201 protein-coding genes and 6 tRNA genes (1 of these 207 running past the window's edge) are annotated in these 230,686 nt (G+C 45.3%); 67 read left to right on the plus strand and 140 right to left on the minus strand.

Annotated features, from left to right (window positions below):
• The 22 genes from AOC20_RS05050 to rpsO form a co-directional block, all read right to left on the minus strand.
• Positions 1-362 carry the 5' portion of a DUF1178 family protein gene (locus AOC20_RS05050; RefSeq protein ID WP_215358960.1) on the minus strand. It extends 124 nt beyond the left edge of the window, so the window shows 362 of its 486 coding nt (coding positions 1-362); its start codon is at positions 360-362; its stop codon lies beyond the left edge, outside the window.
• Positions 363-427: 65 nt separating this feature from the next.
• Positions 428-1,027 (minus strand): NUDIX domain-containing protein, encoded by a 600-nt coding sequence (locus tag AOC20_RS05055; RefSeq protein WP_215358962.1) that lies wholly within the window; start codon positions 1,025-1,027, stop codon positions 428-430.
• Positions 1,028-1,148: 121 nt separating this feature from the next.
• Positions 1,149-2,648: an NADH-quinone oxidoreductase subunit NuoN gene (gene nuoN / locus AOC20_RS05060; protein WP_215358964.1), complete on the minus strand. Its 1,500-nt coding sequence runs from the start codon at positions 2,646-2,648 to the stop codon at positions 1,149-1,151.
• A 10-nt stretch (positions 2,649-2,658) separates the two neighbouring features.
• Positions 2,659-4,125, minus strand: coding sequence for an NADH-quinone oxidoreductase subunit M (locus AOC20_RS05065; RefSeq protein ID WP_215358966.1), 1,467 nt, complete (start codon positions 4,123-4,125; stop codon positions 2,659-2,661).
• Between the two features lie 24 nt (positions 4,126-4,149).
• Positions 4,150-6,210: an NADH-quinone oxidoreductase subunit L gene (gene nuoL, locus AOC20_RS05070; RefSeq protein ID WP_215358968.1), complete on the minus strand. Its 2,061-nt coding sequence runs from the start codon at positions 6,208-6,210 to the stop codon at positions 4,150-4,152.
• Positions 6,211-6,212: 2 nt separating this feature from the next.
• Entirely contained in the window at positions 6,213-6,521 is a 309-nt protein-coding gene (nuoK, locus tag AOC20_RS05075; RefSeq protein WP_215358970.1) for an NADH-quinone oxidoreductase subunit NuoK, read from the minus strand.
• Positions 6,518-7,165, minus strand: a complete 648-nt coding sequence (locus AOC20_RS05080) for an NADH-quinone oxidoreductase subunit J (protein WP_215358972.1) — start codon at positions 7,163-7,165, stop codon at positions 6,518-6,520. The genes nuoK and AOC20_RS05080 overlap by 4 nt, the downstream gene beginning before the upstream one ends.
• A 20-nt stretch (positions 7,166-7,185) precedes the next feature.
• A complete protein-coding gene (nuoI, locus tag AOC20_RS05085; protein ID WP_215358974.1) occupies positions 7,186-7,677 on the minus strand; it encodes an NADH-quinone oxidoreductase subunit NuoI in 492 nt (163 codons plus the stop codon).
• An 11-nt stretch (positions 7,678-7,688) separates the two neighbouring features.
• Positions 7,689-8,762 (minus strand): NADH-quinone oxidoreductase subunit NuoH, encoded by a 1,074-nt coding sequence (nuoH, locus tag AOC20_RS05090; protein ID WP_215358976.1) that lies wholly within the window; start codon positions 8,760-8,762, stop codon positions 7,689-7,691.
• Between the two features lie 8 nt (positions 8,763-8,770).
• Complete coding sequence (gene nuoG / locus AOC20_RS05095; protein ID WP_215362203.1) at positions 8,771-11,086, minus strand: NADH-quinone oxidoreductase subunit NuoG; 2,316 nt, start codon at positions 11,084-11,086, stop codon at positions 8,771-8,773.
• Positions 11,087-11,118: 32 nt separating this feature from the next.
• Positions 11,119-12,417, minus strand: coding sequence for an NADH-quinone oxidoreductase subunit NuoF (gene nuoF / locus AOC20_RS05100; protein WP_215358979.1), 1,299 nt, complete (start codon positions 12,415-12,417; stop codon positions 11,119-11,121).
• Positions 12,414-12,920 (minus strand): NADH-quinone oxidoreductase subunit NuoE, encoded by a 507-nt coding sequence (gene nuoE, locus AOC20_RS05105; RefSeq protein WP_215358982.1) that lies wholly within the window; start codon positions 12,918-12,920, stop codon positions 12,414-12,416. Before nuoE ends, nuoF begins: the two co-directional genes overlap by 4 nt.
• A 23-nt stretch (positions 12,921-12,943) precedes the next feature.
• The gene (locus AOC20_RS05110; RefSeq protein WP_215358984.1) at positions 12,944-14,197 is read right to left on the minus strand and encodes an NADH-quinone oxidoreductase subunit D; all 1,254 of its coding nucleotides are present in this window, start codon (positions 14,195-14,197) and stop codon (positions 12,944-12,946) included.
• A 3-nt stretch (positions 14,198-14,200) separates the two neighbouring features.
• Complete coding sequence (locus AOC20_RS05115; RefSeq protein ID WP_215358986.1) at positions 14,201-14,800, minus strand: NADH-quinone oxidoreductase subunit C; 600 nt, start codon at positions 14,798-14,800, stop codon at positions 14,201-14,203.
• Positions 14,801-14,803: 3 nt separating this feature from the next.
• Entirely contained in the window at positions 14,804-15,286 is a 483-nt protein-coding gene (locus AOC20_RS05120) for a NuoB/complex I 20 kDa subunit family protein (protein WP_011902891.1), read from the minus strand.
• Positions 15,287-15,291: 5 nt separating this feature from the next.
• Positions 15,292-15,651, minus strand: coding sequence for an NADH-quinone oxidoreductase subunit A (locus AOC20_RS05125; protein ID WP_215358987.1), 360 nt, complete (start codon positions 15,649-15,651; stop codon positions 15,292-15,294).
• A gap of 109 nt (positions 15,652-15,760) precedes the next feature.
• Positions 15,761-15,845, minus strand: a tRNA-Leu gene (locus tag AOC20_RS05130).
• 86 nt (positions 15,846-15,931) lie between these two features.
• Complete coding sequence (gene secG / locus AOC20_RS05135) at positions 15,932-16,276, minus strand: preprotein translocase subunit SecG (RefSeq protein WP_215358988.1); 345 nt, start codon at positions 16,274-16,276, stop codon at positions 15,932-15,934.
• A gap of 22 nt (positions 16,277-16,298) precedes the next feature.
• Positions 16,299-17,057: a triose-phosphate isomerase gene (tpiA, locus tag AOC20_RS05140; protein ID WP_215358989.1), complete on the minus strand. Its 759-nt coding sequence runs from the start codon at positions 17,055-17,057 to the stop codon at positions 16,299-16,301.
• A gap of 17 nt (positions 17,058-17,074) precedes the next feature.
• Positions 17,075-18,073, minus strand: a complete 999-nt coding sequence (locus AOC20_RS05145; RefSeq protein WP_215358990.1) for an NAD(P)H-quinone oxidoreductase — start codon at positions 18,071-18,073, stop codon at positions 17,075-17,077.
• Between the two features lie 25 nt (positions 18,074-18,098).
• Positions 18,099-20,267 (minus strand): polyribonucleotide nucleotidyltransferase, encoded by a 2,169-nt coding sequence (gene pnp / locus AOC20_RS05150; protein ID WP_215358991.1) that lies wholly within the window; start codon positions 20,265-20,267, stop codon positions 18,099-18,101.
• A gap of 268 nt (positions 20,268-20,535) precedes the next feature.
• On the minus strand, positions 20,536-20,805 hold the full coding sequence (gene rpsO, locus AOC20_RS05155) for a 30S ribosomal protein S15 (RefSeq protein ID WP_011902897.1): 270 nt from the start codon (positions 20,803-20,805) through the stop codon (positions 20,536-20,538).
• Positions 20,806-21,023: 218 nt separating this feature from the next.
• On the opposite strand from rpsO, the gene AOC20_RS05160 reads away from it, so the two are divergent.
• On the plus strand, positions 21,024-21,620 hold the full coding sequence (locus tag AOC20_RS05160) for a lipid-binding SYLF domain-containing protein (protein WP_215358992.1): 597 nt from the start codon (positions 21,024-21,026) through the stop codon (positions 21,618-21,620).
• Between the two features lie 29 nt (positions 21,621-21,649).
• Here the strand turns inward: AOC20_RS05160 and AOC20_RS05165 are convergent, their stop codons facing one another.
• The 6 genes from AOC20_RS05165 to AOC20_RS05190 form a co-directional block, all read right to left on the minus strand.
• Positions 21,650-23,197 (minus strand): 2-isopropylmalate synthase, encoded by a 1,548-nt coding sequence (locus AOC20_RS05165; protein WP_215358993.1) that lies wholly within the window; start codon positions 23,195-23,197, stop codon positions 21,650-21,652.
• A 229-nt stretch (positions 23,198-23,426) separates the two neighbouring features.
• Positions 23,427-24,287, minus strand: a complete 861-nt coding sequence (gene pssA / locus AOC20_RS05170) for a CDP-diacylglycerol--serine O-phosphatidyltransferase (protein WP_215358994.1) — start codon at positions 24,285-24,287, stop codon at positions 23,427-23,429.
• 28 nt (positions 24,288-24,315) lie between these two features.
• Entirely contained in the window at positions 24,316-24,963 is a 648-nt protein-coding gene (locus tag AOC20_RS05175; protein ID WP_215358995.1) for a phosphatidylserine decarboxylase, read from the minus strand.
• A 50-nt stretch (positions 24,964-25,013) separates the two neighbouring features.
• On the minus strand, positions 25,014-26,030 hold the full coding sequence (gene ilvC, locus AOC20_RS05180; protein WP_215358996.1) for a ketol-acid reductoisomerase: 1,017 nt from the start codon (positions 26,028-26,030) through the stop codon (positions 25,014-25,016).
• 53 nt (positions 26,031-26,083) lie between these two features.
• Positions 26,084-26,575: an acetolactate synthase small subunit gene (gene ilvN, locus AOC20_RS05185; RefSeq protein ID WP_215358998.1), complete on the minus strand. Its 492-nt coding sequence runs from the start codon at positions 26,573-26,575 to the stop codon at positions 26,084-26,086.
• A complete protein-coding gene (locus AOC20_RS05190) occupies positions 26,575-28,362 on the minus strand; it encodes an acetolactate synthase 3 catalytic subunit (protein WP_215359000.1) in 1,788 nt (595 codons plus the stop codon). The genes ilvN and AOC20_RS05190 overlap by 1 nt, the downstream gene beginning before the upstream one ends.
• A 193-nt stretch (positions 28,363-28,555) precedes the next feature.
• Between AOC20_RS05190 and AOC20_RS05195 the strand changes: the two genes are divergently transcribed.
• Genes AOC20_RS05195 through AOC20_RS05210 form a run of 4 tightly spaced genes read left to right on the plus strand, consistent with a single transcriptional unit; the run spans position 28,556 to position 30,742 of the window.
• Positions 28,556-29,125, plus strand: a complete 570-nt coding sequence (locus tag AOC20_RS05195; RefSeq protein ID WP_215359002.1) for an RNA polymerase sigma factor — start codon at positions 28,556-28,558, stop codon at positions 29,123-29,125.
• Positions 29,122-29,580, plus strand: coding sequence for a DUF3619 family protein (locus AOC20_RS05200; protein ID WP_215359004.1), 459 nt, complete (start codon positions 29,122-29,124; stop codon positions 29,578-29,580). The genes AOC20_RS05195 and AOC20_RS05200 overlap by 4 nt, the downstream gene beginning before the upstream one ends.
• 14 nt (positions 29,581-29,594) lie before the next feature.
• Positions 29,595-30,197 (plus strand): DUF3106 domain-containing protein, encoded by a 603-nt coding sequence (locus tag AOC20_RS05205; protein WP_215359006.1) that lies wholly within the window; start codon positions 29,595-29,597, stop codon positions 30,195-30,197.
• An 8-nt stretch (positions 30,198-30,205) separates the two neighbouring features.
• Positions 30,206-30,742, plus strand: a complete 537-nt coding sequence (locus AOC20_RS05210) for an RDD family protein (RefSeq protein WP_215359008.1) — start codon at positions 30,206-30,208, stop codon at positions 30,740-30,742.
• Between the two features lie 10 nt (positions 30,743-30,752).
• Here AOC20_RS05210 and AOC20_RS05215 read toward each other — a convergent pair whose 3' ends face one another.
• The 7 genes from AOC20_RS05215 to AOC20_RS05245 form a co-directional block, all read right to left on the minus strand.
• Entirely contained in the window at positions 30,753-33,239 is a 2,487-nt protein-coding gene (locus AOC20_RS05215; protein WP_215359010.1) for an ABC transporter permease, read from the minus strand.
• Positions 33,236-34,021 (minus strand): SDR family oxidoreductase, encoded by a 786-nt coding sequence (locus AOC20_RS05220; protein WP_215359012.1) that lies wholly within the window; start codon positions 34,019-34,021, stop codon positions 33,236-33,238. The genes AOC20_RS05215 and AOC20_RS05220 overlap by 4 nt, the downstream gene beginning before the upstream one ends.
• A gap of 18 nt (positions 34,022-34,039) precedes the next feature.
• Complete coding sequence (locus AOC20_RS05225; protein WP_215359014.1) at positions 34,040-34,666, minus strand: PqiC family protein; 627 nt, start codon at positions 34,664-34,666, stop codon at positions 34,040-34,042.
• Positions 34,663-35,592, minus strand: a complete 930-nt coding sequence (locus AOC20_RS05230) for an MlaD family protein (RefSeq protein ID WP_215359016.1) — start codon at positions 35,590-35,592, stop codon at positions 34,663-34,665. Before AOC20_RS05230 ends, AOC20_RS05225 begins: the two co-directional genes overlap by 4 nt.
• Positions 35,589-36,383: an ABC transporter ATP-binding protein gene (locus tag AOC20_RS05235; protein WP_215359018.1), complete on the minus strand. Its 795-nt coding sequence runs from the start codon at positions 36,381-36,383 to the stop codon at positions 35,589-35,591. Before AOC20_RS05235 ends, AOC20_RS05230 begins: the two co-directional genes overlap by 4 nt.
• Positions 36,383-37,555: an ABC transporter permease gene (locus tag AOC20_RS05240; RefSeq protein ID WP_215359020.1), complete on the minus strand. Its 1,173-nt coding sequence runs from the start codon at positions 37,553-37,555 to the stop codon at positions 36,383-36,385. The genes AOC20_RS05235 and AOC20_RS05240 overlap by 1 nt, the downstream gene beginning before the upstream one ends.
• A gap of 90 nt (positions 37,556-37,645) precedes the next feature.
• Positions 37,646-37,722: transfer RNA gene (locus AOC20_RS05245), tRNA-Arg, on the minus strand.
• Between the two features lie 18 nt (positions 37,723-37,740).
• Between AOC20_RS05245 and greB the strand changes: the two genes are divergently transcribed.
• On the plus strand, positions 37,741-38,241 hold the full coding sequence (gene greB, locus AOC20_RS05250; RefSeq protein ID WP_215359022.1) for a transcription elongation factor GreB: 501 nt from the start codon (positions 37,741-37,743) through the stop codon (positions 38,239-38,241).
• Positions 38,242-38,252: 11 nt separating this feature from the next.
• Here greB and AOC20_RS05255 read toward each other — a convergent pair whose 3' ends face one another.
• Genes AOC20_RS05255 through AOC20_RS05270 form a run of 4 tightly spaced genes read right to left on the minus strand, consistent with a single transcriptional unit; the run spans position 38,253 to position 42,490 of the window.
• Positions 38,253-40,643, minus strand: coding sequence for a RelA/SpoT family protein (locus tag AOC20_RS05255; protein ID WP_215359024.1), 2,391 nt, complete (start codon positions 40,641-40,643; stop codon positions 38,253-38,255).
• Between the two features lie 15 nt (positions 40,644-40,658).
• Positions 40,659-40,862: a DNA-directed RNA polymerase subunit omega gene (gene rpoZ, locus AOC20_RS05260; RefSeq protein ID WP_011902918.1), complete on the minus strand. Its 204-nt coding sequence runs from the start codon at positions 40,860-40,862 to the stop codon at positions 40,659-40,661.
• Positions 40,863-40,906: 44 nt separating this feature from the next.
• The gene (gene gmk, locus AOC20_RS05265) at positions 40,907-41,545 is read right to left on the minus strand and encodes a guanylate kinase (protein WP_215359026.1); all 639 of its coding nucleotides are present in this window, start codon (positions 41,543-41,545) and stop codon (positions 40,907-40,909) included.
• Between the two features lie 15 nt (positions 41,546-41,560).
• Complete coding sequence (locus AOC20_RS05270; RefSeq protein WP_215359028.1) at positions 41,561-42,490, minus strand: YicC/YloC family endoribonuclease; 930 nt, start codon at positions 42,488-42,490, stop codon at positions 41,561-41,563.
• A 68-nt stretch (positions 42,491-42,558) separates the two neighbouring features.
• Here AOC20_RS05270 and rph point away from each other — a divergent pair, with 68 nt between their 5' ends.
• From rph to hemW, 3 genes are read left to right on the plus strand one after another with little or no spacing between them, the layout of a single operon-like run.
• Positions 42,559-43,299 (plus strand): ribonuclease PH, encoded by a 741-nt coding sequence (rph, locus tag AOC20_RS05275; RefSeq protein ID WP_215359031.1) that lies wholly within the window; start codon positions 42,559-42,561, stop codon positions 43,297-43,299.
• A gap of 24 nt (positions 43,300-43,323) precedes the next feature.
• Positions 43,324-43,914, plus strand: a complete 591-nt coding sequence (gene rdgB / locus AOC20_RS05280; protein ID WP_215359033.1) for an RdgB/HAM1 family non-canonical purine NTP pyrophosphatase — start codon at positions 43,324-43,326, stop codon at positions 43,912-43,914.
• Positions 43,907-45,082, plus strand: coding sequence for a radical SAM family heme chaperone HemW (gene hemW, locus AOC20_RS05285; RefSeq protein ID WP_215359035.1), 1,176 nt, complete (start codon positions 43,907-43,909; stop codon positions 45,080-45,082). The genes rdgB and hemW overlap by 8 nt, the downstream gene beginning before the upstream one ends.
• Positions 45,083-45,108: 26 nt before the next feature.
• Here the strand turns inward: hemW and AOC20_RS05290 are convergent, their stop codons facing one another.
• Positions 45,109-45,906 (minus strand): enoyl-CoA hydratase/isomerase family protein, encoded by a 798-nt coding sequence (locus tag AOC20_RS05290; RefSeq protein WP_215359037.1) that lies wholly within the window; start codon positions 45,904-45,906, stop codon positions 45,109-45,111.
• Positions 45,907-45,912: 6 nt separating this feature from the next.
• The gene (locus tag AOC20_RS05295) at positions 45,913-46,902 is read right to left on the minus strand and encodes a Bug family tripartite tricarboxylate transporter substrate binding protein (protein WP_215359040.1); all 990 of its coding nucleotides are present in this window, start codon (positions 46,900-46,902) and stop codon (positions 45,913-45,915) included.
• 75 nt (positions 46,903-46,977) lie between these two features.
• Between AOC20_RS05295 and AOC20_RS05300 the strand changes: the two genes are divergently transcribed.
• Positions 46,978-48,228, plus strand: a complete 1,251-nt coding sequence (locus tag AOC20_RS05300; protein WP_215359043.1) for a CaiB/BaiF CoA transferase family protein — start codon at positions 46,978-46,980, stop codon at positions 48,226-48,228.
• 70 nt (positions 48,229-48,298) lie between these two features.
• Here AOC20_RS05300 and AOC20_RS05305 read toward each other — a convergent pair whose 3' ends face one another.
• Together AOC20_RS05305 and AOC20_RS05310 are read right to left on the minus strand one after the other, a co-directional pair.
• Positions 48,299-50,398, minus strand: a complete 2,100-nt coding sequence (locus tag AOC20_RS05305; protein WP_215359045.1) for an alkyl/aryl-sulfatase — start codon at positions 50,396-50,398, stop codon at positions 48,299-48,301.
• A 97-nt stretch (positions 50,399-50,495) separates the two neighbouring features.
• The gene (locus AOC20_RS05310; protein ID WP_251373061.1) at positions 50,496-51,992 is read right to left on the minus strand and encodes a sensor histidine kinase; all 1,497 of its coding nucleotides are present in this window, start codon (positions 51,990-51,992) and stop codon (positions 50,496-50,498) included.
• On the opposite strand from AOC20_RS05310, the gene AOC20_RS05315 reads away from it, so the two are divergent.
• Together AOC20_RS05315 and AOC20_RS05320 are read left to right on the plus strand one after the other, a co-directional pair.
• Complete coding sequence (locus tag AOC20_RS05315) at positions 51,991-52,944, plus strand: autotransporter domain-containing protein (protein ID WP_251373062.1); 954 nt, start codon at positions 51,991-51,993, stop codon at positions 52,942-52,944. The two genes, AOC20_RS05310 and AOC20_RS05315, sit on opposite strands and share 2 nt — an antisense overlap.
• A 111-nt stretch (positions 52,945-53,055) precedes the next feature.
• A complete protein-coding gene (locus AOC20_RS05320) occupies positions 53,056-53,634 on the plus strand; it encodes a hypothetical protein (protein ID WP_215359047.1) in 579 nt (192 codons plus the stop codon).
• A gap of 105 nt (positions 53,635-53,739) precedes the next feature.
• Here AOC20_RS05320 and infA read toward each other — a convergent pair whose 3' ends face one another.
• The 3 genes from infA to AOC20_RS05335 form a co-directional block, all read right to left on the minus strand.
• Positions 53,740-54,000, minus strand: a complete 261-nt coding sequence (gene infA, locus AOC20_RS05325; RefSeq protein WP_215359049.1) for a translation initiation factor IF-1 — start codon at positions 53,998-54,000, stop codon at positions 53,740-53,742.
• A gap of 86 nt (positions 54,001-54,086) precedes the next feature.
• Complete coding sequence (locus AOC20_RS05330) at positions 54,087-54,290, minus strand: cold-shock protein (RefSeq protein ID WP_215359051.1); 204 nt, start codon at positions 54,288-54,290, stop codon at positions 54,087-54,089.
• Positions 54,291-54,738: 448 nt separating this feature from the next.
• Positions 54,739-56,133 carry an autotransporter outer membrane beta-barrel domain-containing protein gene (locus AOC20_RS05335; RefSeq protein WP_215359053.1) on the minus strand — a complete coding sequence of 465 codons (1,395 nt, stop codon included), beginning with the start codon at positions 56,131-56,133 and terminating at the stop codon, positions 54,739-54,741.
• 260 nt (positions 56,134-56,393) lie between these two features.
• Here AOC20_RS05335 and AOC20_RS05340 point away from each other — a divergent pair, with 260 nt between their 5' ends.
• The 3 genes from AOC20_RS05340 (at position 56,394) to AOC20_RS05350 (ending at position 58,976) form a co-directional block, all read left to right on the plus strand.
• Complete coding sequence (locus tag AOC20_RS05340) at positions 56,394-57,749, plus strand: sensor histidine kinase (RefSeq protein ID WP_215359055.1); 1,356 nt, start codon at positions 56,394-56,396, stop codon at positions 57,747-57,749.
• Positions 57,746-58,408, plus strand: coding sequence for a response regulator transcription factor (locus tag AOC20_RS05345; RefSeq protein WP_215359057.1), 663 nt, complete (start codon positions 57,746-57,748; stop codon positions 58,406-58,408). Before AOC20_RS05340 ends, AOC20_RS05345 begins: the two co-directional genes overlap by 4 nt.
• Positions 58,409-58,703: 295 nt before the next feature.
• Positions 58,704-58,976 carry a hypothetical protein gene (locus tag AOC20_RS05350; RefSeq protein ID WP_215359059.1) on the plus strand — a complete coding sequence of 91 codons (273 nt, stop codon included), beginning with the start codon at positions 58,704-58,706 and terminating at the stop codon, positions 58,974-58,976.
• A gap of 69 nt (positions 58,977-59,045) precedes the next feature.
• Here AOC20_RS05350 and AOC20_RS05355 read toward each other — a convergent pair.
• Both AOC20_RS05355 and AOC20_RS05360 read right to left on the minus strand, forming a co-directional pair.
• Positions 59,046-59,135 (minus strand) — tRNA-Ser (locus AOC20_RS05355).
• A gap of 44 nt (positions 59,136-59,179) precedes the next feature.
• Complete coding sequence (locus AOC20_RS05360; protein WP_215359061.1) at positions 59,180-60,316, minus strand: NAD(P)/FAD-dependent oxidoreductase; 1,137 nt, start codon at positions 60,314-60,316, stop codon at positions 59,180-59,182.
• Between the two features lie 100 nt (positions 60,317-60,416).
• Between AOC20_RS05360 and pgi the strand changes: the two genes are divergently transcribed.
• From pgi to AOC20_RS05380, 4 genes are all read left to right on the plus strand, one after another.
• Positions 60,417-61,907 (plus strand): glucose-6-phosphate isomerase, encoded by a 1,491-nt coding sequence (gene pgi / locus AOC20_RS05365; protein ID WP_215359063.1) that lies wholly within the window; start codon positions 60,417-60,419, stop codon positions 61,905-61,907.
• A 69-nt stretch (positions 61,908-61,976) separates the two neighbouring features.
• Positions 61,977-62,243 carry an AbrB/MazE/SpoVT family DNA-binding domain-containing protein gene (locus tag AOC20_RS05370; RefSeq protein WP_215359065.1) on the plus strand — a complete coding sequence of 89 codons (267 nt, stop codon included), beginning with the start codon at positions 61,977-61,979 and terminating at the stop codon, positions 62,241-62,243.
• Positions 62,236-62,604, plus strand: coding sequence for a type II toxin-antitoxin system PemK/MazF family toxin (locus AOC20_RS05375; RefSeq protein WP_215359067.1), 369 nt, complete (start codon positions 62,236-62,238; stop codon positions 62,602-62,604). Before AOC20_RS05370 ends, AOC20_RS05375 begins: the two co-directional genes overlap by 8 nt.
• A gap of 24 nt (positions 62,605-62,628) precedes the next feature.
• Positions 62,629-64,014 (plus strand): phosphomannomutase/phosphoglucomutase, encoded by a 1,386-nt coding sequence (locus AOC20_RS05380; RefSeq protein WP_215359069.1) that lies wholly within the window; start codon positions 62,629-62,631, stop codon positions 64,012-64,014.
• A gap of 5 nt (positions 64,015-64,019) precedes the next feature.
• Here AOC20_RS05380 and AOC20_RS05385 read toward each other — a convergent pair whose 3' ends face one another.
• The 3 genes from AOC20_RS05385 to AOC20_RS05395 form a co-directional block, all read right to left on the minus strand.
• Positions 64,020-81,410: a beta strand repeat-containing protein gene (locus AOC20_RS05385; protein ID WP_215359071.1), complete on the minus strand. Its 17,391-nt coding sequence runs from the start codon at positions 81,408-81,410 to the stop codon at positions 64,020-64,022.
• A 248-nt stretch (positions 81,411-81,658) separates the two neighbouring features.
• Positions 81,659-82,261, minus strand: a complete 603-nt coding sequence (locus tag AOC20_RS05390; RefSeq protein WP_215359073.1) for a hypothetical protein — start codon at positions 82,259-82,261, stop codon at positions 81,659-81,661.
• Between the two features lie 175 nt (positions 82,262-82,436).
• Positions 82,437-84,176, minus strand: a complete 1,740-nt coding sequence (locus tag AOC20_RS05395; RefSeq protein WP_215359075.1) for a ShlB/FhaC/HecB family hemolysin secretion/activation protein — start codon at positions 84,174-84,176, stop codon at positions 82,437-82,439.
• Positions 84,177-84,349: 173 nt separating this feature from the next.
• On the opposite strand from AOC20_RS05395, the gene nadA reads away from it, so the two are divergent.
• Both nadA and nadC read left to right on the plus strand, forming a co-directional pair.
• A complete protein-coding gene (gene nadA, locus AOC20_RS05400) occupies positions 84,350-85,477 on the plus strand; it encodes a quinolinate synthase NadA (RefSeq protein ID WP_215359077.1) in 1,128 nt (375 codons plus the stop codon).
• Between the two features lie 16 nt (positions 85,478-85,493).
• Positions 85,494-86,351, plus strand: a complete 858-nt coding sequence (gene nadC, locus AOC20_RS05405; protein WP_215359079.1) for a carboxylating nicotinate-nucleotide diphosphorylase — start codon at positions 85,494-85,496, stop codon at positions 86,349-86,351.
• A gap of 18 nt (positions 86,352-86,369) precedes the next feature.
• Here the strand turns inward: nadC and AOC20_RS05410 are convergent, their stop codons facing one another.
• The 9 genes from AOC20_RS05410 to AOC20_RS05450 form a co-directional block, all read right to left on the minus strand.
• Positions 86,370-87,749 (minus strand): TAXI family TRAP transporter solute-binding subunit, encoded by a 1,380-nt coding sequence (locus AOC20_RS05410; protein ID WP_215359081.1) that lies wholly within the window; start codon positions 87,747-87,749, stop codon positions 86,370-86,372.
• Positions 87,750-87,818: 69 nt separating this feature from the next.
• The gene (gene nadB / locus AOC20_RS05415) at positions 87,819-89,477 is read right to left on the minus strand and encodes an L-aspartate oxidase (protein WP_215359083.1); all 1,659 of its coding nucleotides are present in this window, start codon (positions 89,475-89,477) and stop codon (positions 87,819-87,821) included.
• 41 nt (positions 89,478-89,518) lie between these two features.
• Complete coding sequence (locus tag AOC20_RS05420) at positions 89,519-89,797, minus strand: type II toxin-antitoxin system RelE/ParE family toxin (protein ID WP_215359085.1); 279 nt, start codon at positions 89,795-89,797, stop codon at positions 89,519-89,521.
• Positions 89,797-90,018, minus strand: coding sequence for a ParD-like family protein (locus tag AOC20_RS05425; RefSeq protein WP_251373063.1), 222 nt, complete (start codon positions 90,016-90,018; stop codon positions 89,797-89,799). The genes AOC20_RS05420 and AOC20_RS05425 overlap by 1 nt, the downstream gene beginning before the upstream one ends.
• 115 nt (positions 90,019-90,133) lie before the next feature.
• On the minus strand, positions 90,134-93,028 hold the full coding sequence (fdhF, locus tag AOC20_RS05430; RefSeq protein ID WP_215359089.1) for a formate dehydrogenase subunit alpha: 2,895 nt from the start codon (positions 93,026-93,028) through the stop codon (positions 90,134-90,136).
• Positions 93,029-93,049: 21 nt separating this feature from the next.
• On the minus strand, positions 93,050-94,852 hold the full coding sequence (locus AOC20_RS05435) for an NAD(P)H-dependent oxidoreductase subunit E (protein ID WP_215359091.1): 1,803 nt from the start codon (positions 94,850-94,852) through the stop codon (positions 93,050-93,052).
• A 202-nt stretch (positions 94,853-95,054) separates the two neighbouring features.
• Positions 95,055-95,279 (minus strand): hypothetical protein, encoded by a 225-nt coding sequence (locus AOC20_RS05440; protein ID WP_215359093.1) that lies wholly within the window; start codon positions 95,277-95,279, stop codon positions 95,055-95,057.
• A 10-nt stretch (positions 95,280-95,289) separates the two neighbouring features.
• Positions 95,290-97,710, minus strand: a complete 2,421-nt coding sequence (locus tag AOC20_RS05445) for a DUF748 domain-containing protein (protein WP_215359095.1) — start codon at positions 97,708-97,710, stop codon at positions 95,290-95,292.
• Between the two features lie 44 nt (positions 97,711-97,754).
• The gene (locus AOC20_RS05450; protein WP_215359097.1) at positions 97,755-98,063 is read right to left on the minus strand and encodes a YciI family protein; all 309 of its coding nucleotides are present in this window, start codon (positions 98,061-98,063) and stop codon (positions 97,755-97,757) included.
• Between the two features lie 275 nt (positions 98,064-98,338).
• Here AOC20_RS05450 and AOC20_RS05455 point away from each other — a divergent pair, with 275 nt between their 5' ends.
• Positions 98,339-99,601, plus strand: a complete 1,263-nt coding sequence (locus AOC20_RS05455; protein ID WP_215359099.1) for a tyrosine-type recombinase/integrase — start codon at positions 98,339-98,341, stop codon at positions 99,599-99,601.
• A 16-nt stretch (positions 99,602-99,617) separates the two neighbouring features.
• On the opposite strand, the gene AOC20_RS05460 is transcribed toward AOC20_RS05455, so the two are convergent.
• The 5 genes from AOC20_RS05460 to AOC20_RS05480 form a co-directional block, all read right to left on the minus strand.
• The gene (locus AOC20_RS05460) at positions 99,618-102,134 is read right to left on the minus strand and encodes a hypothetical protein (RefSeq protein WP_215359101.1); all 2,517 of its coding nucleotides are present in this window, start codon (positions 102,132-102,134) and stop codon (positions 99,618-99,620) included.
• A gap of 116 nt (positions 102,135-102,250) precedes the next feature.
• Positions 102,251-102,601 carry a M15 family metallopeptidase gene (locus AOC20_RS05465; RefSeq protein ID WP_215359103.1) on the minus strand — a complete coding sequence of 117 codons (351 nt, stop codon included), beginning with the start codon at positions 102,599-102,601 and terminating at the stop codon, positions 102,251-102,253.
• On the minus strand, positions 102,598-103,134 hold the full coding sequence (locus tag AOC20_RS05470) for a hypothetical protein (protein WP_215359105.1): 537 nt from the start codon (positions 103,132-103,134) through the stop codon (positions 102,598-102,600). Before AOC20_RS05470 ends, AOC20_RS05465 begins: the two co-directional genes overlap by 4 nt.
• A 185-nt stretch (positions 103,135-103,319) precedes the next feature.
• On the minus strand, positions 103,320-103,706 hold the full coding sequence (locus AOC20_RS05475) for a hypothetical protein (RefSeq protein WP_215359108.1): 387 nt from the start codon (positions 103,704-103,706) through the stop codon (positions 103,320-103,322).
• An 11-nt stretch (positions 103,707-103,717) separates the two neighbouring features.
• Positions 103,718-104,764, minus strand: coding sequence for a phage major capsid protein (locus AOC20_RS05480; RefSeq protein WP_215359110.1), 1,047 nt, complete (start codon positions 104,762-104,764; stop codon positions 103,718-103,720).
• Between the two features lie 448 nt (positions 104,765-105,212).
• Here AOC20_RS05480 and AOC20_RS05485 point away from each other — a divergent pair, with 448 nt between their 5' ends.
• Positions 105,213-105,893: a DUF6088 family protein gene (locus tag AOC20_RS05485; RefSeq protein WP_215359113.1), complete on the plus strand. Its 681-nt coding sequence runs from the start codon at positions 105,213-105,215 to the stop codon at positions 105,891-105,893.
• 11 nt (positions 105,894-105,904) lie between these two features.
• Positions 105,905-106,963 carry a nucleotidyl transferase AbiEii/AbiGii toxin family protein gene (locus tag AOC20_RS05490; protein WP_215359115.1) on the plus strand — a complete coding sequence of 353 codons (1,059 nt, stop codon included), beginning with the start codon at positions 105,905-105,907 and terminating at the stop codon, positions 106,961-106,963.
• Positions 106,964-106,982: 19 nt separating this feature from the next.
• Here the strand turns inward: AOC20_RS05490 and AOC20_RS05495 are convergent, their stop codons facing one another.
• The 6 genes from AOC20_RS05495 to AOC20_RS05520 all read right to left on the minus strand — a co-directional run bounded on the left by AOC20_RS05495 (position 106,983) and on the right by AOC20_RS05520 (position 114,374).
• Complete coding sequence (locus tag AOC20_RS05495) at positions 106,983-108,185, minus strand: hypothetical protein (RefSeq protein WP_215359117.1); 1,203 nt, start codon at positions 108,183-108,185, stop codon at positions 106,983-106,985.
• Positions 108,166-110,127 (minus strand): hypothetical protein, encoded by a 1,962-nt coding sequence (locus AOC20_RS05500; RefSeq protein ID WP_215359119.1) that lies wholly within the window; start codon positions 110,125-110,127, stop codon positions 108,166-108,168. The genes AOC20_RS05495 and AOC20_RS05500 overlap by 20 nt, the downstream gene beginning before the upstream one ends.
• Before the next feature lie 62 nt (positions 110,128-110,189).
• A complete protein-coding gene (locus tag AOC20_RS05505; RefSeq protein ID WP_215359122.1) occupies positions 110,190-111,053 on the minus strand; it encodes a hypothetical protein in 864 nt (287 codons plus the stop codon).
• Entirely contained in the window at positions 111,050-112,507 is a 1,458-nt protein-coding gene (locus AOC20_RS09730; RefSeq protein WP_251373064.1) for a DUF2779 domain-containing protein, read from the minus strand. Before AOC20_RS09730 ends, AOC20_RS05505 begins: the two co-directional genes overlap by 4 nt.
• Before the next feature lie 7 nt (positions 112,508-112,514).
• Positions 112,515-113,516, minus strand: a complete 1,002-nt coding sequence (locus AOC20_RS05515; RefSeq protein WP_215359124.1) for a helix-turn-helix transcriptional regulator — start codon at positions 113,514-113,516, stop codon at positions 112,515-112,517.
• Complete coding sequence (locus AOC20_RS05520) at positions 113,517-114,374, minus strand: LEM-3-like GIY-YIG domain-containing protein (protein WP_215359126.1); 858 nt, start codon at positions 114,372-114,374, stop codon at positions 113,517-113,519.
• 199 nt (positions 114,375-114,573) lie between these two features.
• On the opposite strand from AOC20_RS05520, the gene AOC20_RS05525 reads away from it, so the two are divergent.
• A complete protein-coding gene (locus AOC20_RS05525) occupies positions 114,574-115,941 on the plus strand; it encodes a M41 family metallopeptidase (RefSeq protein ID WP_215359128.1) in 1,368 nt (455 codons plus the stop codon).
• A gap of 16 nt (positions 115,942-115,957) precedes the next feature.
• On the opposite strand, the gene AOC20_RS05530 is transcribed toward AOC20_RS05525, so the two are convergent.
• Genes AOC20_RS05530 through AOC20_RS05545 form a run of 4 tightly spaced genes read right to left on the minus strand, consistent with a single transcriptional unit; the run spans position 115,958 to position 118,854 of the window.
• Positions 115,958-117,280 (minus strand): terminase family protein, encoded by a 1,323-nt coding sequence (locus tag AOC20_RS05530; protein ID WP_215359130.1) that lies wholly within the window; start codon positions 117,278-117,280, stop codon positions 115,958-115,960.
• A 14-nt stretch (positions 117,281-117,294) separates the two neighbouring features.
• Complete coding sequence (locus AOC20_RS05535; protein ID WP_215359132.1) at positions 117,295-117,702, minus strand: hypothetical protein; 408 nt, start codon at positions 117,700-117,702, stop codon at positions 117,295-117,297.
• Positions 117,699-117,941, minus strand: coding sequence for a hypothetical protein (locus AOC20_RS05540; RefSeq protein WP_215359135.1), 243 nt, complete (start codon positions 117,939-117,941; stop codon positions 117,699-117,701). Before AOC20_RS05540 ends, AOC20_RS05535 begins: the two co-directional genes overlap by 4 nt.
• Positions 117,931-118,854, minus strand: coding sequence for a YdaU family protein (locus tag AOC20_RS05545; protein ID WP_215359137.1), 924 nt, complete (start codon positions 118,852-118,854; stop codon positions 117,931-117,933). The genes AOC20_RS05540 and AOC20_RS05545 overlap by 11 nt, the downstream gene beginning before the upstream one ends.
• Before the next feature lie 551 nt (positions 118,855-119,405).
• Between AOC20_RS05545 and AOC20_RS05550 the strand changes: the two genes are divergently transcribed.
• On the plus strand, positions 119,406-119,615 hold the full coding sequence (locus tag AOC20_RS05550) for a helix-turn-helix transcriptional regulator (protein WP_215359139.1): 210 nt from the start codon (positions 119,406-119,408) through the stop codon (positions 119,613-119,615).
• A 58-nt stretch (positions 119,616-119,673) separates the two neighbouring features.
• Positions 119,674-120,009 carry a hypothetical protein gene (locus AOC20_RS05555; RefSeq protein WP_215359140.1) on the plus strand — a complete coding sequence of 112 codons (336 nt, stop codon included), beginning with the start codon at positions 119,674-119,676 and terminating at the stop codon, positions 120,007-120,009.
• Here AOC20_RS05555 and AOC20_RS05560 read toward each other — a convergent pair.
• The 5 genes from AOC20_RS05560 to AOC20_RS05580 are packed head-to-tail and all read right to left on the minus strand — an operon-like array spanning position 119,992 to position 127,902.
• A complete protein-coding gene (locus AOC20_RS05560) occupies positions 119,992-120,438 on the minus strand; it encodes a 5' nucleotidase, NT5C type (RefSeq protein ID WP_215359142.1) in 447 nt (148 codons plus the stop codon). The two genes, AOC20_RS05555 and AOC20_RS05560, sit on opposite strands and share 18 nt — an antisense overlap.
• A gap of 15 nt (positions 120,439-120,453) precedes the next feature.
• Entirely contained in the window at positions 120,454-121,170 is a 717-nt protein-coding gene (locus tag AOC20_RS05565) for a M48 family metallopeptidase (protein WP_215359144.1), read from the minus strand.
• A complete protein-coding gene (locus tag AOC20_RS05570; protein WP_215359146.1) occupies positions 121,170-124,223 on the minus strand; it encodes a type I restriction endonuclease subunit R in 3,054 nt (1,017 codons plus the stop codon). Before AOC20_RS05570 ends, AOC20_RS05565 begins: the two co-directional genes overlap by 1 nt.
• On the minus strand, positions 124,220-125,455 hold the full coding sequence (locus AOC20_RS05575; protein WP_215359148.1) for a restriction endonuclease subunit S: 1,236 nt from the start codon (positions 125,453-125,455) through the stop codon (positions 124,220-124,222). Before AOC20_RS05575 ends, AOC20_RS05570 begins: the two co-directional genes overlap by 4 nt.
• Positions 125,446-127,902 (minus strand): type I restriction-modification system subunit M, encoded by a 2,457-nt coding sequence (locus AOC20_RS05580; RefSeq protein WP_215359150.1) that lies wholly within the window; start codon positions 127,900-127,902, stop codon positions 125,446-125,448. The genes AOC20_RS05575 and AOC20_RS05580 overlap by 10 nt, the downstream gene beginning before the upstream one ends.
• A gap of 226 nt (positions 127,903-128,128) precedes the next feature.
• Here AOC20_RS05580 and AOC20_RS05585 point away from each other — a divergent pair, with 226 nt between their 5' ends.
• Positions 128,129-128,443, plus strand: coding sequence for a hypothetical protein (locus AOC20_RS05585; protein ID WP_215359152.1), 315 nt, complete (start codon positions 128,129-128,131; stop codon positions 128,441-128,443).
• 251 nt (positions 128,444-128,694) lie between these two features.
• Here the strand turns inward: AOC20_RS05585 and AOC20_RS05590 are convergent, their stop codons facing one another.
• Positions 128,695-129,666 (minus strand): helix-turn-helix transcriptional regulator, encoded by a 972-nt coding sequence (locus AOC20_RS05590; RefSeq protein WP_215359154.1) that lies wholly within the window; start codon positions 129,664-129,666, stop codon positions 128,695-128,697.
• Positions 129,667-129,784: 118 nt separating this feature from the next.
• On the opposite strand from AOC20_RS05590, the gene AOC20_RS05595 reads away from it, so the two are divergent.
• From AOC20_RS05595 to AOC20_RS05605, 3 genes are all read left to right on the plus strand, one after another.
• A complete protein-coding gene (locus AOC20_RS05595) occupies positions 129,785-130,495 on the plus strand; it encodes an outer membrane protein (RefSeq protein WP_215359156.1) in 711 nt (236 codons plus the stop codon).
• 241 nt (positions 130,496-130,736) lie between these two features.
• Positions 130,737-130,928, plus strand: coding sequence for a hypothetical protein (locus tag AOC20_RS05600; RefSeq protein ID WP_215359158.1), 192 nt, complete (start codon positions 130,737-130,739; stop codon positions 130,926-130,928).
• A gap of 7 nt (positions 130,929-130,935) precedes the next feature.
• Entirely contained in the window at positions 130,936-131,169 is a 234-nt protein-coding gene (locus tag AOC20_RS05605; protein ID WP_215359160.1) for a hypothetical protein, read from the plus strand.
• A 179-nt stretch (positions 131,170-131,348) separates the two neighbouring features.
• Here the strand turns inward: AOC20_RS05605 and AOC20_RS05610 are convergent, their stop codons facing one another.
• Together AOC20_RS05610 and AOC20_RS05615 are read right to left on the minus strand one after the other, a co-directional pair.
• A complete protein-coding gene (locus AOC20_RS05610; RefSeq protein ID WP_215359163.1) occupies positions 131,349-131,690 on the minus strand; it encodes a hypothetical protein in 342 nt (113 codons plus the stop codon).
• 42 nt (positions 131,691-131,732) lie between these two features.
• Positions 131,733-132,881, minus strand: coding sequence for a hypothetical protein (locus AOC20_RS05615; protein WP_215359165.1), 1,149 nt, complete (start codon positions 132,879-132,881; stop codon positions 131,733-131,735).
• Positions 132,882-133,112: 231 nt separating this feature from the next.
• Between AOC20_RS05615 and AOC20_RS05620 the strand changes: the two genes are divergently transcribed.
• Positions 133,113-133,454 carry a hypothetical protein gene (locus tag AOC20_RS05620; protein ID WP_215359167.1) on the plus strand — a complete coding sequence of 114 codons (342 nt, stop codon included), beginning with the start codon at positions 133,113-133,115 and terminating at the stop codon, positions 133,452-133,454.
• 63 nt (positions 133,455-133,517) lie between these two features.
• On the opposite strand, the gene AOC20_RS05625 is transcribed toward AOC20_RS05620, so the two are convergent.
• Positions 133,518-133,608, minus strand: a tRNA-Ser gene (locus AOC20_RS05625).
• A 61-nt stretch (positions 133,609-133,669) separates the two neighbouring features.
• Positions 133,670-135,643, minus strand: a complete 1,974-nt coding sequence (gene acs, locus AOC20_RS05630; RefSeq protein ID WP_215359169.1) for an acetate--CoA ligase — start codon at positions 135,641-135,643, stop codon at positions 133,670-133,672.
• 187 nt (positions 135,644-135,830) lie between these two features.
• Here acs and AOC20_RS05635 point away from each other — a divergent pair, with 187 nt between their 5' ends.
• Genes AOC20_RS05635 through AOC20_RS05655 form a run of 5 tightly spaced genes read left to right on the plus strand, consistent with a single transcriptional unit; the run spans position 135,831 to position 140,011 of the window.
• Complete coding sequence (locus tag AOC20_RS05635; protein WP_215359172.1) at positions 135,831-137,354, plus strand: fumarate hydratase; 1,524 nt, start codon at positions 135,831-135,833, stop codon at positions 137,352-137,354.
• A gap of 38 nt (positions 137,355-137,392) precedes the next feature.
• Entirely contained in the window at positions 137,393-138,199 is an 807-nt protein-coding gene (gene murI, locus AOC20_RS05640; protein ID WP_215359174.1) for a glutamate racemase, read from the plus strand.
• Positions 138,196-138,897 carry an energy transducer TonB gene (locus AOC20_RS05645; protein WP_215359176.1) on the plus strand — a complete coding sequence of 234 codons (702 nt, stop codon included), beginning with the start codon at positions 138,196-138,198 and terminating at the stop codon, positions 138,895-138,897. Before murI ends, AOC20_RS05645 begins: the two co-directional genes overlap by 4 nt.
• A gap of 5 nt (positions 138,898-138,902) precedes the next feature.
• On the plus strand, positions 138,903-139,595 hold the full coding sequence (locus AOC20_RS05650) for a MotA/TolQ/ExbB proton channel family protein (RefSeq protein WP_215359178.1): 693 nt from the start codon (positions 138,903-138,905) through the stop codon (positions 139,593-139,595).
• Positions 139,596-139,597: 2 nt separating this feature from the next.
• Positions 139,598-140,011: an ExbD/TolR family protein gene (locus AOC20_RS05655; RefSeq protein ID WP_215359180.1), complete on the plus strand. Its 414-nt coding sequence runs from the start codon at positions 139,598-139,600 to the stop codon at positions 140,009-140,011.
• Between the two features lie 17 nt (positions 140,012-140,028).
• On the opposite strand, the gene AOC20_RS05660 is transcribed toward AOC20_RS05655, so the two are convergent.
• The 7 genes from AOC20_RS05660 to AOC20_RS05690 all read right to left on the minus strand — a co-directional run bounded on the left by AOC20_RS05660 (position 140,029) and on the right by AOC20_RS05690 (position 148,118).
• Positions 140,029-140,373, minus strand: coding sequence for a hypothetical protein (locus AOC20_RS05660; protein ID WP_215359181.1), 345 nt, complete (start codon positions 140,371-140,373; stop codon positions 140,029-140,031).
• A gap of 175 nt (positions 140,374-140,548) precedes the next feature.
• Positions 140,549-141,745 (minus strand): TAXI family TRAP transporter solute-binding subunit, encoded by a 1,197-nt coding sequence (locus AOC20_RS05665; RefSeq protein ID WP_215359183.1) that lies wholly within the window; start codon positions 141,743-141,745, stop codon positions 140,549-140,551.
• An 11-nt stretch (positions 141,746-141,756) separates the two neighbouring features.
• A complete protein-coding gene (locus tag AOC20_RS05670; protein WP_215359185.1) occupies positions 141,757-142,590 on the minus strand; it encodes a phosphate ABC transporter substrate-binding protein in 834 nt (277 codons plus the stop codon).
• Entirely contained in the window at positions 142,587-143,381 is a 795-nt protein-coding gene (locus tag AOC20_RS05675; RefSeq protein ID WP_215359187.1) for a phosphate ABC transporter substrate-binding protein, read from the minus strand. Before AOC20_RS05675 ends, AOC20_RS05670 begins: the two co-directional genes overlap by 4 nt.
• A 2-nt stretch (positions 143,382-143,383) precedes the next feature.
• On the minus strand, positions 143,384-144,157 hold the full coding sequence (locus AOC20_RS05680; RefSeq protein ID WP_215359189.1) for a bestrophin-like domain: 774 nt from the start codon (positions 144,155-144,157) through the stop codon (positions 143,384-143,386).
• Between the two features lie 23 nt (positions 144,158-144,180).
• Positions 144,181-147,807 (minus strand): two-partner secretion domain-containing protein, encoded by a 3,627-nt coding sequence (locus AOC20_RS05685; protein WP_215359191.1) that lies wholly within the window; start codon positions 147,805-147,807, stop codon positions 144,181-144,183.
• A gap of 222 nt (positions 147,808-148,029) precedes the next feature.
• Positions 148,030-148,118, minus strand: a tRNA-Leu gene (locus AOC20_RS05690).
• A 135-nt stretch (positions 148,119-148,253) separates the two neighbouring features.
• Here AOC20_RS05690 and AOC20_RS05695 point away from each other — a divergent pair.
• The 4 genes from AOC20_RS05695 (at position 148,254) to purU (ending at position 152,468) form a co-directional block, all read left to right on the plus strand.
• A complete protein-coding gene (locus AOC20_RS05695; protein WP_215359193.1) occupies positions 148,254-150,713 on the plus strand; it encodes a penicillin acylase family protein in 2,460 nt (819 codons plus the stop codon).
• Positions 150,714-150,740: 27 nt separating this feature from the next.
• Positions 150,741-151,178, plus strand: a complete 438-nt coding sequence (locus AOC20_RS05700) for a surface-adhesin E family protein (protein WP_251373065.1) — start codon at positions 150,741-150,743, stop codon at positions 151,176-151,178.
• An 88-nt stretch (positions 151,179-151,266) separates the two neighbouring features.
• A complete protein-coding gene (locus tag AOC20_RS05705; protein ID WP_215359195.1) occupies positions 151,267-151,539 on the plus strand; it encodes a hypothetical protein in 273 nt (90 codons plus the stop codon).
• A gap of 74 nt (positions 151,540-151,613) precedes the next feature.
• Positions 151,614-152,468 (plus strand): formyltetrahydrofolate deformylase, encoded by an 855-nt coding sequence (purU, locus tag AOC20_RS05710; protein ID WP_215359197.1) that lies wholly within the window; start codon positions 151,614-151,616, stop codon positions 152,466-152,468.
• A gap of 16 nt (positions 152,469-152,484) precedes the next feature.
• Here purU and soxA read toward each other — a convergent pair whose 3' ends face one another.
• Genes soxA through AOC20_RS05740 form a run of 6 tightly spaced genes read right to left on the minus strand, consistent with a single transcriptional unit; the run spans position 152,485 to position 157,219 of the window.
• Positions 152,485-153,267, minus strand: coding sequence for a sulfur oxidation c-type cytochrome SoxA (soxA, locus tag AOC20_RS05715; RefSeq protein WP_215359199.1), 783 nt, complete (start codon positions 153,265-153,267; stop codon positions 152,485-152,487).
• Complete coding sequence (locus tag AOC20_RS05720) at positions 153,264-153,593, minus strand: thiosulfate oxidation carrier complex protein SoxZ (RefSeq protein ID WP_215359202.1); 330 nt, start codon at positions 153,591-153,593, stop codon at positions 153,264-153,266. Before AOC20_RS05720 ends, soxA begins: the two co-directional genes overlap by 4 nt.
• Positions 153,590-154,066, minus strand: a complete 477-nt coding sequence (locus tag AOC20_RS05725; protein ID WP_215359204.1) for a SoxY-related AACIE arm protein — start codon at positions 154,064-154,066, stop codon at positions 153,590-153,592. The genes AOC20_RS05720 and AOC20_RS05725 overlap by 4 nt, the downstream gene beginning before the upstream one ends.
• 11 nt (positions 154,067-154,077) lie before the next feature.
• Positions 154,078-154,518, minus strand: a complete 441-nt coding sequence (soxX, locus tag AOC20_RS05730; RefSeq protein ID WP_215359206.1) for a sulfur oxidation c-type cytochrome SoxX — start codon at positions 154,516-154,518, stop codon at positions 154,078-154,080.
• Positions 154,519-154,541: 23 nt separating this feature from the next.
• Positions 154,542-156,758 carry a xanthine dehydrogenase family protein molybdopterin-binding subunit gene (locus tag AOC20_RS05735; protein WP_215359208.1) on the minus strand — a complete coding sequence of 739 codons (2,217 nt, stop codon included), beginning with the start codon at positions 156,756-156,758 and terminating at the stop codon, positions 154,542-154,544.
• Positions 156,759-156,769: 11 nt separating this feature from the next.
• Positions 156,770-157,219 carry a (2Fe-2S)-binding protein gene (locus tag AOC20_RS05740; RefSeq protein WP_215359210.1) on the minus strand — a complete coding sequence of 150 codons (450 nt, stop codon included), beginning with the start codon at positions 157,217-157,219 and terminating at the stop codon, positions 156,770-156,772.
• Positions 157,220-157,347: 128 nt separating this feature from the next.
• On the opposite strand from AOC20_RS05740, the gene AOC20_RS05745 reads away from it, so the two are divergent.
• Together AOC20_RS05745 and AOC20_RS05750 are read left to right on the plus strand one after the other, a co-directional pair.
• Positions 157,348-157,695 carry a CidA/LrgA family protein gene (locus AOC20_RS05745; RefSeq protein ID WP_215359212.1) on the plus strand — a complete coding sequence of 116 codons (348 nt, stop codon included), beginning with the start codon at positions 157,348-157,350 and terminating at the stop codon, positions 157,693-157,695.
• Positions 157,688-158,416 carry an LrgB family protein gene (locus AOC20_RS05750; RefSeq protein WP_215359214.1) on the plus strand — a complete coding sequence of 243 codons (729 nt, stop codon included), beginning with the start codon at positions 157,688-157,690 and terminating at the stop codon, positions 158,414-158,416. Before AOC20_RS05745 ends, AOC20_RS05750 begins: the two co-directional genes overlap by 8 nt.
• Positions 158,417-158,419: 3 nt before the next feature.
• Here AOC20_RS05750 and AOC20_RS05755 read toward each other — a convergent pair whose 3' ends face one another.
• The 3 genes from AOC20_RS05755 to aptA all read right to left on the minus strand — a co-directional run bounded on the left by AOC20_RS05755 (position 158,420) and on the right by aptA (position 160,432).
• Positions 158,420-158,734: a HigA family addiction module antitoxin gene (locus AOC20_RS05755; RefSeq protein WP_215362214.1), complete on the minus strand. Its 315-nt coding sequence runs from the start codon at positions 158,732-158,734 to the stop codon at positions 158,420-158,422.
• 8 nt (positions 158,735-158,742) lie between these two features.
• Positions 158,743-158,979, minus strand: a complete 237-nt coding sequence (locus AOC20_RS05760; RefSeq protein ID WP_433915447.1) for a type II toxin-antitoxin system RelE/ParE family toxin — start codon at positions 158,977-158,979, stop codon at positions 158,743-158,745.
• A 103-nt stretch (positions 158,980-159,082) separates the two neighbouring features.
• Positions 159,083-160,432, minus strand: a complete 1,350-nt coding sequence (gene aptA / locus AOC20_RS05765; protein WP_215362216.1) for an omega-aminotransferase AptA — start codon at positions 160,430-160,432, stop codon at positions 159,083-159,085.
• An 82-nt stretch (positions 160,433-160,514) separates the two neighbouring features.
• Here aptA and AOC20_RS05770 point away from each other — a divergent pair, with 82 nt between their 5' ends.
• Both AOC20_RS05770 and AOC20_RS05775 read left to right on the plus strand, forming a co-directional pair.
• Positions 160,515-161,495 (plus strand): Bug family tripartite tricarboxylate transporter substrate binding protein, encoded by a 981-nt coding sequence (locus AOC20_RS05770; protein WP_215359217.1) that lies wholly within the window; start codon positions 160,515-160,517, stop codon positions 161,493-161,495.
• A gap of 25 nt (positions 161,496-161,520) precedes the next feature.
• Positions 161,521-163,110 carry a gamma-glutamyltransferase family protein gene (locus tag AOC20_RS05775; protein ID WP_215359219.1) on the plus strand — a complete coding sequence of 530 codons (1,590 nt, stop codon included), beginning with the start codon at positions 161,521-161,523 and terminating at the stop codon, positions 163,108-163,110.
• 28 nt (positions 163,111-163,138) lie between these two features.
• Here the strand turns inward: AOC20_RS05775 and AOC20_RS05780 are convergent, their stop codons facing one another.
• Positions 163,139-163,330, minus strand: a complete 192-nt coding sequence (locus AOC20_RS05780) for a hypothetical protein (protein WP_215359222.1) — start codon at positions 163,328-163,330, stop codon at positions 163,139-163,141.
• 511 nt (positions 163,331-163,841) lie between these two features.
• Here AOC20_RS05780 and AOC20_RS05785 point away from each other — a divergent pair.
• Positions 163,842-164,192 carry a BrnA antitoxin family protein gene (locus tag AOC20_RS05785; protein WP_215359224.1) on the plus strand — a complete coding sequence of 117 codons (351 nt, stop codon included), beginning with the start codon at positions 163,842-163,844 and terminating at the stop codon, positions 164,190-164,192.
• Positions 164,193-164,196: 4 nt separating this feature from the next.
• Here the strand turns inward: AOC20_RS05785 and AOC20_RS05790 are convergent, their stop codons facing one another.
• Genes AOC20_RS05790 through AOC20_RS05805 form a run of 4 tightly spaced genes read right to left on the minus strand, consistent with a single transcriptional unit; the run spans position 164,197 to position 169,216 of the window.
• Positions 164,197-165,525 carry an ATP-dependent DNA helicase gene (locus AOC20_RS05790; protein WP_215359227.1) on the minus strand — a complete coding sequence of 443 codons (1,329 nt, stop codon included), beginning with the start codon at positions 165,523-165,525 and terminating at the stop codon, positions 164,197-164,199.
• 3 nt (positions 165,526-165,528) lie between these two features.
• Positions 165,529-166,314 carry a formylglycine-generating enzyme family protein gene (locus AOC20_RS05795; RefSeq protein WP_215359229.1) on the minus strand — a complete coding sequence of 262 codons (786 nt, stop codon included), beginning with the start codon at positions 166,312-166,314 and terminating at the stop codon, positions 165,529-165,531.
• Positions 166,315-166,355: 41 nt separating this feature from the next.
• On the minus strand, positions 166,356-167,909 hold the full coding sequence (locus AOC20_RS05800) for a bifunctional diguanylate cyclase/phosphodiesterase (RefSeq protein ID WP_215359231.1): 1,554 nt from the start codon (positions 167,907-167,909) through the stop codon (positions 166,356-166,358).
• A complete protein-coding gene (locus AOC20_RS05805) occupies positions 167,906-169,216 on the minus strand; it encodes an HD-GYP domain-containing protein (RefSeq protein WP_215359233.1) in 1,311 nt (436 codons plus the stop codon). The genes AOC20_RS05800 and AOC20_RS05805 overlap by 4 nt, the downstream gene beginning before the upstream one ends.
• Positions 169,217-169,366: 150 nt before the next feature.
• Between AOC20_RS05805 and AOC20_RS05810 the strand changes: the two genes are divergently transcribed.
• Both AOC20_RS05810 and bcsG read left to right on the plus strand, forming a co-directional pair.
• Positions 169,367-170,344: a family 8 glycosyl hydrolase gene (locus AOC20_RS05810; RefSeq protein WP_215359235.1), complete on the plus strand. Its 978-nt coding sequence runs from the start codon at positions 169,367-169,369 to the stop codon at positions 170,342-170,344.
• A gap of 1 nt (position 170,345) precedes the next feature.
• A complete protein-coding gene (gene bcsG, locus AOC20_RS05815) occupies positions 170,346-171,890 on the plus strand; it encodes a cellulose biosynthesis protein BcsG (RefSeq protein WP_215359237.1) in 1,545 nt (514 codons plus the stop codon).
• Positions 171,891-171,898: 8 nt separating this feature from the next.
• On the opposite strand, the gene AOC20_RS05820 is transcribed toward bcsG, so the two are convergent.
• The 7 genes from AOC20_RS05820 to AOC20_RS05850 are packed head-to-tail and all read right to left on the minus strand — an operon-like array spanning position 171,899 to position 181,976.
• Positions 171,899-172,300, minus strand: coding sequence for a tetratricopeptide repeat protein (locus AOC20_RS05820; protein ID WP_215359239.1), 402 nt, complete (start codon positions 172,298-172,300; stop codon positions 171,899-171,901).
• Between the two features lie 13 nt (positions 172,301-172,313).
• Complete coding sequence (locus AOC20_RS05825) at positions 172,314-176,093, minus strand: cellulose synthase subunit BcsC-related outer membrane protein (protein ID WP_215359241.1); 3,780 nt, start codon at positions 176,091-176,093, stop codon at positions 172,314-172,316.
• A 5-nt stretch (positions 176,094-176,098) separates the two neighbouring features.
• The gene (gene bcsA / locus AOC20_RS05830) at positions 176,099-178,834 is read right to left on the minus strand and encodes a UDP-forming cellulose synthase catalytic subunit (protein ID WP_215359243.1); all 2,736 of its coding nucleotides are present in this window, start codon (positions 178,832-178,834) and stop codon (positions 176,099-176,101) included.
• On the minus strand, positions 178,834-179,526 hold the full coding sequence (locus AOC20_RS05835; protein ID WP_215359246.1) for a hypothetical protein: 693 nt from the start codon (positions 179,524-179,526) through the stop codon (positions 178,834-178,836). The genes bcsA and AOC20_RS05835 overlap by 1 nt, the downstream gene beginning before the upstream one ends.
• The gene (locus AOC20_RS05840; RefSeq protein ID WP_215359248.1) at positions 179,526-179,870 is read right to left on the minus strand and encodes a diacylglycerol kinase; all 345 of its coding nucleotides are present in this window, start codon (positions 179,868-179,870) and stop codon (positions 179,526-179,528) included. Before AOC20_RS05840 ends, AOC20_RS05835 begins: the two co-directional genes overlap by 1 nt.
• A gap of 43 nt (positions 179,871-179,913) precedes the next feature.
• Positions 179,914-180,744 carry a GGDEF domain-containing protein gene (locus AOC20_RS05845; protein WP_215359251.1) on the minus strand — a complete coding sequence of 277 codons (831 nt, stop codon included), beginning with the start codon at positions 180,742-180,744 and terminating at the stop codon, positions 179,914-179,916.
• Positions 180,745-180,746: 2 nt separating this feature from the next.
• Positions 180,747-181,976, minus strand: a complete 1,230-nt coding sequence (locus AOC20_RS05850) for an HD domain-containing phosphohydrolase (protein WP_251373066.1) — start codon at positions 181,974-181,976, stop codon at positions 180,747-180,749.
• 91 nt (positions 181,977-182,067) lie between these two features.
• On the opposite strand from AOC20_RS05850, the gene AOC20_RS05855 reads away from it, so the two are divergent.
• Positions 182,068-182,559 (plus strand): hypothetical protein, encoded by a 492-nt coding sequence (locus tag AOC20_RS05855; protein ID WP_215359254.1) that lies wholly within the window; start codon positions 182,068-182,070, stop codon positions 182,557-182,559.
• A 57-nt stretch (positions 182,560-182,616) separates the two neighbouring features.
• On the opposite strand, the gene AOC20_RS05860 is transcribed toward AOC20_RS05855, so the two are convergent.
• The 4 genes from AOC20_RS05860 to AOC20_RS05875 form a co-directional block, all read right to left on the minus strand.
• A tRNA-His gene (locus AOC20_RS05860) sits at positions 182,617-182,692 on the minus strand.
• Between the two features lie 66 nt (positions 182,693-182,758).
• Positions 182,759-183,841, minus strand: a complete 1,083-nt coding sequence (gene dusA, locus AOC20_RS05865; RefSeq protein WP_215359256.1) for a tRNA dihydrouridine(20/20a) synthase DusA — start codon at positions 183,839-183,841, stop codon at positions 182,759-182,761.
• 100 nt (positions 183,842-183,941) lie between these two features.
• Positions 183,942-184,196 carry a hypothetical protein gene (locus tag AOC20_RS05870; protein ID WP_215359258.1) on the minus strand — a complete coding sequence of 85 codons (255 nt, stop codon included), beginning with the start codon at positions 184,194-184,196 and terminating at the stop codon, positions 183,942-183,944.
• 25 nt (positions 184,197-184,221) lie between these two features.
• Positions 184,222-184,605, minus strand: a complete 384-nt coding sequence (locus AOC20_RS05875; RefSeq protein ID WP_215359260.1) for a translational machinery protein — start codon at positions 184,603-184,605, stop codon at positions 184,222-184,224.
• Between the two features lie 140 nt (positions 184,606-184,745).
• Between AOC20_RS05875 and AOC20_RS05880 the strand changes: the two genes are divergently transcribed.
• Positions 184,746-186,383, plus strand: a complete 1,638-nt coding sequence (locus AOC20_RS05880; protein WP_215359263.1) for an FMN-binding glutamate synthase family protein — start codon at positions 184,746-184,748, stop codon at positions 186,381-186,383.
• Here the strand turns inward: AOC20_RS05880 and AOC20_RS05885 are convergent.
• From AOC20_RS05885 to scpB, 12 genes are all read right to left on the minus strand, one after another.
• Positions 186,380-187,231, minus strand: coding sequence for a GGDEF domain-containing protein (locus AOC20_RS05885; protein ID WP_215359265.1), 852 nt, complete (start codon positions 187,229-187,231; stop codon positions 186,380-186,382). The two genes, AOC20_RS05880 and AOC20_RS05885, sit on opposite strands and share 4 nt — an antisense overlap.
• Complete coding sequence (locus AOC20_RS05890; RefSeq protein WP_215359268.1) at positions 187,231-187,545, minus strand: hypothetical protein; 315 nt, start codon at positions 187,543-187,545, stop codon at positions 187,231-187,233. Before AOC20_RS05890 ends, AOC20_RS05885 begins: the two co-directional genes overlap by 1 nt.
• Before the next feature lie 98 nt (positions 187,546-187,643).
• Positions 187,644-188,540: a pseudouridine synthase gene (locus tag AOC20_RS05895; protein WP_215359270.1), complete on the minus strand. Its 897-nt coding sequence runs from the start codon at positions 188,538-188,540 to the stop codon at positions 187,644-187,646.
• 51 nt (positions 188,541-188,591) lie between these two features.
• Positions 188,592-190,940 carry a Tex family protein gene (locus AOC20_RS05900; protein WP_215359272.1) on the minus strand — a complete coding sequence of 783 codons (2,349 nt, stop codon included), beginning with the start codon at positions 190,938-190,940 and terminating at the stop codon, positions 188,592-188,594.
• Positions 190,941-191,043: 103 nt separating this feature from the next.
• A complete protein-coding gene (gene typA / locus AOC20_RS05905; protein WP_215359274.1) occupies positions 191,044-192,861 on the minus strand; it encodes a translational GTPase TypA in 1,818 nt (605 codons plus the stop codon).
• Between the two features lie 70 nt (positions 192,862-192,931).
• Positions 192,932-193,840 (minus strand): tRNA pseudouridine(55) synthase TruB, encoded by a 909-nt coding sequence (gene truB / locus AOC20_RS05910; protein WP_215359276.1) that lies wholly within the window; start codon positions 193,838-193,840, stop codon positions 192,932-192,934.
• Between the two features lie 3 nt (positions 193,841-193,843).
• Positions 193,844-194,224, minus strand: coding sequence for a 30S ribosome-binding factor RbfA (gene rbfA, locus AOC20_RS05915; protein ID WP_215359278.1), 381 nt, complete (start codon positions 194,222-194,224; stop codon positions 193,844-193,846).
• Between the two features lie 5 nt (positions 194,225-194,229).
• Positions 194,230-196,989 carry a translation initiation factor IF-2 gene (infB, locus tag AOC20_RS05920; protein WP_215359280.1) on the minus strand — a complete coding sequence of 920 codons (2,760 nt, stop codon included), beginning with the start codon at positions 196,987-196,989 and terminating at the stop codon, positions 194,230-194,232.
• A 13-nt stretch (positions 196,990-197,002) separates the two neighbouring features.
• The gene (nusA, locus tag AOC20_RS05925) at positions 197,003-198,484 is read right to left on the minus strand and encodes a transcription termination factor NusA (protein ID WP_215359282.1); all 1,482 of its coding nucleotides are present in this window, start codon (positions 198,482-198,484) and stop codon (positions 197,003-197,005) included.
• A complete protein-coding gene (gene rimP / locus AOC20_RS05930) occupies positions 198,481-198,972 on the minus strand; it encodes a ribosome maturation factor RimP (protein WP_215359284.1) in 492 nt (163 codons plus the stop codon). The genes nusA and rimP overlap by 4 nt, the downstream gene beginning before the upstream one ends.
• A gap of 173 nt (positions 198,973-199,145) precedes the next feature.
• Positions 199,146-200,951, minus strand: a complete 1,806-nt coding sequence (locus AOC20_RS05935; protein ID WP_215359286.1) for a pseudouridine synthase — start codon at positions 200,949-200,951, stop codon at positions 199,146-199,148.
• A 6-nt stretch (positions 200,952-200,957) separates the two neighbouring features.
• Positions 200,958-201,674: an SMC-Scp complex subunit ScpB gene (scpB, locus tag AOC20_RS05940; protein ID WP_215359288.1), complete on the minus strand. Its 717-nt coding sequence runs from the start codon at positions 201,672-201,674 to the stop codon at positions 200,958-200,960.
• 187 nt (positions 201,675-201,861) lie between these two features.
• On the opposite strand from scpB, the gene AOC20_RS05945 reads away from it, so the two are divergent.
• The 3 genes from AOC20_RS05945 (at position 201,862) to AOC20_RS05955 (ending at position 203,377) form a co-directional block, all read left to right on the plus strand.
• The gene (locus AOC20_RS05945) at positions 201,862-202,785 is read left to right on the plus strand and encodes a patatin-like phospholipase family protein (protein ID WP_433915448.1); all 924 of its coding nucleotides are present in this window, start codon (positions 201,862-201,864) and stop codon (positions 202,783-202,785) included.
• A 66-nt stretch (positions 202,786-202,851) separates the two neighbouring features.
• A complete protein-coding gene (locus tag AOC20_RS05950) occupies positions 202,852-203,127 on the plus strand; it encodes a BrnT family toxin (protein WP_215359290.1) in 276 nt (91 codons plus the stop codon).
• Positions 203,105-203,377, plus strand: coding sequence for a BrnA antitoxin family protein (locus AOC20_RS05955; protein WP_215359292.1), 273 nt, complete (start codon positions 203,105-203,107; stop codon positions 203,375-203,377). Before AOC20_RS05950 ends, AOC20_RS05955 begins: the two co-directional genes overlap by 23 nt.
• A 9-nt stretch (positions 203,378-203,386) precedes the next feature.
• Here the strand turns inward: AOC20_RS05955 and AOC20_RS05960 are convergent, their stop codons facing one another.
• The 5 genes from AOC20_RS05960 to AOC20_RS05980 form a co-directional block, all read right to left on the minus strand.
• Positions 203,387-204,034, minus strand: coding sequence for a C40 family peptidase (locus AOC20_RS05960; protein ID WP_215359294.1), 648 nt, complete (start codon positions 204,032-204,034; stop codon positions 203,387-203,389).
• 148 nt (positions 204,035-204,182) lie between these two features.
• Positions 204,183-205,820, minus strand: a complete 1,638-nt coding sequence (locus tag AOC20_RS05965; RefSeq protein ID WP_215359296.1) for an ABC transporter ATP-binding protein — start codon at positions 205,818-205,820, stop codon at positions 204,183-204,185.
• Complete coding sequence (locus AOC20_RS05970) at positions 205,817-206,842, minus strand: ABC transporter permease (RefSeq protein WP_215359298.1); 1,026 nt, start codon at positions 206,840-206,842, stop codon at positions 205,817-205,819. The genes AOC20_RS05965 and AOC20_RS05970 overlap by 4 nt, the downstream gene beginning before the upstream one ends.
• The gene (locus AOC20_RS05975; RefSeq protein ID WP_215362222.1) at positions 206,839-207,903 is read right to left on the minus strand and encodes a microcin C ABC transporter permease YejB; all 1,065 of its coding nucleotides are present in this window, start codon (positions 207,901-207,903) and stop codon (positions 206,839-206,841) included. The genes AOC20_RS05970 and AOC20_RS05975 overlap by 4 nt, the downstream gene beginning before the upstream one ends.
• Before the next feature lie 11 nt (positions 207,904-207,914).
• Positions 207,915-209,783, minus strand: coding sequence for an extracellular solute-binding protein (locus AOC20_RS05980; RefSeq protein ID WP_215359301.1), 1,869 nt, complete (start codon positions 209,781-209,783; stop codon positions 207,915-207,917).
• Positions 209,784-209,833: 50 nt separating this feature from the next.
• Between AOC20_RS05980 and fabI the strand changes: the two genes are divergently transcribed.
• The 6 genes from fabI to AOC20_RS06010 all read left to right on the plus strand — a co-directional run bounded on the left by fabI (position 209,834) and on the right by AOC20_RS06010 (position 216,180).
• Positions 209,834-210,619, plus strand: a complete 786-nt coding sequence (fabI, locus tag AOC20_RS05985; protein WP_072583474.1) for an enoyl-ACP reductase FabI — start codon at positions 209,834-209,836, stop codon at positions 210,617-210,619.
• Positions 210,616-211,944, plus strand: coding sequence for a chromate efflux transporter (gene chrA, locus AOC20_RS05990; RefSeq protein WP_215359303.1), 1,329 nt, complete (start codon positions 210,616-210,618; stop codon positions 211,942-211,944). Before fabI ends, chrA begins: the two co-directional genes overlap by 4 nt.
• Before the next feature lie 21 nt (positions 211,945-211,965).
• Positions 211,966-212,850, plus strand: coding sequence for an HTD2 family dehydratase (locus tag AOC20_RS05995; RefSeq protein ID WP_215359305.1), 885 nt, complete (start codon positions 211,966-211,968; stop codon positions 212,848-212,850).
• A gap of 17 nt (positions 212,851-212,867) precedes the next feature.
• Entirely contained in the window at positions 212,868-214,244 is a 1,377-nt protein-coding gene (locus AOC20_RS06000; protein WP_215359307.1) for an MmgE/PrpD family protein, read from the plus strand.
• A gap of 31 nt (positions 214,245-214,275) precedes the next feature.
• On the plus strand, positions 214,276-215,121 hold the full coding sequence (locus tag AOC20_RS06005; protein WP_215359309.1) for an HpcH/HpaI aldolase/citrate lyase family protein: 846 nt from the start codon (positions 214,276-214,278) through the stop codon (positions 215,119-215,121).
• 69 nt (positions 215,122-215,190) lie between these two features.
• Complete coding sequence (locus tag AOC20_RS06010; RefSeq protein ID WP_215359311.1) at positions 215,191-216,180, plus strand: Bug family tripartite tricarboxylate transporter substrate binding protein; 990 nt, start codon at positions 215,191-215,193, stop codon at positions 216,178-216,180.
• Between the two features lie 86 nt (positions 216,181-216,266).
• On the opposite strand, the gene AOC20_RS06015 is transcribed toward AOC20_RS06010, so the two are convergent.
• From AOC20_RS06015 to AOC20_RS06025, 3 genes are read right to left on the minus strand one after another with little or no spacing between them, the layout of a single operon-like run.
• Entirely contained in the window at positions 216,267-216,881 is a 615-nt protein-coding gene (locus tag AOC20_RS06015; RefSeq protein WP_215359313.1) for a hypothetical protein, read from the minus strand.
• On the minus strand, positions 216,881-218,116 hold the full coding sequence (locus AOC20_RS06020) for a sialidase family protein (RefSeq protein WP_215359315.1): 1,236 nt from the start codon (positions 218,114-218,116) through the stop codon (positions 216,881-216,883). Before AOC20_RS06020 ends, AOC20_RS06015 begins: the two co-directional genes overlap by 1 nt.
• Entirely contained in the window at positions 218,113-219,834 is a 1,722-nt protein-coding gene (locus AOC20_RS06025) for an ArnT family glycosyltransferase (protein ID WP_215359318.1), read from the minus strand. Before AOC20_RS06025 ends, AOC20_RS06020 begins: the two co-directional genes overlap by 4 nt.
• A gap of 112 nt (positions 219,835-219,946) precedes the next feature.
• Here AOC20_RS06025 and AOC20_RS06030 point away from each other — a divergent pair, with 112 nt between their 5' ends.
• From AOC20_RS06030 to AOC20_RS06040, 3 genes are all read left to right on the plus strand, one after another.
• Positions 219,947-220,351, plus strand: coding sequence for a c-type cytochrome (locus AOC20_RS06030; RefSeq protein WP_251373067.1), 405 nt, complete (start codon positions 219,947-219,949; stop codon positions 220,349-220,351).
• Positions 220,352-220,362: 11 nt separating this feature from the next.
• The gene (locus AOC20_RS06035; protein WP_215359320.1) at positions 220,363-221,637 is read left to right on the plus strand and encodes an NAD(P)/FAD-dependent oxidoreductase; all 1,275 of its coding nucleotides are present in this window, start codon (positions 220,363-220,365) and stop codon (positions 221,635-221,637) included.
• A gap of 107 nt (positions 221,638-221,744) precedes the next feature.
• On the plus strand, positions 221,745-222,203 hold the full coding sequence (locus AOC20_RS06040; protein WP_215359322.1) for a phosphate-starvation-inducible protein PsiE: 459 nt from the start codon (positions 221,745-221,747) through the stop codon (positions 222,201-222,203).
• On the opposite strand, the gene AOC20_RS06045 is transcribed toward AOC20_RS06040, so the two are convergent.
• Positions 222,158-223,615 carry a TAXI family TRAP transporter solute-binding subunit gene (locus AOC20_RS06045; protein WP_215359324.1) on the minus strand — a complete coding sequence of 486 codons (1,458 nt, stop codon included), beginning with the start codon at positions 223,613-223,615 and terminating at the stop codon, positions 222,158-222,160. The two genes, AOC20_RS06040 and AOC20_RS06045, sit on opposite strands and share 46 nt — an antisense overlap.
• A gap of 87 nt (positions 223,616-223,702) precedes the next feature.
• Between AOC20_RS06045 and AOC20_RS06050 the strand changes: the two genes are divergently transcribed.
• From AOC20_RS06050 to AOC20_RS06065, 4 genes are read left to right on the plus strand one after another with little or no spacing between them, the layout of a single operon-like run.
• Positions 223,703-224,404, plus strand: coding sequence for a pirin family protein (locus tag AOC20_RS06050; protein WP_215359326.1), 702 nt, complete (start codon positions 223,703-223,705; stop codon positions 224,402-224,404).
• A 52-nt stretch (positions 224,405-224,456) separates the two neighbouring features.
• Positions 224,457-226,004 carry a UxaA family hydrolase gene (locus tag AOC20_RS06055; protein WP_215359328.1) on the plus strand — a complete coding sequence of 516 codons (1,548 nt, stop codon included), beginning with the start codon at positions 224,457-224,459 and terminating at the stop codon, positions 226,002-226,004.
• Positions 226,005-226,064: 60 nt separating this feature from the next.
• Positions 226,065-227,045, plus strand: a complete 981-nt coding sequence (locus AOC20_RS06060; protein ID WP_215359330.1) for a DnaJ C-terminal domain-containing protein — start codon at positions 226,065-226,067, stop codon at positions 227,043-227,045.
• A gap of 5 nt (positions 227,046-227,050) precedes the next feature.
• Positions 227,051-227,353, plus strand: coding sequence for a chaperone modulator CbpM (locus AOC20_RS06065; protein WP_215359332.1), 303 nt, complete (start codon positions 227,051-227,053; stop codon positions 227,351-227,353).
• Between the two features lie 15 nt (positions 227,354-227,368).
• Here AOC20_RS06065 and AOC20_RS06070 read toward each other — a convergent pair whose 3' ends face one another.
• On the minus strand, positions 227,369-229,303 hold the full coding sequence (locus AOC20_RS06070) for an ATP-binding cassette domain-containing protein (RefSeq protein ID WP_215359334.1): 1,935 nt from the start codon (positions 229,301-229,303) through the stop codon (positions 227,369-227,371).
• 67 nt (positions 229,304-229,370) lie between these two features.
• On the opposite strand from AOC20_RS06070, the gene AOC20_RS06075 reads away from it, so the two are divergent.
• Positions 229,371-229,967, plus strand: a complete 597-nt coding sequence (locus tag AOC20_RS06075) for a P-loop nucleotide/nucleoside kinase family protein (protein ID WP_215359336.1) — start codon at positions 229,371-229,373, stop codon at positions 229,965-229,967.
• Positions 229,968-230,035: 68 nt separating this feature from the next.
• Here the strand turns inward: AOC20_RS06075 and AOC20_RS06080 are convergent, their stop codons facing one another.
• A complete protein-coding gene (locus AOC20_RS06080; protein WP_215359338.1) occupies positions 230,036-230,662 on the minus strand; it encodes an OmpW/AlkL family protein in 627 nt (208 codons plus the stop codon).
• Positions 230,663-230,686: the final 24 nt, after the last annotated feature.

A 230,686-nucleotide genomic window follows, 5' to 3' on the forward strand; every position in this document is an offset into this window, starting at 1 on the left:
TTGTAATGAATCTTTCTTGCCTCATCAGCAAAGGAATCACCCACATCCTCAGAACGCCCCATGAGTTCGCGCATACCTTTTAAAAAAGCAGCCTGAACTTGTGCCTCAAGTTGGGAATGATCTCTTCCGGTTAGAGCAACAACGCCCCCGCTGACATTTTCAGATTCAGTCTTAGGGAGAGTTAAATCAGTAGAGGATGATTTACCGATATGGGGTGCCGAAGGCATCCGAGTGATATCAGTACTTTCACATACTGGACACGCAAGCATGCCTTTATCTTGCTGCGCAAGACAATCCTCCTCAGACGCAAACCATCCTTCGAAGTGATGGTCTAGCGGGCAAGCTAAGTTATAAACTTTCATAAAACGTATATAGGGTCAAAAACGATAAATTCAATACCCCTATTTTAATCGGGTTTGATTAATGCCTATGAGATAGGCTTTGGGCTTACCAAGCCACGACGATAGCGATCCAACCAATAAGCTGAAATAGTCGTTTTTACGTCGGTTATCTCACCATCCTCAACCCATGCCAGAAGTTGATCCAAGGAGGCTGCAAACACGTCTAGAAACTCTTCCTCATCCAGATGGCTTTTGCCTGGAACTAAGTCCTCAGCTAAATAAATATCAATGAATTCGGTTGAATACGAAATCACCGGATGAATACGACGAATATAGCTCCATTTTTTAGCGGTATACCCCGTCTCTTCTTCAAGCTCTCGTTGGGCGCAGATCAAATGATCTTCGCTAGGATCCAGCTTTCCAGCAGGAATTTCCAAGCAGGCTTTAGCAATTGGATAGCGATACTGTCTTTCCATCAACACTCGACCATCATCCAAGAGGGCGACGATTGCAACAGCCCCGGGGTGTGTTAAATATTCACGCACCGCCTCTTCGCCGTCTGGAAGGGATACCTTGTCCCTCTTCATATTTAAGAAAATGCCGCCGTATATATCTTCACCAGAAATACGCTCTTCACGTAAATGGGCATCACCTATCGGAAGATCTTTAAATGATTTTTCAGTCATGGCTAGAGTTCATTAAATTATGTAAGTTGATTAAAACATCTTATAAAAATAAGATGTCATTTTGAAGGCTGGAAAACAATAAAGGCCCCTTTCGGAGCCTTTATTTAAGGAGTCAATCTGATTAGGACCCAAGCAATGTTCGGCGCATGGCATCCAGACATAGGCTCATTAAGCCTGCAGGAACAATACCGAAAGCCAATACCAAAATACTATTCAGACCCAGGATGCCCTTGGCAAAGCCAGAACCGGAAATGGAAATCTCATGCGCTGGTTCATCAAAGTACATTACCTTAACTACTCTCAAGTAATAAAAAGCACCGATCAACGAGGCAATCACAGCGATTACTGCTAGGAATGTATGTTCAGCATCAACCAAGGCTTCTAAAACACCTAACTTCGCCGCGAAACCTACTGTAGGCGGAATGCCCGCCAAGGAGAACATCATGACAAGGCCAATAAAGGCAAACCAAGGATGTTTCTTATTGAGGCCCTTTAGTCCGTCTAAGGTTTCACAATCGTAACCCTTGCGCGACAAAGCCATCAGCAAACCGAAGGTACCAAGCGTTGTTAAAACATAGGTGATAGCGTAGAACATGGCAGCACTGAACGCATGATCATCAAATACCGACAACATACCCAAGAGTACGAAGCCCATCTGTGCAATTGCAGAATAAGCCAACATGCGCTTGATGTTGGTTTGGGCAATCGCTGTTACGTTACCGACTACAAGAGATAAGACTGCTAGCAAGACCAACATTGGCTGCCAGTCACCCAATAAAGGCAACAAGGTGTTTACTAATAAACGGAATAACAAAGCAAAGGCAGCTAGCTTAGGGGCAGCTGCAATCATCAAAGTGACAGCAGTTGGAGCACCCTGGTAAACGTCCGGCACCCACATATGAAATGGCACAACACCCAACTTAAATGCCAGACCAGCAACAATAAATACCAAGCCAAATGCCATTACCAAATGATTGATACGTGGATCAGCAACCACCTTGAAGATCTCGATTAGGTCAAGAGATCCAGTAACGCCGTAGAGCATTGACATGCCGTAAAGCAAGAAGCCTGAAGCCAATGCACCTAGAATGAAATATTTGATACCGGCCTCAACACTCTTCTCGCTCGTGTGGCGCATTGCTACCAAAGCATAGGTAGGCAAAGCCATAAGCTCCAAGCCAAGATAGAGAGTCAATAAATTCGCGCCAGAGATCAATACAAATTGACCTAGCAAGGCAAGCAAAGCCAAAACAATAAAGTCTGGACGGAATAAAGCGCGATCCATTAAGTATTGCTTGGAATAAATCAAACTGACTAATACAGCGATGCATGAGCAAGCTTTAAGCAGGTTCGAGAATGGGTCAGACTGAAATAAGCCATTCATTGCGACTAGCGCAGGATCACCCATGCGGCCAATAAAAGCAAAAACAAGATATACCAAGAGAATGATGGTGAAGAAATACACAAAGCCAACTCCGCGTGGAGTATGGAAAATGTCCTGCTCTACACCAGGAGTAGATATCACTTTCTCACGAACATAAACACTAGCAACTAACAATAAACAGGTAGCTACGAGTAAAACAAGTTCCGGCAGGATGGCGTATAGATCGAATGCTTGCATTTGTACTTACTCAGAGTTTGCTAACAGCAACATGCTGTAGCAGATTAATTACGGCTGGATGAATAATTTCGGTAAATGGTTTTGGATAAACACCCATACCAATAACGCAGATAGACAGAACCGCCATTAAGAAATATTCACGAGCGTTGAGATCTTTAAGTTCTTCAACGTGGGCATTATTAATCGTGCCGAAAAATACGCGCTTTACCATCCATAGGGAATAAGCAGCGCCTAAAATTAAGGCCGTTGCAGCCAATACGCCGATCGTAAAGTCGTAGTCAACAGCAGCCAAAATCACCATGAACTCACCCACGAAACCGGAGGTGGCTGGTAAGCCGCAGTTCGCCATTGCCATTAACACAGCAAAAGCAGTAAATGCCGGCATACGATGTACAACGCCACCGTAATCGGCGATTTGACGAGTATGCATACGGTCATAGAGCACGCCAATGGATAAGAACATTGCGCCTGCTACAAAGCCGTGAGAAATCATTTGAACAATACCACCCTCAATGCCCAAAGGACTAAAGAGGAAGAAGCCTAAAGTCACAAAACCCATATGCGCTACAGATGAATAGGCCACCAGCTTTTTCATATCCTTTTGCACCAAAGCTACGGCGCCAACATAGATTACTGCAACCAATGACAAGAAGATGACAAATGGCCCCAAATACTGGCTCGCGTCAGGAGCGATAGGCAATGAGAAACGTAGGAATCCATAGGCGCCAAGCTTCAACATAATTGCCGCCAACACTACTGAGCCGCCAGTAGGCGCTTCAACGTGCACATCTGGCAACCAGGTATGCAATGGCCACATTGGCACTTTTACAGCAAACGCCATGAAGAATGCAGCGAACAACAGAATTTGCTCAACGATATCTAAGCGCGCATTTTGCCAAGCCAAGATATCAAAGGTATTAGTCACGTTGTACAAGTACAGCATGGCAATCAAAGTGAGCAAAGAGCCGAGTAATGTGTACAAGAAGAATTTGAATGCCGCATAAATACGGTTATGGCCACCCCACACACCAATAATGATGTACATCGGGATCAATGTTGCTTCAAAGAACACATAGAACAACAAGGCATCAAGAGCACAAAATACGCCAATCATTAATCCAGAAAGAATCATGAAGGAAGCCATATATTGCGATACCTTGGTATCAATCACTTCCCAAGCTGCAATCACCACAATGATGTTAATAAATGCAGTGAGAACAATGAACCATACGGAAATACCATCAATCCCCAAGTGGTAATTAATATCGTATCGCGGGATCCAGCTGAGTTTTTCAACAAACTGCATGCCGGGATTGGCGATGTCAAAATTAATTAACAATGGGAGTGTTGCGATAAAACCGAGAACCGCACCAACCAGGGATAACCAGCGTACACCTGCAGATGGCTTCTCAGACCCATAAAACAAAATAATGAGTCCAAAAACAATCGGGGTCCAGATGGCGTAAGAAAGAATCATAGTGGCTACTTAAGTAACAAAGGCCTAGCGAACAAAAGGCAGGTAAGCATACAAAACCCAGGCCAACAATACCGCCAAGCCCGCAATCATTGCGAAGGCGTAGTGATAAAGATAACCGGATTGCAAATGACGGATAACACCAGCAAAGCGCCCTACTGCATGCGCACTGCCATTAACAAAGAAACCATCGATAACCTTCTGGTCTCCACGATGCCACAAGAAGCTACCGATCCAAATAAGACCCTTAGCAAATACAGCTTGGTTTATTTCATCGAGGTAATACTTGTTATCAAACAATTTCTTGATCGGTGCAAATGCTTCGGCAACTTTTCCTGGTAGTTTAGGAGCCCACAAATAACCAATAGCAGCAGTCAGCACACCTAGCACTACCAATAGCAATACTGGAGATGTGAAAGCATGAATAGCCATCGCAATCGGACCATGGAATTCATCTTCCAACTCTTTCATTACTGGATGACGAGCTATATCAATAAAGATGGAGTCGCCAAAGAAAGTTCCAAATAACAATGGAGAAATTGTGTAGAAGCCAATGATTACAGAAGGAATCGCCAACAGAATCAAAGGCAAGGTCACAACAAATGGAGATTCATGTGGCTTCTGGCCTGGCGCTAAACCATGGTGAGCATGATCATCGCCCTGCTCTGCATGATCGTGGTGGTGATCGTGTGCATGTGCATCATCATGACCCCAACGTGCTTTACCGTGGAAGACATAGAAATACAAACGGAATGAATACAAGGCCGTTACAAAGACGCTTGCCATAACAGCAAAGTAAGCAAATCCTGAGCCAGGAATATGGCTGGCTGCTACCGCTTCAATAATGGAGTCTTTTGAGTAGAAGCCAGAGAAAAATGGTGTACCTACAAGAGCTAGGTTACCCAGCAGCATCATCAGGCAAGTTATTGGCATGTATTTCCAGAGACCGCCCATCTTACGCATGTCTTGTTCATGATGCATACCAAGAATCACGCTACCAGCAGCAAGGAACAATAAAGCCTTAAAGAATGCATGAGTCATCAGATGGAAGATGGCAACCGGATAAGCAGAAACACCCAGTGCTACTGTCATATAACCCAACTGGGACAAAGTTGAATAAGCAACTACGCGCTTGATGTCGTTTTGCACAATACCAAGGAAGCCCATAAAGAGCGCTGTGATGGAACCAATCACCAAGATGAAACTTAATGCGGCATCAGACAACTCAAACAATGGAGACATACGTGACACCATGAAGATGCCGGCAGTAACCATCGTTGCCGCATGAATCAAAGCAGAGATCGGTGTTGGACCTTCCATCGAATCAGGCAGCCAAACATGCAATGGGAACTGAGCCGATTTACCCATTGCGCCAATAAACAAGCAAATACAGGCCACAGTCATCAAGTTCCAGTTAGTTCCTGGCAGTGTTTGAGCGGCTAATGCTGAGTTCTGGGAAAAAATGACGTCATATTGCATTGATCCAGTACTGGCCAGCAAAATACCAATACCTAAGATGAAGCCAAAGTCACCTACACGATTTACCAAGAAAGCCTTCATATTGGCAAATACAGCTGACTGGCGCTCAAAGTAGAAACCAATCAATAGATAGGAAACTACGCCTACTGCCTCCCAACCAAAGAAGAGCTGCAAGAGGTTATTACTCATTACCAACATCAACATGGCAAAGGTAAATAAAGAAATATAGGAGAAGAAACGGTTGTAACCCTCTTCACCATGCATATAACCAATGGTATAGATATGCACCATGAGCGACACAAAAGTCACTACGCACATCATCGTTGCAGTTAATGGATCAATGAGAAAACCAATATCTAAATTGAGCTCACCTAACTGCATCCAGCGGTATACGGTGCCATTGAAATAGAAGCCATCCATCACTTGCACTAAAACATTGCAAGACAGAACAAAAGCAATCGTCACACCCAAGATTGTTACAAACTGACTTGCGCCATGACCAATTTTGTTGCCACCAAGTTTTGTGCCAAAGAAACCAGCAATAATGGAGCCAACTAATGGCGCCAAAGGAATTGCGCAGAGTACAGGAATATTTAAGGTCAATTGCATGACTAGCCTTTAAGGTGGTCAAGATCTTCGGCATTAATGGTGTCAACCTTACGGAAGAGCACAACCAAAATTGCCAAGCCGATAGCCGCTTCAGCGGCTGCCACTGTCAAAATGAAGAATACGAATACTTGACCTGCCATATCACCCAGGTAATGCGAGAAGGCAACAAAGTTCATGTTCACTGCAAGAAGCATCAATTCGATTGCCATCAGCAATACGATCACATTCTTACGATTTAAGAAAATTCCAATAACGCTAGTTGCAAACAAAATTGCACTAAGCACTAAGTAATGAGCGAGGGTAATAGTCATTTCTTTTCCCCTCTTGTGTCTTGTTTTGCTGCCATATCAGAACCCATTTTCACCACACGCATACGATCTGCAGCAACAACGTTTACTTGTTCGTGAATATTCTGCGACTTTGAGTCCTTGCGATTGCGCAAAGTTAACGCAACAGCAGCAATAATTGCAACCAATAAGATTACGCCTGCAACTTCAAACGCGTATACGTAATCAACGAAGATCAACATACCCAGAGCTTGCGTATTATTTGCCATCATTTCTTCTGGCATCGGCTGTACCGGAGCATTCGTGCCGATGAAGCTACGAATAATCACAATAGACAGCTCCAAAACAATCACCGCACCCATTAAGAATGCAACCGGTAGATACTTTTTGAAATCACGGCGCAGATGCTCTAAATCTAAGTCCAGCATCATAACCACGAAAAGGAATAGGACCATTACAGCGCCAACATAGACCAGAATCAAAGCTAGACTTAAGAACTCTGCTTTAAGCAACATCCATAGTCCCGATGCGCAGAAGAAAGCCAGCACTAAGAACAATGCAGCATGAACTGGGTTGCGAGCGGTGATAACGCGCAATGCGGATATCACCAAGAGGCCTGCAAAGCCGTAAAAGAAAGCAGCAAATAAAGTAGAGGGATCGAATGTCATATTAGTTCAGCTCGATTCGATTAACGGTAAGGTGCATCAGCTGCACGGTTAGCTGCGATATCTTTTTCATATTTATCGCCAACAGCTAGAAGCATGTCTTTAGTGAAATACAGATCGCCACGCTTATCACCGAAATATTCAAAGATATTGGTTTCCACGATGGCGTCCACTGGACAAGCCTCTTCGCAAAAGCCGCAGAAAATACATTTAGTGAGGTCGATGTCATAACGACTAGTACGACGAGTACCATCATCGCGTTCAGCTGTTTCGATGGTAATTGCATAAGCCGGACAAACGGCTTCACATAACTTGCAGCCGATGCAACGCTCTTCACCATTCTCGTAACGACGAAGTGCATGTAAGCCACGGAAGCGACTTGATAAAGGCGTCTTCTCTTCAGGGTATTGAACGGTAATCTTAGGCTTAAACAAATAACGACCAGTAATAGACATACCAGTCAAAATGTCTTTAAGCATCAAGCTATCGAGGAATTGGGAAATTTTCTTAAACATGATTGGTCAACTTATTTCCAAATATTCCATGGAGATACTACCCATGCGCCGATGACAACCACCCAGAATACCGAGATGGGAATAAAAATCTTCCAACCCAAACGCATAATTTGGTCATAGCGATAGCGCGGCAATGTTGCACGCAACCAAATGACACAAGATAAGAGGAAGAAGGTTTTACCAAATAACCAGAAAAAGCCTGGGATATCACGCAAGATTGGTAAGTCAACAATAGGCAGCCAACCGCCTAAGAACATGATGGATGCAACAGCAGCAATCAAAATCATGTTCGCATACTCAGCCAAGAAGAACATGGCAAAAGACATGCCTGAATACTCAACCATGTGACCAGCAACAATCTCTGACTCACCCTCAACCACGTCAAACGGGTGACGATTAGTTTCAGCTACGCCGGAGATAAAGTAAATCAGGAACATCGGGAGCAATGGCAACCAATTCCATGACAAGAAATTAAGACCCATATCGGCAAAGAAGCCCTGCTCTTGTGAAGCCACAATCGTGCTGAGATTTAATGATCCTGAAGTAAGCAATACAGTAACCAAGGCAAAACCCATGGCAATCTCGTAAGAAATCATCTGGGCTGATGCACGCATTGCACCAAGGAATGGGTATTTAGAGTTAGATGACCAACCAGCGAGGATCACACCATATACACCAATGGAAGAAATCGCCATGATGTAGAGAAGACCGGCATTAACGTCTGCCAACACCATCTTCGCCTGAAACGGGATTACTGCCCAAGCTGCAAAAGCAGGCATGATCACCATGATTGGCGCTATGAAGTAAAGGACCTTACTTGCTTGCGCAGGAGCAATAATCTCTTTCATCAAGAGCTTTAGAGCATCGGCGATTGGTTGTAGAAGCCCTAGAGGACCTACGCGATTTGGCCCAAGACGAATATGCATCCAGCCAATCAGCTTTCTTTCCCAAAGGGTTAAGTAAGCTACACAACCAAACATTGGCAACACAATAATGACGATACGCACCAAAGCCCAAACCAATGGCCACAAAGAACCAAAAATGGCTTCACCTTGCGTGGTAACGAGGTTCAAGAAATTATCCATCTCTGACCTTATGCCTTACTAACAGTTACAGGGCCAAACATGGAACCCAATTTCGCACTAGCCATAGTGCCGGCAGAAATTCTGACAGCACCTGGCGCTAGATTTACTTCGAGTGTTGCTGGCATATCAACAGATTGAGACCCTTGAGTAACGCGCACAGCATCACCCTCTTTAAGTCCTAATTCAGCAAATATATTTTTATTCAAGCCCGCTTGATTGCCACGCTTCGCATCGCGTGTTAATTGCAATGCTGGTGACCGACGAACAATTTGATCGCCGGCGTAAATGTTGACATCAGCCACTCGCTCAAGACCATTTGCTGGAGCCGTATTTCCATTAGCAATGGAAGTGGCTGAAGTTTTATTATTCAGGCGAGTGCAATAACCCTCATCCAAAGCCTCACCTAAAACTTCTTCAGGGGCATTAAATAAGAAGCCATCTAAGCCCAATAGACCACCCAGAACACGGAGCACCTTCCAGGCTGGACGTGAATCACCCAAAGGTTTCACGGATGGTTGAATTGTTTGAGCTCTTCCCTCTAGATTCACAAAGGTAGAAACTGTCTCTGTAAATACCGAAATTGGCAGAATGACATCAGCCACCTCTAGCAAATCTGCACTCTTGTAGGCGCTCAATGCAATCACGGTATGGGCCTTTGCTAAAGCAGCGCGAGCGGCAGCTGGATTAGGTAAATCTGCATCAGGCTCGATATTCATCAAGATCACTGCACGGCGATCACCGGAAAGCAATGAGTCTACGCCCACACCATTTGCATTTACCAAGGATGCGCCAACTGCATTTCCACCCACAGGTAAAAAGCCTAAGGCAGCACCCGTTTGTTCAGCAATAAATTGTGAAATGACATGCAGATCAGAGGCATGTTGATGCGCAATGGCAGCAGAACCTAGCAATATGGAAGTGGTCTCGCCTGAGAGCAAGCCATCGGCGATCTTCTGTGCCGCAGGAGTTACTGAAATGTTTGGAGTGCCAGATGGTGCGCTGACTGATTTTGCTTTAGCTACTGCTTGAGCTACTTCACTTAATGCATTTATCCAAGCGCTTGGAGCTGCAGAAATCCCGCTACTAGAGATTAACCAATCATCACCACCGGCATCAATACGCATTACATGTAAGCCACGTTTACTTGCGGTACGAATACGAGCAGCCAACACGGGCTGATCTTTACGCAAGAAACTACCAATCACCAATAAACGATCTAATTCATTTATTTTCGCAACAGGCATGCCGAGCCATGGAGCTGCAGCCGCAGAATTTACATCTGTTTGACGTAAGCGTGTTTCAACATGCTTAGAACCTAAACCGCGTACCATTTTTTGCAAGAGATGCAATTCCTCAGTGCTTGAAATTGGATGCGCTAAAGCGCCAATAGACTCTGGACCACTTTCTGCTGAAATTGTTTTCAGAGAATGGGCTACATAATCTAATGCTGATTGCCAATCTGTTTCCAGCCACTGACCGCCTTGCTTCACCATCGGTGTCGTTACACGGTCAGCACTATTTAAACCTTCATAGGAGAAGCGATCACGATCGCTAATCCAGCATTCGTTAATTGCTTCATTTTCGAGAGCAACTACCCGCATCACCTTGTTAGCTTTTGTTTGAACAGTAGTGTTCGCACCTAAGCTGTCATGCGGACTTACGGAACGCTTACGACCTAATTCCCAGGTACGGGCTGCATAGCGGAATGGCTTGCTGGTTAATGCGCCAACTGGACACAAATCAATCATGTTTCCAGATAGTTCTGAATCTACCGTTTGACCAACAAAGGTAGTGATCTCTGAATGCTCACCACGGTTAACCATACCTAATTCCATGACGCCGGCAACTTCTTGTCCGAAGCGCACGCAACGTGTGCAGTGGATACAACGTGTCATCTCTTGCATAGAGATCAACGGACCTACATTCTTATGGAATACAACACGCTTCTCTTCGTCGTAGCGTGAGTTTGACTTGCCGTAACCAACAGCCAAGTCTTGTAATTGACATTCGCCACCCTGGTCGCAAATTGGGCAATCTAACGGGTGATTAATTAAGAGAAACTCCATTACGGAGCGTTGTGCCTCAACTGCTTTAGCAGAATGGGTAAATACCTTCATGCCTTGTGTTACTGGTGTTGCACAAGCAGGCAAAGGTTTAGGCGCCTTCTCTACTTCGACTAAACACATGCGACAGTTAGCAGCAATGGATAACTTCTTGTGATAGCAGAAGTGAGGAACGTAGGTGCCGAGCTTGTTCGCGGCGTGCATCACCATCGAACCTTGCGGAACTTCTACTGCCTTACCATCTAATTCAATTTCTACCATGCTCACTTTTAGATATCCCGTGCTCTAAATCTTTATAAAGGTTTCGCAGAATCTAAGCAGCGCTTATGTTCTACGTGATACGCAAATTCATCCATGTAATGCTTCAACATACCGCGTACTGGCATCGCTGCTGCATCACCTAAAGCGCAAATCGTACGTCCCTGAATATTGGCTGCAACGTCATTGAGCAAATCCAAATCCTCTGGACGTCCTTCGCCATGTTCAATACGGTGAACAATGCGCCATAACCAACCAGTACCTTCACGACATGGGGTGCACTGACCACATGATTCTTCGTGATAGAAGTACGACAAGCGCTCCAATGCGCGAACCATACAACGTGTTTCATTCATCACAATTACAGCGCCTGAGCCCAACATAGAGCCCGCTTTTGCGATGCTGTCGTAATCCATTGTCAGATCCATCATCTGCGCCCCAGGAATTACTGGAGCAGAAGATCCACCAGGAATCACTGCCTTCAAAGCCTTGCCATCACGCATACCGCCAGCTAGCTTCAAAAGTTCTGCAAAAGGAGTGCCTAGTGGAATTTCGTAATTGCCCGGATGAACAACGTCACCAGAAACTGAATAAATCTTTGTTCCGCCGTTATTTGGTTTACCAAGATCTAAATAGGCCTGACCACCAATTGCCAAGATGAATGGCACTGCTGCAAATGTTTCAGTGTTATTGATCGTAGTTGGTTTGCCATACAAACCAAAGCTAGCTGGGAACGGTGGCTTAAAGCGTGGCTGACCTTTTTTACCTTCCAATGACTCAAGCAAGGCTGTCTCTTCACCACAAATATAAGCACCCCAACCTGGCGAAGCATGTAACTGGAAAGAGAAATCACTACCTAAAATTTTGTCACCTAAGTACCCAGCAGCGCGAGCCTCTTCCAAGGCTTCTTCAAAGCGGGAATACACTTCCCAGATTTCGCCGTGGATATAGTTGTAGCCAGTGGTAATACCCATGGTGTAAGCACCAATGATCATGCCTTCGATCAACGCATGTGGGTTGTAACGCATGATGTCACGGTCTTTAAAAGTACCCGGCTCACCTTCGTCACTATTACAAACTAAATATTTTTGCCCTGGGAATTGGCGTGGCATAAAGCTCCACTTCAAACCCGTTGGGAAGCCTGCACCACCACGACCACGTAGTGATGACGCTTTTAATTCAGCAATGATGGAGTCCGGGGCAACTTTGTCGTTAATAAGACGACGAAGCTGTTGATAGCCACCGCGACTTTCGTAATCTTTTAAACGCCAATTGTCACCATTTAATCCGGCAAGGATCAAAGGCTTAATGTGACGATCGTGCAAGCTGGTCATGCTGCTTTCCCTTCTGCACGTAATTCATTTAACAATGCATCAATCTTTTCTTTGCTCATGAAGCTGCACATACGCTTGTCATTCACCAACATAACCGGTGAATCGCCACAAGCTCCCATACACTCACCCTCTTTCAGAGTAAATGTGCCACATGGAGTCGTTTCGTTGTAGCCAATACCAAGCGTTTCTTTTAAATACGTTGCAGCTGTTTCACCATGAGTTAATTGGCAAGGCAAATTTGTACAAATCACTAATTTATACTTGCCAATTTTTTTAGTGTTGTACATGTTGTAGAAAGTAGCTACTTCATCTACAGCAATAGTCGGCATTTCTAAAATTTGCGCAATGGTTTCGATCACTTCAGGCGAAACCCAACCCACCTCAGTTTGGGCAGCAATTAAGCAAGCCATCACAGCAGATTGTTTGTGCTCTGGTGGATACTTGGCGATATTGCGATGAATATCAGCCATTGTTTTATCAGACAGTTGAAGAGTCGTAGTCATTAAATATTCCTTGGCACGCCTAATTAGCGGTCAATCTCCCCGAACACAATATCTTGGGTACCAATGATGGTTACCGCATCAGCCAACATGTGGCCACGTGACATTTCATCCATCGCTGACAGATGTACAAATCCTGGCGCACGAATTTTCATGCGATATGGTTTGTTGGCACCATCAGAAATTAAGTAAATACCGAACTCGCCTTTAGGATGCTCAACCGCTGAATAAGCCTCGCCATCAGGAACGTGGATGCCTTCAGTAAATAATTTGAAATGGTGAATCAACTCTTCCATATTGGTTTTCATATCCACACGCTTCGGCGGAGAAACCTTATGGTTATCGCTCATGACAGGGCCTGGATTTGCTTTTAACCAAGCTACGCACTGTTTGATGATGCGATTTGATTGACGCATTTCTTCCATGCGCACTAAATAACGATCATAAGAATCGCCATTGACGCCAACCGGAATATCAAAATCCAAGCGGTCATAAACTTCATATGGTTGTTTCTTACGCAAATCCCACTCAATACCTGAACCGCGTAACATTGGGCCAGTGAAACCGAGCTGCAAAGCGCGCTCTGGTGTCACGATACCGATATTGACTAAGCGCTGCTTCCAAATACGGTTATCAGTTAAGAGATTGCAGTATTCATCTACATTGGCATCAAAACCATTAGTGAACTGCTCAATGAAATCAAGCAAGGTACCGCTGCGATTTTCATTCAAACGTTTGATGGCAGACGCACTACGAATCTTATTCTTGCTGTACTGTGCCATTTGATCAGGCAGATCGCGATACACACCGCCTGGACGATAGTATGCAGCGTGCATACGAGCACCAGATACCGCTTCGTACATATCAAAAATATCTTCACGATCGCGGAAAGCGTACAAGAACACAGCCATGGCACCAACGTCTAGGCCATGACAACCAATCCAGAGCAAGTGATTCAATAAACGGGTTAACTCGTCATACATCACGCGGATGTACTGAGCGCGCAACGGAACATCGACTTGCAGCAACTTTTCAATTGCCATCACGTAAGCGTGTTCATTGGACATCATCGATACATAGTCCAAGCGATCCATATATGGAACGTTTTGAATCCAAGTACGTGTCTCTGCTAATTTTTCTGTAGCGCGATGCAATAAGCCGATATGCGGATCAGCACGCTGAATTACCTCACCATCAAGCTCGAGCACTAAACGTAATACGCCGTGCGCTGCAGGATGCTGGGGACCGAAATTGAGGGTGTAGTTCTTAATTTGTGCCATGACTTAAACCGGACCTCCGTACTGCTCTTCACGAACAATGCGTGGAGTAATTTCTCGAGCCTCAATCGTGACTGGCTGATAGACAACGCGCTTTAACTCTGGGTCATAACGCATTTCTACGTTGCCGCTGATTGGGAAATCTTTTCTGAATGGATGGCCAATAAAGCCGTAGTCCGTCAGAATACGGCGCAGATCATCGTGACCATCAAACAAGATACCGTAGAGGTCAAAAGCCTCACGCTCAAACCAATTAGCAGAACTCCAAACTGGAGTAATAGAAGCAACTAAAGGATAGCTATCATCTGGAGCGAATACGCGAACACGCAAGCGCCAGTTATGCTCTAAGGACAATAAATGACTTACAACAGCAAAACGCTGGCCAGACCATGCGCCATCGCGGAAGTCTTGATAGTCAACGCCACATAAGTCGATCAATTGCTCAAAAGCAAGAGAAGGATCATCACGCAAGAGCATGGATGACTCAAAGTAAGTATCTGCATTCACAACAACAGTTACTTCGCCTAAGGCAATCTCAACAGACTGAATGCGCTTACCGAGAACTTTCTCAAGATTAGCGGCTAGTTGAACTAAACGATCAGACATTGATTAAGCCTTTCGCGCAATAGTGCTAGTGCGAGCGATCTTGGATTGCAACTGAATGATTCCATAGATCAATGCTTCCGCAGTTGGAGGGCATCCAGGCACATAAATGTCAACTGGCACAATGCGATCGCAACCGCGAACTACTGAATAAGAGTTATGGTAGTAACCACCGCCATTGGCACAAGAACCCATTGAAATTACCCAACGTGGTTCTGGCATTTGATCGTAAACCTTGCGCAGTGCTGGAGCCATCTTGTTACACAAGGTACCTGCAACAATCATCAAGTCTGATTGGCGTGGGGATGGGCGGAAAACTACACCGAAGCGATCTAGGTCATAACGAGAAGCGCCCGCATGCATCATCTCAACCGCACAACAAGCCAGACCAAAGGTCATTGGCCATAAAGAACCATTACGCGTCCAGTTAATTAACTGATCCGCAGTGGTGGTTACAAAACCTTCTTTAAGTACGCCTTCTAATGCCATATCTATCACTCCCAGTCGAGAGCGCCCTTTTTCCAGATATATACAAATCCCACAATGAATTCCAAGAGGAATATCACCATAGAGGCGTAGCCAAGCCATCCAATATCACGCAGAGCAACACCCCATGGAAATAGGAAAGCGGTCTCAAGGTCAAACAGAATGAAAAGGATTGCGACTAAGTAGTAACGCACGTCAAACTTCATGCGCGCATCTTCGAAAGCTTCAAAACCGCACTCATAAGGAGAGAGTTTTTCAGCGTCAGGCTTCGAAGGAGCCAAAATTTTTCCGAGGAACATGGGGACTAATCCCACCCCAATACCTACGAGGATAAAAAGTAGAACAGGAAAGTAATTAGCGAGATTCAAAATAGCCCTGATTCGTTTGTCCGGTAATTCCCAAAAGCAACAAATTATTAATTATTCCACTACATAAAGCATTGATTTAGAGCAAAAACCCTTATTAATACTTCTTATTTGGTGCCGACGGCGAGACTCGAACTCGCACAGCCTAAGCCACTACCCCCTCAAGATAGCGTGTCTACCAATTTCACCACGTCGGCATCTTGCAAAACCCATCAATTCTACTGCATTGCACAACATCACCACCCCATTTTTGAGGCAGCCAAATCCGTAAAAACCTACTTTTTTACTTAGGAACTGCTGGTTTACTTGGATCCTGTACAGGCGCTGCTGGAGCAGCAGGAGCAACCACTGGGGCTACCGTACCAGAGAGAACACCAGGACTAACTTCCTTTTTATTGCCTAACCAGGTAATACCTAAGGTACTAATAAAGAAAACGGCCGCAAAAATGGCTGTTGTGTGAGACAGGAAGTTGGCTGAACCACTAGCACCAAAGAGGCTACCTGAAGAACCAGAGCCAAAGGCTGCGCCCATATCAGCGCCCTTACCCTGCTGCAAGAGAACCAAGAGGATTACAGCTAATGCTGAAATTACCTGCAATACGATCAATAAAGTCTTAAACCATTCCACAGCTTATCTCCAAATAAAAAATCTATGCCTGACAAATAGCCAGAAACTCTTGGGGATTCAATGATGCACCCCCAACCAATCCGCCATCAATATCAGGCATGGCAAACAACTCAACGGCATTGTCAGGCTTGACACTGCCACCATACAAAATTCCAACATGCGAGGCTACATCCTCGTTAAATTCTGCTAACTGTAGTCGAATTGCACGATGCATATCCTGCGCAACTTGGGCGCTAGCAACCTTACCAGTTCCAATAGCCCATACAGGCTCATAGGCAATTAAGCAGTCAGCTAGACGGTCTTGTAGAACGCCTACCTGCTTGGCAACCTGCGAGCAAACAATTTCTTCCGCCCTGCCTGAATTTCTCTCATCAGCAGTTTCGCCAACACAAATAACCGGTGTCATACCGTTATCAAGCACCTGAAGTGCTTTGGCAGCCACTAGCTCATCAACCTCTTGATGCATTTGGCGGCGCTCTGAGTGACCAACGATGACGTAAGTACAACCCACCTCTTTCAGCATCGAAGCTGCAACTTCGCCGGTATATGCACCAGAGCTATGAGCTGAAGTGTCTTGTGCACCCAGATTTAAAAACGCTAGTGAATGTTCTTTAATTAAATCTGCGCATTGCGTCAAATACGGGAAAGACGGACAAACAGCATATTTACGACCAGATGGCATCCCACTCTCCATGCCACGGGCAACGGTCTTGATCCAGTCTTGATTGCTAGCAAGACTGCCATTCATTTTCCAGTTGCCGATAACGATGAGTGGTCGCATAGGGGTAATGAATATTTCTAGACAGTTAAAACGATTTTGCCAACGTGCTCAGATGACTCCATCAAAGCATGAGCATCTGCTGCCTGATCTAGCGTAAATGTTTTGTATATGACAGGCTTTAACTTGCCAGCATTAAGTAAAGGCCAAACATTTTCAAAAAGCTGCTTAGTGATTTGCTTTTTGAATGAAACTGGACGTGGACGCAATGTTGAGCCGGTAATCGTTAGGCGACGACGAAGAATTTGATTTGTACTCACTTCCGCTTTTGATCCGCCCTGGATTGCAATAATCACAATACGGCCATCATCAGCTAAGCAATCAATTTCCTTTTGAACATAGGCGCCGGTCACCATATCAAGAATGACGTTAACGCCTTTGCCATCGGTAGCCTTCTTCACTTCTTCGACAAAATCTTGCGTTTTGTAATTAATCGCGAGATCGGCACCGAGCGCGACACATGCAGCGCATTTTTCATCTGTACCGGCGGTCACGAATACTTTATGACCTAAGGCTTTGGCAATTAATATTGCTGTAACGCCGATACCACTAGAACCACCTTGAACTAGTAATGTTTCGCCTTCAGCTAACAGGCCGCGCATGAAGACATTGCTCCATACGGTGTAAAAAGTTTCAGGCAAAGCAGCGGCTTCTTGGTCAGAAAAGCCCTTTGGATAAGGCAAGCATTGCGCTACTGGGGCAGTACATAATTCTGCGTAACCACCGCCCTGAACCAATGCGCAAACTTTATCGCCCACCTTTAGACCAAATACATTGTCTGCGTGCGCTAAATCACCACCGATAATTTCTCCAGCAACCTCTAAACCAGGAATATCAGATGCGCCCGCTGGTACTGGATAATGCCCCTTGCGTTGCAGAACGTCGGGACGATTAATGCCAGCAGCTAAAACCTTGATCAGAATTTCGCCGGTCCCAGCAGCGGGAGCCGCTGGATCAGGACGAGTTGCTGGCTCCAGCATTTCTGGGGCGCCAAATTCTTTGATCTCGATAACGCGCATAAGAGACTCCTACAGTCTTGTAGGCTTAAGCCTGTTCGTCTGTTGCCGGAACTTCTGCAGCAACAACTTCAGTAGCGCCTGCCAATGGAGCAATCGTGCCACCCTCATCAGCCATAGCAGCCTTCAGTGATAGACGTAGACGACCGCGCTCATCAGCAGCTAACAATTTCACGCGAACTACTTGGCCTTCTGCCAAATAGTCTTTCACTTCTTTCACGCGCTCATTAGAGATTTCAGAGATGTGTAAGAGACCGTCTTTACCAGGAAGAATATTGACCAAAGCACCGAACTCAAGCAACTTCACTACCGGACCTTCATAGATCTTACCTACTTCAGCTTCAGCAGTAATACCTTCAATACGTGCTTTTGCTTCAGCCATACCTTCAGCAGAAGTTGAAGCAATCGTTACAGTACCGTCATCTTTAATATCAATGCTGCAACCAGTTTCTTTAGTCAAGGCCTGAATAGTTGCGCCGCCCTTACCGATGACTTCACGAATCTTGTCTGGATGAATCTTGAAAGAAACCATACGTGGAGCATGCGCTGACAATTCTGTACGAACTGAACCCATTGCTTCTTGCATTTTGCTCAAGATATGCAGACGACCTTCTTTAGCCTGCGCCAAAGCTACTTGCATAATTTCTTTAGTAATGCCTTGAACTTTGATATCCATCTGCAAAGCAGTAATACCATTTGCTGTTCCAGCAACTTTAAAGTCCATGTCACCTAAGTGATCTTCGTCACCCAAAATGTCGGTCAATACAGCAAAACGATTGCCGTCGAGGATCAAGCCCATTGCAACACCAGCAACGTGCGCCTTAACTGGTACACCAGCATCCATCATTGCCAAACAGCCACCGCAAACCGAAGCCATTGAAGATGAACCATTGGATTCAGTAATTTCTGAAACCACACGAATGCTGTATGCAAAGTCTTCAGCACTTGGCAGTACTGGAATTAATGCGCGCTTAGCCAAACGACCATGACCAATTTCACGACGCTTTGGGCTACCTACACGACCAGTTTCGCCAGTGGCGAACGGAGGCATGTTGTAGTGGAACATGAAACGATCGCGATATTCGCCTTCGAGTGCATCGATGATTTGCTCATCACGCGCCGTACCTAAGGTAGCAACTACGAGAGCTTGAGTTTCACCACGAGTAAACAATGCAGAACCATGGGTACGTGGCAATACGCCGTTACGAATTTCAATTGGACGAACAGTACGTGTGTCACGACCATCAATACGTGGCTCACCATTCAAAATCTGGCTACGAACAATCTTCGCTTCGATTTCGAACATGATGTCGCTAACAGCAACAGCATCTACATCGCCTTCTTCAGACAACTTCGCCATGACTTCTTTAGAGATTTCTTTGAGCTTGTCTGAACGAGCACCTTTTTGACGAATCTGATAAGCCTCACGCAATGGCGCTTCAGCCAATGCAGTTACCTTAGCGATAAATGGCTCATCTTTAGGAGCAGCAGTCCAGTCCCACTCTGGCTTACCAGCTTCGCGAACTAAATCATTAATTGCGTTAATGGCAGTTTGCATTTGGTCATGACCATATACAACAGCACCTAACATCACTTCTTCAGATAATTGATTGGCTTCAGACTCAACCATCAATACAGCAGCTTGAGTACCAGCAACGATTAAATCGAGTTCGCTAGTAGCTTGCTCTGTACGAGTTGGGTTCAAGAGGTATTGACCGTTAGCGTAGCCAACACGTGCAGCGCCTACTGGGCCAGCAAATGGGATGCCTGAAATAGCCAAAGCTGCAGATGCAGCAATCAAAGCAGGAATATCAGAGGGAACATCCGGGTTAATCGACAGCACATGAACTACAACCTGAACTTCATTTAAGAAGCCTTCTGGGAACAAAGGACGTAATGGACGATCGATCAAACGGGAGATCAATGTCTCGCCTTCTGAAGGGCGACCTTCACGACGGAAGAATCCACCAGGAATCTTGCCAGCGGCATAAGTTTTTTCTAAATAATCAACAGTCAATGGGAAAAAGGATTGGCCTGGCTTTGCAGACTTAGAAGCAACAACCGTACCCATTACTACTGTGTCATCGATGTTAACGATAACGGCACCACCAGATTGGCGAGCGATCTCGCCTGTTTCCATAGTTACCTGATGATTACCCCATTGAAAACTTTTTACTGCTTTTTTAAACATAGTCATTCTGATCTTCTCCAAATTGTTCACGCAATACTCACATGAGTGTTGCGCTTGTCGTGGGATAAAGCAGTGTCACGACAACACTGGAGCGATTTAAGATCACAAGGGATGCCATTCCAGGGAGACTCTGATGTAACTTTCAGAAACTCATTGGAATGACACAATCCCCTACACAAATAATCTTGAAGCGCCCAAAAAACATGCCATCTGCTTAAGACTGATTCCGTTAAGAAACAACCCTAAGATAGATGGCATTGCATACCGATAAGAATTACTTACGGAGACCTAATTTCTCAATCAATGCGCGATAGCGATCCAAATCTTTGCCTTTGAGGTAATCCAAGAGGCGACGGCGACGTGAAACCATCTTCAACAAACCGCGACGGCTGTGATGATCTTTAGCGTTAGCCTTGAAATGGGGGGTTAATTCATTGATGCGGGCTGTAAGCAATGAAACCTGAACTTCAGGACTGCCCGTATCGTTTGCGCTGCGCGCGTTATCTTTGACGATTTCCGCCGTTTTAATATCAGCAACTGCCATTTTTAATACTCCTTACTTGCGAACACCTGAGCTTTCACCCAAATCGTGTCGTGCGTGTTTAACAAATTACAACAAAAAAGCTTTACAAATCAAAGCCATCGAATTGTAGCAGAGCTAGACCCTTTTTACTGCATCTAAGCTAGCAAGTTGATATGCTGTATTATCAGAATTTACTTGTTTAAGTCAATAAACCCTTTAAAATCAATAACTTATATAATATGTCCCCATTCTACCGCCCATTTATCGCCCTGCTATGCCTCGGATTTGGCCTTTTGCAACCCGCTCATGCCCAATTTGGCTCCTTATTTGGCACAGATAAAACGGTTGCTGAACAGCGTCAGGAAATCTTGAATAAGAATCAGGCAACCCTCAAGCAACTGTATGAAGTCCAGCCAAAGGCTAAGGAACTCATCGAAAAATCAGCTGGCTACGCAACCTTTAGCAACTTTGGCATGAAAATCCTCATTGCTGGCGGTGGAACTGGTAGCGGTGTGGTGATCGATAAAGCAACCAAAAAACCTGTTTTTATGAATATGGCTGAAGTTCAGGCTGGTCTTGGCCTTGGCATCAAATCATTTCAGAATATTTTTGTTTTTGAAACCACCTCAGCCATGAACGACTTTATCAACTCAGGCTGGACATTTGGTGGACAGGTAACGGCTGCTGCTAAGTATGAGAAAGACGGGGGTGCCTATCAAGATGCTGTAGTAGTCGCACCAGGCGTTTGGATGTACCAACTCACAGACTCCGGCATTGCCGCTGAAATTACCGGCAAAGGCACAAAGTATTACAAGAACACAGATTTGAATAAGTAAGATCAAGACTCTTTGCGCAAGACCCCTGCTTAAGGAGTCATTTGCGCATTGAGCTTAGCTTGGCTCGGGTCATGTAATTTATTGAGTGCAGATAAATAGGCTTTTGCAGAAGCGGCAATAATGTCTGGATCAGTGCCAACACCATTCACAATACGGCCCCCTTTAGCCAGGCGCACAGTAACCTCACCCTGAGATTGCGTACCAGATGTAATCGCATTAACGGAATACAACAACTGCTCCGCACCACTCTTAGCAATTTCCTCAATGGCATTTAAGCTTGCATCTACTGGGCCATTGCCTTCCGCTTCTGAGCTAATCTCTTTATCGCCCATGCGGAATGTCACGCGTGATTTAGGACGCTCACCAGTTTCTGAATGCTGACTTAAGGCAATGAATTTATAGTGCTCACCTTCTTCAGCCGCTGCGGAATCCGACATGATGGCAATAATATCTTCGTCAAAGATTTCTGATTTTTGATCAGCCAAAGTCTTGAATCGTGTAAACGCTTCATTCAAATCAGCTTCGGCCTCAACGGTGATGCCCAATTCTTGCAAGCGTTGTTTGAAGGCATTACGACCGGATAATTTACCCAACACAATTTTATTGGCAGACCAACCCACATCTTCTGCACGCATGATTTCATAGGTATCACGGTTCTTCAAAATGCCATCTTGATGAATGCCTGAGGTGTGTGCAAAGGCATTAGCACCAACCACTGCTTTATTTGGCTGCACGACAAAACCTGTGATTTGGGAAACCAATTTAGATGCAGGCACGATTTGCGTGGCATCAATGCCGCACACCATATCAAAATAATCTTTTCGTGTGCGCAATGACATCACAATCTCTTCCAATGCAGTATTACCCGCCCGCTCTCCTAAGCCGTTAATGGTGCACTCAATTTGACGCGCCCCACCAATTTTTACTCCAGCCAAGGAATTTGCAACAGCCATTCCTAAATCGTTATGGCAATGTACTGACCATACCGCCTTATCGGAGTTAGGAACGCGGGTACGTAAGGTCTTGATGAACTCGCCATACAACTCAGGGGTCGCATAGCCTACGGTATCTGGAATATTGATCGTTGTGGCACCCTCATTAATCACTGCTTCAACGACTCTACACAAGAAATCCATTTCGGAGCGATAGCCATCCTCAGCAGAAAACTCAATATCAGCTGCTAAGTTACGCGCAAATCGAATAGAGCGTTTTGCTTGTTCTAATACCTCTTCAGGAGACATCCGCAACTTCACAGCCATATGCAATGGGCTTGTTGCCAAGAAGGCATGAATCCGTTTTGCATTGGCTGCCTGCAATGCGTCTGCAGCACGAGTAATGTCTTTGTCGTTTGCTCTAGCTAAAGAACACACTATAGAATCTTTAACGGCAGCCGCTACAGCGGAGATTGCCTGAAAGTCTCCTTCGGAGCTAGCAGCAAAACCTGCTTCGATCACATCAACCTTAAGACGCTCTAATTGACGCGCAATCCGTACCTTTTCGTCTTTAGTCATGGAGGCGCCAGGTGACTGTTCGCCATCGCGTAAGGTGGTATCAAAAATGATTACTTTGTCGCTCATTACTACTCTCCGGTTTTAAATACTTTGTAACGTATTGATTAATTCAATCTTTTAAAACAAAAACCCCAGCTATTAGCTGGGGCTGGTATGTGGTGGCTAATGAAGTCTATCTATCTCATTAACTCAGGCCTTACCCGCCCCAAGCTTTAGGCTTAGTGCTAGCAGAAGGAGACCGGTTAAAGGTGAGAAATTCATCAACATGGATTAAATATACTCCAAAAATAGCGAATTAGCTAAAACGCTTACCGCTAAGTCTTTCCCAGGCCCAAATAACATAACCAGAGATTGAATACACAACGAATAAACCAAAAAGCGTTAGAGGTGGGTTAGATGAGATCAAAACAAAGGTCAGAATCATCAATACCATTACGCCAAAAGGCACGCGATAACGGACGTCTAAGGCTTTGCCGCTGTAAAAACGGGCATTAGAAACCATGGTTAAACCTGCGTAAACCGCGATAAAGAAAGTAACCCAAGGTATCGCTGTGTCACGCACCGGAATCTTATTGTCATCTGCCAACCAGATAAATCCAGCCATTAGTGCGCCAGCTGCAGGGCTCGGTAAGCCCTGAAAAAACTTCTTATCAACCACACCAGTATTGACGTTAAAGCGGGCAAGACGCAAAGCGGCACCCGCACAGTATGTGAACGCTGCTAACCAGCCCCACTTACCTAAATCTTTTAATGCCCACTCATAAGCAACTAAGGCAGGCGCAACACCAAAGGACACCATATCTGCGAGAGAATCATATTGCTCGCCAAAAGCACTTTGGGTATTCGTCATACGGGCAACGCGACCATCCATGCCATCAAGAACGAGAGAAGCAAAAATCGCAATTGCCGCCATCTCGAATTGATGATTCATCGCATTAACAATGGCAAAAAAGCCACAGAACAATGCTGCGGTAGTAAATGCATTGGGTAGCAAGTAAATGCCTTTGCCACGTGGGCGAGGCTTTTCATGCAATTCTTCTACTTCGTAATCAAGGTCATCACCCAAGTCTTCTGCCCATTGATTATCGGCAGATGAGCTATGTCTATGAGAAAGGCGGCTACGGTCTATGCGACCACGACGGCGAAATGAAGTCAAAGAGTATCCCGGTGAGTAATACTTCGAATCAATCTAAGCCTGGCAAACGTGCCAAAGCTGTATTTGTTGCAAATACTTTATCACCAACACTAACCAAAGGTTCAGCAGTCAGTGGTAAATAAACATCAACCCTAGATCCAAAGCGGATAAAACCATAACGCTCGCCTGCCTTAAGACGATCCCCAACATGGATGTAGCAAAGAATACGGCGAGCAATCAGGCCGGCAACCTGCACCAAAGTAACTATCTGACCATTGGCATCGATCACAACTGCATTGCGCTCGTTCTCAGTAGATGCCTTATCCAAATCCGCATTAACAAACTTGCCAGGGAAATACTGAATCTCTTTAACCAAGCCATTGACTGCGCTTCGATTGGAGTGCACGTTAAATACGTTCATGAACACGCTAATTTTGAGTGCCTCACGACCAGCATAGGGATCATTGGTCTTTTCAACTACAACAATACGTCCGTCAGCTGGCGATAAAACCAAATCGCGACCCATTGCCGGAATGCGCTGTGGGTCACGGAAAAACTGCAGAACAAAGATAAAAATGATCCAAAGAGGCCATGACCAAACGATGCCACCAAAATAGTGGACAACTAAAGTCACCGCCCCCACTAACGCTAAATACGGCCAGCCTTCTTTCGCAATAATGGGGTGTGGATACATCATCTTTGTTCTGAGCCTTTTTTCTGAACTTCTATTAATTTGATGCCTAATTCTTAGTTCTTGGTTTGATCCACTAACTTGTTCTTAGCAATCCAAGGCATCATGGCGCGCAACTTAGCACCAACCACTTCGATGTCATGCTCTGCATTCAAACGACGACGTGAAATCAATGTAGGAGCACCTGCCTTGTTTTCCAGAATGAAGCTCTTAGCGTACTCACCAGTTTGAATATCTTTCAAGCACTGACGCATTGCATTCTTAGTATCCTCAGTCACAACACGTGGACCAGTCACATACTCACCATACTCAGCATTATTGGAGATGGAGTAATTCATGTTGGCAATGCCGCCTTCGTAGATCAAGTCAACAATCAACTTGAGCTCATGCAAACACTCGAAGTAAGCCATTTCAGGAGCATAACCAGCCTCAACCAAAGTTTCAAAGCCTGCTTTGATCAACTCTACTGCGCCACCACAAAGAACGGCCTGCTCACCGAACAAGTCAGTTTCAGTTTCCTCACGGAAATTGGTTTCAATAATGCCAGCGCGTCCACCGCCGTTTGCAGTTGCATATGACAAAGCTACATCACGAGCAGAACCCGATTTATCTTGGTAAACAGCGATCAAATGTGGAACGCCGCCGCCTTGAGCGTAAGTACCACGTACTGTATGGCCAGGAGCCTTAGGAGCAATCATGATGACGTCTAAGTCAGCGCGTGGCTGAACTTGACCGTAATGAACGTTAAAGCCGTGCGCAAATGCCAAAGCAGCACCCTGCTTGATATTGCCATGTACTTCTTTGCTGTAAACATCAGCGATTTGCTCATCAGGCAACAACATCATCACAACGTCAGCATCTTTAACTGCTTCGCCCACTTCTTTAACTGTTAAGCCAGCATTTGCAGCTTTACTCCAGGAAGCGCCGTCTTTACGCAAACCCACGGTAACATTAACGCCAGAATCTTTGAGGTTCAATGCGTGCGCGTGACCTTGTGAACCATAACCAATGATGGTAACTTTCTTGCCCTTAATGAGGGACAAATCCGCGTCTTTATCGTAAAAAACTTTCATGCTCTTTCCTTGTATTGAAAATGTATTTAATGCAGTAATCAGTTAATAAAAAATTAAACCTTGAGGATGCGCTCACCGCGCCCAATTCCAGAGCCGCCCGAACGGACAGTTTCCAGAATCGATACACGATCGATCGAATCAATAAAGGCATCCAACTTGGCACCATCACCTGTTAACTCAATGGTGTAACTCTTGTCAGTCACATCAATAATGCGACCGCGGAAGATATCGGTAGTGCGCTTGAGTTCTTCGCGCTCCTTACCTACAGCGCGCACCTTGATCATCATCAGCTCACGTTCAATATGCGGACCTTCGCTTAAATCAAAAACCTTAACTACCTCAACCAAGCGATTCAAATGTTTAGTAATTTGTTCAATGACATCATCAGAGCCAAAGGTAACGATCGTCATACGTGATAAAGATGGATCTTCGGTTGGCGCAACACTTAACGTATCGATGTTGTAGCCACGAGCAGAAAATAAACCCACCACACGTGACAATGCACCTGGCTCGTTCTCAATGAGTACAGAAATAATATGTCGCATTAGAGATCCTCGCTACCCAAAAGCATTTCAGTAATACCCTTGCCCGCTTGAACCATAGGCCAAACGTTTTCTTCTGGGTCAGTCTGGAAATCCATGAACACAGTGCGATCTTTTAAGCGAATCGCTTCTTTAAGAGCACCCTCTACATCCGATTTCTTTTCAATGCGCATACCGACGTGGCCATAAGCTTCTGCCAACTTTACAAAGTCAGGCAATGAATCCATATAAGAACTGGAATAACGCTTGTTATAAGTGAGCTCTTGCCACTGGCGAACCATTCCCAAGTAACGGTTGTTTAGGGAAACAATCTTCACAGGTGTGTTGTATTGCTTGCAGGTTGATAACTCTTGAATACACATCTGGATTGAGCCTTCACCAGTAATGGCAAATACATCCTTATCTGGGAAGGCCTTCTTAATACCCATGGCATAAGGCAAACCCACGCCCATAGTACCTAGACCACCAGAGTTAATCCAGCGACGTGGCTGATCGAACTTGTAGAACTGCGCAGCCCACATCTGATGCTGACCTACGTCCGACGTGATGAATGCATCACCACCAGTAAGCTCCCACAGCTTTTGAACTACATACTGCGGCTTCACAATTTGAGAAGCTTCGTCGTACTTCAAGCAATCCTTTTTACGCCACTCATTAATCTGATCCCACCAAGCAGCAACTTTGTCGCCATTCTTGCGCGGTCCAGCAGCCTTGAGTTGTGCAGTCATCTCAACTAAAACTTCTTTGAGATTGCCAACAATAGGAACATCCACCTTCACGCGCTTAGAAATAACAGAAGGATCGATATCAATATGAATAATCTTGCGTGGGTGACTCGCAAAGTGCTGAGTGTTACCGATTACACGGTCATCAAAACGTGCGCCAATCGCAATCAACACATCACTGTGCTGCATCGCCATATTGGCTTCATAAGTTCCGTGCATACCAAGCATGCCTAAAAACTGTGGGCTAGTACCCGGGAAACCGCCTAAACCCATTAAGGTGTTAGTAACGGGATAACCGAGTAAATCAGCAAACTCTTTTAGCTCAGGAGCTGCGTCAGACAAAATCACACCACCACCGGTGTAGATATACGGACGCTCCGCTTCTTGCAGTAAAGCGATTGCTTTGCGGATCTGACCGCTGTGACCCTTGACAACAGGGTTGTAAGAACGCATTTCCAGAGTCTCTGGATAGACAAATGGTCCTTTAGCAGCAGATACATCTTTTGGAATATCAATCAACACAGGACCAGGGCGACCTGTCTGTGCAATATGGAAAGCCTTCTTTAATACCAAAGGAAGATCTTTAACATCCTTCACGAGGAAGTTATGCTTTACCACTGGGCGTGTAATACCAACGGTATCAGCCTCTTGGAAAGCGTCTTCACCAATCGCATAAGTTGGCACGTTACCGCTGATGATCACCATTGGAATGGAATCGGTATACGCCGTTGCGATACCGGTAACCGCATTGGTAACTCCTGGGCCAGAAGTCACTAATGCAACACCAACCTTACCGGTTGCGCGTGCATAGCCGTCAGCAGCATGAACTGCTGCTTGCTCATGGCGCACTAGGATGTGCTCAAACTTATCTTGCTTAAAAATTTCATCATAGATAAAGAGAACGGAGCCGCCTGGGTAACCCCAGACAAATTCAACACCCTCTTTGTGCAGTGCATGCACGAGCATTTCTGCGCCAATCATTTCTGGAGGCGCTGCTTCATTGTTTGTATTGGATGAGTCTTTGTTAGCTTTAGTAGCTAAAAATTCGGCGCTGCTTGTATTCATTTTCTTTCGTCCTTTGCAATTTTCGGCAAAAAATTGTTTGGTCTGTTCTGTCTCCTGCTTATGGCCTGAGTTCGAACGGCGCTGCTACCGGAAAAAACCACTTCTTGAATGAGATTCTAGGTAGTAAGCCCTATATTCTATAGCAATCCCCTAAAATGACCCAATTCCTTCCGATTCAGGTCTAATCCATTGCATGGCATCAGCCCAAGAACTATCTGACTTTCTGAGTAATGTTGAGCAGCGCGCTTTTAAACAGGCGGTCTACGCTGTGCGCGATGATGATGCTGCTTTGGATATTGTTCAAGATGCCATGATCAAATTGGCGGAAAAATACGGCGATCGACCTGCAGAAGAGTTGCCCTTGGTATTCACCCGAATTCTGCAAAACCGCATTCATGACTGGTTTAGAAGGCAAAAGGTCAGAAATACCTGGGTCACCTTATTTTCCAATATGGGCAAAAAGGGTGATGAAAACGATGATTTTGACCCTTTGGAGTCACTTTCAGCTCCAGATGACAGTGAAATTCACCAAGATGGGGCTCATAAGCTCGAAAAAAGTCAGCTTTTAGCTGCCCTGGAGTCAGAAATATCTAAATTACCTGTACGTCAACGAGAAGCCTTCCTGATGCGTTATTGGGATGAGCTAAGCATTACTGAGACGGCCAAGGCAATGAGTTGTAGCGAAGGTAGTGTCAAAACCCACTGTTCTAGAGCCACCCAGACTTTAGCTAAAGCATTGAAATTAAAAGGAATTACGCTGTGAAACACTTTGATGACCAATTTACCCAGACCCAAGTCGACCAATTCGGTCAGGCTAGCGCTGCCCTGCTCCGTCAAGGTACTCAGACCATTCCTCAAAATATTAAAGATCGCTTGTATGCAGCCCGTATGAAGGCTCTTTCCGTCAGAAAACCTGAAAAGGTCCGTATCCAAAAGCAAGTTTTGGCTGCTACAGCTCGCAACTGGACTTCTAGCTCTAATGGACGTTGGGATACTTTCGGTTGGATTGCCCCCTTAGTGGTTCTAGTATTTGGCCTCATTGGCATCGCTCAGTGGCAAGATGACTCTCGCATTAATGACATCGCAGAAGTAGATGCAGCACTTCTTTCTGATGATGTGCCACCAGATGCTTACGCTGATAGCGGATTCATGGCCTTCCTTAAAAATGGTCCTCTTTCCGAATCCGACAGTTCCTCAGATTCCATTCAAAACAAATAATTTTTAAGCGCTTGATGTCATCGACAACTAGAACGCAAAAAGTTTGCAGCCTAGCGCTGCTTGCTTTCTGTCTTTCTGTTCAAGCGCAACCCGCTCCTAGTGCTTCTACTGGAAAGCCTGCGATTGTTGCAGAGAGAAAACCAGACGGAACATGGGAAGGCCTAAAACCAGCACAACAAAAAATTCTGGCACCGCTTGAAAGCGACTGGGATTACATGCTGCCCGATAGTCGTAAGAAATGGACTCAAGTCGCTAACATCTACCCTAAGATGAGCGCGCAAGATCAAGAGCGCCTGCAGTCTCGCATGGCAGGCTGGTCTAATCTCTCCCAAAAAGAGCGTCGCCTAGCACGTGAAAATTACCTAGCGAGCTTGAAGTTTCCAGCCGAGAAAAAAGCTGAGGCATGGAGTGCTTACCAAAAACTCAGCGATGAGCAAAAGAAGAAATTGGCCGAATCTGAAGTAAAGAAAAAGCCTACTGCGGCCAACGCCCCTACACTTCAGCAGCACCCCATCTCCCCAAAGGCTACGCTTCCAAGCACGGGTTCAACTCCAAGCCAGACCGCACCAGTAGAAAGTACTGGATCTAATGCGGAAAGTGCTCCCACAAATAATTAAGCAGCTTGATGACACCTGCTGAACTAAGTGCATTACCAGCGCCACAATTTTGGCGTCGAGTGTCCTGCTGCCTTTATGAACAATTAGTTCTCCTTGGCGTAATTGCATTCGCGTTTTTATTGCCGAACCTTGGTTTGGGAATTCTGTTTGGTATTTCATTACCAAGTTGGCTGACCTTTTTATATCTTTACGCTGTTCTATGCATTTACTTTGTCTGGTATTGGACTAAATCAGGCCAAACACTGGCAATGCAAACATGGCGTGTCCGTATGATTGGAAAGGATGGCAATAACCTAACTAAGAGTCAAGCCTTTTGGCGCTACGTCTATGGATCTCTTTGGCTAATTCCTTGCGTACTATTGCAATGGGCTTTTCATTTAGAGAAATGGCAAATTATTGAAATGTTATTTGCTGTATCGCTACTGATTTGGCCGCTCAGTATCTATTTTGATCGACAGAACGTTTTGCATCGGCAGAGTCTGCCAGATCGCTTAGCCCGCACGCGTCTAGTGGAGCTGCCAAAAAACGTTGTCACCCTGACTTAACAAATTTGTTTTAGGCTTCGCGTAAACACTCCACAGCAGTAGCTTTTTGGATTCTCTTTTGGAAGCGGTATCCCGATAGAAGACATGCTGTCACTCCAAATGCAATACCCATGAAGAGTGCCTCAGCAAAAGCATTAAATTCAATCTCCATTACATAACGACCCAAAGCCCAGGCAGCCATACCAGAGGCAAGACCAGCCAATATGCCGGCCAATAGGCCAATCATGGCCAACTCCATATTGGCAATACTCGCCAAAGTATTGCGAGATGCGCCCAAAGCCTTTAGCAAGGCTGCATTTTTGTAACGCTCATCTTGCGTAGCCGCGATTGCAGACATTAAAACCAAAATAGCAGCTGTAATCGTAAAAGCCAGTAGCAAACCTAAGACTGAAGAAAGCTTATTCAGAACTTCCTGAATTTGTTGCAGTGATGCTGAGACGTCTACGATTGTTAAGTTGGGATAGGCTTGGCTAATCTGAAAATCCAAGGACTCTTGCTGAGGGGGTTGGTAGTAGGAGGTAATCCAAGACTGTGGCAGAGCTTGCAACTGTGCGGGTGGCATGATGACAAAAAAGTTCACCCGCATTGAGCCCCAGTCCAATTTACGCAAAGAAGTAATGGGTGCAGTCACTTTTTCACCGGCAATCTCAAAAGACAGCTGATCACCTAGCTTTAATTTCAGGGTTTTGGCTATGCCCGTTTCCATGGATATTTGCGGTGCATCGCCCTCAATCCATTTGCCCGACAGAATCTGATTGCCTGTAGGCAATTGATCCGTGTAAGACAAATTAAATTCACGGTCAATTAAGCGCTTTGCATTATCTTGCGAGAAATCACTGGGTGTCACATCTTTTCCATTGATCTCAACTAAACGTCCACGAATCATGGGGTAAAACTGTGGACTAGAAAGACCCGCATTCTCAAGGGACTGCGTAAGCCCCTGCTTTTGATCGCCTTGAACATTAATCATGAAGCGATTTGGCGCATCGCTTGATATATTCCCTTGCCATGCACTTAAAAAATCAGCGCGTAATAGTAAAACCAATAACAGCGCCATCAATGCAATACCCAATGCAGTAATTTGCACTACCGCTAAACCCGTTCTTCTTCCTTGGGACAAAATAACGAAACTAAAGGCAAAGCGTTTGCTGCGAATAGTGCTCAAAAGTCGTAGCGAGCCCCAAGATACAAACGCAAAAAGCACAATAGCTGCGCTAAAACTGAGGCAAGTCCATAAGGCCAATTTCCAATCACGTGCTGCCAGCATGATTAAGAATGCTGCTGCACAAAAGCCACATAAAGCAGTCCATAAAGTAGAGGCACCAACACCATCAAACTCTTTTCGAATCAGCCGTATGGGAGAAACCTTTACCAAACTTAAGATCGCTGGCCCAGCAAAACCAAACAATAAGCACCAAGCTACCAGCACACTCCAAAGCACCGGCCAGAGCGATACCGAGGGTAACTCAGAGATCACCAAATTACCTAAAAGGTATGTCAAGAGAAATTGTCCAAGGAAGCCTAATAAAGAACCCACCAATGCCGCAAAGAGTCCAAGCCCTATGAGGGTTGCGGCCTGCTTCCTGAGGATGGTGCTGGAGCTTGCTCCAAGACATTTTAGGACAGCGCAGGCATCGGCTTGTTTGCGGGTATAACGATGCGCTGACAAAGCAATCGCAACTGCAGCAACCATGGCCGTTAATAAAGCAATTAATGACAAGAACCGATCTGCGCGCTCAAGCGTTTTACGCATCATCGGCTGTGCATTCTCTAGGGTTTCAATCCGAATACCCTTGAGACCTTCTTTTTCAATATATTGAGTAGCCCAGGCTCCATAACTATCAATTTGGACATCAGAGCCTGCTAATAACAATCGATAAGTCACTCTACTGCCAAGCCCAATCAGACCGGTATCACCTAAATCTGCAAGGGACATCATGACTCTGGGTGCAAAGTTCATAAAACCAGCGCCACGATCTAGCTCGCGCTCTAGTACGCCATCAATTACAAAAGACTTTTGACCAAGCCGAATCACATCACCTTGTTGCGCATGAAGACTTGCCAGCATCGCAGGATCAACCCAAACTGATCCCTGCTCTGGCCCAGAGCTAAAAGGTTTAGCCTGTGACTTAGATTGCACTCGCAAAGCTCCGCGCAGTGGATATTGCGGACTAACCGCCTTCAGTGAGGCTAATTTACTATGAGAACCGACGGTTGCCATACTGGGAAACACAACCGTCTGAGCAAGCTGTAAATCAAGCTTCTTCGCTTCATCTAAGATTCGATCGGGCAATGGCTGATCTGAAACGATCAGCAAATCAGAAGCTAAAAGTTGACGGGCGTCAAATGCAAATGCCCTTTGCATGCGGTCTGCTAAAAAGGTTACGCTAGAGAGCGCAGTGACAGAAAGCGTTAGCGCAACCAGCAGCCAAGCTAACTCGCTTGATCGAACATCACGTCTCAAGCCACACAGGAAGCGAAAAATGAATTGAATCAAATTGCCTGAATTTGGCCGCCATCAATACGCATGACGGTACCCGTAATGAAAGATGCATTTTGGCTAGCCAAGAATGCTGCAGCATCGCCATATTCCCTTGGATCACCATATCTACCCATCGGAATTTGACTTAAGCTTACCTTGACCACTGCTTCGTAGCTAATGTTCTCGCGCTTTGCACGAGCTTCATCCAATTGACGAAGGCGATCTGTTGCTACCCGCCCGGGCATGATGATATTAACGGTAATGCCATCAGCCGCCACCTCAGCCGCCAAGGTCTTAGACCATGCAAGTAAGGCTGCGCGTAAGGTGTTGGATATCGCTAAATTTTTGATTGGGGCAATTGCACCAGAGGTAGTACTGGTGATGATTCGACCCCACTTCCGTTGACGCATGCCTGGCAGTACTCGATCTGTGATGGCAATGAGCGACAACACCATATCGTTAAAGCTCTTTTGCCAGAGCGCAGGATCTTGGCCAGCGGCTGGAGTCGGTGGAGGACCGCCAGTGTTATTAATCAGAATATCAATGGGTCCCAACTCTTTTTCAACAGTTGAAATTAATCCATCAATGACAGATGAATCCGAGAGGTCCCAGTTCAGTGCAAGAGCCTTACCACCAGCGGCTTCGATTAAGTCAACCGACTGCTGCAAGCCTTCAGCATTGCGACCGGTTACGGCAACCTTTACACCCTCGCGCGCCAATGCAACTGCCATAGCCTGCCCTAAGCCACGGCTAGAGGCCATAACTAAGGCAACTTTTCCCTGAATTCCTAAATCCATACTGTCTCCAAAAACTAGTTACTGCCCTAAAGGCTTAGGCAAATTACCGGCATATTTAAACAACTGGACTTCGTATTCTTGGAAAATCTCAGCTAAGGCTTGCTGCTGACCTTGAACTAGTGCCTGTGGAGAATTGTCCTTAAGTGCTACACGTTTCGTATAACGGTTCGCACCAATTAAAGGATTTATTTTTCCAGCGCGAGTTGCACTTAAGAAAAACTCGATGCTAACAACGGCCTCGGGTTGACCACGGTAATCGCCATAGAACTCTTCAACAGATGCCTGTAGATAATAAAAAGGGAAAAAACTATTACTCTGACCTACAGTCGCAGCAAAAATATTCGACTTGTTCATCCATTGGCGCTCAGCATTGCCAATCATTTCAGAAGGAATGGTTACATACACGTTATAAAAATCTTTTTCATAACGTTGATCAGCTGTGCGATAGACCAGGGATCTGCCATCAAAAGGCGGAGAAACTGAAACAGATCCCATTTTTAACCAAACATCAGTACGAGCTTGACGTGGCGGAGCGGTTCTTTCAGGGGATACCATCCAGCTGGTTGGACTCACAGGTGGTCGGGTCGGCAACGAGCAAGATACCAAGGACAAGACACCAATGGCTAAGAAAAAACGTTTAATCATTTTTTAGCTCCAGACTGAACGGCGCCATTATTAGATGGGGTCAATTTTGGTGGCGGATCACTCCAAATGAGGCTCGACGGTGATTGGCTGGCGATGCGACTAAATTCATTTAAATTCTCACTAGCTTGCTTGATATTTTCCATCGTCAAGGCGGTGTCACCCTGCACACTGGTGATCGTTTGACGCAAAGAAGTTGTTGCAGCTACTAATTCACGCATCAGCACACCGAGCTCATTTTTATCAGTTGCTTTAGAGACGCGTTCCAAGACGATATTGAGGTCATTTACAGAACGAATGACACCTTCATTGCCTTTGCCGTCACCCGCCATCAAAACGTTAAGGTTGCCTAATAAAGCATCCAATTTCTTTTGAGTGCCGTCAATATTCATCGCATTCAAAGATGCAATCAAGCGCTGGATACCGCCAATAATTTCATCAGCCTGGTTAGGCAATGATGGAATAACCGGGTACTCGGGCTTCCACTCGTATACCAATGATGGCGTCAAGTTTGCATTAGATACAAAATCAAACTCGATGTAATTGACACCCGTAATGCCCATAGACTTGACACGTGCACGTAAATTATTTTTTACAAACTCATGAATTTGCTCTTCATTTACCTTATCACCAAAAATCTGCATTCTGACAACGACATATTGGCGGCGTTCATGAAAAGGCAAATCCTTCTCATACATATCACCTGATAATCCAATTGACGTCACTTGACCTATTTTGACGCCCCTAAATCGCACTGCAGCACCAGCATCCAGACCAGTAACAGACTGTTTAATGTAAGTCTCAACCATGAAGGATTTTTGGAAAAATTTTCCGCCACCGAAAATCAATATGACGGCGATCAATACGCCAATTGCTGCAAGAACAAACACACCTAAGCGAAAGTAATTGGGATTTAAGTTAGTGCTCATGCTACGTCCTTGCTCATAATACGATTGAAGAATTGGTGCACTCTAGGATCTTTACTAGTGTCTCTTAATACCTTTGGATCACCCTCAGCAATAATGCCTTTAGCTCCCTTGTCCAACATAATGACTTTGTCGGCGATCGCATAAATACTGGCTAACTCATGCGACACAATGACAAAGGTAATGCCTAAATTTTTAGATAAGTCTTGAATAGTACTGTCTAAATCTGCGGAGGTAATCGGGTCGAGACCTGCTGAAGGCTCATCTAAAAATAGTATCTTAGGATCAAGCGCCATCGCCCTAGCAATCGCGGCCCTCTTTTGCATGCCTCCGCTGATCTCGCTGGGCATATAGGACTCATAAGGTAATAGGCCAACCAAATCGAGCTTACAGCGTGCAAGTAGGTTCATCTGCGTTTGCGTCAGCTGCGTATATTCCTGCATAAACAGGGTAACGTTATCCAGCAAGTTCATCGAACCAAATAAAGCGCCCTGCTGGTACATCACCCCAAAACTTCTCATAATCTTCTGCCGCTCAGCACCCCTTGCCGAAGTGATGTCCTGCCCCTCAATAAGGACAGTACCAGCCAAGGGCTCATACAAACCAAATAAGTTTTTCAATAGACTCGACTTGCCGCAACCCGAACCTCCAAGAATGACAAATATTTCACCATTATTCACTGTGAAATTAAGGTTCTGCATCAGAATATTGGAGCCATACCCAACGGTAAGATTTTTAACGTCGATAGCACACGTTGAATTGCTTGAAATATTTGGAGTAATTGGCGCGTTCATCAGAAGCCAGTCTTGTAAGAGATGAAAGCAAAAATACCGTCAACCAAGACGATCATGACAATGCTACTAACCACCGCACGAGTTGCAGAAATACCAACGGCTGCAGCGCCCGTTCCGGTTTGCATGCCGCGCAAACAACCCATTGCAGAAACAACTACACCGAATAATGTTGCTTTCAATAAGCCTGATAAGACATCCTCAACATCTACAGCGGCTAGCATGCCATTGTAGAAATTTACAAAGGGAATGCCGTAAATTAGCATCGTTAACATTGAAGAAAAAATACTAACGATATCGGCAAACAAAGTCAGAATCGGTGCAACCAAGATGCCTGCAAGTACGCGTGGTACGACCAGGAAACGAATTGGACTCAAACCACCCGAAACCAAAGCATCAACCTCGCTATTAACAGTCATCGTGCCAATTTCTGCTGCGAATGCTGCAGATGAACGACCGGCTAACAAAATGGCAGTGATGAGCGGGCCCATTTCACGGACGATGCCTAATGCGGCTAGAGGCCCAACAAACGATACTGCGCCAAATTGCTCCATACCAATCGCTGCTTGAAAGGACAAGATCACACCGATTAGGAAAGCAACAAGACCAACAATGGGAAGCGCTGCAACGCCTGCCTCTACTGCAGCATTTATAAAATCACCCCAACGTACTTGCTTTGGATTGCGGATTGACCAAACTAAATCCGCAAATAGATGACCGGTAAATGAAATTAATCCGGCTGCATCATCGAGCAAGTTCTGCACTGCCATACCGGTACTAACTAAGAAACTTCTCTTGGACTTTACAACTGGAGCAGGAAATAAATTGCCGATTGGATCAAACTCTTTTAATAAAGGTTGATAGCGAGGATCTAAGCCAATTAATGAAAACTTTCCACCAGTAATTGTTTGCGCCTCTTCCAGGGAAATGAGAAATGCAATACCTGCTCCATCTAAAGAAGAAACATTACCCGCATCTACGGTGATTGTTTTGGTTTTGTTATCGCCTTGCTTAAACCAGACGTCTTGGGATGCACGGATTTGCGTCCACACTCCACCCAAGGAGTAGACATTCACAGTGCCACTTAATGACACTTTGGCGTTGTTAGCATCTGCCTGAGTCCAAATGGCTACTGGGCTCTTGGAATCGGTCGGTAAAGTGTCAGAAACGCTCATAAACGAACTATAAGGTATCTCTGTGAAAGTAATAAGAAATGCCCAAAAAAGAGAAAGGGCCCAGTCTTTCAACTAGGCCCTTAAATTGCTTGGTGCGGCTGGCAGGAATTGAACCCACGACCCCTTGGTTCGTAGCCAAGTACTCTATCCAGCTGAGCTACAGCCGCAACAGCCATAATTATGCCATGGAAGAGAAGAACTACATCACCCCCGCTGGTCACGAACGCATCAAGACTGAGCTCCTACAGCTCCTAAACCTTGATAGGCCCGAGGTTGTCAAGGTTGTCCATTGGGCAGCCAGCAATGGCGATCGGTCTGAAAATGGGGACTATATCTACGGGAAAAAACGCCTAAGAGAGATTGATAGGCGAATTCGCTTCCTCAATAAACGCCTAGAATTTGCCGTAGTTGTCGATAATTCAGCCCGAAAATCTGGTGAAAATGACGCAGAACAGGTGTTCTTTGGCGCCACCGTGACCTACTCAACCATAGAGGGGTCAGAGGCAGGCAAGAAGACACTCGTTACCATTGTCGGGGTAGATGAGGTAGATTTAGACAAGGGGCACGTTAGCTGGGTGTCGCCTATTGCAAAAGCGCTAATTAAATCTCGAATAGGCGATTGCGTTTTTATACAAACCCCAACGGGTCCTGCTGAAATTGAAATATTAGACGTGCAATATCTATAAATTAGACAAGTTTATGTCGAGCGTGTTCGGGTGACTCGCATAACGTCTGGATTAGCACGCAAGCTTCGCATCACTTTGGATAGATGCAAGCGATCATAGACTTGGATCGTAAAGCGGATCGTGACAGAATCTTCTTTAAAGCGATCTTCCATAGACACATTCATGATGTTGGAGTCTGCGGCGGTCACACTACTGGCCACCCTTGCCAAGACGCCTTTACCCTGGCGAGTATCAATTGCCAAGTCAAGCTCAAATTCGCGATTGAGTTCTTTGCCCCACTCCACCTCGACCCACTTATCGCTATCTTTAGAGAGCATGCGCAATGCTATAGGGCAATCATTTGTATGGACCTGTAGCCCCTCACCTTTGCCAAGATAGCCAATGATGTTATCGCCAGGGATGGGATGGCAACAAGTTTGAAAATGAATGGAATTGCCTTCGCGACCATCCACCAAAATGGCTTGACGCTGATGATGATTTATTTCTTGATGTGGAGAGACCCAATCAGCAGCGCCTAAACGCATTTGTTCAGCTCCGCCTTCATCATCGATCAAAATTTTCAGACGAATAGCCAACTCTTGAGGCGAGCGTCGACCCAAAGCAATATTGACACAAGCCTCTTCGCGGGTTTTGTCACCCGTCCAATGCATCAACTTTTCCCAAATCTCCGGAGAGAGTAATGCAGCATCAACACCCTGTTGACGTAAGGCATTGGCTAATAGTCGTTCGCCCAATTGCAGTGATTCTGAATAATGCTTAGTCTTTAATGAATGGCGTATGGAAGCACGAGCTTTGCCCGTACGAACAAAAGCTAGCCAGCCCGGATTGGGCTGAGAATTTGCCGAAGTAATCACTTCAATAATGTCACTATTCTTGAGCTCGCTGCGCAAAGGTAATTGCAAGCCATTGATCTTGACTGCAACACAAGTATTGCCCAAATCACTATGGATAGAGTACGCAAAATCTAGAGCAGTTGCGCCTCTTGGTAACGCCCGAATCTGCCCGCTTGGTGTGAAAACATAGACTGCATCAGGGAACAAATCAATTTTGACGTGCTCTAAGAATTCCTGAGAATCGCCACTGCTATCTTGAATATCAATTAAGGACTGCAGCCATTGATGGGCGCGGTTTTGGACTTCGCTCATATCTGGTGAGCCATCCTTGTAGGCCCAGTGAGCCGCAACACCTGCCTCGGCAATCGCATGCATATCAGTTGTACGAATCTGAAATTCCACCGGCACGCCCGATGGCCCCAACAAAGTAGTATGCAAGGATTGATAGCCATTTAGCTTAGGAATCGCTATGTAATCCTTAAACTTGCCAGGCATTGGCTTATACAGGGAATGCAAAATACCAAGGGCCCGATAGCACTCGTCAATCGAATGCACGGTTACCCGGAATGCATAAACGTCAAGCACCTGAGAAAAACTAACATGCTTTAGGCGCATCTTGGTATAGATGCTAAAGAGCGTCTTTTCGCGACCGCGCAGATCAACCTCTAAATTGGCTTTAGCAAAAGCCATACGAGACGCTTGCAAAATCTTCTCGACCATTTCCTTGCGATTGCCGCGCGCCCGCTTTACCGCGCCTTCAATCACCCTAAATCGCATTGGCATGGAGTAGCGGAAACTGAGATCTTGGAGATCACGATAAATAACATTTAACCCAAGTCGATGGGCAATTGGTGCGTAAATCTCGATAGTTTCAGCTGCTACACGACGGCGCTTTTCCATTGGTACCGCGTCAAGGGTGCGCATATTGTGGGTGCGATCAGCCAGCTTGACTAAGATGACACGAACATCGCGCGCCATTGCCATAAACATTTTGCGAAAACTCTCGGCCTGAGCTTCTGCATGACTTTGAAACTCTAACTTATCAAGCTTGGTTAAGCCTTCAACTAGTTCTGCAACCTTGCTACCAAATTTCTCAACGAGATCGGTCTTTGTGCAGCCAGTGTCTTCGATAACATCATGTAATAAAGCTGCCATGATAGATGGGGCATCTAAGCGCCAAGTTGCGCAAAGTTCAGCTACGGCAACCGGATGGGTAATGTAGGGCTCACCACTATGACGGTATTGCCCTAAATGAGCAGCATCTGAAAACTGAAATGCTTTTTTAATTTGCGCAACTTCTTCGGGCTTCAGATAAGAAAGCTTTGCCAACAATCCCTCAATCGAAACAACTTGATGCTTTAGAGGGAGATTTGGTGCAGATGTGGGGCCAAACAAATGACGACTCGATTGAGCCAACAAACTGGCAATAATCGATTTCTTTTCATTTTGCTTTGGGGTGTCGGAGTCTACGTCCAACAATTGTGCTTGAGCTGAATCAAGCGAAGCATCTTTAGACGAGATGCTTCCTACTTTTTCCGATGTTTTAACTATTCCTAAAGGGAGCTCCACACCGGAACTCCTTAATTACAGAGGTACTTTGGTCAGCATGTCACGGTCAGTCACACCAGCAGCTACTTCGCGTAATGCAACTACGGTAGCTTTATCTCTGGACTCAACACGTGGGGAGTGACCTTGTACTAATTGGCGAGCACGATATGTCGCAGCCAAAACCAATTCGAAACGATTTGGGATAGTTTTAAGGCAATCTTCTACAGTAATACGGGCCATGCTGAACTCACTTAATTTAGCTTCAATACCTATAGGATAACTGATTAGACCCCAAGACGCTTTAAAAGCGCTGGATTTCTGGCCATACTGGGTCCAGAGCGCAGACGGCTAGAAGCCAAAATATGCTTTAAATCAACCAATGCCTGATCAAATGAATCATTCACCACGATGTAATCTGCCTCATGGGCATGCATCAGCTCAACATGGGCTGCCGCTAAGCGGCGCTGAATCGTTGCTTCATCGTCCTGACCGCGCTTGCGGAGACGCTCTTCTAAGGCCTCGATAGATGGCGGAAAAATGAAGATCCACTGCACTGCAGGGATTAACTTTCGGATTTGTTGGGCGCCCTGCCAATCGATCTCCAGCATGACATCGCTACCAGATTGCATTTGAGATTCAATCCACGGTTTAGAGGTGCCGTAAAAATGACCATGAACTTCTGCCCACTCTAAAAAATGACCTTGGTCGCGCTCATGCAGAAAATCTTCTTTTGCCAGAAAACGATAATCCTTGCCATCAACTTCACCAGGACGTGGCGCACGGGTTGTAGTTGATAAAGATAACTTCAGTCCAGCGTCATCCTTTAGCAAGGCATTTACTAAAGAAGATTTACCTGCACCTGAAGGCGCAACGATCATCAACATACTGCCTTGATAGGATGGTGTCAAAGTGGAGTTAGTCATATTTCAGATTGGGAGTTACTCAAGGTTTTGAACTTGTTCGCGCATTTGCTCGATGAATAACTTAAGCTCTAAGGCTGCTTGCGTACATTCTTCTGACACAGACTTAGAGCTCAAAGTATTGGCTTCGCGATTGAGCTCTTGCATCAGAAAATCCAATCGCTTACCAACAGGACCTTTGCCTGCAAGCGCAGAATCTACTGCCTGAAGATGGGTCTTTAAACGCGCAAACTCTTCAGCCACATCAATCCGTACCGCATACAGCACAACTTCTTGACGAATACGCTCCATGAGCTCAGCGCCTGCCTTGGCTTGTTCTTGCGCTGCAAGTGCTTCCGCCAAACGCTCAGTGAGTTTTTCTTGATACTGGGAGACGTACTCGGGAACTTTAGGCTCAATCACTTTGACAATGTCACGCATCTTGCCAGTAATGCTAGTCAGGACACCAACCAAGGCCTTGCCCTCAGCATGGCGACTTTCCATGAGCGCTGCTAAGGCTGCACGTCCCGCTTCAACAGTGGCTGTAATCCAGCTATCTTCTTCGCCACGAGGCTCAGAGACCACGCCAGGCCAACGCAGCACTTCAGCAATACTCAACTCTTGGGCTTTTGGAAAAGATTCTTGGACTTTTTCTTGTAAGGTATAGAGGGCATCTAGCCGATCGCGATTGATCGCACCCAAAGCATGGGGGTTACTTTTTGCAGCCCCAGCAGCAGCGCTATTGACGCGCCATGCCGCCCTGAACTCCACTTTGCCACGCGAGAGGCTGTGGGTAGCCATTTCTCGTAAGGCAGGCTCAGCCCCACGGCATTCGTCCGGAAGACGAAATCCTAGATCCAGAAAGCGGCTATTCACAGCCCGACATTCCACCTGCAGATCAGCAACTACACCCGCTCCTAAGGAGACTTGGCGAGAAGCGCTGCCATAACCAGTCATGCTCGATATCATATGGACATTGTAGATTCATTATTGAACTAGACCCGATTCAGACCACAACCCCAAAGGACCCCATTTCCATGAGCACAGCCAACCCAGCGAATATTGCCCGACCTAGCGGCCGCAAGCCTCAGGATTTGCGTCCAGTCACCATTTCGAGGGCCTTTACCAAGCATGCTGAGGGCTCGGTATTGATCGCTTTTGGAGATACCAAGGTTCTATGTACTGCCAGCATCCTAGAAAAGGTGCCTCCCCATAAAAAAGGGTCTGGCGAGGGTTGGGTAACCGCTGAATATGGCATGCTCCCCCGCTCTACTCATACCCGCAGCGATCGTGAGGCAGCCCGGGGCAAACAATCTGGACGCACGCAAGAGATTCAACGTCTCATTGGCAGAGCGATGCGTAGTGTCTTTGATCTAAAGGTCTTGGGTGAAAGAACGATTCACCTAGATTGCGATGTACTCCAAGCAGATGGAGGCACACGTACTGCATCAATCACAGGGGCATATGTTGCTGCGCGTGATGCAGTGAACCAGCTCCTCAAAAGTGGTGCACTTACTCAGGATCCGATGATTGATAGCGTTGCTGCGATTTCCGTTGGAATCTATCAAGGCGTTCCAGTGCTCGATTTAGATTACCCAGAAGACTCTTCTTGCGATACCGATATGAATGTCGTGATGACAGGCAAAGGTGGAATGATTGAAGTTCAAGGCACTGCTGAAGGGGCAGCTTTTTCACGTACTGAATTAAATGCCCTCCTGGACCTGGCCGAGCAAGGTATCCAAGAATTAACCCAACTTCAAATTGACTCACTGAAGTAAGCGGCCAGGTAACAACTGCTCAAAATGCAAAAGCTCGTACTCGCCTCCAACAACGCCGGCAAGGTCAAAGAATTTCAGGCGCTATTGGCCCCCTTAAATTTTCAAGTCATTCCTCAAGGTGAATTAGGCATTCCTTCGGCCGAAGAGCCGCACCATACTTTTGTTGAGAATGCTTTAGCCAAAGCACGTCATGCCAGCGCAGCATCTGGCCTGCCTGCCTTAGCTGATGATTCGGGGATCTGCGCGCATGCCTTAAATGGTCAGCCTGGCGTGATGTCAGCACGCTTTGCTGGAGATCAAGGCAATGATGTGGCAAATAATCAAAAACTGATTCAAGAATTAAAGGGGCAGACTGATCGTGGCGCACATTATGTATGCGCCTTGGTTTTGGTCAATAGCGAAAATGATCCGGAGCCCCTCATTGTGCAAACCCGTTGGTATGGCCAGATTGTTGATCAGCCAAGTGGTAAAAACGGCTTTGGCTATGACCCCTACTTCTTTTTGTCTGAGCAGCAATGTACTGCCGCTCAACTAGAACCCGCACAAAAGAATTTAATCAGTCATCGCGGCCAAGCCTTGCGTGAACTGATGGCGCAACTGAAATCCCGTGCTTAATTCTAATAAAGTATCTCTGACTGCATTGCCACCACTGGCTTTGTATATTCACTTTCCTTGGTGTGAAAAGAAATGTCCCTATTGCGATTTTAATTCGCATCAAATTAAAGAGGGTAAAACAGGCTTTGATGAGCAGCGCTACATTAATGCGCTAATTGCTGACCTAGAAACGGAATTGCCCAATATCTGGGGGCGACAAGTACACAGCATCTTTATCGGTGGAGGCACGCCGAGTCTGCTATCTGCAGCAGGCATGGATCAACTACTCTGCGCCGTTCGAGCTCGAGTGAACTTAGAACCCGATGCTGAAATCACCATGGAAGCCAATCCAGGCTCTGTTGAAGCAGAAAAGTTTGCTGGTTTTGCTAAAGCAGGCATTAATCGTGTGTCGCTGGGCATTCAGAGCTTTCAAGATGAGCAGCTCAAAGCATTGGGACGTATTCATAATGGCGCAGAAGCCAAGCGTGCAATAGAGATTGCCATGAAGCATTTCAAATCAGTGAACTTAGATCTCATGTATGGACTGCCAAAACAAAGTCTTGAGGCAGCTAAGGCAGATATCGAGGCTGCGCTTTCATTTAAAACACCACACCTATCTTTTTACAATCTCACACTAGAGCCCAATACCTACTTTGCAAACTTTCCACCGCAATTGCCTAGTGATGATGAGGTAGATGCCATCTTTGAACAAAATCTAGAGTTACTTACCCAGGCTGGCTATCAGCGCTATGAAGTCTCTGCTTATGCGCAAAAGAATCAAGAATGCAAACATAACCTGAACTACTGGCGTTTTGGAGATTACATCGGAATTGGCGCAGGAGCACACGGCAAGATTTCCTTTCCAGACAAAATTACTCGCCAAGTGAGAGAGCGTCATCCGGAAACATATATGCAGGCCATGGAATCCAAAGGCAATGCCTTATTGGAATCCAAAGAGATCGCTGCCAAAGATCTCCCATTTGAATTTATGCTCAATACCTTAAGGCTGACGGATGGGGTTGCAACCAATACCTTTAGTGAACGTACTGGCCTTCCGTTAAACACTATCAGTAAAGGCTTGGCTGAGGCTAGCAGCAAAAAATTGCTCGATGACAATCCAAGTCAACTAAAAGCCACGCCATTGGGAATGCGCTACCTCAATAATTTACAAGAGCTGTTTTTGGATTAAAGCGTTTGCAGGCTATGCACTGGCTACTAACTACCAGTCCAGTTGGGTGGCTGCCCTTTTAGAAATGCAGCGACGCCATTCTTAAAATCATTGCTGCCATAAGTCTCGCTAATCAGGTCATTGCAGTCCGGCAACTGATTTTTGATTAATCTAGCGAGTACTAGCTTGCTCGATTTTTGCGTAATCGGCGCTAATTGACTGAGACGCTCCGCAAGAGCTTGTGCTTTTGTGCCTAATTGATCTTGCTCATAGGTCGCCAATAAGTAGCCCTGTTTTTCTAACTCTTCGGCTGAAACCATCTCTGCCAAAAGCAACATGCGTTTCACAATATTGATATTGAGATGAGTTACTAACCAAGCAATATTGCCGGCAGATAAGCAATTACCCAAGGTTTTCGCTATGGGCACACCAAACTTAGCACCTGGTGTGGAGATCCGAAAATCACAGCAACTGGCAATGGCCAATCCACCACCAACGGCCATGCCATCAATTACTGCAATCGTCGGGATGGATAAGGTTGCTAGTGGAGCTAGATAACTATCGATGCCCTCTTCATAGTGCACCCCATCATCACCACTTTTAAAGCCGGAAAACTGGGCAATATCACTTCCCGATACGAAGGACTTGCCTCCGGCACCGCGGAAGATGGCCACCCGCACACTTGGATTTTTAGCAAGATCCTCGCAAATCGACTTGAGACTTTGATACATGCTGACGGTCATCGCATTGCGTGCCGCCACATGATCGAAAGTGATGTGGGCAATATTGCCGCGTATCTCTAATAGGACTTGCGCAATATTGCCAACCTTGTCTTGCTCAACCATGAAGCGTTATTCAGCCTTAATATTTAAGCTCTTCACTAAGCGCTGATACTTTGCAAGTTCGCCTGCCAAGAACAAACTGAAGGCTGCTGGAGTTGCAGGGCCTTCTGGTTGCAGACCTTGTGCATCGAGTGTCTTTTTGATTTCAGGATCATTCATGGCTGCTTTTACAGCTTGATCAATCTTGTTTACGACGGCAGGATCCATCGCTTTGGGTCCCATTACGGAATACCAATTGGTGACATCAAAGCCAACAATACCCACTTCAGCAAAAGTAGGGATATTTGGTAATAGGGATAAACGTTTTGGAGTTGAAATCGCCAATGCCTTGAGGTTGCCTTGACGAATTTGCTGCAAGTTCGGTGGCAAGGTATCAAAGTTCATCGTGATTTGACCCCCTAGCAAGTCAACAATCGCTTGACCGCTACCCTTATAAGGCACGTGATTCATCTGGATGCCAGCGATCTTAGAAAATAAAGCGCCTGCTAAGTGCTGAGTACTGCCAATACCGGAGGAACCATAAGTCATTTGACCTGGATTTGCTTTAGCCAATGAAATTAATTGCGCAACAGAGTTCACTGGTAATGAAGACTTCACAACTAATACGTTTGGCACATAGCCCAAATAAGTAATGGGTGTGAAATCAGTCGCAGGGTTATAAGGAACATTAGTCAATACAAATGGTGAAATCGCATTTGAATTGGAATGCCCCATCAATAAGGTATATCCATCGGGATTGGATTTAGCAACAAGATCAGCGCCAATGGTGCCCGCAGCGCCTGACTTGTTTTCAATAATCACGCTCTGACCCAAGATTTCACTCATCTTTGGAGCGATAGCACGGGCGACAATATCGGTACCGCCACCAGGAGCAAAGCCGACGATGAGTCTGATAGGTTTACTAGGATAGGCCTGTTGGCCAACTGCGAATAATGAAGTAGTACTTAAGGCAACTGCAAGTAATCCACGCACAGCCCATTTAGGTGTTTTAAGCAACATAAGATCTCCAAAATTATTTTTATTGTGTTTGATACTATTAGAGCGTAATTCAAACATATAAAAACAATTGAGACAATGACGAAAACACCTATAAATGGCGCATCTAATGGCCATGCAGCTCCCCCAACCAAGCCATTACCCCTATCCGGAGTACGTGTTCTTGACGTAAGTCAAGTAATGGCCGGCCCCTACTGCTGCATGCTCTTGGCGGATTTGGGTGCAGACGTCATCAAAATTGAACCTCCAGGAACAGGCGATCAAACGCGCGGTGCGATGGGATTCAAAATGAAAGGTTCAGATAGCATGGGCTTTCTGAATATGAATCGCAATAAACGCAGTCTGACCTTAAATCTCAAAACGGAGGCCGGCAAAAAAGTATTCTTTGAATTGGTAAAGACCGCCGATATTCTGGTGGAGAACTATCGTCCTGGCGTGATGAAGAAATTGGGTATTGACTACCCTTCATTGCAAGCCATTAATCCTGGTTTGGTATACGCCAGCATCTCGGGGTTTGGACAAACTGGTCCGTGGGCAGATCGCCCTGGCTTTGATTTAATGGCCCAAGCAATGTCAGGCGTCATGAGCGTGACGGGTTATCCAGATGGTCCTCCTGTGAAAGCGGGAGTTCCAGTAGCCGATATTGGCTGTGCACTTTTTGCGGTGTACGGTATTTTGTCCGCCTACATTGGCAAAACCAAAACAGGGGAAGGTCAATTTATTGATGCCTCTCTTTTTGATTCTGCTTTGGCATTCTCCATCTGGGATACAGCCCAATATTGGGGAACCGGCGTTGAGCCCTACAAGCTTGGTACCGCCAATCATATGAGCGCCCCATATCAGGCCATGAAAGCGGCTGATGGGTACTTTGTCATGGGCGCTACGAATCAAAAACTGTGGAAGTTGCTGTGCGACAAAATTGAGCGCCCAGAATTATGTGAAGATGCCCGCTTTAAAACCAACCCACTTCGCCTTGCCAATCGCTTGGAACTTGCTACAGAGCTAGAGAAATCCTTTGCCAATAAAAAGGCAGATGAATGGGTTGATGCACTTCTAGCTGCAGGAATACCAGCAGGGCCGATCAATACCTACCCAGAAGCATTTGATAGTGATCATGGCCGCCATCGCAAGATGCGCATGGATATAGATCACCCCATAGAAGGCAAGGTTCCGAATATTGGCTTTGCTGTCAAAATGAATGGCACCCCTCAGCAGGTATATCGTCACCCTCCTTTATTGGGCGAACATACTAGCGAGCTTCTTGCGGAACTTGGTATTGCTGGTGAAGAGCTTAAATCTCTTGAAGCTGGTGGCGCTTTCTCAACCTAAGAAATAGTCTTTCTTCTAGACAAAAGAAATGGGCTCCCTAGAGCCCATTTTTATACATAATCCCAGTTACTCAGGCACCATCAGAATTGGCAATCGGAGGAGCCTCAAACGGATCCTTATTGGGTTTAGCTGGTGGCAGCTTCACCTTCGTACCCGGCATCAACTCAAAGTCTGGTGCAAAGGTAGTCATGGTGCTTCGTAATTGATCAAAGGCTTTACGGTCACCTGTGAACTTGGCCTTACCTTCAGATAATAATTTATCAAAAGTAGTTTGACCGCCCATGACTTTTTCTAAGTCACTACGATTCACAGTGATGGTCAAGTTTGGGTTTTTATCTTGATAACCTTTGATATTGGTCAGCGCAGAATTACTCATCTCCACGACAAACTTTTCACCATTATCGGGTGTACTCAGATTGATAGTGAATTTCATGCCAGCTGCCTTTTTACTATCCATGCTAATTGCCAGCGCATTGAGCCAAAGTTCAGTAGTCATTGCTCTGATCATGTCAGGGCCATTGGTTTTGGGTGATGCGCCAGTAGGCATACCGTGACGTAGCTCGTATGCAGCCCCCAAGAAGCTATTACGTACGCTGGGGCTTTCCTTTTGGTAGCCAATTTGCTCAAAAATATCCGCAAGCAGATCTTTTGCAGCAGTATTGTTCGGCTGTGCGTAGACCAGTTTATTCACAATCTCCATTGCTTCGCGATATTTACCCTGCTGATAGAGTTGCTTGCCCTTAGCCATAATCTTGGTAGAACCGCCCATCATCTCAACATACAGCGGTGCAGAATCTTTTGGTGACAGGGGAATTAAGGTAGCAGGATTAGCGTCCCAGTAACCTAAGTAGCGATTAATCACCGCACGACTGTTGTGTTCCTCAGAGCCATGGTAGCTATGCGCTGCCCACTGCTTTTTTAAACTCTCTGGTTGCTGATAGACGTTATGCACTTCATTAATCGTCACACCATTGTTTGCTAAGTGCAGGACTTCATTGTTAAGGTGTGCATAACTATCGCGCTGAGTGCGCATTACTTCTTGAACACGATCGTTACCCCAACGTGGCCATGAATGTGATGCAAACATTACCTGCGCCTCATTGCCATAGCGATACAAAGCATTGTTGATGTTCTTAGACCATGCCAAAGCATCACGCACTAAGGCGCCGCGCAAGGTATAGATGTTATGAATCGTCCCGGTGATGTTTTCGGCAGCCCAGAATGCCTTGAACTGCGGGAAATAGGTATTCATCTCGGCAGGTGCTTCAGTGCCTGGCGTATTTTGAAATTCCATTTCTACACCGTCAACCGTCATCTTTTCAAATGGCTCGTTAATCAAGATAGTTGGTTCAATTAAACCCAGATTTCCGGCTGCAGTATTTTTACCAATCGATTGATCAACGTGGCCAAATGGGCTACGTGGCAATAACACGCCATACTGGAAATACAAACGACGCGTCATGGCATTGCCGGCGTAAACATTCTCTGCGACAGCATGATCCATAAAGCCAGCTGGGGCGATAATTTTCACTTTGCCACTCTTCACATCAGCTTCTTCCACTACCCCACGAACACCACCAAAGTGATCAGCATGAGAGTGGGAGTACACCACTGCAACTACTGGGCGCTTACCTAATTTCTCATTTACTAACTCTAAAGCTGCTCTAGCAGTCTCTTTTGAGGTCAATGGATCGAAGACTATCCAACCTGTATTCGTTTTAACAAAACTAATATTTGATAAGTCAAAGCCTCGTACTTGATAGATTTTTCCTGGCACTACTTCATATAAGCCATAGCCCATATTCAGAATGGCTTGGCGCTGCAAAGAAGGATGTACGCTGTCAAAGTCCTTGCCCTGCAATAAGAAATCGTAGCTACCCATATCCCAGGCCACATTGCCAGCATCGGCCATGATGGTCTTATAGATAGGCGCAGCTATAAAGCCTCTTTTGGATTCTTCAAAATCACGCTTATCTTCGAATGGCAAAGTTTTACGGAGACCGTTTTGTAATTCCACTGTGAAGCTTGAGGGAGCCTTTCCTTTGACATCAAAGTGCTTACCTTGCATCGCCCCAGGATCTGCAACGACACCGCCACCACCTGCAGCAAAAACCAGACTAGAGGTCATTAATGCAATTGAGATGGAAGTTTTTGTAAGTTGGATATTCATAAAAGCCCAAGGTTAGGAATGTTGATCATCTAATGATATGTTTGGCTAAATCTATGGCAATTAGCCTTATAGCTAATACTGATACTCCAAGAGAAAGCTAGACTGAGTACACGGCAACCAGCGGTAAATTCACAAAGAAAGTGGTTCCATCGCCCGGTTTTGATTCAAATCTGATAGCGCCACCGTGCCGCATCACAATATGCTTGCACAGCCACAGGCCAATACCCATTCCAGATCCTTTGGTGGTGGAAAGAAGCTCAAACATATGGGATTGAACTGCCATATCAATGCCAGAACCGTTATCAGCAACCGAAATCTGCACACCGGATCCAGCATGTTCAGCTCGAATAATGATTTTTTTATCAGATCTTTCTGCTGGTTTTAATGCATCGATAGCGTTGTTGACTAGGTTTAAGAGCACTTGCTGAAGCTCGCCCTGATTTGCCGTAACCAATAAATCGTCTTCTAGTTTTAATACCACTTGAATATTTTGTTTAGCAATTTCCGGGCGGGTAATTGTCAGCACCAAATCAATTAGTTCAGCAATGTAGACTTTTGTAGATGCTAATTTTTCATCCGCAAATACTGACCTGAGCGAACGAATGATATTTGCCGCACGCTGATTGTCTGACAGTAATGAATCCAATACTTCTTTTTGTAGTACAGGATTTAAATCCCCTTCAGATAACTTCTTTTGCAAGAATTGAATATTCAGACTAGAGGCGCCTAAGGGCTGATTAAGCTCATGCGCAATAGATGCTGACAGCGCCCCAGTACTCGCGGTTTTATTGGCTTTTAATAGCGAGGCTATCAAGAGCTCTCGCTCTTCTAGCAATCTTTTAGTAGATAGACTTTCCTTAGCGGCATTGATGCTTGCGGCAGCGATTAACTCAGCCCAATAGTTACTAATGGCTATATAAGATAAGGTACCCATCACGAGCTGGGCAATAGTGAACAGGATTAATATTTGTGGGATCTGGTCTACCTGTCGTATGGTTAATGCAGAGGCAACCAAAATTAAAAAGCGTCCTATAGCAAAAAATATCTCGGCAAAACTGGCGCATTGCATATAAAGCAATTGTTTTGAGGGTGTTGATTTTCTTTTGATAGCCAACTCATAGATTTGCCAGCAATAAAAAATAGATGCAATAGTAGCCATCACAGCAGTTCGGATCTCAAAAGTCCCATATAGGCGCATGTATTCGAATGAAGCAATAAAAATGAGAACTGACGCTGAGGCAAGTATCTTTATCTGCCTGGAAACTTCACGATTAAGTGACCGACAAAAGAGGGCTTGCAATAGCGCAGCAACATAAAAGAAGCTATTGGCCAAGGTGAAATTAAATTGCGGATTCGCAATATTTTGAATAGTGATTACACCGGCGCCAAAAATAAGCAATCCTACTACGCTCACTAATAATGAGGACATCCAATACAGACTGGGCTTTAGCAAATTTTGAGAGCGGTAATAGTGATAAATACCAAAAAATAGGCCCATCTGAATAATGGCCAGAATGAAGAAATAAATAGAGATGAGCAGCTTCATGTTCGCTATGGTACATCCACCCAATTGATTCGCTAAAATGGCGGTCATGCGGCTTTTCAGTGCAACCAAGATCCTTACTTTTGCCACCCTTTTTGTCGCAAGTATTGGCAATGTGCAGGCCCAGTCTGCCCTCCAAAATACCGCTAACAATTACCTTAAAAAGCGTGCAGATGCCTTCATGACCATTACCGGTTATTCGCTGACGCCTGACGTGACTACTGGATCTCTATCAATTCGCAATAATGATGGTGATAACTCTGACCTTCAAATGATCTCCTTAGGTGGAGGCGATCGTATTAGCGCAAACTTTCCCCTATATTTAGAAGGCACCTTAGCGGTTAATCGCTACAACCCAAACTTCACCGATGGCATTGGCAATACCTCAGTGACCGTACCCGTTCATTGGAATAGCATTACTGGAACCGGAGGGGTGGGCTGGGATTTTCCGATTACCGATGAATTGCGCCTGCGCCCTATTGCCAACGTGATGTTGGGGCATTTAGAAAGTGATTTATCGATTGCTTCTCGAGTCATTCAGAATCGCCAAGGCGTGGATTTGCAATTTCTCAATGGTGGACGCATGAACTCTTATGGCCTGGGTGGATCCGTCATGCTTGATTATGAAAATTACAAGCCCGATCAAGAAATCGATGTCGAGTTGCGTTACACCAATATTGGAGTCCAAACATTTGATACCTCGACTGCAGTTCAAGGGTCAGCGGATTCACAAAGCTTGGCATTTTGGGCTCGCAGCCGGATACCGACCCCAATTTCACTATTGGATAGACCCCTCAGAGCCGTATTTGAAGTAGCCCATACCGAATTCCTAGGAGACCTTCGTGGCGCCCTAGGCTTTAACTCCCTATCCTCAGTTGGCACTGGCTTTGAGTTGGATCGCAGCGCCTCTGACCCCATCTTCTCAAGGGTTAGGGTCGTATTTCGCTATCAATTTGGCCAGAATGTGCATGGCACATCGATTGGTTTGGCTGCCAGCTTTTAATATGGGCAATACAATAGCTATAGATACTAAAACTAACTTGCTAGTATTTAAATATTCTCGCGTCACCACCTAAAGGTGATGCGTTTTAAACATTCTAAGGATCAAAACAGTATGAAAAAAATTATCATTGCTATCGTCATTGCTGCTATCGCAGTCGGTGCATACCTTTTCCTCACTAAGCCAAAGGCTCCTATTGCTGGCGTAGCTGCTCAAGAATCCGCACTGATTTATGACGGAGAAGTGACTAAAGTTGATGCGGCAACACGTACGGTTACCCTCAAAAACCAAGATGGTGAAACTTCGATCGTTGCTGGTCCTGAAGTGAAAAACTTTGCAGAAATCAAAGTTGGCGACCGTTTTGATGTTGTATATGAAATGGCTGTAGCTATTGAATTAGTTAAGGTTAAAAATCCTGGCACAACTAGTGAGCAAGTTAGCACTAGCACTACTACAGCTCCACAAGGTGACAAGCCAGGCATGATCACCACCAACGCAGTGACTGCAACTGCCAATGTTGAAGCGATTGATGCAGCTAAAAAAATCGTTACATTAAAAGGTCCACAAGGAAATATCTTCAAGGTTAATGTTAAAAACGCCGACCTGTTGAAAGATATTGCTGTAAACGATCAAGTAAAAGTGGTTTACACAGAAGCTATTGCTGCAGTAGTAAGCGCACCAGCTAAGAAGTAATCCAGAAATGTAGCAATGCTTTTCTAGCAACTGAAAAGACAAAAAGCCCAGCAATTGATTGCTGGGCTTTTTACATCTGACTTGCGGTTTTAAGCTTTAAAGCTATCAATATCGTCTTTTCGGCGTACCAGCAAAAGATTGCCTCTTCTCAATATGTCTAAAGGTGATTCGGCCTTTGCTCAAGTCATAAGTGGAGAGCTCTAATGAAACCTTATCTCCAGCCAATATACGGATGTGATTTTTTTTCATTCTTCCCGCTGTATAGGCAATGAGCTTATGACCATTGTCCAAGGTAACCCGATAGCGAGAATCTGGCAGAATTTCATCAACAAGACCTTCCATTTCAAGCAATTCTTCTTTTGCCATTTAACATCCTTAATAAAAATAAAAAAGCCCAGACATGCTGGGCTTTGAACCAGGCAAATAAATGTCGCCTGGCATTTGCTGTTGATTTAAACAGGTTGAATATTGGATGCTAACTTGCCTTTAGGGCCAGTAGTAATATCAAAAGTCACTTTTTGACCTTCAGCTAATGACTTAAATCCGTTGCTATTAATTGCTGAAAAATGGGCGAATAAATCTTCACCACCGAGTTCAGGGGTAATAAAACCGAAGCCTTTAGCGTCGTTAAACCATTTCACTGTTCCGTTTGCCATATCTGACTATTCCTTAAAAAAAATATAAAAGGGGCTATGCCCCAGATGGGACGAGAGTCAAGAATGGCGGGGAGATGCTAAGAAGAACTATCGCAGAACTGCGGTATTAATTACTAGTACAACAACACTATTAGCTTGAAAATCGCTCATGGTATTTTACTCTACTTTGGTTATAAGGAGTTACTTTCGAACAAATCATCTCTATAACAGCCATAGAGTAGCCTATTGACCGATAGCAGACAATCAACAACAAAAGCAAAAGCCACCCCGTAGGATGGCTTTGGTAAAGATTTTGGTAACCATTAGGGGAATTGGGCTGTAAGCTCTGCTCCCCATAGAACCTAGGCGGAGTTCAACTCCGCAATGACCGCTAACGACACAAAGCAGCCTCTCAAGACAATAAAAAACCCGCATAAGCGGGTTTGCCTTCAAATTTAAGTCTGTCTAATTAGAAACCGACTGTATAAGTTGCCATCACAGTCGATGTTGAAACTGCTTGATAGGATTCTTGGCGGTAGATGCCAGTGATACCGAGACGTTGATTTTTCTCAACATCATATGTAGCGCCAACAGTTGCAGTCGCACGAGTCTTAACTGGGTTCGCATTAAAGTTTACTGGGGCTAAAGTGCCTGTACCAGCCCAAGTAGCAGTGTAAGAACCACTAGCAGTATTGGTATCGGACTCTACACCAGCGCTTGCAAACAAGTTCGTCTGTGGAATGCCTCTATATGAAGCTCCTACACCAGCTAATGCTGTAGTTGCATTGGTATTCAAAGCGCTGTAAGTCAACGGAGTTGTTACAGAAGCTGATGAACCCTCTGTATAACCGCCCATATTGTTCTGCGTATAACGAATACCAACATAGGGAGAAACTACAACATCTTGCATTACGCCAAAGCCATGTTTACCTAATACTTGGAAACCTTGGCTATTGAGTTGTGAAGAACCAGAACCTGCTTCAGATGCAGTAGCGCCTGAACCCACAACACCACGGTTAATCGTTGTGTTCTTTTGGCCATAAGCAGCAGATACCTTTAGCTCGCTACCTGTACCATCTTGGCGCTCATTCCAAGCAGCAAATAAACCAATCAATGGTGTGTTGTTACCTAGATTCACAGTAGAGCCACCATTGTTTACTGATAAGTTCTGGTCAGCATAAGCGCCAATACGCACAGAAGGCAATGCACGATAAGCTGCAATCAATAAAGCGCTAGTGTTATTTAGACCGTTTTCAGCTGAAACAGCAGTATTTCGAGCACCACCAGAAACGCAGACGTTATTTGCTCCAAAAACTGTACAGTCATAGGAAAAGCCATTAGCTAGAACAGAGTTTTGTAATGCGTAAGTGCCTTGTAATGCCTGCGTTGTATTTGCTACAGACGCTTGCGTGTTGGCTGATGAGACTGAGGAGGATCCGCCACCGCCACCGCCACCGCCACCGCTACCGCCACAAGATCCGTCAGCGGTATCATAAATACAGATCCCAGTGATTGATGAGCCGTTTGCAGGGTTGGAGGATAGCTGAAAGTAAGTTGTGGTTAAGCTGTTAGTTGTCTGCGATACACCGCTTGTTGATGTTGATAAATTAAGTAGTGGAGCGGTTGCTCCACTGCTAGAGCTGTATAAACGAAAAAGAATTCCCGAACCTGTTTTAGAAGCCCAGGAAATTGATATAGCACTATTCGGACTAATTGAGGAGCTTAGGTTTGTATTTGCAATACCATTATTATTAACATCAAGCGAAATAGCGCCGGAATTACTGTAGTAAGTGGCGGCTCCAGCATTGAAACAATAAATCCCCAACGTGATTGCCAGAAGCGGTCTTTTAAAACTTAACGTCATCCCAAATCCCTTTTATTAGCTTTAAATAGCAAATTTTCCTTGGAAATACGATGCAAAACCACGTACCAAAGTACGTATAAGAGGCGTTATTAGAGTGCAATTGGCGGAAAAAATCGCCCCAGCCCAATAATGAAGATATGATTTGCGGCAAAAGCCAAAACTCAGCAAAAACTATGAATTCGTACGCCACATTAATGTTCATCTACACCCTATTTACGCTCATATCGAGCAGTATTTTGTATGGGGCGTTTAGAAGAAAAATGGATGCGTCTGCAGTCTATTTCTTAATATCTGAATTGTTTATGGCCGTTACATGTGGAACTCTATTTTTAATCAATATAGGCGCCCTAAGTCCAACGACTCCATGGACTGGAGTTCCAATTTTCTCAGTGTTAGGTGCAGAGGTAGCAATTCTGTTTAGCATTCTCTCCCTGACAAATCAGACTAAAAAAAGCTGGTTCATTTTAAGCATGTTAATTATCGGCCTCATAACTACGCTTTTAGAGGCATCAAGAGGCGAGATTGAGCTGCGAGTAAACATATTATTAATTTCAATATGCTTAACTAGCATATTCACTCTCAATTATTTAGTTTGCAAATTTCGACTGCCTCCCTCCTTGCAAAACAACCAGTTTATGAAATGGTTTACGTGGTTTGAGTTAGGCATGGTTGGCTATGGTGTCATGCGAATACTCGGATACTTTGCGCCAGCCCCAATACGCCCATTGAATACGCCAAGTACTTTGGCTTTGGTTATTTTTTCCTACTTCGTAGTGATTGGAACATTTCGCTACATTTCCTACATAGGCTTGCGTATTAGCTGGGTCAACCCCATCAACCCTACTCAAAATCCCCTAAATAAAAGTTTAGTAAACGCAATTGAGGAAAAAGATCAACTATTAAGAGGCTTAATAGCTTCTAACAGAGTCATTGGGATTAGCGCGTTGGCAAGCTCACTCGCCCATCAGCTAAGTCAGCCCCTAACAACAATCGCACTTCGGGCCGACACAACCCGAAGAGACTTAGAAGGCGCTACGCAAGATCCAAAGGTGCTTTCATCGTTAGATGACATATCAACACAATCATCTAAACTCGCCGAACTCATTAAAAATCTCAGGCGTCTTTTTGGCTCAAGTGAATACAGGTTTTTACCTCTCAATTTGCAAAAGATTATCGAGGAAATTATTGAGATTGTTCAGCCCAGCCTTGATGCAAAGAAAATTACTCTCATTAAAGATTATCACTGTAACCCAATGGTTATTGGTGACAGCATTCAATTACAGCAAGTATTTATTAATATCCTAAACAATGCAATTGATTCGCTTGAGCAAAATGATACCCAGACCAAGGAAATCCAAATCAGCATCACAAAACGTGACAAATTTGCAATCGTCGAATTTAAAGACAATGGTGGCGGCTTTGATCAAAAGTCTGTACCTACTATCTTTGAGTTATACAAAACAACAAAACGAGATGGCCTTGGCGTAGGGTTGTGGCTCAGTAAAACCATCATTGAGCAGCATCATGGCAGCATTTCAGCACAGAATGATGAGCTCGGTCACGCAGTTCTTACTCTTGAAGTTCCATTGAGCGACTCACAGGACCACGAACCATGAAAAACTATCGAGTCGTTATTGTTGAAGATGATTTAGCGCTTAAAGAGAGCCTAAAAGACTGGCTGTCTCGAGATTATGAAGTTAGTGAACATGAGTCAGCGGAAGATTTTTTAGCCGCTATTAATGATTTTGACTTCGAAGATGGCTTACCTACATGCATGCTGCTTGATTTTCAAATGCCTGGGATGAATGGTGTTGAGCTCCAGCGAGTATTGAAATCCATGAATATTGAGTACCCAATCATCTTTATGAGTGGTAATGCCCAACAGGCAGATGTCATTGATGCATGGCGCGAAGGAGCAGTTGACTTCCTCTTGAAACCATTTTCGGGCCCACAAATTAGCGACTGCCTTCAGAGGCTCTTTTCCAAATCACTTCAAATCAAGCTTGATAGTGAGCCAGCAATAGAAGTAGTTGTGGGGAACGACTTACCTATTACCCCTAGAGAAGCTGAAGTATTGTTGCTGTTAGGCCAAGGACATCGACAAGCAGAGGTAGCTGCGATGCTTGGTATTGGATTACGAACGATCAAAATGCACCGAACCAGCCTAAAAAATAAACTTAATCTCAATACACTTGTAGAGCTGAGTAGGTTTTGCGATCAGCATTCATTATCAATACAAAAAATAATCGGCAAGACTGATCCTTTTAAGCAATAAGGCAGCAGGTAGTCTAATCTTAAAGGTCTAAGTGATCACCTATATTGTCAAAGACATTAATGAAGTGTCATCTATTGGCCAAAAGAAGACGTTAAAAAAATATTTAAACCCCCGCCCCTCTTTTATGGAAAAACATAAGGGGGCGTTTCCTATAAATCACTAATCGGATGTCCAAAACACTATTCATACTCTAGCCCATGAAAAGGGTCTTTTTAGGGGGGGGGGACTGGTACGGTGGAGTCTAGATTCTAGGAAATCACAATAGGGCATCCCAGCTATCTTGCTCATTAGACGAATGAGTAAAGATAAGCGCGGTCTTAAAGATGTTGAGTTTGCAGACAAGATCAAGACCCAGATCTTTAAGCAATTTCAGCAAGAACGACTCATAAAGGAGGATATGGTTATTCCTGCATCAATGCTAGCTGCAGCCAAGAATCTAGAGTTGCGACGCACTCGAGACTTTGAGAACTCGATCGAGGATGAGAAACGTCATCGAAGAACGGCGAAGCTTGCGCCAGTTGACAAGATTAATACCCCACCTCTTACTCGGGAGAGATTCGAAGAATAAGAATTGCGTGGGGAAATTTGGGGGAAATTATGTGGGATTGACAACAAACGCACATAAATTCTTGACTATTGGCGGAAGAGGTGAGATTCGAACTCACGGAGGACTTTCATCCTCGCCAGTTTTCAAGACTGGTGCATTCAACCGCTCTGCCACTCTTCCTTTAATGCAACTTACTGTGAATCACGGTTGATTCAAGTGCTAGATTATAAAGAACTTTTGATTTGACCTTCTAAATGCTTGGCAATCGCTAGGCTGGACGTCAATCCAGGGGACTCAAACCCATATAGGTTAAAGAGCCCTTCAAGGCCGTGTTCACCTGGGATATTGAAGTAAAAATCACCAGCTGGAGCGTTTTGTGGGACTATTTTTGCCCTCACCCCTGAATAATCAGGTTGCAAAGAATTGTCTTTGAGTCCTGGCCAATACTTTCTGACCGCCTCATAAAAACCATCACCCCGCTTTGGATTGACGGTGTAATCGATTTGATTTTCTTCATCAATATCGAGCCACTCCACATCGGGACCAAATTTAGCTTGCCCGCCCATATCGAGAGTCAGATGGACTCCCAAACCACCCGGTTCTGGGATTGGATAAATCAAATGTTTGAAGGGTGACTTACCAGATAGGGAAAAGTAATTTCCTTTAGCAAAATAGGCTTTAGGGATTTGCTCTTGATGGAGCCCTTCTATTTTTTTTGCAATGGCGGGTGCGCTCATGCCAGCACAATTAATCAGAAGCTTGGTCTGAATCTTCATGCCGTCGGCACCGCCGATTTCCAATTCAAATCCGTCTTTAGCATTTTCACCAATAGGCTTAGCGCTCATCAGCGGTGATTGATACGCAATCATGCCGCCAGCATCTTCAAAGCCACCAAGCAATGAAAGCATAAATGCATGGCTATCAACAATGCCAGTAGAGGCTGAGAGAACTGCTGCCACGCATTGAAGTTCAGGCTCCATTGTCGTGGCCTGCTCACCAGTAATCATTTTGATTTCTGGGACATTGTTTTGTTGCGCTTTGTATAAGATTGCCTGGAGATCATCCAACTGAGACTCATCGCTAGCGACAATGAGTTTGCCGTAAGGTGCGGTGGCTACTTGATGGCTGCGGCAGTATTCATAGAGCATACGGTTACCCTCTACGCACAGCTTTGCCTTAAGGGAAGCTTTTGGGTAGTAAATACCAGCATGAATCACTTCGCTATTGCGAGCACTACTAATCGTGCCAAAGGAGGACTCACGTTCGAGCAAAATGGTTTCTCTACCCTGAAGTGCCATTTCTCGTGCAACGGCCAATCCAACTACCCCAGCTCCAATGACGACACAGTCGACCTGATCCATTTATCTGCCCAAGCCTTGAATTTTTGTTATCAGCATCCTGAAATCGTAACATTTTCAGTGTTTTAGTGGGTTTTGGGGTACTTCTTGATAAAATCTATACATGCCTTCAAATCCAGCTGCAGATCGCCTGAAATCCCTATTTAGCGCCCAAGATATCGTTTTAGATAGCGCCTATCAAGGTATTGATGCTGCCGGCTGGAAGTCCCTCTTTAGTCAGGCTAAAGCATCCAAATTAGAACAATTTATTGCCGATCTATTTGCTGGCAAACCAGTTAACAATTCTGAGAATCGCCCTGCACTGCATTCAGCGCTTCGTAACCTAGATAAAACACCCGTCTTGGTCAATGGCAAAGATATCATGCCAGAGGTTGCCCAAGTTTGGCATCGCATGGAAGCGCTTTGCAATTCATGGGTTGGTGTTACCGATGTTATTCACATTGGTATTGGTGGCTCTGATTTTGGCCCACGCTTAGCAATTGAAGCCCTAGCCCATGTCCCCGGCATTGAAAGTCGCGGCATGCGGATGCATTTTTTAGCCAATATTGATACCGCTGATCTCAATCGCATTTTGCAGCGCGCTCTACCCAATAGTACGCGCGTCATCATTGTCTCGAAGTCGTTCACAACGCTAGAGACCACCATGAATGCCAAAGCGGTTGTTAAATGGCTCAAAGATCATGGTCGTACTGATAGTCAGATTTCTCATGCTTTGTATGCAGTTACAGCAAATGTCCCAGCGGCTGAGGCATTTGGGGTTAATAAAGACAATATTTATCCCTTCTGGGATTGGGTTGGCGGTCGTTACTCTGTCTGGTCTGCCGTAGGTCTACCAATTGCCTTGCAGTATGGGTTTGAGAATTTCAAGCAATTTTTAGCTGGCGCTCAAGCCATGGATCAGCACTTTAAGTCTGCGCCCCTAGAAGAAAATCTGCCAGTCATTATGGCGCTGAGTCTGCTTTATCAACAAGAGAAGTACAACATCAAGTCCTATGCCGTCATTCCGTATGCCGATGCACTGGACTGGTTTCCAAAATGGCTGCAACAGCTCGACATGGAAAGCAATGGCAAGAGCGTTGATCGTGATGGCAAGCCGGTGAAGTTCTCTTGCCCAGTGGTATTTGGTAGCTCCGGCAGCAATGCACAGCATTCTTACTTCCAGCTACTGCATCAAGGCACTGAAGTTATACCAATTGATTTCATTGCAATTCGTGAGCCGATGAGTCATTTGCCTGAGGCAAAAGCACATCACCGCATCCTGCTCTCTAACTGTTTGGCTCAAGCGCAGGCTTTGGCTAACGGCAAGAAAACTGATAACCCGAATAACACCTATCCAGGTAAGCGCCCTAGTAACTTACTCATTCTTCCTAAGCTTAATGCCTATTATTTGGGTGCACTTTTAGCGCTTTATGAAAATCGCACGGCTGCATTAGGCGCCCTATGGAACATCAATAGCTTTGATCAACCTGGCGTTGAACTTGGCAAGGTATTAGCCAAGCCCATTGAGGCTGCTTTAAAAAATGGTGGCACTGTGCTAGCTGATGCTGGCATTGACGAAGTTACTGCCGCTCGTATTAATCTCTTAAATTCTTAGATTATTCGAATTTGACATGCCATCTTTAATTGTTTAAACTTGTATAAACAATTTCTCAAGGAGTAAATCATGGCTCCAGCACTTAAAGTAGAACAAACGATACAAGAATGGGGCAATGGCCTAGGCGTCAGAATCACTTCGCCCGTTGCAAAAGCTGCACATCTCTCTCAAGGCGTACCAATATCAGTTGAAGTTGTCAAAAATGGCGTGCTTCTCAGGGTTGTTGGTAAACCCAAACTCAGCCTCAATCAAAAACTGAAGGCCTATGATCCAAATCAACATGGCGGAGAAGTTATGAATTCCACCCCAATTGGTAAAGAATTATTTAATGGTTGAAAAATTAAAGCTGTGGGTTCCAGAGCGTAGGGACATGATCTGGATTAATTTCAATCCGCAATCGGGAAAAGAAATGAAAGATGAACATCCGATGCTTGTTATTTCCCCAAAACCATTTAATGAAAAAACTGGCATTGTGATTGGTCTACCGATGACACATGCACGGTTTAATGAAACCAATCCCTTTGCTATCAAGTTTTCGATTGGAAAAGGTGATCCCGCATACATCTTGACCCATCAACCAAAATCTTTTGATTGGCGCCTTCGTAATGCCAGACCTCATCCTTGGAAAAGTCTCCCGCCTGCCCTTTTTCAAGAGGCATGTGAGGGGCTAAATTCAATCATTGACATTGCCCATTAATACCAAATCTATTTAGGACCTACCGTGCAACTATCCCCTTCTATTTTCAAAGCTTATGACATTCGCGGCATCATTGATGAGACGGTAGATCCTTCGATTGCCAAGCTCATTGGCCAAGCCTTCGGCACTGAAATGCGTGAACTGGGTGAAACAGAAATCGTGATTGGTCGCGATGGTCGCCTATCTGGGCCAAGCTTGATTGAGGCGCTCACTGAAGGTCTGCTTTCTACTGGTATTAATGTGATTGATTTAGGTATGGTTGCCACGCCAATGGTTTACTTTGGCGCTAATCAAGAGATCAATGGCAAGAAACCCAAGTCCGGCATCATGATTACTGGCAGTCACAACCCACCGAATTACAACGGTTTTAAGATGGTTTTAGGTGGAGCGGCTATTTACGGCGATCAAATTCAGGCATTGCGCAAACGTATTGAAGCAAAGCAGTTTGCTAGCGGTCAAGGTACACGTAGCACCTTTGATATTTTCCCAATGTACTTAGAGCGCATTGTGAGTGATGTGAAACTGGCCCGCCCTATGAAGATCGTCGTTGACTGCGGCAACGGCGTTGGTGGTGCCTTTGCAGGTAAGTTATTTAGAGCATTGGGCTGTGAAGTTCAAGAACTCTTTTGCGAAGTCGATGGAAATTTTCCAAATCACCATCCAGATCCAGCGCATATTGAGAACCTGCAAGATCTTATTAAGAACTTACAAACCACTGATAATGAATTAGGTCTAGCCTTTGATGGTGATGCCGATCGTTTGGGCGTAGTCACTAAAGATGGTCAGGTAATTTTTCCAGATCGTCAGATGATGCTCTTTGCCAAGGATGTTCTTTCCAGAAATCCTGGCGGTCAGATTATTTATGACGTCAAATGCACTCGCAACCTCGCAAGCTATGTGAAGCAACATGGTGGTGAGCCTTTAATGTGGAAAACCGGTCACTCTTTAGTCAAAGCCAAGCTGAAAGAAACTGGTGCACCACTTGCCGGTGAAATGTCGGGTCACATCTTTTTTAAAGACCGTTGGTTTGGCTTTGATGACGGTCTTTATACCGGCGCTCGTTTATTAGAGATCCTTTCCAAAGAGAAAGATCCCAATCAAACGCTCAATGACTTACCAAATGCGATCTGCACCCCAGAATTGCAACTCGCTTGTGCCGAAGGTGAGCCTTTTGCCTTGCTAGAAACCATTAAAGCGAATGCCAAGTTCCCAACTTCTGAGTCAATCAACACGATTGATGGCGTGCGCGTGGAATATGCCGATGGTTTTGGCTTAGCTAGACCGTCAAATACAACACCAGTAGTGGTGATGCGCTTTGAGGCTGATAGCGATGAAGCCATTGCTCGTATTCAGGCGGAATTTAAGGCGGTCCTACTGGCTGCTAAGCCGGATGCTAAGCTACCTTTCTAAGGTAATTAATCCTCACCACAGAACATATCGCCTTTTGCATCAACGGAGCAGATCACATGGGCATCTCCTGCCTGCAAGAGATTGCTTCCGGCAGACTTCGCTAATGCAACCGTTTCAGGTGCGCTTACCGTTACCGCCGCAACGAGATTGCGGGCATCCACCGCCATCTGCACTTGGTCCGCATGGTAATCAAGCGCTTCTCGTAATGATCCACCATTGATGTACTCATTTGAATTCATTGTTACTGAAGTTGCCGGTGTAACGGGAGTTACTGGCGCTGAAGTGTTGACTGGAGCAATATATCCCAGCGCCTGATTAGCCGTAATTTGGCTACCCCAATTATTCACACCGGTCTCATTTGCATCTAGTAAGAAATTACTTGCGCCATTCATAACAAGCCTGTCTAGGCTGCTAGGATTCTGGAGGTTGATCTGACCACAATTAGATGAGCAGCCACTATTTGCCGTAGATTGTTCAGGTAAATTAAAGTTAACACTAGCAGCCGGATCCCACACCGAGAATGTAACTGAGCTCGGAGCTGTACTTGATTGCGCGCTCATTAAGTTAGCCCGATAGGTTTGATTGGAATACGTTCTCACGCTATCTACTAAGCTCACTGTGCCGATATAAGTTGTTGAGGCATTCGCCTGAGTATTGCTCACCACAGTTTGAGCATTCAAACTATACAAAGGTGCGCTAGCGCCCACGGCAGCATTAAAGCTAATCGATGCGCCTGCATTTACAGCTGCATACCCACTGCTATAGGAAATCACTGCTGGTGCAATAGCGGCAACTAGCAAAGTATGGGTATTGGCTACTGTATCGTTTACGGTTCCGTTATAGGTAATACTAGGGTCTTCAGAAATCATCGTACGCACATAAACGGGGTTTAAATCCAAGTAGCTAATCGTACTTGCACGAACACCTGGGCCAGCAATGTATTGGAAATAGCCCCTATAGTTATCGTTAAACAAGAAGCCTGCTGTAGGAGTGCGCCCTAAATAACTGGCATCACCAATAAATACCGCACCGTTATAGGTCTGAGCGATTCCAGTCACAATATCTGCCAAGATATAGATCTGAGATCCAGTTACTGTGAAATTATTTAAACGTGCAGTCTCACCTATGGATTTTCCTAAGGTAACAATGCCTGTTCCTGCATTAATTACTAATGACTCAGTCTTATTGACTGCCCCATTAATAGTTGCATCTAGTAGGAAATTGGCATTTGAGCTTTGTAAGGTCGTAGTCCCCGTGCCAGAAGTTCCGATAATTAAATTACCACTGTAGCTTTGTGCGCCAGTGGTATTGATATCACTCAAGATTGCCGTTGTGCCACCAACGATATTCAGAGCAGGCATTGTGATGCCTGATGAAGTTGAGAAATTAGCAGGACTTGCAGCAGTTCCGGATGAGTTAATGAGGCCAGAACCCAATGCATTGTTGGATCCTGCAATCAAAGTATTGCCGGCAGCCAAGTTAATGCCACCAGTAAACGAACTGTCGCCAGTCAGCGTAATTGCACCTGCACCTGAAATCGTGACACTACCTGCTCCACTAATCGGCATTCCTATCGTAGCCGCAGAACTCAGATTGAAAGTCAGATTGCCACTATTAGAGACAGCTGAGGTAACAGGACCTTGTACTGAATCGTCATAAATCACACTGTAGCCAGATGGCAGAATTACATTGGCCACGTTAGATAGATCTGGAATTGCGCCGACGTTAGTAGTTTCAGTAGTCGTCCAGTTTGATGGATTAGCCCAGCTACCACCTGAAGTAGGACCGGTATACGTTACGGAGTTCAGCTGCGTAATCACCCCGTTGGTGCCGCTTAATGGGGTGGAATTATTCATTTGATAATTAGCAGCATCTACACCGGAGAGTGCAATTGCTACGGTGTAAGGAATATTGATGCCAACATTTTTACTTGCATAGGTGCCACTTGCAGCAATAGAGACCGTATCGCCTGGAAGAATCCCACTAGTTGCTGTAATACCTAAATTAGTCATATTGACTGAGCCGTTGTATACCTGAGTCACCCCTGCAATACCCAAATCTGCATATGTCAGCTGAAGTGGCGTGACGGTTAAACCGCCCACAACGTAGACCTCATTAAAGTTTGGCGTTCCTCCTGGTGGAGATGTAGTGATATCGGTCGCCGTAGCTCTCAAACCATAACTGCCAACGCCGATTTGAGTGCCGGCGGCATTCATGGTTGGATTTACGGCGCTGATTGTGAATGCACCAGTTGTATTGCCCGTTACCACTGAAACAGCAGACCCTGATGCAGTGATATCAGCACCTATAACCGAAATAATATTAGGTGAAGGATTACCAAGAGCGCAGTCAGTGCAGTAGGAAACTGTCATCGCCCCTGCGCTATAGCTTGCTGGTGTGCCGTATACCGTGGTATTTGAGCCAACTTGGACTAGCAATTGATTGGCCCCCACAATGGTGAACTTACCGCTGACATAACCAACGGTGTAGTTTTGTAAGCTTGTAGAGACATTAGGTACTAGTACGTCACTATATACACCGGCATTATTTTCTGAAGAATTGCTTCTGCTAACGGATACAACTGCTAAGCCCAATGCTCCGCTTATGCTTGAATCGGAGTTTTTAAAGCCGCTATACATTACTCCACCGAAACCGGATGGATCGCTGGTACCAACAAACTTAGCGCTATCTGCTGCAGTAACCGTTAGCAATGCTTTGGCTACTGTTAGATCGCCAGCAGTATAGGTGATGTTGTAATTACTTAAGCGAATACCGTTTAGCGCAGAAACCTCAATCGAGCCCGCATAAAGACCGGCGTTGGTTGTTGCTGGAATAGTCTGGTTACCACCATAAAGAACAGTGGCTGAACTTGCAGAATCATCGTTTCTGAGGCCAGCAACCGAATAGGCTCTGGTACCTGACTGAGGCAATACCAATAAAGAGCCATAAGTGCTTAATTGATTTTCTGCAGTGACATAGAGGTTTGCAGGATTTACAGTCAGAGATGCGCGTGTATAGATAATTTCGTAATTTGATCCTGCAGTAACAGTACCCTGAGTAATGTAATAAGAGCCCACGTTCGATGCAGAACCTGCAGTAGTCCATGGTGTAGCGCTAGTTGCTAACGCACCACTCATTTGATCGCCATTAACCAATCCTGAAACCGTTTGATATGAGAGTGTTGGCAAAGTAGTATCGGCATAGGTCATCGACGCATTATTAGCAATTACATTGATAGCTTTTCTAGCGATCGTCAATGTACCCGGGCTATAAGTAATTTGATAATTGCTCAAATTAGTGCCACTTGCTACGCTTGGCAGGATGCCGTTTACTGAACCAGTATATGTGCCAGCATTTTGAGTACCAGGAACAGTCGTATTACCCTGCTGTGCCAGGGTCACTGATGAGATTGCATCGCTTCCTAATAAGCCCGATACAGTAAAGCTTGCTGTACCAAGACTTAATGGTGTGCCATAGGTAGTGCTCTGGTTGTCTGCGGTCACTGTGACTGGAGCAGCAGTAATATTGGCAGTAATCGAATTGGTTACCCCAGTAATTTCGTAGTTTGAATTACTTAAACTGAGGCCAGATATGGTTGGCGTTACTGTAATTCCAGTACCCACGTTCGCTGATGCAAAACTGCCAGCTGTCACGCTGCCGGTAACTGTTACAACATCAGAACCTAGGGCACCATTGGCTACTGGAGTTCCGGATAAGGTTGCAGCTGTTCCTGTGTCATAGACCTTATTGGCAGCAATAATGCCGCTAATGGTAATTGGTGCAACAGTGATATTTGCAGTTAGTGGACTAGCAACACCAGTAATTTGATAATTAGCATTGCTCAGGCTTAAGCCAGATAAAACTGGAGTCACCACAATTCCTGTGCCCACATTGGCTGATGCAAAGCTACCGGTAGTGGCGCTTCCAGAAATAGTAATAGAATCTGCGCCGATGGCACCTACTGCTGTTGGTGTGCCCGCTACGACTGCGCTTAAACCGGTGTCGTATTGCTTATTGCTGGCAGTTAAGCCACTAATGGTGATCGGCGCTGGAGTAATCGTGCTGGTGGTGTTATCGACATAGGTAATGGTGTAGTTGGCTGCAGCATTATTGCTGCCATTCAAGATCCCCACACCACTAACACTCAGCGTTTTATTACCGCTACCGGCCCCACTGCTTGCATAACTAAATGATCCGCCGGAGAGAGTATCTACATCACCAGTCGCAGAATTGGTAAAGAGGGTTCCCGTTGACAATGTAGCAGCCGGAGCTGTGCTGGCACCTGTTACTGAAGTGGTAGCGTCATATACCTTCACCGCATTGCTAGCGGTAATGCTGATTGCGGCAGGCGTAATTGTCACAACACCAGTTGGGCTGATCAATGTGTAATTAGATGCTAAGCCAGTACCATCAGATAATGTAGCCCCGTTCAGAGAAGATAATCCTGCAGAACCAACATTTGGATCGGTCAAAGTTGCTGTGCCGGTAGCCAAAGTTAATGTCTGTCCTGTAACACCAGTAATCGTGATATTGGCATTAGCTACGGAGGTAGTTCCGTCATAAGCACGGGTAATTGTTGCTGTTACTGGAGCAGCGGTGATATTAGCTGTAAGTGCTGTTGTTACCCCAGAGATGGAATAGTTGCTATTGCTGAGGCTGAGACCTGATAGGACAGGCGTCACTACGATTCCAGTGGCAACGTTAGCTGATGCAAAAGCACCGGTAGTAGCATTACCAGTCACGGTCACAGTATCGGAACCTAAAACACCTACTGCAGTTGGCGTTCCACTTACGACTGCGGTTAGACCAGCATCATAAATTTTGTCAGCAGCCGCTAAACCACTAATTGTGATTGGTGCAGGAGTAATGGAACCATTAGTTCCAGCAATATTGCCAGCTGTGTAGCGGTAGTTTGCGGCATCTGCCCCACTTAGACTCACACTAGTAATAGTGTAATTCGTAGTACCCACATTCTTGTTGGAATACACGCCAGCGCCAGTCAAACCCAATGCGTCACCAGTTAACTTATTGGAGGCTGCAAGACTTAGGCCATTAGTCAACGCCGTCGTAGCATCGTATACCTTGGTTGGCGCAGAATTATTCGTTGCGATGACGCTAATAGGTGTTACGGTCGCAGCCCCAGGTATGTAAATCACAGGCAATGTTGTGCCGGAGATCGTCGCATTAGTTGATCCAGTTGGCGTGAATGTATAAGTTCCTGCGTTTAAATAATTACCGGTACTGAATCCCAGAGTAGCATCTGAAATGACCTTAAGGTTGTAGTTGTTTGATGCGGAATCAGTAGCAACCCAGGTTGGGGTTGTTACTGAAGAGGTGGTGATTTGAGAAACGGTTGCACTTGGTGCAGTAAGGCTCAATGTGATGATGGTTCCAGAGGTGCAATTACTGCTAACTGTGCAATATTGCGCTACTAGATTAACTGGGGTATTTGCAGATGAAGAGCTAGTAATAGAGCCATAGGCGCTACTAGAATTTGCGGCTGTGACTACCAATTGATATTGCTGGGCCTCTGTATAAGTCCCCGTCACCACTGTTGGGGTGCCATAATTACCACTGAGTGCTGCGCTCATTACTGCTGCCGGAGTTAGCGTATAAACACCACCAGTAGCGGTTGAGCTTTGAGTCACGCTGACAGTAATAGTATCGCTACCCATGGCACCGGTCACCGAACCAGTAAAGCTTGCTGGTGCCTGACCTGTAAATGCAGAGTAGGAATTAGCACTCACCGTTAGTGGCGCAGTGGTAATCCCCCCCGCTCCAGAAGCGCTGGTTGGCAATATGTAGTTGCTCAGTACGGTCCCTGAATCTGCCGTGAAATGACTAGGGACTAAAGATGCGGTAATCGTGCTTGCAGGCGAGTATCCGGTATTGGTACTGGCATTGGCCGAGTTATAGCTACCAACAGTTTGAGTTACGGTGGCACCCTCACCTGCTATGAACCCAGATAAGGAGAAATTTCCGGAAGTTAATGTAGCAGCCATAGTTGCATCGTATTGCTTAGATGGTGTGCCGGCTACGGAAGCAGTAATACTTAACGGGTTGATTACGACACTAGACGTAGATGCTGGTAATACGTAGTTTCCAGCCAAACCGCCATTCGTTCCGTTACCGAGAGTTAATCCGCTAGTGGCGAGCGCTGAAACGCTTGCTACGTTTGCGCTATTAGCATTTGCAGTCCCGCCCAGAGTCAGGGTTTGAGTACCAATACCAGTTAGTACCGTGATTTGGTTAGCCGCAAAACTTCTGGAGCCATCATAGTCCTTACTGGCTGATACAGAAACGATTGCCGGATTAATGACATATGCATTACTAGATGGATTAGCAAAAGCAATTTGGTAATTTCCATTTGTGGTGGTGCCCGCCAATGTGCCAACGGTGAGAGCGTAGGTGGCCGCATTTTTAACGACTGTTGTTGCGCTACCATTAAACGCCATGGAGCCGCTTAATGCCACCGGCACACTTACCGCTACATCAGTATTTTTATAGCCAGTAGCTGTGTAGTTTGTGACTAACTGTGAGTAAGTGCTGTTATTAAGTGTCGAGGCATCATAAGTAACTGAAGCGCCATTTGGGGTTAAGGTCAGCGTGGCCTTACCAACTACTAAATTGCCTGCAACGTAGCTAATCGCGTAGTTCGATAGACCAACACCAGTTGCAGCGCTTGGAACGATGCCCGCTGAATACGTCGCCGCATTAACAGTCGGTGAAACAGTGACGTTACCGCTATAAAGTAATGTCGTGCTGGTAACGCTATCGCTATTGACGAGGCCGCTGGTGGTAAAAGCACTGCTACCTAAAGCATAAGCAGTGCCATAAGTGCTATTTTGGGTGCTTGCGGTAATCGTCAGCGCCTTTGTTGCAACAACTAGGTTGCCAGCCACATAGCTAATAGAGTAATTACTTAAGCCCGTTCCAGAGGCTGCACTAGCGATAATGCCGCCGGTATAAGTACCTGCATTAGTAGTTCCGGCTACCGTAGTGGCGCCACTGTATTTAAGAGTTGTCGAACTCACAGCATCTGTATTGACTAAGCCACTCGTCGTAAATGCACTAGTACCTAATGCATAAGAGGTGCCATAATTGGTATTTTGAGTGCTAGCAGTAATCGTTAGTGGTCGAGCTGTAACAGTCATTGCCCCATTAGCATAGGTAATAGTGTAATTACCGATACCACTTCCGCTGGCAGCACTTGGCACGATGGAGATGCCTGTACCAACAGCGGTTGTTGCAGCTCCACCGGTACTGGTGAGGGTTACCCCCGTTAAGGTGTCAGAACCAAATAATGAACCAGAGGTAATGGAATAGCCTACTCCGCCTGTAGCGGATGAAGCGCCAGCACTATAGACAATTCCTGCTCCAGTAGTGGTGTTGCCATACACCTTCGTATCGGCCGCTGCCGTTATTGTTAATGTCGCTTTATTGACTGTAGAAGCTACGCCAACGTAAGTAATTGTGTAGTTAGAGAGCCCCACTCCAACTGCAGCGCTAGGTACTGTATTAAAGGAACCATTTTGTGCAACACCAGAAACTACCGACCCAGAACCCACTACCGAGCCAGACTTCATGGTTTGCGTGACTGATGTCACTGCATCGGTCACAGCAATACCACCTATCGATGTCACCAATCCACTGACACTGTACCCCGCAGTATTTACTAGAGATGCATAAGTGGTAGATGCATCGTAAGAACTCGTACTTGCCAGATTGGTAATCGTCAGCGCTTTGGCGGTGATGGTGTATGTACGACTAGTTCCAGATAAGGTAACGGCCTGCCCTGTTCCAGCAGAGATATTTGCAGAAACAATGGTGGTGCCGGCTTGTACTGCATTGGCATTGATACCAGCCGAACCAATAGTGCTATTCCATACCAGGCCATCTTTAATGCCTGTAGTAGAGACACCGAAAGGCGTGGCGCTTAATGTCACAGTCGCATTACTACGCAACCAAGTTAAGGCACTAGAGTCTGTATAAGCCGTTCCGTAAGCTGCTGAATAGTTAGCTCCAAGAGAAACCGTAATGGTGTAGGAAGTGGTACCGGAACGATAATCAATGTAGTTACCACTAGTGTAGGTGCTTGGAGTAGTAAATGTTCCGCCCTGGACGCTATAACGAACATTAGAAGTTGAGGCATTGGAGCTGGTTATTCCAACGGCCGCTTCTACATCATAAGAGTTGGATGTTCTGGGTGCAGCCATAGAAAGAGCAACCACTCCGCCAGTATTGGTTACGGTACCTAAAGCAATAATGGTTCCGCCAGTGGTTGTGCCAGCAGCAACGCCATTGCCACCCGTAATCCGAATACCATCAGAACCGGAGTTAGTAACTGCGCCGATGCTGGCATTGGATACCGCATTGATGATGACACCACCAGTTGTACCGGTGTTACGCACTAAGGCGGCTGTTGTAATGCTTCCAGCGTTGCCAACACCATATAGTGCAACACCGGTGTAGCCTGTGATGGTTCCTCCGCTCAGGGTGCGAATTCCATACCCTGTAGTGGAGGTACCGGTTATAGATACAGATCCAGCAGTAGATTCAATGGCGGCAACGTTATAAATTGCGTAGGAGCCTGTTGATGATCCTGCAATTGAAATATCCCCTGCCGCTTTATAACCCGTATATGTTATCCCTCCATAGGCCCAGCTTGCTGAAGATGCAATATGGACACCAGTATCAGCCATGGTATTCATGGAAGCTGTTCCTGGAGCTGCTGTTGCGATACCGCCGGTGTTGGTTGCCCCTTGGATAACAAAACTATCGCCAGCATTGATAACAGAAGTCACTAAATAGATGGCTGGGTGAACTGCACCATTACCCGTAGCGCCACCCCTAGCAGATAAAGTGATATCCCCAGTAGTAGTCCTCATCAAAATATTGTGGATATTGAGTCCAGAACTATAAGAAGTGCTATAGCCAATTAAGTCAATATTGCCAGAGGCGATGTAATTCTTCTGCACTCCAGATTGAGCGTAATATGCCCATGCATTGCTTGTAGCATATGCACTTGCAGAGATATTTCCAGCTGTAGCAATTAGACTACCCAGTTGATAAATACCATGCACCCCAACTCCGACTAAGGTTAAATCTCCGGAGTCGGCTGTTAGGGTATATGCAGAGGAATTCTGAATACCCCAGCTACTTGCAGTGACTCCTTTAATTGTTAAAGCTCCACCTCCCGTAAGCACTCCATTGACGAGTACCCCTGCTGAAGTAGTGACATTTAACGTTGTATTATTTGCGCCGTTGAAATAGCCGCTGAATTTAGCACCACTCGCAGAGCCGTAAGTATTGTCAATATTGATATAGCCAGAAACCGATACATCATTTACCTTAATTGCAGAACCCGAAGATTTAACGAGATAGTTAATCGCATAGGTAGAACCAGAGGTTGTTGACACAACGCCTGTAGTAATTGTGGAGAGGCGATTACCGCCTGTGGTGTCATACGTAATTGTCGAAGTAGCATTAGTATTGGCGGCCATGGAAATCGCGCCGCGCTGATCAATGATGTTATTGGCAATAAAGCTAATGTCAGAACCATTTGCTGCAGAAATAGCTCCTATTTGAGTAATACCAGCATCACTTCCGGCCGTTGTTCCAGTCGAGGTAATAGTAATATCACCGCCGGTTGATCCTGAGTTAATAGTCATTGGACCAAGGTAGGCAACATACGTTGCGGCTACGCTAGCCCTAGCATCAATCGTAATGAAATTACCGGTAACAAGCGATGATCCCGTATAGACACCATAACTGTTATAAGTGCTGCCGGTGAGCTCTACGCCACCCGCACTGGAATTAATGGCTGCAGTGTACTGAATTCCATGGGAGTTATAAGAGGCCCCTTTAATGCCAATTAGATTAGTGCTATGTATTGCATTATTAATAGTTACGCCAATGCTGGCTGTTGCTAAGGTGGAATTATTAGCAGTAGTAACGTACCCAGAGACTGGGGAAGTGCCACCATAAGTATTATCAATCGTTACACTACCAGGCAAGCGCACCGTGCTTGTACCAATTAGATTTGGATTAATTGCACTTCCAGCGGATTTGATTATTAAATTAATATCACTGGTCGAACCAGAAATAATCGCCAAGGCTCCAGTGGTAATGTTAGAAGCCTTTGTGCCAGAAGTAGTGTCATAGTTGACTGTTGCTGCGTTACTACTCGTATTGGCCGCCAATGTGACAGCACCCGCTTGATTAATTAAATGATTAGAGGTAAAGCTAACATTGCTCCCGGAAACATTATTTGTTATCGCTCCAGACTGGCTGATACCGTTGCTACCACCGGCAGCAGTATTGTTTGCTGTGACAGTAATGTTCCCTGATGGTGTATTTGGCGTATATCCGACTCCACTAAGCGCTATATTTGCTGCGCCATAACCCCCTGCGGCAGCGGAGGTCGCCAAAGTCGATGCTGTAGCTCCGCTCCAAATAGATGCCAAATTAGTTGTACCGCCGAATAAATTGACATCGCTTCCGGTCGATAATTGGGTGGTTTTATTTTTGGCTAAAGTCTCTGTTGCGTAGATCTTGCCTTCACTTGCAGTTAGTACCAACTGGACCATTTTGGTATATGAGCCATCAGCAAAGCCGATCAGATAAGTTGCCGTTGTAGCGGTTGAGCTTTGCAAAATTGCCGCCGTAGTAGAAATTGAACCAGGCACCGAAGTACCTGCTAGAGATGCTGATGAGATTATTGGGAGCGTAGAACCCATTAGAGTTCCCATCAGACTTCCAGAAGTTCCTGTTGCAGAAGAAATAACTCTAGATGTAGTGTTGTCTCCTGGATAGTAGCCGTAGCCAAGAGTAATTGCATTGAGACCGACAATAGTAGCCGCAGCAGTGCTGGTGCCATTGACGGTTACCCCCGTATGAGCGAGTAACAATCCATTTAAATCAACCGCAGATCCAGTGGTTGAGTTACCGGTAATTGTTACCGCACCTGCTTGAGCACTAATGATTCCATTAACGTTTGTGTAAATACCGTAATTAGTTGCTCTTCCAGACCAGGTGATGTCGCCATCAGATGAGGTAATAGCTGCAATCCCATAAATAGCGTAGTTTCCGTTGGAGACGCCCTTAACAACAATATCTCCAGTTGCGGTAAGTGCATTATTAATAGTGACACCAGCAACACCACTAGGAGCCAATGCAATATTAGAGGCTACTATATAACCGCTAGCTGGCGTGCAGCTTGCCCCAGTACATCCAAAAGTGTTATCTAAAGTAATTGATCCCGGAACGCTAATGACGCCCGGATCTAAATTAGCACCAGAACTCTTTTGAACATAATGAATATCGCTAGTTGATCCAGAACCAATGGTTAGATTGCCGCCAGTAATTGTTGAGGCATTGGTACCACGGGTTGTATCGTAACTGACTGTCGATGCGTTTCCACTCAAATTGGCCGCTAATGCAATGGCACCAGTTTGATTAATTAGATTATTTGATGTGAAAGTCATGTTGCTACCAGATGCATTATTGGTGATAGCGCCAGATTGGGTAATGCCAGTACTTCCACCACCGGAAGTATTGTTAGCGGTGACGGTGAGATCAGCGCCGCCCGCATTAATTGTTAGCGTGCCCAAGGTCACAATGGTTCCGGCTGTTGTGCCATTACCAACAATCGTGATGCTATCTCCCGTTACCAGAGCACCAAGATTTACAGCCTGACCAGTTGTGGAGTTACCTGCAATAGAGATATCACCAGCTGAAGCAGTAATTGTTCCAGAGGCGTTTGTGTAAATACCATAATTAGTTGCTCTTCCAGCCCAGATAATGTCACCAGCAGTTGAGGTAATGGCTGCTACACCATAAATAGAATAATTACCATTAGAGACGCCATTAATAGAAATATCACTAGTAGCAGTTAATGCATTGTTAATGGTGATACCAGCAACTCCGTTTGGAGCCAATGCAATATTGGAGGCTACTATGTATCCGCTAGCTGGCGTGCAGCTAGCCCCAGTACATCCATAAGTATTATCTAAAGTAATTGAGCCTGGAACACCGATAACGCCTGGATCAATATTAGCTCCAGCACTCTTCTGTACGTAATTAATTGCGCTTGTAGATCCGGATGTAATGGTCAGATTACCACCAGTAATTGTTGAGGCATTTGTACCGCGGGTTGTATCGTAACTGACTGTCGAAGCCGTACCACTCGTATTAGCAGCTAATGAGATAGCACCAGTTTGATTAATCAGATTATTTGATGTGAAAGAAATATTGCTGCCCGAAGCATTATTAATAATGTCGCCGGATTGAGTAATACCAGTATTTCCACCGCCGGCAGTGTTATTGGCGGTAATGGTGATATTGCCAGTTGGTGCGTTTGTAGAATACCCAGGACCACTCAAAATGATATTAGCTGCTCCATAGTCACGTGCAGCTGAAGAAGTAGCTAAAGATGCATTGGTGATAGCTCCCACGCCACCGGCCGAGGAACCATTCCAAATGGCTAGCAAATTTGTCATGCCGCCAAATAAATTACTTGTAACTCCGGTGCTTAATTGAGTGGAGTTATATCTAGCGGCTGTTTCAGTGGCATATAAATTACCCCCACTAGCAGTTAATACAACTTGCACCATTTTGGTAAACGAGCCATCTGAAAATCCAATAATGTAATTCGCAGTAGCAGAGGTTGAGCTTTGTAATATGGCTGCAGTAGTAGTTATCGTGCCAGGAACGGATACGCCAGTAAGAACTGCGGAAGTAATTACTGGTAATGTTGATCCACTAAATGTTCCCATCAAGCTACCAGACGTTCCGGTAGCTGTAGAAATAACAGTCGGATTGGTGTTGTCTCCAGCGTAATATCCAGAACCTAAGGTCATCGCACCTAGTGTGGCGATAGTAGACGTCGTCGTGCCTGTGGCATTTATGGTAATTCCGGTTTGAGCCGTAATAGCTCCAGCTAACTGCACCGCTTGGCCTGTTGTGGTGGTGCCTGTAATGATCACAGAACCCGCAGTAGCCATAATAGTTCCAGCGCTAGTGCTGTGTGCTGCGTTGCTAATGCCAGATCCTGTAATCGTAATTGATCCAGTCGAAGTTGCTATAGCCGCTTGTAATGTAACTGAGTAATATCCAGTAAGTGAGGCACCCTTTAGAGTGATTCCAGTACCAGCGGTAATCGCGGCGTTAACCAGAACACCAATGCTTGCACCAGCGTAGGTACTAGAATTCGCAGTAGTAATGTATCCAGATGTTGGCGTACCCCCTGCTCCTGCAGTGCCACCATAGGTGTTATCCATCAATACAGAACCCGGAACATTTAATGTACCAGTATCAATACCAGCACCAGAAGTTTTAATGATGTAGTCAATTGCGCTAGTTGATCCAGACGAAACAGTTAAGGCACCAGCAGCAATAGTGGAAGTTTTGGCACCCGCAGTAGTGTCATACAAAATATTGGATGCTGTTCCACTGGTATTTGCCGCTAAAGTAATTGCACCACTCTGACTAATGATGTTATTTGATATGAAGCTGATGTTGCCTCCATCCGCATTTACAGTAATTGCACCCGTTTGAGTGATGCCCGTATTAGCACCACCAGCAGTGTTGTTTGCCGTAACCGAAAGATCGGTACCACCAGCAACAATTGTCATTGCACCCAGAGAAACGATTGTTGCGGCAGTAGTTGACGTTCCAGTAATCGAAATGCTTTTAGCTGACATCGCACCAAGCAGTGATACTGCTGTGCTCGCATTCGATGAACTAGTGACAGTAATTGCTCCAGCATTAGCTGTCAGGGTGCCGTTTGCATTTGAACTTACGCCAGGATTAAGGGTGGCGCTTGTGTTGGAAGAAGATGCCGTTAAGGTGATATTGCCAGCAGTTGAAGTTAAAGCAGAAGTTAAATAAATGAGTCCGTAATTAGTGTTACTGATACCAATGCTGGTGATGTCGATATTCCCATAAGCAGTAATAGGAGAAGTCGACGCATAACTAGCAACCACAAAGCCATAACTTGCATTGGTGTAATTCTTCAGTGAGAAAGTGGCATTACCACCAATATTGAGAGTTGCTACATTAGGCTCAAATGAACCAATCCCGCTTGCTTGATTAGCCGATGCCGCAAGAGAGAAGTGACCGCCGGCACCACTTGCCGATGTGCCTGCAGTAGTTGTATTAATGGCTGCATTTAAATAAATAGGACCATTCTGAATAGATCCAATCGTAATCGTTGTACCGCTTACCGATCCTCCAGTTGCATCCATGACAACATAGCCACCCTTGGTGGTAATACTTCCGGAGGCTCCGTTATAGATACTGGCACATGCTCCTGCAGAACAAGTGGTTAAAGTATTTGATGCGTAGCTTGTTTTTGCAACAACGTTAATTTTTCCGGTGCTAGTCGAATTGATAGCGCCATTAATCTTAATTTGACCATTAGAAATATAGTTGAGATTAAGATCTCCAGCGCCTGTGTTGGTAGTGGTGCCAGTAAGCGTAATGGCTTGAGCTGTTCCACTGCTGTTATCTAAAGTCAAACTGGCGCTACTGCCAGAAGCTATTGAGAATGATAGGTTTGCTGTTTGAGTGATGGTGCCATCAGCAATAATTTGGACACTAATGCCGCTATTGATGGCCGTCTGAATTTGTGTAGCGCTGATATTGGTTTGATTGGTAAATAGAAGCGGGTCTGTACCTGTTGAAGTGCCTGCTGTAGTGCTGATAGTGACGTTAGTTGGGTCAATTAGCCACATTCCTCCTCTACCTGCATTGATGCTAGCCATCATGCTGAGGGTTTGACCAGAGGTCTCGATGAAACCACCGTTTTGATTGCTTGAGTTTTGATCTAGCTGGGCTACATTGATACTGGAATGCTGGTCTATGGTCGCAGATAAAGCAAAAGGCAATGTGCCGTTCTTTGCATCATTGCCTATTAATATTTTTCCACCTTGGGTATAGCCAGTTGCTTCGATTGCGCTACTGGTGATAGCGAGGTGATTATTTGTGGAGATGCCAATGCTGCCCCCACGACCATTAGAGCCATTGGTCTGAATCGTGCTGCTATTCATTGTGAGATCGCCATGGTTGGCGATGAGCGTAATGGAGCCACCATCGGTAGATCCGTTTGCTGCAATATTGCCTGCTACTGTAATTTGATCACCTGAGAAAGCAATGAAGCCGCCTGGGCCATTATTGCCGTTAGCCTGAACCACACTACCCGCTTGGGTATTAATCACTGGGGCTTGAGCATAGATCGATCCACCAGTTGTGCCATTGGCTAGCACTTGGGCTGTGGAGTTGATGTTCAGTTGATTGCTTGCAGTCAGGTAAATAACATTGCTTTGCGCTGGGGTGACCTGAAGACTAATGGCGTCATTTGCTGCTGTAGCTGAGTAGACCTGGTTGAGATTGCCACTTTGATTATTGTTCTGCGCAATCAGATAGCTTGGCAACTCATCTGGCCGTTTAGCTACCCCGCCCACCGTCACAATTTGAGCAGAATTGCTTGGAAGATTGGCATTCAGACTCAGGCCACCAGAAACATAAATGGCTTGGGCCAAGAGCTTGATGACGTTACCTAGACTACTGCTGTTATTGGTTAAGCTGTATGGGCTAGTTTGGATATTGCCTGCTGCATAGATCGTTTGGGCCTGAACAGTGACTTCACTCGCTGTAATAGAGCTGCCTACGTTGAGGTATGCAATTGAGCTATTGATAATGACGCTCAGGTTCTGGCCGCTGATGTTGGCGTTGAGATTAAAGATGCCAGAGGAATTGAGGGTCAAGGTAGTCATATTTCCACCTGCTTTAAGAATATCTGCCCCACTGGCAATCGTTAAGCTACCAGTTCCATTTTGGGTGCAGCCGCCTAAGCTTGGGCATGCAGTGGTATTGGCATTGACCTCGATGGTGACGTTATTGTTTGCCAACGCAGCAGAAATGACATTGGCTGCAGCGCTGTCAATCGTCAGATCAATTGGATCCAATAACCAGGAACCAGATTTACCAGTTTGGTTGTTAGCGCTGGTATTAATCATCGCTGTTGAGGTCAGAGCGACCGCACCCTTAGAACTGGTTTCAATAAAGCCACCGTTACCAGACAAGGCTCCGCCCATGGATTTGAGGATGCCGGCCACCGTGGTTTTGACTTCTGACCAAATGGCGATAGAACCACCGTTGCCAGACTGGGTGGCAGAGGTATCGATTAAAGCGCCCTGCTCTATGTTGACGGTTCTAGCCAGTTGTTTGTTATTAGATGCTGCATCTGCATTGGCTTTAATGCCTGCCTGGGTTGCACTATTAACTTGAGTACCGCCAGATACTGAGGTTGTAGCAAGACCCACATTGACCTGGCCACCGCCCTTTGTTCCCGTAGCTGAAGTGGTCGAATTAGCAGCAATCGTGATGTCATTACCCACAATATTGACCTGACCACCCTGGGAGTCGGCACCTTTGCCATTAGCAAGCACTTTGCCGGCTTGGGTCACGGTATTGGCGACCAATTCAATCACCCCGCCATTGTTGACCAATGAGGAGGCAGAGATTCTGCCAGTGTTTTTAATGACTCCTGCCATCAGTTGATTGGCTGAGCCAGCTGCCACCACTACCAGCCCGCCATTTACCTCAACTACCCGCTTATTTTCAATCAAGCCGTTATAGGTTGCGACATCCACTTTTACGCTCATGAGTGAATTACCCTTGAAATCCAAGGTAATTTGCTCACCCGATGCCAAAGCTACAGTTCCAGCACCTTTTTTAGCCAGAAGGTAGCCATCATTGCGTACTTCAGGGGCGAGTAAGGCGATGTAGCCGCCATCGGTTGTTGTGGAGATCTTGCCTTCATTAATCACGGCACCTTTGTGATTGCCTTTGTACGTAGATTTGCCTTCCATGAAATCTTTATTGGCAATATCCATCGTAGTTGCCACTACGCCAGCAGCATTAATTTCAGCACCCTTGCCAAAAGTCACACCATTTGGATTTACAAACACGACTTGGCCATTTGCTTTGACTGCGCCCTCAATCATCGAAGCAGTTGAACCCGTCACACGATTGAGAGTAACAGCATTTGCATTGGGTTGATTGAACGTTACAGTAGCATTTTTACCAACGTTAAAACTATCCCAATTAATCACCGCACGTTGTGAAGTTTGATTCACCGTCATCGATGCAGAATTGGCAGTTTGCGATTGCGAAATAGCTGCATTTCCAGCGACTACTTTTCCATTCGTTGGAAGTGCAACTGGTGGCAATAATGGTACTGCGGGATTTGCAAAAACAGTTGATGAAAAAATGATGGTTGCTGCAGAAAAAATACGCGCAAAATTACCTGCAAATTGCGCATTTGCAAAACAAGTTTTCAGCGATGTTTTTAAAGAAAGGAGCGACCTTTCTTTGTAGGCTTTTTTCAACAAAAATCAGGGGTTGTTTCCGGAAGCCTTATTTTCCCAAAGGCATATAGCCATTGGAATTAGCCCTAGGGGTAACGCTCTGAAACCCCCGAAATTACAAGCTTTAATTTAGCCAAAAATGCATCAAAATAACCAAGACTGTAGAACTTGAAAAAATAAGCGTTATTTCTAAAGAAAAATGGCTTTATAGAATCCCTCTTGCGAAATCGTATTTGATGGTCTCAAAGTTAGAAATTTCTACTTATTTTGAATTAGTGAATAGAAATTTTTTGACTAATTTTTTCATTCAATGAGGGGTCATTTTCTTGCTCGTATTTGCCCTCATTTTTAACAGTCAATATCGCTTCGCCCCACCCTGCCTGTAAACGCAATTGATCAATTAAAAAACACATTGCACGTATCATATCGCCTGTCAATTTAAGGTTTAATTTAGCGCCACCAGGAAGAACAAAATCTACCGATAATCCATCATCAAAAGCATGCTCATCTAACTGGTTTTTTGGATCTAATGTTTCGTCATTTTTAGTGAGTGCGCAAGTGATATCCATCACTAATAATGGATCAAATCCAATCGGAAATTGCGTACCAGATTCATAAGTTTGTTGACCTGCATTAGCTGTTTTTGCAGCTGCTAAAAAAGCTTCATTTTCAAACTCATTGAGTGCTTTTACAGCTTGCGCAGAATGTTCCTGCTCTCGCTTTTTGGAGAGCAAATGAGAGCTTGCGGCAAGTAGAAAAAGAGTCACTCTGCGTGTAAACCAAAGACGGTATTCTTCTTGATTCTGCGTATTAAAACGAAATAATATCCGGTCCTCATTCACCAAGTAAGCAGCATTAATTTGTTTAATAGTCATGATTATTTACCCTTAACCTATAGCCCTTCTTCAGCAAGAATGTCTCTTATATTTCCATGTATTGATCTTTTTTTAGCTGCCAAAGACCTTCGACTGAATAAACAATATATAGCGCTATGAGTGAGTTAATCTGGATGACATTTCTGTATGCAAGCTAATGTCTAGATGATGGTATTTAAAACTGGTAGCTTCCAGTTACCCAACCACGTGGATTGGTGGTAGTGCCATCCGTAGCCACTGCTTGCCCGGAGGAGTTATACAAAGGGTTGCTGCCGATTTGCCAGGCCACCATAGCACCAAGGTTCCATCCCTCCCAATCCCACTTCATACCAAAGCCTGCGCCCTGTAAGGAGTAAGTATTGTTCGCATTAGTAAGGCCTTGCCAGTCTGGATACACATTCTTATATTGCTGAACTACACCAATGTCATAAAACAAGCTTCCAGTGATGCGCTCCGGAAATTGGTGACGTAATTCCACGGTACCAATGCCGCCTTGTGAACCACCACCCTGAGCAACGGGATATGCACGAACTGCATATGGACCACCCATGTAAATCTGTTCAGCTGAATTTAAGTTCACTGATGAAAATTGTCCGCTGACTGCCATATATGCTGTAGTTCTACCATCCTCGGTAATTTGCTGGGTACGATTACCGGCAAAGGTGAACTTGGTAAAACTAGGCGGTGTGTATTGACCGTAATTAGCCTGACTAGTTCCCAAAATATCAAGATAACCAAAGACTGCCGTTACAGATCCAGCACTCACACCACCGCCACCAAAGCTATCGTAGTGATTGCCGGATATGCCCAAAGAAGCGTTATTGATGTTATAGCTACTAATGGTCGCCGATGTCAGTGAAAGTTTATTCATGTAACTTTTCACGTCGTAATTAGCGCTAACGTTTACGTTTGTGCCTTGTTGACGGATCAGTGGATATGCTAGTGATGCCCCTGTAGTCCATGCGTCACCAAAGCCTGCGCTTGAACTTGTTGCATAGTTACTCACGTTCTTATAGTTTAAATAAGTACCTGAAATACCTAAGCGCATTCCATCCTTAGATACTGGCAATGAATAAGCCCCTTGTAAGTATTGAGAGCCTTCAGAATAAATACCATTGACAGAAATTTGGTCGCCGATACCTAATGGGTTAATGCCATTCAATGCAATTACACCTTGGTTAGCACCTGTAGTTCTACTACCGTAGTTATTCGCCTCAACTTTACCTTGGTACCAATTGGGTTGAGTCAATTGCAAGCGCACTGCCGTTTCGCCGTCTTTGGCCCCAGGCTCCAACTGACTAGCTACCATTACGCCTGGCGTTTCATTGAGAATGATTAACGCACGTTCAATTGCCCGAGTATTTAGAGGCTGACCAATAGGATTAGCGTAGGTAATGTACTCAGCCGCGGTTTCTTTACTAAAACGGGTTGGACCATTTGGAGTGTCAACAATCACACTACTCAACTTAGCCTCGGTTACCAAAATCTTTACAACACCATTGGCAATCTTTTGCGGGGGTAAGATGGCTTGCACTGTATAGCCAGACTTACGATAGAAGTCCATCACTGCATCACATGCTTTTTGCAAATCATCAAAATTTACAGGTCGCCCAAGCCATGGCTTCAGGATTTCTTGAACCTTGGCTTCAGGCAACAAATTAACACCCTCAAGCACAAAAGACTTGATCTCAAAAGTAACATCGGACTGTGATTTGGGAGGAGTGGGACGGAGAGTGTCTTGTGCACTAGGCTCCGGCAAAGCAAGTGGCGAAGGCATTGGCAACTGCTTTTCTAAACCTTGCTGCAAAGCGCCGGCATCTACCTGAGCACTCACCTGACCCGCTAGAAAAACGCTTAGGGCCGTCAAAGCAAGTAAGGATTTGTAGAGTTGCGTGTATAGCGTGGTGTATTTCAAACTAAACCATCCAGTTAAAAGCAAAATTGGTTGAAATCAAGCTAAGTGCTTGATAAATAATGCATAAATTATATTACCAATCATTGCGGGTACTATTAGCCCATAGGCTAGTATTAAAACTGGGGGACCAGTCGGTTTCAGGTGAAAATAACCCCTCTCGTTTAAGATTTCATATGAATTCAACTGTTAGCGCCCCCATTTCCTTTGACTACCCCCAGCAAGACGCTGCTGGAGTTACCTGTACTGCTCAAGCTTGGGCCAAGACTCCACCCCAACTTCATGGCACTGAAAAGGCTGCTGTGATTGCCCGCATCAAGCAACTCTTAGTTGAGAAAGATGCCGCCTTAGTTTCTCACTACTATGTTGACGGCGATATTCAAGACTTAGCTTTATCTACTGGCGGCTATGTTGCCGACTCTTTAGAAATGGCACGCTTTGGCAAAAACCATTCTGCCAAGAATCTCATTGTTGCTGGTGTGCGCTTCATGGGCGAATCTGCAAAGATCCTCAGCCCAGAAAAACGCGTCTTCATGCCAGACTTAGAGGCAACCTGCTCACTCGATTTAGGTTGTGACGCTTCTGACTTTGCTAAATTTCGTGCATTGCATCCAGATCGTACTGTCGTTGTTTATGCCAATACTTCTGCTGCTGTAAAAGCACAAGCCGATTGGATGGTGACCAGTTCTTGCGCATTAGCCATCGTGCACCAACTCAAAGTTGAAGGTAAGAAGATTCTGTGGGCACCTGATCGTCACTTAGGTAGATACATTCAGGAACAAACGGGTGCTGATATGTTGCTATGGAATGGTGCCTGCATTGTTCATGATGAATTTAAAGCTGTTGAATTAGAGATGCTAAAGGCCGCCCATCCCAATGCAAAGGTTTTAGTTCACCCCGAATCACCGCAAGCAGTGGTCGACCTTGCAGACGTTGTGGGCTCTACCTCGGCCATGATTAAAGCGGTAGTTGAAGGCACAGCTACTGAATATATTGTGGCAACGGATAATGGTATCTTGCATCGTATGCGCCAATTGGCTCCCAATAAAGTATTGATTGAGGCACCGACTGCGGGCAATAGTGCAACGTGCAAGAGCTGTGCGCACTGTCCTTGGATGGCCATGAATGGTTTGCAAGGAATATTGGATTGCCTAGAAAATGCTTCTGGTGAAATCTTTATCGAAGAACCTATTCGCGTTGAAGCATTAGGTTGCATCGAGCGTATGCTCGACTTTACTAAAAACCACCCTGACCTTTTAGCCAAAGCGCAACATGGCTTTGTAAAAAATATTGGTGCTGCTTAATTTTTGATATTGATATATGTTTGATTACAACGAAACCTTAGAGCAAGCCCGTCAACGCAATATTCAGGATGCATTGATGGAAGATATCGGCACCGGCGATTGGACTGCTAAGCTCGTTCTTAGCAAGCCAGTTCATGCACAGCTCATTGTTCGTCAGGAAGCAGTACTTTGTGGTGTAGATTGGTTTGAGGGCACCCTCAAGAAGCTTGACCCTAATGCTAAGATCACTTGGCACTATCTAGAAGGCGACCTCATGCAGCCCGATACAAAGGTCTGCGATATCGAAGCTGACTCTCAGGCCCTGCTCTCTGCCGAGCGTACTTGTATTAATTTCCTGCAAACACTCTCTTGGACGGCTAGTATCACCCGTCAACACGTGGATGCAATCGCTGGCGCTAGTCCAAACCCCAAAGGTTGTGCAGTTTTAGATACTCGCAAGACAATTCCAGGGTTACGTCAGGCTCAGAAATATGCCGTGCTCATTGGTGGTGGGAAAAATCAACGTCTAGCACTTTGGCATGGCATCCTGATTAAAGAGAATCATATTGCTGCTGCCGGTAGCGTCACTGCTGCACTGAAAAATGCTCAAGCTTTAAATGCTGGCGTGGATATCCAGATTGAAGTTGAAAACTTTGCCGAGCTAGAAGAGGCCTTGGCTGCTGGCGCCAAGAGCATCTTGATTGATAACTTCAATACCGATCAAATGAAGCAAGCAGTTGCAATTACTGCTGGACGGGCTTTGCTAGAAGCTTCTGGCGGCATCAACCTTGATCAAATGCGCGCAATTGCCAGTACCGGCGTAAATCGCATCTCTCTTGGGAAATTAACCAAAGATGTATATGCGGTTGATTTCTCTATGAGAATCTTAGGCTAATTTACCCAGAAATAAGAATTAGCCTGCCCTACCCTTATAAATAAGCTGCTTCTCGAGCGCATTGCGAATAAATTCAATATTGCTACGTAGGCTGTAGCAATCTGCAGTAGCAAACTTAGCGGCTTTTGAGCTAAGCACTCTCCGCTCCATCGCATTGAGTACCTCTATGTACTCCCCGCGACGATTAGGGTCGAACAGTTGAATGGTATTTTGCTCAAATGCATCGAGTTCTTTATATATTGAATTAATTTGCTTCTTAGCCAAATTCGTTCTGTAGGTTGGAATCGATTTAATAATCGGATATGCAAAGGCCGCAAAAGGAAGCAAGAGGAAGAACATCCGCTCTAAGAATTCTGCTAGCCAAAATGGTAAATACTTCATCAAGGTTGGAGTGCCTTTTTCATAGTAAAACTTTGCCTCCTCACTCAATGGAGCTTCAGTATTCAAATACGCTGGAAACTCTCCCGTCTTAGAAAAATAGGATTTCGCACCATTAATTTCTCGTGCAGCCTCTAGGAACAAAACCTGAATGGCTGGATGCAAGCGATCATCAATTAATAAATTAGTCGTTGTGGAGATGAGTTGTATCAAGTGATCTGGGCTATTTCTACCAAGATCAAAGCCGCCCATGGGAACTGATACCTCCTCAAAATAAGGCAATAAACGGGTATACGCATCAGCCCGACTAAATGTCACCAATCTAATATCCGGGTTTTGAATCAACTTTTGTACATTAGGTGAGTCATAGCCATCTACCAAAAATACTGCATCGATCTCACCCTGCTCGATAGCCTTAACGGCGTCTGCATTACTCATGCTCAATAAATTTGGAGCAGTAGGATTCAATTGGTTCAACTGCAGAAGCCTTACTGCTTGTGCGCGAGTACCACTTCCTAATTGCCCAAGATTGATTCTGAGCTTAGCAATATCCCGATCAGAAATATGCCGGCTTTCATTGAAGACATTCTTGCGATAAAAAATCCACACCGGCTCATAATCAACACTACCAAGAGATTGAACACCAGAAAGATTGTCTGAAGCAATCATGCCGCCTTGTACAAACGCTGCTTGAATGGGATCTTTGCGATCAATTAAATGCTGAAGATTTTCATTGGAGCCACGTGTCTCTACCAGCTTGAGCTCAATCCCCTTTTTTTCAAAGTAGGTGCGATACTTTTCACCTAATACCTTGTAAGACCCACCAATACCGGTGGCCATGAGTACTTTATTTGGGGGCGCAGGCTTGGCAAACCAGATGAGAACACCCAGGGCAAATAGCAATAGAAAGATCAGAGGCCACACTTCTTTTAGTAAGCTTAGGCCACTCTTGATTTCATCTGCAGCGGTTTGATAAACCGCTGATATGTGTTCGTAAATATCCTCTTTAAAGCTGGCCATGAATTTCCTCTTGAGATGTGGCTAGCTTATCACCAAAAAACTGTGTTTTATAGCGTTTAGGGTGGACTTTTAAGCGACTGTATCGCTCTCAGAGCCTTCTGACTGAGGGGTCAGAATGGTTGGATAAGAAACCGCCCAAGTGCCTGGGTAATCGCGGCTGTAATGCAAGCCACGACTTTCTCTACGCATCAAGGCAGAACGCACGATCAACTCAGCACACTCTAGCAAGTTACGTAACTCAATCAGATCTCGCGTAACCTTAAAGTTAGCGTAATACTCCTGTACTTCATAACGTAGTAACTTAATGCGGTGAAGCGCTCTCTCTAAGCGTCGATTGGTTCGCACAATGCCAACGTAGTTCCACATCAATGAACGCAACTCATCCCAGTTATGGGCAATGACCACCTGCTCATCAGCATCCTCTACCTGACTCTCATCCCAAAGCGGCAAACTTGGCATGATCGGCGTTTTTAAACTGGAGATATCTTCTGCTGCTGCCTTACCGATGACTACGCATTCCAATAAGGAGTTGCTTGCCAAACGATTGGCACCATGAAGACCGGTATAGGTTGCTTCACCGACTGCGTACAGTCCTGGTAAATCGGTACGACCTTTGAGATCTGTCACAACTCCACCGCAGGTATAGTGCGCAGCAGGAACAACCGGTATCGGCTCTTTGGTGATATCTAATCCGAGACTCATGCAGCGCGCATAAATCATCGGAAAATGTTCTTTAATAAATGCTTCGCCTAAATGAGTGGCATCGAGATGCACATAATCTAGACCATGCTTCTTCATTTCGAAGTCAATCGCACGAGCAACAATGTCCCGCGGAGCAAGCTCATGACGATCATCGTGCTCTGGCATAAAGCGTGTGCCGTCGGGTAACTTTAATAAGCCGCCCTCGCCACGCATCGCTTCTGTAATAAGGAATGTGCGATCACTGGGGTGATACAAACACGTCGGATGAAATTGAATAAATTCCATATTGCCAACACGGCAGCCTGCACGCCAAGCCATCGCAATACCATCACCTGTAGCAGTATCGGGGTTGCTGGTATAGCGATAGACCTTACCAACGCCGCCTGTAGCTAGTACAACTGACTTTGCCTCAATAGTTTCTACACGATTATTTTTAATATCGAGCGCATAAATTCCATAGCAGCGATTTGGTTTGCTGCGCTGTGTTTTAACATCTAACTGTCGGTTGGTAATGAGATCGAGTGCAATCCAATGCTCCAGGATCTGAATATTTTTGTGGGCTCTTGCCTTATCTAGCAATACCTCATGAATCGCTTTACCGGTCGCATCAGCGGCATGCGCAATACGACGATGACTATGACCGCCTTCGCGCGTTAAGTGCAATCCCATCGGACCTGATTCATCGGCAGTAAAGGGGACACCCTGCTCAACTAACCAACGAATTGCTTCGGCACTTTCTTCAGCAATATAACGTGCGGTAGATTCCACAACGAGACCAGCACCAGCATCCAGGGTATCGGCCACATGAGAATCAATGCTGTCATGCTCTTTATCGACTACTCCAACAATGCCACCTTGTGCCCATGCAGTAGCCGCTTCGCCTAAGCCCCGTTTAGCCATCAAGATCACCGGCTGAGATTCAGCCATATGCAATGCAACGGTAAGGCCGGCTAATCCAGCCCCAATGATCAGGACGGGAAGTTCCGCTTTAGCGGTGGAATTTAAGGAAGGTTTGGAGCTGGCCATAGAAGGATCATTCTAAAGGGTCGTTAGAGATATTCTCTTATTTATCGCTTAATGTCTCGATAGAAATTCTCGTGCGACCCGATGGACTCCAAATATATAAGCCTTAGTCCATCATCCATTGAATACCCAAGCAAATAAAGCTGATTGCTGCTTCTGAACTTAAATACCCATAATTCAGACAAATCGCCCTTCTTTTTTTCCCCGATCGTGGGTTTGCCAGCCACTTGGACTACAGCGTTATCAACATCCTTGGCAGTTTTCTCATTTAGTTTTTTGTATTGTCTTAGGAATCGGCGTGTTTGTGAAACGTCATACGCCATCAAAGCTTCCTAGTGCGGGGCACAAAAGGAGTTGATTGATCCCTGGGCTCAGCCAATGAAGCAAGCGACTCCATAATGAATGAAACGGGTAGATCCGGGTTATCAATTGCTGCCCGTCCTACTTTTGCCCAAAACTCGATTTGCCCTGCAATAGTTCGATGCTCAACCTTAGCTTCTACCTTAGCTAATTCGTATAGATCGTCATCAATTCTTACCGGCATACCCATTTGGACCCCCTTTTTTATATTTTACTACAAAAGTAGCAAGGAAGACTGTAGGTTTTAAATTCAAAAAGGCTCCTTGTGGGAGCCTCTTTGTAATTTACTAGAGTTCTAGCTAGACGTTAGACATTACCTTGGATCCGCCTGGGGCGTTAGTACCATAACCCATGATCTGAGCTACGTCACCACCTTTGACTAACTTCACCGCACAGTACTTGAACTCTGGAATCTTGCCAAACGGATCGAGCGCTGAGTTGGTAATCAAATTAGCTGCCGCCTCATAGTAAGCAAATGGGATAAAGATCACGCCTCTCGGTGTGCCATCGTCTCTTCTAACGTGGATACCAACCTCACCTCGACGAGATTGAACGGTAATCACATCGCCAGCAGTAACGCCAAGCTGAGTCATGTCCTCACCATTCATCGAAACAGTAGCCATAGGCTCAATCGCATCAAGCACTGTGGCACGGCGCGTCATACTGCCAGTGTGCCAATGCTCTAATTGACGTCCAGTAATCAATACAAATGGGTACTCAGTATCTGGACGCTCATTCGCTGGAATGATGTCAGCAGGAACCAGTTTCACCTTGCCATCTGGAGTAGCGAAACTATCATCAAATACGATTGGACGACCTGGATCTTCAGCAGATAAGCATGGATAGGTCACGCTAGATTCTTTTTCCAGGCGATCCCACGTGATACCGTTAATAGCTGCATGCATTGCTTGACGCATCTCGTCATAAACCGCTGCAACACCAGAATCAGGTCCTTGATAGTTCCAATTCAGACCCATACGCTTAGCAATCTCTTGAATAATCCACAAATCAGGCTTTGCATCGCCAGGAGGATTGATTGCTTTCTTACCCATCTGCACCATACGGTCAGTATTGCTTGCAGTACCCACCTTCTCAGGCCAAGCGCTAGCCGGCAATACGACGTCCGCCAAGAGCGCAGTCTCCGTCATAAAGATATCTTGAACTACGAGGAGATCTAATGCAGCCAAAGCATGACGCGCGTGATTTAAGTCTGGGTCACTCATCGCAGGGTTTTCACCTTCGACATACATGCCGCGAATCTTATCTGGATCACTATCAGGAGCCGTGATCTTATGCATGATCTCGACCACTGTGTAGCCAGGTTTCTTATCTAACGGGGTATCCCAGAACTTCTCAAACCAAGCATGTGCCTCTGGATTATCAACACGCTGATAGTTCGGGAACATCATCGGAATTAATCCTGCATCACTAGCGCCCTGTACGTTGTTCTGACCGCGCAGTGGGTGCAATCCTGAACCTGGCTTACCAATTTGACCTGTGATGCTCACTAGAGCAATTAAGCAGCGTGCATTATCAGTGCCGTGAACGTGCTGGCTAACACCCATGCCCCACAGGATCATGGCTGACTTCGTTGTTGCAAACTCTCTAGCTACTTCACGCAATGTTTCTGCTGGAATACCGCAGATTGGTGCCATCGCTTCAGGGCTGTAGCCCTTAATATTTTCTTTTAAGGCTTCAAAATTGTTTGAGCGATTTTGAATAAAGTCTTTATCAACCAAGCCCTCTTCAATAATCGCGTAGATCATGGCATTGAGCATCGCCACATCAGTGTCTGGCTTAAATTGCATGGTGCGCCATGCATGCTTACTAATCTCTGTCGCGCGTGGATCGCACAACACGATCTTGGCACCACGTTTAGCGGCATTCTTAAACCAGGTAGCAGCTACAGGATGGTTTGCCGTTGGATTAGAGCCTATCAAGAAAATCATGCTGGAATGCTCAACGTCATTCACTTGATTACTTACCGCACCAGAACCAACACCCTCCAATAACGCAGCAACAGAGGAAGCATGGCAAAGACGTGTGCAGTGGTCTACGTTATTACTACCAAAACCAGTGCGTACCAGTTTTTGGAATAAATAGGCTTCTTCGTTGCTACCTTTTGCAGAGCCAAAGCCCGCCAATACCTTATTGCCGTATTGATCTTTGAGTTTCTTCAGTCCGCCGCCAGCAACTTCCAAAGCTTCTTCCCAAGTCGCTTCACGGAAGATGTCAGACCAATCTTGCTTGCCTTCAAGCATGGACTCATCTTTAGCAACACCCGCCTTACGGATTAATGGCTTAGTGAGACGTTGAGGATTATGGATGTAATCCATACCAAAACGACCCTTAACGCATAAACGATTGTGGTTAGCAGGTCCATCACGACCTTCAACACTGACAATCTTCTCATCCTTAACGTTGTATGTAATTTGGCAACCGACGCCACAGAATGGGCAAACAGAATCTACCTTACGGTCGACGGTTTGCGAACCAATTAAACCCTTAGGCATCAATGCGCCAGTTGGGCAAGCTTGAACGCACTCGCCACAAGCTACGCATGTGCTGTCACCCATCGGATCATTCAAGTCAAAAACAATTTCACTATGACCGCCACGCATGGCGTAACCGATCACATCATTAACCTGCTCTTCACGGCATGCACGTACGCAACGATTACATTGAATGCACGCATCTAAGTTCACCGCCATTGCTGGATGTGAAATATCACTACTGACCTTCTCACGACGCAGCGCTTTGAGTTCAGGACGCACAGTCACATCCATGCGTGCCGCCCAAGTACTCAGCTCGCCATGTTGATTCTTTTGCTCTTCTTCTTTGCTATCACCTACCCACTTGAAGCCTTCGTCAGGCATATCGGAGAGGAGCATCTCCAAAACCAATTTTTGACTCTTGATTGCGCGTTCGCTATTGGCTTTAACTTCCATTCCAGGAGTAGCGCTTCTGCAGCAACTAGGTGCCAAGGTACGTTCGCCATTAATCTCGACTACGCAAGCGCGGCAGTTGCCGTCTGGGCGATAGCCATCTTTAAAGCACAGGTGGGGAATATCGATTCCGTGACGTTTAGCAGCTTTAAGAATTGTTTCGCCTTCATAGGAAACAATCGTCTGGCCATCTAGCTTGAACTCAACGGTTTGAAATTCGAGTTCTTTGGGATTTGTGGGTGCGTTCATGTTTGTCTCGTTATTCCCTTTTTATGCAACTTCTTGCGGGAAATATTTATGAATACAACGAATAGGGTTTGGTGCAGCTTGGCCAAGGCCACAAATAGAGGCATCCACCATTACTGTGGCTAAGTCTTCTAACGTTTCTTGATCCCACGATTTAGCTTGCATCAATTGAGCTGCCTTGCCAGTGCCGACTCGACAGGGAGTGCATTGACCACAACTCTCATGCTCAAAGAAATGCATCACGTTCAAAGCCATGTCACGCGCTTTATCTTGATTACTGAACACCATTACTGCAGCTGAGCCAATAAAGCAGCCATAGGGTTGCAAAGTATCAAAGTCGAGTGGAATGTCATTCATAGTCGCCGGCAAGATACCGCCCGATGCACCACCAGGCAAATACCCATAAAACTGGTGGCCATCTTGCATGCCACCACAGTACTCATCGATCAACTCTTGAATCGTGATACCAGCCGGTGCCAGCTTGACGCCGGGGTTCTTCACGCGCCCGCTGACACTGAAGCTGCGCAAACCTTTGCGGTCATGACGACCGAAGGAACTAAACCACTCTGGACCACGTTGCACAATATCGCGCACCCAATACAGAGTCTCAAAGTTGTGCTCTAGTGTTGGTCGACCAAATAATCCTACTTGAGCGATATATGGAGGACGCATACGCGGCTCACCCCGTTTACCTTCGATACTTTCAATCATCGCGGATTCTTCACCGCAAATGTAAGCACCAGCACCGCGACGCAATTCAATAGTAGGCAATTTAAATGGGGGATTGGCTTTTAACTTTGCTAATTCAGCCTCGAGCAATTCGCGGCAGCCATGGTACTCATCACGCAAATAGATATAGCAAGCATCAATTCCCACAACGCTTGCTGCAATCAATAAACCCTCAAGGAAACGATGTGGGTCACGCTCTAAATAAGTACGGTCTTTAAAAGTTCCTGGCTCACCTTCATCAATGTTTACCGCCATTAATTTAGGAGCTATTTGATCCTTCACAATCCGCCACTTACGACCTGCAGGGAATCCTGCGCCGCCAAGACCACGCAAACCTGAACTCTCCATTGCCTTAATGATGCTCTCAGCATCTTTCTTGCCTTCGAAGATTTCTTTAGCTAAAGCGTACCCGCCTTGCGCACGATAAGACTCATAGCCAACGTAATCCGGTGACACTGCCTGCATCTCACCTTGAGGTGAAACGCCCTGCTCTGCTAAAGATGCTGGATCAAAGTTAGCATCATCTTTAGCCATTGGATGGGTAGTTAAATTATTCTTTACCGCAGCAGCTACTTTATCTGTAGTAGCAAATAGGACTGGATACTGATGGACCACTGCTACAGGCGCCTGCTCACAACGGCCTACGCATGGGGCTGCAGCGACTTTAATATTGGGGTTGCCTAAGATGCTCGGCAACCTAGCTAACAGATTTTGCGCGCCGGCTAGTTCACAAGCGATGCCGTCACAAACACGAATGAGGATGTCGGCTACAGGATCATTACCGCGTACTACTTCGAAGTGGTGATAAAAAGTAGCAACTTCATACACTTCTGCCATAGGCAAATTCATTTCTTTTGCCAAAGCAACTAAATGACGATCATGCAATGCACGATATTCATCATTGAGTTTATGCAGGTTCTCAATGAGTAAGTCACGACGATGCGGTGCGTTTCCAATTAATTTGCGAACATCGGCTATAGAGGCATCATCAGCTTGACGACCTTTTAAGTTACTCTTACGACGAATGGTTTCCCTCAAATCATCAGCAGTTGCAACAGCAATCGCTTTGACTTCTCCAGAAGGCTTGGGATGATTCATATTTTGTAGTCTCTAATTTTTATAGGTACGGCTATTTTTGACCCTGCTTAAAAGCAGAGCATTTTTTTAATTTGCGCATCCAAATTCAGTTTAGCCACGGGCTAAACCAGCTTGGTATATGCAAAATAACGCTTTATTTTGGGTTATTTATACCCCCAAGTCCTTGACGGCGCTCAAGGACTTGAATTTAGGGTTTACCCTACTAGATTGGGGATATGGAAGGCTTGTCGCCAGGCGGTAAAGAGTAATCCAATTTGCGCTCATACACTCTTGCTTTATAGCAATCCTGATAGCCTTTGCTACCGATTTGCCAGCCAATTGAGGTGCAATCATCTTGAGCAGCAGACTCGATGGAGCCGCAAGCCGTAAGGCCAAAGGAAGCAATCAAGGTCAGGATGGAGAAAATACGCATTTTTGTTGAATTCATGACCTCAAGTCTACTTGATTCTGATCTCGATATCGAGCGGAATACCCTCTTTTCCGGCCTCAGTGGTCTTAACCTCACCCAAAGTAATGCGATCTTTTAGGCTGGAATCTGCCTTGACCATAAAGCTGTAAGCTTGCTGCGCCCTAGCTCTCGCTAAGTCCTTTAGCTCGAGCTCAGTGACCTCTATTCCAGCAATTAACTCATCATGCAACTGCTCATTGCGTTGCTCGCCTTCTGGCAATGTCAAAAGGCGCTGCCCAAGCTTAATACGACCGATGTATTGCGCATAAGCCGACCTTAGGCCCGACTGAATTCGGGGATCAGACAAACTTGGTGACGGAATCGGCTCACCTGGCGTTAGCTTGAATCCAGCATCCTGCAAAATGGCCATATCTGCTTTTGCTCTGGCAAGTGCTTTTTTATCCTGAACGGGATCATAAGTGCCGATGATCTCCAGACTGGAATTAGGTCGCTTTGCAAGATACTCACCAAACTTTTCTAGGCGATCTTGATCAACCACTAAGAACACCGCTTCACCAGGTACAGCATTAACCCCTTCTTCACTGCCTAGGCCCACTAAAGCGGCAAGCGCTCTAAATGGTGCGGTAACGACATTAGTTAAGACATTGCTAATAGCCTGCCAAACCAATCCACTAGCACTAAATTCTGGAGAATCAACATTACCGGCAATACGAACCGTGACATCAATAGTGTCATCAGAATCTTCTAACAATGCTATGGCTAAACCTAGCGGTAATTTTTTACCTTTAAAGTCGGGTACCTCATCACCTAAGGTCACCTTCTTGATGATGATCTGGTTACTGCCATTTAACTCGCCATCCTTTGCACGGTAATTTAAGTTGAGGTTTAAGCGACCGCTGGTAATTTGATGGCCAGCAAATGTCATCACGGCTGGGTTAAAAGCATTGAGGGGTAAGTTACGGAAAGTCATCAAGATATCGTGATTGCGCCTTGGGTCTTCAAAAGATGCCTGCCCTTTAACCCGCATACTTCCTGAACCTGCAATAACACCATCCATCGCCACAGTGGCAGAGCGCCCCGGGACATTACTAACACCCAAGAGAGTGGCGTTGAACTTCTTCACATCGACCTTCAAGTTGGGGCGCATTGCCAAATCCGAGTAAAAAACTTCTCCGCCTTTGAGGTTGACTGAACGTATATCTAAATTCAAGGGGGAAGGATCATCAGGTTTAGTAGTAACTGCAGACTCAGACTTTGTTTGTGATTCTTGCTTCGCAAACAATCTTCTGAAATTAGAAAATCCTTCTTCATTAATTTCAAACTGAAGGGTTGGTGAATTCACAGTCAGCTCGTTAATGGAAAGACTGTTGATGGTCGTATGCTTTGATTTAAGACTTTTGTATTCAAGCTGAAGAATATCGGCCATCTTCCAAACAATCAAAGGCGTCTTTTGTCCTTTTTCAAGAATTGCCAAATCCGCTATATGAATATCACCAGTTACCGCATCGGTATCGCCTCCAAACTTCACAGCGAGCTCTGCATTCATGAGGCCACTTTGAGCAATCAACTCTTTATTGGCAGGCAATAACGGAATCAGGGGTGCCATTGCTAGATCTTGAATATCTAACTTACCGTCAACCGATTTAGATTCGGTATTGAAATCCCAATGGGAGCGCACAACGCCATCATCGAGCTTCACATTGAGTTGCACACCCAAATTACCAGGTCTTGGATTATCCAATCCACCTGTAATCGCTACTTGTTGATAGGTAATAGTTTTATTAATACCAGGCACCAGCACTTGAAGAGCGCCAAGACTGAAGTCATATTGACCTCGTACGCCACTTACCTCGCCTTTTTTGTCGTAGTTAGCAACTTGGAGCAGCTTCAAGGTAAAAGGCTTAAGGTCTTCCTTGAGTTGGCTTGCTTCATCAAGCAAACTTAAGGAAGCAGAGCGAACCAATAATTGCTTAATGGATATTTTGAGAGGATTCTTGGGTTCAGTAGAATCATTGGGTGGCATTGACTTCTCAATTGCTGCAATCAATTCTTGCCAGTTCCAGACTCCTGAATGCCCCCCTTTGGATAATCTCTTCTCCATTAATATCTTGGGCTCTTCTAGCAAGATCTCATCAAAACCAAGCTCACCTAAAACTAGCTTAGTCCATTGAAGAGAAACGGTGAGTCTTTTAAATTGCAGCAACTTAGATCTGCCCTCTTTGGCCAAATGCAGGCCTTCAAGCTCCAGCCTCAGTCTGAATGGAGAAATGCTGAGATCTTGATAGGTGATCTCATAACCAATCTGGCCAGCAAATTGCGATACTGACTTCTTGATAAAAGCCGGTGCAAAAAGGTGAGCGCCTACCCAAAACAAAATTGCGCAGGAGCACACCAAGATAGCAATTCTCGTGAGCCAAATCTTTAGACGAGGAGATTGAATGAGCACCATTTCCGTAAACACAAAGCCTTGAATAAAAAAGCTAATGCATTTCCTTATTGAGGCGCTGGTGGGAAGCCTACTTTTTGTTGCCACATATTATTAAACACATGAATGACTGGCTTCTCATATACGCCCGCTTTGGTGTATGGCTCATCACTTAACCATGCATCCAGATCTGCTCTGCTCGGAAAATCGATTGCAATCAAACTTCCTAAAGTAGTTTTGCCATCCTCTGATGTGAGGGGACCAGCGAAGGCCATACGATCAGCCATTTTTGCCAAATAAGCGCGGTGCTCTGGTCGAACTTGCACTCGCAAGTCTGCAGTACCGGGGCGATCCATCAATAGCATTGTAAAAATCATCGTATTTCTCCGCTTTCTAATTCGTTTTATCTTAATTACCTACCAAGATATTACGGGATGTTAAAAACAAAAAACCACCCGAAGGTGGTTTTGCTACTACTTGGCGGAAGGGGCGTCTATAAATGGGCCCTCCGAAGAACTCCATCATTGCCCTGAAACCCTTTATCTATATAGGTTTTTTGGTTAACCACACTCCCGACTAGCCCTCTCTAATCCACTAAAATCTATGCATTGGTGGTGGGTACAGTGGTGGGTAGAGAACGGGACATTGAGGCTTGGAAGAAGGTAAAAAAATCAGCTTTACGGCACGAGGTCTTGGGTCAATCATAAGTCCTGGGTACCATGCCGACCCTGAATCAAAGGGTCTATATATCCAAGTATCAAAAGGGGTAAATAGCTTTAAGCGTAGCTGGATTTTTCGCTACACCAGCCCCACTCTATTTAAAAGACGTGAAATGGGTCTGGGATCCCTGGAGGCCAGATCTTTAGCTGATGCGCGCCGAAAAACTCTTGAATTGCGTCAACTGGTCATGGATGGCATCGACCCGACCGAGGATCGCTGTAAGGCTAAAAGCAAAAGAATTGCAGCTTTTGATAGTGGCATCACCTTTAAAGAAGCTGCCGAACTCTGTATCGAGGCCAGGAAAGCGGAATGGAAGAGCTCCAAGCACGCTGACCAATGGAGAAATACGATTGCCACCTTTGCATATCCCGAGATAGGTGAATTACGCGTAGACCAGATCAACACCAGCCATATCGCCAAATTACTAGAGCAAGAAATTAAAAAGAAGAATGGCGCTGTTGAGGGTACGTTTTGGAATGTACGTACCGAGACCGCCACTAGGGTTAGACAACGCATTGAGGTGATTTTTGATTGGTGCAAGGCCCATGAGTACATCAAGGGAGATAACCCGGCACGCCTAAAAGGTGCGTTAGGACATTTACTGCCTAAGGCTAAAAAGATTCAGAAGAAGAGCCATCACCCCGCCCTACCGTTTCAGCGGATTGGGGAATTTGTAAAAGATCTTCGTGAACACAATGGTTATTCTGCCTTGGCATTGGAGCTATTGATTCTGACTGCCACTCGCACAAGCGAAGTCATTGAAGCCAAGTGGGCTGAGTTCAATTTAGAAGCTAAGGTATGGGTAATTCCTGCGGCGCGAATGAAGGCCGGCAAAGAGCATCGCGTTCCACTAAACGCTAGGGCAATGGAAATTCTTGAACATCTCAAAACAATTAGTGTGAGTGGTTATTTATTTCCAGGAGCCCTGCATAAAGAAGAATCTCATCTTTCTAATATGGCGCTACTGTCTATGATGAGAAAGATGCCAAAGTATTCTGGATATGTTCCCCACGGCTTTAGATCAACATTCAGAGATTGGGCGGCCGAGACTACTGACTATCCGAATGAAACCGTTGAGCTAGCTTTGGCACATACCATAAAAAATAAGGCTGAGGCTGCATATAGAAGGCAGGATCAGCTGGAGAAGCGGATTAGATTGATGGGTGACTGGGTAAAATATATTCAGAACACTTAATCATTTGAAGACGCAGTTAATTCAACGTGAAATCTTCATCATGTTCACTCGCAGCTATATTAGTTATTTGTTTCCGTCCATTTTTTCCATAATTTCGCCTTGCCGATGCCAGCACACGAGATAATTCATTGCGAAAATCTATACTACGCTCCTCAAGAGGATCACTACACCACTGGGCTGGAAGCCCTCGTTTATGACTTTCTACAATTATTGGCTTAAGAGACTCATGCATGTAGTTATAAAAAACTTCCGCCCTTCGAACGCGATACCTAAGTCGCGCTACCGTATCCCTCTCCGCCTCTATTTTATGACTTAAATCACGCAATTCTTGCCACGCCTTGATATCCGAGATATATGTATCGAACATCATATTTTCAATGAATGTGAAATTTGCCAAAAGTTCGCGAATAACATAGCCACCAAATCGCGAAGGAACAAAGCTAGATGCAATTGTTGGATCACCATGATTGGCTGTAAATAGAAATCTATGCTTACAAAGATCACCTAAAATTCTTTCTGTATAGCTGTCCCCGAAGCCAATTCTTCTCAAATTTTCACAAATCGTTGCACCATCTATAAAAACAAAATTTGATTCAGAGGCATAAGCAACTATTGAAGCTAAAACAAATAACCTAAGGGGCTGCGCCTGGTTAATGGAAATTTTTGAGTCGAAAGGATTTCCAATCGGCGAGGATTCCTCAGAGTAAACTGGTTTTGTACCCAAAATAATCGCACGAAAAGCTTCGTGGCGCGGCAAAATATACTTGCCAGTATGTTTATGGTATTCAATTGCTCGACCTGGATTTGTATAACCCCTTTCAAGAAACTCTCTAGTCATTCTAAGGGCGAGACGAACATCCTCGGTTGCCAATACTTCTATTCGCGTTCCAATTTCAGTGCCTAGAACCGATCCTTGCAATAAGTCAACAATTTGTGATGCATCCTCAACCTGCACTCGCGCCCCATTCTCCGCAATGAACTCTCCTTTTTTTCCAGAAGCGAGATGCTTAACCAGTGAGAAACGCTTTGATAGCACTGACGCAATTCTTGGAGGATCTATCTGCACCGCCTCAAAATCAAAAGCATCAATGACCGGGGAATTTCTATGTTTGGTAAAAGTGCTTTGTCGCAAAGATAGAACTAAATTTAAAGATAGACTTCTAGCGATGGCAAATGCTTCTGTAAGTAATCTTGATTGAATCTCTTCATCCTCTATTTGATCAACGTTATCAATAACGAGAAAGAATGGGGTTTTCCCAGTGGCATACTGAAGAATTCTTTCAACATATGGATTTACCTTTTGATAGTCATCCATAATTGTGTCGTTTATGCGTTTATTGACCTCTTCCTCACTTGCGTTACCCACTGCCAAAACCTTCCGCAACGCTTTAATATCACTGGAATAAGCGTGCTTTATACACCGCTCCGAATCCGATAAAAATGGGTCCTCATTTATGTAATCGCGAAGAGATCGAAAAATAAATTCAGTTGCTGAAATACTGGGTGAATTAACTAAAAAATCTAAGTGCAGCCAATGTGGGTATGGTTTGGATACATCTGTAATGAATAGTTCTTTTAGCCTCACCTTTCTCATATAGTGCAAGAAAGTAGTCTTACCCGCTCCAACCGTACCAAGTAGCAAAATAGCCAATGATTTTTGATTGTTACCAGCAGAGACCTGAACTTTTTTAAAAAGCACCTCCGCATCTCTGCTTCGCATGGGCCTTAAAGTTGAGCCTCCAATAGGAGATTCCCTTCTTGTTATATGCATTCTAATTTTATGATCAAATTTCATTGTTTCTGGGGTTGCAACATAGCAACGCTCAAACGAATCATCATCAAGATCAACTACAGAATCAGAAAATGCAGTGATGACTTCTTGTTCGATAATTGGGAAGATCGGATTACTCAGACCCTGCCTAGCATTCGAAGCAAAAAAGCTGCCCAATTTTCTGTTTTCCGTTTGATTGGCAACACGCCCCAGAAGAGCCGTCTCCAAGCTCCCTGAAATTACCGACTCTCGACTCAATAGGTCATAGAATTCTTGATAACTCTCATTTAGCAACTCGTCCAGAGACCAAAATACTAAAGCTGTGGAGTCATTAAACTTAACTTGGTCGTGTCGTTGAGCTGGAAATATGGCCCATGTTGCCCCATTTGTTGCCACCGCAAAATCAATAGCAAATTTTCTTGCATAATCTCGAGCTTGTATGATTGCTTCTCCAAGTTCGCTCTGCAAAAAACTATTCGATAGTTTTACCCGTCGATTACCGGGGGTTATGGAAAAACTGGCACCCACCTTTTTTGCCTCGACAACAATTGCTGCGTTTGCAGTTTTCAAAATATAGTCAGAGTAAGTGGTGCTCCCATCTTCTGTAACATGCTCTTCGGGTGAAATATCTTCATCAAGCCACCCCAAAACATCTCGAAGAATTCGGTCAATAACCTTAAGTCGAGTAGATGCTTCATTAGCATTGTTTAAGAGAATATTTTTATATGAGCCAAGTATCTCTCTTGTGACCTCTATTTTCATAAATTTGACCTAAGCTGTATATTTTAAATTTAAGATAATCAACAGGATACATAAAAATAAGGTTAAGTTACAAAAAATTCACTGGGAATAATTGCGAATAACAAATCCAAATAGAATCAATTCCTCTCAAAATGAGGCACATCCACAAATCCCTTGAAATTCCCGCCCCATCTATTTTTAGGGCTTAGGCTTTCCCAGTATTCACCTACAGTTCGTATTAGCTCTTTATCCCAAACAAGCTTTCCATTCCAGAAGAAGTTCAGATCAATAGCGCACCGCCTTAGGTGATTGCTATTCATAGTCTTTGATCTACCCGTCTTAAAGTAGATTTCTTGTTGCTCTGGTGAGCGCCAAAGCTCTCCTCCTGTAATGACCCACCCTTCCGCAGTAGCAAACTGAATAAGCCTACTCACATCGATCAAGAATGCGGCTTGCTCCGCAACCAAACCACTCACGCCTTTACTCACTGCGGCTCTTCCTTGTTTCTGGGACTATTCATGCGCATCTCAAAGATCTTCTCTACAGACCTTCCCCCAAAATAAGCCAGCATGACTAATTGACCCCATTCGCCAAGGAGTTTTACATAGGCTTCATTGATATCAATCCCCATGGCGGATAGCAAAGCGAATAAGAGGTAAGCAGTGAGGATATAAACCAAGGTTCCCGGTCTGATGTTCTTCGAGAGCTTTGAATCGCTACCCATATCCGATTGCCAACGATTAGTGGCATTGTCTTGTGAAGCTCGATGCATCTCTGCTAGAAGCTTTGATTCCTCTATTTCAAGTTCTTTTTGCTTTAGGGTGTATTGCAACAAGAGTTGCTCTTGTTCAATCTCTAACTGCTTTAGCTTAATGAGATCTTCCTGACTGGGGTTGTCAGGAATGCGCGCCCCAATCTTGCTCTCAATAAATTCCTTGCCTTTAGCCTGAACTGCACCCGCAAGCAGACCAAGGCCATTGACGGCCAAGGTTTGTACTAGAGAGGTGATGATTGGAAGCATGTCATTAGCTCTTTTCTTGATGCTCGAGGGTATGAATAAGTATGGAAGTCCACCGCCCCACTACCGCCAAGGCTTTTAATTGGTGTTGGCAGTGGGGCGCAATTAAGCGCGCCCACACACCATCGTTACTTCAACACCCACAGCCGCACCCAAACACTGGCCGCTAGCGGCGATCTTCCCCACTGCTAGCGTTTCTTGGCTCCTTTGCTTTCTTGTGTTGAATCTAGCTCGTGAGCTTTTTCTAATGTTTGCTCTTGAACCGGGAGTTTTCCTTCGGCCATTAGCCCCTCTACTATTTCCATTAGGCGATCACCGTCATCCTCACCAAAGACTTTTGCTACGACCTCATGGCCATACTTAGCGCATAGACGGTCGTACTCCTGCTCTGGAGTAATAGTGGTCTTTGATGGGCGCTCGAACACCGTGACGTTCTCGCGCCCAAAGAGATTGCGAAGGATATTGGTCTCATATGGCGGGACATACACATGGATAGTTGTGAAGGCATCCCGGCGCACTACCGCTTCCACCTCTTTAATTTGGAAGTCACTATGAATGAGTTCTTTGTGGTTCATATTGATCTTCCTTATTGAATCGCCAATACCGCATGGGCATTCGCTCGAGAGATTGATAAAGCGCAGCGTAGGTTCACCATGGCGTACATCGCCAAGGTATCGTGCGGACGGATGGGGGCAACGATGTCTAGATCGTCGTCACGCAGCTTCATAAAGCGAGTATTGAGGAAATAGCAGCGCTTACTCCATTCCACCGTGCGATTGGCCATGGCATCAAGCTCATCAAATTGAGGATCCCAGATGATCTCCACGCCTTTAAAGGCAAGGCCTGTGTTTACTCCGGCTCCTACGCCTGCATCGATGTACTTGGTCTCACCAGATCCAGCAATATGAGTCACTGTGACTTGCTTGCGATAGGTATCAATGAACTTACCCCCAGCGATGATGAAGTCCGGGCTACCGCCATGCTTAATACATTGACGCCACCCAGTCTCCATCTCACCCACTAAGTTCCCTGGCGATGTTGATGCAATGTCCTTGACTGCGTAGTTACGCCAGTAGCTTGCTTTGGCTCGATCGATACCACCAACTGTGCCGGCATCCGGTGCCAGGCTGACAAGACTATCTAAGCCAACTACCGCATCAGCGCCATGTGAGCCGTCGCGGTGAAGTTCTAAGTCCAGCTTATTGAGAAAGCCTTCTCTTAAGACTTCTAACTGCTCATCCAAGAGGTTGATGAGTTGTACGCGCTCGTTGTATTCCAGCTGGAAACCTCGCGCCCCACCCTCACGCACTTTGATGCCGTTACTGAATAATCGGTCATAGTCGATATAGAGGCCATCCACCGCTCTACGCCATGGGAATGAGGCTTGCTCAGTCGTATTACGTTTATTGAACTTGACTGTCTCTTCGCCAAAGGCCCAGCTAAAGTTACTACCGTGTTCTTTACGGATGTTCTCGACTACGTTCTGTTTTGCGCCCAATAAGCTCTTACGACCCTCCATCAGTTTTTTAAGGAAAGGTCTCTCTACAGCGATTTGATCGACCGGTAAATTGCGCAAGTACTCATCCAAGGAAACCTTGGCTAACTCTTGCAAGTCTGTATTTGAAATTGGCATATGCCACCCCTATCAATGTATTTATCTATTCGTGAATTGGTTGGCCTCATTCCAATTGATAGAGCGTGAACCTATCCATTACTACGCTGCTAGTCGCGACTCTAGCTTTTACGCGATGGTATGAAGCAGTAGATTGAGTGGTTAGCTCTCACTACATAAATTGATTATTGGGGTGCTTGGTGTGGAGTTTGGATATTTCTGGGGTTTTTATTAGCAATACACACACCCCTGCTTCTATGGTTAAGGCTCCTTTTTGTCACCTTAACCATCGAAATAGTGTCCTTTAGCCCTCGCACATCAAGGTAAGCTTCGCCACCCCTCCGGGGTGACCTTGATTTTATTGATACCTTAGGTATTTTTAATATTCTTTTAACCCATTGTTTTATATGGTTTTTTAACTCTTAATTTATGTTGCATTTGTCCGATATTTGTATATAATTTAAGGACTATGAAAGCACTAGTTAACGCCAAAATCCCTCTCAACGCGCTGATTGCTCGGCGCATTAGCCGTAGCCAAGCCGATAAGGTTTGGACGGCAAAGGATTTTCTCGACTTAGGCAACCGTAGCGCGGTAGACAAAACCCTTCAGCGCCTCACCAATAAAGGTGACTTACGTCGCATCGATCACGGCCTATACGATCGTCCACGGGTTAATCCATTAACCGGCAAAACATCTCAGCCCAACTACCAGAATGTGATCTGGGCTATTGCTAGGCGCGATAGCGCGCGCATGCTCATTGATGGCATGACTGCCGCTAATGACTTAGGGCTAACTAATGCCGTTCCAGGCAAGGTTATCGTGCATACCGACGCACGCATCAAGCCCGTTCAAATTGGAAACCTCACTATTCAATTTAAGTTGGCATCACCTAGTAAGTTAATCTGGGCTAATCGCCCTGCTATGCGTATCGTTCAGGCACTTCACTGGCTCAAAGATGGGATCAAGCAAAAAGATCCTTCCGCTCAAGCTGACATTAAAGCCGCCTTATCTAGAATATTTAATGACCCAAAGGCTGGGGCAAGTATTGCGCGAGACCTCAAGAAGGATCTATCGCACTTACCAGCATGGATGCACCCTTTACTAAAGGGTCTTTCTAGCGATTTACCCCAAATTGCACTCTCTCATTAAACTGAGGGCAAATGAATAGTAATTTCCTTAAAGTACTTCAGGCTAGCGAAAGCGATCGGCGCAATCTCTTTTTAGAGACTGCCGTTCGCTTAGGTACGCCATTACGTAATGTTGAAAAAGACTTTTGGGTCTGCTTTGTCTTGGATTTATTGTTCAACGGCAAATCTGATGGTGAGCCCAGATTACTTTTTAAGGGCGGCACTTCCCTTTCAAAAGCTTATGACTTGATCTCACGCTTTTCTGAAGATATTGATATTACGGTGTATCGGGAAGATATCGGCCATTCAACTGATATAGCAACAATACAAGGCTGGGGCAGAAATAAGCGAAACGAGTACTTGGATACTATTAAGACTGCTTGCTCTGCCTATATTCTTGGCGCTCTGAAAGATCGCCTTACCTTACAAATTCAGAACGAATTAAACGAAGCTGGCATCTCGATGCCTGCTCTTAAGGTTGTCATTGATGTCACCGATAAGGATCAACAGACCTTACTAGTTGAATATCCATCGCTAGAGGCTTCGGGTAAGGATGACTATATTGAATCCAAGGTCAAGATTGAAGCTGGCGCCAAATCAGCGTTAGATCCCAGCAGACTCATCACAATCAATCCCTACGTTGCTCAAGAATTTATCGGCGGCGACTTGAGCGTGCCGAATGTGAATTGTATAGCGCCAGAAAGAACCTTCTGGGATAAGGCGGTCATCGCTCATGGTTTGCGCGCCCGGTTTGAAGCACGGGGAAGCCTAAGGAACGATGGCAATCGCATTTCTCGCCATTACTATGATCTGCATATGCTTTTGAATAATGCAGTTGGTCAAAATGCCATCAAGGATATGAATCTTGGTAAAGAATGCGCCCTTCATGCATCTATCTTCTTTTTTGATAAAGACTCCAAACAAAGTGTTGCTGCAGAAGGTAGTTTTTTAATCTACCCTAGCGATGACATGATTCCTGCGCTCCGCAGAGATTACGAGCAAATGTCCACAATGATTTTTGGTCAAACCCCTACGTTTGATGAAATTCTAAAAACTATTCAATCGGCATCAGCACAACTTCAGGGTAACTAATACCCCGAAGTTGTTAACTTTAGATCCCCATATTACCTAGATGCTGGGCAATTCGATCCATTGGATTACCTGCGCTTGCCAATGGCGCCCCCAATGTTGAGGTTCGCGCCCGAATAGGTTGAGGGCTATGGGTTGCTATAGGCTTGATGCCTCCAAAACTAGGCTCGGGCCTTCCAATCGCCTCATAGATAGATTCAATCATGGTCTGCCACTGCTCTGGTTGATTGCTCTGCACGAAGACTTGCATGTAGAACGGGTCTGACATGTATTTGTTAAAGCAGATCGCCTTATCGGTGTGATCGATTTCATCAGAGCGGGTATTTAAAAACTTGAGCATTTGCAGTTTTGCTTCTGAGACTAATTCGGAAGGCTTTTTCTGACTAGCGGCGATAGTCATCACATTGCCTACGAGTTTGCTTTCTATTTCGTATTTGCGAACTGCATCCTGAAGTGTGGCCACCATAGATTGCAAATCAACAACCTGCTTTTCTAGGTCACGTTTTTCATTAATAACTTTCTGAATACGTTCACATCCTCGCTTTGATTTGATACCGCCAGAAGATTCTGTATTAACACTAGGCTCGGCATCGGGAATCGAATCCGTGGGCCCTGATTTCAATACCCGCTTAATTAGATCTTCACCAGTTTCGATTTGAGCCGCAGTTTGTGAATGCGCATCAACAATGATGGCTGCTGGCGCAGGCAACAATTCACCTAGGTCATGGGCTTGTGGTGCCGCCTTATCTGCTGAAGCGGGCATAAAGGCTGGCACATGCACTTCACCTTTAACAGGTGTAAATATGGGCTCGGGCTCTAGAGCTTCTGACTCCTCTTCTAATACTTCACCCTCATCAATATCCTCAGATAACTTGGCAAGAGATGCATTAGGGGTCTTACTTAAATCATCTAGTAAGTTGGTTGCTTGGCTCCGACCCTGGCTCTTACGTTCCGCCTTTTGTGTTTGTTGTATCTGAGCGCTACGCCCCTTATCTAATTGAGCTTCTGCCTGCCTAGCCTTTGCTTGCGCTATCAATTCAAGCGCGCGCTCTTCTCTTGCCTTATTACGCCTGGCGGCACTCTCGGCGGCATGCTTCTCATAGGCTTCTTTTTCAAGTCGCTCACGCTCTTTCTTGGCCTCTCTATCCTGCACTCTTTGAATTGAGCCACCCTTGCTTAGTACCTCCGACTTAAAACCTTCGACCTCATTTGCTACTTGCGTCATTGCCTGTCTCCTCTTTTAATAAGTTGCTGCTGCAATTCATTTCAGCGTTTGTCTTTTGCCTTCGTTCAGAAAACCAATTCATTCCTAAATTTGGGTCGTCATCGCGTGACCATCCCTCCGTTTGCCTTTCTACATTCGGTATAAATAGATTTGAATCGATACGATCGTCATACCGCAAGAGAGTCTCCTGTAGGAGATTACGGATATGCTCGTAATCCATTCCTCTGGCTTGTAGGTTTTGTATCTGAATTGATAGATTCGTAATCATGGGTAAAACCTTGAGCCAGCTCTCTTTGTCTTCTATTCCGTCTGGTGCGCCGGTAGTACCTGCACGTATTCGTAGATCAACCATGTCAAAGATTCGGTCTTTGGTGAGTTCTGGCCAGTCATAGGTTTTCTCCATGGTCATGACTAGCTCACCATTAATCATGGTGGTCTTAGTACTTGGTGGCCCCATGTAGCGCTCCACCTGTTCTTTAGTGAGCTCTTGCAAAAGTACTTGGGCGCTGTATTGGGCTATCTCTTGTAGCCAATCTTCTATCTGGTCTTTGAATTCAAATACGCGCCCAGATAAGGCTCTTTGCAAGATGTTGGCTTCGGTGGCTGTCTTGGGTCGCACGACGGTGGAGCGCGCAGCATCTTGAAGGCCAGTGACTTGCTCCCAGTCATAACGCACTGCGCTGGTGTCATAGACAATCGGGTCGATCTTGGGATGCCCTCTAGGGATGATGACTTGGTTTAGAGGCTTACCTTCAGTATCGACAATCGTGATCTCACCGAATCTTGAATCCGAGTGCTTTTTGATGGTCTTTTCATTGATATCGGCTGATGCTACCCACCCCGGAATGCAGAGGTCTCGATGTTGATTAAACCGATCCCTGGCTTCGTTATGTTCATCCTGCAATCGCTCAGTCAGATCAACCAGGCTTGGACCAACGAACTGACCATCGACTACTTGGTATGGCAATAAGAAGAATGGGTACCAGCGCTCTCCTGCCCTGGGTGGTGAATAAGGTGCACGAAGCCATTCAGTCGCGCCCTCCACCATGGTGTAAACACGTTGGGTGGCTCTATCCCAGATCTCTAGCACTGCTATTTGCTGATCATCAGTCACTAAGCCTGAACCAGCATTCATCTGCATTGAGGCTAAGCGTTTAGCTTTCTTATGGGATGGTTCGCCTTGGCCAGGTTGATAGATCTTGGCATTAGCTAAGTTCTTTTTATAGAGCGCTTCTGCTTGGCCGCGCTTCATTGGGATGATTTGGCAGATCCAATCGGCATCGGTGTAATCCCAGAACTCGCAGATCGAGGGATCGATGAGGAGGTTTTCTGTAAGGACTCTGTCGATTACTAAGCCTTCAGCCGATTGCACTTCTGATTGCTCATGCAAGGATTTGATAAGCTCTTCTAGCTCTGCTCTCTTGGCATCATGATGATGGGCTTGATCTGAATCTTGGAGATCCCTCTCTAACTCCTTGATGGCCAGCAGATTTTCCTCTGCATCGTTGATACGGCTTTGGATATATCCGTCTTTGCTTGGATCTCTTTGATACATCACCTTGAGAATGCCAAAGCTGCAGGTCAGCGCTGCTCTTACGGTGGACTTTGCTCGATTCTTAAGCTGCGCATGCTCTAAGGCTCTATTGGTGACCTTATCTAGCGTTTTACAGAAGAGCTTGATATCCGCACCCGAGTGGGTTGGCGTAGTAGATATTTCTGGGTTGCGTGCATAGACGTTAGGCAGTACTGCCGAGATGGTGCCGTGTATGAGATTGGCTCTTAGGCTATAGAAGTCTTTGCCAGTAGGGTCGGCATTCCAGTTAAAGCCAGCTACTGTGTTGCGGTTGTGTCTTACGCGTTTATGAAATGTTGCCCAGTGAGCGCGCGCATGCGTGATGCGGGCGGTCCATTTTTGTTGGAGGGCTTTTGAGTCTTGGGGCACATCCTCTTTATAAAATCAGGATGCGTAGTCAAAGACTTTATCTAGAATAAATCTTTGCCATGTCAATGAGCGCCCAGCACTTCACCAACGATATCGCCATCCGCAATGCTAAATAAAATCATCTCTACTTTGGTAACCCCAAATTTATCATTTTGCCCAAAGACTTGGTTCGCTATTTCGATCAAAATATTGCAGTAGTTCTGGTATGCATATCCCTGATCTATATAAACCTCTTTCCCAAGAGAATTAATCATTGATGACTTCATTGACTTTTCACTGTTCATCCTTTTGTTGAGCTCTTCCTTAAAGACTAATTTGATTCTTTCGGATCCAAGCACTCTTTTATAGAGCTCTTGCTCATATGAGAAAAAATTAATCAGAGAATTTCGCCCCTCCGAGGCCGGAAAGAATTTTCCAGAATGACCCTCCTTAAATAATAGCCAATTAAGACTGTAGATAACCCTCACATCATAAATAGCGCGTCTTTCTGGGTATTGAAATGCCAGGGCCTTTGACCAACTCGCAATCCTAGAAAATTCAAACTTTCCATCATTGTCATGATGAGTCTTAATCGCCCCGGCAATGCTAGCGGTTAAATTTTCATCCTTACCAGTCTTAATCCCACCCCAGTTTTTTACTATCCACTCATATGTAGATTTTTTATTTTCTGCATTGCACGTATTTAAGTATTCCTCAAGCAATGCTCTTAACTTAATAGTTTTTCCATAAGAACTTAATATTTCACTATTGGAGGATTTCTGCAAGATTTCGCTAAATCCATCGCGTAACTCATTAGGCAACTCTGGAAGCGACCACTTATAAATCCTTGCTAAGGCATCTGGACTCTCGTAATTTTGAAGTTTTTTAGCTATTTTTTTAACAATTTCAACGGGAAAAATATCCGAGCTTTTATTTTCTGCTATCAATTTTTAACTCCAGAAAAAGCATGTGTAATTTTGATCATAGCTAGGGTGTCTTGCTCGCAATACTTTAATAACCCCTCATGCATTTGTTTTCTTTTTTCATCGCCGGTTTTTGTATCAATAATTTCTCGATAAGCGTCTTGCGCCATTCCACCATTTCCAACCAGAAGATTAGAGTAATTGAGTTCAGGCGCAATAGTTGGCAACACTGCCTTTATGGACCATGAGCCCTTCATATCGGGATGGTAATAATGATTTCTAGCAATCGGCAATAAATCAAATAATCTATCCACTGCAGCTAAAAGTGCCGTAGATAGATCTGGAAAATAAGTAGCAAGCTCTTTCATGCGAGCACCTTCAAAAGGGGCGTTATAGACAACTATTGGCCCACCCTCACCCAGGACATTTACAAGACTCTCGGCAAAAGCTCTGCGGGGATCAGAACCAGTTGTATCCAAAAATTCTTGGTGGGTAATATTTCCTTGTGCATCCTCAACGTGACATGACCACTGGAAAGGCAATTGTGTATATGGGCTGGTATTAGCCCACACAGGAACAGCAAAGGCTATCGTTTCAAAATCAAGATAATAACGAGGGTACGCAAGCGCCTGAACCAATTGGGTAGCTTCATCATCTAACTCAGGAAGACCACTTAAACTACTTCGGTGAACTCGTATATGCTTTGGATTTTCAAATCGTTCGGCAGGCACTTCACGCAAATCCTTATACCCCTCAGATTTAAGCTTGGATGCCAAGGCTTTGCCATAAGGCAGAATGCTAACTGGGTACTCAACATCCATCTCCTGAGGTGCGCAATGCTCTTGAAATGAGCACTCAAATGGACTAGAACATTGGCTTCCTGGCTTGGTGTCGGGCTCATCCTTGAGACTCAATGTTGCTTTGGCGGACTCAACCCACTCATTCACCTCATCCGGTACCGCAACCTCCTCCGTTAAATCAACCTCCGAAAACAATCCCTGGTAATTTGCATATCCAGGGTAAACAAAGGAGGAATTGATGTGCGCAAGTGCTACACGCGTTGGGGTCATCCCCGCACGACTCATAACCCATGATTGCACCTTGACATCCTCAAGGTGATACTCTTTCATTGACGTCGATGACTTAACCTCAACCAAGCGATAACCTTTTGCATCCGGCAATAGTAAATCCACGCGCACCAAGACATCATCAGCAATAAATGCTGCCTCAAAAATCGGTACGGTTGCACCCTGTAAAGCCTCAGCCGTTTGAGATAGCGCCTTATCTTTATTCAAGGTCTCAATAAAGATTCCCCCTGGATGAATCTTACGGGCAATATCACCCACTGCATTTCCATCTCTAAAACGAGCCATTGAGGACTCATCCTCAATGGCCAACTCAGGCCTATTAACCTGAAGCCAAAGACGACGGGGGCACTGTCTATTGAGCAGAATTTTTGATTTAGTAAGTTTGGACATAGCGATCCTAGGTGTATTTATTAACTGCCCTCTTCAGGCTAGCAAGAATTTCATTAGCCAAGCCTGATGGCTTTAACACTCTGATGTCATCGCCTTTTGAGAGAATCCACCAACGCAATTGCCAGCTATCAATAACAGTGGCAGCAAGGTGAATTTCACCTTTCTTTTCTGTAATTTTTTGATCTTTGGAAATTCGTGTTTCTTCAAGGATTCTTGCAAGATTGCTTGAAATGAATGCGTTGAGTGTTATGGGTTTTCCACCCCCAAATTGCATGGCTCCATCCTCCACATACTTAAACAAGTCAAAACCTTTAAGTTTCTGAGCTCGCTCATATAAAGACTCAGCTTTTTTAATGCGATGTAGAGCATATAAACGTACATCCTTGTATTCAAAAGCTGTAGCAACTAAGTATGTAACAGTGCCCCGGACTATCAAGCCTAGAGGATTAAGAGTTAACTCAGCCTCCTTTAGATTATTTCCGGAATACAACACCTGAATTTGGTCATCCTGCAAAAGAGCCGTTTGCACAACCTCAAGCACATCAACACCCACATCAGGAGGCAACAAAGCTAAGTTTGGTTGAACGGTTTTAACCTTATCAATCCACCTAGCCGTTTTATTACCCCCCTTTAATGCAGCTAATTTTGATTGGGCCTGCGCAAACTTAGAGCCCAACGCCCTCTTCACTGAAGAAGGCAGCAATGGCTCCAAGGTTTCCTCAATCACTTTTAAAGATAGCGCCTCTGCTAGGGTAAGGCCCGGTAAATCTGCCGATCCATTATTTGGCCATAACCACCCATAAGGCATGCTTGCGTCATTGCACTGAAGGCCGAAGACCTCCTGTAAATCCAATAAATCTCTTTCAACTTGGCGCTTGCTGACGACATATCCGGACTCACCAAGAGCAATCGTTAACTCCTTAGCAGATCTACCCGATCCTCGAGTTGGGAGGAGTTTTAGAAGCTCCCATTGCCTAGCAAGGGTATTTCGGGTCTTATTTGAGGGCATTTAGACTTCCTTGGGCTTGCCAATTAGGATACGTGGATTGCCGCCAACAAATTCCACTTTTATTTTATTTCCCCACCCCCAATTGGGTAACCTTGAAACGATTTTTGAAAAATCCTTTTGATACAGCTCATTTCCAAATTTCGGCTCGTCATTAATTACCTGGACATCAAAAATCTTTCTTCCAGGAACAAGTTGCGATTCAAACCAGGCATTAATTTTTACAACAACTTTAGCAATACCATTTACTAATCCTACGCCATACTCGTCCCGTAATCCAATCTGACAAAGATGCCGCTTATCAATAACCCAATGACCACTGACCGCATCCTGATAACTTTTTCCCGACTTAGTAGCCTTATCGATATTAAAAATCCATACATGTGGAATATCAATTTTCGGAGATACCTCCACGGGGATAACCTCAAATAGATTCTCCTTGGTAACTATCCCACGCGAACTTTGACCGCGTCCAGAATCCTTATTGGCAAGCCCGCCCTTATGAGGCCCTTGAATTCCTAAATCAAATAGATCAATAAATGCGGCCTCAACATCATGAACACTTTCCTCATCTTTAAGATTTCGCCTAATAATAATTAGCTCTACATCCTTGCCCAATCCGTTAATCTCGATTATTTTTGCAAGTTTAGGATGCTTGCTCAGATCCTTATTTAACTTTTGTGCTGTCTGCGCTTCTTTTAGATGATCATTTGGCCTAGAGTTGCCTAGACCATCTTTGCCTCCGGCTTTGCCTATATAAAATATTCTGTCATCACGAGGGTCAACCAGCGCATAGACGTAGTAGCCCAACTTATCTTCGTGAAATTTTCCACCCCAAAAAGCAGTTTGAAGGTTGCTCATAGTATGACCCTTAATTCACAGTTAGTTATTTTTTGCATAGTCAATATCTGACTGATAAATAGATTTATCAAAAATATATTCAATATTACATCCTTAATGCGTCATATTAAGTCGCATTAATTTAAATCTTGAATAGACATATGCGACCTATTTTGTCGTATATGTCTCATAGACTAGCTCCATACCAAAGGAGCTAGCAATGAAATCTACTTATCAAACAAATTCAAAAGCGCATTTGTCAAAATCAACCACTTGGCAGGAGTTTGGGCATATAGAGCCCATTAGAAACTGGTCACTTGAATTAAAGAAGGCAATATCCAAAGGGATAAGCAATGAAGAATGGGCGATTACTGGACGAGCAGTCATGATTCTGCAAGCGAATGATGTCTTTAATCATTCACTATTGACTCAGATCGCCAACGAATCTGGGATGAAGCTCCATACAGCCACGTCTGAGGAATTCGTCAATATGGTGAATTTTGGCTCTTACTCAAGCGAAAGCGGTGCAAACCTAATTTACATTCCCCAGGGAGAGTGGTCTGCAGCATCTACATCTGACAATTGCCCAAGCGCTGACATTATCAAATTCAGAAAAGAGTTGCCTTCTTATCTTGCAGGTATAGATTCTAAATATCCTATTGCCTTCATTACATCAGGAAACGCTTATTCGGAATTAGATGAATCCTTGCGCCAAGTGGGATCGTTTGATAGAAGATTCTCAATTCCTAAACCAAGCTTAACTTCCAGGGGACAAAAATTCATCAGCCTGATTGGAAAAGATATATGTAACAGCTCTCTCAAACTACACCCAGGAAAGGTTGGGAAGCTTTTGGAGATTAACTTTGATGATGGGAGGCGCCAAGAATTAATTGCCTTAGGGATGAAACGCGTCCACGCAAAGGAGTCGAGAAAATTAGAGTTTAATGACTTGGTTTATTTTGCTCTTCATGGGAGCGTAGAAACAGAGAGATTGAAGCATGAGAATATTTCACTCCTAAAGCGTGTTGCAATTCATGAGGCAGGGCATGCGCTAGTGGCACTGATTGATTCCAGTGGCTCCAATATTCCCGAATATTTAACTGTCATGCCTTTTGAGGATAGCGCAGGATTAGCATGCGACTCGTACTCTTATCACCATGAAATTGATGGCCAACAAACCTTTAAAAGTCTGCGCCACAAAATTCGCATCCAGCTGGCAGGTCGCGCTGCTGAGGAGATTTTTTATGGCCCTGAAAATATTAGCGCATGGGGACCTAGGTCTGATTTAGTCAATGCAACCAGGAATGCAAAAAAACTAATCGCAATATGTGGCTTTTCATCAAACATGGAATGTCGGGAATCCAATACCGAGAATCTAGCTGTTATTGATGAGGATGCCAGTCCTGCAGAAGACGCATACGTTGTAAAAAAAGTACGTCAACTGCTTGCGCAGGAATACAAGGTAGTCAGATCGATTATTGAGGCCAATCAGTCCCTCGCCATTAAAATCCAAAAGGAGCTCTTAAAGAAAACCGTCTTAAGCCAAGCAGAACTCAAGAATTTACTTGGTCAGGTAGTTGCATCCTAAGCCGCAGAAATATGATCTATGATTTGTCAGACCACCCCTCAGCGCGCCTCGCTCGCATTACCCCATACCTAGTTGCATCCCAAGCATGGTCCTCGGCATCCGTATCCACATCTTCTGGGTTTAATGAGTCTGGTGGTAATTGGGGGATAGTTCTTAGCCAATGCTTACAGGTTGAGAAGATCTTGAGTCTGTCTTCAGCTAATAGCCGAATGATTTCTTGAGCACCATTCACTCTGCTTCTGGGAGCGTTATAGGCCTCGGTCCACTTGACCTCTTTATCCCTAAAGATCTGGCCAATGGATCTCTCTGCCCCAATCTTTGAGAAGATGGATGGGTCAGCTAGGTTCATGCGATATTCATAGCCAAGGCGTTGGTCATGAATTTCTATCTTTTTGATCTTCTCCGCCACAACCGTTGCATCCTCTCTAGTGCCGGTGTTTTCTTTATCTCCATATCCATAGAGCTCTCGCCATAGGTAATAGACTCCATCGTTAGATAAAGCAAACCAATAGACGGCATATGGCCTGGCATATCCCCAATCCATAGATCGCCAGATCTTCCAAGTCGGTGGAATTGCGAAGGGTTCTACAACGTGCTTAGAGGGCTGCCACACGCCTTCCAAGAAACTTCCCACGTGGATATCCCAATCACCCTCTAACCAGGCTCTGCGCCTGTTTGGGTCGCTTAGCGACTCAAGGCTCATCAGGTAGTTCGGGTCGTTTTTGAGAAGGTGGGTGTTCTCATAAATCGTCGAATGAATTCTGACTCTGGGGAGTGCGCCTTCTTGTCTGATGATTTGCCCCGCCGGTATTGTCCCAATCTGAAATCTTTCCTTCACGGATGCATGACCTACTCCAAATGGATTGCAAGTAGCTCGCACCATCCTTGGCATTCCAGGATGAGATGACCTACAGGTGGAATGCATGGCTTCGTAGAAAGAAAGATTGCGCCAGTTAGTGAGCTCTTCAAATCCTAGCCATGGGTATTCATGACCATGGTAATTCCAGTAGTCGTCTTCATTAGCTCCATAACGAAAGTAAAGCATCTCTCCAGTTGGCCACTTCCACACATAGTCAGATTCATTGAACTTGGCGCCTGGAAAGATTTGATAGAACCAGCGCTTGCTCTTGGCCACTACATCAGCCAATTGTGGATAGGTCAATCGAAAGAGTGTGCCGCGCCAATGATCCCCGAAGCCTCTACCTACATGTTGGGCATAGCTCATGAGCAAGGTATCTGTCTTACCCCCTCCTCTGGTGCCCTCCAGCAATACTTCATAAACAGGGCATGTCAGAAATAAAGTCTGGCTACCGGGCAATGGCGCCCAGATGGTTTTCATTGGTTTTGTTTAATTCAGTAGTGTTTTGCTTTGGCAGCTTGCTCCCACTCGTCTATGCTCATAGCGCTTGGTACGACCAGAACTCCACTTTGTAGAGGTGCGCCATCTTTACCGGTGTGCTCAATGGCAGATAAGCGTGGATGTACGTAAGGCGCAGCATGCCTCCCAACGGTGGCAGCCATGTTCAGAAGTTTTATGCGCGCTTCATTTGCTAATGCCTTATCGCCAAGCTGCTCTTCTTGAAGATTTCCAGCTTCTTCGTATAACTGGTGCATTACCTTCATCATGACCTCTAGGGGTGTGATCCCCTGTGTTGTAACAGCCTCAGCAATCTGGCGGGTACGCTTTGTTAGGCTGCCAGTCTTCCGACCTGCCCCCTGTCTTTTTCCACCCTTTGATTTCTTTTGATTGTTTTCAATCATGGGATGGGGGTTGGTTCTTTGATGAGTTTCAAAAGATGGGGTTGCAATGCAACTGAATCTCCAATGGGTTCATCAAACTCGATGATGATTCTTTGGAACAAGTCATGACGGCTTTGGGCTCCGCGATGCTTTACGACGGTACCTACGCGCCCACTTGGGGTCTTCACTTTTGATCCGATGGGAAAGTCTTCCATATCTAGACGATCAATGACGCCTGCAATAGCTTGATTAGTTTGCATTAGATGCCTCTTGACGTTTACGTAGTTCGGCAAAGATTCGGGTTTTGAAGCAGTCGTAGCTTTCAGAGCCTTGGGCTTTCATCGCCAGCTCCCTGCCCTTAGCGTCTACCCCTTCATTGGTTTTCCACCAGGCATCTTCGTCTGCGCTGGCAGCTTCTGCCTTCTTACGCGCCCCTTTGAGTATGGCCAAGACATAGCCTGCATTGATCGGGGTTGGGTTTGAGACCTTCATGCGCGTTTCCTTGGCTGTGGCGATAGCTTCTGCCACCTCGGCTTCCGTTGCCCCGAGATTGACGATGTCGCGTATGCGGTAGTCATCAACCGCTATGGGTCTACCCTCCTTACTGATCATGGCTGCAAAGCTTTTGTATTTTTCGATACGCCCCTGAAAAAGTTTTTCTTCGTCAGTTTGCATGGGTGCTCCTTGGGGAATTTTTTCCTTTTCACCCCCATTGTTTTGTTTGCCTGGTGTATGGAGATTGGCTACTGGTGACTGGTGTTTGGTGTCTGGTGAGCAATGCGTTCGCATTGCGGTCGCATTGCGAACGCATCCAATATTTGGAGTGATTTCTGGCTGAGATTCGTCCGATGGAAATGATTGCCACCTACCTTCTGCGCTCCGCCTCGCTTTGAGTTGCTTATCCTTGAAGCGGGCTATTTCATGGTCACAGCGCTCTTGTCTCCAGCCATTATCAGTGAGGGTAAAAAATTCATTGAGAACGGAGATAACTGCATTTTTTTCTTCTTTTGATCGTGCGTTGATCAATCTTTGTACCAACTTGATTTCGATAGGTAGCGGTTTTTCTGTGGCGTAGTACTTTCGAATGAGGCGGCTGTAGGTTGCATCCTCTATGAATGTAAGATGCGCAGTCGCTTCTGCGTAATCTCCAATGTGATGCTCGTAGTAATTCATCTCAATCTGTCTCCGTGTAGTTCTTTTTCTTGCGCGCAATATTTTTTGCAAGAGATGAATCTAACAATCGGAAAGCGTATCGTCAAACGCGTTTTTTCTGAATTTTTCTTTAATTTATTTATTTATCAAATCTCTGTAATCCATATTTGAGATATTCGTGAGAATGATTTTCTTTATCTGAAGTGTTTGTTGATCTACGCATGTCCACTAACCTCTTTGCGCTATCAGAAAGTTCTGACAAGTCTGTAGCCATTTATTTATATGGCTTGTGACACTTCTATGAATAAATATTTTTTTGTAGTCAAAAATTAATATGCGTCCTCAAAGTGGGTATTGACATTTGATTGACCACCAAAATTTCATTGACTACATTGCACTTTAGCAGCACACAAAATGATTCATAACAAAACACAATAGGAGATTAAATTTAATGGTGGCATTTCGTTTGTATAGCTTGTATCGATCTTATGGATACACAAAAATGAGTTCTGCAAAGATGGCATTGCAGGTTTATCGTAAAAATGTAAAACGCGCCCGCTAAGGAAATGATCATGAATGACATCACATCTAGAGATATGAACGTGACCTTAATGCGAATTCCTCAAATTTTGAAAATGATGCCGATTTCTAAATCTAAGTTTTGGCTCATGGTGCAGAAAGGTGAATTTCCAAAGCCGATCAAAATTGGCAGGTCATCCTTTTGGACGTTTGAGCAAGTTCAGACTTTTATTGGGGAAAGGGCAAGGCAATCCACCAATTGAAAAATGGCTATTTCCTGAGCTTATGCTATCTATCCTACGGAAAACTCAGGAGATAACTATGCATGCAGTGAATTTATCCAAGCGACTTAGCGTTGAGGTCTTTGACCATAACCGACCCATAGATGAGAGTGCTTGGATTGAAATTGGGAACTATGAAGATCTGGCGCATGCAGTGGATGCATGCAGGAAAGTGATTGATCGGGTCTTATACAAACCACGATATGCATCCCTTACTGGACATGCTTTAATGCAAGAGTATTTAAATTATGGTCCGGTCCCATGCATTCGTGGGGTTGATAATATGGATGCCTTTGACCCTTATGAGTATCTCGAAAGCAAAGCTAAGTTAGGCTGCCAAAAGCACCATGAAAATGCTCTAGGCTTTGGTCTTTAAATAACGGACAACAGTTTCCCAGTCGGGAAACTCAGGGGTGGCAAAGTGGATATGCTCACCCTTGAATCGATCCACCCCATTCTTAAGACGATCATCCACCAAGAAATCTCCATCATTCAGATTCTTATGGTGGCTTAGGATTAAGCGTTTATATGCTGGCTTACCCAGATAGTCTTTCACCCATAGCAGCTTATCGGACCATGCACTTGGGTTATCCCATGGTGCAGTTGAAAGAATATAGGTGTCGAACATGGTAGCCAACTCTTCGTACGCAGCAATTGCACCCGGGATTGGATCCATTAAATAGAAGATGCCGGGGACTTCATCCAATCGATCTTCGTACTGATCTTGTATATGCTCAGGGGTTCTTGCGATTCCTGATGGAAAATCCACTAATACATTATCCATATCTATGTAGAGTGTTTTCATCCTTTAACCTCCGAGTTAATATGCCCAGCTCTCATGCCTCACTGGCAAACTATTTAGTAACTGTCGATGAGACTGCCACTTAGGCATATAGTGATCCATTAACTGGATAAATCGATCGTTATGCGACGGCTCTAACAAATGAACCAGCTCGTGAACAACAACATATTCTAAGCACTCTCGGGGCTTTTTTGCCAAATCCGTATTCAATCGAATGGTTCTGGCATGGGGATTACAACTACCCCATTTAGTTTTCATGCGTCTCACAAAAAAACCATTCACCTGAACACCAATTTTCTTTTCCCACTTCTGTAAGATGCCCGGGAGAGCTTCAGCAAGTTGAACCCTATACCAAGAATCAAGCAATTCATGCTTCTTATCTTCATGCCAGGCCGGACGAACCCGAACAATTATGTGCTTATGATTTAGCGAGATTGACGCTGCAACATCGCTTTTAATCACTTTCATCAAATAGCGTTCGCCCCAAACATAATGACTTTCGCGATTGATAATTTCACGTGGCGTCTCGCGATCTTGTGACTTCATTAGCGCCTGCTGTTGACGAATCCAGCCAACCTTGGCAACAGTAAATACACGAATGGTATCCAGTTCCATGTGTATTGGGGCTGAAATAGTAACGCGCCCAACCGGTGGATGCACGCTAAGGTGCACATTCTTAATATTTTTACGGACAACTTCCACAGTCATCTCACCAATTTGAATCTGCGATTTCATCAGTATTCAGTCTGGGCAACAATGATAGAAAAAATACGCTCTACTTCAGCCTGGTCATTCCCAAGAATGGGCATAAGCGCAGCCTTTATTACCCTCTCCTTGGCCAAATTTCCCCGGAAGGAGTCGGGTCGAACATGCTTCACCATCGCATCAATTTGGAGTGCCAGCACTTCATTGCCGCCTAGGTTATTAAATAAGGCTCTTTTACCGGCGGTGTTAAGTGCAATCGGAGTATCTTTCGCCGCACCAACCTGAACTTGCTTGGCAATATCAGCAATCCGCTTTAAAAATTCCTCATAACTTATCTGTTGCTGGCGTAAATGATCCAAGACTTCTATCAATAAGACTGACATCTTGTCGTAGAACGCTGGGTCATTGAGGTGTTTTTTTATAATTTTGCTTCGAATATTATTAGCAATGGTTTCCGCAACTGACTGTGAATTTTTCTTAATGCCTTTTGGTAGATTATTAATGGCTTCAGCGATTCCACTTTTAACGATCAGATCTAGAAGGCCCGTTTCGCCAAAATCAGATATTTCTCTCGGCTCTGAAGCCTCAATATATGTGTCAATTAAATGGCGCATATCTGCCTCATATGCCTTTAGGTCAATAGTTTCGCCGCTAGCCTGGCGAATAATCTCGCGTAACTTCAAATAGACATCGATTTCACGTTTAATCTTCTCGATTTCAGTTTGGGTATAGCCTGCCTTAGACATTTCATCCGCAATATTCGCATATGCACGAACCAATGCTACCGTCGCCTGATAGAGTGCAACGCGTTGTGGTTCTGTAGCCTTGAGATCATCGACTTTTTCAGTATTCCCGCAAAAGTAGTGAATATGCTCCAACTCCCCTTGCGGTGGCTGCACTGGCTCGCACAATAATGCAATTCCCTCTAAGGCCCCATCCAGTCGTTGACGACCTTTCTTCAACCGATCTTGCAAAATGATATCGGGGCTGCCTCCCCCCACCTCATCATGATCAACTTCTGAGGTGTATACAGAAATTGCACCCTGTACTTTATTAAACAAATCTTTGTAATCGACAATATAGCCAAAGGGCTTGTCGTCTCCATCGAGACGATTAGTTCGACAAATGGCTTGGAATAAGCCATGGTCTTGCATGGATTTATCGATATACAGATAGGTGCAATGTGGAGCGTCAAACCCGGTAAGCAATTTATCTACCACAATCAATAAGCGCATATTCGCAGGCTGATCTTTGAATAAATTCTTAGCCCAGTCCTCGTAGGTCTCGGTTTTACTCTTGTTGGGGGCTGGCTCAACTTCTTTAAGTAGCGCAGTGTAAGTGTTATACAAAAACTGCTTATCCGTCTCGCTATTTGCCCCGGTCTCTTCTAGAGTCACATCCTGAGCTTGAGGGTTGTAAGAGGTGATAACTGCGCATTTTCCTTTAAATACTGTCTTTTGAAATAGTTCGTAGTACTTACAGGCATCGTAAATACTCGCCGCTACAAGAATTGCGTTACCTCTCTCGCTTGATAATCGCGGCTTAACACCAAAATCAAATACGATGTCGCTTACTATTCGCTCCATTCGTGAACGCGAGCTAACTACGTTTTGCATTGTTCCCCACTGATTACGCAACGCAGCTTTCTGCCAATTATTTAGCCCCTTAGTCTTCGCCTCAAACCATGCATCAACCTTGTCTTGAGAGCCAAGACTTTGCTCAACATCACGGGCTTCATAAATAAGATCAAGTACGACCCCGTCCTCTACCCCCTCATCAAACTTATAGGTGTGGATATAACCGCCAAAAACCTCAAGAGTTGTCGCCTTGTCTTCCTTAAGCAATGGTGTACCAGTAAAACCAATAAAGACTGCTCCGGGTAGCATCGCTTTCATAAGCTGATTTAGCTTTCCGCTTTGCGTGCGGTGGCATTCATCCACGAAAACAAATAGCTCACCCACAGCAAGGGGTGGCTGCTTCTTTAACTCTTCAATGAAAGCATCAAAATTTTCAACACCCTGCTTACCAAATTTATGTACAAGAGAACAAAGCAATCGAGGCTTAGCCTGCCCTAGCTGCTTCATTAGATCCTGACTGCTATTGGTGCGGTGAATATCTTCACCGCTGCCTTTGAATACGCCCTCAATCTGCTTGTCTAGCTCATCCCGATCTGTCAATATCAGAATACGAGCATTAGGCTTATTCTCAAGTATCCATTTCGCCAGCAATACCATCACAATGCTCTTACCGCTACCTTGCGTATGCCAAATAATGCCGCTCTTGTAGGAGTTGACATTGCTTTGCGCAGCCTTGATACCAAAATATTGGTGAACACGAGGCAGCTTTTTAATGCCACCATCAAAAAGAACAAAGTCGTGAATCAGCTCGAGCAAGCGCTGTTTAGAACACATCTTAAGCAGATATTTATCCAACTTAAAGAGCTTGTTATCAGCCTCATCCTCTTTCCAGCCTAAAAAGAACTTCTCTTCTGTGCCGATTGTTCCGTAACGAAGTCCTTCGGAATCATTTCCAGCAAAGACGATTTGCACTGTTGAGAAAAACCACTCATTGAAGTCTTTTCTCTGATTGGAGAGTAATTGTCGAATACCATCGCCAATGGATGTGCGACTATTTTTTAGCTCAATAACTCCAACTGCTATGCCATTAACGTACAAGACTAAATCTGGGCGACGCTCTAAATTGCCCCGTAAGGTGACTTCCTCAGCTATCGAGAAATCATTATTTTCTGGATGGCTCCAGTCAATGAATTTAACTGTATCTGAAACAGAGCTAGCGTCGACCTTAACGTCAACACCGTAGCGCAATAAGCTGTAGACCGCTTTATTGTTGTCATACAGACTGCGGTTTGGATTATTTGCTTCGGCTCTTAAAAAATATATTGCGCGACTAATTTGATCGGCAGTGTAACCGCGTGATATGAGATGGGCGACAAGCAAATCTTCCTCAATATTGCTATTTGTTTGATCACTTTTATCACCAAGATATCTGTAACCCAGTTCTCTTTTAAATAGCGAAACAACTCTGTTTTGCGTAGCCCTCTCTGGCAATCCAATGGTACTCATATCAAGCGTGTCTTTCCTGTGAGTAATTCTTGCATCATGCCTTGTTTTAGGAGGGCGGTTTTTTCGCGGCGAGCTTCCAAAGAGGCTAGCTCTTGATCCATATTCGATAGAACATCTGCAATTGCAATCTGTTCAAGCGGGTCACAAGGCATGAAAATTTCAAACGCCTTAACATCAAATGAATTAACTGAATCGAAGGTTGACCCCTTGGAATGCTTCACCCATGTAGGCTCAAGAAAAATAAGACTGTGATATAAAAAATTATTACCAAAACGAATAGCGCAAACGCCTCTACCAATGCAAATATCAAACATGGCAAGAGAAATTTCTCCAACTGGCGCACGAACAGACATCAAAATATCTCCAATATTCCCTCGCTTTGTAATTTGCGAGGTATAGATTCGCTTTATTGTCTTTCTATTATGAATATCCGCATTACCCTGAATTAAAGGCAGCCCAATCCCATTCGTGTTGTAATTAGAGGAGCTCGGGGACTGCCCCATTACTATCTGCGTAATATCTTCTAACCTCTTTACCTCCCACTCATCACTAAACCCAGGTAGTCGTTTTTTCCCAGTTAAGAGTTGCTGCCCAGCAGCTTTTTTTAAATTTCGTTTCTTAGTAATAAGGCGATCGAGTGAGTCTAATAAAGCATCCACATCAGAGAGGGTTGTTGCGATTGCAACTTGTTCAGCTATCTTTGGAAGTAGCACGGGCAGCTTGTGCTGGGCTTGAATTCCAATATATGAGCGGGTTCCTCCTTCAGCCAAACTCTTCAAGACGGCTTGAAAAGCAGGGCTATCAAAATAATGTCTGAGGAAAATATTATTTAACCTTGAATTATCAACTACACGATAGTAAGTAACCTGTGGTGTAAGCATTATGTAGTCAAATGGAATATCACCAACAATCGCAGTATTTCCAATGGTTGCTTTATGTGTAAGCAATACATCGCCAGTGATTGAAAAACCTTTTTGCAAGGTATCCGCCTGCTCTTTTCGGATATAAGAACAATTTTGTAAATTGACATTACCGTTGCGAACATTATTTGCCATTACGAATGGGATCCCGTACTGAACAAAATCTTCGCTTTTCGGATGTATGTTGCCATGATTACCATCAAGCGGTTTTTCAATTATTTTATTTTTAATTAAATCTCCCACAGAGAGACTTAACCAATCATATGGAATTTCATCCACTTCAGCTTGTCTGTAACCAGCCCTCACTTCCATGCTAGCCCCATCTTCTTAAGATGTTCATCTACTCGCTTTGACATTGCCTCTGCTTCATCGGCGATCTGGGGTAATGGTTTTTCATAGCGTTCCGCCAGTTCACGAACGCGCCCCGTTAGAGTTTGAGAGACCCGACCTAATTCATCTTGTACTGAAACCGCTAGGGCCGTAATCCACTTATCTTCTACTACCATAATTTTGATGTCGCCTTCACTTAGCTGACCGTATTTAGCAAGAACCTTGGTGAATAATGCCTCGTGAGCCTCTTTAATTCTGGCATTTGCATCTGACTCTTGCTCTACTAGGGCGAGGTAATCTTGCAATGCTTTGTGCTCTTCATCGACATCTTTCTCTGTTTTGATTTCTTTTAACCTTGCAGTTGCGGATGCTTTGGTTAATTTGTCCTTTTCGTTTTTTGCTTCTTCTAATAAGCCGCCTTCACCAGCATGTTCTTCAGCCATCTCTTCTAATTGATTCTCAAGGATGGCCAATTGAGATTCCAACTCATCAATAGCGAACTGTTCATTTTTAAAGTAGCGAGCAATTAGCAGTGCAGACGGAATGAGCTCCGCAGCATATTTCTTTTTGCCCGCAATAAAATCGACATCAATCTTATTCTTTTTGCCCTTTTCCTCAATGATAAGTTTAGGCTGCGCAGAATCGATCCAACCATCGGCAGATATAAGGTAGCAGTCATCCTGCATTGCCTTGTCCCAGAAATCCATTAGGTGCTGGTAGATGTCATAGCAATCAAGCAAGAGGGAATTTTCAAATACCTCCAAAAGAGATTCAGAAATAGATTCAATTAAGGCTTTTGGGTGGCCATCCTTATCAAAACTTTTTAATAATGAAACATTAGCTGCCTTCCAATCGGCAAACAACTTGGTTGCCTTTGCATTAAATGTCGTGAACTCCGGATGGCCAAAGATTGCAGGCTTGATATCGCCAGCTGCAATATTTAGCTGACTATAGCCGGGGCGATCCTCTTTAAATAATGCTGCCCGAACCGCAGGAATGACATCCCAATAGGGTTTTAGATTATCTAAGTCACGATTAGGAATGCCGCCGCGTAAGTGCCCTTCAATATCTTGCAGGTCTTCAGCCTCCGTGCCGTCGATGTAACGTGGCAAATTTAGGTTGTAATCGTTTTTTTCATCGCTAATTTCGCTTACTGGAACCATGCGTGCAAAACCCGGAGTTTCTATCTGCTTGGTGAAGATATCAACGATGCGGTGAAGATCTTGTTCGCGCAGTCGATTCTTAGGGCCATCCTTACGAAACCCCTTAGAGGCATCGATCATAAAGATGCCTTTACGTGCATTTGCACCTTCCTTATCAAGCAAAATGATGCAGGCAGGAATACCCGTTCCATAAAACAAGTTCCCAGGCAATCCAATAATTGCCTTAATCAGGCCACGTTGAATAAGGTTCTTTCTGATCACTCCTTCTGCATTACCCCTAAATAAAACGCCATGTGGCAAGATACATGCACCCTTACCGGTAGGCTTAATAGATCGAAGGATATGAAGTAGATACGCATAGTCCCCTTGTTTGCTTGGCGGAACTCCATACCCCTCAAACCGACCATAAGGATCCTTATCAGGCGTTAACCCAGTGCTCCAGCGTTTATCGCTAAAGGGTGGATTAGCAACAACATAATCAAATGTTTTCAGGGCTGTGCCATCGGTAAATAATGGATTGGCCAATGTATTACCCTGTTTAATATCTGCAGTCGCATAGTCATGCAGGATCATATTCATACGCGCAAGTCCGGCCGTTGCGTTATCTTTTTCCTGCCCGTAAAGCGTGACCTTTACATCTTTACCACGCTGTGCTTCATCACCAATCTTTAATAGCAGGGAGCCCGAGCCACATGTCGGGTCATAGACCGTAGTTTCATTGGTCGTCTTTGCATTACGAATACCCAATATCTGAGCCATGATTCGGCTAACCTCGGCTGGGGTGTAAAACTGCCCCTTACTCTTACCACTTTCAGTTGCAAAGTGGCGCATGAGGTACTCATAGGCATCACCAAGAAGATCGTCGCCGTCAGCGCGATTTTGAGAAAAATCTAAAGCTGGATTTTCAAAGATAGCAATTAAGTTAGTAAGTCGATCAACCTTTTCTTTGCCGTCTCCCAATTTCGCCGGGTCATTGAAATCAGGCATATCGGACAACTTATTAGCCAGAGCTAGTGGACCTAGAATTTTCTTGTTGATTTGATCGCCGATATCACTCTTGCCCTTAAGGGCCACCATATCGGTAAAACTTGCGCCAGGAGGAATGACAATAGGGGCGTATGGCTTTCCAGAGAATTTATCGCTGACGTACTTTAAAAAGAGCAGCACAAGAACATAGTCTTTGTATTGGCTAGCATCCATACCACCGCGCAACTCGTCACAGGACTGCCAAAGGGATGAGTAGAGCTCCGATTTCTTTATTGCCATAATTTTCTTTGTAAATTTCTATTTTGATTCAAAGGCTTACATGAGTATTCTAATTTATGTGGTAATCAGCATAATTTCGCTCGCGGGTGACCGTACTAGCATATTAAGGCATTAAAAATTACTCCCAATATTTGAAATTAGCGGGTTTTTTCCAAAGCCTAAGCAGGCTCATCCTATGAGCCTCACCGCCTCTAATCTCTAAAAATGGCCACCCAAAGACACTTATATGAAATATCTACATTTATTACTGCTAGCCACTCACTTGGGGCTATTTCCCCTCCCATCCCAAGCACAAGTCATGACTCTTGAGAACTCGCCGTACAACATGGAAAACAGCCAGTTCAATATGGAGAATTCACCGTACAACATGCGCAATAGTCCCTACAACATGGATAACAGTCAATACAACGTTAATTCTAAAAATGGGGTTTATGACAACACAGGGAATCGCATTGGTTATGAGGTAAAAGCCCCCAGCGGGGTGACCAACTACTTTGATAACAGTGGCAACCGTATTGGCTACACACCATCAAAGAGATAGACCATGTTGTCTAGTGCAATTATCCTTAGCCTTGTCCTACCCTTACAGATCTATGGTGTTGGCGCGCATTTTGAGCCCTTTATTGTTAAGGCCACGATAGACGCTGCAGTTATTGCTGGCGCACCCTCATCTAAGGCTGCTAGGAAATATGCCTTACTAAGTCAAAGGCCTGAATTCCTGACCTCAGAAACATATCAAGCCTCCGAGACCGTCAGCTGGAGACGGCTCTACTTTAGAAAGTATTTTTCCAGCTAGTCATAAATCTTCATAGTTGCCATTAATCTGGTTTTGATCGCATCTCTTAGGGGTTTGGGGCCCAGAACCTCGACATCCGCGCCCTGCCTCAAGATATCTAATAGCAATTCACGCTCATCGCTATAGGGAATGCTTAAGACGAATGAACCGTCATCTTGTATCTCGCCCTTTTGGTCTGGGTGCCATACTTCCCTGGCTACCCATCTTGCCCTAAAGGGGCTAAATTTTAGTTTGGCAATCTGGTGTTTAGTGCCGGCAAAAATCCCATAACCAGATTCAAGCTCAGCTCTTAAATCAGCCTCCTCAATGGATACCGCTGGCTTATCCAATAGAGTTACAGCCTCCAAAGCATCCATACCAAAAGTTCTTAAATCATCCTTATTATGGCAAAAGGCATCCAAGTACCAGTTATCTCGGTAATAAACCAATCGCTGCGGCGAAATTTCCCGCTCTGTTAACTGATTGTCTTGCCTGCCGTAATGCGTGATTTGCAGTCGCTTCCTAGCCAGTAAGCCATGGGCAACAACTTCAAAGAATTTAGTTGGCGTATTTCGCCTTGCAAGCGTTGTTACTCGAATTCTTCTCGATACCTCTCTGGCTGAATAATCCCCCTTCTCCAGGAGCTTTTCCAGTCTCTCGCGAATGGGGTTTACTTGTGACCCAATCAAGCCTTCCGGATCAATGCTGCGGAGTAATTCAATCACCGAAAGTAGGGAATGAATCTCAAACTCGTTAAGCCATAGACCTGGAAGAGCGCTTAGGTTCTCTCCGGGAGTATTTTGTAATACGTATCCACCCAAGTCAGAATCCCAGGCAATTGGCGCGCCCAAACGATCTCGTAGATACTCCAAATCACGTCTAAATGTTGCTCTCGAGATTTCCAGCTCTTTTAAAAATTGCTCGGTAGTCACCAATTTACGATCACTAAGCATTTTTTGAATCTTATAAAAGCGCTCGGTTCTATCCATTGCCATTCCCATAAATGCAACATTTGTAATTAATATTATTTTCTATAAGCATAGTCTCATGGGGTGACTCTGGCTCAGATCAACAATGAATTCTTAATCAACTACACAAGGATTCATTATGAAAAAGCTGCGTTTATATACAGTATTGGCTGCCAGTATCGCTGCAACCTCAATTGGGAGTGCCCAGGCCCAATCAACCACATTTGATGGATTTTTTGGTCAAGTTGGCATTGGCTATGAATCAGTCGCACCATCGCTTAGTTATGGAAACATTAACATTACGAATAATGGTTCACCAGTTGCAAGCCTACCTATTTCATCAAGCGTAAGTAATTCAAATAGCTTTGCTGGGACAGTAACAGCTGGATATAACTTTGCAATCACAAAAGATTTCTTACTCGGCCTTGGTGCTGAGTACTCACCAATTGCAGGCTCAAAGGCGAATTTTAGCGGCAGCAATGCAACGTTAGGTACCATCAATGGTCAATACAACAAAGAAAATTCATATAATATTTTCTTGTCGCCAGCGACACCAATTGGCAAAGATGGCTTGCTTTATGGAAAGGTGGGTTACACAGGGGCTTCAGTTAAATCACAGTACAGCGGGGGTAACTCAACCACTAGTAATTTGACTGGTTACTCATTAGGGGTTGGTTATAAGCAATTTATAACCGCTGGTTTATACGGCTTCGGTGAAGTTAATTATGCAAGCTATAGCAATCTCTCATTTAATGACTCAGCTACAAGCGGAACATATAGGGCAACACAGACTACAACCATCAGTGCCAACGCTGTAAATCTATTAGTTGGTGTTGGGTATAAGTTTTAATTAGATGTGACTTGCTGCTAGCTCATTACAGTGGCAGAATAAAGCGTGTTGTTGAAGCGAGCTGTGTCACCTTCAGCCTTGTGCCAGTAGTGTCAATAGTCGTACTGGCAACACCAAGTTACCTATTCTAATTTTGGCGGAAAGCGAGTCGCCTTTCCATATTCCAGCAGCGTAGATAGTCGTGCTGGATCCAGAACTTAAATGATGCAAATTGACTAAAGTAAGTTTCTATTATTTTCAAATGACTGAGCACCAAAAACCTAAAATGCGAGCAGCAGATGCTTGGCTAAAAAAGTTAGAAACGTCTAACTTGACTACGCAGGAAAAGATTGATGCAACAAAAGTGTTGCTTAGGCTATGGAAGATTCAAGATAGAAATAAAGTTCTTTTTGACACTCTTGGACTTGGTCATGATGGGCATCTGAAAAAATAAACTCAAAATGAATAATCCGAAATTAACAACTAAAATGACTAGCCCTTTGGTGCTAGCTTGGCGCAATGCGATGAATGAATCAACACTAACAAATCAGGAGAAGATTGAAGCGACCAAGGTGTTAATGAAACTTCGTCAAGCGCAGGAGAGAAACAAGGCTCTCTTTGATAGCCTCGGACTAGATCACCGTGGTAATCCATTGGATAAGGTCAAAATATTGAAACCAAGGTTATCGAAATGACTCGCGTAGGTTCATATGAGCTTTATAAATGCCCAAAGTGCAACCAAATTCATGTCAAGTCAAACTATTCATCAATTAGTATTTCAATGCCATACGATGCTTGGTTTGCGCCCACAGACTTAAAGGCATGCAAGAAGTGTGGGGAGATTTCGGCGTTTTCTGAATATCTACATTTAAAGTCAATATGGGTTCCCCCTGGAGGACTTCCTAAGGATGATGATCCAAGATCCATCTATCCATATTTCACTAGGTAGCGTTAAAACCTGCGCCAAATAATTTCGAGAGTTACTCGATAAAGGGCTCTCGAGTCCAATAATCGCGCCCTCCACCTTGCCTGTGGAGATCTTGCTTTTACGGTGCGATTCCTCTGATCTGATGACCTCCTCGAAGGCCTTCTCTTGGGCCTCTGCAGCGGCCTTGTTCTTTGCCAACTGCGAAGCGGGTACGACCTCTTTACTCTCAATTATCTGCTTGAGAGTTTTCATACCTTTTATTTTTCCAACATACTCAAGATCATTCATGCATTAATAATAATTCTTTCCTGAGGGCGTGCTGGGAATACCTTATTCAAATCCATCGTCTCTAATGGGCTCATTCTGTCCAGGCAAACTCATTCCGCTTGCCACCTTATAAATCGGATCCCTCGCGTTAACTTGCTCTTGCGCCCAACTTATCCAACCGCCTAGCTCTTCTTTGTTTTTACGTCTCACAACCCTATTGCCCTTTATGGCTTTTACAAACTCTCTAAGCACGGCCAATTCATTCCAGCGCTCTGCTGCATCCTTGAGCTGACCCCATTTCCAGGCTTCTACCTCCCGAGCCCATTTAATGTCGGCTAGGCGCTTGCGCTCTGCCTGCTCCCTTGCCTCACTAGCCTCTCGCTCCACTCTCGCTATCTTGGCATCAAATGAAAGCTCAGAAATGAGATTTATCAATTTCCCAAGCTGCTCCTCAACGCTGGTCTTTTCAGAATCTTTAACAATCTTCCAGCCGTATATATCGTTATGGCGAATTCTTAGCTCTAGCCTTCCAGATGGAATGTAGTCAATATCCATCATGTATGAGTGAGTGTGTCCACCACTACTCCAACTGCTTTTTCTCTTCATCGGCTTAGGCGGTTTAGTACTTACCTCATAAAACTCAATTGTCACTACATCGTCATCCCTCTTAAATGCAGTAACTTCCGCATTTGAATATTTACGATAGCCACCCAACCGATAACCGCGAGAGGTGAATTCGTTGATGAGGGTCTGAAGTATTCGCTTTACCCGTGGAACGCTATGTGGACCAATCTGGACATCAAAGCCAGCTTTAGATTCTGATCTTCCAAATTTGGAATGGTTTTCCATCTGGAAGTCCTTGAAGGTCTTCTCGATCTCTTCATGGAATTTATTGCCCTTGTAAACCTCTACAACTGGAATAGGCTCAGCAGGCTTATTTAGCCTAGCCTCCATGATTGCTTTATCCCGAGTGCGGACATGGATCAGGGGATCATGTTCGTTCCACCAAGGCTCTAATGGAGGCCTCTCTCCTGTTACCTTCCCATGCTCCAGCTTAGCCCAATAGCCTAATGGCGGCTTAGGTACACCGTACTGCTTGCACCACTTGCCAAGGGCAACATCGGAGAGTCCAATCCTGAGCGCAACCTTAGTGGCCGGCTCAGTCCACAGAAGTTCGTATATTTCACTGCGTGTGTATGATTCTCTTTCCATCGCCAACCCCTCCAGAATATGAAGACAATTTATCAAATTGTACGAATGAAATCTGGGGGTATTTTTGGGGGCACTCTTTGAAATTCGTACCTTTTTGATGGCACGTAACCATATGATTTTGGGCTACAAAATGGCGTTTAGTTCGATCTCCGCCGATACAATCCACCAATTGAAACATGGGCATCCCCTAAGGTTAAGCTAACAATCCAGCCGAAAACTTAGGGGATAGCCATGGAAGTAATGCACTTATCAAAACCGTTTAGCGTTGGTGTTTACAGCGACTTCAGAAAGAGTAAGCTGGGTCCTTGGGTACGCATCGGGGAGTTTGACAAACTGGATGAGGCTATCGACGCATGCAAGAAGGTTGTGGACGACTTTCTTCAATCCCCCATCAACGCATTTATAGTGCCTGAGAGGCTCGAAACTGCTTTTTTAAGCTATGGGGATGTTCCAGCTATAAACGGCGCCGAAAACCTGCCTTCCTTTGATATCTATGCGTATCTTGCCATGCGTTGCAGGGAAGTTTCCCATCCATCTAAATCCAAATCTAGGCAATGTTTTGCTGGTGGGTAGAATGGTGGGTAGAAAGCCCTCAAAAAGAAAGAGCCCCATGGATAGGGGCTCTCAGGGTGCTACTGGCGGAAGGGGCGGGATTCGAACCCGCGGTAGGCTATTAACCTACGCACGCTTTCCAGGCGTGTGACTTAAACCGCTCATCCACCCTTCCGTACAGCCATCAATTATACGATTGCCGGAAGGGTTTAGCCTCAAATGCCTGTTTTGGGCGTTTAGAGAGACTCTTTGAGCTGATCCAAGATGTGTGGATTTTCCAAAGTGGAGGTATCTTGAGTCACTTCCTCGCCTTTAGCAATCACACGCAAGAGACGACGCATGATCTTGCCAGAACGGGTCTTAGGCAAGTTATCGCCGAAACGAACGTCCTTCGGTTTAGCAATCGGACCAATCTCTTTGCCAACCCAGTTACGCAATTCGGTAGCCAACTTCTTAGCTTCTTCGCCTGTTGGGCGACCGCCTTTAAGAACTACGAATACACAAATCGCTTCACCAGTCAGTTCATCAGGACGACCAACTACTGCTGCCTCTGCAACCAATGGATTAGCAACTAAGCAAGATTCAATTTCCATGGTTCCCATGCGGTGGCCGGAAACGTTCAATACGTCATCGATACGACCAGTGATGGTGAAGTAGCCAGTATCTTTATTACGGATTGCACCGTCACCTGCCAGATACAAAGTGCCACCCAACTCTTCTGGGAAATAAGATTTCACAAAACGATCTGCATCATTCCAAATCGTACGAATCATCGAAGGCCATGGACGCTTTACAACCAAGATTCCGCCCTGACCGTTCGGCACATCAACACCCGCCTCATCCACAATCGCTGCCTGAATCCCTGGCAATGGCAATGTGCAAGAGCCTGGAATCATCGGTGTCGCACCTGGTAATGGTGAAATCATATGACCACCAGTTTCGGTTTGCCAGAAAGTATCAGCGATTGGACAGTTGGAGTTACCAACATTTTCGTAGTACCACATCCAGGCTTCTGGATTAATTGGCTCACCAACCGAACCCAAGAGGCGCAGTGAAGATAAGTCGTAGCTCTTTGGATGCACTGCTTGATCGTTGCTAGATGCTTTGATCAATGAACGAATTGCTGTTGGCGCTGTGTAAAAAATAGATGCTTTGTGTTTTTGGATCATGTCCCAGAAACGGCCTGCATTTGGATAGGTAGGAACGCCTTCAAATACGATCTCAGTAGCGCCTACTGCGAGTGGGCCATAAGTAATATAAGAGTGGCCTGTTACCCAACCAATGTCAGCAGTACACCAGAACACATCGTTTGGCTTAATGTCAAAGGTCCACTTCATGGTCAGAATTGCCCACAAGAGGTAGCCACCCGTAGAGTGTTGAACACCCTTTGGCTTACCAGTTGAACCTGATGTATAAAGAATAAATAATGGGTGCTCAGCGCTTACCCACTCTGGCTCACAAGTAGTTGCTTCATTAGCAACGATTTCTTGCATCCAAACGTCGCGACCTGCCTGCATCGTGACATCAGTACCAGTACGCTTACTTACGATTACATGCTTAACCTTAGGGCACTCACCAGTAGACAGTGCTTCGTCGCAAATGGCTTTTAATGGCAATGCTTTGCCGCCGCGGAACTGTCCATCAGCAGTAATGACTGCAACGGCGCCAACGTCCATAATGCGATCGCGCAAAGCTTGAGCAGAGAAGCCACCGAACACTACAGAGTGAATTGCGCCGATACGGGCACAGGCTTGCATGGCAACAATGCCTTCGATAGTCATTGCCATGTAAATGATGACGCTGTCGCCAGACTTGACACCCATCTTGCGCAGTGCATTTGCCATTTTGCAAACGCGCTCGAGCATCTCTTTATAAGTTACCTTAGTAACGGTGCCGTCATCTGCTTCAAAGATGATGGCCGTTTTATCACCTAGACCCGCTTCAACTTGGCGATCTAAACAGTTATATGAAGCATTGGTTGTGCCATCTTCGAACCATTTATAGAAAGGCGCTTTGGACTCATCCAATACCTTGGTAAATGGCTTTTTCCAATAGAGGTTTTCTTTAGCAAGACGACCCCAGAAACCATCGTAATCTGCATTTGCTTCAGCACAAAGCTTGTTATAGGCTTCCATGCCTGGAATGGCCGCGCTCTTTACAAAGTCTGCAGGTGGGTTAAATACGCGGTTTTCTTGCTTTAATGGTTCCATGCTTCACAGCCCTCTATCAAATAATCAATAATCTAAAATCAACTACAAATGCGAGAAAATGTCGCAAAATGACAGGTTTACACCCTCAAGACCCTAGAAGATAAGTGAAAACACTGGGGATTTGCTCTATGGCAAACCCTTAAAATAGGGCAAACCTTACTAATAATGTGGAAATAAGCCAAAAACCATGACAAATATCAAACAAAACGACCTGATTCAAAGCGTTGCCGACGCATTTCAGTTTATTTCTTATTACCACCCTAAGGACTTTATTACTGCCATGGGTAAGGCTTATGAGCTCGAACACGGCGAAGCGGCTAAGGATGCTATTGCGCAAATTTTGACCAATAGCCGGATGTGCGCAGAAGGTCACCGCCCGATGTGTCAGGACACTGGTATTGCGGTTGTATTTCTGAAGATTGGTATGAATGTCCAGTGGCCCGATGCAACGATGAGCGTTAGTGAAATGGTGAACGAAGGCGTACGTCGCGCCTACCTCAATCCAGACAATATGTTGCGCGCTTCAGTTTTAGCCGATCCAGCAGGCAAACGTAAAAATACTGGCGACAACACCCCTGCTGTAATTCATTACGAAATCGTTCCTGGCGATGATGTTGAAGTCATTTGTGCTGCCAAAGGTGGTGGCTCCGAAAACAAAGCCAAGATGGTGATGCTCAATCCATCTGACTCTATCGTAGATTGGGTGCTCAAAACTGTACCAACAATGGGTGCCGGCTGGTGCCCTCCTGGCATCTTGGGCATCGGCATTGGTGGCACTCCAGAAAAAGCCATGTTGATGGCAAAAGAATCTCTGATGGGTCCAGTGGATATACAAGATCTGATTGCTCGTGGCGCCAAGACTCGTGCAGAAGAACTGCGTTTAGAGATCTACGACAAAGTAAACAAGCTTGGTATTGGTGCGCAAGGTCTTGGTGGTTTAGCTACTGTTCTCGATATCAAGATTATGGAATATCCAACCCATGCGGCTTCATTGCCAGTTGCCATGATCCCCAACTGTGCAGCAACACGCCACGTACATTTCCACTTGCATGGTGATGGTCCCGCTAAGTTAGAAAAGCCCTCTCTCTCGGACTGGCCAGACGTTACCTGGACCCCGGATGTTCAAAAATCAAAACGTGTGAACATGGACACTCTTACAGCTGAAGAAGTGGCCAGCTGGAAACCGGGTGAGACATTATTGCTGAATGGCAAAATTTTGACTGGGCGCGATGCCGCTCATAAGCGCATTCAGGATATGCTCGCCAAAGGTGAAGAGCTGCCAGTAAGCTTTAAGAATCGCGCAATCTATTATGTTGGACCGGTTGATCCAGTGCGCGACGAAGCGGTTGGACCGGCTGGACCGACTACTGCAACCCGTATGGACAAGTTCACCGAGATGATGCTTGCAAAGACTGGCTTAATCACCATGATTGGCAAAGCAGAGCGTGGTCCAATAGCAATTGAAGCTATCAAGAAACATAAGTCAGCCTACCTGATGGCTGTTGGTGGTGCTGCTTATTTAGTTTCCAAGGCAATTCAAACCTCTAAGGTTGTTGGATTTGCCGACTTGGGCATGGAAGCAATTTACGAGTTTGATGTTAAGGATATGCCCGTGACTGTTGCTGTGAATTCTGAAGGTATCTCGATGCATGAGACCGGACCTAAAGAGTGGCAAGCAAAAATTGCCGGCATTCCAGTCAAGATTGCGTAATAACTCAATTAGTAATTACTGAGTAAGCATAGGCGACATTGGCACTTATAGGGGTTTTCGATTCTGGCGTAGGAGGCTTATCCATACTGGATGAGGCTCTGCGCCAGCTACCCCAGCATGACTACATCTATCTTGCAGATTCGGCAAACGCACCTTATGGCGAAAAATCTAGTGAATGGATTGCGGCTCGCAGCCTATCCCTTTGCAGATATCTAGCAGGTAAAGGATGTGATGCCATTGTGCTTGCTTGTAATACTGCAACTGCGGAAGCTATCAAACAAATTCGCACTGAGATAGCAATTCCGATTATTGGGGTTGAGCCAGGCATTAAGCCTGCAGCTATGCAATCCCAAAATAATATCGTGGGCGTTCTCGCTACCGAGGCAACCCTCAAGAGCGATAAATTTAATGCCTTATTAAACACTCTGCCAAATGATTGCCAGTTCATCAAACAAGCTGGCGCAGGATTGGTTCCGCTAATAGAGTCAGGGAAAGCGGATAGCGAAGCCACTCTCGAGTTATTAGCCGGACATCTAGAACCAATTCAGGATGCGGGTGCTGACACCTTAGTGCTTGGTTGCACCCACTACCCTTTCCTTAGAAAAGCCATCCGTAAACTTCTCGGTGAATCCATCACGCTGATTGATACTAGCGATGCAGTGGTAAGGCAGTTAAGAAGACAGCTGGACATCCTTAAGCCCAGCGACAGCAATTCTGAATTCGGATCAGTACTATTGCTCAGCAGTAAAAATGAAAATCTGCTTTTATCAATGGCTCAAGACTTAATGTCTGCAGACCTTGCATCGCATTTAGTAAAAGCACAGTTCTTGGGTGAAGTTCGATGAGTCCCTTTCTAAAAAAATTAGATGCTCATCTACCGTTTAATAAGACAGAACGCATCATCATTGGCATCGTATTGCTGCTGCATGCTCTACCTGCGCTAGAGTTTTTAAACTTCAGTCAGCGCCCGCCCAAAATAGATGATGCACGCGTCATGGCCAACCTTGTCAGTCCTGAGGCTAGCAAGACTCAACAGCCTCCGGCTACTACTCCTCCAAAGCCCAAAGAGGAGAAGAAAGTAGCAAAGGAAAAGCCTAAAGAAAAGCCCTCAGAGAAGCCTAGTCCAACTCAGGCTCAGCAGACCCCCCAACAACAAAACCAGGCCCAAAGTAAATCTGAGTCCCCATCTCAATCTCAGTCGCAAAATGCAGCTGTAGCCCCCTCAACTAGCGGTGGCGCAAGCGGAACCCCGATTCAGACCGACATTGGTAAACTAGTTGTGGTTTATCAGCCAGATGCGGATGCTTACTACCCATCATTTTCCAAGCGCTCTGGCGAACAAGGTCCTGTAGTAGTTCGATTAATTATTGATGAAACCGGTAACGTAGAGGATGTGGCATTACTGCAATCTAGTTCTTTTCCAAGACTGGATCGTGCCGCTACTGAGATTGGCAAACGCTACCGCTTCAAACCTTTTTTAGTAAATGGATCACCCCAAAGAATTTCCACTAATCTTTTAATTAAATTTAATCTCAAGAATTAATCAATATGAATACTCCATTTGGCATAGCAAATCTCTGGCTTGAGGGTGATGCGATAACCCGCTTTGTGGCAATCGCCCTCCTCACTTGCTCAATCGTGACTTGGGTTATTTTGCTAACCAGACTTTGGGATTTACGCAACCTTCGCAAACTCAAACCAGAGCTGGAGGTATTCTGGCGGGCTACTTCATTTGATCAAGGTATGCAGGCATTTAGTCATCCAGCGTCCAATCCTTACTTTCAAATTGCTAAATCGGCAACCAAGGCATCAGCGCATCATCAGAATCAATCCACTAACCACCGTGAACTTCTGCAAACACTCAACTACTCTGAGTGGATGGCCAGAAGCGTTAAAAATAGTGTTGACAATATTGCCGCTGGACTGCAAAAGGGACTTACATTCCTTGGATCCACTGGTGCTATCTCGCCATTTATTGGTTTGTTTGGCACTGTATGGGGCATCTACCACGCGCTAATCTCTATCAGCAGCTCTGGAAGCGCTCAAATTGATCAAGTAGCGGGTCCAATTGGCGAAGCACTCATCATGACTGCACTCGGCTTAGCCGTAGCAATCCCTGCAGTACTTGGCTTTAACGCAATTAACCGTGCCAATAAATTATTTGTTGCCGACCTCAATCGTTTTGGCAATGATCTATTAGCCTACTTCGTCACTGGTGCGCGCGTTAACTCCGGAGAATAGTCATGTCTTTTCATATTCAAGACGACCAAAACGACGACAGTATTATGTCGGAAATCAACATGACGCCTATGGTAGACGTCATGTTGGTGCTGTTGATTATTTTCATCATCACTTTGCCAGTAATTCAGCAGGCCGTAAAAGTGGAGCTTCCTAAGGCTAATAGCGTTCGCAATGAGGTCAAGCCTGAGTCAGTTCAGCTGTCGATTGACGCTAACGGTCAGATCTTCTGGAATAGCACCGCCATTGATTTAAAAACCTTTGATGGCTATGCGGAGAAAGCAGCTCAAAAGGAGCCACAACCAGAAATTAATCTGCGCGCTGATAAGTCAGTCAAGTATGAGTATGTTGCGCAAGTGCTAGCCGCTTCTCGTCGTGCCGGCCTGACAAAATTAGGTTTTGTGACCGAGCCAAACTAAGCTTGGAGAGACTTCTCTTATTTAATCTTATAAGGCGCTTTTGAGGGAAGACAAGTCTCATCGCTTGTATGGGTGCCATTCCCGATTGTTGCACCCAAGATGCCACCTTGTATTTTCTCCACCTTCTTAAACTTACCGGTAACAGGATCAAGCGTAATGTTCGTTATTACATTCCCCGCAGGATAAGAGACCCCCATCACTTCTTCCGGTTCAAACTTCGCCTCGATCAATACCAATATATTAGGACGTGCAAGAGTAATACTTTTAACAACTTGCGATCCAAAGGCATCCGACTGATCCAAGTCGCGACCATCTAAAAATACCTTTGCTTTTTGGTTGCCCGACGCAAGCATCATTTTCATTTCATACTCTTCGGTGTAACCTCTTTCCGTACGCTTGCAGTGAAATTCAAGGACATCAACGCCCCATGCGGCAAAAGAAGATAACGCTGCGCAAGCGCAAAATATAAGTTTCAGAAATTTCATAATTGATGCTACATAAAGGGGGTCAAGCATAGTGCTGATAGAGGTATAGACGCTAATCTAGTTTAGAAATGGTACTAGTGATATTGCTCACATGCTCTGAAACACTCACCCCATCATCATTCTCAGGATCAGCGTCATCATCATCTGAAATCGCGGTCTGGGTGTCGTCGGGCGCCTTAAACCATTTAAAGACTACCAAGGCTACAGATAAAAGCGACATGACTAAGCCAAAGATACCTTTAATCTGGTCAATAATCTGCGCCGTCATAAAAGGTTGCTTACTGGCAATGTACGTTTCTGTTCCATCAGAAATCGGAAAACCAGAAGGCGTCAGCATCTTGTCCTCCAGAATCGGAAAGTTAAATCGCGAGGCAACCTGAGGACTATATAAAACCGGCAACAATGCAGCGATCGCATGGGGATCAACATCTTTATTAGCCAATAGATTGAGATTCACGCCAACTACCCGAATATCGGTAGAAGGTACTGGCGGTGAAATCTGGTACATATATGCCAATATCTTCGCGTCAGCAACCCAACCCATCCGCAGCGCTAGGGATGGCGGGAAAGACATTTCTAATAATTGGTATCCCCGTTTTTGTACTAAGAAATCCACTGTAGCTGATGGTGCATAAGAAACCTGAACAATGACGTCGGGTAACCTATCCTTTTTCATACCCAACAATTGCTCATCGCTATAGTTGGTCTCTACATAATCTACCTCAGGAACCAATCCTGAAAAACGAAGTATTTGATTGGAGACAATACTGGGGCCACCATTTTTTTCACCCAAATTAATAGTCTTACCGCGGATGTCATTAATTTTCTTAACATCCCCCTTCACTAAAAACTGAATCAGCTGTGGTGCAATTGATGCTACCTGCCGCACTTCATCATAGCCAACCGGATCAATACCGCCCTGCACAAACGCAAGATCTAACCTGCCGTCGTTTAAATCATTGAGGGCCTGAAAGGAACCTGTCGTAGGGACAATTGTCAGCGAGACATTACGGCGACTGGCTTCTTCTTGCAATACTTTGGCGAGGTGATGACTCTTAGTCAACATACCGCCACCACTAATAGTTAATTCATAGCTACGGGGATACAAGTCATACGCAAATTTAGCCGCCAAGCCAAGTAGCAACCCAATCAGGAGAATCGCCAAGCCTTTCCGAATATGGTGTTTGCTACGGAGCCAATCTAGACCTTTAAATAGGATCCGCTCAGCGTCGTTAGGTAAATTTTCCATGAACTTGCGACCTATCCAGAAACTTGCGTTAAGCCGTGTTTAGTAAAAATTGCTTGGCCTGCAGCACTTAAACTAAAGCGCACAAAATCTTTAGCCGTCGGACTGGCAGAATTCTTATGTACCAAGAACATATCTCTACTTAAAGGATAAAGCTTTAATAATAGTGTTTTATCGCTTATCTCAACACCATTAATAGCAAGCGCTTTCACCTGATCATTGAGATTTTTGTTAGTCAAATATCCGATGCCATATGGATCTTCAGAGATAGAACCCGCAAGGCTAATGGCGCTATCAGAAACCTTCGCATCCCGAATAAATTTAGCGCCTCGCAAAATCATATCCTCAACAAATGCACGTGTAGTTGAGCCTTCACCCCTACTATGAACATTAATCTTGTGATTAGGTCCACCCAGTTGACTCCAATTGACAATCGACCCTTCAAAGATATGACCTAACTGCTCTACGCTAATGCTTTTGATATTCAAACTCGGGTGAACCACAATCGCTATACCCTCAATACCTATAAGATTACTATGAAGGTCAAGATTAAATTCTTCAAAACTTAAATCTCTAGACATCATTGCTAAATCAATTCCGCCATTATCCAAGGCGACTAGGCCAGCGAAAGAGCCCCCTCCTTCAGTAGCCACTTTGACATGCGGGTGCATCTGAATGAACGGTGGAACTAGCAAAGCCACAAAACGAGAAACTGCAACTGACCCAGAAATCATTAACTCTTTTCGAGCTTTAGTAATGAGGTAAGGATAGGCAATTAAGCCAGCGAGTGCGGCGCCACCAACACCAGCAGCGATACCAATATTGCGCAGTAATTGACGGCGATTCATGATGATTTACCCACCAAAGGCACTAAACCCATTTCCTTGACGATCACTTGGCCTTTTTTAGGATCCAAACAATAGGCAATAAAGTCTTTTATTTCTTTATTTACATTAGGCTGTATGAGTAATTGCAATTGATAACGAATTGGATAATCACGCTGCGAAGTATTTAAATAAGCTGGCAGAACCCCATCAATCGCCAAAGGCTTTACCTTTTCCTTGCCTAAGAAGGTAGCACCAACATATCCAATTGCAAATGGATCAGACTCCATAAGCTGCATCAGATCTTTGAGACTAGTGACTATTTTTGCGCTCAAGGTAATGTGATCCTTACCAGCAACTTGACGCTTCCAGGACTCGTAGGTGCCCAACTGGGGATCATGACTCACTACATTAATTTGTCCAGAATATTTACCTAATGCACTCCAAGAGGTAATTTTCCCAGTAAAAATATCATGTAACTGCTCAAAACTGAGATGGCTAATAGGATTAGCTGGATTCACAATGACAGCAATATCATCGGCAGCAATAGTGACTTCATCTATCTTCCGCTTATGTTTACGAGCCCATAGCTGAATATTAGGCGGCATTTGTCCAGATGCCATGCCAATATCAGCAGTTCCATCTAGCGAAGACTTGTACCCCATTGCAGTGCCACCACCCAATAGCGGCAGGTGAATATTGGGGTGCTCATCCATATATTGCATCCCAATATGTTGCATTAACTTCATCACTGTAGATGAGCCACGCAGTTGTATGAAATGCACACCCTTTAAATCAGAGGACTTATTCGACATCGTCAAGAGCCCAGAGACGGCAGAACGTGAATGATGGCCGCAGGCGTAACCTGGCTCTCGCCTACAAATAATCCTTCAAGAGCTATGACTAATGTAAATAGCACCGATACGCCAATCGTCACACCCCCGACATAAGCAACCATTTTGGGCAGTGGATTTTGAAGCCACCCAAAGATAATGAGCAATATGACTGAAACGGCTAACGCATCCCACAAATAGGAGGGGAGCTGAAGTCTTGATGCCGAGAGGCGCGCCTCTCTTACATCAGATAATTGATTTAAGGTCGTCACGATTTCAGCTCTGGCCATCTGTTGCACAGAATTTTTAGGGTCTAAAAGTCTTATCCCCTGTGTTAGATCCGTTAATAGATTGGAGGCTTCTTCGCTTCTTTGATTCTTGGCCATGAGTGGCCATTCATCATCTACTACAGCACTAGCATAATTTTTTAGATCCCCTTGAAGCTCAGCAGCATTAGCACCCCCAAAAGCTGCCAATGATCTGTTTAACTTAAACATGAGAGCTGCTTCGCGAGACACTAGATCCTCAACGTTACGGTGGTCGCCCTGAACGCGTACTAAAGAGAAGGCAATAAGCAATAGTGTGATCGAGGTAAATAGCTTAAACCCCTCTTCGGCGCCTTTAGCAAGATGCTCATCTGGATTTAATTTGTATTTCCAGCGAATGTAACAAGGGATTGCAGTCGATAACAATAATCCCACACACATAATGCTGAGTCCAATGGCGATATTAGGAAGCGTGTGTAAATAGTCAATCATTTATATGAATAATCTTAAGTCAATTAGCGGATGATAAATAAATTTAAAGTAGACATCAGATTTACTGACTCTAGGCTTTGATGGTAGTTTTCTGAGTTACGTGAACGCGCAACGTTTACCACCCCAGAATTCCGGATAGATGGCACATCATCATAAGACTGCACAAGGCTATCCCCACCTCTTAAAACCACTGGTATTGGGGCTGGCTGAAGTACAGGTCCTGGCGGGAATGGTGAGATATTTCCTGCAAATGGATTTTGTCTCATCGCTGCAAAGGCGGCCGGATTATTATTCATGGCATTAATTCGATTTGCGTATTTACCTTCTCTTGGCGGGCTTGCTTTAGTACCAGCCGCCACCTTATTAGACGCATCCTTAGGTGCAGGCTTATCGCCTTCTTTAAATCCCTTGGCATATTTGCTAACGTACTTAGAAGGTGCAATGGCTGCTTTACCAGACCTATCTTTTGAATCTGCCTTATCCACACCATCTTTAACGGATCCACTCCTCTTCGCCTCATTACTATTGTTGTTAGCGCCATCTTTGCCAGAAGTCGAACGATTTGCAGGCGGTGGTTTTGCAGCAGCTGGAGGTGGCACAGGCTTATTGGCAGCTGTATTGGAAGAAACAACTCCTGTTGCTGGAGGCGGCGGAGCGGGTGCTGCCGTTGGTGTAAGTTGAATACTGCCATCAGACAATACAACCAAAGGCTGCGGCTTCACATTCTTTGGCGCGCTACCAGCATCTCCTCCGGTAGCAGACCCCCCTGCACTCGTGGACGCAGGCGGTGGCGGAGGCGCAACCATCGGAGCAAGCAAAGATGAAGTCTCAGGTTTAGCTGAGCTTGGTAATGCCAGGGGCGAAGTAAATGCAGCCGCTGGTGGGGGTGGAGGCGGAGGTGGAGGCGGTGGAGATGGAGCTATGTTTGTAGCTGTTGTAATTGTTGTAGCTGAGGCAGCAGGCAGCGGACTCGTTACATTCAGTTGAACAGGTATAGATACCAATAAAAATTGACCGGAATCAGCGCCGCTCAGAGTTAAACCTTTGACCTTCAGATTGGAATAACTACCCACTCCAATGGTATTGGTGATAGTGCTGCCGTTACTAGAGTAGCTTGGCGTGCCTGCAATCGATAAGTTTGCGTAGCTTCCTGTACCTAGAGTTACCTCAGTACCAGATGCATTCAGAATTTGATAACCCAAACTCAAGGAACCAGAGGCGGCTGAATTTGTCCGCTCCCTGATAAATAGAACGTTACTTAAATCAAAGCTTGAACTAGGCATACCCGCTGATAATGCATTATCAGCAAAAATGGTTGATATCCCTGATACCTCGGCGTAAATTGTGCCGCCAGTACCAACAACTGAATTAGCTCCCAGAATACCGCCACGCAAGTCTATGGTGCCAGTATTGGCAATCAATGAAATTGCCCCACCATTACCCGAACCCACTCCACCAGCTGTGACATTTCCCGCTAATGTGATGTTGTCAGCCACCATATCAATCAGTCCGCCAGCACCAACAGTTCCATTTGCTTGCAAAAAACTACCCGACCGAGTGTAAATATCGGTAGCACTTAAATAAATAGAACCGCCCGTCGATCCGTTAGCCAGAACCTCTGACGTACCTTCTAAACCTACCACTGTATAGCTACCCGCAGTTAATTGGATGCCCGTTAATTTGATCACGTTGCTGGCAGCCTGTGATGCTTCAGAAACGATCAGTATCGAAGGGTCATTCGCAGCGGTACTGTAGTAAATCCTATTCACACCCAAATTACCGGCAAGCGAATTCAAATCTACTGGAGTTGGAATAGTTGCAGGAACGAGCGGTGAGCTGACGTTTAATCTCAGAGCGCCAGAGATAAAAATAGATTGCGCCAAAAGCTCGATCGCATTACCTAAAGTACCAGCGCCACCAAACAAGTAGTTGCTTGTCTGAATCCTGCCATAAGAGATGATTGTCTGCGCTTGAATTGTTACCTTTGAAGCATCAATTGAAGACCCTACACCCAGATACGCAATCGACGAGTTGATAACAACATCCAAGTTTTGACCGGTAATACTGCCATTCAGTAGAAAATTACCTGCAGCACTAAGCGTCAATGTAGTGTAGTTAGTGCCGGCCTTGAGAATATGAGCCCCACTATCGATGGTCATTGCACCACTGCCATTCAAAATACAAATACCCAAACTACATGAAGTGGTATATGCATTCACTGCAATAGTGACATTCCCATTGGATAAGGCGTTCGAAATAATATTGGCGGTAGCGGCATTAATGAATAGATCAACTGGGTCCAGCAACCAAGAACCTACCCGTCCGTTTGTCGCACTGGTATTGATGCTGGCACTAGGCGCCAGACTCACATACCCACTAGAGCTAGTCTCAATAAAGCCGCCATTACCCGCTAAGAGTCCGCCTACAGATTTGAGAATACCTGCAACGGTTGTTTTAAGCTCCGACCAAATACCAATAGGACCACCATTGCCTTGTTGCGTAGCAGAGGTATCAATCGTGGCATTTTGCTCGATGGTCACGGTCTTGGCTAACTGCTTACTTATGGCAGCTTGATCGGCAAGGTCCTTAATTATTGCTGCATTAGTATCCGTTGATAGTTGATTGTTCTGGCGATTCACTTGCGTACCGCCAGTAATTTGGGTGCTTGCTAAGCCGATATTCACTTGTCCACCACCCGTTGCTCCGGTTGCTGTAGTGGCAGAGTTAGCGGCTAAAGTGATGTCATTGCCAACCAGGTTAATTTGCCCACCGTTAGACACCTGGCTATTAGAGCTTACGGTACCGGCCTGCGTGATCTTAGCGGCAACGAGCTCAATCACACCGCCATTATTAATCGCAGATGAAGCGCTGATCACGCCAGTATTCTTGATGACAGAGGCCATCAGTTGGTTTGCAGCTCCTGCAGCCATTACCACCAAACCGCCTGGCGCCTCAATCACGTGCTTATTGGAAACCAGTCCGTTATAAACACCTTGATCAACCTTAATTGCTAGAAGACTTTGGCCCTGAATCCTTAGTGTAATTTGAGAGCCTGAGGCAAGTGCAATAGCACCATCCTTCTGCGCCAGTAGATAGCCATTGTTACGGACTTCAGGCGCTAGCAAGGCAATAAAGCCCCCCTCAGAACTGGTCGGATCTGTTTGGTTGGTTTGAATGGTTCCCTTATTGATGATCTTGCCAGCTTTGCTACCAACCCCAGAACCATCATCCTTAAAGTTCATCATGCCATTCATAAACTCTTGATTGGCTATATTTAAAGTTGAGGCCACTACAGCCGCAGCATTCACTTCAGCACCTCTGCCGAAAGTAACACCATTCGGATTAACAAAAACAACTTGTCCATTGGCTCTCACAGCGCCATCAATCATAGATTGACTTGCACCAGTGACACGATTAAGCACTACTGAATTTGCATTAGGTTGATTGAAATTCACGGTAGCATTTTTACCAACATTAAAGCTATCCCAATTGATAACCGCACGTTGCGAATGTTGATTCACATTCATTGTTGCGGAGTTGGCAGTTTGGGTTTGTGCAATTGCAGCGCTACCAGCGACAACTTGCCCGTTGGTGGGTAGTGCGTTTGGTGCTGGGGTTGGAGGGGCTGCTTGGGCAACGCCAGGCAGCACGCACAGAAAAAAAGAAAGGCTTGATACAGCCCTAACTACAGAAGAAAGGGAGTCAGAATTAACAAGAAGAAAGCGCGAGGATGAAATCCTAGAAAAATCGATCAAAAGCATCCAATTAGCAACTTAATGCCTTGATTTTACAGGGATTAACCCCAAAAAGCAGCGTCTTGGACCAAATATGAGGGTCCAAACACTAAAAAGGGTAGAAATTGGAAGAAGAAATGGTGCCCGAGGCCGGAATCGAACCGGCACGACTTTTTTGAGTCGGCAGATTTTAAATCTGCTGTGTCTACCGATTTCACCACTCGGGCTCGCACTAACAATAAAGCCGTGCTAAATAAATCAAGACAGGAAAGATTTTAGCACGCAAGCCCTTTATGAACCCTTGGACCCCTTTTTACCCCAAGCTCCATGGAAGGCCCTCTTAAAGTAACTAAAATATCCTGATGAATGATCCGAGAAAATCAACTGGCTATGGCAAGCTTTTAAAGCTTAGTCTGTGGTTTCTTGGTTTGAGTCTTGCGATCTGCGTAGCTGCTTCCCTGGCTTACCTCTATTTCGCTCAGTCGAATATCTCCGGTAAGCGCGCAATCAAGGGTCTTGGCGATTCAGTGGTGATTAGTTTTGATGAGGTTGATATTCCTCACATCAAAGCAAAAAGTCAGGCGGATGCCTTCTTTGCCTTAGGTTACATTCATGCTAGTGAGCGCTCCTGGCAACTTGAGATGAATCGCCGTATTGCAAGCGGACGACTCTCAGAAATATTAGGAAATGACACAGTCAAGATAGATCGATTTGTACGCACGCTCGGTATCAAGCGTGCAGCTGAACGTCAATTTGATCGTTACCCAGTTTCTGCCAAACGATTATTACAAGCCTATGCTGATGGTGTAAATGCTGGCAATGCTCAATTAGGATGGGCTCTTCCAGTAGAGTATTTTTTGACGGGATCAAAGCCGGGTCATTGGTCGCCAACGGACAGCGTTGCCTGGATGCTGATGATGGCTTATGACCTTGGCGGTAATTGGCAGAAGGAATTGCAAAGACTTGAACTATCTCAGTACCTCACAACGAAACAAGTCTGGGAAGTAACGCCCCCTAATGAACCAGGCGATCCAGTGAGTAATATGGATTTTGCCAAGCTTTATAAAGAGATGAAGGTATTTCATCCAACGCCAGGTCCTGCAGAACGCAAGCCGCAAAATTTACCCGCTACTGAATTAAGTCAGTGGGAGCAAATGGGTGGCAAAGATGGCATAGGCTCAAATAACTGGGCCCTAAGCGGAAAACTCAGTAGCACTGGCAAGCCGTTGCTCGCCAATGATCCTCATCTAGGGCTGTCTGCACCGGCCATCTGGTACTTTGCCCATCTCGAAGCTCCCGGCTTAAATGTGATGGGCGGTACCCTACCCGGCATACCCGGGGTGGTTTTGGGAAGAACGGATAAGTTTGCCTGGAGCTTTACCAATACAGGGCCCGATGTTCAAGACTTATATATAGAGCAAATTGATTCTAAGAATCCGGGCATGTATCGTGGTCCAGATGGCCCACTCCCCTTCAAAGTTCATCAAGAGATCATCGACATTAAAGGATCTCCTTCACTGACTTTTCTGGTGAAGGAAACTCGGCACGGTCCCGTCATCTCAGATTCTCACGCGCGAGCGAAGCGTACGATTGATGCAGATCGCTTCGTCCTTGCTCTACGCTGGACAGCGCTGGATATTGAGAATCAATCAGTCGTTGGCTTACTAGATATGAATCGAGCAACTGATCTCGATCAATTTAAGCAAGCATTACGCAAAAATTACGCCCCAATGCAAAACGTCGTCATGGCAGATGCTGAAGGCAACATCGCCTACCAGGCAGCTGGGGTTGCACCCAAAAGAATGCTACATCATGGCTTGTACGGGGTGGCGCCAGCGCCCGGCTGGGAGCGTCAATACGATTGGAATGGCTATGTTCCTTTTGAGCAACTTCCTGCAAGCAATAATCCTGAGCAAGGATGGATTGCGACTGCCAATCAAAAAATCATTGCAGTCAATGATCCCAATCCTTTAACGGGTGATTGGGAGCTGCCAACACGCTATGACCGGATTGTTGACCTCATCAAATCTAAAAATATTCATTCCATCGTTGATATGAAAACCATGCAAGCGGATACCTTATCGCTTGCAGCCACACCACTACTAGAGCTATTTAAATCCAGCCAAGGCGCACATCCATTAAGCGCCAAAGCAATGGAGATTGGCAGAGGTTTTGATGGTGATATGAAAGTAGATAGCGCTGCTGCTCTTTTATTTAATGCTTGGGCCGATCAACTCACGCGCAATCTTTTCAATAGATTGGGTTATTTGTTTTCTGAAAACTATGGGACCCGTAATTACCGTGCGCCACTTCTCAATCAAGTTAAAAACTCCAATAGCCCATGGTGCGATGATCCCAAAACTGAACAGATCGAATCATGCCAAGACTCCTCCAATCAGGCACTTGATAAAGCTTTGGACTACTTGAGCAAAGAGTATGGCGACGATCCCAAAGCATGGTCTTGGGGTAAGGCGCATACTGCTATTTCGGAGCATCGCCCCTTTAGCAAGGTGCCCCTGCTCGGAAGCCTTTTCAATATCAAGACACCCTTTCCGGGAGATGGCTTTTCTATCAACGTCGGGCGCTTAGAGCTCATGCAGTCGAAAAATCCTTACGAGACTCTTCAAGCTCCAAGCCTAAGGACAGTCTTTGATTTGTCAGATCTTGAAAAATCACTCTTTATCTATCAAACAGGTCAATCTGGATGGGTGCAAAGTAAGCTGTATCGCAATATGAACCCTCTTTGGGCAAATAATGAATATCTACCCTTGCAGATGAAGCCCGAAAAGAGTAATCGCCAGCTAGAATTGCTGAATAAGTAAACTACAGCTGTTTAAAATGCCATATCAATGTCAATCGTCATTACCAAGGAATTAATCCCCATGAAATCGATTACCTCTCTGCTTGCCATTTCAGCCGCATTATTAACTAGTGGTAATGCAGTTGCTGCTTGGCAAGAAATTGGTCAAAATGATCAATCCACAGTCTTTGTGGATACCGCCACCCTACAAACCCAAGACAATCTTGCTCAGATAATGTCAATGCTGGACTTCAAGAAACCAGGTCAAGATCCCCAAACCAAAGAAAATGTGAATTCAATTATTGGTCTGAATGAATATGACTGCAGTACTGGAAAATATCGTCCGATTGAATTTAAGGTATTCACCGGTAATCGCGGCAAAGGTAAAGTAGTAGCCGATCAAAAGACTCCTGATAGCGTTTTTGAAGCCATTCCAAATGGCTCATGGGCTGCTGGGGTATTTAACGTTGCGTGCCGCAGCAAGTAAATTTCTATCTCTGCAATTGACCCTAGTTCGCTGGGGTCTTTTCAGCTGCGCATTAGGGTTTTTGACAGCATGTGCTGCCCCTCTAGCAATGCTCAGCAGTTCAGGATCAGCAGCGGCCAGTGCAGTTGGCACCGCTGCTGTAGCGAATCCAGGAACCGCAGCAAGCCTTGCCTCTACCGCTACTACAGGCAAGTCCCCGCTGGAGCACGCAGCATCTGCAGCCACCAAAAAGGAATGCAGCTTCTTTAATGTACTTGGCTCTAAACCCATTTGTGTCGATATTGTTCTACCAACAATTACCGATAATAGTCAGCCCTTTTTTGGGCCCGCAGACTTATCAACAGAAACTGCTAAACAATAAGTTTCTCGCCTAACCCGATGCATGACATAACAGTCTAAAATCACAACTACTACGCAAGCTACTGACGACTTACTATGACTACCGAAAACTACTATCTCACCCTCACCTGCCCCAATAAACCTGGCATCGTTGCTGCGGTTTCTACCTATATTTTTGAACTAGGCGGGGACATTGAAGAAGCTCAACAATTTGACGACAAAGCTTCGAAACGCTTTTTTATGCGCGTCAGCTTTAGCTGCCCTGCAAACGCAGAAACTCTCAGAGCAGGCTTTCTGGAAATTGCAAAGCGTTTTGAACTTACTTGGGATTTGCGTGCAGTTAAAGATCTCAAACGCGTATTAATCATGGCTTCCAAGCTGGATCATTGCTTGGTAGACCTTCTGTATCGCTGGCGTATTGGCGAATTACCTATGATTATTTGCGGCATTGTTTCTAATCATCCTCGCGAAGTCTATGCCAGCATCGATTTTGCTGATATCCCCTTCTACCATTTACCAGTCACTCCCGATACCAAACCTGCTCAAGAAGCCAGACTCCTAGAAATCATTGCAGATTCAAAAGTGGATATGGTGATCTTGGCGCGTTACATGCAAATCTTGTCTGATGATTTGTCGTCCAAACTTTCCGGTCGCTGCATCAACGTACATCATTCATTCCTGCCTAGTTTTAAAGGTGCCAAACCTTATCACCAGGCACATGCTCGTGGCATTAAATTAATTGGAGCTACCGCCCATTTTGTAACCAGCGATTTAGATGAGGGTCCGATCATTGAGCAAGACGTTACTCGCGTTACTCATGGCGATACACCGGATGATTTAGTTCGCAAGGGGAGAGATTTAGAGCGCGCCGTTCTCTCCAGAGCTCTACGTTACTACTTACATGATCGAGTACTCATCAATGGCGCAACTTCAGTTGTCTTTTCTGACTAACTGAATTGAACTCGCTCTAGGGCCTTACCCCTGGCGATTCAAGGGGTAGGCCTCTTGCTCGCCACATCAGAAACAACTCTAGCTGAGCCATTTCGGGAGAGCCGTATTCAAATTGTTGAGCTCTAACACCACTCATACAATTACGTAAGCGTCGCTGTAAAGATCCCATGGTTTGCCACTCCAAGCGGTAGATGGGATAAGCATTCGGATGCCCTTGAGGTATGAGGCTACCGCCCAGCTTTAAGCCCGCTCTTTCTTCATGACATTGTGCGCACGATAAATTGAGTTGCCCCATGCGCTCATTAAATGAATGACGACCTTTTTTCATGAAGGGTGCGTTAGCAGAATTTTCTCTAACCGTAATTGGCATTCCTTTCGATTGAAAAGCAACCAGTGCTGTTAAAGCCAGAAGCTCTTTACTCTCATAGGCTAATGCTGGAGATGATTGCGCACCAACACGACATTGGTTGATTTGCCCCTCCAAGGTCTGCAGCTTACCTTTAATCACTTTTGGAAATTGAGTCGCGACACCAAGCATCGATTTTTTGGCATCACCATGACAAGTGCTACAGGACTTATTTTGTGAGCCTAACTTCTGCTGCCACAAGGCTTCACCATCTCCCACCCAAAACATGGCAGGGTTTAATGAAGGGTCATCCTGCATTGCCTTGTTTTCAGGAGACATTAATTCATAACTAGATTGCTGTTTGGGTGGCGCTGCACTTACCACTCCGATAAAAAAATAGGTAATTATCAAGAGATAAATACGGCTCAGAAAACGAAAGGATTGTTTATTCACGAAACGGTAATGCGTGCCTGGTTGACTGCTTCGTAGCCATCATCTCCAATCCACTTAAATTGAAGCGTTCCCGACTCTACAGCGACGGTGGTAAAGATAATTAAAGGGTTGGCTCCGATACCTGAATAGAAATCTGCTTTAAACACCTCTACATTGTTATAGGTGCAGGTAAAGGTGCGAATAATGTCCCGAGGAATTTGCTTGCCGTTCTCGGTATAGCGAAAGCCAGACTCCATATCGTGTTGTGCAATCGCTCGGATCTCAATAACGGAATCCTTTTTGGCCGTCGTCGGCATCGTAATGGATGTACGGGATGTCTTACTCATATCATCTCCGTGCAAGCTGAAAGCGTGACTAATGTTTCGGCAGAACCCTGCCAATAACTACCATTACTCATCTGCGCAATTGCCCAAACCTTCTGACTATCAGCTAATCGCACACGCGTAGTGACATTGGCGCTTCCAGAGCGTGGGGTGAGATAAACAGTGAAGATATTTGGCAGTGGATTGCCTTCGGCGATCACATGAATGGTTTTCACATAGTCATTAGCAGTCATGGGGCTCTCAACGCTCACTTTGAGTACAACCAAGTTGCCATTCTCTACCAGCGGGGGGATGGTTAAGGTGACCTTACCAGTGCGTATAACTGCTCCGCCAGCGATCTTTTTAATTGCTTCATTGGCATCTTCTTTTTTGGCAAAGGCAGCTAAAGGGTTTGCACATAAGCCAATCGCTAAAACTCCAAGACCTTGAACCTGCTTGAGCCAGTGTCGTCGATGATGTTGTGTAATTTTCTTCATCTCAATTTCAGTTAACTTGGATTATTCAAAGTGACTAAGAAAGCAATAACATCTTCTATCTCTTGACCATTCAAAATCGTTTGACCAACCAATTTCGGGGCCACTCGATTCAAATGACTAGTTTGATAATAGGCAGGCATGATGGTTTGCGGATTAAAGTGTGCGGCATTAACAAGACGTGCCCTTAATTGAGCTGCATTTAGACGTGCGACACTCACTTTAAGATCAGGCGCTAAATTTCCCTGAAAACGCTCCTCTGGAAATGGGCCGCTATGGCACAACAAACAGAGTCCCGTCTGACGACTTGCAACGATTGCCCTACCCCGCACTGCATTACCGGGCTCATTAGAAAGGGACTCGAAAATCGAGTCCCCTGTAATGACTTGAGCGTTTGCACTACCAAGATCGAGGATGCCTAGCAATAAAAACGCTAGTGCAATCCTCTTACTCATGGACACAATTTCACAATGGGCTCTTAGACCAACTTAATGCCGCTGTTTTTGAGAGGCACTGTACGCAGACGTTTACCAGTTGCACGATAAAACGCATTGAGAACCGCCGGAGCAGCTACTGCAATCGTTGGTTCGCCAACGCCACCCCAGTCTTTGCCACCGCCTTGAATCACGATAGTTTCAACTTTAGGCATTTGAGAGAGTCGAATCGAATTAAAAGTATCGAAGTTCTTTTGAACAACGGCACCTTTTTCGATCGTAATCTCTTCCTCAAATAATGCCGATAAGCCGTAAACAAAAGAGCCGGAAACCTGACGAGCAACTTGCGCAGGATTCACGACATAGCCCGGATCGGTAGCGGCAACAATGCGATGAATCTCCACTTCGTTACCATTTTTCACAGAGAGCTCACAAGCTGCAGCAACATAGCTACCGAAAGAACGCATTTGCGCTACGCCACGGAACACGCCTGGAGCTGCCGGCTTAGTCCAACCAATACCATCGGCAACTGCATTCAGAACAGCTATGGCACGAGGAAACTTTTCCATATGCTTACGACGGAACTCCACCGCATCAACGCCAGTAGCCTCAGCCATCTCATCCATAAAGGTTTCGAAGAAGATCGCATTTTGATTCACATTCACGCCACGCCAAAAACCTGGCGGCACATGGGTGTTGCGCATTGCGTGATCAATATTCAGACTTGGGAAGCTATAGGTGATGCCATGCTCACCTGTTGTATCAAGACCTTGGGATACAAGAGGATCCTTACCTTTATTAGCCTCCACCACTGCTGGACGAACGGCTGCCAAAATTGATTGGCCTGATAAGCGCATGTTGACAGCTGTGACATTCTTTTTATCATCAATGGCAGCAGACATTTTGCACATCATCACGGGGTGATAGCGACCTTGCGTCATATCCTCTGAGCGACTCCAAATCAACTTAATTGGAGTACCTGGCATTTGCTTGGCAATATTTACGGCTTGTGTGGTGTAGTCCTGGAAAGCGCCGCGACGACCAAAGCCGCCACCCAAATTCACCTTATACACATTGCATTTATCAGCAGGAAGCCCGGAAGCGGCAATCACTGCCGCTAAGGAGGCTTCGCCGTCTTGCGTTGGAACCCATGCTTCACAAGAGTCGGCAGTCCACTTCGCGGTGGCTGTTTGTGGCTCTAAAGTTGCATGATTTAAGAAGGGATAGAAATAGGTGGCCTCTAATGTCTTGGAAGCACCAGACATCGCCGCCTTTACATCACCATTGGAGTTGAGCACAAATGTATCGGTGGCGTTAAGACCCTCTTCCAGCATCTTCTTGATAGAGGCGCTAGAGACATCACCATTGGCACCGTTATCCCAGATAACACTCACTTGATCCAAGGCGGCTTTTGCTTGCCAGAAAGTCTCGGCGATCACTGCCACAGCAGAGTCACCGACCTGAACTACTTTTTTCACGCCCTTCATGCCCTGTGCTTTAGTGGCGTCATAACTCTTGACCTTGCCACCAAATACTGGAGATTGGTTAATGGTTGCGACCAACATGCCTGGCATCTTTAAGTCAATTGCATAGATTTGTTTGCCAGTGACCTTGTCTGCCGTGCCATCGATACGATTAACTGACTTACCAATTAGCTTCCAGTCTTTTGGATCCTTGAGCGGCACTTCTTTAGGCGCCTCTAGCTTTGATGCTGCTACAGAGACTTTACCGAAAGTAGTTTTCTTGCCTGATGGTGTGTGTGTAATAACACTGTCTTGTGCGACGCACTCTGCAACAGGAACATTCCATTGATTGGCCGCAGCTTGAACGAGCATCATGCGTGCAGCAGCACCGCCTTTACGTACATACTGTTCTGATGTACGAATACCACGGCTACCACCTGTGGAATAACTACCCCACACTTTATTGCGCTTTAAATTCTCACCAGGTGATGGATAGTCATAAGAAACTTTTTTCCAATCGCATTGCAATTCTTCTGCAACCATCTGAGCCAAACCAGTGATTGTTCCTTGGCCCATTTCGGAGCGCACGATCCTTACAACAACGTCATCATTTGGCTTGACTACTACCCACACACCAATCTCTGGAGTAGCTAATGGTGTCATTGAAGTAGTGCCTGTACCCATTGCAGCATGTGCAGTGGACATCACAGAAAGATCAAAGCCAATCGCTAAACCTGTAGCAATGGCGCTAGAGCCAATAACAAAGTGGCGGCGGGAAGTGTTTGTATTTGTAGTCATGTATTTTCCCCTTAAGCTTTGCTTACAGCATGGATAGCTGCGCGTACTTCTTGGAAGGTGCCGCAACGGCAGATATTAGTAATGGCTGCATCAATCTGAGCATCCGTAGGCTTGGGCGTATTACGCAATAAAGCAGTTGTTGCCATCACCATGCCAGACTGGCAGTAACCACATTGAGGGACTTGATTTTCAACCCATGCCTTTTGCACCTTAGAGAGCTGACCATTCTTTTCCAAACTTTCAATGGTCTCAATCTTTTTACCTTCAGCAGCAGATACTGGTAAAGAGCAACTACGAATGGCTTGGCCTTCAAACAATACTGTGCAAGCACCACATGCACCAATACCGCAACCATATTTGGTACCAGTCAACCCAACTTGTTCACGAATGACCCAAAGCAATGGGGTTTCTGGATCCACATCCAATTTGTATTTCTTACCGTTAACGGTTAACTCAGCCATGAGTGCTCTCCTGTAAATTCTTCTATTATTTTTGGGGCATTCAATTACCCCTGCTTTTGGTATGTTTATCTTACTTAAGAATTAAATTATTGCTATGCAACATAAATTGGGGGTTGTAAGATCAAGCAATGATTTTTGGACTCGTACAAATCCTCCTCTTTCAAAGCCTCGGTGAGCTTGTTTCTAAATTCCTCCTACCAACTTTGCCTGGCCCGGTCATTGGCTTAGTCCTGTTGGTGCTGTGGCTGGTGTTGCGCAAAGGAATTAATAGTGAGCTAGCCATGGTGGCCGATGGGTTTAGCCAGTACCTTGGCCTGCTTTTTGTGCCGGCAGCAGTTGGAGTGGTGCTTTTTTTACCTCAATTACAAGCCAATGCCCTGGCCATCATCAGCGCACTGATTGGTAGCGTCATTCTCACCATCTCCTCAACTGCTCTAACCGCACGTTTTCTGAGCAAGAAAGAATCTCATGAGTGAGAAGCACTCGATTGTGGAGATTTGGGTCTATTTATCTGGTAGCCCACTCTTCGCCTTGTTTATCACGCTAGCCGCCTATCAAATTGGCTTAAGTATTTACAAGGCGACACATCAGAATCCATTAGCTAACCCAGTGGCTATTGCTATTCTGATTGTGGCAACAACGATTCAATTTATTGAGATGCCTTACTCAACCTATTTTGAGGGTGCTCAATTTATTCACTTCTTATTGGGCTCAGCAACTGTGTCTTTAGCCATTCCGATTTATCGCGGTTTAAGTAGTCTCAAAGGCCGATCTATTCCAATCACTGCCTCGCTTTGCATTGGTGGCTTGGTCTCGATTTTTAGTGCTGTTGGGATTGCCAAACTACTGGGGGCTGACTCCAGTATTACGGGTGCCATGTACCCCAAATCGGTTACAGCACCAATTGCTATGGGTATTGCAGAGCGTATTGGTGTCTCACCCACTCTTACCGCCATCTTCGCAGTCAGCACCGGAATTCTGGGGGCAATTCTTGCGCCGTTTGTTTTCAATGCATTGGGCATGAAGGCATGGTGGCAAAGAGGCTTTGCCATTGGCATTGGCGCCCATGGTATCGGCACTTCACGCGCCTTTAGCATTCACCCAGAGGCAGGCACCTATGCGAGTCTAGCAATGGGTATGAACGGCGTGGTGAGTGCCGTTGCAATACCTATCATCTATCACATATTTAATAAGTAATTTTTAAGCGGCCAATAAATCCGGAATCTGGGCATGCTTTACTTTTGGCTTAATAGTCTTTCTGGCCTTCCACAAATCATATGCGGATTGTTCAGCCAACCAAATACTTGCATTGCCGCCGTTTTCAACACCTAACCATGCCTCAATTCTCAAAGCCATTTCAGGTGAGATTGCAGCCTTAGCATTTAATACCCGAGATAAAGCTGCTCTTGTAACCCCAAGCTGCTCTGCAGCTGCAGTAACAGTGATCCCTAAGGCAGGCAAAACGTCATCACGCAAAGTCAGTCCTGGATGTGCGGGGCTATGCATTTTTCTCATTTTTATCATTAGTGGTAGTCCTGATAATTCACCAATACTACATCTTCACCTTCAAATCTAAAAGTCACTCTCCAGTTGCCACTAACGTAAATGGAATAATGTCCGACCAGTTTTCCGCCTAAAGAGTGCAATCGCCAACCAGGAATATTCACATCCTCCCAATTTCGAGCTTCATTGAGCCTGGTCAACTGACGCGATAGGCGTGGCATGATTGACTTGAATGCCAGCACGGCTTCCGGTTTCAAAAAACAATTGCAATCCTTTGTGCTGGAACGAATTAATCATACCATATTGTATAGCGTTGCTATACAATTATTCAAGCCCATTTAAAACCTAATTTTTGCTTGGTTAATTGACTTTCATTGCTACATCAATTGCCTCACCTAAGACATTACAGAGAAATTGCACCTCATCTGGCGTGGAGATGAATGGAGGGCCTACAGCGATACAGTCGCCCGCTACACGCACTAGTGCCCCTCTCTCGATACATGCCTCGAGTACTTTCATGGAGCGCAAACCAGGCTTGCCCGGAACAGGGTCAAGCTCTACTGCGCCAGATAATCCAAAGTTACGAATATCCAAAATTCCGGATTTGCCTTTTAATGCATGCAGCCCATTTTCTAAAACAGGCTCTAGTGCTTTAGCTCGATTTACTAAATCATCAGACTCAAAGATATCGAGCACTGCATGACCGGCGGCAGCTGGTATTGGGTGCCCTGAATAGGTATAGCCGTGAAAGAACTCAATCGCCTGCTCTTGTCCGCCATTAGCGATGATGTTGTCATAGATATCGCCGCGTACAATCACACCGCCCAGCGGAATCACGCCATTAGTAATTCCCTTGGCGAAAGTAATCATGTCTGGAGTAACACCAAAGCGATCGGCGCCAAAGTTCGCACCTAAACGACCAAAGCCAGTAATTACCTCATCAAAGATTAGCAAAATGCCATGCTTTGTACAGATCTCGCGAATCTTTTGCAAGTAACCCTCTGGCGGAACAATTACACCCGTAGAGCCTTGAACAGGCTCCATGATCACCGCAGCAATCGTATTGGCATCTTGTAAGGCAACGATCTTCTCCAACTCTTCAGCCAAATGAGCGCCCCACTTTGGCTGCCCTTTTGAGAAAGCCATTTGCGATAGATTCAAAGTGTGAGGTAAATGATCAACCCCAGGAATCATCATGCTGGCAAACATTTTTCGGTTAGCAACCATGCCACCTACAGATATGCCGGCAATACCAACACCGTGATAAGCCCGATCTCGCCCAATCAGACGAATACGAGATGCATTGCCCATCACACGGTGATATCCAATGGCGATCTTCAAGGCAGTGTCTACGGCCTCTGAACCCGAATTCGTAAAGAAGACTTTGTCCAAACCCTTGGGCGCCATCTTCGCAATTCGAGCAGCCAAGCTAAAAGTAGTTTCACTAGCCATCTGAAACGCTGGGCAATAGTCCATGGTTTCAAACTGCTTTTGAATGGCTGCACCAATACGAGGATCAGCATGCCCTAATGGGGAGCACCAAAGCCCCGATAAGCCGTCAAATAACTTACGTCCTTGATCATCAAAGTAGTAAGCTCCCTTAGCCGACCGCATGATCTTCGGATGGTGCGCAAAGTAGCGGTTAGGAGTAAATGGCAGCCAATAGGCTGACATATCAATCCCGCCGCTTGTTTTATGAGGTGTTGTCATGCGTCTCTCTGATTTAATTGTTTTAAATACTAGATTCTGAATTTCTAATACTATAGTACTCATCTCACCATTGGACTCTTAAATGAACCATTTCAAATCCCTACTTTTCACCCTCCTTGGACTCCTGACTGTCAGCAACTCGGCTCTAGCAGCTCCTGAAACAGATTGGCCTAAAAAACCGATTGTTGCGATCGTTTCATTCCCAGCGGGCGGCTCTACCGATGTATTTGCAAGAAGCGTAGCGGCCCCTCTCTCCGAAGCCTTGGGTCAGTCGATTGTGGTGGAGAACAAGCCTGGAGCAGGAGGCATGATTGGTTTAGGCGCTGCAGCTAAAGCTGCGCCTGATGGTTACACCATCCATATCAGCGCAATGACCAATCAATCTATTTCTTCAGCGCTATTTAAAAACCCACCCGCTGACTTGCAAAAAGATTTTGCACCAGTGGCACTTATCGGCACCATTCCACACTTAATTGTGGTGAATCCAACCGTACCCGCAAAAAATCTTCCAGAGCTGATTGCGTTTATCAAATCCAAAAAAGGTGACTTTAATTACGCATCACAAGGCAATGGTAGCCTCTCGCACCTAGAGTCGACTCTATTCATGCAACGCATTGGCGCAACGGGCACCCATATCCCATACAAAGGAAGTAGCTTTGCCTTGCCTGATTTGATTGCTGGCAATACCTTGATGATGTTTGATAGCGTGACTGCATCACTTCCACATATCCAAAGCGGTAAGCTACGTCCGATTGCAATCGCTGCAGCAGATCGCTCACCCCTCATGCCAAACGTGCCGACCCTTGGACAAGACGGTATGAAACAGTTTGATGTAGAAAATTTCTATGCTGTTTATGTACCCAAAGGGACTTCGCCAGCAATCATTGCAAAATTAGAGCGAGAGATTCGGAAGATTTTGACCAATCCAGATTTCAAGGCACGGATGGCAACGCAAGGCATTCATCCCCAGTTTGCAAACTCAGAGAAATTGGCTGAAATTACTGCCGAAGAAGCAAACAAATGGACGAAAGTAGTAAAGTCAGCGAACATTAAAGTTGATTAAGTCTCTATAAATAGATAAGCCCCTTATGTTGATATCCCCTCCCTTTGGTGGCGGTCGTGCACCCGTTCTCGCCAGAAATACTGTTGCAAGTTCTCAGCCCCTCGCTACTCAAGCGGGTATTGAAGCTCTGCAAAATGGTGGTAATGCAGTAGATGCCGCTCTGGCAACCGCTATTACGCTCACCGTGGTTGAGCCAACGATGAATGGCTTGGGAGGCGATGGATTTGCCATTCTGTGGGATGGTAAAAAAATACATGGCTTAAATGCTTCGGGACGAGCTCCCGCTGCATGGACTCCTGAATACTTTGCTGGTAAGTCGGCCATGGATTTGATTGGCTGGAATACTGTCACTGTTCCAGGTATGGTTGCTGGCTGGATAGAACTCTCCAGAAAGTTTGGCAAGCTACCTTTTGCTCAATTATTTAAACGCGCGATTGATTACGCAGAAAATGGATTTCCAGTTTCACCAGTCATTGCACGACAGTGGCGTGAAGCGATTCCGATTTTAAAAAATCAACCAGGGTTTGCTGATTCATTTTTGATTGACGGCAAATCACCGCAAGCAGGACAAATCTGGAAATTCCCTGCGCAAGCCATGACTTTGAAAGAAATTGCCGCTACCGAAGGCGCATCTTTTTATAAAGGCCCACTTGCACAGAGCATGGTGGATTTTGCAGGGGCTACTGGTGGGTGCTTTACGATGCAAGACTTTGCTGATAATCAGCCAGAGTGGGTTGAGCCGCTGGCTTTTGATTATGGCGATTACACCCTTCATGAGATTCCCCCGAACGGCTCGGGTATCGCCGCGCAAATTGCTTTAGGTATTTTGCAAGCAGCCAATGTAAAGCAATACCCCGCTAATTCTGCGCAGCGTATTCATTTGCAAATTGAAGCCATGCGGATGGCATTTGCCGATGTCTATGCTTATGTTTCTGACGCCAAATCTATGCAAATGCCAGTGACTAGTTTGCTAAATAGAGATTACTTAGCAAGTCGTGCCGCAATGATTGATCACAATCAAGCCGGAAGTTATGGTGCTGGTGATCCGCATTCTGGTGGCACTGTTTATCTTTGCGCTGCAGATGAATCCGGCATGATGATTTCGTATATTCAGTCGAACTTCAAAGGTTTTGGATCGGGTGTTGTTGCTCCGGGTGGTATTGCTTTTCATAATCGTGGCATGAGCTTCCGGCTAGAAGATGGTCACCCCAATCAAGTTGGTCCTGGCAAGCGCCCTTTCCACACGATTCTTCCCGCATTCCTCACGAAAGATGGCAAACCCACTATGGCGTTCGGAGTTATGGGGGGCAATATGCAACCTCAAGGTCATATGCAGTTTGTGATGCGCTTTGTAGATGAATACCTTAACCCACAAGCATGCTCAGATGCGCCACGTTGGCGTATCGATGATTTGGGCAAGCTCACTGTTGAAGCAGCGATGCCAGCAAGTGTTGTGGATGGTTTGAAAGCAATGGGGCACGAAGTTGCCGTAAAACCAGCCAATAGCCTGGACTTTGGTAGCGCACAAGCAATTGCGAAGTTAAGTGAAGATGTGGATTCTGCTTTTATTGCTGGCAGTGATCACCGCAGAGATGGCTTGGCGGCTGGATTTTAAGGTGCAAGTTAAGCTGCAGAAAAGTAGTCTACCAATACAAATTGCTATCTGTAGTGTTAGAGAATTGACCCAACAATAAATCATCATCGCCATCTCTGGCGATAGCTTCAGCGCCTTCACGCCGCCCTACTCTCACCCTCTTGTTGGGCACTTTGAGATATAACGCGCTCTTACTTGACGTGGCAGCATGTTCATTTTTGATGTTGATTTCATTTGTCATGAGAATAGAAATAGTGAAATGGCATTGCAATTTTAATAAGACTACTCTGCAAAAATTTTCTGAAATGAATTCCAGTATATCTATTGGGGGATTGATTCCTTCACTCATTCATAGGCTCACCAATTTGATAATATATGTATATACAATAATGAGGTGAGAGCATGAAGAATCTGGTCATTAGTCCAGCTATTAAAGAAAAATTGCTCCAAAAAACATGGCTTAAGCCGAAATGATGTCGAACAGTGCTTTATCAATAGAACGCGCTCTTACCTATTAGATAATAGGCTAGATCATCAAACAGATCCGCCAACTGAATGGTTTATCTCGGAGAATGATCACGGAGTACTCATTAAAGTGGTGTTTGTATTTAATGATGGAATGATCTATTTAAAAAGTGCATTTCCGCCAAATTTAACAGAAATTCGTATATACAATACAATATCAATACCTTACTAAAAATACTATCTTTAACGCATTGACTAACAATTACAGCTTATAGGCGAGGAAAGCGATGATCGCAAAAACAAAGAAGGTAAAGATTCAAAACACTGCTGAGGCTTGGGAAGATGGTGAATTGGGCATGGATATTAAATATGCCAGAGCGGTAGATAAAAAAATTGGAACTCAAATAGATGAGGCCCTAGGACTGCAGATGATCTCCATTCGCCTTGAAAAAGACTTAATAGACTCTTTCAAACTCTTGGGTACAAAATATGATATGGGCTATCAGCCTCTCATGCGTGAGGCTTTAAAGCGGTTCGTTGAAGGTGAATTTAAGTTGATTGCCAGTGAGGCTCTTGAAAAACAAATGGCAGTTAAACCAAAAGTCAACGCCGTCAGAAGGATAAGAAAAGTTGCTTAAGACTTTATTTCGAGGGTAAGCAATTCAGATAGAACCGCTTGATCTCTTGATCACAACTCACATCTTTGGGTTCAATCGGTCTTTGTAGAGAAATACCTTCAATTGTTTTGCAGCGACTTAAGGCAACATAGACCTGCCCCGACGCAAACGCGCCTGATGAGAGATCAACCTTTACCTTATCGAGTGTTTTGCCTTGGCTCTTATGGATGGTGACCGCCCAAGCTAGCATGAGTGGTATCTGGACATAAGTGCCGATGATGCTGGGAGATATCTTTCCTGACATCATGTCGTGATCATAGCGATATGATTCCCACTGATGACCGGTCACTTCAACGGTATTGGCGTAAGGTCCGTTTTGCACCATGACCTTCACCTTATCGGGTAATAACTCACGCACCACCCCAATCGTGCCATTCACCCAACGCTTCGGAAAGCCTGGGTCCGTAGCTGTGAACATCACTTTTGCCCCTACTTTCAAGGCAAGATTATTTGCGGACGGTAAATTGCGCTCGTCAACATTGAACTTTCCGGTCGTTTTACCGTTATAGACCTTGATATCAGCAGCAATAGCACGCAGCCCAGCGCCATTGATCTGATCCGCCCTAGCATTGGTAGTGGTCAGCGTGATCGTTTGCTCATCTAGCACTTCATCCTTACGAAAGCACTGCGCATTGAGAGTGTCAATAGCTTCATCGACGTCTTGATTAATTCGAATACGGTTTAACAGGCCTGCAAAGTGTTCATCCTTTTGACGGAAGATCTTAGATAGCTCGACCATGGTGACATCTTTGCGATGTAGCGCCATGGCACAAAAGAAGTAAGGCCCCTCATAACCCCGATCAGCCAACACCTGCATATCGCCACTGGATACCACGGGCGGCAACTGAAATAAATCTCCCACGAACATAACCTGAATGCCCCCAAAGGGCTGACTTTTATGAGGTCCATTAGCGCGTAAAAATAAATCCATTGCGTCCACTACATCAGCTCTCACCATTGAGATTTCATCAATGATGAGTAAGCGTATGTCTTTATAGAGACGCTTATCTTTGAGAGGTTTGATATCTTCCTCGGGAAAGATTAAGCGTGGTGGCAATCTAAAGAAGGAATGAATGGTCACCCCTTTGACTTGCAATGCAGCTACGCCAGTAGGTGCAACAACAACGACGTTACCGGGGATGGTCTCCCGCAGATGGCCAATTAAGGTCGTTTTACCTGTGCCTGCTTTACCGCTCACGAATATATAAGGATCGTGACGCTCGATTGCCTCAATTACCGCTTGGTAATCGGGGGTGATTTCAATTTCGGAAGAATCTATAACAGGACTAGTCATGCCTTATTGTTTCACGGCATCAGCCACACACCGAAATCCGATATAAACCACTGCTATATCACCAGGCTTGGACTCTACATCGGACTCTTGCTGCCGCTCCGGGCCATACCACCAGGAGGCACCACGCGTAATGTATCCGCCATTACGTTCGGTAGCGGTCCATTCCCAAACATTGCCACCCATGTCATACAAGCCATTGACACCTGGTTTAGTGGTTTTAGTAGTCACATGCCCTGTACCGCGATTGAGCGCACCTGCAGGCGCTAAACCTTTGTAATCACCACAGCCATTAAGGCAATGAGAAACCGTTGGAGTACTACCCCCGGGAAATGGGTAACGCTGACCTTTAGTGTAGCCAGCGGGAGGATTGGCTCTTTGCTCCAAGAAGGCAGCTGATGTCCACTCAGACTCTGCAGGTAAGCGTTTACCGTAATAACGACAAACTGATTCCGCCTCTTTTTGATTGAGATGCACTGCAGGCTCTAGATCGTTGGCAGTAACTCCATAGGGGGTCTTCCATGTCCAGCCGGGTTTTTGTACAAAGCCACCTTCATAAGTGAGACCACCGCCCTTTTTCTCGGCAGCACTCACAAAACCAGTGGCAGTTGAATATGCTTTGACATCGGCGATATTCATTTCGGTTTGATCCCAGATCACGTTACCAATTTGCACAGCAGAAATGGTAGAACTAGGCGCGCCTTGGCTCGGAGTAGATCTGAGCATGAAGTAAACCGCAACAGCAGTAAGCACTAAACCAAAAAGAATGGTGGAGATATCAAATTTTTTCATGGGTACTCAAAATATTAAGGGGATCAGATGCAGACCAAAATCTAGATCAGATCTTTCAATGTAGTTTTCACCATATGCTCACCATACATCACAATGGCGTTTCTACCCTTTGATTTGGCAGCATACATAGCAGCATCGGCATTATTCATTAAATCAGTAGCATTGAGGCCATGGAGAGGAAAAATGGCCACTCCAATACTAGCGCTAGTGGTCAGAAGGTTTCCATCAGCATCTATCGGATCGATTAGAGCTGAACGAATTTTTTCCGCCACACTCATGGCAGACTCCTCGGTCCCGACATCGGGTAACAAAACAATAAACTCATCTCCACCAATACGGGCAACGGTATCTGACTCACGAAGACATTGCTGCATGCGTTGTGCAACTTCAATCAATACCGCATCTCCAGCTGTATGGCCATCTACATCATTGATAGTTTTTAGATTATCGAGATCGATAAAGAGTAATGCCAGATTTGACTGCTTGCGCTTACATGCCGTTAAAGCCGTTGAGAGACGATCAGAAAACAGGGTTCTATTGGGTAACTGAGTCAATGAATCATGATGAGCGTGATACTTATTCTCAGCACTCCTTCTGTAAGACAGTAGAAAGGTATAGGCGCCAATAAAAATAATGATGATACTTAATACGCTGGCGATTAAAACACCGAAGGCATTTTTATACCAATTGGATAGATATAAAGTTTCTGGAACTACTACGCCCACAATAAAAGGATACTCGTTTACTTTGCGATAAGAGATCATTCTCATTTCCGGATCTGCATTCTGTCTTGTAAAGCCGGTTTCGGAGGAGAATACAACGCCATTGCCATTTTCTGCAGCCGCAAGAGATTGATCAATAAAGGGATTGGTATTAACTTTACCAATCTGATTCTCTACCAAGGGCCAACGGGTTAATAAAGTCTTGTCAGTTCGATAAAGAGTGATTCCAACCCCCTCGCCAATATTGATACCAATTCTTTCGTAAAGCGAAGAAAACACTTCTACTGAGACACCGGTCAATATCACCCCGAGAAATTCATCGTTTTTTCCATTAACCCTTTTGGCTAGATAGAACACCCACTTGCCATTACCCTTATTACGAACCGGGAGACTATAAAAAGTTTCAGAGTCATTGTGATTTTTTAAATAAGTGAAATAGTCTCGTTCAGACAAATTAATATCAGGAGCAGGATACGAGCGGGAAAAGTTCAGAACTTTTCCGTCACTACCAACAAATGTAGCGACGTCCAATATGGAGTTGGACCGAGTCTTTTCTTCCAGCAAATCAAAACTCTTTTTGCTTGAGGCAAAGGTACGATAGCTTTTTTCGCTTTCAATTTTCTCTACTTCAATCACATCCTCAATACTTTGGAGCACCGTATTAGCAGAAAATATAATCTGCGAGGTATGCTCAGCGAGAATTAACGACAGGGTTGAAATTTGTTCAGCACGGTCATCCACCGTATTCCGACGCAATAGATACCCCGAAACAACCGCGTTAATGGCGAAGATAAATGCCAGGAGGGCTGCACCCCCAATAATAAACAGTGAGTTGCGTCGAATAACTGACCTTGGTTCAAAGCTTACAGTCATAACTCGTCTTTATACAGTTGAGATATTTGCAAGAAGTTATCTTTTTCTTGCATAAAAGCTTCTACCACCAAGGGATCAAATCGCCTCCCCTTAAGACTCACGATTTCAGCACAGGCCTCCTCATGAGACCATTTCTTTTTATAGACCCGCTCACTGATTAATGCGTCATAGGTATCAGCTAAGGACATCAGACGTGCAGCCAATGGAATTTCCTCACCCTTGAGTCCGTGTGGATAGCCAGAGCCATCCCAGTTCTCATGATGACAACCAGCGATATTGATTGCGGCATCCAATACATTGGTGTGTTTAGCATCCTTAAGCTTAGCTGCGGTCAGGACGTCCTGCCCAAGAGTGGCATGGGTCTTCATAATCAACCACTCTTCATCCGTCAAGGATCCTGCTTTCTTCAAAATAGTATCCGGAATACCTACCTTACCAATGTCATGCAAAGGGGCAGCCTGCACAATATATTCAATATTCTTTTTGGATAATTCATCTGTATAGGCACCACTAGATTTGAGTCTTTCAGCTAAAGCGCGTACATAATTTTTTGTACGGAGTATGTGGCTACCAGTTTCATTATCACGAACCATTGATAGTGCATTTAGACTGTTCAGCATGCCATCTTCAATCGCACGTGAGCTACGTCGATATTCATGCCAAAGCTTTTCCATGTAGTAATTGGTAATCAAGATGCAAATCGTAGCAATCGCCAGTATTGCACCGATACGCATGGCGAAAGCAAAACCATCCTCTAAATACAGGGTTCCAGGATGTGCAGAGTCCCCCAGTGCCAATAACGAACGAATAACTCGGGTACCTAGTTGGAATACTTCAACACCAATCAATAATTTAATTTGATAGGCATTGTCTTTTTTGAGCAACTGACTCAAAGATACAATCTGCCATACACAAAAGATACTAAGAACGGTATTCATTAAATGAATTCGGTCTTGTGTTACACCAAAGAAATGTAGGTAGAGGTAGGCTAAAGAAGCGCCAATAAATATGGCACTAGCAGCAATCTTGCTGGACTGCTTAAGAGTGCCATTCCAAAAACTAAACAGTAAAGAGATGTTGGCCATGCCAGCAATCAGGAAGATATTTGCCAAAGGCAAAATTACCTTACCACCCCATGGAGCAGTGGCATAACCCAACATAGAAGCCGCTAAGAAGCTCAAGCCTGCCGGCCAGTAAATTACCCTAAATTGAGCGCGATCATCATCCTTATTCGCCAAGAAACGGGCCATCAGCCCTATTAGGATGACAAATACAGCAAAGTAAAAGGTTTGATTAGCTAACTGCATGAAATACCGAATAAATTAGGCCAAATAGAAGCCGTTAATCCATAATGTACCCTATTCCCCAGCATTACAAAACATAATCAATTACTAACGTTTTCTTTATTTAAATTTAATCATCTCGTGATCCGCCTAAGCCTCTTTCGATTTTGTCTTGTGAGTTTTATTCTGGCTCTAACGGCACCGCTAACAGCCTTTGCGCAGGATGATTGGATTCAATTTAAATCCGCCTTTATTAAGAATGGTCGTGTGATTGATAAGGGCCAAAATGGCATCAGTCATACCGAGGGTCAGGGAATGGCATTACTGCTGGCAGTTCAAAATAATGATCCCGAAACATTCTCCCAAGTTTGGAATTGGACCAAATCCAAACTGCAAGTGAGGGACGACAAGCTTTTTGCTTGGAGTTGGTCCCCCCAGACTGGAGTAAACGATAGCAATAATGCGAGTGATGGCGACTTGTTTATTGCCTGGGCTTTATCACGGGCATATACCAGATGGAATGAGCCCAGTTATTTATTTGCTGGCATTCAAGTCAGTCAATCTATTCGCGCAAAGCTTTTACGCAAAACTACTAAGGGTACTGTTTTACTTCCTGGGGCAAACGGCTTTGAAAAACCAGAATTCTTAAAACTCAATCTCTCCTACTGGATCTTTCCAGCGATTAATGAGCTCTCCATTTTGGATCCAGCGCCTGAATGGGAAGAATTGAGAGTGAGTGGCTTAAGGTTGATAGAAGAAGCTAGGTTTGGTAAGTGGCAACTACCGTCCGATTGGATCACATTGGAGGGCGAGAAGGTCACACCTGTGGATGGCGATCAATTTGGCTATGACGCAGTCCGCATCCCCTTATATTTAATTTGGGGTCAGCAGGCTACACCCTCTTCTATAAAGCCCTTTCAAAACTTCTGGGGATCTTATGCCGGCAAATCTCCACCTGCCTGGGTCAATGTGAGCAATGGCGAAACGGCAACGTACAATGCATCAGAGGGCTTTCAGAGTATTGCCGCAATGGCACTTGCTTATCCCGCTTTAGATTCAACTCTTCTACCAAGCTTCAATCCATCTCAAGGATATTACTCTTCGATGCTGTCTCTATTTACTCAAATGGCCTTAGAGGATCTGAAAAAGTAATATGGGAATTTGGAGTTTCTATTTCCTGATCAAAATTATCCTGTTCTACACAGGCTATATTCATTTTCATTTTGTTGTAAATGCTGCTTTTGCATTGGGACTCATTTTCTCCCATGCTAACCCGACCTTGCTGCGTATTCGCAAATGGGTCGCTTTACCTATTGGCATTGCTCTACTGTATTTTGATAGCCCGCTGCCACCTCTACGGAACATCATTCCCAAAATTAGCCAGTTACTCGAGTTTAGTTATCAGTATTACCTGGAGCTCCTAACCCGAATTTTTGATTGGCGAGTCATAGCCATCCTATTAGGCCTCTACATTGTTTACCTCCTGCTTTCTAAGAAGATCAGAATGACAACAATAGCCTCATTAGCAATCTTGAGTACCTTGCTACCGCTGGGCGCAAATATGGCACCATTGGCTTATGATGCGGACGGCCAAGTTATTGGAATGCCTAGCGATACAGCGCTGACAGAATCCCTTGATGGTTTCTTCATTGAAGAATCTTCCCGCACCGCCTTCAACCGATCACAGAAGGCTAGCGGAGTACCGTTTGATATTCTGATAATTAACGTTTGCTCACTAGCTTGGGATGACCTGAATTACATCAAAGAAGATAACAACCCTCTATTCCAGCGTTTTCATTATTTGTTTACCAGCTTTAACTCTGCCTCTTCGTATAGCGGCCCCTCGATCATTCGCTTACTTCGCTCTAGTCGTGGCCAGCAGGATCAACGCGATTTATATAAGCCAGCAATTGACGATTCATTGCTATTTAATAACCTCAATAAAACCGGCTTTCAAGTGCAGCTTGCCTTAAATCATGATGGTAAATACGGCGACCTCCTAAAGGAAATCCGCAATGAGGGTGGCATGTCTGCCCCACTCTTCGATAACACTAAAGCTACTCCTTACTTAAAGGGTTTTGATGGCTCGCAGATTTATGACGACTACTCTGTGCTTTCTAATTGGTGGGATGCTCGCATGAAGTCCCCCAATGAAAGAGTCGCCCTCTTTTACAACACGATCTCATTGCACGATGGCAATCGAGCATTGGATGGCAGTCGTTTAGAAAATAGTGTTGAGACTTACTCACGCAGAGCGCGTAAGCTGTTAAGTGATATTGATCGCTTTTACACCAAGGTCAATAGCTCAGGGAGGCAAGCGGTGATTGTGTTCATTCCTGAACATGGTGCAGCGATACGCAGAAACAAGAATGAAATTGTGGGTATGCGAGAAATTCCCAGTCCGAATGTGACTAACATTCCCGTCGGAATCATATTCACCGGTAAAGCAGATGCTCCTGTGAAAACCAACATCATCAATAAGCCAACAAGCTATCTGGCTACATCTGATTTAATTTCTAAGTTTGTAGGCAAAGCACCTTTTGGAAGCACAGCCCCTGCATCCGAAACGTATTTGAAAAATATTCCGAGCACACGCTTTGTTGCGGAGAATGAAGACTCAGTCATCATGAAATTTGGAGCCTCGTACTACTTCCGCTCTAACGACATCAACTGGAATCTATTCGAAACCAATAATTAAGTCTTCGACTAGGGTTTAGTTTTTAGTTGAGACTCTGGCTTAGGCTCTGGCCAAAGCGTTGGTACTTCTAAAGTCTGTTCAGGACGAGCTGTATTACCGAGTGCATCAAGGTAGATAACCTCACCATTGACTTGAATGGAGGCCTTCTCTTGGTCAATCTTTTTTACCACCTCAAGATTTGCTTTGATATCAGGGCTATTCGGGTTTAAGCGATATGCCCGCTCTAGAAGGATTACTGCAGTAGAGATATCGTTATCTTTTAAGGCATAGAGAGCGCGTTCATTTAACTCGCCTGGCAGATAGGGATCAAACTGGGGGGCAACATTCAAAGGCTGAGCTTTCAGTGTCGAGGAGGCGACCAAACCCATCACAAAAAAAAGCAAGATTGAAGTTGAGGTGCGCTGATTCATTGTCTACAGTTCATTAAAAGCGAGAGGTCGGTATTACTGGTTGAGTTTGCAATGGAACTGGACTTGGTGCAGTACCATCCAGCGCTATCCGGACATACAGCACAACACTATTTGGGGCGTAGTATGGCGAGCGCTCTAACTTAATGCGATTGCCCACAAAGACGGATGGCGTGACTTGATACTCCCATGCCGCCAATGCAGAATACGCGCTACCTGGTCCTGAGCTTGCAGAGTAGGTATTGGTGTTTCCCAATAATGCAGCGGCAGTTTGATAGGCGTTATTGGTTGGGAAGTATGGTGCAGCATCGGTACGGGACCAATTACTGGATACTGATCCACCAACAACATAGGAGAAGCGCGCAAAACGTTGAGCGTAATTTAAAGGCAGCGTCATAGAGCGATAACTCTGCGGACTGTAGTAACCACCCTGCCCATAAGTAAACTCGCCGGCATTTTGCTTAAAGCCCCACAACATACCCGTTAAACCGCTAGAGAGTTGACGATCAGTTTCATTCACTATGCGCCAGTTCAAGCCAGCCATCAATTGATTGTCGCTGTTACTTTGTACGTTCGTACCTGTGAGGCTACGCGCTCGATAGTATGTCCAACCACCTAAAGTACCGCCTTGATCTAGACTGAGGCCAATTGTTCCACCAGTGGCTATCATGCCGCCCCACACAGAGCCAGTTACTGGGTCTCGCGTACCAGCATAAGAAAGCAAAGTACTGGTCATCGGACGGCGGGCTAGTTCAAGAGATACTCCTACAGGGCCTACATCCAACTTTTGTTTCACCCCACCAATCCAGTTCTGAGTAAGGAAGCCCAAAGGAGTAGTGCCAATATCCGCCTTAAAGTTTTGCTTCTCGTACCCAATGTTCAGAGCCGTACCCGACGCAGATTGATTAGAAAAACTCGTTGGACAATTTGTAGTACATGCCGCAAGAGTGCCAAATGTTTTAACTTGATATGAATTGCCCCCGTCAATAGTGCCGGCATTAATATTTACCTGATCAGCACGAAATGTCATTCTTTCGTCTGAGCGCATTGGCATCTTCCATTCCAGTGGAATCTCCGTTGCTCGGTAATAAGACTGCCCAGGAGTGCCATTAAGGGATAAGTAATCGACTGCTGAATCAAGCCAATTAGTACGCACATCTATCATGTCAGCCATTTGCTTATATTGGTAAGCGCTACCTGATGATGCTGCAGAGGGCTCTAAGATTGGCGGTTCAATCTGAAAGACAGAAACGCCAGAGGCGCTCGAAACCGGCTTGAGCGTAGAAAGGCTATGGTAGCTAGACAGCGGCACTGGCGCCTGAGCAAGTGCGCGTTGCTCTATATCAATTGCTTTATCTAGATAGCCTTCTCTTCTTTGGATTTGGCTATCCCGATACATCACTTTGTAATTATTTGTCTTCGGTGCTGCAGCAATTAAGGGTTGTAGTTTTTGACTAGCCATCCGAATATCACCAGACTGAATCAGTTGATCTATCGCCCTGAGATCAGCTGCTTGCTGAAGGTCTGCGTAGTCTTGCTTTTGACCAGGAGTGAACTTTTGGCCGGATAAGAATGTCATTTCTTTTTGGAAGGCATCGGGCTGATCATTGGTTAAGAGATAATTGGCATAGCGTAAATGCCAGTCAACTGAAAGGCTTGGATTAGCTTTTTCAATTTTCTGAAAGAGTGCATTGCCCTGCTCCACTTTTCCGAGAGTACCCCACATGACCGCTACTAATGAAGAAAGGTCTGGATCATTAGAGACCTCATGCTCCAGCGCTGATAGCTGAGCATTAGCTTTGGCTTTCTCACCCTGCGCATTAAGCCGCTTCACTTGGGTAAGTTGGAGATCTACCCAAACACCTCTTTGAAAACGGGTGATTTTAGGGGTGCGTTCTGATGCCGGGATGCGCTCCAATACCTTGAGTGCAGCTGGATTTTGCTCTAATCCCGATAAATACAAGGCATAGGCATATAAACCTTCAACACTATTAGGATGGGTTTTCAGGAAAGCATCAAATACCGCTACACCCTCTTTAGGGCGATGCACTTGCGCATATAAACGCGCTAGATCCAAACGCAACCAAACTTCGTCTTGATCGAGTGCGATAGCTTGATTTAAGAGAGCAATAGCCTTTTTAGTATCACCCGCTTTGAGCGCTAGACGAATATCAAAATCAAGTTGTATCTGTGTGAATTTAGCCTTATCGCTGGAAGATAACTTTGCTTTTGAAAGTTGTAGCAATACTGGACTTAATTCGTCATCGCGCTGCAGGCGATTAAGCACGTTTGCATAGGTTAAACGCAGAGATGTAGCATCAGAAGATGGTTTAGCAAGAGCGCTACGCATCAAAATTAAAGCATCCTCGGTTTTGTCGGCACTCAATAAGAAGAGAACATTCGCATTGATCATCTCGGGATCATTAGGCGCAAGACGCAAGCCTTCTTTCATCACCGTCAAACCTTGGTCGATTCTTCCTAGCCCCTCATAGATTCCAGCTAACTGAAAACGCAGCCAAGGATTAAGAGGCTCTAACTTGAGTGCACGCTGTAGGTAGGGAATAGCGGCATCGCCCTGCCCTTTGCTTGCCAAGTCATCAGCCTGTGAACTCAATATCTTGACGCGCAGGTAGTCATAACCTTTTCCAGCAGGACTTGTCTCAGGTGCTCGTGCATTAATTAAGGTCAAGGCTTCATCACGCTTGCCAGCATTAATCAATAATTGGACCAAACCACGCAGCGCTATACCGTTGTCCGCTTCAATATTTAAGGCCTCGCGAAACTGTTTTTCAGCTTCTTTGCTATTACCTCGCTCAGCCTCAATAGTCCCCAGTACTGCAATAGCTTCAGCACCTTGCGGCTCAAGATTAATGGCGGCGCGGGTTTTCTCCATCGCCAAGGGGTAGTTCTTTTTATCTCGAGCGTCTTCAGCCTGACGAATTTGCATCCAATACTGACTGGTAGCGATTAGACTCTTCCACTTTCCACTATTCTCTGGATTGAGTGCCAAGGCTTTCTGATAGTAAGCAATAGCCTCTTCATAATTACTTTGCCGCATCCGAATAACACCCATACCACCCAATGCCAAGTAGTCATTTGGACGCTCTTTAAGGGTGTCTTTTAGTGGCGCCTCTGCACCGACGATGTCACCCTTATCCAGTAAATCCAAGCCAACCTGACGACGTCTAAGCAAAGGATCATTTGCAATACGCTTACGTTCAACAAGAGCATCCTTTTCTACCATCCACAGACCTGTTATCTCTTGGTTATGCGGATCTAATTCAAGGTACTTCTCGTACAACGGGATTAGCTCTGGGCTTCGTTCTTGTGCATTCAACGCTTCACGCCAAACTTGCAGTACTCGTTGTTTATCAACCTTACGCTCTTGATATGTTGCTGCCAGATTCTGAAAGGCAAGATCGCGAGTCTCTATCTTGGAGCTCAGTAAAGCATCCAAGGCCAAGGAATATTGTAAGTTTTTACGATCCGACTTAACCAGACCCTCCAGCCCAGCGCGAGCTTCGTCCCAACCCCCTGGCAAGCTGGCAATGATTTTGTAATAGCCAACAGCCAAGTCTCCTGCGGGCGGACCATTGGGAAACCTCTCTTTTAGTAAGGCGTTAGCCTCTGCTGGTTTACCACTTTTTAACAGGATGGTTGCCTGGGTCAATGATCTTCTAGCTTCTGCTATCTCCTGTCTACTGAGACTGCTATCAGCGGCATGCGAGACTCCCACGACGCCAACCGAAGAGAGCAGTGCGAGACTTAAGCAGAGATGAAGGGCTTTTATTTTCACGGGGATTACTTACTTGAGTTCTTAGGGGATGGTAAAGGGCTTTTACGCTCATCCGATAACTCATTCGTGAAAAATAGATAGGAAAGAATTCGCCTTAAATTCTGAATCGCCAAAGAAAATACCATCTTTGATCCCTGGCCATACACAAAGCTCACAACCTTAAAGAAGTTACTGTTATCAACTATAAATTCAACGCCCAAGATAACTTCGTCACCATCCCTAATCACGCGACGCACGATGCAATCCATGCGATGTTGATCACGCGTGACACCAGAAACAGAAACTTCAACCAACTCGTTATCGTCAATCAAAAACGGTAAATTGACTTTGATACCTATGCCAGTAAGCGAGATATCAAAGGCCCACCCCTCTAGCGTGGCATTAAGCTTGGGGAAATAAACCGTCATCTTTTCACCAGCTTGCATGCGCGGAAATGATCTCGCATGTTGATGATCAACTAAGCCTACTGTGTAAACCACAAATAAATAAAATAAATAAATAATCCAATTAGCAAGTCCGGTAACCGCATAGAACCAGAAATAAGGATTAAAAAGCATCACAATAAACGTACCAACGCTCTTTGTGATGTAGGCAAAGTAGCCAGCAGAGTTTTCGCGAACCGCCCGAAGACCCAACTTCGTCAATAAATAGAGCTGAAGTTTGGAGTGCGTTAATTGCGCACTGGCATCCCAAATCTTCTGCCATCGTCCACTATCGCCGTAAACAAAGCCGATAGCCTCAGGACTAGCAATCTCATCGGGAATAAATTGAGTTCCACAAAAATAATGGTCATTTTCTTTGTGTATTCGAACTATTTGTGCATTGAATACATAGTGATTTCCATAACCATCATCTGTTGCCAATTGAATTGATTCTTCAATAGTGAAGTCTGCACTTAATGGAATAGTAAATCCAATGCCGCTTACGGAAATATCCTCTATATTTGCTTTTATAGGAGGCATACCATTATTGCGAAGAATGGTTACTTCTCCCCCGCCCCCTATGCGGTAATGCGCTCTAATTTGGCGCTTTTCCCAAAAAGCCCCCAAGGACATTAATCCCAACCAAATATTAATGCAGCACCATACTGCTGTAATGATGATGTTGTCATGCCAAATAGGTTCGTAATGCCAGCGAATTACAGCAATACAGATAGAGACAGCATTGATGGTCACCAAAATAAATAAGGGGAAAGCATCCCAACTGAGCTGCTCTTTCTCTAGGGTCCGACCTTTTGGTGTCACCAAGAATTTTTGCTTCCATGGATTGAGAAGCACTGGCATGAGCTCCCGAATCATCCTAAACCCTTTTACCGTCTCATAAATCTCAGAAAAGAAAATTTGTCTTGAGCCTGCAAAAAAGTAGGCAATCACAACCAGAATACTCAGCGCATAGGGAACAGTGAAGTCAACCATCTCGCGCCAATTGGCTGAGTAGACATTTAAACCCAAGATTAAGAAAGCTGATGGGGCCAAGAAAAAGATGTAGCGTGCAAACCCAAAGAGCCAAGAATAGGATGAGGAAAAGTAAGCTAAGCGCTGAGGTAAGCTAAGCCCTCGCATGAACAAAGGGTTGTAGTGCATCAAAATCTGCAGCATCCCCTTGGCCCATCGAGAATGCTGGGTTAAATAATCCGACGGGGTTTCTGGAGAGAGTCCACAAACCATTGGCTTATTGATATAGCTACTGTTATAGCCATGCGCATGGAGTATGAGAGACGTTTCACAATCCTCTGTAATAGTCTTAATGGCAATACCACCAACTTCCATTAGATACTGACGGCGCAAAACAGCTGCAGAACCACAGAAAAATGCAGCATTCCAAAAATTCATGGCAGGCTGAATTTTGCGATAGAACATCTCACTCTCATCTGGACGGTTAGAGACACCAGTGATGACGTTATTTACCGGTGTTTCATTGATGAAAAAATGTGGAGTTTGTACCAAGAACATTTTGGGATCACTTAAAAACTGCCCCACTGTATTACTCAAAATATCTTTAGTCGGTATTTGGTCGCAATCTAAAATTAATATCAGATCACCATTGCTATGTTGCAATGCGTGATTGATGTTTCCCGCCTTAGCTTTCTGGTTGGTATCCCGAGTGATGTATCGCACACTAAGCTCTTTTGCCAGTCTTCTTAAGCTGTAATGACGCCTCCAGGCCTGATGTCCAGTTTCTTTACTGCGACGCTTTGCATGCGTACCACCGTCGTCCAGAATATAGATCTGGAGCTTCTCTTTAGGGTACTGAATCTGAGTGGCAGCAGTCACCGTCATGCGAACAATGTTCTCAGACTCATCATAGGTAGGAATAAAGATATCTACAGTCGGATAAGAAGCTTCATCCTCGGGTAAAGGAATGACTTCGCTAGACATCGGTGAGAAATTCACAAACATGTCAAGTAAGAACAAGGTGAAGCCATAGGTCTCTGCCAAGAACAATAAGGCTGTACCAACAAAATCAATGAAGCTGGTATAAATTAGTGTGTCGTAAATGCGCCATGCCATATAACGACAACTAACGAATAGTGCCAACACAATAAATAAAGAACGCCACGGTTGATTGCGGAAATACTTCACCTTCGACATTAAATAGATAATGAAGAAAGAGCCCCATCCTAGATACAGCTGGCCACCAAGATTGAGTAATTCCTCGGCAAAGTAAATCATGACAATAATGCCGAGAGCAAACATGCATAGGCTTGCAGTAATTCTGGAATGACGATCACGCAAAAACATTAGCGATTCACTATATAAATAAACCACTCCCATAGGGCTTCATACCCTACAGTAAGTAGTAGCACGCCAAAGAAAAGCAGAAAAATACCGGCGACTAATTTCAAGCCAAAGGAACGAATTGGTTGAAGCTCTAAATCGATTGCATTAGGATCTTTATGGAGCTTGCCCGGATCAACCTCTGTTGGATTCCAAAAGACTTCATAAGCATTTAGCGCCCTATCTTCACCCGTCCTCAATAACTGCCGTGTGAAGCGACATAGGAGTGTGTCTGGATTTTTTAAGGAGTTGTAGGCCCCCTCGGATAAATAGAGCTCTCCAGCCCCAGCTGCCTCAGCCATAAATGAGGCTAATTGGAGTGAGCGCTCGTCTTCCTTTAACCCAGTAAAGGGGTTGATCAGAGCGACTATTCCAATAGAAGCTAAAGCTATAGGGGCCGAATGATTTTTTGCATTTAATGCATCCGCCTCTATTTGAATGGCCATAGCAGCTTGGACTGCAAAACTGACTTGCTCAAACTCGTACATCAGCTTGTCAGGAGATCCTGCAAATTTTGTCCCACGAAAATCTTTACAAATTTTTGCAATGAGAAGAATGAGTTTCTCGCGAGCAGCATGATTAGATGCCTCGTCCGATGACTCCACATCTATTCTTGGGATGATGTGTATATGAAAGGCGCAATAAAAGTTACTCATCAGAAAAATGGCGACAAGAACCGCGCAAAGATTAAGACAATAGCTAGTACGATAATCATTACTGCAGCCGCACCAAGATCCTTAATCTTTTTAATCTCAGGATGTTCTTCCATGGTGATTAAATCGCAGGTTTTCTCAATCGCTGTATTGAGAGCTTCAACAGCTAGAAGAACGAGTGATAAAACTGCAATTAATACAGTGTAGACATTTGGGCGATAGCAAAAAAATCCAATTGCGACTACTACCAAGATTAACTCTCGACGTGCCGCCTTTTGAAGAGCGAGTTCCTTGATACCATCAAGGGCATTGATAGTCGCATCAATAATGTTTCGCTTTTTTGGCATGACAGTAAGATTTAATAGCAATAAAGACCATATTATGAGGCTATTAGCTCCAGAGCTCAGTGCGATTGCGACCCCTCGTCTTGGCTCGATACATGGCCTCATCGGCTTTAGCGTAAAACGCTCTCAAAACAATATCTGCCTTAGTCTCACCATGGCTTTGGGGGCTATAGCACGCAACTCCAATGCTAATAGTTATAAATACCTCTTTGCCATCTACTACGGCGCAAGGCAAAGAAGCCGCCTTCTTACGCAGGCGTTCAGCCACCTCATGAGCCAAGTCTATGGAGTTCCCAGGCAGAATGACAAAAAACTCTTCTCCACCAACCCTGCCAAAGATATCAATCACCCTCAATTCTTCTTGGCAATGCTTTACCAGGTTTACTAAAACAACATCCCCAAGTGGATGCCCATATTGATCATTAATTTTTTTAAAGTGATCAATATCTAGCATCAGAAAGGCTGCGGGCTCTTGACTACGTAGCGATCTTTCGATTTCCAATTTCGCTCTGGCAAACGTTTCCGACCTACTCAATGCGTGCGTTAAAAAATCAACCTTGGCAGCAGAATCAAGAAGAAAGTTTTTTTTCTCTAATTCTAGGATTATTTTTTTTATTTCGAAAGAACCAAAAACAATCAAAGCTGAGATTGAGAGTGCTAAAAAAGCATCAAAGAGATTGAAATGACCATCATTGTAAAAATGTATTAGAGGCGAAAGTCTTCTACCAACCATCAAAGCAAAGGCAACTGCTAAAAGGCCACTAGCCAGCCGATAGGATTTAGACTGGAAAAATAAATTGATTGCATAAGCAGCAGCAAAACACTGAGCGCCCACTGCTAAGATATAAAAAAACAACGCGCAATACTTAGTAAACATTTTTATTGTGTATCAATTATTTGTTGTAGTTCATTTTCACCTTTAATAAGCATAAATGCAGCATCAACTACCTTGGCATCCAACTTAGTTCCTGCTTCCAATCTAATTTCATCTAGCGCAGCAGCCAAGCCTTTCGCCGGACGATAGGGTCTATGGGTAGCCATCGCCTCAAGAGTATCTGCCACAGCCAACACCCTGGCCTCTTCACAGATTTGAGCCCCCTGAAGATGATTTGGATAACCACTGCCATCAAGGCGCTCGTGGTGTTGATGCACCATCTCGGCAATAGGCCACGGGAATGGGATGTCCTTCAGAATTTGATAGCCTGCTTCTACATGCCCTTGAACTAACTGCATCTCAATATCGGTTAAACGAGATGGCTTGGTGAGTATTTCGGAAGGCACTGCCATTTTGCCAATATCGTGCACCATCGCGGCCATATAAAGAGCCTGAATTCGCTCGTTATCCCAACCCAGTTCACGAGCAATTGCCATAGAAATACTAGCCACCCTCTTTTGATGGCCAGCTGTATAAGGATCTCGCCATTCCATCGTCTTGGACATCGCCTCAATGGTTGATCGCAACGCAGTTGATAAGCGCTCTTGTGTTAATTCCTTTTCATGAATCTGATCATCCAACTTATGCTGACGCTCGATTGAACGTAAACCAAATCCAATTTCCTTAGCAAGACTTTCGAATAATTGAACCTCGGAGATCCCGAATGTATTTGGCACAGCCGAGTAAACCAGTAATACACCAAAAGGCATGGCGGTCTCTCCGTCCGGTATTGGGCAACCAATTGCAGAGCGAATACCAAATTCTCTTGCGCGTTCACGCCAAGACTCAAACCCAGGATCTGTTTCACTATCAATGACTATGCTTGTTTCATTGCCGCGTATACAACGACCCGCTGGCCCTTTACCAGTCTGCTCAGACTCTGACCAACTAACAATAATATTTTCTATATATCCCTTTGATGCTCCGGCAGCGCCAACTACTTTTACCGTCTTAAAGGTATCGGCCTCTGCTCTGCCAACCCATGCAAGGACATAAGGACCCTTCATAGCAATTGCCTCACAAACTTCCTGTATCAGCAATTCAGTTGAGTTTGCGCGAGCCAAAGCGGCAGCCGCTTCAGATAGAGCAGATAAGGCCCAACCCCGCTTCTCCAACTCATCCTGGATTGCCTCTTGGGTTATTGCAATTGAGGGCTGCGAAGACTTATTATTCATACTTTTATTATGGATCTAAAAGTCTATAAAAGATCTTGCTATAAATAATAAATAAGCAGAGTATTGAGATGTAAAGAGACGCTAAGGACGCATGCAAGACGATATTGAAAAGATTTACGCAAAGATAATCAGCCTTGAAACTGAAGTAGGTAACTTGCGTCAGGGCTACATTACTATCAATGCCCGTTATGCTGAAGCACTGGGCACTCTAAAAGCTTTAACCTCCAGCGCCCTAGAGGCGGCCAAAAGAGCGGCTGTGTCAGCTGAAAAGGCTTCCCTATCCGCAAGAAACTGCGCCACTGCTGCCAAGCTTGCTGCTTCAGAGGCAATAGTAGATGCCGCTGAAGCTGCTGCTGATGCCGCTGCTGCTTCTGCTGAGGCTGCTATTGAAGCAGCTGCCGCTGCTTCTGCGGCAGCCGCAGCTGCTGCCGCTGCAGTTGCCCATCAGGCAGAAGAGTCATCAATTTTGGCTTCTGCTGAAGCTGCTGAAGCTACTAAGAGAGCTGCAATGGCTGCAGCCGAAGCTGTGAAGATGTCTAATCTTGCTGCTGAGTCTGCAAGATCTGCTCGCAATCAGAAATGAGCGCTCATCTCCAAAAAGTAAAAAGCCCCAAATTAGGGGCTTCTTACTTTGATACTATGGGGCGAACGACGGGGCTCGAACCCGCGACAACCAGAATCACAATCTGGGACTCTACCAACTGAGCTACGTCCGCCACTGAAGACCTAGATTATAGCTTTTTGCTCAAAATGGTGTCAAAAACACCCCTTTTAGCCCCAGCTTAAGCAGTTTCAAACTCAAAAGCAGCCCAATCTCCAAGGCATAAGCTAGCGTCTATAAAAAAGTCCGTAATAGCCGCTTTGCTCTGAACTTTGGCTAAAGCATGGTGATCTGAGAGCCGCTGACGCCAATAACGCGAACCCGCCCTACCGTGAGCTAGACCCAGAATATGTCTCGTGAATGCCCCAATATAGAAAGGCTTGCTTTTGGCCTGACATTCATCAAACCAAGCGTGAACCTGATGAACCAATGCAATCTGAATACGGTGCCACTCGGTTTCACTAAACAGATAACCAGCAGCATCACCATCAGTGTTGATCATGTCATCCCAGCCAAGTAGCAATGCGGGGAAATGATATGCAGATCTACCCACCATAAAGCCATCGAAATCATTCCAGTGGCCAGCAATTTGCTCATTGGTTTCTAAACCACCATTGAGCAACACCTTGAGATTTGGAAATTGCTTTTGCGCATCTAAGCGAAGCTTTGCAGCAACTTCATAACGCAGTGGCGGTTTACTACGATTCTCTTTAGGCGACAAACCTTTAAGCACTGCATTACGAGCATGAATAGTGACTTGACTTGCACCAGCATCGGCAACAGCCAAAATGAAATTCAATGCAAATTGATAATCAGCTTCTGAGTTGGCGGCATCCATAGAATCCAAACCTAAGCGATGCTTTACGGAGATTGGTATATCTACTGCGCTTTTCATGGAGCGCACACATTCAGCCACTAAGTTAGGCTCAGCCATCAGGCATGCACCAAAGGCCCCGCGCTGCACTCGCTCCGATGGACAGCCACAGTTCAAATCAATCTCGTTATAACCCCATTGCTGCGCTAACTCAGCAGACTTTGCCAAATCAGAAGGCTCTGATCCACCTAACTGCAAAACAACTGGATGTTGGTCTTGCGAATAATCCAAATGACGCGGAACATCACCATGCATGAGTGCACCAGTGGAAACCATTTCTGTATATAGAACAGCTTCTTTAGTAAGTGTGCGATGAAAAGAACGGCAATGACGATCTGTCCACTCCATCATTGGGGCGACCGCTAAGCGTTTCTTTGAGGGGTTTTTCATAAACTTCTACAAAAGTGCAATATACGTGTCATTTTAAATGGATAAGGGCAACCGAAGCTGCCCCTTTACTGCTGGAAATGACTAAATTAGTAGATTCGCTCTAGCGCAGTTTTGATAACTTTGCCTCTAGCTCAACGGCAAGATCTAAAGCCCCCATATATCCTGACTTCAGATGATTCGGCAGATCAGGATCACCAACCATTGCGCCTAAGGTTTCAACTAGGCTAAATACCAATCCTTTAGCAGCGCCTGCAGCGATCGTATTGTTCGCTACAGCCTCATCAATATGATTTACTGCATCTAGAAAGTAATCGTGTCCTGGGAGACCATCCGGTCCTAAAGCTTCTTGAGTCATTTGTGTCGTCCTATGCAATTTAGATTTATAGCATTTGATCTACTTTATAGAAAAACTTGCGTGCATAGGCAAGAATTTCTTTATCAGAAGGATGATCCACTGTTTCTACACCAACAATATTCTCTGCAATCTTCGCGTCATGCTTGTGGGCATGCTTAATGAGCTCTAATTTTGCAGAGCCAGGTCCAAGAATCAAAATTTCCTTGGACTCATTCACAGCATTAATGACTGAATGTAGGTATTTAGAGTCTAGAGCCAATCTACCGCTACCGACCTCCCCGCCCTTGTGGTGCAAATGTGCATGAGTGGTTTTGCTTCGAATTACTTCAGCCTCACTAGCATCTGCGCTTAAAAACATCACGTGAGCTTCTTGATGGTCAATCCAAATAACTGCATGATTTAATGACATATTCTTCCTATTATTGATATTAACTACCCTTTAAGAATACTCCTGCCCAGCTTGGGAGTGAGGGCTTAGCTTGATTTAAGTCAAATTGAACGCATTTGCATTAAATTCGTATACTGAGATCATTCAAACTCCAGTTCAATATGGCCATGTCTCCTAACAAATACCTACCTATTCGATACATACCATTTAGCCTTTGTATTTTGGTGACTATTGCTAGCTTCATCGCCATTGAACTCCATCAGCAAGCATTTCGATTTTTCCTGGTGTTTGGGTTTTTAACCCTGGTAGGCATCTACGATCTTCTCCAAACCAAAACAGCCATCCTGCGCAATTACCCAGTAATTGGTCATTTGCGGTTCATGCTGGAATTTATTCGCCCGGAGATTCGTCAGTACTTTATCGAGGGTGACAATGATGAAACCCCCTTCTCAAAAGAACAACGCACCCTAGTCTACTCACGCGCTAAAGCCGTTCCCGATGAAATCCCCTTTGGTACAACCTTAGATGTGATGGCTCCAGGCTATCAATGGATGAACCAATCATTTGCTCCAACGCACTTGCCTAGCCATGATTTTCGAGTAGAGATTGGTGGCAAGGATTGTAAGCAAAAGTATTCAGCTAGCATCTTCAATATATCTGCGATGAGCTTTGGCTCCCTCAGTGCAAATGCTATTCTGGCATTAAACCTGGGGGCTAAAAAGGGTGGCTTTGCCCATGACACTGGTGAAGGCTCAATCTCTCAATACCACCGCGTGCATGGCGGTGATCTGATTTGGGAAATTGGCTCTGGCTACTTTGGTTGCCGCAATCCAGATGGCAGCTTTAATGCCGATAAATATACTGAGAATGCTTTAGACCCTCAGGTCAAGATGGTTGAGATCAAACTCAGTCAAGGCGCCAAGCCTGGTCATGGCGGGATCTTGCCTGGCTCTAAGGTGACGGCTGAGATTGCTGCTGCACGCGGCGTAAAAGAGGGCGAAGCTTGTGTCTCCCCTGCCTCACATAGCGCTTTCTCTACCCCGCTTGAACTCATTCACTTTGTGAAAAAATTACGCGATCTCTCTGGTGGTAAGCCAGTTGGCTTTAAGTTTTGCGTAGGTCACCCTTGGGAGTGGTTCGGCATTGTGAAGGCCATGCTAGAGACTGGCATTTATCCAGACTTTATTGTGGTGGATGGCTCTGAAGGCGGAACTGGTGCATCGCCAGTAGAGTTCACTAACCATGTAGGCACACCACTGCAAGAAGGTCTACGCCTAGTACACAACACTCTTGTTGGCGCTAATCTGCGCGATCACATTAAGATTGGCTGCGCAGGAAAAATCATTAGCGCATTTGATATGGCAGTAGCTTTTGCTTTAGGAGCTGATTGGTGCAATAGTGCCCGTGGCTTTATGTTCTCGATTGGGTGCATTCAGGCTCAGGTTTGCAATACTGGCAACTGCCCTACCGGCGTTACCACTCAAGATCCTGTGCGCCAAAAAGCTTTGGTTGTTCCCAACAAGGCTGAACGGGTATATAACTTCCACAACGAGACCCTCAAAACCCTCAAGGCATTAGTGGAGGCAGCAGGCTTACATCACCCTGGTGAGATTGATGCCCCACACATCATCAGGCGTATCAACAAGCATGAAGTTCGACTACTCTCTTTCTTGCTCCCAGAAATGCCTGCAGGCTTACTGCTTAATGCCGAGCATATTGATCCAAGCTTAAACCTACCAAGGGTATTTGAGTTGTATTGGCATCGCTCCCAAGCGCAGAGCTTTGCAATTAAAAGCTAAGAATTACTTCTATCTCTTTTAGAGTCGGTTTTATTTCGATACATTTCTAGGTCTACTTGGTGCAAGACTTCGGATACGGACTTTGGCTTCTCGCTGTAAGAGGCCATTCCAATACTTAGGGTAACTGGATAACCCGAGTCTTTCATAACTTGATTAACTGTTTTTACAATCAAACTACAAAGTTGCTCCATTTGCACTTCGCTTGTATTTGGAGAAACTACCAAAAACTCATCTCCACCTAAGCGAAAAAAAGTAGACCCAGTTGATGAGAACTCCATCATAGTATGCGCAATCTTTGTCAGGACCTGATCACCAACCAAATGCCCTTGATCATCATTCACTTTCTTAAAGTCATTTACGTCAATCAGAGCAACAGAAAATATCTCATCAGACTCTTCAAGCCTTGCAATCGACTGCTCTATCACGATACGAGCCCAACGTCTATTCCATAAGCCCGTTAATGAATCAGTGTTCGCAAGAAGATTCACACGCAGTTGACTCCTGCGCAATGACCTTGCGAGCCATATGATTAATAGGGTTGCTAGAAAACGAATAAAGATATTCAGCAGCTCTATGTTCGTAAAGTAGAGGGGTAAATAATTATCTCTAAGGAGAAAATAATTTTCAAATACAGTAGCAATAATAAGAGCCGCAACAACTACCTTCATTGACTTTGCATTTAATGCAATGATTGCCGCTGGAAATAAGTAGAGCAAGACAAATCGATAATCATCAGGCGAGAGAATATCAATGGATAAGATCAAAAATAGCAAAGCAAATCCAACAATCACAGCAATTTCTGATTTAACGCCAAATGGCTTTTCTATAGAGTTGATAACTTGAGCCATTAATGATCAACCCATGTTATCGAATTCTGTACGGAGGGCGCCAACTGATAAATATGAGTTGCTCTCGGCATCACCATAAAACCGTTGAGATCATATAAGTACGAACGCTTGCGCATTACTAAACCGTGCTTTACCAACTTGTTGAAATCACGAATTAATTGAGGGCAACGAGGATAGTCATTGAGGCGATAAAGGATTGGTGCACCAGTTGCCTTTGAATACTCCACCACCAAATCAGGGCCGCATTCCTCTAAGCCATCAGACTGATGACGGAGTCTATTTAATAGCCAGCGGTAGCGGGATTTGGAAAGCACGAACGGATGATATTAGCTATAGAGCTAATAAGGTGATAATTTTTATGCTTTCTTTTGGTGCAATGCCTATTAGAGGTTAACTTAACAGGCTATTCCACTCAAAGATCCAGCATTTGAGTGCTGGAGAAGCTCATGACACTATTAGTAAAAGGGTCTTGGAAAGCAATCTCTTTGGCCAGGAGCTGCAGCGGCTTTGAAAAATCGAGGTCATATTCTTGATAAGGTGTAAGAATCGGATAGATCTGATCATTCTTGATCGGGATGCCTAGGGCATTGAGATGACAGCGCAGCTGATGCTTCTTACCACTACCGGGTATCAGACGATATTTTGCCCAAAGATTATTTTCTGCAATGAGTTCAATCAGTGTATCCGTGTTTGACTCACCCTCCACTTCTTCCATTTGTAAAAAGTGTTCAGACTCCTCTATTCGACTTTGATACGTCATTGGTAGCTGTTTGGCTAACTCCTCAGAATATGGCGCAATGGCTTCATAGACTTTTTTGACCGCTCTATCTCTAAAGAGATTTTGATACTGAGCGCGCTCATTGGGATTTTCTGAAAAGATTACCAAGCCTGCAGTATCACGATCAATCCGGTGAATAGGGCTGAGCGTTTGGATCCCTGTCTTTTTCTTGAGTCGATTGAGCAAAGTTTGATGCAAGTAGAGCCCGCTGGGAGTCACCGGCAAGAAGTGCGGTTTATCCGCCACCAGAATATGTTCATCCTGATACAGAATCCGCTCTTCAAAAGGAATCTCTGGTTCACGAGCAAGACGTCTGAAGTACAGTAAATGGGTGTTGGGTAAATAAGGAGCGTTAGCGCTTAGGGCTTCACCCTCTTGATCCAAAATGAGGCCTGCTTCAAAACGATCCACCCACTCTGTTTTTGCAATGTGCGGAAACTGAGTGGTAAAGAAGGTTAATAAATTCGGATGTGTTTGATCGGCAGGCAAAAATACCCGCGATGCTGAAACTCCCTCTGAATTAATCTTCATATCACTCCATCAGGCTCGAGACACTCTTTAACTTTATCTCTATTGATCCTACTATTTTTTTAGCTTGCCAAATGCTGCTGCCATTGCATTATTAATTGGAGGTGCTGAGCGCCGATCCTCTTGTGGCTTTCTGACATCTTGTGTCTTAGGACGGTTAGGCGCCCTTTGCTCTGGCTTGGAGGTTTTTGGAGCCTCATCACTTAAACGCATCGTTAAAGCAATACGCTTGCGCTTTTCATCTACCTCAAGCACTTTTACTTTCACAACCTGACCTGCCTTGACCACGCTGTGCGGATCTTTAACAAAGGTATTCGATAACGCAGAAATATGGACTAAACCATCTTGATGAACGCCGATATCTACAAAAGCACCAAAGGCGGCTACATTGGTAACCACACCCTCCAGAACCATATCTGTCTTAAGGTCACTGATTTTTTCAACGCCATCTTTAAAAGTAACGGTGGTAAATTCTGGACGAGGATCGCGGCCTGGCTTTTCTAATTCCTTAATGATGTCTGTAACCGTTGGCACACCAAACTGGCCATCAGCATATTTTTCTGGCGAGAGTGATTTCAGCAAACTTGCATCGCCAATGACTTCTTTCACTCCCTTCTTGATATCTTTCAGAATCTTCTCTACCAAAGGATAGGATTCTGGATGGACTGCAGAAGCATCTAATGGATCATCGCCATTCATGATGCGCAAGAAACCAGCAGCTTGCTCATAGGTCTTATCACCAAGACGAGGCACACTCTTGAGATCTGCCCTCGATTTAAATGCACCCTTGCTATCACGGTAAGCCACAATGCCTTCAGCCACTGTAGAGCTCAGCCCTGAAACCCTTGCCAGCAATGGTGCTGAAGCAGTGTTCACATCTACGCCGACAGCATTTACACAATCCTCCACTACTGCTACTAGTGATTTAGCCAATTGGGTTTGCATCACATCGTGTTGGTATTGGCCCACACCGATCGACTTTGGATCGATCTTTACTAACTCAGCCAATGGATCCTGAAGTCTTCTTGCGATAGATACTGCACCACGCAATGACACATCCATGCCAGGCAATTCTTTTGAGGCGTACTCCGAGGCAGAGTACACCGATGCACCCGCTTCTGAGACCACAATCTTAGTAAGCTTGAGTTCTGGTTTGGCTTTAATCAATTCTTGAGCCAATTTATCCGTTTCGCGAGACGCGGTGCCGTTACCAATTGAGATTAAGGTAGCGTTATGTTTCTCGGCCAACTTAGCCAGGGTATGCAAAGAACCTGCCCAATCATTCTTGGGTTGATGCGGGTAAATGACCTCGGTATCCACCACTTTTCCAGTGACATCTACCACTGCTACTTTCACACCAGTGCGCATGCCTGGGTCAAGACCAATGGTAACTCTGGGGCCAGCAGGTGCAGCCAACAAAAGGTCCTTCAGGTTACGAGCAAACACGTTAATGGCTTCGGTTTCTGAGCGCTCACGCAATGCTGTCATGAGTTCTGACTCCAAATGAAGTGAGCACTTGATGCGCCAAGTCCAGCGCACAGTATCAGCTAACCAGGCATCGGCTGGGCGACCATCATTTTTAATCCTGAAATGATTGGCAATACGGTTTTCACAAGGATTGTGTGGCGAATCCCATTTAGGCTTTTCTTCTTCAGTATCTAAGCGCAGATTAACCATCAACATCTGTTCGCGACGACCTCTAAATAAGGCTAAGGCACGGTGCGATGGAATGGCTTTAATTGGTTCAGAGTAATCAAAGTAATCAGCGAACTTCTCACCCTCTTGCTCTTTACCGGCAATTACTTTGGACTCAACGATACCGTGATCTAGTAAGTACTCTCTAAGAGATTGGACTAAGGCAGCATCTTCTGCAAAACGCTCCATCAAAATTTGACGTGCGCCCTCAAGAGCAGCTTTGGTGTCTGGTACTCCAGGGTTATTTGTCCCTTCTACGTCAAATGCTTCTTTAATATATTTGGCGGCTTCTATCTCAGGATCTAAATTAGGGTTAGCTAGCAAATCATTCGCTAAAGGCTCCAAACCTGCCTCTAATGCGATCTGGGCCTTAGTTCTTCTCTTAGGTTTGTATGGCAAATAAAGATCTTCCAAACGCGTTTTATCTTCTGCCAGCATGATGGCCTTAAGCAATTCCGGCGTCATCTTGCCCTGCTCTTCTATTGAAGCTACGATGGTTTTGCGGCGATCCTCTAGCTCACGAAGATAACTAAGACGCTCTTCCAATAAACGCAATTGTGTGTCATCTAGTCCGCCGGTAGCCTCTTTACGATAACGAGCAATAAAAGGGACTGTTGCACCTTCATCCATCAGAGCAATAGCAGCAGCAACTTGAGCAGGTTTGGCAGAAAGTTCATGGGCAAGGCGTTGTTCAATGGATGGCAGCATGAGGATCTATTTTTACTTATCTAACTTATATTGATGGATATTTGATTTCAATGAAGAACAAAAGCCACCCGGAGGTGACTTTTGTTGTGCAGCTTGAGTGAACTTAATCGCGTGATGCTTTTTTACGCTCATGCTCCTTGAGGTAGCGCTTACGAATACGAATGCTCTTCGGCGTTACTTCAACCAACTCATCATCGTCAATAAACTCAACCGCGTATTCCAAGTTCATGGCGATTGGTGTTACTAAACGAACCGCTTCATCAGTACCAGAGGCACGAACGTTGGTTAATTGCTTACCTTTAATTGGGTTCACAACCAAGTCGTTATCACGACTATGAATACCAATAACCATACCTTCATATAAAGGATCGCCAGGACTTACAAACATACGGCCACGGTCTTGTAATTTCCACAATGCGTAAGCAACAGCTTCACCGTCATCTTGGCTAATCAACACGCCGTTATGACGCTCACCCAAGATACCGTCTTTAGCTGGTGCATAAGAGTCAAAGGTGTGACTCATCAAACCGTTACCACGAGTCATAGTCATGAAATCGCCTTGGAAGCCGATCAAACCACGCGCAGGAATGCGGTACTCTAAACGTGTACGACCTTTACCGTCGCTCACCATGTCGAGCAATTCACCTTTACGCTTACCCAAGTCTTCCATGACAGCGCCTTGAGTTGTATCTTCGAGGTCAACCGTTAGGTTCTCGTACGGCTCCATCTTCACGCCATCTACTTCATGGAACACAACGCGTGGGCGAGATACCGCTAATTCATAACCTTCACGACGCATTGTCTCCACCAAGATGGTGAGGTGCAATTCGCCACGGCCAGATACTTCAAATACGGTGTCATCGTCAGTTTCTTTAACGCGCAAAGCCATGTTGGACTTCAATTCACGGTCTAAACGCTCACGAATCTGACGGCTAGTCACAAACTTACCTTCACGGCCAGCCAATGGGCTAGTGTTCACCATAAAGTTCATGGTTAAAGTAGGCTCATCAATCTTGAGCATTGGCAATGCTTCTGGAACGTCTGGCGCACAGATGGTTGTACCAATCGCTAAATCTTCAATACCGTTCACCAATACGATGTCACCTGCTTGTGCTTCATCTACGAGCTCGCGCTCTAAGCCACGGAACTTCAATACTTGGTTAATACGGCCTTTACGCTGAACGCTATCAGGACCGTCCATGAATACAACGTCCATCAAAGGCTTAACAGTTCCGCGGTTTACGCGGCCTACACCGATCTTACCAACGTAAGTGCTGTACTCAATCGAGGTAATCTGCAACTGCAAAGGTCCTTCTGGATTGTCATCGCGAACTGGCACGTGCTTTAACACGGTGTCAAACAATGGACGCATATCACCTTCACGCACATCATCGGTCAAGCCTGCATAACCGTTCAAGCCAGATGCATACACCACTGGGAAATCCAATTGCTCTTCAGTAGCGCCTAATTTGTCGAACAACTCAAAAGTGGCATTGATCACGTAATCAGTACGTGCGCCTGGGCGGTCAACTTTGTTAATCACTACGATTGGCTTCAAACCTAAAGCCAAAGCTTTCTTGGTAACGAAGCGGGTTTGTGGCATTGGGCCTTCAACCGCATCAACCAAGAGCAATACACCGTCAACCATGGAGAGAACGCGCTCTACTTCACCACCGAAGTCCGCGTGTCCTGGGGTATCAACGATGTTGATGTGTGTGCCGTCATACTCCACCGCACAGTTCTTGGACAAAATAGTAATGCCGCGCTCTTTTTCCAAGTCGTTTGAGTCCATGACGCGTTCGGTCATTTTTTCATTAGAGCGGAATGTGCCAGATTGGCGCAAGAGTTGGTCAACCAAAGTAGTTTTACCGTGGTCAACGTGGGCGATGATGGCGATGTTACGAAGTGCGCGTTTAGTCATGTGAAGCTTCTAAAGTTAAGAATATAAATTCGGGTTAATTAAGATTAGTGAGTAAATAAGTCAAAATGATTTAATGGCTGGAAATTAAGCGCTTGGGATGTAAAACTCCAGAACGCCAATCAGCAGTACCAATAAAGTTATGGGGAGCAGCAGTCGCGCGATAGATTCGGACTAATGCTTCGATAGAGGGTAAGTTAAGCGGTACACGCTGTCCCATGCCTAGGCGCTTGGCTTGTTGCTCATCCACCGTGAGGTGTGGCAAGGTTTGCAAGAGCGCATCGACAGGCAATATATAGTCAGCAGTATTTTGCAAGCCACTTTGAATGGATTCGATCGTAAAAGATTGCTCGAGGTTAAGGTGCCCCACTTCGGTACGGCGCAAACCTACCAAATGCGCGCCACAACCTAGAGCGTTACCGATATCCTCAGCCAGAACACGAATATAAGTGCCTTTGCTACAGCTCACCTCTAAAGTGGCTTCAGGCCAATTGATGTCTGTCCAGCGAATAGAGTGAATCGTGATATCTCGTGGAGTGCGCTCTAACTCAACACCAGCACGAGCATATTCATACAAAGGCTTGCCATCACGCTTAAGTGCGGAATACATCGGCGGCACCTGCGATATTGGACCAGTAAATTTTGGGAGCAAGGCATCTAATGCAGTTTTGATTTCTGCTACGCTTGCAAAAACAGGCAAAGGCAACTCTTCAATAGTGAGGCCTTCAGCATCGCCAGTATCTGTGCGGGAACCAAACTTCACTCGCGCAATATAAGTCTTATCAGCTTCGAGCAAGTCTTGAGAATACTTAGTAGCTTCACCCAGACAAATGGGGAGTAAGCCAGTTGCCATCGGATCTAAAGTTCCTGTATGGCCCGCTTTATCAGCATTAAATGCGCGCTTGACAGCTGTAACCGCGCCTTGGGAACTCATTCCGGCGGGTTTATCTAGCAGCACTACGCCGTCGATTCGAATAGCCATGAATTACTTAGTCTCGTCTTTATCGTCGCTGCTGCGGTCACTATCCACCGCTTGATCGATCAATCGAGACATCTCTATGCCATGCTCAATCGAGCTGTCATAGTGAAAGTGTAATGTAGGAACAGTATGGATATGCAAACGCTTAAACAATAAAGAGTGCAAATACCCTGCTTTTTCTTGTAGCGCTTTTAAAGCATGCTCAGGCTCGGCACCTAAAACGGTAAAGAACACTTTAGCGTGCGCCAAGTCTGGTGTGAGTTCAATACTTTGTAAAGTAATCAAACCCAAACTAGAGCTACGCAATTCACGTGGAATAAGCTCGGCCAGGTCTCGCTGAATTTGATCGGCGAGACGCTGGTTACGATGCGGACTAGTCTTGTGCATCTTGCTTAGAGTGAACGAGCCACTTCAGTTACTTCAAATACTTCAAGCTGATCACCCTCTTTAATGTCGTTGTAGCCTTTTAATGACAAGCCACACTCAACACCGGCACGAACTTCTTTAGCGTCATCTTTGAAGCGCTTGAGAGAATCCAATTCACCAGTCCAAACAACCACGTTGTCACGCAAGAGACGAACGCTTGAAGTACGTTTAACGATACCGTCAACCACCAAGCAACCTGCAATTGCGCCAACTTTAGATACCAAGAAGACTTGACGGATCTCAACCAGACCAGTGATTTCTTCTTTCTTATCTGGAGTCAACATACCGCTCAAGGCTAGTTTCACTTCATCTACAGCATCATAAATAATGTTGTGATAGCGAATATCCACGCCATTGTTCTCAGCTAGCTTACGCGCTGCTGCATCTGCGCGAGAGTTAAAGCCGAAGATGACCGCCTTAGAAGCAACCGCCAAGTTCACGTCAGTTTCTGTAATGCCGCCTACTGCAGCGTGAACGATTTGCACCTTCACTTCTGGCGTAGAAAGCTTCATTAATGACTGAGCCAAAGCTTCTTGTGAACCCTGAACGTCTGCCTTGATGATGAGTGGTAATAACTTGGCTTCAATAGCGCCTTCTTCCATGTTTTCCATCATGGTTTCAAGCTTGAATGCCTGCTGTTTAGCCAACTTCACATCACGGAACTTACCTTGACGGAACAATGCAATCTCACGAGCCTTACGCTCATCAGGAACTACTTGCACTGACTCGCCAGCCGCAGGAACTTCTGACAAACCTTGAATCTCTACCGGAATCGATGGGCCAGCCTCATTACATGGCTTACCGTTTTCATCAATCATGGCGCGTACGCGACCAAATGTGGAGCCAGCCAATAACATATCGCCGCGTTTGAGCGTACCGGATTGAACCAAGATAGTAGCCACTGGGCCCTTACCTTTATCCAAGCGCGCTTCAATTACTAATCCTTGCGCTGGAGCATCTTTCGGTGCTTTCAATTCTAAGATTTCTGCTTGCAAGAGTACATTCTCTAGCAAGGCATCAATGCCTTCGCCAGTTTTAGCAGACACTGGAATAAATGGCACATCGCCACCGTATTCTTCAGGGACTACTTGCTCTGCAACCAATTCAGTTTTAACGCGCTCTGAATTCGCTTCTGGTTTATCAATCTTATTAATCGCCACAACAATAGGTACGCCACCCGCTACCGCATGGTGAATCGCTTCTTTAGTTTGTGGCATCACGCCATCATCAGCTGCTACCACCAAGATCACGATATCGGTTGCCTTGGCACCACGAGCACGCATTGCCGTAAAGGCTTCGTGACCCGGAGTATCCAAGAAGGTAATCATGCCGCGTGGAGTTTCCACATGGTATGCGCCGATATGCTGAGTAATACCACCAGCCTCGCCAGTAGCTACTTTTGCTGCACGAATCTTATCGAGCAAAGAAGTTTTACCGTGGTCAACGTGACCCATCACTGTTACAACTGGCGGACGTGGCAACAACTCTGCATCATGACCATCAGTACCCAAATCTAAATCTGGATCATCCAATTTCGCAGCAAAAGCTTTATGACCCATTTCTTCAACGATGATCATCGCCGTATCTTGATCGAGTACTTGATTGATGGTGACCATCTGGCCCATACCCATCAATAACTTAATTACTTCCGCGCTCTTTACCGCCATTGCATGAGCTAACTCAGCAACAGTAATGGTTTCTGGTACGTGAACATCACGCACGATAGCTTCTGTTGGTACTTGGAAGTTGGTATCTACGTTTGCTTCTGCAATTTGACGTTGCTTCTTGCGGCCGCCACCTGAGCGCCAACCACCAACACCACCAGATGAATCACCACGAGTCTTTAAGCCGCCAGGTTTCTTGGCGCCTTCTTCTTGCCAAGTAGATGATGTCTCAGCGGATTTAATGGTCTTGCCGCCAACTTTTGCAACAGCCTTCTTCTTATCATCAGCACCTTCAGCTTTTGCAGGCTTATGCAAGGTACCTTTTTTAGCTTCTTCAGCAGCAATTTCACTTGGTGCCTTCAGAATGCGAGCAGGAGCGCTCATCATGTCGCGAATTGCTAATGCCTCTGCTTCAGCAGCGGCACGACGCACACGAATATCTGCTAACTCTTTTTCTTTGCTTGCAGCTAAATCTTTAGCTGCCTTATCAGCTGCGGCTTTTTTCTCAGCAGCAGCTGCCGCAGCAGCTGGAGCCGCATCTACAGGCGCCTCTTCTTTAACCGCTGGAGCGGCGACTTCTTTTTGGCGTGCTTCTTCAGCCGCTTTCATCTCTGCTTCTTGGCGAGCCAACAACTCAGCTTGGCGTGTGGCTTCCGCTGCGCGTTTCTCTAATTCTTCTTCAGAAATAACTGGCTTAGCAGGTGCTACTTTTGCTGCCACTTTTGGTGGCGCATCTTCTACTGCTGTCTCAGGAGCTTTTTCTCCAGCCTTAACGAGCACACGCTTTTTACGAACTTCAACTTGCACGGTACGAGTGCGCCCTGCAGAATCTGCTTGACGAATTTCTGAACTCTCACGCTTGATCAAGGTGATCTTTTTGCGCGCACCAGAATCTACACTGCCATGCGCTTTTTGCAAATGCTCAAGCAGGACAGTTTTGTCCTTTTCGGTAATGCTATCGTCCTCAGAACCCTTATCGATACCGGCCGCCTTCAACTGCTCCAAGAGGTCTGGCGCGGTACGTTTTAATTCTTTAGCGAGTACTTTTACTGTTGTTGCCATGCACTACTTCCTCTCATGAAGTAAACCAATGTTCGCGCGCTTTCATGATGAGCGTTTTCGCAGTTTCTTCGTCAATTTGTGTCGCCTCAACTAGCTCATCAACAGCCAGTTCAGCAAGGTCGTCACGGGTATGAACTTGATTGTCAGCAAGCTTAGCAATCAGTTCTGTTGTCATTCCCTCTAAGGAGCGCAAGTCTTGTGAAACTTCACCAATACGCTCTTCTTTTGCCAACTCCATGGTCAACAAAGAATCACGTGCGCGAGTACGCAACTCATTCACAGTGTCTTCATCGAAAGAATCGATCTCTAACATTTCAGACAATGGCACATAAGCCACTTCTTCTAATGTGTTAAAGCCCTCTTCAATCAAGATATCAGCTACTTCTTGGTCTACATCCAATTTGTCCATAAACAACTGGCGCACAGAAGATGCTTCTTTTTCAGTTTTCTCAGCAGACTCTTCTGGAGTCATGATGTTGATCTGCCAACCAGTCAAATCACTCGCCAAACGAACGTTCTGTCCGCTGCGGCCAATTGCGATTGCCAAGTTCTCTTCGTCAACTACTACGTCCATGGCATGACGCTCTTCGTCAACCACAATAGAAGACACTTGGGCTGGAGCCAAAGCACCAATCACAAACTGGGCCGGATCTTCAGACCACAATACGATGTCTACTGCTTCGCCAGCAACTTCATTGCGAACTGCAGTCACACGTGTGCCACGTACACCAACGCAAGTACCGATTGGATCGATACGCTTGTCATAAGTAATCACAGCAATTTTTGCGCGGACACCAGGGTCACGGGCGGCGCCTTTGATCTCTAGCAAGCCCTGCTCCATTTCTGGAACTTCATTCTCAAACAACTTGATCAAGAAATCTGGGCAAGTACGTGAGAGTTCGATTTGTGGACCACGTGCTTCACGATCCACTTTAAGGATGTAAGCACGTACGCGATCACCAGAACGTAAGTTCTCTTTTGGAATCATTTGATCGCGGCGCAGCAATGCTTCCACACGACCAGATTCAATAATCAGACCATTCTTGTCAGCACGCTTCACGGTACCGGTCATGACTTTTTCGCCACGCTCTAGGTAGTCGTTCAAGATTTGCTCACGCTCAGCATCACGAATGCGCTGCAAGATCACTTGCTTAGCAGCTTGTGCGCCGATACGGCCGAAGGCTAAAGATTCGATTTGCTCTTCGATATAGTCGCCAACTTCCATGTCAGCGAGTTGCTCTTGCGCTTCAAATTGCAAAATCTCTTTATCTGGCTCTTGCAAACCGGCTTCATTGGGCACAACCAACCAACGGCGGAAGGTTTCGTATTCACCAGTTTCACGATCAATCGCAACGCGGATATCCACGTCTTCTGTGGCGTAGCGCTTCTTAGTCGCAGAGGCTAAAGCCATCTCCAACGCTTCGAATACGATCGCTTGATCAACGTTCTTTTCACGCGCTAACGCGTCTGCCAACATGAGAACTTCTCGGCTCATGACTTTCTTCCTTTGAAATCAATAACAGGGACCAACCGAGTCTTATCGACCTCGGCTAAAGAGAACTCCAATTGAGAAGGCTGACCATCAGCACCCTCAAATACCAAACCAAACTTTGCATCCGGTGAATTTAATTCACCACTCAGCAAACCTTGCAACTCACCACGAAAATTCTTGCGGTTACCAACTGCAACACGCAACTTCAAATCTACTTGCATACCAGCGAAGCGCTCGTAATCAGCAGCACTTTTCACTGGACGATCCAATCCTGGAGATGAGATCTCTAAACGCTCGTAAGGAATGTTTTCAACTGGCAAGGTGTAGCTCAATTGATGACTTACCTTCTCGCAATCCAAAACATTAATTAAGCGCTCGTAATCCGGGTTTTCAATCGTGACGCGCAGCAATCCTCCGGCTTCACGCTCAATTTCTACTAGCGTGTAACCCAAGTTTTCCAGCTCTGCAGAAATTACCTGCTGATCCTTCACGACACCCCTTCATACCAAAATGGCAAAAAAAAATGGGCTTCAAAGCCCATATTCTCGAAATTCAGAACAGGCCGACTTACGTTGATCGCAACATCAGTCGGTAACCACTAAAAACAGCAAAACCCTGCTGTAAGACCAAAATTATAGCCTATTTGGGAGAAAACTGATACAAATCAGAAGCTTTCGCCCGGATTGCGCGGTTTTCTAGGCCCTTTATTAAAGGGTTTGCGCCCTTTTGGTGCTCCCCTTTTAGGTCCATTTCCGGGGCTTTGGGGGTTGGCAGTCACAAAAGCAGACTGTCCATGATGAACTTTGGCACCTTTACTGCGGTTTTGGCCCTGACCACCTTGCCCGCCCTGGCCACCTTGACCGCCTCTACCGCCTTGCCCCTGACCAGGTCTGCCGCCCTGGGTACGACCACGGAAAGGACCGCGCCCTTCACCAGAACCACCGCCGCCGCCAGGTTTGCCGCCTCTGCCCTGATGCGTTAGGCCGTTATGGCCGCTTGCGAGAGTTAAGGCGTCACGAGAACCCCAGTAAGAAACTGAGGTTTGCATTGGATCTGGTTGGAAGTCTTCCCCCATAGGGCGACGATCGCGATTATTAGAGTTGGAATTAGGATTGCGTCCCTTATCTTGTGGCTGTGGCATTTTTAAGCCCGCAGACTTCATCAAGTTATAGATGCCGCCGGCCTCAATCTCTTCCCATTTACCGCGACGTAAGCGCGGAGGTAATAAGAAAATGCCATAACGAGTTCGGATCAAGCGAGATACTACGTGACCAACTGCCTCAAACATACGACGTACTTCGCGATTACGACCTTCAGTTAGGGCAACGTGGTACCAACGATTAGCACCCTCGCCACCACCCATTGCTAGGCGCAAGAATTTGGCTTGGCCATCATCAAGCGTGATACCGCTCTTTAATAGCGCTGTATTTTCTTGACTCAAGTCACCCAAAATACGCACAGCATATTCACGCTCGACACCATAACGTGGATGCATTAAGCGATTGGCTAATTCACCTGAAGTAGTAAACAACAACAGTCCTTCAGTATTAAAGTCCAAGCGACCCACTGCGATCCAGCGTCCTTGACGCGGCTTTGGCAAACGATCAAATACCGTTGGACGACCTTCAGGATCAGACTGACTCACGATTTCGCCAGCTGGCTTGTGATACATGATCACGCGTGGCGGCTTAGTCTGAATCTTCCGATGTACCGGCTTGCCATTAATACGAACTTGATCAGTTGGTCCAATACGCTGACCGATATGTGCTGGTAATCCATTAACCGATACGCGCCCTTGAATAATCAAGTCCTCCATATCGCGACGGGATCCCATGCCGACGTCAGCCAATACCTTGTGTAGCTTTACGGTATCTTCGTCATCTGCATCGTCATCTAGACCATCTAGGTCAGACCAAACTTCATCTCGCAAACTAAGCGGTAAATCATCCACATTCGCAAACTGCAGACTACTCATTTCTTCATCTGTTGGCGCATCCGAATCATCATCTTCACGTGAACGTTGAGCGCGTTGTGCGCGACGCTCTGCACCAGTTTGATGAGAGATCTCACTCTCATTCACACCATCGGGATTTTTAACTTCCTCAACTTCAGGCGCATCCAAAGCAGCATCAAACTCACCAGAAACTACTGAAGCAAACAACGCTTCGCTTTCTGCTGGGTTAGGAGCTAACTTGGCAGATTGATTGCCTTGATTGTTGCCGCCTTCACGCGGACCGTTGCTTTCACCACCCTCGCGGCGTGGCCTATCCTTGTTGAATGGACGTTTCTTATTAAAAGGGTGTTTGGTGCCACCTGCACCTTGACGACGGGGGCGACGCTCGCCACGTTCCGCACGCTCTCCTCCCTCAGACTTTGCGCCATCAGTATTGGATGGCGTAGCTTCTGCACTGGAGGGGGTTGCCGATGGTTTTACTACCGGGGATGAATCGTTTTCGTTAGAGCTTGTCATTAATTATTATTTTGTTTCGTCTGCTTTATCTTCAGACTCAGGGGTAACTTCTTCGGTAGCTTCATGAGCAACTTCGTTAGTTGCTTCTTCTTTCATTACTTCTTCAGCTGCGCTTACTTCTTGCGCTTCAGCATCAATGATGACTGTTTCTACTGTGGCGGATGGATCAAACTCCATTACTGCTTGACCTAATTGCGCTGCAGCAGCCATTGGCGCAGCATCTTCCAAGATTGGCAAGCTTTGTAAATTTGTCAGACTGAGATCATCCAAAAACTGTTTGGTGGTTGCGTACAAGCCTGGTCGGCCAATGGTTTCTTTATGGCCAATCACCTCAACCCAACCACGGTCTTCTAACTGCTTCATGACGTTGCTACTTACTGCAACACCACGAATTTCTTCAATCTCACCACGGGTTACTGGCTGACGATAGGCGATGATGGCTAATGTCTCCATCACAGCACGTGAATACTTTGGCGGCTTTTCTGGTGTGAGGCGATCAAGGTACTCGCGCATCGAAAGGCGACTCTGAAAACGCCAGCCGGTTGCGATATGCACCAACTCCATGCCTTTGTCATCCCAAGTGCGCTGTAGCTCGACCAATGCCTCATCGATATCTGCCGTAGTGATGTCTTCAATAAATAAACGAGACAAATCAGCAACGGTGAGTGGCTCCTGTGCGCACAGGAGGGCTGTTTCAATTACACGCTTATTGTGATCGTCCATAAAATTCGGGCTACCAGGAGTAATCCTGATTAGGCTTTAAAAATGTATTTAGTAATGGGTTTTGGTGTTCTCTAGCGACTACGGACAATCCATCTCATCAGTTCTTATTGGAATATGTCCGCGCTGAAACGAAGTCCTTTTCGTTCACCTTCCACCCATTATAAGGTAGGCTCAATACAATAGCTATATGCATAAGAATTCCACCAAATCCCCTTTGTTAGTGCCTAGTACCCCAGATTCCATGGAGCGCCGTAGACTTCTGAGTCTTGGCATTGGCATGGGAGCGCTTATCGGGGGTGCCGGCCTAAGCTCTTGCAGCCTCATAGGTAATAAAAAACCGGTAGTTGGCTTGGTTTTGGGAGCAGGCGCTGCAAGAGGTTTTGCCCATGTGGGAGTCATTAAGGCCTTAGAAGCTCAAGGTATCCGACCAGATATCGTCGTTGGAAGTAGTGCAGGCAGTGTCATTGCCGCCCTATTGGCCTCAGGAGCCACAGGCAATGACCTCAATCGCCTGGCTCTGAGTCTGGATGAAGCCACAATTGCTGACTGGGGTCTGCCCTTTGCGGGACGCTTTGGCGGCCTTATCAAAGGTGATGCCCTACAAAACATGGTCAACCGTGAAGTACAAAATAAATCTATTGAACAAATGCGTATTCCCTTGGGAATTGTTGCTACTGAATTGCAATCAGGCAAAGGTGTTCTGTTTAGGACTGGTAACACTGGCTTAGCGGTGCGCGCCTCTTGTAGCGTGCCAGGCGTATTTCAGCCGGCAGTCATCAGCGGTAAAGAATATGTAGATGGTGGATTAGTGGCACCAGTACCAGTCAGTTATGCCAGACAGATGGGCGCAACCTTAGTGATCGCAGTGAACATCTCTTCTGAACCAGTTCATCAAGATGCCAGCGGAACTCTCGGCGTGTTACAGCAGACCATCTCCATCATGCAGCGAAGCATCAATCAATATGAATTAAAGAGCGCCGATATTGTGATTCAGCCGCAACTTAAGCAAATGGGTGGTGGTGATTTCAAATCCAGAAATGCAGCCATCCTTGCTGGTGAAGCCGCAGCACAAGAGCAAATGGGATTAATTAAAGAAAAGCTCAAAAGCTAGGCGCTTAATCCCCATTTGTTGTCGTGGTATGGTTCCATACATCTAATTGTAGTTACAATTTGATGTATGGAGATTACCTATGACCAATCAAAAAACCTGCACAACATTCGACACCGTAATCTTTCATTTGAGGAAGTAAGGGAGTTCGACTTTGAAACAGCAAACTTCGCAATTGATAAAAGAAAAAACTACGGGGAAATTCGAAGATGCACCCTTGGATATTTAGGCAGCAGACTGCATGCGTTGGTGTTTACAGAAACGATAAAAGGAATTCCAGTGATTAGCTTTAGGAAAGCAAATAAACGAGAGATTGAAAGTTATGAACAAAAAAATAAAGCGTGATCAAGACGACTTCGAATGGACTGCTGCGGAGATAAAATCTTCCAAAAAGATTAATTCTCTTCCAAAATCGTTACAAGAAAAATTGGCATCCCGCAAATCAAGGGGACCCCAAGCCAAGCCAACAAAAGTTTCTATGACTATTCGCTTATCTAGAGATGTGATTGAGTCATTTAAAGCTACTGGTGATGGCTGGCAAACTAAAATTGATTTGGCACTTAAGCAATGGCTTCAAGAGCACACGCTTGTTTAAGGTGCTTACTTATAGATTGCGTGACTTACGCTTAAGATTTTTTACTTCATTTAGCAACTCTTGACGCTCGGAGTCATTGAGACTATCGCTACCGTCTAAGCGACGTGCACCATCAAAACGTTTGTCCCAGTAAAGACTGCCGAGATCATCCACACGTACATTCGTACCTTTAGATGGCGAATGTATGAATTTGTTATCGCCCACATAGATTCCCACATGAGAAAAAGTGAGGCGCATGGTGTTAAAGAATACGAGGTCGCCCGGCTGTAATTCTTCGCGGGTAATCGGCTTACCAACACGACTCATTTGAGTTGACTTGCGCGGCAGTAAAAAACCAAGCTTATCTTTGAATACATAACCAACAAAACTGCTGCCATCCAAACCGGACTGCGGCAGTTCTGTATCCCAGCGGTAACGCACACCAATCACTTCCATAGCGCGGTTAATCAACTCTTCTGATTTTCCAGTGACGGTATCAGCCAAGCGATCTGATACGCGGGCAATATATGAACGCCCTGCTTGGAACATGCTTTCTTTTGGAACCGCAGCTTCCGCAGATGCCTCAACCGCTGGATCGGCCGCATAGGCAGATACAGAGATAAGAGCACCCAAACTCAGGCCCAGTACTTTTGAAAACAGTGCTTTTTTCAATGACATCAGATCAGTTTAACAAAGAACCCATATTTCACCAAGTCTTGAATATAGACTTAAGTCATTGTTTATAAACATAATTTTGCATTAAACGAGGGCAGATGCACCAATTTAGCCCATATTAGAGGGGTTTTAGCTTTCGCCCTACCCCACTTTAAGTGAGCTCAGCAGCTGCAAATAGCTCTTTGGTATATATCTGACGGGGATGCTTAATGAGGGTTTCGGTATCACCAAACTCCACCACCTTCCCATCCTTGAGAACCATCACCTCATGGGACATTGCCCGAATCACCGCTAAATCATGGCTAATCATGAGATAGGCCAAGTTGTATTTCTTCTGTAACTCAGTAAGAAGTGCCAGCACCTGTTTTTGAATAGAAACATCTAATGCAGAAGTTGGTTCATCCAAAACCAAAATTTGTGGTCGTAATATTAATGCGCGTGCAATGGCAATCCGTTGGCGTTGTCCACCAGAAAACTCATGGGGGTAACGTAACAGCGCCGAACGATCAAGCCCCACTTCTTTGAGCATATCAACTACACGAGTCTCACGTTCTGCAGTAGAGAGTTTCGGGAAGTGCACATCCAAACCTTCGGAAATAATTTGCAAGACATTCATGCGTGGTGACAGCGATCCAAAGGGATCTTGAAAAATCACCTGCAAACTAGAACGCATTGCACGTCTCTCAATTGGCTTTAATTTTTGCCAATCACTGCCAAGCACATCAACATTACCCGTTACCTCCGCAGAGGAATCGCCCAGTAAACCCAGCACAGCCATACCCAATGTTGTCTTACCAGAGCCAGACTCACCAATCACGCCAATAGTCTGGCCTTGCTTTAATGCAAAGCTGACTTTTTTTAGCACTTTATGGGGGGGCGCTTTTTTAAACCAAGAAACTGACTCTGAACTTGGATAAGCAACGGACAACTCTTCCGTTTTTAACAGCACTGGGGCCAAAGGCATGAGTGGCGCTAAGTCACGCACAGGCTCACTGTTGACCAAAGCGCGCGTATAGGGATCTTCAGGATGTTCAAATACTTGCTTAGTTGGTCCAGACTCCAATAGGTTGCCTTGATTCAGGACCGCTACACGTTGTGCAAAATGTTTCACCATATTGAGATCATGCGTAATCAGCAGGATTCCCATGCCGCCATGATCTTTAGATTCTTCTTGGAGCTCCTTTAATAAATCCAAGATTTGCAAACGCAAGCTCACATCCAAAGCAGTGGTTGGCTCATCCGCAATCAGTAGGCGCGGCTTGCATGCCAATGCCATTGCAATCATGGCGCGCTGTCGTTGACCACCAGAGAGTTGATGGGGGTAAGAATGAAAGCGACGCTCAGGCTCGGGAATACCGGTTTTTCTGAGTAAGTCGATAGCAGCATCAATCGAATCCGCCTTGGAGATCAAGGGTTGGTAGATTTGTACTGCTTCAATAATTTGGTTGCCAACTGTAAACAGAGGATTGAGTGCAGTCATTGGCTCCTGAAAGACCATGGCAATTTCGCGGCCACGAACCTCACGAATATCTTGCATAGACATCGAGAGTAAATCTACTGTGCCCTTCCCGTCTTTTTTATTCCACAGAATCTTTCCGGAAACTTTGGCGCCTTCTGGCTCGAGTCGTAATGGTGCCAAGGCAGTCAAGGTCTTACCTGAGCCTGATTCACCCACCAGAGCCACACGCTCACCGATACCAATTTCTAAATTGAGGTGATTAACGGCAAACTTTTCACGGCGGCCTGAACCAAAAGAGATGCAAAGGTCTTCGTAGCGTAGCAAACTCATGAGCGGCCTCCACTCATCAAGCCAGCTTTACGAGAATCAAAGGCATTGCGCAAGGCCTCACCCATAAAAGTCAATAACAGCAAAGTGGCAACCAAGACTACAAAGGTAGATAAAGAAATCCACCAAGCATCTAAATTACTTTTGCCTTGGGAGAGTAATTCACCCAGGCTTGGTGTTCCTGGAGGAACGCCTAATCCCAAAAAGTCCAGGCTTGTTAGAGACAAGATGGCAGCGCTCATGCGAAATGGCAAAAAAGTAATTACTGGTGTCAAGCTATTGGGCAGAATGTGACGCCACATGATTTGCACATTGGTCAAACCCAATGCGCGTGCTGCACGAACATACTCCAAGGCACGGTTGCGGAAAAATTCTGCGCGGACATAATCCGATAAACCCATCCAACCGAAAGCGGCCAACAAAATAATCAGCAATGAAACGCTGGGATTAAAGATAGAAGCAAAAATAATTAACAAGTACAGCTCGGGCATAGCAGACCATATTTCAATCAGTCGTTGCGAGACCAAGTCAAACTTACCGCCAAAGAATCCCATCAGAGATCCCGTGATGATGCCCACAGTCACCCCAACAAAGGTAAGTGCTAGACCAAAGAGAATAGACAAGCGAAAGCCATAAATCAGACGGGCAAGCACATCACGACCACGATCATCAGTACCTAACCAGTTCTCCAAGGAAGGTGGCGCTGGATTAGGAACTTTAGAGAAGTAGTTCAGCGTCTCATAGCTATAGTGAATCGGTGGGTAGATTGCCCAATTGCCATTGCTAGTGATGTTCTGACGAATATCAGGATCCAAGAAATCTGTAGGTGTAGCAAAGTCGCCGCCAAAAACAGTTTCAGGTTGACTCTTCACAATCGGGAAATAAAAACGCCCCTCATAACGAACTACCAAAGGTTTATCATTTGCAATGAACTCTGCGCACATGGATAAACCAAACAGGATCATGAAAATCCATAGGCTTGCATATCCCATCCGGCTATTCTTAAAGCGCTGCCAACGACTCATGAACCGCCTCCCGCACCAAACTGAATGCGTGGGTCTACATAAACATAGCAAAGGTCAGAAATTAACTTGGTAAATAAGCCAATCAGCGTAAACAAATATAAAGTGCCAAACACTACTGGGTAATCACGACGCATAACTGACTCGTATGACAACAAGCCTAGTCCATCTAATGAAAATAGAGTCTCAATTAACAGGGATCCGGTAAAGAAAGCGCCAATAAATGCGGCTGGGAAACCGGTCACAAGCGGTAAGAGTGCATTGCGGAATACGTGTTTCCACAGCACTTGTTTCTCAGTGAGGCCTTTCGCACGAGCCGTTAACACATATTGCTTGCGAATCTCTTCCAAGAAAGAGTTCTTCGTCAACATGGTGACCACTGCAAAACTACCGAGAACTGAAGCGGTAATTGGTAATACCAAATGCCACAGATAATCCATGACCTTACCGATCAAACTCAGATCACTCCAGTTGTCTGAAGTCAGCCCGCGTAGCGGGAATAGCTGCAAGAAACTTCCACCCCCAAAGAGCACCAGCAACAAAACACCTAAAACAAATCCAGGAATCGCATAACCTACCAGAATCATGCTGCTAGTAATCGCATCAAAACGTGAGCCATCGCGTACTGCTTTAGCAATACCCAGCGGGATGGATACTAAATAGGTAATGAAGAAGGTCCATAGACCAATGCTGATAGACACTGGTAATTTAGAGACCACTAAAGTCCAAACGCTTTGGTGCTGGTAATAGCTTTGTCCCAAATCAAATCTTGCAAAACGACCTAACATCATGAAGTATCGCTCGAGCGGTGGCTTATCAAAACCATATAAAGCTTTAACCTCTTCCAAGCGCTGAGCATCAACACCTTGACGACCGCGATACGTTGCGCCAGAGCCCGAAGACTCAGAACCGCCAGTAGCAGCGCCGCCCTTCCCTTTTAACTCCAAAACCATCTGCTCTACGGGGCCACCAGGGACAAATTGCACAACTGCAAAGGTAAGTGTTAGTACCCCCAAGATGGTTGGAATCATCAAGAGCAAGCGTTTAAAAATATAGGCGCGCATTTGACCTTGCATTATTTAGTCTCTTCTTTCCACCAATTTTGCATGATCCAGAGCTCAGCCGAGTAATACAAAGGAGGCTCCGGGTAGCGCATCTCATGACGGAATGCAACACGATGTGTTGGGTTGTACCACTGAGGGACTACGTAATAACTATTCCATAAGACTCGATCCAGCGCTCTTGTTGCGGTTGTCAACTGTTCACGATTTTGGGCTTTAGTAATTTCTTCGATTAGAGCATCAACCACTGGCGATTGAACACCAATGACATTATCGGAGCCCTTTTCTTTGGCAGCTTGACTGCCAAAACGATCCCAAAGTTCATTCCCTGGATTCTGCGAGTCCTGAAAACGCACGGTCGTCATATCAAAGTCATATTCATTCATACGCTTTTGATGCAAGGCAAAGTCGCTAGTCCGAATATCCACCTGCACCCCTAATTTCTCGAGGTTACGCACATATGCAGAAATCACTCTTAGGAAGAATCCACCATCTTCCACAATCTCAAAGCGAAACGGCTCGCCCTTTTCATTTCGCAAAGCGCCGTCACGATATTGCCAACCAGCATGCATGAGAAGTTCACGCGCTTTCTTCAAATTCTGACGCAGGCTACCTGGAGGCTTGGTAGATGGCGCTGCTGGCATAGGCCCAAAGACGGCATCCGGAACCCACTGGGGATATTTTGCTTTTAAGGGCTTGAGCAATCTCAGCTCAGCCTCCGTTGGCTTACGGGGGCCATCAAAGTTGGCGCTTAAATCACTATTAGTGAAGTAACTATTGATACGACCGTACTGATCAAAAAAGATTTGGCGATTGAGCCATTCAAAATCAAGTGCATACCCCAAAGCTTCACGCACGCGCGCATCTTTGAAGATGGGTCGACGTACATTCATAGCAAAGCCTTGCATGCCAGCACCGTTGTGATTCAGGAATGCTTTCTTGAGAAGAATGCCTTTATCAAATTTAGAACCCACATATCCTTTGGCCCAGATCTTGGCGCGATACTCCACCAGGGCATCAAACTCCCCTGCCTTAAAGGCTTCGAGCCTGACAGCATCGTCGCTATAGAGCTTATAGAGCACGTGATCAAAGTTATAAAAGCCAACGCGGATATTCAGCGGTTTACTTAATTGATCGGCCCAATAATTCGGATTTTTTTTGTAGACAATCGATTTGCCCGCTTTGAAGGATTCAATCAAGTAAGGGCCGCTACTTAATGGCGCATTAAAGGCTAACTTTTCAAACGGGATAATCGATCCGTCTGGCTGCTTACCCCAATTACGCGAAAAGACTGGAAAAGTTCCTGCCAAGATGGGAAGCTCGGCATTGTCATTCTTAAAATCAAAACGAATAGATCGATCCGACAAAATAACTGCTTCTTTTATATCTGCAAAAGTTGTTTTGTAACGCGGGTGTGCTTTCCCACTCATCAAAGTATCAAAGCTATGTTTAACGTCAGCAGCCAGCACGGGGCTACCGTCCGAAAATTTGGCTTCTGCACGAATATGGAAAGTGACGGACTTGCGATCTTTGGCTACCTGAATATCGTCCGCCAGTAATCCATAAATACTGGAAACTTCATCCGCACTTCCTTCTGCCAGAGATTCAAACATCAAATCAATCCCTGGGGCGGTGATACCTCTGAGAGTAAATGGATTGAATTTATCGAAACTGGTTCTTTGACCGGGATTTGGCAAAACCAGGGTTCCGCCTCGAGGTGCATTGGGGTTTACATAATCAAAATGGGCAAATCCCTCGGGATACTTAGGTTTGCCGTATTGCGAAATACCTTGCCCTGCCTGAACTACATTGGCTCCAAGCCCTACTAGCAGGGCTAGCAGCAAGAAATGGGCAATTTGGTGAATGGGTCTTAAGGTAGGCATATATGCAACAATTGTAGATAGCTAATCATATTTGAAGCAAAGGACACAACATGGGCTTTCTCACCGGCAAAAAAATCCTCATCACCGGACTCCTCTCCAACCGCTCTATCGCCTATGGCATTGCCAAGGCCTGCCACCGCGAAGGTGCTGAATTAGCCTTTACCTATGTGGGTGAGCGCTTTAAGGACCGCATTGTTGATTTTGCTAAAGAATTCAATACCGAACTGATTTTTGATTGTGACGTAGGCAGTGATGAGCAAATCAGCGCTCTTTTTAAGGATTTAGCCAAATCTTGGCCCCAGTTTGATGGTTTTGTCCATGCGATTGGTTTTGCCCCACGTGAAGCGATTGCGGGTGATTTTCTAGAAGGTCTTTCTCGCGAAGGCTTCAAGATTGCGCATGACATTTCTGCTTACAGCTTCCCTGCAATGGCAAAAGAAGCGCTCCCAATGTTGCGTGACAAATCTTCATTACTCACTTTGACGTATTTGGGATCGATGAAGAATGTTCCTAACTACAACACCATGGGCTTAGCAAAAGCTTCACTTGAGGCTTCCGTTCGCTACCTCGCTGGCTCAGTAGGTCCTAAAGGTATTCGTGCTAACGGCATCTCTGCTGGCCCGATTAAAACCCTGGCAGCTTCAGGTATCAAAGGCTTCGGAAAAATTTTGCAAGCCGTTGAAGAAACAGCGCCACTCCGTCGCAACGTCACGATTGATGATGTGGGTAACACTGCCGCATTCTTATTGTCTGACTTAGCAAACGGCATTACCGCTGAAATCATTTATGTTGATAACGGCTTTAGCCAAGTAGTCGGCGGAATGGATGAAGTTTGAGTATTCCACTACGCGAAGCCCTGAAGTTTTGGGCCAAGCTAGGCTTCATTAGTTTTGGTGGACCTGCAGGACAAATAGCCGTCCTGCATCAAGAGTTAGTCGAGAAGCGTCGCTGGATTTCTGAGCGGCGCTTTTTACATGCGCTCAACTACTGCATGCTGCTTCCAGGTCCAGAAGCCCAGCAACTAGTAACTTATATTGGCTGGCTTATGCACCGCAGCTGGGGTGGCATTTTGGCAGGCACACTTTTTGTACTTCCTTCCTTGTTCATCTTGATCGGTTTGTCTTGGATATATCTCACCTTTGGACAGGTGCCTTGGATTGCAGCGATCTTTTTTGGTATTAAGCCTGCAGTGGTTGCCATTGTTTTGCATGCAGCCGTGCGCATTGGTAAACGCACCCTTCATAACCAAGCATTAAAGTGGATTGCGTTAGGATCTTTTCTGGCGATCTTTGTTTTGAATCTCGCCTTTCCAATTATTGTTGCCATCGCTGCTGCTATTGGTTACTGGGGAGGCAAACGCTACCCGGAATATTTCCAGCAAGGCAGTGGGCACGGCGCAAAAGAATTAAAACAATATGGCAGCGCCATCATTGATGATCACACACCCACTCCTGAACATGCGAGATTTTCTTATGTAAAAACGATACGCCATAGCCTAGTAGCGTTTACTTGCTGGCTAGTTCCTATTGGCGCTTTAGTAGCCATCTTTGGCTGGAAGACTTTGTATGTGAACATCGCCTGGTTCTTTACTAAGGCCGCCTTTCTAACTTTTGGCGGTGCCTATGCCGTACTTCCATACGTCTACCAAGGCGCAGTCGAGCAGTTTCATTGGCTCAGTGCTAACCAAATGATTGATGGCTTAGCCCTTGGTGAAACTACACCTGGTCCACTGATCATGGTGGTTGCATTTGTGGGCTATCTTGCTGGACATATTCAATATCTCATTGGCAATAGCAATCCATTTTGGTTTGGTGTGATTGGTGCCTGCGTAGCCACTTGGTTTACTTTCTTGCCCTCCTTCTTTTTTATCTTAGTAGGTGGGCCTCTTATTGAATCAACCCACGGCAAGGTCAGCTTTACCACCCCACTCACAGCAATCACAGCTGCTGTTGTAGGCGTCATTGCCAACCTGGGACTATTTTTTGCTTATTACGTCTTTTTACCCAGAGGCTTTAGTGGCTCTATTTCTTGGATCTCTGTCCTGATCTGCGCTCTAGCTGGTTTGGCCTTATTTAAGTTTCAAAAAGGTGTTCTATCGGTATTAGGCGGCTCAGCCCTAGCTGGATTGCTCTTTCATTACACCTCTATTTTGCTGGGGTGAGTTTTTCACAAGATTGGCATAATGGAAGTTATGCGAATCGAACCTCAAACCATCACCCACCTGCAAGAATGGCTTGGTAAAACCGAGTCACTTCAAGACACCGTCACAGCAGCGCCCGTACGTGCACTATCAGCCACATTGGATCGCGAAGATCCCGCGCCAAGTCCGGGTACTTTTTTGCCTGAACTATGGCACTGGTTGTATTTTTTACCGCACGCTCGTGAATCTGAAATTGGGCCCGACGGCCATCCCAAACGCGGTGGATTTTTACCACCAGTGCCACTACCGCGTCGCATGTGGGCAGGCAGTCGTATCCAATGGTTACAGCCACTGAGTGTTGGCGATGAGATTGAGCGTGTATCTACGATTGAGTCAGTCACCCATAAAGCAGGTCGTACTGGTGATCTGATTTTTGTCTTGGTCAATCACAAGATCTCTAATCAAAAAGGTCTAGCCATTATTGAAGAACACGATATCGTGTATCGCGATGCGCCAGGACCAGATGACAAACCCGTTACCCCTACCCCGGCACCTACTGATGCCCAGTGGAGCAAAACCATTACTCCTGATGATGTATTGCTGTTTCGTTATTCAGCACTGACATTTAATGGCCATCGTATTCATTACGACCGCAAATACGTCACTGAAGTAGAAGGCTACCCAGGCTTAATTGTTCATGGTCCATTGATTGCTACCTTGTTAGTGGATTTAGTGCGTCAAAGTATTCCGAGGTGCAAACTGAAGAGTTTTGAGTTCCGCGCAATTCGGCCTACTTTTGATATCAATATCTTCAAAGTCAATGCCAAGCCTGATCTAGAAAAAGATCCTAGTGGCAAAACGATTTCCATTTGGGCGCAAGATCATGAAGGCTGGCTCACCATGCAAGCTACCGCTGTTTTAGCCTAAGAAGGATAAATCAACAGATGAGCACACAAGATCTCTCTCGTGAACTAGCTAGCTTTGCAGCGAATTTAAAGGCTACGGATATTCCTGCGGATGTGATGAACCGTGCCGAAGATTTATTGGTCGATTGGTTTGGTTCAGCCATTGCAGGCAAAGGATCTCGTCCTGTAGAACTCATTACCCAATTTGCGCAGAATATGGGCGGCTTTGATGCGTCACATATTGGCCCTTCTGAGATTCTCGTTTCCCGCAAAACCTCCAGCCCTTTTTTAGCAGCCATGGCTAATGCAGCAGCGTCACACGTTGCTGAGCAAGATGATGTGCACAATGGCTCCGTGTTTCATCCGGCTACAGTGGTATTTCCTCCGGTGTTGGCATGCGCACAAGCTATTGGTTCATCCGGTGAAGAATTATTGGTTGCCGCAGTGGCGGGTTACGAAGTCGGTATTCGAGTTGGTGAATTTTTAGGTCGCTCACATTACAAAGTGTTTCATACAACAGGTACAGCTGGAACCATAGCTGCTGCTGCAGCAGTTGGACGCTTGCTTAAACTGAACCCAGAGCAAATGCTTAATGCCTTTGGTTCTGCAGGCACACAATCAGCCGGCCTCTGGGAGTTTCTCCGGGATGCCGCAGATTCCAAGCAACTGCATACCGCGCATGCTGCTTCAACAGGCTTAATGTCTGCTTATATTGCGCAAGCTGGTTTTACCGGCGCCGAGCATATCCTCGAAGGCAAGCAAGGTTTAGCGGCAGGCATGTCTAGCGATAGTGATCCGAGCAAACTAGTAGATCGCTTAGGAAGTCGCTGGGCTTTAGCGGAGACCAGCTTTAAGTATTACGCCTCCTGCCGTCATACACACCCTGCAGCAGATGCCCTGCTACAAGTGATGCTGGCTAATAAGCTCTCACCTAGTGATATTGCCAAAGTAGAAACTTTAGTTCACCAAGGCGCCATTGATGTTTTGGGCCCTGTCACCGATCCAGCAACTGTGCATCAATCAAAGTTCTCGATGGGTACTGTGCTGGCCTTAGTTGCCTATTATCAATTTGCCGGTTTACAGGAATTTGATCAGCACTTTCATGACGCTGAGATCTGCGCATTCCGTGAACGGGTTTCGATGATCTTAGATCCTGAGGTAGATGGCGCTTACCCACAACGTTGGATTGGTAAAGTCAAAGTCCATCTGAATAATGGTCAAGTTCTCGATGGGCGCGTTGATGAACCAAAAGGCGATCCCGGCAATACCCTAACTCGCGCAGAAATTACCGATAAAGCGATGCGCCTGGCTGCATTTAGCGGCGGCGCTAGTCCAGCAGAAATGAGTAAGGCAATTGACCGCTTGTGGAATATCCGCAATCAAGCCAAGATAGGCTCCTTACTTCCTTCGGCATAAGCTGCCTAACTATCCCTTTTTTTAAGTTGATATGAACCCACTCGACACACCTCTCGGCTTTAGTACCAACTTTCTATTTGTGCCAGGGACTCGTCCTGAGCGTTTTGTGAAAGCCCTTGAAAGTGGCGCTAGTGGTGTAGTACTAGATCTTGAGGATGCTGTTGCCGAAGAAGATAAAGAGAGTGCTCGCAATGCCATTCGCAGTGCTTGGCCTCACTTTAGTTCGGAGCAAAAGAAACGCTTAGTCATGCGCACGAACTCCCCTGGTAGCAAGTTTTACGCAGCCGATCTCATCTTGGCACAAGAACTCCAGGTTACTTGCCTACTCATTCCTAAAAGCGAATCACGCGACCAAATTAATGGTGTTGCATTGATATTACCGAATACCGCAATCATTCCCATGATTGAGACTGCGATCGGCTTGGATCAATTAAAAGAAATCGCCAATTCCAATCAAGTGATTCGCCTTGCTTTGGGTAACCTTGATTTACAAGCCGACCTAGGCATGGTCTGCGATCGTCAAGAAACTGAATTGCAGACCGCGCGCTATCAAATCGTCCTAGCATCGCGCCTTGCGCAGATTGCCCCTCCTATAGATGGGGTTACACCATCGACAGATGACATTGAGCGCATCACTGATGACGCACAACGCGCTAAACGGATGGGATTTGGAGGCAAACTATGTATTCATCCCAAGCAGGTTTCCATTGTTATGAAGGCATTCACTCCTACAGACGAAGAACTGGTCTGGGCTCAGCGAGTAATTGAGGCGGATAAGGCCTCCAAGGGGGGTGCGATAAAGCTAGATGGCCGGATGATCGACAGACCGGTGGTGCTATTAGCCCAGAGAACCATGGCAATTACTGGTAAACACTAGGGTCTTTGATTACAAAAAAGCAATAAAACTGGCAAAATTGGCTCACATAACAACAATATGGAGATCAATATGAAAATGAAGAAGTTCTTATTTTCTGGAATTGCCGCAGCATTAACCGCTGGTGCATTCCTCAGTACTAGCGTCCAAGCTCAAAAAGATTGGCCAACTAAATCAATTCAGCTGATAGTTCCCTTTGCTGCCGGAGGTCCAACTGACTCCATCGCTCGTTTAATCGCAGTGCCGATGGGTCAAGCCCTAGGCCAAACTGTTGTGGTTGAGAACGTCCCTGGCGCTGGCGGCACAATCGCTTCTACTAAAGTAGCGCGTGCTGCACCAGATGGTTACACCATTTATATCCACCATATGGGTATGGCTACAGCACAAGCTTTGTATGACAAGCTCCCATACGATCCAATGACTAGCTTTGAATACATCGGCCAAGTTGCTGACGTACCAATGGTGTTATTGGGTAAAAAAGATTTGCCAGCAAACAACTTTAAAGAGCTTGAAGCCTACATCCGCGCTAATGGCTCTAAAGTCACTATGGCAAATGCTGGTCCAGGTGCCGTGTCACAACTTTGCGGCCTCTTATTCCAAAGCCGTTTGGGTGTGAAGCTCACCAACATTCCTTACAAAGGAACTGGCCCTGCTTTAACAGACCTTTTGGGCGGTCAGGTTGACCTCTTGTGCGACCAGACTACACAAACCATTCCTTACATCAAGGATGGCCGTGTAAAAGCATTTGGTACAACTACCATGAAGCGTTTGCCAGCTATTCCGAATGTTCCAACTTTGAACGAACAAGGCCTCAAAGGCTTCGAAGTTAAGGTTTGGCACGGTGTATATGCACCAAAAGGTACTCCACAACCAATCTTGGACAAGATCAATGCAGCTTTGAAGAAAGCTTTGAACACTCCTGACGTGAAGAAGCGTTTAGAAGATGCCAACATTGATATCGTCCCAGCAGAAAAGATGTCTGCTAAAGGATTGAAAGATCATCTTGATAAAGAGATCAACGTTTGGGGTCCTGTGATCCGTAAAGCAAATATTCCAGACTAAGCATTACAGTACTAAACAAAAAAGCCAGCGCAACGCTGGCTTTTTTGTTTCTATCACTTCCATGGCCTAGGTAATTAAATGAGCTTTTAACCTGGTCTGAATAAATAACCGGAGCGAGCCTTATCTTTACGTCTTCTGTAAATCATGGCAATAAAGGCAGTCATTGCCCAGATGGCTAGGAATGGATCTAATAAATAATCCCAAAGATTGGCTGACTCATGCCAATGGGCTGCCCAAGCAATAATGGCAATCGCAATAATCCAAACACCCCTTGTCCAATTAGCTAATCCGCAAACTACAGCAAAAAATAGCACTGCCACCAGAAACAGAATCGATCCATAGCCCCATGCATAAGGATCAATCATCCCCAAACCTAAAGCGAATGGATAAAAACATAAGGAAATAATTGCGGCCGCAAATTTAAAAGTGATTGGTATAGGTTTAATGGCGGGAAGTAATGAACTCCACAGCAATAGCGTCAAGACAATGCTGAGGTCACCAGTTGCACCACGAACATAAGCAACCAAAGGCAAATTCATACCGAACGGCCAATATAAGCAGTTTCCAATCAAAATCACCAAGAATGCTTTTACGGCAAACGGCAAAGTATTAGGGGAAAACTTTTGCAATATCCAAATACAAACTATTGCACAGGTAATGGATAGCTCAATCAAGGCGAAAGTTTGCATGAATGAATTCATTATTGAGTCTCCTGACGTTGCTCATCTGCAGCTTGCGACTGCATCTTACTGAAAGCCTGCTTTATCCAAGCGCCAGAGAAATAATGATGCCGGATTCTCTTACGATCCCAGGTGTATACCAAATGCACATCATTGCCATCAACAGTAATTAAGTATGGATATGAAAATTCCTTACGTTGAGCATCTGGTAATGCTTCATCATCCTCAAGCACTTCAACCGTTTGCCATTTTCCAGATTTGGCATCGCTCATGAGTAAGGCTAATCGATAGCGACCATTTTCAATATTATTTAAAACCAAAATACGCATACCATTTTTCATAACCAGTCCAGCAACTGCAGAATTCGGATTGGCAATCACCAAATCCTCCGACTGCTGCCAACTCTGACCTGCATTTTGAGTATGGCTTACAGGAATTTGTTTTGGTAGGCCTGCACTCCGTGTCTGCCGAAAATATGCGTTTGCATCCTGAGCATCATTCACAAATACAAGCGGCTGAATCGCACTCCGGCCAGAACTCATACGACGTTTATCAATGACTTGCCCTGCATCTACTCTTAAGAACTCTCCAAACCGTCCAATCCACTCATGATAGGCAGGCACGCCTAAGAGTCCATCTGTAAATACAATGCTGGGAGATTTGACAAGCGTACTTAAGTTCACTAAGGGAGAGCTAATCAGGCGCTGTGGATTGCTCCAAGTCAAACCTTCGTCATTCGATGTGAGCGAAGAGATTGAGCTTCCCGCCCAACCTCCAACAGAAACCGTCACAAAAAATAATTGCAGTCGTCCGTCAGGCAATCTAGCGGGAACAGGATTACCCAGCTTAGCGATGTATCTTGAAAGCCCCTGCTCTGCGCTAATGCGATCGATGGCAACAGTAGGTGTACTCCATAAAGCAGACTTTGGGTCATACACGGAGCTATAGATCGACACATCTGCAGCACCCTCGCGGCTACCAGCAAACCAAAATGCCCGAACTGCACCATCTTTTAGAGCAATCATTGATGCAGCATGTACCGAAGGGGCGCCTGTATCGGGCAACCAATTGGCTTGGGGCGCAGGAATGCTCGCTTTAATTGAGCCTTTTGACTTGGTCCCTACCGGCTCTTCAAGCTCCTCATCGACTTGGTAAGGAGAAATAGCAAATGGCGTCCAAGCTGGACGACTATCGATATGCAGAAAACCAATCACTGCAGCAAGCAATAAGAAACACAGGGCAATGACACGACTCATCTACAAACATCCTTCACATTTGTTAAATCTGGATTACTAGCTGGAGTGGAGATGAGGTACTCCGTAACAAATAAATGTTTACCAATCTGCCCCATTAACATCTCAGTAATTTCCTCATTGGAGTGACGCGCCTTCATCTCCATTCTTTGTCCAACAATCTGACAAGATTCACAAAGTATAGGCTGTGCACCTAAAGGTGCATGTACCGCCACCAAGGGATAGGCTGAAGTTAAACCAGCAATATCACCTGCCTCTTTAGCTAAAAAGCCATGGAGTTTTGCACCCGGTATTAACAAGCGATATTCTTCATCTTTGGCACGATAGTCACAAGGAACCCAAACATCCTTACCTTGCAGCTGAGAAATGGTTTCTGTTGAGTAGCGCCCTAAGCGGCCTTCTAAGGGAGTAAGGCTACTTGTTAAAGCGCAGTAGACCAGAAAGCAAGCTGCTAAGGAACAGGTTTTGGTAAAGCCACTCTTAAATAATCCAAGCAAGACTAACAATATCCCCGCCGCCATAAGAACCCAATGGCAATAGGAATATGTCCATATACCCGCATCGCCCATCCATTGCGAGAACTGGAGGTTAATGCCAATCCATAACAACAGAGAGAGCACTAAGAGCTGCAAAAGTAATGCAATCCGAAATCCCCATAAGGGCAATCTATCCCAATACAAAGCAATGAGTGCTGCAAATGCTGGCATTACCGGCAAAAGGTAGCGACCTGAACGTTGACTCGGCAAACTGAACACAATAAAGAATGCAGCAATCAACAGTAGAAGCAATACCTCCTCTAGACTGAGAAAACGACGTGTACGCCAACTCTGTATCAAACTAGAAATCAATACAAAACTAAACAAACCGGCATTGGCTATCGTTGTCAATATTAAGAGCCATATGCTGTCACCACCCCGAACTAGATCCATTAAATAACTAGACTGACGTGCCGCAAACTTTCCGGCATTCTCACCCAATACAAACTCTTTCCAAACGGCTTCTGGATAAGGATCTAGGGCAAACCATAGGGCAAATACGCCAAGAGCCAAGGCCGCAATAAAAATGAGTTTATACAAATCCCGAATAAGTACCTGTGGAATACTCCACTGCCGCCAGCGCCAGTAATACAAGCCCAAGGCAAAAGAAGCGGGAACAATATAGGCAAACGATTTAGCAAATAAAGCCAAACCAAAACAAAGACCGGCTAAGAGTGGAAAAAAGAATTTGGATTCAAACGCACTCTTTCCCCAATACAAGATAGCGAAAAATGGTAGTGATATCCAGAACACTTCCGGAGGATCCGCCAAGAATGGGCGCCCATAGCGATAGGTCGCAAAAAACGAGAGCCAAACCAAGGCGGCTAATATGCCAGTTTGTGTTTTGCCACTAAAGCGGCGCACTGCTAGAAATAATAAAAATGCTGTAAGTGCGGTATATAAAACACTAGGCCAACGTAAATTAGCCAAGGTCCATTCACTTGCCCAATGGGTGCTCGCAATTCCCTGCCAAAAAATGAGTGGTGGCTTAGTGTTTTTAATGCCATCCATCTCCGACTGGAGAGGTAGCCAATGACCTGAGTCTGCCGTCATCCGCACAATATGCATGTACGGGTACTCATCACCGTTTTTAGGGGCAAATCGACTATCTAAGCCATAAAGATAGGTAAATACACCTAAAAGAAGGATTAATACGGCAGAACGGTAAGAAAATGAGCCACGCATAGCGATAGTTTATAGGGCTTATCGGAATTTCCAATAAAACGGAGACCCCCTGTATTTTTGAATGAGCTTATGAAAAACGAATCTGAAGTGCACGTCACTTTTTAGGCGCTTCTTGATTAAGATATTAACAATGCAATTTGTAGCTAATTACCCAGAAATACCCCGAATGGAGACCAACCCAATGCGAGCAAAGTATTTAAAACCCGCAATCCTAGCAGCACTATGTATTGGTATCAGTCAGTGGAGTGGCACTGCCCTTGCACAAAACGCTGATGCTAGCAATCTATATAAACGCGGCCTTGCTGCCACCTGTGCTAATTGTCATGGAACTGATGGCAAAGGTGTTGTTGACGGCGGCATGCCATTAATCAACAACCTCACTAGCGAACAGATTCTGACTCAAATGAAAGCATTTAAGTCTGGCGCCCGTGAAGGCACCATCATGCCGCAGTTAGCTAAAGGCTATACCGACGAGCAACTCGAAACCATCGCCAATCAACTTGGCAAGAAACAATAAGGAAGCACATCATGGATCGTCGACACTTTATTGGGAACAGCGCAGCTGCTCTCGGCTTACTAGCAGGCTTTTCGGGTCAGGCTCGTGCTAACTTACAAAAAGCAGAAATTCTGGTGATTGGTGGCGGATATGGCGGTGCTACTGCCGCAAAATATCTGCGCTTATTTTCAAATAACACCGCAAAGGTAACTTTAATTGAGCCTAATACCTCTTTTATTTCTTGCCCAATGTCTAACTTAGTCATTGGTGGTTCACGCACCTTAGCTGAAATCACTTCACCCTATGACACACTCAGCAAGCGTCATGGCATCAAAATTATTCAAGATAGCGTAGCTAGTATTGATCCAGATAAAAAGATTGTGAAACTGGCATCTGGAAAAACTTTACGATATGACAAGGCCGTTGTATCTCCAGGAGTATCTCTAAACTTCAAGAGCATTGAAGGTCTTGCTCAAGCCAATAAAGATGGTGTAACCCTCCAGGCTTGGAAAGCCGGTCCAGAGACAATCGCACTGCATAAACAAATTGCCGCCATGCGTGAAGGCGGGACTTTTGCAATCACCATTCCAGAGGCACCATACCGCTGCCCTCCTGGCCCATACGAACGTGCATGCCAAGTAGCCAATTACCTTAAGCAAAATAATCCTAAAGGCAAGGTTCTCATTTTGGATGCCAACCAGGATGTCACATCTAAGGGTGCTTTGTTTAAAAAGGTTTGGGCTGAGCAGTACGCCGGAATTATTGAGTACCGACCAAAAAGCAATGTCGTTGGCGTTGATGCTAAAACTAAAACACTTAAACTCGAAGTTGAAGATGATGTGAAGGCGGATGTACTCAATGTCCTGCCACAAATGGCCGCTGGTGAAATTGCTATTAAGACTGGCTTAGCAAATTCAAATGGTCGCTGGGCGAATGTCAACTTCCTCAACTTTGAATCAACTGCACGTAAGGACATTCACGTACTAGGTGATGCCATTCAGATTGCGCCAGCGATGCCAAAATCTGGACACATGGCCAATCAACACGCCAAAGTAGCTGCTGCTGCTATCGTTGCAGAGCTCAGTGGCTGGGAAGTAAATCCAGCGCCGGTATTAACCAATACCTGCTATAGCTTTGTTAACTCCAAGGAAGTAGTTCACGTTGCCAGCGTTCATCAATACAACGCAGCTGAGAAAACCTTTAAAACAGTTCCTGGCTCTGGTGGCCTATCCCCTGCTCCATCAACCCTAGAAGGGGTTTATGCCTGGGGTTGGGCTCACAATATCTGGGCTGATAGCTTAGGTTGACCAAAGTCAACACTTCCAAAAAAAGAGGCCTTAGCGCCTCTTTTTTTGTTTACATACTCCGATAGATACCTATACTGGGGAAAACATATTCACTATTTGGAGATTTGATGAACATGCCCCCAACTTCACCGAAAGACGCATCTAGCATTGAAGATGCTATTGAAAAGTGGACTGTACCCATTGGAAATTTATTCGTTTCCTTATTTCATCGAATTGCGCTATTTGGAATCGGTGCGGCTACCGTATGGTCTGCAGCTGTAGCATTTTTAGGAATGGTGCACAAGGGATCGGCTTCCATTGAAGACCTGCTATTACTTTTCATCTACCTAGAAATTGGTGCGATGGTGGGTATTTATTTCAAGACCAATCACATGCCTGTTCGCTTTTTGATCTATGTTGCAATCACTGCTGTTACGCGCCTCATTATTGACCTAGTAAATACTAAGCATGAGGCGGATCTACCCATTCTTTATATGGGATTAACCATCCTCATTTTGGCTCTAGCCAATGCTGTAGTTCGCTATGCATCCTTTAAATTCCCCAGTAGGTCAGGAGATGGCGAATGAGTACTTAAATTGGGATCCAGATCATCGCCGACTTTGTAAGGATGTACACCCCGATTTAAGCATTTGCGTACGTAATCGATACTGGTTCGCAAGCCATAGTAATCGCTCGACAGGCGCATCGAGATAGTGATTTTTAAGGCTTGGTATTCCAGCAAATCTAGCCTTCTTAGATACTCATCGCGCTGCTCATCATCAAAGCCATTCAGCAGCTCTTGCTCTAAAGATTTTAATGCGCCGTACAAGCGATTAATCTTATTTTGCATGCGCTTGGCGCGAAAGCTCGGCAAAGCCTGCAAAATTGGATAGCCCAATACGCAAAATGGGAGCAAGATGAAAACGAGGCGGCTAATCAGTTCTGCCATCCAAAAAGGGAAATAGGCAGCCAATAAAGGATAGTTATTTTTTTCGTAGTGAACCGCAACCGGACTTTCAATTAGTGCTGAATCCTTGAAAGACGGAAACTCTCCTCGCTTAGAAAAGAAGGATTCCTTGCCGTTGATATTTCTTGCGGCCTCAAGAAATAAAAATTGAATAGCTGGATGCATACGATCATCAATCAATAGATTGGTTGTCGTAGCAAGTAATTTCATATCCTTTGGGGGAGTGTTCCTCGCTAAATTAAACGAACCCTGAGGCACCTCCAAAATGTGTAGGTAAGGGATCAATTTAGCAAAGGCAGCTGAACGTTTAAAGGTGACCAAATGCATGGCTGGATCATTTAGCAAAGCTTGTACATTAGGAGCCTCATACGCGTCTACGATAAATGCTCCATCGATCTCCCCGCTTTGCAGCGCCTTGACAGCATCGTGTCCAGGAAGACCAATAAATCGAGCCCCTTTTTCATAGCCCGCAGCCTGGAGTATTTTTATCGCCTGAGTATGCGTGCCACTACCTTCAACGCCAATAGAAATCTTTCTACCCAAAAAATACTTTAGGCCGCCATCTACAGCTTCAAGATTCGCATCCTTTATTTCTGAGCCACGATAAAAAAACCATATTGGGTCATAGTCAACAGCCCCCAAAGACTGGATTCCTTTGGACTCTTTCGCATAATCTACACCGGCCTGAACAAAAGCCGCCTGCAAAGGATCATTACGATCAGCTAGTCGATCAATATTTTCTTGCGCACCCTTGGTCTGGACAAGCTCTAAGGTAATGCCCTTCTCTTTGAAAAATTCTGCATACTTTTTCCCAAGAGCCTCATATGAGCCGCCAGGCGATCCCGTTGCCAAGAGTACATGTCTTGGCGGAGGGGGGTCCGCATACCACCAGATGCCAATCAAGATGCATAACAAGAGAATCAGAATAGGCCAAGTCTCTCGCAGGAATTGAGTAAAGTCATCCCATTGCTGAGAAATACTCTCAGAAAGACCTAAGAATGTTTCTTGAATATCTTGTTTAAAACTTCCCATTCGTTACCGATCTGCAAATTTCGTTAAAGCTAATGATAATGGGCTTATTCTGATTCATTCAACTGATCTTTATGAGCCCTTTAAACCATGATAATTCTTAGAAAATCCCAAGATCGAGGCTATGCCGACCATGGCTGGCTGAAAAGCTTCCACTCCTTTTCTTTCGCAGGCTACCATGACCCCGACTTCATGGGCTGGGGGAACCTCCGCGTTATTAATGAGGATCGTGTAGCCGCAGGAATGGGGTTTGGCAAACATAGCCATCGCAATATGGAGATCATTAGCTACGTTCTGTCAGGAGAATTGGCGCACGAAGATAGTATGGGAAATATCAAAGGCATTCCACCGGGCGATGTTCAGCGCATGAGTGCAGGTAGCGGAGTAAGCCATAGCGAGTTCAATCACGCCAAAGATCAAACAACCCATTTTTTACAAATTTGGATTGAGCCTAATGTCTTAGAGATTGAACCAAGTTACGAACAGCAAGCAATCCCGACAATTGAAAAAGAGGGAAAGCTGCGTCTTATTGCCTCTCCTTCTGGAGAAAATGGCTCAGTCAAAATACATGCTGATGCGAAGATATATGCGGGACTTTTTAATGGCGCTCAATCAGCCAAATTAGAACTAAATCCTAAACGCAAAAGCTATGTGCACCTCATTCGTGGAGCACTGGTGATTAATGGCCAACAACTGTCTGGCGGAGATGCTCTTTTCATTGAGAATGAATCCTCTCTTGAAATTAGTGCCGGGGTAGATGCAGAAGTGTTGATTTTTGACTTGAGTCATTAAATTTTTCATTAGTTCAGCATACGATCAGTTATCACCATTAAACCTCAAGATCATGATTGAAACCTCTGGAAAAAAACTGGCTGGCTCGATTATTCGGCTGCATCCCAATGACAACATCGTGGTTGCTCGGGTAGATATTGGTATTGGCACTAAAGTACCTAGCGAAAATTTTACAAGTCGCAGTCAGGTACCCGCAGGTTATAAGATTGCCGCCAAGGATATTCTCAAGGGCGAGCCTATTCTGAAGTACAACGTGACCGTAGGCTTTGCTAACACCGATATTGAAGCTGGCACCATGGTGCATAGTCACAACACTGAGTTTCGTGAGTTTGATCGTGACTATGCTTATGCAAGCGAATATAAGCCAACTGATCTTCTACCTGAATCAGAGCGGGCAAGCTTTCAAGGATATGTCAGGGCGAATGGAAAAGTGGGGACACGGAATTTCATTGGCATACTTTCCACCGTTAACTGTTCAGCAACGGTAGTAAATAAAATTGCCGACTGGTTCACACCAGAGCGCCTCAAAGACTTCCCCAATGTCGATGGTGTCGTGGCGTTTAGTCACGACATTGGCTGCGGTATGGAAATGAGTGGTGAGCCCATGGAGTTGCTGCGTCGGACGATGGCTGGCTATGCGCGTCACCCCAACCTAGCAGCCGCTCTGATTGTTGGGCTTGGCTGTGAACGCAATCAACTGAAAGGGTTGATGGAGCAAGAGGATCTCGTCGCAGGTAGCAATCTGCATACCTTCATCATGCAAGAAACCGGTGGGACACGCAAAACCATTGAAGCAGGGATTGAAGCAGTTAAAGCATTGCTACCGGAAGCCAATAAAGCAAAACGCGAAACAGTTTCTGCCAGCCACTTATGTGTTGGTTTGCAATGCGGTGGCTCGGACGGTTTCTCCTCCATTACAGCCAATCCCGCCTTAGGCGCAGCAATTGATATTTTGTCTCGTCATGGTGGCACAGGTATTCTCTCGGAAACCCCAGAGATCTATGGTGTTGAACACACACTTACCCGCCGTGCTGTTAGTAAAGCTGTTGGCGAAAAACTCATTCAACGGATACGCTGGTGGAAAGATGAATACTCCGTTGGCAGGGATGTACAAATTAATGGTCAAGTTAGCCCTGGAAATCAAATTGGCGGCCTAGCCAATATTTTTGAGAAATCCCTCGGATCTTCCATGAAAGGCGGCACTGGCCCCTTGATGGAGGTCTACAAATACGCTGAGCCAGTGACTACCAAGGGCTTTGTATTTATGGATACCCCTGGCTTTGACCCTGTCTCTGCCACAGGACAGATTGCAGGAGGCGCCAACCTGATCGCCTTTACTACTGGCCGCGGATCCATGTTTGGCTCTAAACCAGCCCCCTGCATCAAGTTAGCCACCAATACGCCAATGTATCAGCGCCTCACCGAAGATATGGACATCAATTGCGGAGAGATCTTGGATGGCACAGTCTCCGTTCAAGAGATGGGACAGCAGATCTTTGAGTTATTTCTACGCACTGCCTCTGGCGAGCCTTCCAAAAGCGAACTCCTGGGGCTAGGAGACTATGAATTTGTTCCATGGCAAATTGGGGTAATGAGCTAAGACAACTGTAGAATTAATCCTATTAGCTCAACCCAGATAGAAACGAACTGAAACAGGCTTATGAAATTTAGGGATTACTACGAAACACTCGGCGTTGCTCGCGGCGCTACTGAAGCTGAAATTAAAGCAGCCTATCGCAAACTGGCTCGCAAATATCATCCAGATGTCAATAAAGAGGCTGGCGCTGAAGAACAGTTCAAACAAATCGGTGAAGCATATGCCGTTTTAAAAGATACTGAAAAACGAGCCGCTTACGATCGCTTTGGCGAAAACTGGAAGAACGGTCAAGACTTTACCCCTCCCCCAAATTGGAATGAAGGCTTTGAATATTCTGATGCCGGATTTGGTGGTAGTCACCCAGGTTATGGCGGAGGCTTTGAAGGCGATCAAAGTGAATTCTTTGAATCTCTTTTCGGTAGAGGTAAACATCGTCAAGGTGGACGTAGTGGCAATACTCGTCAGGGCATGAACTTCAAAGGCCAAGATCACCACGCCAAAATTTTGATTGATCTTGCTGATGCATACAACGGAGCCAAGCGAACGATTGCATTGCATATGCCCGTACAAGATACCAATGGCCATGTCAGCACTCAAGAGCGCAAGCTCGATGTCAGCATCCCCAAAGGAATTAAAGCCGGACAAAACCTCCGACTCTCTGGCCAAGGTGGGCCTGGCGTTGTTGAAGGCCCCGCCGGTGATCTGTACCTCGAGATTGATTTTCACCCTAACCCGATTTACCGCGTTGAAGGAAAAGATGTCTTTGTTGATATTCCCTTGGCGCCCTGGGAGGCTGCCCTGGGAACAACAGTTAATGTGCCCACTCCAGCAGGCAGCACACTTGAACTCAAGATTCCAGCAGGAACAGTAGCTGGTCGCAAAATGCGACTTAAGGGTAAAGGTATACCGAGCGCAGAGCCGGGGGATCTTTATGTAGTGCCTTCAATTGCTTTACCACCAGCTGACACAGATTCTCATAAAGAAGCTTATCAAGCCTTTGAAAAAGCTTTTGATTTCAATCCTAGAACTCACTTGAAGGGATGATCGACATGACACAGACTAATATCACTTGGATTGAAGGCACGGTTGTGGAGACTGAAGTTAACATGACAATTGTGGAGCTCTCACATGCCTCACGCACACCAGAAGATCTCATCATGACCTGGGTTTCAGAGGGAGTGCTGAGTCCTGCAGGATCATCTCCTGAAGATTGGCGCTTCAGTGGCGACTCTTTGAAAAGAGCGAAAACTGCTGCCCATCTCACACATGACTTAGAGTTAAATGTGCCAGGTGTTGCTTTGGCTCTAGACCTGCTAGATGAAATTTCTCAACTACGCGCTCGCTTAAAGTAATTGAGCTACAACGAATTAAGATTCTGAGCGACTCAGGAGTAATTCCCAACGTTGCAGTTTTAAATCTAGGTCGGCAGTAATTTCACTCAGTCGCGCTTGCATACTGGCAGCTAGCTCTGGCTCATTTTTATAGAGATCCGGATTACTCATCGCAATACCAATATCGGCCTGCTCTGTTTCCAATACCTCGATTTGTAATGGCAAAGCTTCTAGCTCTTGACGCTCCTTACCATTGAGCTTTTGAACGCCACTCTTAGCCTCTGCCTTTGCTTCCACCTTAGTTTCAGCCTTTACCGCTGCTTTAACTTCTGGCTTAGCCTCTGCCTTATCCCCAGATTTTGCATTCGCGGCTCGAATTTTGTCTGAGCGTGCCTTCTGAATTTTCCAATCCTCGTAACCACCCTCATACTCGCGCCAAAAACCATCGCCCTCATTGGCAATGATGCTTGTAACGACGTTATCCAAGAAGTAACGGTCATGACTAACCAAGAAGACGGTACCTTTGTAGTCTTGCAAGAGCTGCTCCAGCAAATCTAAGGTATCAATATCTAAGTCATTAGTTGGTTCATCGAGGACTAAGACGTTTGCAGGACGAGCAAATAGGCGGGCTAATAACAAACGATTGCGCTCACCACCTGACAAAGTACTTACCGGAGAATTGGTTCTCTCGGGCGCGAATAAGAAATCACTCAGGTAACTCTTGACGTGCTTTTTATTGCCATTGATTTCAATCCATTCACTTCCTGGACTAATGTAATCCTCTAAGGAGGCATTGAGATCCAAACCTTCGCGCATTTGATCAAAGTACGCCACTTCAATTCGTGTACCCATGGTTGCAGTACCAGAGTCTGGTGCGATAGTCCCTAGGATTAATTTCAGCAAGGTTGTCTTACCAGCGCCATTAGGTCCTAGAAGGCCCACCTTATCACAACGTAAAATCGTCGCCGTGAAATCTTTCACAATCGGGCGATCGTAAGTCTTGCTGACATTTTGTAGGTCAGCCACAATCTTGCCACTACGATCACCAGCAGAAACTGCCAGCTTCACCTGTCCCATCGCATCTCTGCGCTCAGCACGGCTACTCCGTAACTTTTCTAAGCGAGCAATTCTGGCAACACTGCGGGTACGGCGGGCCTCAACCCCTTTGCGAATCCACACTTCCTCTTGCGCTAATAATTTATCTGCACGAGCATTAGCTAATGACTCAGAGTTCAATTCTTGCTCTTTTAAAACTTCGTACTGAGTAAAGTTTCCAGGATAGCTACGCAGAATGCCGCGGTCTAATTCCACAATTTGTGTGCAGACGTTATCTAAGAATGCGCGGTCATGGGTGATCAGAATGACAGAACCTTGATACTCCTTTAGTAATTCTTCTAACCAGGCAATCGAATCTAAATCCAAATGGTTGGTTGGCTCATCTAGTAATAGTACATCCGGCATCTCGACTAAAGCACGCGCTAATGCAACTCGCTTTTTTGTACCACCAGAGAGTGTATTAATCTTGAGATCAGCCTCTAGATGTAATCGATCTAAAGTTTCATGAACGCGCTGCTCCCAATTCCAGCCGCTCAGAGCCTCCAACTGAGACTGCACTTCGTCCAAACGATGATGAGAGGCATCATCCCATTCGCCTACGCTAAGAGCTTCATATTCCTCACGGAGCGCTTTTGCTTGTGCCACCCCTTTAGAGACCGCTTCGAAAACAGTTTCTTCCGCCTCGAATACAGGCTCCTGAGGAACATAGGCTATGCGTAAGCCTTGCTGATACTGCAGCAGGCCATCATCCATTTTTTCTATACCAGCCAAAATCTTCAACAAGGAAGATTTGCCGGTGCCATTACGGCCAATTAAGCCAACACGCTCACCCGATTCGAGTGAAAAAGCAGTGTTTGCGAGGAGGTCAACGTGGCCAAAAGCCAGTTTTGCATCAGTAAGTACGATTAAAGCCATGGCGACATTATCGTCACTTCCTCAAAACAGGAGATATTTCTGGTGATTTCTGCGAGACTAATGCCATATGGTTTGCAAGCTTACCCCCTCCGCACCCCGCCTTATCCTGTTTGCAGGACATGCTGGCACTGGAAAATCGACTCTAGCTAAAAAAGCGCTACCTTTAATTATTGAAAAAACTGGTGAAGATTTTTTCTTTTTAGACAAAGATACCGTTTATGGTGCCTTTAGCTCTCATGTCATGCAGCTCACTACCCAGAACCCAAATGACCGTGATAGCCCCTTTTACCTAGAAAACCTACGCGATTGGGAATACCAGGGCTTAATTGATGTAGCTAGAGAAAACTTACTCCTGGGAGTTAATGTCATCCTAGTCGGTCCATTCTCAAAAGAACTGCAAAGTGGAAAAATGTTTAACGCCCAAGAATTAGGTGTGCCGCTACAGACTTCTATTCAGATTGCCTGGATTGATCTAGAGGAGATAGAAGCTAAGCAGAGAATGATCAAGCGCGCCGATCCTAGGGATGAGTGGAAACTAGCTCATTGGGGTCAATACGCTCAGCGCAGAACCGAACCCCCAAGTCATCCTGCATTACATCGCTTTAATAACCTCTCCTTTAATGAATCTGCCTTCAAAAAGCTCATAAGCGACTTAGTGAAATAGCGGGATTAGCGAAAACAAAAAAATAGGGCTCCTCAGGAGCCCTACCTCAAGACCTAAGAACTGAATTCTTAGAACTTATAAGTTACACCTACAGCAGGCATCCATGGATTCAATGTCAACTTGCCAAGGTTTGCACCGCCAGAAACTGCCTGCACATTCGTAGCCATCGTTGCGTACTTGACATCAACGTTTAAGCCCCAGTTCTTATCCAACATGTAGTCCATGCCAACTTGACCTACAAATCCTACGCTTGATGGCTCAACTTGTAAGCCAGCACCAGGACCATAGAAGTTTTGACGATTGCCAAAAATAGTGTAATTAATACCAGCACCAACGTAAGGCTTAAAAGCCCCTAAATCAGTGAAATGATATTGCGCTAAGAGTGATGGAGGAAGCGCGCTAATTTTGCCCGCATCAGTACCATTGGCTGTGATATTGACTTGCTGTGGCCAAGTTAAAACCAACTCGGCCGCAATATTTTTTGTAAAGAAATAGGAAACATCTAATTCAGGTATCCACTGATTTTTTGCCTTAATATTGGCTGCCTGAGCAATTCCTGACTGACCATTCTGCCAAAGCAAATCCACTGCACGTACACGCACCATCCACGGATTTTCTTCTGCTTGAGCCTGAGCCGCGATTGGGGCTAAGGATGCTACTGCAGCCATTGCTGCTACGAGTGACTTAATTCGCATGATGGTTTCCCTTTTTGTTATCAA

It is taken from the genome of Polynucleobacter ibericus (assembly GCF_018687955.1).
Taxonomy (GTDB): domain Bacteria; phylum Pseudomonadota; class Gammaproteobacteria; order Burkholderiales; family Burkholderiaceae; genus Polynucleobacter; species Polynucleobacter ibericus.

Excerpts from the sequence above, each read along its gene's own strand:
- AOC20_RS05055 (WP_215358962.1), bottom strand. The coding sequence starts at position 1,027 with ATGACTGAAAAATCATTTAAAGATCTTCCGATAGGTGATGCCCATTTA.
- nuoN (WP_215358964.1), bottom strand. The coding sequence starts at position 2,648 with ATGCAAGCATTCGATCTATACGCCATCCTGCCGGAACTTGTTTTACTC.
- AOC20_RS05065 (WP_215358966.1), bottom strand. The coding sequence starts at position 4,125 with ATGATTCTTTCTTACGCCATCTGGACCCCGATTGTTTTTGGACTCATT.
- nuoL (WP_215358968.1), bottom strand. The coding sequence starts at position 6,210 with ATGCAATTGACCTTAAATATTCCTGTACTCTGCGCAATTCCTTTGGCG.
- nuoK (WP_215358970.1), bottom strand. The coding sequence starts at position 6,521 with ATGACTATTACCCTCGCTCATTACTTAGTGCTTAGTGCAATTTTGTTT.
- AOC20_RS05080 (WP_215358972.1), bottom strand. The coding sequence starts at position 7,165 with ATGACATTCGATCCCTCTACTTTATTTGCTGCTTTCTTTTACGGCTTT.
- nuoI (WP_215358974.1), bottom strand. The coding sequence starts at position 7,677 with ATGTTTAAGAAAATTTCCCAATTCCTCGATAGCTTGATGCTTAAAGAC.
- nuoH (WP_215358976.1), bottom strand. The coding sequence starts at position 8,762 with ATGGATAATTTCTTGAACCTCGTTACCACGCAAGGTGAAGCCATTTTT.
- nuoG (WP_215362203.1), bottom strand. The coding sequence starts at position 11,086 with ATGGTAGAAATTGAATTAGATGGTAAGGCAGTAGAAGTTCCGCAAGGT.
- nuoF (WP_215358979.1), bottom strand. The coding sequence starts at position 12,417 with ATGACCAGCTTGCACGATCGTCACATTAAGCCTTTGATCCTTGCCGGA.
- nuoE (WP_215358982.1), bottom strand. The coding sequence starts at position 12,920 with ATGACTACGACTCTTCAACTGTCTGATAAAACAATGGCTGATATTCAT.
- AOC20_RS05110 (WP_215358984.1), bottom strand. The coding sequence starts at position 14,197 with ATGGCACAAATTAAGAACTACACCCTCAATTTCGGTCCCCAGCATCCT.
- AOC20_RS05115 (WP_215358986.1), bottom strand. The coding sequence starts at position 14,800 with ATGTCTGATCGTTTAGTTCAACTAGCCGCTAATCTTGAGAAAGTTCTC.
- AOC20_RS05120 (WP_011902891.1), bottom strand. The coding sequence starts at position 15,286 with ATGGCATTAGAAGGCGTACTTAAAGAAGGTTTTGTAACCACCACTGCG.
- tpiA (WP_215358989.1), bottom strand. The coding sequence starts at position 17,057 with ATGCGACCACTCATCGTTATCGGCAACTGGAAAATGAATGGCAGTCTT.
- AOC20_RS05145 (WP_215358990.1), bottom strand. The coding sequence starts at position 18,073 with ATGCGCGTTATCGAGATCAAAGAATTTGGCGCCCCAGAAATGCTGGAG.
- pnp (WP_215358991.1), bottom strand. The coding sequence starts at position 20,267 with ATGACTATGTTTAAAAAAGCAGTAAAAAGTTTTCAATGGGGTAATCAT.
- rpsO (WP_011902897.1), bottom strand. The coding sequence starts at position 20,805 with ATGGCAGTTGCTGATATTAAAACGGCGGAAATCGTCAAAGATAACGCG.
- AOC20_RS05160 (WP_215358992.1), top strand. The coding sequence starts at position 21,024 with ATGTCCCCATTCTACCGCCCATTTATCGCCCTGCTATGCCTCGGATTT.
- AOC20_RS05165 (WP_215358993.1), bottom strand. The coding sequence starts at position 23,197 with ATGAGCGACAAAGTAATCATTTTTGATACCACCTTACGCGATGGCGAA.
- AOC20_RS05175 (WP_215358995.1), bottom strand. The coding sequence starts at position 24,963 with ATGATGTATCCACACCCCATTATTGCGAAAGAAGGCTGGCCGTATTTA.
- ilvC (WP_215358996.1), bottom strand. The coding sequence starts at position 26,030 with ATGAAAGTTTTTTACGATAAAGACGCGGATTTGTCCCTCATTAAGGGC.
- ilvN (WP_215358998.1), bottom strand. The coding sequence starts at position 26,575 with ATGCGACATATTATTTCTGTACTCATTGAGAACGAGCCAGGTGCATTG.
- AOC20_RS05190 (WP_215359000.1), bottom strand. The coding sequence starts at position 28,362 with ATGAATACAAGCAGCGCCGAATTTTTAGCTACTAAAGCTAACAAAGAC.
- AOC20_RS05195 (WP_215359002.1), top strand. The coding sequence starts at position 28,556 with ATGGCATCAGCCCAAGAACTATCTGACTTTCTGAGTAATGTTGAGCAG.
- AOC20_RS05205 (WP_215359006.1), top strand. The coding sequence starts at position 29,595 with ATGTCATCGACAACTAGAACGCAAAAAGTTTGCAGCCTAGCGCTGCTT.
- AOC20_RS05210 (WP_215359008.1), top strand. The coding sequence starts at position 30,206 with ATGACACCTGCTGAACTAAGTGCATTACCAGCGCCACAATTTTGGCGT.
- AOC20_RS05220 (WP_215359012.1), bottom strand. The coding sequence starts at position 34,021 with ATGGATTTAGGAATTCAGGGAAAAGTTGCCTTAGTTATGGCCTCTAGC.
- AOC20_RS05225 (WP_215359014.1), bottom strand. The coding sequence starts at position 34,666 with ATGATTAAACGTTTTTTCTTAGCCATTGGTGTCTTGTCCTTGGTATCT.
- AOC20_RS05230 (WP_215359016.1), bottom strand. The coding sequence starts at position 35,592 with ATGAGCACTAACTTAAATCCCAATTACTTTCGCTTAGGTGTGTTTGTT.
- AOC20_RS05235 (WP_215359018.1), bottom strand. The coding sequence starts at position 36,383 with ATGAACGCGCCAATTACTCCAAATATTTCAAGCAATTCAACGTGTGCT.
- AOC20_RS05240 (WP_215359020.1), bottom strand. The coding sequence starts at position 37,555 with ATGAGCGTTTCTGACACTTTACCGACCGATTCCAAGAGCCCAGTAGCC.
- greB (WP_215359022.1), top strand. The coding sequence starts at position 37,741 with ATGGAAGAGAAGAACTACATCACCCCCGCTGGTCACGAACGCATCAAG.
- rpoZ (WP_011902918.1), bottom strand. The coding sequence starts at position 40,862 with ATGGCCCGTATTACTGTAGAAGATTGCCTTAAAACTATCCCAAATCGT.
- gmk (WP_215359026.1), bottom strand. The coding sequence starts at position 41,545 with ATGACTAACTCCACTTTGACACCATCCTATCAAGGCAGTATGTTGATG.
- AOC20_RS05270 (WP_215359028.1), bottom strand. The coding sequence starts at position 42,490 with ATGATATCGAGCATGACTGGTTATGGCAGCGCTTCTCGCCAAGTCTCC.
- rph (WP_215359031.1), top strand. The coding sequence starts at position 42,559 with ATGAGCACAGCCAACCCAGCGAATATTGCCCGACCTAGCGGCCGCAAG.
- rdgB (WP_215359033.1), top strand. The coding sequence starts at position 43,324 with ATGCAAAAGCTCGTACTCGCCTCCAACAACGCCGGCAAGGTCAAAGAA.
- AOC20_RS05290 (WP_215359037.1), bottom strand. The coding sequence starts at position 45,906 with ATGGTTGAGCAAGACAAGGTTGGCAATATTGCGCAAGTCCTATTAGAG.
- AOC20_RS05295 (WP_215359040.1), bottom strand. The coding sequence starts at position 46,902 with ATGTTGCTTAAAACACCTAAATGGGCTGTGCGTGGATTACTTGCAGTT.
- AOC20_RS05300 (WP_215359043.1), top strand. The coding sequence starts at position 46,978 with ATGACGAAAACACCTATAAATGGCGCATCTAATGGCCATGCAGCTCCC.
- AOC20_RS05305 (WP_215359045.1), bottom strand. The coding sequence starts at position 50,398 with ATGAATATCCAACTTACAAAAACTTCCATCTCAATTGCATTAATGACC.
- AOC20_RS05315 (WP_251373062.1), top strand. The coding sequence starts at position 51,991 with ATGCGGCTTTTCAGTGCAACCAAGATCCTTACTTTTGCCACCCTTTTT.
- AOC20_RS05310 (WP_251373061.1), bottom strand. The coding sequence starts at position 51,992 with ATGACCGCCATTTTAGCGAATCAATTGGGTGGATGTACCATAGCGAAC.
- AOC20_RS05320 (WP_215359047.1), top strand. The coding sequence starts at position 53,056 with ATGAAAAAAATTATCATTGCTATCGTCATTGCTGCTATCGCAGTCGGT.
- infA (WP_215359049.1), bottom strand. The coding sequence starts at position 54,000 with ATGGCAAAAGAAGAATTGCTTGAAATGGAAGGTCTTGTTGATGAAATT.
- AOC20_RS05330 (WP_215359051.1), bottom strand. The coding sequence starts at position 54,290 with ATGGCAAACGGAACAGTGAAATGGTTTAACGACGCTAAAGGCTTCGGT.
- AOC20_RS05335 (WP_215359053.1), bottom strand. The coding sequence starts at position 56,133 with ATGACGTTAAGTTTTAAAAGACCGCTTCTGGCAATCACGTTGGGGATT.
- AOC20_RS05340 (WP_215359055.1), top strand. The coding sequence starts at position 56,394 with ATGGATGCGTCTGCAGTCTATTTCTTAATATCTGAATTGTTTATGGCC.
- AOC20_RS05345 (WP_215359057.1), top strand. The coding sequence starts at position 57,746 with ATGAAAAACTATCGAGTCGTTATTGTTGAAGATGATTTAGCGCTTAAA.
- AOC20_RS05350 (WP_215359059.1), top strand. The coding sequence starts at position 58,704 with ATGAGTAAAGATAAGCGCGGTCTTAAAGATGTTGAGTTTGCAGACAAG.
- AOC20_RS05360 (WP_215359061.1), bottom strand. The coding sequence starts at position 60,316 with ATGGATCAGGTCGACTGTGTCGTCATTGGAGCTGGGGTAGTTGGATTG.
- pgi (WP_215359063.1), top strand. The coding sequence starts at position 60,417 with ATGCCTTCAAATCCAGCTGCAGATCGCCTGAAATCCCTATTTAGCGCC.
- AOC20_RS05370 (WP_215359065.1), top strand. The coding sequence starts at position 61,977 with ATGGCTCCAGCACTTAAAGTAGAACAAACGATACAAGAATGGGGCAAT.
- AOC20_RS05375 (WP_215359067.1), top strand. The coding sequence starts at position 62,236 with ATGGTTGAAAAATTAAAGCTGTGGGTTCCAGAGCGTAGGGACATGATC.
- AOC20_RS05390 (WP_215359073.1), bottom strand. The coding sequence starts at position 82,261 with ATGACTATTAAACAAATTAATGCTGCTTACTTGGTGAATGAGGACCGG.
- nadA (WP_215359077.1), top strand. The coding sequence starts at position 84,350 with ATGAATTCAACTGTTAGCGCCCCCATTTCCTTTGACTACCCCCAGCAA.
- nadC (WP_215359079.1), top strand. The coding sequence starts at position 85,494 with ATGTTTGATTACAACGAAACCTTAGAGCAAGCCCGTCAACGCAATATT.
- AOC20_RS05410 (WP_215359081.1), bottom strand. The coding sequence starts at position 87,749 with ATGGCCAGCTTTAAAGAGGATATTTACGAACACATATCAGCGGTTTAT.
- nadB (WP_215359083.1), bottom strand. The coding sequence starts at position 89,477 with ATGGCCAGCTCCAAACCTTCCTTAAATTCCACCGCTAAAGCGGAACTT.
- AOC20_RS05420 (WP_215359085.1), bottom strand. The coding sequence starts at position 89,797 with ATGGCGTATGACGTTTCACAAACACGCCGATTCCTAAGACAATACAAA.
- AOC20_RS05425 (WP_251373063.1), bottom strand. The coding sequence starts at position 90,018 with ATGCCGGTAAGAATTGATGACGATCTATACGAATTAGCTAAGGTAGAA.
- fdhF (WP_215359089.1), bottom strand. The coding sequence starts at position 93,028 with ATGAACGCACCCACAAATCCCAAAGAACTCGAATTTCAAACCGTTGAG.
- AOC20_RS05435 (WP_215359091.1), bottom strand. The coding sequence starts at position 94,852 with ATGAATCATCCCAAGCCTTCTGGAGAAGTCAAAGCGATTGCTGTTGCA.
- AOC20_RS05440 (WP_215359093.1), bottom strand. The coding sequence starts at position 95,279 with ATGAATTCAACAAAAATGCGTATTTTCTCCATCCTGACCTTGATTGCT.
- AOC20_RS05445 (WP_215359095.1), bottom strand. The coding sequence starts at position 97,710 with ATGGTGCTCATTCAATCTCCTCGTCTAAAGATTTGGCTCACGAGAATT.
- AOC20_RS05450 (WP_215359097.1), bottom strand. The coding sequence starts at position 98,063 with ATGATTTTTACAATGCTATTGATGGATCGCCCCGGTACTGCAGACTTG.
- AOC20_RS05460 (WP_215359101.1), bottom strand. The coding sequence starts at position 102,134 with ATGAAAATAGAGGTCACAAGAGAGATACTTGGCTCATATAAAAATATT.
- AOC20_RS05470 (WP_215359105.1), bottom strand. The coding sequence starts at position 103,134 with ATGCTTCCAATCATCACCTCTCTAGTACAAACCTTGGCCGTCAATGGC.
- AOC20_RS05475 (WP_215359108.1), bottom strand. The coding sequence starts at position 103,706 with ATGAACCACAAAGAACTCATTCATAGTGACTTCCAAATTAAAGAGGTG.
- AOC20_RS05480 (WP_215359110.1), bottom strand. The coding sequence starts at position 104,764 with ATGCCAATTTCAAATACAGACTTGCAAGAGTTAGCCAAGGTTTCCTTG.
- AOC20_RS05485 (WP_215359113.1), top strand. The coding sequence starts at position 105,213 with ATGAAAGCACTAGTTAACGCCAAAATCCCTCTCAACGCGCTGATTGCT.
- AOC20_RS05490 (WP_215359115.1), top strand. The coding sequence starts at position 105,905 with ATGAATAGTAATTTCCTTAAAGTACTTCAGGCTAGCGAAAGCGATCGG.
- AOC20_RS05495 (WP_215359117.1), bottom strand. The coding sequence starts at position 108,185 with ATGACGCAAGTAGCAAATGAGGTCGAAGGTTTTAAGTCGGAGGTACTA.
- AOC20_RS09730 (WP_251373064.1), bottom strand. The coding sequence starts at position 112,507 with ATGTCCAAACTTACTAAATCAAAAATTCTGCTCAATAGACAGTGCCCC.
- AOC20_RS05515 (WP_215359124.1), bottom strand. The coding sequence starts at position 113,516 with ATGCCCTCAAATAAGACCCGAAATACCCTTGCTAGGCAATGGGAGCTT.
- AOC20_RS05520 (WP_215359126.1), bottom strand. The coding sequence starts at position 114,374 with ATGAGCAACCTTCAAACTGCTTTTTGGGGTGGAAAATTTCACGAAGAT.
- AOC20_RS05525 (WP_215359128.1), top strand. The coding sequence starts at position 114,574 with ATGAAATCTACTTATCAAACAAATTCAAAAGCGCATTTGTCAAAATCA.
- AOC20_RS05530 (WP_215359130.1), bottom strand. The coding sequence starts at position 117,280 with ATGAAAACCATCTGGGCGCCATTGCCCGGTAGCCAGACTTTATTTCTG.
- AOC20_RS05535 (WP_215359132.1), bottom strand. The coding sequence starts at position 117,702 with ATGATTGAAAACAATCAAAAGAAATCAAAGGGTGGAAAAAGACAGGGG.
- AOC20_RS05540 (WP_215359135.1), bottom strand. The coding sequence starts at position 117,941 with ATGCAAACTAATCAAGCTATTGCAGGCGTCATTGATCGTCTAGATATG.
- AOC20_RS05545 (WP_215359137.1), bottom strand. The coding sequence starts at position 118,854 with ATGAATTACTACGAGCATCACATTGGAGATTACGCAGAAGCGACTGCG.
- AOC20_RS05550 (WP_215359139.1), top strand. The coding sequence starts at position 119,406 with ATGAATGACATCACATCTAGAGATATGAACGTGACCTTAATGCGAATT.
- AOC20_RS05555 (WP_215359140.1), top strand. The coding sequence starts at position 119,674 with ATGCATGCAGTGAATTTATCCAAGCGACTTAGCGTTGAGGTCTTTGAC.
- AOC20_RS05560 (WP_215359142.1), bottom strand. The coding sequence starts at position 120,438 with ATGAAAACACTCTACATAGATATGGATAATGTATTAGTGGATTTTCCA.
- AOC20_RS05565 (WP_215359144.1), bottom strand. The coding sequence starts at position 121,170 with ATGAAATCGCAGATTCAAATTGGTGAGATGACTGTGGAAGTTGTCCGT.
- AOC20_RS05570 (WP_215359146.1), bottom strand. The coding sequence starts at position 124,223 with ATGAGTACCATTGGATTGCCAGAGAGGGCTACGCAAAACAGAGTTGTT.
- AOC20_RS05575 (WP_215359148.1), bottom strand. The coding sequence starts at position 125,455 with ATGGAAGTGAGGGCTGGTTACAGACAAGCTGAAGTGGATGAAATTCCA.
- AOC20_RS05580 (WP_215359150.1), bottom strand. The coding sequence starts at position 127,902 with ATGGCAATAAAGAAATCGGAGCTCTACTCATCCCTTTGGCAGTCCTGT.
- AOC20_RS05585 (WP_215359152.1), top strand. The coding sequence starts at position 128,129 with ATGAAATATCTACATTTATTACTGCTAGCCACTCACTTGGGGCTATTT.
- AOC20_RS05590 (WP_215359154.1), bottom strand. The coding sequence starts at position 129,666 with ATGGATAGAACCGAGCGCTTTTATAAGATTCAAAAAATGCTTAGTGAT.
- AOC20_RS05595 (WP_215359156.1), top strand. The coding sequence starts at position 129,785 with ATGAAAAAGCTGCGTTTATATACAGTATTGGCTGCCAGTATCGCTGCA.
- AOC20_RS05600 (WP_215359158.1), top strand. The coding sequence starts at position 130,737 with ATGACTGAGCACCAAAAACCTAAAATGCGAGCAGCAGATGCTTGGCTA.
- AOC20_RS05605 (WP_215359160.1), top strand. The coding sequence starts at position 130,936 with ATGAATAATCCGAAATTAACAACTAAAATGACTAGCCCTTTGGTGCTA.
- AOC20_RS05610 (WP_215359163.1), bottom strand. The coding sequence starts at position 131,690 with ATGAATGATCTTGAGTATGTTGGAAAAATAAAAGGTATGAAAACTCTC.
- AOC20_RS05615 (WP_215359165.1), bottom strand. The coding sequence starts at position 132,881 with ATGGAAAGAGAATCATACACACGCAGTGAAATATACGAACTTCTGTGG.
- AOC20_RS05620 (WP_215359167.1), top strand. The coding sequence starts at position 133,113 with ATGGAAGTAATGCACTTATCAAAACCGTTTAGCGTTGGTGTTTACAGC.
- acs (WP_215359169.1), bottom strand. The coding sequence starts at position 135,643 with ATGGAACCATTAAAGCAAGAAAACCGCGTATTTAACCCACCTGCAGAC.
- AOC20_RS05635 (WP_215359172.1), top strand. The coding sequence starts at position 135,831 with ATGACAAATATCAAACAAAACGACCTGATTCAAAGCGTTGCCGACGCA.
- AOC20_RS05645 (WP_215359176.1), top strand. The coding sequence starts at position 138,196 with ATGAGTCCCTTTCTAAAAAAATTAGATGCTCATCTACCGTTTAATAAG.
- AOC20_RS05650 (WP_215359178.1), top strand. The coding sequence starts at position 138,903 with ATGAATACTCCATTTGGCATAGCAAATCTCTGGCTTGAGGGTGATGCG.
- AOC20_RS05655 (WP_215359180.1), top strand. The coding sequence starts at position 139,598 with ATGTCTTTTCATATTCAAGACGACCAAAACGACGACAGTATTATGTCG.
- AOC20_RS05660 (WP_215359181.1), bottom strand. The coding sequence starts at position 140,373 with ATGAAAATGATGCTTGCGTCGGGCAACCAAAAAGCAAAGGTATTTTTA.
- AOC20_RS05665 (WP_215359183.1), bottom strand. The coding sequence starts at position 141,745 with ATGGAAAATTTACCTAACGACGCTGAGCGGATCCTATTTAAAGGTCTA.
- AOC20_RS05670 (WP_215359185.1), bottom strand. The coding sequence starts at position 142,590 with ATGAATCGCCGTCAATTACTGCGCAATATTGGTATCGCTGCTGGTGTT.
- AOC20_RS05675 (WP_215359187.1), bottom strand. The coding sequence starts at position 143,381 with ATGTCGAATAAGTCCTCTGATTTAAAGGGTGTGCATTTCATACAACTG.
- AOC20_RS05680 (WP_215359189.1), bottom strand. The coding sequence starts at position 144,157 with ATGATTGACTATTTACACACGCTTCCTAATATCGCCATTGGACTCAGC.
- AOC20_RS05695 (WP_215359193.1), top strand. The coding sequence starts at position 148,254 with ATGAATGATCCGAGAAAATCAACTGGCTATGGCAAGCTTTTAAAGCTT.
- AOC20_RS05700 (WP_251373065.1), top strand. The coding sequence starts at position 150,741 with ATGTCAATCGTCATTACCAAGGAATTAATCCCCATGAAATCGATTACC.
- AOC20_RS05705 (WP_215359195.1), top strand. The coding sequence starts at position 151,267 with ATGCTCAGCAGTTCAGGATCAGCAGCGGCCAGTGCAGTTGGCACCGCT.
- purU (WP_215359197.1), top strand. The coding sequence starts at position 151,614 with ATGACTACCGAAAACTACTATCTCACCCTCACCTGCCCCAATAAACCT.
- AOC20_RS05720 (WP_215359202.1), bottom strand. The coding sequence starts at position 153,593 with ATGAGTAAGACATCCCGTACATCCATTACGATGCCGACGACGGCCAAA.
- AOC20_RS05725 (WP_215359204.1), bottom strand. The coding sequence starts at position 154,066 with ATGAAGAAAATTACACAACATCATCGACGACACTGGCTCAAGCAGGTT.
- soxX (WP_215359206.1), bottom strand. The coding sequence starts at position 154,518 with ATGAGTAAGAGGATTGCACTAGCGTTTTTATTGCTAGGCATCCTCGAT.
- AOC20_RS05735 (WP_215359208.1), bottom strand. The coding sequence starts at position 156,758 with ATGACTACAAATACAAACACTTCCCGCCGCCACTTTGTTATTGGCTCT.
- AOC20_RS05740 (WP_215359210.1), bottom strand. The coding sequence starts at position 157,219 with ATGGCTGAGTTAACCGTTAACGGTAAGAAATACAAATTGGATGTGGAT.
- AOC20_RS05745 (WP_215359212.1), top strand. The coding sequence starts at position 157,348 with ATGATTTTTGGACTCGTACAAATCCTCCTCTTTCAAAGCCTCGGTGAG.
- AOC20_RS05750 (WP_215359214.1), top strand. The coding sequence starts at position 157,688 with ATGAGTGAGAAGCACTCGATTGTGGAGATTTGGGTCTATTTATCTGGT.
- AOC20_RS05755 (WP_215362214.1), bottom strand. The coding sequence starts at position 158,734 with ATGAGAAAAATGCATAGCCCCGCACATCCAGGACTGACTTTGCGTGAT.
- aptA (WP_215362216.1), bottom strand. The coding sequence starts at position 160,432 with ATGACAACACCTCATAAAACAAGCGGCGGGATTGATATGTCAGCCTAT.
- AOC20_RS05770 (WP_215359217.1), top strand. The coding sequence starts at position 160,515 with ATGAACCATTTCAAATCCCTACTTTTCACCCTCCTTGGACTCCTGACT.
- AOC20_RS05775 (WP_215359219.1), top strand. The coding sequence starts at position 161,521 with ATGTTGATATCCCCTCCCTTTGGTGGCGGTCGTGCACCCGTTCTCGCC.
- AOC20_RS05780 (WP_215359222.1), bottom strand. The coding sequence starts at position 163,330 with ATGACAAATGAAATCAACATCAAAAATGAACATGCTGCCACGTCAAGT.
- AOC20_RS05785 (WP_215359224.1), top strand. The coding sequence starts at position 163,842 with ATGATCGCAAAAACAAAGAAGGTAAAGATTCAAAACACTGCTGAGGCT.
- AOC20_RS05790 (WP_215359227.1), bottom strand. The coding sequence starts at position 165,525 with ATGACTAGTCCTGTTATAGATTCTTCCGAAATTGAAATCACCCCCGAT.
- AOC20_RS05795 (WP_215359229.1), bottom strand. The coding sequence starts at position 166,314 with ATGAAAAAATTTGATATCTCCACCATTCTTTTTGGTTTAGTGCTTACT.
- AOC20_RS05800 (WP_215359231.1), bottom strand. The coding sequence starts at position 167,909 with ATGACTGTAAGCTTTGAACCAAGGTCAGTTATTCGACGCAACTCACTG.
- AOC20_RS05805 (WP_215359233.1), bottom strand. The coding sequence starts at position 169,216 with ATGCAGTTAGCTAATCAAACCTTTTACTTTGCTGTATTTGTCATCCTA.
- bcsG (WP_215359237.1), top strand. The coding sequence starts at position 170,346 with ATGGGAATTTGGAGTTTCTATTTCCTGATCAAAATTATCCTGTTCTAC.
- AOC20_RS05820 (WP_215359239.1), bottom strand. The coding sequence starts at position 172,300 with ATGAATCAGCGCACCTCAACTTCAATCTTGCTTTTTTTTGTGATGGGT.
- bcsA (WP_215359243.1), bottom strand. The coding sequence starts at position 178,834 with ATGTTTTTGCGTGATCGTCATTCCAGAATTACTGCAAGCCTATGCATG.
- AOC20_RS05835 (WP_215359246.1), bottom strand. The coding sequence starts at position 179,526 with ATGAGTAACTTTTATTGCGCCTTTCATATACACATCATCCCAAGAATA.
- AOC20_RS05840 (WP_215359248.1), bottom strand. The coding sequence starts at position 179,870 with ATGCCAAAAAAGCGAAACATTATTGATGCGACTATCAATGCCCTTGAT.
- AOC20_RS05845 (WP_215359251.1), bottom strand. The coding sequence starts at position 180,744 with ATGTTTACTAAGTATTGCGCGTTGTTTTTTTATATCTTAGCAGTGGGC.
- AOC20_RS05850 (WP_251373066.1), bottom strand. The coding sequence starts at position 181,976 with ATGAATAATAAGTCTTCGCAGCCCTCAATTGCAATAACCCAAGAGGCA.
- AOC20_RS05855 (WP_215359254.1), top strand. The coding sequence starts at position 182,068 with ATGCAAGACGATATTGAAAAGATTTACGCAAAGATAATCAGCCTTGAA.
- dusA (WP_215359256.1), bottom strand. The coding sequence starts at position 183,841 with ATGAAAAACCCCTCAAAGAAACGCTTAGCGGTCGCCCCAATGATGGAG.
- AOC20_RS05870 (WP_215359258.1), bottom strand. The coding sequence starts at position 184,196 with ATGACTCAAGAAGCTTTAGGACCGGATGGTCTCCCAGGACACGATTAC.
- AOC20_RS05875 (WP_215359260.1), bottom strand. The coding sequence starts at position 184,605 with ATGTCATTAAATCATGCAGTTATTTGGATTGACCATCAAGAAGCTCAC.
- AOC20_RS05880 (WP_215359263.1), top strand. The coding sequence starts at position 184,746 with ATGGCCATGTCTCCTAACAAATACCTACCTATTCGATACATACCATTT.
- AOC20_RS05885 (WP_215359265.1), bottom strand. The coding sequence starts at position 187,231 with ATGGCTCAAGTTATCAACTCTATAGAAAAGCCATTTGGCGTTAAATCA.
- AOC20_RS05895 (WP_215359270.1), bottom strand. The coding sequence starts at position 188,540 with ATGAAGATTAATTCAGAGGGAGTTTCAGCATCGCGGGTATTTTTGCCT.
- AOC20_RS05900 (WP_215359272.1), bottom strand. The coding sequence starts at position 190,940 with ATGCTGCCATCCATTGAACAACGCCTTGCCCATGAACTTTCTGCCAAA.
- typA (WP_215359274.1), bottom strand. The coding sequence starts at position 192,861 with ATGACTAAACGCGCACTTCGTAACATCGCCATCATCGCCCACGTTGAC.
- truB (WP_215359276.1), bottom strand. The coding sequence starts at position 193,840 with ATGGCTATTCGAATCGACGGCGTAGTGCTGCTAGATAAACCCGCCGGA.
- rbfA (WP_215359278.1), bottom strand. The coding sequence starts at position 194,224 with ATGCACAAGACTAGTCCGCATCGTAACCAGCGTCTCGCCGATCAAATT.
- infB (WP_215359280.1), bottom strand. The coding sequence starts at position 196,989 with ATGGCAACAACAGTAAAAGTACTCGCTAAAGAATTAAAACGTACCGCG.
- nusA (WP_215359282.1), bottom strand. The coding sequence starts at position 198,484 with ATGAGCCGAGAAGTTCTCATGTTGGCAGACGCGTTAGCGCGTGAAAAG.
- AOC20_RS05935 (WP_215359286.1), bottom strand. The coding sequence starts at position 200,951 with ATGACAAGCTCTAACGAAAACGATTCATCCCCGGTAGTAAAACCATCG.
- scpB (WP_215359288.1), bottom strand. The coding sequence starts at position 201,674 with ATGGACGATCACAATAAGCGTGTAATTGAAACAGCCCTCCTGTGCGCA.
- AOC20_RS05945 (WP_433915448.1), top strand. The coding sequence starts at position 201,862 with ATGCATAAGAATTCCACCAAATCCCCTTTGTTAGTGCCTAGTACCCCA.
- AOC20_RS05950 (WP_215359290.1), top strand. The coding sequence starts at position 202,852 with ATGGAGATTACCTATGACCAATCAAAAAACCTGCACAACATTCGACAC.
- AOC20_RS05955 (WP_215359292.1), top strand. The coding sequence starts at position 203,105 with ATGAACAAAAAAATAAAGCGTGATCAAGACGACTTCGAATGGACTGCT.
- AOC20_RS05960 (WP_215359294.1), bottom strand. The coding sequence starts at position 204,034 with ATGTCATTGAAAAAAGCACTGTTTTCAAAAGTACTGGGCCTGAGTTTG.
- AOC20_RS05965 (WP_215359296.1), bottom strand. The coding sequence starts at position 205,820 with ATGAGTTTGCTACGCTACGAAGACCTTTGCATCTCTTTTGGTTCAGGC.
- AOC20_RS05970 (WP_215359298.1), bottom strand. The coding sequence starts at position 206,842 with ATGAGTCGTTGGCAGCGCTTTAAGAATAGCCGGATGGGATATGCAAGC.
- AOC20_RS05975 (WP_215362222.1), bottom strand. The coding sequence starts at position 207,903 with ATGCGCGCCTATATTTTTAAACGCTTGCTCTTGATGATTCCAACCATC.
- AOC20_RS05980 (WP_215359301.1), bottom strand. The coding sequence starts at position 209,783 with ATGCCTACCTTAAGACCCATTCACCAAATTGCCCATTTCTTGCTGCTA.
- fabI (WP_072583474.1), top strand. The coding sequence starts at position 209,834 with ATGGGCTTTCTCACCGGCAAAAAAATCCTCATCACCGGACTCCTCTCC.
- AOC20_RS05995 (WP_215359305.1), top strand. The coding sequence starts at position 211,966 with ATGGAAGTTATGCGAATCGAACCTCAAACCATCACCCACCTGCAAGAA.
- AOC20_RS06000 (WP_215359307.1), top strand. The coding sequence starts at position 212,868 with ATGAGCACACAAGATCTCTCTCGTGAACTAGCTAGCTTTGCAGCGAAT.
- AOC20_RS06005 (WP_215359309.1), top strand. The coding sequence starts at position 214,276 with ATGAACCCACTCGACACACCTCTCGGCTTTAGTACCAACTTTCTATTT.
- AOC20_RS06010 (WP_215359311.1), top strand. The coding sequence starts at position 215,191 with ATGAAAATGAAGAAGTTCTTATTTTCTGGAATTGCCGCAGCATTAACC.
- AOC20_RS06015 (WP_215359313.1), bottom strand. The coding sequence starts at position 216,881 with ATGAATTCATTCATGCAAACTTTCGCCTTGATTGAGCTATCCATTACC.
- AOC20_RS06020 (WP_215359315.1), bottom strand. The coding sequence starts at position 218,116 with ATGAGTCGTGTCATTGCCCTGTGTTTCTTATTGCTTGCTGCAGTGATT.
- AOC20_RS06025 (WP_215359318.1), bottom strand. The coding sequence starts at position 219,834 with ATGCGTGGCTCATTTTCTTACCGTTCTGCCGTATTAATCCTTCTTTTA.
- AOC20_RS06035 (WP_215359320.1), top strand. The coding sequence starts at position 220,363 with ATGGATCGTCGACACTTTATTGGGAACAGCGCAGCTGCTCTCGGCTTA.
- AOC20_RS06040 (WP_215359322.1), top strand. The coding sequence starts at position 221,745 with ATGAACATGCCCCCAACTTCACCGAAAGACGCATCTAGCATTGAAGAT.
- AOC20_RS06045 (WP_215359324.1), bottom strand. The coding sequence starts at position 223,615 with ATGGGAAGTTTTAAACAAGATATTCAAGAAACATTCTTAGGTCTTTCT.
- AOC20_RS06050 (WP_215359326.1), top strand. The coding sequence starts at position 223,703 with ATGATAATTCTTAGAAAATCCCAAGATCGAGGCTATGCCGACCATGGC.
- AOC20_RS06055 (WP_215359328.1), top strand. The coding sequence starts at position 224,457 with ATGATTGAAACCTCTGGAAAAAAACTGGCTGGCTCGATTATTCGGCTG.
- AOC20_RS06060 (WP_215359330.1), top strand. The coding sequence starts at position 226,065 with ATGAAATTTAGGGATTACTACGAAACACTCGGCGTTGCTCGCGGCGCT.
- AOC20_RS06065 (WP_215359332.1), top strand. The coding sequence starts at position 227,051 with ATGACACAGACTAATATCACTTGGATTGAAGGCACGGTTGTGGAGACT.
- AOC20_RS06070 (WP_215359334.1), bottom strand. The coding sequence starts at position 229,303 with ATGGCTTTAATCGTACTTACTGATGCAAAACTGGCTTTTGGCCACGTT.
- AOC20_RS06075 (WP_215359336.1), top strand. The coding sequence starts at position 229,371 with ATGGTTTGCAAGCTTACCCCCTCCGCACCCCGCCTTATCCTGTTTGCA.
- AOC20_RS06080 (WP_215359338.1), bottom strand. The coding sequence starts at position 230,662 with ATGCGAATTAAGTCACTCGTAGCAGCAATGGCTGCAGTAGCATCCTTA.